Origin of the sequence: Romboutsia sp. D33t1_170424_H2, assembly GCF_015669105.1 — a bacterium.
Taxonomy (GTDB): Bacteria; Bacillota; Clostridia; order Peptostreptococcales; family Peptostreptococcaceae; genus Romboutsia_C; species Romboutsia_C hominis.
Genome location: NZ_JADOZQ010000002.1, coordinates 115,343 through 346,028, shown reverse-complemented (window position 1 = coordinate 346,028; position 230,686 = coordinate 115,343). Strand labels below are relative to the sequence as shown.

Sequence of the window (230,686 nt, the reverse complement as noted above, 5' to 3'; positions counted from 1 at the left end):
TAGTATTTTAACTATACACTTTATTATACTACACAATTTTAATATTTACCAATTAAATTATTTGCTTTCAAAGTATTTGCTAAAATAAAGCTATCTATAATTTATTTATTTTAAACTCTAGATAGCCCTAATTTACTTACTATTAGCATTGTTTTTTGTTTAAATCATCCTTCTTAGATAACTTTTGAATTTTTTCTATAACCTTTGGTGTAACTGCTAATATATTGTCTACCATATTTATATTGTTATCTAAGCTCATAAGTCTTGTTTCACCATCTTCAACTACTACAAATGCTACGGGTTGTATAGATATGGCTCCTGCACTTCCTCCTGCAAAGTTTGTTTCATTGTCCCATTCTACTTTTGAAATTCTATTTTCTTTATGTGGACCTCTAGAGTAATCTCCTCCACCTATACCAAATCCTATTGTTATTTTTGATATAGGTACAACAACTGTTGTATCTGTTTTTATAGGGTCTCCTATTACTGTATTTGCATCTATTGAGCCTTTAATAGTTTCAAATGTTGTCTCCATAAGACTTTTTATTGAGTTTGTCGATTTCAATATTACCACCATTCCTTTTACCTTTATTAATTTTAATGTAAATTTTATATATAGCAATCGATATTATTATTATATCTTTTATTGTCGGTTTTATTTCTATCTTTGAATCACAATTTATAAAGTTTTTAGTAAAATCTGGTTTTACATTTAAATATACCTTATTAGAGTTTATAATGTTTATTATGCTAGAATAAATAAAATTTATAAGTACATATATAAAACTTGTAAAAGGTATATTTTCACTGCCGAAATTTATATCTATATATATTTCTTCTATCTTAACTCTTTTTAGTAACCCAAATACTACTTTTATTTCTTTTAAATTTGAATTGTATATGCTTCTATTTCTTTTAATTTCTCCCTTCTTAGTTTTGGTACATTTTTTATTAGTTGGATAAAGTGGTATATTTATATTTATTATATTAAAGAAATACTTTATCCTTAAATCTACCCTTATATGTTCATTCTTTACTTTAGAAATGATTAATATATGTAACTTTGAGTTAAATAGTATTAGTAATAATACTATTACTATACAAATAATTAATAACACACTGTATCTCATAGTTTTATTATTTCTAAATATTGAATATATATACAAAAAAATACAGATATTAATTTAAATATAAAGTTATATAAGCAGTAATTTCATATACTTTTATATAGAATTTTAATATCTTGTATTATATTTTAAATTACGTATATCCTATTTTATAAATACAACAAATGAAAGGATGTATTCTATGAATAAACCAATTAACCAAAATGCAAAACAAGCTTTAAATATGCTTAAAATGGAAATTGCTAATGAACAAGGATTTAACTACAATGAAGTTAGTGATAAAATTGAAAGTAATGCCCCTCAAAACACACTAGAAGGGATATCTAAGAATGTTCTTGCTGGAGAGCTAGTTGGAGGAGCTATGACTAAATCATTAGTTACTAAAGGCGAAGAAATACTTTTAAAGATGTATAAAGAAAAGTAAGTTTTTTATTAAAATTAATATAATTAAAAAAATTCGCTTCGCTCATATCGCCAACGACTTTGTCCGTTGCTTAAAATATTATTTTTTACATTTTCAAAGCTATTGAAATATCTTACCTTTATGAGTTATCAATAGTTTTATACTTAATATAATTATCTTGAATGTAAAAAATCCAATAGGATAAACCTATTGGATTTCTTTTTCTTCATTTAATGGTGGTAAATCATCTAAGCTTTCTATGCTTAGTAATTTTAAAAACTCATCAGTAGTTTTATATATTATAGGTTTCCCTATTTTTTCTAACCTTCCAGCTTCTTTTATAAGTTCATTTTCAAGTAAAACAGATATTGCTCTATCACATTTTACTCCTCTTATATTTTCTACTTCAACCTTTGTTATAGGTTGTTTGTAGGCTATTATAGTTAGTGTTTCAAGAGTTGCCTGACTTAGTGTTTTCTTTTTTTTTGGTTCTAATAATTTTTTTATAAATCCTGCATACTCTTTGTTAGTAGTCATTTGGTATTTATTTTCTAATTTTATTATTTGTATACCTCTATTGTTTTCCTTATACTCTTCTATTAAAGAGTTTAACATTAACTCTATCTCTTTGCTTGATAGCTCTTCATTTATTATACTATTTAGCTCACCAATACTTATAGGTTCTGAGTAAGCAAACATTATAGCTTCTATAATATTTTTAATATCTTCACGTCTCATTTTATCACTCCGAGCTTTTCTTTATTATTATGTCATCAAAGAATAAGTCTTGTTCTACTATTACTTCTTTTCCTTTTATCATTTCTAATATAGATAAAAATGTTGCTATAACTTCATCTTTATCACAAGACTCTATTATCTTTGTAAATCTTACTTCTTTTTCTACTTCTATTATACTTCTTATAAAAGATATCTTTTCTTCAACAGGTATTATTCTACCTCTTACTATTTTGTCTAATCTTTTATCTTCTACTTTTTCATCTTCAACAGATTTTACTTTAAGTATTAAAGGAAGTATATTTTTTATAGCCTCTATAGATATATCTTCTAATTCTACTTTTTCATCTGTTATTATTTCTTCTTTTTTTCTAAAGAATAATTCATCTATATAAGTTATGTTATCTTTTATAGAATCTGTTGCTAGCTTGAACTTTTTATATTCTTCTAATTGTTCTACTAATTCAAGTCTAGGGTCAACACTTTCTTCATCTTCTTTTTGTTTATATAATAAATACTTAGATTTTATTTGAAGTAACTTAGATGCCATTGTTATAAATTCACTAGTTACCTCTAAGTCCATTTTCTCTAGCATTTTTATATAATTTATGTATTGTTTTGTTATTTCTATTATTGATATGTCCTTTATATCTATCTTTTGCTTAGATATCATATCATATAATAAATCTAGTGGTCCATCATAAACCTGTAAATGTATATTATACTTCATGGATTACCTCTTAAATTATGCAAATAAAAATACTATGTTAATTATTATATCTCTTATTGGTTCTACAAATATACCAACTAATCCTGTAAATATTAAAACTAAAAATATTATACTACTCATATTTTCATATCTATAAACATATTCATTGTATTTATATGGTATAAATGTTGATACTATTCCCCATCCATCAAGTGGAGGTAGAGGAAGTAAGTTAAATGCAGCAAAACCTACATTATATATCATAGTCATAGAAGCTATTAAATTAATAGCATACATATTTATATACTTATTTATAAGCACACATATTATAGCAGTTATAATGTTTGCTATAGCTCCTGAAAATGAAACTAACACATTTCCTATCTTGTAGTTTTTAAAATTATTTGGATTAACAGGAACAGGTTTTGCCCAACCTATTTTAAATATAATCATCATTAAAAGCCCAATAGGGTCTATATGCTTAGCTGGATTTATAGTCATTCTTCCATACATCTTAGCTGTATCATCCCCCAGTAAGTGTGCCGAATACGCATGACCAAACTCATGAACGCTTATAGCAACAGCAATTGCAACTACCGTTGACAATATATAATCTAAATTCATTTTTTCATCTCCTATATTTAGTTTTAATTTTATTATATCAAGTAATTAATTCATAATCAAAACTTTTGTATAATCAGATACTTATATGTTAACCACTAATCTATTACATTAAAAGGCAGCTACTAATTATTTATTAATAGCTGCCTTTTTAATTTATATATTATTTATAATGTGGTGTAAGTGGTGTTAATACTTCACAACCATCTTCAGTAACTAATATCATATCTTTTATATTAAATCCACCAAATCCAGATATATAACATGGTGTTTCTATACAAAGTATCATACTAGCTTCTAGTTTTCTTTTTTCGATTAATGATATAAATGGTGTCTCCACCGTTTGAGGTCCCATACTTATACTATGTCCTAAATGACCTCTTTCATAGAACTTATACTTTTCCTTTACATAATTAAATCCTATTGAGAATAATTCATTAAAACCAAGTACTGGCTTAACTAAATCTATCATAAGCCTTTGAGCTTTAACTATCCAACTTCTAGATAAATCTGTTGTATAAAAGTTAGTGTCTCCATTTACCCCCCCCCGTCGAATTTAACTACGCTCCATTTTTTATTATCCTGTCGGTTGAATGACAAAATAAAGGTTACAATTTAAGTTCTTTAAAATTGAAATATAACTATCTATTTTCGCTAATAACATGTTTTGATTCATTATAAGCACATGTTAATTGTTGAATAGGAGTATCATATGGCTTAATCCATCCCTTATTAAGACTTAATTCAGTAAGTGCTGTATGACCTCCAACCATTTGAGTTAATGATGCTGAATATAGCGCTCTTAATTCTGGTGTACTACTTGTTAATGTAGAATTAAGATACATGTCTGCAGCTTCTTTTGCAGATGAAAGCATACCTAAAGCTATTATTTCATCGTTTAGATCTGCATTATCTTTTATTAAATTTCCTAGCATATTTCTCATAGTATCTATTCCTCCTCAGTAGCTGGTATTTTATTCTCAACTATAAATTGTTGTATTGCTTTAATTCTTCCTTCTGTTGCTAATATACTAGCCTCTGATTGTCTCTTTAAGTCTTCATCTGATATTAAAGAATCTATTGCTCTTTGCATAATTAAACCATCAGATTCCATTTTTAACACTGCTGCTAAAGATAGATTTTCTATTTCTGAAAGTGCTCTCATTCAATTACCTCCTACAATATATTTTCATATAATATTATGCGTATTAATATTTAAAAGTAATCATGTTAATATCTACCTTATTAATAAATTCAAAATAAATATATAAACTTACTATACAACAATTTTTCATAACTTTTAAAATATTATAATTTCATCAGTATATAAAAAGGTAGTGTTAAGCACTTTAACACTACCTTTTATTTTTATTTATAATGTGGTGTAAGTGGTGTTAATACTTCACAACCATCTTCTGTAACTAATATCATATCTTCTATATTAAATCCACCAAATCCAGATATATAACATGGTGTTTCTATACAAAGTATCATACCAACTTCTAGCTTTCTTTTTTCGCTTAATGATATAAATGGTGCCTCTGCCGTTTGAGGTCCCATACTTATACTATGTCCTAGATGACCTCTTTCATAGAACTTATACTTTTCTTTTACATAATTAAATCCTATTGAGAATAATTCATCAAAACCAAGTCCTGGTTTAACTGAATCTATCATAAGCCTTTGAGCTTCAACTAATCTTTGCTTTAACTCACTAAGTACTGGGTGAGCATCTCCAACTATCCAACTTCTAGAAAAATCTGTTGTATAAAAGTTAGTGTCTCCATTTACCCCCCCGTCGAATTTTACTACATCTCCATTTTTTATTATCCTATCAGTAGATCGACAAAGTCTTCCTGAATTTTCACCTGCACAAAATGATGACCATCCACTTGGGAAGCATATTCCTGATTCCATTACCTTTTTACAGTATATATCAAACAGTTCTCTTTCACTTACTCCCTCTTTAACAAACTGACTTGTATGTAAAAGTGCCTCATCAGCTACTCTAGCTAACTTTCTAAAGTATTCTATTTCATCATCTTCTTTAACACTTCTAGCTTCTATAAATAAATTAGAAACATTTACAAAATCCACATTAGGAAGAGCTCTCTTTAAAGAATCAAAATATGTTGCTGATATAAAATCAAGTTCTATACCTACTTTTTTATCTTCAAGGTTTAATTCTTTTATACTTTCAACTACTACATCTAATGAAGTTACAAAAGTTTTATTAGATACAACTTCTTTATTAGCTAAAACTTCTTCAAAAGTTTTTCCCCCAACCCATGTACTATATTTTTTAACTATACAGTCCATATAATCAGAAAATGCTTCACTTTCAAAATCCATTCCTATAGCTATAGCCCTACTTTCTTCTTTGTTATCTAATACACTTACAGCAAAATGAGCTTGTCTAGATACTGTATGTTGATGTGAAGAATAAGCTGTTATATAAGTAAAATTTTCTGGAGAGTTTACTATAACTCCATCAATATTATTTTCTCTTAATAATCTCTTTATCTTTTGAACTTTAGGTTTCATATTCACTATCTCCTAATTTATATTATGCTCCATAAAATAATGGTGATCCTGGTCCTATTGGTAAACCAAATGTATACCAAACTATAAATAATAACGTCCATCCTATTAAAAATGCTATTGAGTATGGTAACATTGTTGTTATTAATGTACCAACCCCAGCTTTCTTTTCATACTTTTGACAAAAGGCTACTATAAGTGCAAAGAATGGCATAAGTGGTGCTATAACATTAGTACATGAATCTCCTATTCTAAACACTAATTGAGTAAGCTCTGGTGATAATCCTATTTGCATAAACATAGGAACAAATATTGGAGCCATTAAAACCCATTTAGCAGAGTCAACAGCTATTATTATATTTAAAAGAGCTGTTAAAACTATAAAGCATATTATAAGTGGTAACCCTACAAATCCTGTATTTTCTAGGAAATGTGCTCCATTAACTGACATTATAGTTCCAAGCTTTGAATAGTCAAAGAACTTTATAAATTGTCCTGCAAAGAATACTAAAACTAAAAATCCTGCTATACTAGTTACACCTTTTATCATTAACTCTATAACATCTTTATCATTTTTTATAACTTTAGCTCCTATTCCATAGAATATTCCAGGTACCAAAAATAAACATGCCATTATAGGTATAATACTACTCATAAATGGTGAAGTTAATATTGAACCAGTTTCTGGATCTCTAAGTACTCCATTTTGAGGAAGTACTAATAATCCTATAAATGCTATATAAACTATTAATGATAATACTCCCCACTTCATACCTCTTTTTTCAAGGTCTGTTATATCTTCAACTACTGCGTCTTCATCTGATACATATTTTCCAAGTCTTGGCTCTACTATTTTTTCTGTTACAAATGTTCCTACTGCTACTATTAAGAAAGTTGATGCTATCATAAAGTACCAGTTAGCTGTTGGTTGAACAAAGTATTCTGGATTTATCATATTTGCAGCTTCTGTTGATATACCTGCAAACATTGGGTCATTTGTACCTATAAGTAAGTTTGCACTCCATCCTCCAGATACTCCTGCAAATGCTGCTGCCATACCTGCGATTGGATGTCTTTTAAAACTCATAAATATTATTGCTCCTAATGGAACTAATACAACATATCCAGTAGATGATGCTACATTTGACATTATTCCCAAGAATATTATCATAGCTGTAACCATCTTCTTTGGTGTAACTTTTGCTACTTTTCTTAAGGCTGCTGATAAAAATCCTGTTCCTTCTGCAACTCCAACACATAGTATTATTACAAATACTGGTCCTAGTGCAAAAAAGCTAGTAAAGTTTGATACTATAGAAGTAAACATATATCTAATACCATCTGGTGATAGTAAACTTTCTGCTACAACTTGAGTTTCAACTATAGCTCCAGTTGCTTGGTCATAAGCATCATAACTTACAGAAAGACCCATACTACTTGCAATAGCTGATCCTAATATTACAACTGCTGTTAATATTATAAATATTGTCGCTGGATGAGGTAGCGAATTACCTACTCTTTCAACTGTGTCTAAAGATCTTAAAAGAAAGCTCTTTTTTGACTTTGCCTGTGCTTTAATTTCCATAATAAACCCCCGTATTATAAAATTTTATTTAAAACAATGTATAAAACCCTTTTCCTTTTGAGCAAAATTATTATTAGTTATATAAATCATTAACTCTTAGATAAATTTATTTTCAAGAGATTATAACTAAACTAGCTATAATCCCTTATTTTAAAACCTATACTCCCCTATAAGTTTTTCTTATCTACTGCTTCTTTTAATTGATTCATAGCTTTTTCTAATAACTTTCTAGAACAAGCTACATTTAATCTCATATAGCCTTCTCCACCTATTCCAAAACTTCTTCCATCATTTAATCCAAGTCTAGCTTCATTTGTAAAGAAATCAACTAATTTATCTCCCTCTAGCCCTAAATCCTTACAATCTAGCCACATTAAATATGTACAGTCTGGAGTATTTGGCTTTATTTGTGGTATATGTTCTTTACAGAAGTTATTTATATACTTAATATTACCTTCTAAGTAAGTTAATAATTGCTCTAACCATTCTTCACCATGAGCATAAGCTGCCATATTTGCCACTACACTAAATGCATTGTTTCTTTTAGAATCCAACTTTCCTTGTACATCTTCATATATCTTTTTCATTTCTAAGTTAGGAAATACTGTAGTTGATACTTGAAGACCTGCTAAATTAAAAGTCTTTGTAGCTGACATACAAGTTATAGTATTCTTTTTAAAGTCTTCATTTATAGATGCCATTGGTATATGCTTGTTATTAAATAATATTAAGTCTGAATGTATTTCATCAGATATAACCATAACATTGTTTTCTAAACATAAATTACCAAGTCTAGTTAGTTCTTCTCTACTCCAAACTCTCCCAACTGGGTTATGAGGATTACAAACTATTAAAAACTTAGCCCCATCTTTAAGCTTCTTTTCTAAGTCTTCAAAGTCCATTTGATAATCTCCATCTACTAACTTTAAAGGATTGTATACTAATTCTCCTCCCCAATCTTTTACAGCTGTAAAGAATTCCGAATATACTGGTGGTTGAACTATAACCTTATCACCTTCATTTAAAAACTCTCTCATAAAATGACACATCATTGGCATTACTCCTGTAGCATGTGCCATATACGTTGTATCAACATCCCAATTATTTCTCTTTAATTGCCACTCTCTTACTAATTCAAAGTATCTTTCTGGTCTTGATACATATCCAAACATCCCTTGATTAGCTCTTCCTATTATTGCATCTATTATAGGCTGTGCTGTTTTTAAATCCATATCAGCAATCCAAAGAGGTATTATATCATCTCTCCCAAATTTATTTTTAGCCTCATCATACTTTGCTGAAAAATTGTTACTACGATCCATTATTTCATCGAAATTATATATCATATTACTCCTCCAAATTATCCCCTAATTAAAATTATATTGTGTAACTATAGGCTTTCTATTTTTAGTCTTATCATTAAAATATTCATATAAGCATATACCTAAAAAGCTTCCAGCTATATTATATACATTTTCAAATCCTAACTGCTTAAGTGCTAATACTGCATTATAACTTCTTTGTGCACTTCTACAGTGTACATATAATATTTTATCCTTTGGTATTTCATCTAATCTATCTCTTAATTGACTTAAAGGTATGTTTTTAGCCCCTACTACATGACCTAATTCAAATTCATTTTCTTCTCTAACATCTATTATATATTCCCCATTTTCTACTAGCTCTCTAACCTTTGTAACGGGTACTTGTTTAAATGTATTGCTAAGTAAATTAGATGCTACATATCCAGCATGGTTTACTACATCCTTTGCAGTTGAAAATGTTGGTGCATAACATAACTCTAAATCTTTTAAATCTTCTACAGTTGCACCAAATTTTATAAGAGTTGCTATAACATCTACTCTTTTGTCTACACTTCCTTTACCTATAGCTTGTGCTCCTAGTATTTTTCCTGTTGGTACTTCAAATATTAATTTAAAGTGCATTGGACTTGCTCCTGGCATTAATCCAACTTTATCTGAAGGTATAACCCTTGCAACTTCATAGTCTATATTAATGTCTAATTCCTTTATCATATTTTCATTAAGACCAGTAGATGCTCCATTTAAATCAAATACCTTTATAACTGAAGAACCTATAAATCCAGTATTTCTAACTTGAATATTGTTTATATGATCTGCAACAGCTCTTGCTTGTTTTTGAGCAGGCCCTGCAAGTGGTAATCTAGTTTTTCTATGAGTTAAAGTATTATATACTTCTATTGCATCCCCTACTGCATATATATCTTTATCATTTGTACAGTAATTGTGATCTACCTTTATAGATCCAGTTTCACCTATATCTAACCCAGCTTGTTTAGCTAACTTAGTATCAGGACTAACTCCTATAGCCATAATAACTACGTCTGACTTTATTTTTCTTCCTGAATCTAGTACAGTATGTCCATCTTCAAATGCTACTACCTTATCTTCTAATATTAAATTAACACCTTTATCATCTAACTCTTTATGAAGTATTTGTACCATATCATAGTCAAATGGCTTCATTATTTGCTTAGATGCTTCTATTAATGTTACATCATATCCAGCTTCTCTAAGATTTTCAGTAACTTCAACTCCTACAAATCCTCCACCTATTACAGTTACTTTATTTTCATATGACTTATTAGCAAAATATTTTAATTTTGCTATATCAACAACATTTCTAACTGTAAATACATTTATATTTTCAATTCCAGGTATATTAGGTACTATTGGATTTGCACCAGGAGATAATATTAACTTATCGTAACTTTCTTCATACTCTTTATTATTTATTAAATCTTTAACTTTAATTTTTTTATTTGTTCTATCTATATCTATAACTTCATTATTTATTCTTGCATCTATTCTATATTGATTAAAGAACTTATCTGGTTGCATAAGAACTAAAGACTCTGCATCCTCTATAACTTCACTTAAGTGATATGGTAAACAGCAATTTGAGAAAGATACATGTGGCCCTTTTTCAAACATTATTATTTTATCATTTTCATTAAGTCTTCTAAGCCTAGCAGCAGCTGAAGCTCCACCTGCAACTCCACCTACTATTAAAATTTTCCTACTCAATTTCTTCACCTCTTTGAAATATTTTTTATAATATTAATTACTCGTTAATTTTATATCAAACCTATATTTAAATATTAACATAGTTTTTATATCATTTTATATAAGTATTTGTTATATATGATAACGTTTTGTTATATAATGTATTTATTGTAAGAATTAATTATCATTATTTGAAAAACTTTTAGGAGAGTGTTTATGAATCTTATACATTTACGTTCGTTTTACAATACTGTTAAATTTAAAAGTATATCTAAAGCTGCTAAGATGCTTCACTTAAGTCAGCCTGGTCTTAGTATGCAAATCCAAAGTCTTGAAAATACTCTTGGAGTATGTCTATTAAATAGAGGACGTCGAGGCGTTGAACTTACTGAAGAAGGTAAGATAGTTTATGATTATGCAGATGCTATATTAGCACTTGAAGATAATATACATCTTTCTTTAAAAAAACTTGAAGAAAGAAATACTGATTTAAATATAGGTTCATGTAGGAGTATGGGGGACTATGCCCTTCCTTGTACTTTATATACTTTTAAACAAATATACAGTGATATAAATATATCCATGCATATAGATAGTACTTTTTCAATTATAAAAAAAATACAAGATATGACCCTAAACTTAGGAATAATTCAAGAATCATCTGTTCCTAATGACTTAGAATGTGTATCTATACTTTCTGATGAACTTGTTTTAGTTGCAAGTCCAGATTCTACTTATAATAAAATATCTATAGATGATATTTATAATATACCAATAGTAATGAGAGAAGATTCATCTGCTACTAGGCTTAATTTAGAGAATATACTTAGAAAAAATGGTTTAGATGTTAATAAACTAAATATAATATTTTCATTTAATTCCCCTGAAGCAATAAAACAATCTGTAGTTTCTGGTAGAGGACTTTCTTTTGTTCCTAAAATTACAATTAGACAAGAACTTAGAAATCAAACTCTAAAAAAAGTTGATGTAAAAGAATTAGATACTAAATTTAATTATTATATATCTTATAGAAAAAATCATAAATTTAGTAAATCAGAAGAAATTTTTATGAAATTTATAACATCTAAATCTAGATGTTTTTGTTATTAGTAAAAATAGGTGCCTTATTCTAACTATAAAAGTTGTTTAAGGCACCTATTTTTTAAAACATGTTTTCTATAACCCTTTGTAGCATTTTCATATATCCAGCTTTATTTATATCTTTATTATTTACTAAGTCCACTTTCCCTATAGACTTTTTATTTTGATATATTTCCATCTGTCCAAGTACACTTCCCTTTTTGATAGGAAGTTTTAGATTTTCATTTAACTTAACTTTTCTTTCAAAGTTTTTATTTCCACCCTTTTTGATTAAAAGGCTTAAATCATCTTTTGCAACTAATTCTATATTTTCATCTTCAGCTTTATCTATCTTTATGTTTGCTATTTTATCATCTTTTGTACAAAGATTAACACTTTCATAATTTGCAAATCCATAGTTTAGTAAGTTAGAAGAATCTTTAAATCTTTCTGGTGAAGTTTCTGCACCTAATGTTACTGCTATTAAATGAGTATTTCCTCTTTTAGCTGATGCAGATAAACAATATTTTGCCTGTTGTGTAAATCCTGTTTTAACACCTGTTGTACCTTGATAGTGTTTTACCATCTTATTAGTATTAGCAAGTCCTACTTCTACCTTTTTCTTTCCTACTACAACCTTGTCCATCCAAGTTGTAAGGTACTTACTTATAGCTTCATGCTTTAATAGCTCTCTAGACATTAAAGCTATATCATAAGCAGTAGTGTAGTGATTATCAACTGGAAGACCATTAGTGTTTACAAAGTTAGTATCCTTCATACCTAATTCTTTAGCCTTTTTATTCATCATATCTACAAAGCCTTCTACACTTCCTCCAATATGTTCTCCCATAGCTACACAAGCGTCATTTGCTGATGCTACTGCTATACCTTTTATTAACGTATCTACATCTTGTACTTCTCCAGCTTCTAAAAATATCTGACTTCCACCCATACTAGATGCATTTTCACTTATTTGCACTTCATCTGTTAATTTTAGCTTACCACTTTCTAGTGCTTCCATACATAAAAGCATAGTCATTACTTTTGTTACACTAGCTGGTGGCAACTTTTCATGTGCTTGTTTTTCATATAAAACTTTTCCGCTACCTACATCCATAAGTACTGCGGATTTTGAGGATACATTTATGTTTCCCGTATCATTTGCAAAACTTGTATTAATAGGTATAATAGCCATTATAAATGCAACTAATATACTAGCTAGCTTTTTCATATTATACACCTCTTATGCTTAAGTTATATTAATTTTGATTATTTAATTTGTTAGAAAAATAAGTCTTATGTTCTTCTACTCTTTTTAAATGATTAGCTAAAACTTCATTTACATGTGCATTTTCTATTATTTCAAATGCATCATCATAAGTCATCCCATAATCAGCTGCAACTTCCATTTTTAGTTGCTTTAGAGCTTTTTTTGCATTTTGCTTGCTCATATTTTTACCTCCTATTAGTAAATTTCTATATGTTTTTATCTTTTACTAATATAAGGTATTTATGATTGTTATTTTTTGTAATAAAAAAAGGACTTAACTTTAAGTCCTTTTTAGTAATTTATTATTTCTTCTTCTATTTCAAACATTAATGCATCAGTATTATCTTCTATAAAGTTTATTATTTTTTCTTTTATTTAATCACACATACTAAATTCTAAACTTATACTACATATTCCTATTGATATTATCTGATGAACATCTTGATTATCTACTTCTATAATAGATACATTAAAATTATTTTGTAGTTTTTTTATTATACTTTTTACTATCATTCTTTTTTCCTTAAGGGAATGAACCCAATTTGCTCTTAAACTTATTTTTAAGACTAGTATCTTCATATATTATTTTCTCCTTAGTGAGTCTATGAAATTTATTAATAGTATTTCTATTTATAATCCTTTTCAACACTTTTAGCAAGTATTTTATTTATATCATCCATCATAGATTTAAATTTTTGCTCACTATTTAAGTAGTTATATAATTTTTTATTATTAGATACCTTTTTTCCTACAGATTCTAATTTCATAATGACTTTTTTATCTACCTCTTGGTTTCTTAGTACATATCCTTGTGCTTTAATTTGAATATCTTGATATTCCTTTAAAAGTTTTTCACAAGATTTATCTTTTTTTACTTCATTCATATTTTTTCTAAAGTCTTTATATTCCTTACTATTTCTTATTTCATTTGCTAATTTCATAGCGCTATCTTTTACTGACATAGTTTCCCCCCATAAAAAAAGATTGAATATAATAAATTATATTCAATCTTTTCTAATTATACCTCCATTATTATAGGAAGTATCATAGGATTTCTCTTTGTTCTTTGGTATAAATATTCTTTTAAGTTTTCTTTTATACTATTTTTTAAATAAGCCCACTCTTTAATATTTTTATCTTCGCAGTCTCTTAATACATCTTTTATAACATTTTTAGCTCCATCCATTAAATCTTCAGACTCTCTTACATATACAAATCCTCTAGATATTATGTCTGGTCCTGCTAATACTCTTCCTTCTTCTTTAGATATAGTAACTACAACTATCATAAGTCCATCTTCTGATAAATGCTTTCTATCTCTTAAAACAATGTTTCCTACATCTCCCACACCTAATCCATCAACTAATACATTTCCTGTTTGTATAGTTCCTGTTACCTTAGCTGAATTTCTATCTATTTCTAAAACATCTCCTGTTTTATTTACAAATATATTTTGACTAGGCATACCTAATTCTTCTGCTAGTTCTGCATGTTTTTTAAGCATTCTATACTCACCATGTGCTGGCATGAAAAACTTAGGTCTAGCTAATCTATGGATTAACTTTAATTCTTCTTGCTTAGCATGTCCTGATACGTGTATGTCTACTTCGTCATACACAACTTCTGCACCTTTTTCAAATAAGCAGTTTATTACTTTAGATATTAATTTCTCATTTCCTGGTATTGGATGAGCTGATATTATTATAAAATCTCCATTTCTTATTTCCACTTTCTTATGATCAGAACTTGCCATTCTAGCAAGAGCTGACATTGGCTCTCCTTGAGAACCTGTAGTTATTATAACTACTTCACTATCTTCATATCTGTGAAGATCGTTTAGATCTATTAGCATATTTTCAGGTACGTCTAAATATCCTAATTCACTAGCAACGCCTACTACATTTACCATAGATCTTCCTGAAACTGCAACTTTTCTTCCAAATCTTTCTGCTGCATTTATTATTTGTTGCAATCTGTGTATATTAGATGCAAATGTTGCAACTATTATTCTATTATTTTCAGCTTTTCTAAATAAATCATATAATCCTAATCCTACTGTCTTTTCAGATAATGTAGATCCTGGTCTTTCAGCATTAGTACTATCAGCTAACATTAAAAGTATACCTTTTTTACTTAGCTCACATATTCTATGCATATCCATTACATCCCCATCAATAGGTGTTAAGTCTATTTTAAAGTCACCTGTATGATATATTATTCCTTGATCTGTATGAACAGCTATAGAACAAGCATCCGGTATACTGTGATTATTTCTTATGAATTCAACATCCATATGATCTAACTTTATTATTTGTCTTGGTGTAGTAACGTTTAACTTAACGTTATTTAACTTATGTTCCTTTAACTTAACTTGTATAAGACCTATGCTTAACTTAGAACCGTACACAGGTACATTAATTTTTTTAAGTATATAAGGAAGCGCTCCTATGTGGTCTTCATGTCCATGTGTGATGAATATACCCTTTATTTTATCTCTGTTTTTGATTAAATAAGTTATATCTGGTATAACTATATCTACCCCTAACATATCATCATCTGGAAAACTTAACCCCGCATCTATAACAATTATTTCATCTTTGTATTCGATAACTGTCATGTTTTTGCCGACTTCGTTAAGACCGCCTAGTGCCATTACTTTTATCTTATTGGCGCTTTTTTTGAACAACTGCATCATCTCCTCTATGTCTATTCAGTTTTTATTAAAATTTCAACACGTTCTAAAATTTTAAATAATATCGATTCACGCACTCTTTACCAGTTATTATCATTGTACCATAATTTCATCAATAAATTAAGTAGTATTTGAAATACATTTATTGTATTATTTTGACAAAGTCAAATTATTCTGATATTCTCAAACTATAAAATAAAAATTCGCTTTGCTCATTTCTCCAAGGATATATCCTTTGTTCAAATTAAGTAAAGTTGTAATTATATACTTAAATATGCATTTTATTTAGGTATTGATTAAATAAAATTTAGCGATAAATATGCATTATATTTATCTAAATTATAATGGGAGGTTTTATGAGGGGTAAAACTCATTGTACTATAGGTGTTTTAAGTGTTATTCAAGCCTCATTATTATTTAATATACCAATATCTATTTTTAATATCATATTATCTGCATTTTTCTCTATTCTACCAGATTTAGATGAATCAAATTCAATAGTATCTGAAATGTTTTTAAAAAAGAATACTTCTAAGTTTATTTTAAAAATCACAATATATTTGATAAATGTATTTATATTTTTTATATCACTTAAAATAAATGATAACTTTTTTTTAAGCTCATTAATAACATTTATATCTATTTTTATAATAGAGTCAAAGCTTAATCATACTTTCTTAAGAAAAGTATTTATATCATTAATATTTATACTTCTCGGATTTTGTCTTTATTTAGTTAATATTAAAATATACTTTTCTATATTTTGCTTTATGCTTGCCACATTTCCTTGGCTAAAACATAGAAGTTTTTCTCACAGTATATTTGCAATAATTATAGTATATTTTTTATTAAAACAAATCGAGCTAATAACTAATATATTAAATTTATCATTTTTTGGAACTATAAGTTATGCTAGTCATATATTTTTAGGAGATTTATTTACAAGATCAGGTATTCCTCTTTTATATCCTATTAGTGATAAAAAGTTTTCTCTAGGATTTTTTAAAGTAGGTGGTTTTTTAAATAATACTATAGAGATAATATTTATTATGATTTTAACTACATTAGTAGTTTTCACTATAATAAATAAATTTAATTTATTAAATTTATCAATGTTATGGCCCTTTTAGTTATTTTAATAATTTAATAAAAAAATACTTAAAGTATTAAAACTTAGCTAAATAAAAAAGATATTAACACAAATTGTGTTAATATCTTTTTTATTTAAATCATATTTAAACTAATAATCTTATGTAAATTGTTAATTAGAGCATATACCTTACTTTTTATTATTCTCAACTTCATTAAATTTAGAATTTAATATTAATATATCTACTCTTCTATTTTTAGCCTTACCTTCTACTGTATTATTATCAGATTTTGGTCTATATTCTGAATAACCTATTGCTGATATTTTTTGAGGATTTATTCCACCATTATTTATTAAAATCTGCGCTACGTTACTAGCCCTCATTACTGATAAATCCCAGTTAGATTTAAATATTTCATTGTGCATAGGCACATTATCTGTATAACCTTCAACTCTTATATAACTATCCTTTACTAAGGATTTATTTATAATCTCACTTATTTTAACAAGTTTATTAACTTGATCTGGTTTTACGTCTGCTTTACCACTATTAAAGAATAATGAATCATTAAAGCTAACAACTAATCCTCTTTTTTCTATTGTTGTATTAACACTACCTGAAAGATTATTTTCTTTTAGATACTTATCTAACTTTTCTTTTACTTTCTCTAACTTTTCATTTTCACTTAGGCCATTTCCAGTTTCTCCACCCATATTGCTTCCAGTATCTGCTATAGCTGTTCCATCACCCATAGCCTCATTTAAAGCAGTTGTAAGTTTTTCATATTTCCCTTTATTTATACTACTCATTGCATACATTATAATGAAAAATATCATTAATAATGTTATAAAGTCTGCATAGGAAAGTAACCAACGTTCATGGTTTTCATGCTCTTCTTCTTCTTCAAATCTATTTCTTTTTTGCATGATTAACCCTCCAATTCAACGTGTTCTAAATATCTTGCTTCTAGCTTAGCTTGCTCCTTTTTATCTAAAAAACCTTTAAGCGTTTCTATAAATATTGTTGAGCTTACTTCTTGTTGAATTAATGTTATACCTTCCATTATAATTTCTTTTTCTAATTGTTCATTTTTTCCTAAATTTTTAAGTCTAGTTGCAATTGGAAGGAATATTAAGTTAGCACTTCCAAGTCCATAAAGAGTTGCTAAGAATGCAGCCGATATACTACTTCCTAAGGCATTCATATCTGCACTTGCTAGTCCTCCAAGAACGTGTATAAGACCTAAAACTGTACCAACGATACCCATAGTTGGTGCTGTTCCTCCAGCAGAGTCAAATATAGCTGCGCCCACCTTATGTCTTTTAAAACTCATTGACGCTTCAATTTCTAACATATTTCTAAGCTCTTCAGGGTGAACCCCATCAATAGCTGATAAAAGAGCCTTTTTCATAAAAGGATCCATTTTTTCTTCTTCGTCTACTTCAGATTCAATACTTAAAAAACCTTCTTTTTTTACTTTGTCTAATACATGATTAAGATATGCTATTACTTCTACTAAGTCTGCTGATTTTCTAGTAAAAGCAACTTTTAAAATTCTACCTATATTTTTTAATTGTTTAGGCGTAAATGATGTACCTAAGGAACCAATTGTTCCTCCAAATACTATTACAAGAGGAGTCCAAGAAATAAGAGCATTAGCATGCCCTCCTTCACCCATAAAACCTAGTAATAAAAATCCAAAACCTAAAAATAACGATATTAAACCAGTCATAATTCAATGTCCCTTCTATATTTTTTGTATCTTTAGAAAGCTCCACTATTCTAATATTTATAATTTATATTATCGGCTTTTATCATCATATATTAAGTATGTTTTTATATATTTAACATTTTTTATTTATGTGAATTTTATAGCTTTTATCCATTATTAAGTAGACACATTTAATAAATATCCATAATCAAAAAGGCATCTATCTTTTGATAGATGCCTTTTTATCTAGTAAAAAATATAATTTTATTTAGAACAATCTTCGCATAATCCGTAAAACTTTAAATCGTGATCTATTATTTCAAACTTATATGTTTCTTGTATCTGTTTTTCGATTGAGTCTAGTAAATCTTCTTTAACCTCTATTATCTTTGAACAATTTTTACATATTAAATGATGGTGATTATGGCTGTCTTCTTTGTCTAAGCATATTTCATATCTTATACATCCATCATCTAAGTTAAGCTTTGATATAACTCCAACATCATCTAATAACTGCATAGTTCTATAAACTGTTGCTAATCCAATTTCAGGACAATCTACTCTAACTAAATCATATATTTCTTCACTACTTAAATGTTTATCTGTATTTTTTATAAGTATTTCAACTATCGCTCTTCTTTGTGGTGTAATTTTAAATCCTGTTTCTTTTAATTTATCTTTTAATAACTCCATTGTATTCATATAATATCACCCTTGTTTTCAATTGATAATCTTTATTAATTATTTTATTTGATAATGGTCATTTTGTCAATGATTTCTAGACATTTTATTTGTTATATATAAAATCATTTAGAATTTTCAAATTTTCTTCTTTTTCCCACTTTATAACATACTTTTTACTTTCATCGCTTATACCTTCATCTCTATATTTTTCTACTGGAAACTCCAATTGCTTTATCTCATAATTAGCTAACTTTTGCGATATTAATGCTAATTTAAATATTTTATCAATAGATATATTTACATCTATATGTTTAACTACACTACTTATAACCTTTGGATAATCTTTTAAAGGTATATTAGTTAATTTGTTTGCTATATCAGTTAATATTTTTCTTTGTCTTTCATCTCGCTTATAAATGGTATCCATCTTCCTTATTCTTGCATAAGCAAGAGCTTGGTATCCATTTAATTTGTTATTTCCTACTTTGTCTATATACTTTATATTACCCTCATTTTGAGAATTTAAATCATAACAGACTTCTATAGTTTTATTAAGGTATTCTATTTCTTTTTGACTAACGTCTACTTCTACCCCTCCTATAGTATCTACTATTTCTATAAATGATTTAAAATCTACTACTGCATAATCCTTTATATCTAAATTAAAATTATTATTTATTGTTTCTAAAAGTAGTTTTTCCTTACCATAAGCATATGCATGATTTAATTTTTCATATCCTATATTAGGTATATTAACTAATGTATCTCTGGCTAGGGACGTAAGCCTTAGAGCTTTATTTTTAGTATCTATAGTTAGTATTATCATACAATCAGACCTTGATGGTTTATTAGTATTTGAACTATCTATCCCAATTAGAAGTATATTTTCAATATCATTTTTACTATTTTCTAAACTACTATTTTCTAATGAGTCAATCTTTTGTGTTATACAAATAAGTATTATAAAAAGACATAATATAAATTTTTTCATTATCATTACTCCTTATTCTTATTTGTAAATATTTTGCCTCACTATTATATTTTTACTCAAAAAATTTACTATGCTTAAGCGACGTATCGACGAAATATTTCATTTTACCAATTATATATCTTATCTAACTTATGTTTGCATCAATCTCTCAAACTAAGTATCAGTAAAATATTTTAAATTTTATATATTAAACTACTATAAATTATCCTAAAACTAAATAGTTTATAATACCTTAATATATAAAAAACTACCTATTGCTAGGTAGTCTTTTTATTATTCTTCGTCTTCGTCGAAGTTTAATCCTTCTTCTTCCATTAATGTGTTGTATACATCAACAACTATTTCATATTCTTTGTCATCTTCTAATGGAACTAATATTTCGCCTTCTTCATCTTGGTCAATTCTAAATACTAAAGCTTCTTCTGTTTCTTCTTCTAAAGGAACTAATATAGCATATTCTTTTCCTTCTGCTTCTAGTGTTAATATTATTTCAAAAGCACTTTCTTGGCCATTTTCATCGATTAAGTTTATTATATTTTCTTGCATGTTATCCACCTCTAATTCTATTTATTAACTATATTATATATCATAAACTAGTTAATTTATATATATTTTAAAAATTTCTTTGTCTATCTAAGTATCCTTGAAGTATTATTACAGCAGCTACCATATCTATAACACTTTTTCTATTTTCTCTTCTAACATTACCTTGTATAAGTGTTCTTTCTGCTGCTACTGTTGATAATCTTTCATCCCAGTATTCTATTGTTATTCCCGTTTCTTCTTGTAATAATTCACAAAACTTTATTACTTTTTCACCTTGTGGACCTAATGTTCCATTCATATTCTTAGGTAACCCTGAAACTATCTTAGTTACTTGTCTTTCTTTTATTATTTCTTTTAATGCTTCTATGTCTTTTTTCTTCCCTATTCTCTTTACTGTTTTAACTCCTTGTGCTGTAAGACCCATTAAGTCACTAACTGCAACTCCTATAGTCTTATCACCAACATCAAGTCCCATTATTCTTCCGTCTAGCATTTTTTTCTCCTTAAATTTTAAGATAGGTCAGGTTTTAACCTGACCTTTATGGTTTAATTTTTATTGTCTTCTTTGTTAAATATTATCATATTTATACTTATAATTATTATTGGTATAAGTATGTATATTGATGCAGTTGAAGCTGCTACTATTCCTGAGTCATTAACTAAAAGTGTAACTATACATCCTACCATAGATGCAATAAATCCTTTAAATAATATAGGATATTTCTTAGCTATGTCTCTAAAGTGTCTAGGTGGCTTAAATATAAACATAGCAATTATAAATATTCCTGCTAGTAATATATTAACCCATACACTAGTTTGAGCTAACTTCATATTCATTTGTATCTTTCTACCAAATGTTTGTAGTATAGCTCCTGGTCCATTTACTAGTATTTGATTTACAAATACAGATAAATGAGATTCACTTCCTGATACTACGTCTAATACTGCAAAGGCTACAACTACAGCTACTGCTGCTACTCCTAGTAATATAACCTTTTTAAAGTCTAATTTTACATCATATATAAGTAGTATAAATAATAAGTATGCTACTGATTCAGATATAGCACCACCAACGTTGGCTCCCATAGAAGGATATGCACTTGTTATTAGTATTACTATACTCATTAGGGCTACTAACCACTTAGGTATTTTTTTGTAATTTAGAAGCACTGCCATAGCAAATACAGCACTTGCTATTGTTACTCCTTCATATTCATTACCTATACCGTAGTATCTTGCACCTATTATAGCATCATAACTCATTATATTGTTTCTCATTAAATATGTTCCAAATACGGAGTCAATAACTATAACAATTATAGTTACTAAAGCAAAGAATCCCATTTGCTTTATATCATCTTTAAATAGCTTTCTACCTAATATATAAAGAATTAGTGTAGTAAGTACTATCCCAGCTGTTATAGTCATAGGTGTCTTAAAATTAAATACAGGTGCCAGAAGTAGTGCTAGTGGCATTATTATCCCTAATTTTATAAGCTCTTTTAATACATTAAATACTCGTTCTTTGTATGGTACATATTTTCTAAGTAATATAGCAATCATTCCTATTACCCAAGAAGCTGACACTATACCAACAAATGTATTTACTACATTTGCTCTTATGTCAGATACTGAAACCATTTTTACAAATTCATGTTGAATATAACCTATGTTATCATCCTTTTGAATTAATTCATAGCTTCTACCTACCATATTTTTATTTTTAAGTCCAAATTCATTTAAGATATCAACACCAACATCTATATTAGCAACTATTCCTTCTCTTCTAGTAGTTGCTGATGATAACAATCCTTTTTTATTTCCTTCAAACTTTATTATAGGAGATAATCTTCTTCTGTTTTTGTAGTCTAGATCATTTGGAAATGCACTACTTATATATACAACATCATTTTCTCCTACCATATTAAATACTTCTTTAAGGTATTTATTTATATTTTTAACTATATTTGCCTTCATACTTTTGTATGTATTATCATTTAAGAATAATCTATATTGATCTAATCTATATGTATCTCCTAAGTCAACAAATATAGCATCACTTTCATTGTAATATTTTTGAGTTTCTTTTATAAGTTTATTATAATCTGTTCTTATTCCATACGGCATAGATTCATCTTTTACATTAATATTATCAATGTTTCCACCATCTATTCTTCCGTACTCATCCATTGCAACTAAGCCTATATTTCTATTTTTTACAAGCTCTCCATTTTCAATCTTGTCACTATTTCCAAGAACTGCTGTTTTTAAATTATTTTCAGATAATGTTTGTCCAAGGGCACCTAGCATTGATCCATATTGGCCATATTCTATATTATCATTTATAGATTTATTTATATCTATATTGTTTATTGCCTTTGGTTCTTTACCTGTTACGGATTTAAAAACTTTTCCATTTTCTTTAGTTAACTCTTGAAAATCTATATACTCTTGTGCAGATACATTAACTCTTCCTCCTGCACCCATACTAGCATAAGATCTTCTATCATCAGTACCTCCATCACCTCTTATATTCATAAGGGCAACATATCCTCTATTTTTTAATTCTTTTTTAAGAGTTGGTACACTTAGCATAGTATTTAAATTAGTTCTATTCATATTAATAAATATAACTTTGCCGTGTTCATCGGCAAAGCTATATTTTGGAATAGAAACTAGGAGTATCATTAATGTTATCAACACTGATACAACCTTTTTTTTCATAAGATTGACCTACTTTCTATTTAGATAATGTGTTATTACTTCCTCTAGTATTTCATCCCTTTCAAATCTCTTTATAACAGCCCTTGCATTGTTATGACTAGTTATATAACTAGAATCACCTGATAAGATATATCCTATTAATTGGTTTATAGGATTGTACCCCTTTTCAACTAGTGATTGATATACAAATTTTATTGTATCACTAATACTCATATTTTCAGATTCAAATCCTTCAAATTTCACAGTACTATCAAAATTATTATTCATGTTAAATCCCCCTTATTAAAATTATTTTATTTGAGATTTTACAACTTCACTAGCTCCATTTAATACTTCTTCTACTTTTTCTACATCTGGTGCACCAGCTTGAGCCATATTAGGTCTTCCTCCACCTTTTCCACCAGCTATAGCTGCTATAGATTTAACTATATTTCCAGAGTGTATTCCTTTATCTACTGCATCCTTAGTAGCAGTTACAACAAGATTTAACTTATCATCAGCTACATTTGCTAAAACAACAACTCCACTTTGTAATTTGTCTCTTAAGTTATCTGCTACTTCTTTTAAAGTATTCATATCCATTCCTTCAAATTTAGCAGTAACTAAGTTAACTCCATTTACATCAACCTTTGAATCAAGTACTGATTCTATTGATTGTAAACTCATCTTAGTTTTAACATCGTGTAATTCTTTAGCTAAGTTTTTGTTTTCTTCTAATAAAGCTACTACTCTTGTAATTAAGCTATCTTCTTTAGTTTTTAAGCTTGAACAAACATTAGCTATTACATCTTCTTTTCCATTTAAGTAGTTGTAAACTGCCTTACCTGTTATAGCTTCTATTCTTCTAACTCCTGCAGCTACTCCACCTTCAGATAATATCTTAAACATTCCTATTTGAGAAGTGTTAGTTAAGTGAGTTCCTCCACAAAGTTCTATAGAATAATCTCCCATAGAAACAACTCTTACTTCATCACCATATTTTTCTCCAAATAAAGCCATAGCACCTTTATTTTTAGCATCTGTTATACTCATATTTTCACAAGTTATATCTAAAGCATCAAATATTATATCATTTACTTTTTCTTCTATAACTTTTATTTCCTCTTTAGTTATAGCTTCAAAATGAGTTACGTCAAATCTTAATCTATCTTCTGTAACTAAAGAACCTGCTTGATTAACATGTTCTCCTAATACTTCTTTTAATACTTTATGAAGTATGTGAGTAGCACTATGGTTTCTAGCACAAGCCATTCTTCTTTCTTTATCTACTTTAACAAATAAAGTTTCTCCTACATTTATTTTACCACTTCTTACAACAACTATGTGTTTTATAGTATTGTTTGGACCTTTTTTAGTATCAACAACATCTATTACGATATCTTCATTTTTATTAACTAAAGTACCTTTATCTCCTGCTTGACCTCCACCTTCTGGATAGAAAGTAGTTTTATCAAGTACTATTATAGCTTCATCACCTGCTTCAACACTTTCAACTATTTCATTATCCTTAACTATTGCCTTAACAGTAGCTTCTTCATTTAAGTTGTTATATCCTTCAAATGATGTGCATATAGACTTATCTAATTGAGATACTGCATCTTTTTCCCAAGCTACAGAGTCCATATTTCCTCTAGCATCTCTTGCTGCTTGTCTTTGCTTTTCCATTTCAGCATGGAATCCTTCTTCATCTATAGTCATATGTTCTTCTTCTAATATTTCTCTAGTTAAGTCAACAGGGAATCCATAAGTATCGTATAGTTTGAATGCATTTTCTCCACTTAATACTGTCTTTTCTTCTTTTCTTAAATCTTCCATATAAGAAGCTAATATTTCTATACCTTTATCTATAGTTTCATTAAACTTTTCTTCTTCTATTCTTATAACTTTTTGTACATAGTCTCTCTTTTCAACTAGCTCTGGGTAAGCTTCTCCACTTACTTTTATAACTTCGTCAACTAATTTATATAAGAATGATTCCTTCATTCCAAGTAATTTTCCATTACGAGCAGCTCTTCTAAGTAATCTTCTAAGAACGTATCCTCTTCCTTCATTTGATGGAAGTACACCATCTGATACTAAGAAACTAACACTTCTTATATGGTCAGTTATTATTCTTATAGATTTATCATTCTTAGCATCTTTTCCATAAGTTGTATTAGTTATTTTTTCAACAGAGTTTAATATATGCTTTATAGTATCGACTTCAAATATAGTGTCAACACCTTGCATTATACAAGCCATTCTTTCAAGACCCATACCTGTATCTATGTTTTTATGCTCAAGTGGGTTGTAGTTTCCATCTTCATCTTTGTTAAATTGAGAGAATACGTGATTCCAGAATTCTAAGTATCTATCACAATCACATCCTGGCTTACAATCTGGATTGTCACACCCATATTCAGGACCTCTATCAAAATGTATTTCTGAACAAGGACCACAAGCACCAGTACCTATTTCCCAGAAGTTATCTTCTTTACCAAGTCTAACTATTCTTTCTTTAGGTATACCTATTTCTTTTTCCCATATTTCGTAAGCTTCATCATCTTCTAAGTATACACTTACCCATATTTTATCTTGAGGTATGTTTAAATGTTCTGTAACAAATTCCCATCCCCACTTTAATGTTTCATGCTTAAAGTAATCTCCGAAAGAGAAGTTACCTAGCATTTCAAATAATGTAGCATGTCTAGCTGTAACACCTACATTTTCTATATCACCTGTTCTTATACATTTTTGACAAGTTGACATTCTCTTGCTTGGTGGTACTTCAGCACCTGTAAAGTAGTTTTTAAGCGGTGCCATACCTGCATTTATTAATAATAAACTTTTGTCATTTTGTGGAACTAGTGAATAACTTGGTTGCACTAAATGACCTTTAGATTCAAAGAAGTTTAAAAATTTACTTCTTATTTCATTTAATCCCATTGATTGCATTATTTTTTCCTCCTTAATTATGTATTACAAATTTGCATATAAAAAAGCTCGCCACTATAACATAGTATAGGGGCGAGCTTATTCTCGCGGTACCACCCTACTTACTGAATATTCAGTATCTTCGGAAAACCTTAAGTTATAACGGAACTACCGTCGACTCATACTATTATTTCAAAATCGATACTCAAAGACTGCTTCAATTAATCTATCATAAGAACTCTCACCAATATTCTCTCTCTGTAAAGCTTCAATTAATTTACTATTTCTTTTCACTGTATTTAATATATTTGTTTTATTACATTATATTACTAAATTATGTTGAAATAATCAATAGTATTTTGCTACACATATAAATTTATATTCATATTGTTTCACAAATACTTGTAATTTTATCTTAGTTATTAATAAAATAGCTTTATAAAGCTAAGTCTATGATTCCTCCGCCAACTACAACATCACCGTTGTACATAACAACTGATTGACCTTTAGTTATAGCCCTTTGTGGCTCATCAAATACTATCTTTATAGCATCTTCTCCGTGCTTGTATACAGTAGCTGGTGATGGCTTAGCTGAATATCTAATTTTAGCTTCAACTCTTATAGGTTCGTCTTCTTTTACACCATCTATTGATATAAAGTTTACATCTTTAGCTATTAATACTTTATTAAATATATCTTCATTATCTCCAAGTACAACTGTATTTCTAACAGGGTCTATATCAACAACAAACATAGGCTTACCAAGCGCTATTCCTAGACCTTTTCTTTGACCTATAGTATAGTTTATTATACCTTTGTGTTTTCCTAATACATTTCCTTTAGTATCTACAAAGAATCCTTCTTCAATTCTTTTTTTAGAATGTTTTTTAACATATCCAGCATAATCATTGTCTTTGACAAAGCATATTTCTTGACTATCTGGCTTATTATGAACATCCATGCCCATTTCTTTTGCTATTTCTCTAACTCTATCCTTTTCATAATCTCCTATTGGAAGTAAAGTATGTTCTAACTGCTCTTGAGTTAAGTTGTATAAAGCATAAGTTTGGTCTTTTTTATCTGTAACAGATTTTTTAAGTAAAAATCTTCCGCTTTCTTCATCTTTTTCTATTTTTGCATAATGTCCTGTAGCTACATAATCACATCCTATTTGACGAGCTTTTCTAAAGAAGTCATCAAATTTTATGTGCTTATTACAAGATATACAAGGATTAGGGGTTCTTCCATTTAAATATTCGTCTATAAATGGTTCTATAACTTTTTCCTTAAATACATCACTAAAGTTTAATACATAAAAAGGTATACCTATCTTGTCAGCAACTTGTCTCGCATCTTCAACAGCTGCTAATGAACAACATCCACCTTCATTTTCTATAAGTTCATCATCATCATCTTGCCATAATTTCATAGTAACACCTATTACATCATATCCTTGCTCTTTTAAAAGATACGCTGCAACAGAGCTGTCTACTCCACCACTCATACCGATCATAACTCTTTTTTTCATAACGTCACCTTCTTTTGTTAATTACATTTATCTTACTATTATATATATTTTTATAACTTTTTAAAAGGATAATAGCATAATTTTTCAATATATAAAATATAATATCCCTTTTAAGTATTAACTTAAAAGGGATATTATATCATCTATTACTTAATAAATTACATTTCTTCCTCTTCTATATCATGGTGATGATCATGATCATCATCTATAACAACACCATCTAATTCTGGTATGTGTATATTGTGCTTTTTAGAATAATCTATTAAAGCTGATTTTATAGCTTGTTCAGCAAGTACTGAGCAGTGCATTTTAACTGGTGGTAAACCATCTAAAGCTTCAGCAACAGCTTTGTTTGTTACTGCTAATGCCTCATTTATAGTTTTACCTTTTACCATTTCTGTAGCCATTGATGAACTAGCTATTGCTGATCCACATCCAAAAGTTTTAAATTTAACGTCTTTTATAACTTTTGTATCTTCATCTATATCAAGATATATTCTCATTATATCTCCACATTTAGCGTTTCCTACTTCGCCTATTCCACTAGCATTTTCTATTTCTCCTATATTTCTTGGATTCATGAAATGATCCATAACTTTTTCACTATATTGCATGATGTTATCCTCCTTTAATTTTATATATTAAATCTTCCCGATATTATTTGTCTTTGTTTTCTTTTATAAATTTGTCATATAGAGGTGACATACTTCTTAATCTCTCTATAACTGTTGGTAATTGTTCTATTATATAATCTATGTCTTCTTCAGTTGTAAAGTCTCCTATAGATAATCTTAAAGAACCATGTGCTATTTCATGAGGTAATCCTATAGCCATTAAAACATGTGATGGATCTAATGAACCTGATGTACATGCAGAACCACTTGATGCAGCTATACCTAACATGTCTAGCATTAATAGTATTCCTTCTCCTTCTATAAATTCAAATGAGAAGTTAACATTTCCTGGTAATCTATGTTCCATACTTCCGTTAACTCTTGTGTATGGTATATTTTCAAGTATTCCATCTATTAATCTTTTTCTTAATGCAGTAAGTCTTTCTATATGGTTATCCATATTTTTTTTAGCCATTTCTGCTGCTTTTCCATATCCAACTATTGCAGGTATATTTTCAGTACCAGCTCTTCTTCTTCTTTCTTGTGCTCCACCGTGTACAAATGAATGTAACTTTGTTCCAGTTTTGATGTATAAAGCACCTATTCCTTTAGGTCCATATATCTTGTGAGAAGACATACTCATTAAGTCTATATTTAATTCTTTAACATCTATATTAATATTTCCAGCTGCTTGAACTGCATCTGTGTGGAATATTATATTATGTTTTTTAGCTATTTCACCTATTTCTTTTATAGGTTGTATAGTTCCTATTTCGTTATTTGCAAACATTATAGTTATTAATATTGTAGTGTCTTTTATAGCTTTTTCTAATTCATCTAATTTAATTCTACCTTCAGCATCAACATCTAGGTAAGTTACTTCAAATCCATGATATTTTTCTAAGTATTCGCATACATGAAGTATACCATGGTGTTCTATTTTAGATGTTATTATGTGGTTTCCTTTATGTTTATTAGAGAAAGCAACTCCTTCTATTGCCCAGTTATCACTTTCTGTTCCACCAGCTGTAAAGTATATTTCATTTGGTTTTGCATTTATAAGGTTTGCTACTTGCCCTCTAGCTTTATCTAATGCAGCTTTTGCTTCTCTTCCGAATGTATGAAAACTAGATGCATTCCCGAAATAATCTGTTAAATAAGGCATCATTTCATCTAGTACTTCTTTTTTAACAGGTGTTGTAGCTGAATAATCCATATATAATCTTCTTTTTTCCATTTTGTATTCGCTCCAATCTACTTTAATAAATTTGTTATATCACAGTCTAATTTGTTTTTGTTGTAATCATCTATCATGTCTTGAAGGTTTATAGCATTTATTACATCCTCTATTCCCTTCTTTAATTTTTCCCAAACGACTTTTGTAACGCATATATTTGAATTTTCACAAATATCCTCATCTATAACACAATCTGAAATTGATATAGGTCCTTCTAGCACTACTAAAATATCCCCTACTTTTATTTCTTCAGGTTTTTTAGCTAGCAAATATCCACCTTGTGCACCTCTTACACTTTTAACAAGTCCAGATTTCTTAAGTGATGAAAATATCTGCTCTAAATATTGTTCTGATATATTTTGTTTTTTAGCTATATATTTTAATGGAACTGGTCCATTCTCTTCATTTAGAGATAATTCAAACATAGCTTTAAGCCCATATCTACCTTTAGTTGATAGTTTCATATATTATCACCCTTTACTCAATTACAATTCATAGTAATTTACTAGGTTTTATCTTCAATATTATTTTATTATATCCTAGTAATTTTGTCAACATTAAATTCATACTAATTTACTAGGTTTTATTTTTTCACATTCACTAATTAAAATGCTTTATTTATACTATATATATACCACCTTTTTTATAGCGTAAACATATTATTTTTTTAATTTTTCTAAATATTTTTTATAAGTAAAAAAGACCGTATTTAAACAGTCTCTTTATAATTACTTTTTTTGAATAGGAAATTAAAAAATCCTCTTATTCCATTAAACATAACTATTATTACAACCAGTATTATTATTCCAGTAATAGCTCCACTTGAATCTATAAATACATCCTTTATACTTCCAACTCTTCCAGCTACTGATAGTTGTCTCATTTCATCGTAATAAGCATATAAAGCACTTATTATAAATGCTAGTGTAGCTGATATAAATACTCTTTTAGTAAATACATAAAGCATTAAACATAAAGAGATGCCAATACATGAATATATACTAAAATGAGCTAATTTTCTAACTATATAACTTTTGCTTCCATATCTTTTCAAAACATTAAATACTTTATCTTTTATACTTATTAACTTACTATCTTTTAGAGTAACCTCTTGTCTTACTTCATCAACTATTTTAACAACTTTATCTGATTGTATTTTAGATACATTACCTTCTTGGCTTGAAAAATAATACATAGTTCCCATTGCTAAAATAACTAATACTAAGCAAATTATTTTTTTCATGGTAGTATCACCTCTTTTATATTTAATGATTATACATTATATAATTATACAAGTCCAATTTTTACAAAAAATATATCCTATAATACTCACTAAATAATAAAGTTTTTTCTTAAACTTTAGTCATGTCTATATTGTTTGAATATAAAATAGGGTATCTCCCAATAAGAGGACACCCTAAGCATAATAAATACTCCATTTTCCTATTTCTTTAAATCCTAATTTTCTATATATCTTTCCTGCTTCTTCATTATCATAAAATAAACACGGAATTTTTCCTTCTTCTAATAATTCTCTGCATAACTTGCTTATACATACAGTTGCATAACCTTTATTTCTGTAATTTGGATGAGTCCCTACACCAACTATAAGTCCATATTTTTGGCTTTCTAATGTACTCTTTGCCATAGCAACAACTTGTTTATCACATGGTATATAATAACCCCTTCCAGTTTTTAGAAGATTTTTTATGTTTTCTACTGTAGTGTTTTCAAATTCTTCTATAACTTCATATAATTTTACCACTTTACCTATATTACCAAATCTAATCTTTTTTACATTTGAACTTCTCATTGTATTTTCTAAATTTTTGGTTGTAAGTAACTTACAAAAACTAACTATTCTTTTTCTATTGATATTTAAATTTTTTTCAAATTTTTCTAAACATGCTGTTTTACCACTTATTTCAGTATAATCTAATTTGTCTATAAAGTTAGAAAATCTCTTTACATTAAATTTAGAATGAGAATAAAATGTTAAAAAATCTAAATATTTAACTAATACTCCTTCTATATTGCCACTTCTATCTATATCTGCCCATACACTAAAAAAACTATTATCATATCCAAATCTTTCAATATCCCCAACTATAAATAAATTAAATTCAGGTTCCTTGCTTAAATAATCAACTACCTTCTTATGATATTTTTCATCTATTTTCAAAATCATATACTTCCCCCTGATATAAAAATCAATATATATATGAAAACTACCCTTATAATATTTTTATTATCAATAGTGGTTTTTATGATAATTTTATAATTGTTAATATATCTCCTTCTTATTAACCTTTATTTTTTAAATTTTCCCAATAAGCTTTAAAAGCCATCTCATTTTTATTTTTACCTGGATTGTAATATTTTTTATCTTTTATAAGTTCTGGCATGTATTGCTGACTTACATAATTATTTTCATAATTATGAGGGTATTTATAGTCTATACCTCTACCTAGATTTTTAGCACCACTATAGTGTGCATCTTTTAAGTGGACTGGTATATCTCCAACTTCTATATTATCTAAATCATATATAGCTGATTGTATAGCAGCGTATGTAGAATTAGACTTAGGACAATTTGCTAGATATATTGTAGCTTGTGCTAAAGGCAATTGTGCTTCTGGAAACCCTAGTTGATTTGCTGCGTTGACACAAGCCTCAACTATAGTTATAGCTTGGGGTACAGCTAGTCCTACATCTTCACATGCAATACACAAAAGCCTCCTAGTTATACTATTTAAGTCTCCTGCCTTTATAAGCCTTGCTAGATAATGTATAGATGCATCTATATCAGAACCTCTTATAGACTTATGAAATGCAGACAATATTGAGTAGCTATCATCTCCTTTATTGTCATAATTAAGTATCTTAACAGAAGAACATTCTATTGTATTATCTAGAGTTATGTTAATTTCATCAGAATTACTATCAATGCTAACATTAAATACAAGTTCTAATTTGTTTAAAGCACTTCTCATATCACCATTGCAAGTTTCTGCTATATATCTTATAGCCTTTTCTTCAACTTTTATTGTTTTGCTTTTATAGAGATTTCTTAATTTTTCTATTGAATTCATAAGGCCTATAAATATATCTTGTGAATTTATTTGTTTAAACTCAAATACTGAACATCTACTAAGTATTGCTTTATATATAGCAAAGTATGGGTTATCTGCTGTACTTGCTATTAAAGTTACTGATCCTTCCTCTATAACTTCTAGTAATGATTGTTGTTGTTTTTTATTTAGAGCTTGTATCTCATCTAACATTAAAATTATACCATTATAAGAAAATAGGTCTCTTTTAGTGGCCTCTATTACTTCTTTTATTTCTTTGACACCGCAGTTTACAGCATTTAGTTTTATATACTTTTTTCCTGTTGCGTTTGCTATTATGTTTGCTAAGGTAGTTTTACCTGTTCCTGGAGGGCCATATAAAATCATATTTGGTATAGTTTTATTTTGTATTAATTTATTTAATATTTTCCCTTTTCCTATTATGTGAGATTGCCCCACCATATCATCTATACTTTGAGGTCTAAATCTATCTGCTAACGGTTGCATATTACCTCCTAATATACTTGTATTAAATAAAGGTACCTATAAACGTTTATAGATACCTTTTATTATTAGTAATTTGATTTTAATTTCTTTAATTCTTCTATAAGCTTGTCATTAAGTATTTTTATATGTGTCCCCTTCATACCTAACGATCTAGATTCTATTACTCCAGCACTTTCAAATTTTCTAAGTGCATTTACTATAACTGATCTTGTTATACCAACTCTATCAGCTATTTTACTAGCTACTAATAAACCTTCTTTGCCATCTAATTCTTCAAATATATGCTCTACAGCTTCAAGTTCTGAATAAGATAAAGTGCCTATAGCCATTTGTACTACCGCTTTCTTTCTCATTTCAACTTCTAATTCTTCACCTATAGCTCTTAATATTTCAAGACCTACAACTGTTGCACTATACTCTGCTATAACTAGATCATCATCATTAAACTCTTTATCATACCTCGATATAAGTAGTGTACCTAATCTTTGTCCACTTCCTAATATAGGAACTATTGTATTATATTTTTGTGCTCTTTCTGCTTCTAGAGGGAAGAACTCTAATAATTTTTCTCCTGTTAAGTTCTCTAATGTATCAGATACTTTTAGCATATTTTTAGTATACTCTTCTGGGAATTTTTTTTGTCTTGTCCCCTCTTCTTCTACTACCGAACTATCTTTTTCATCATTTAGGAATAAGCCTAATACTTTACCTTTAGAGCTTAGTATGTATATATTTGCACTTAACACCTCACCTAATGCTCCAGCTAATAAGTCAAAAGAAACATTACTGCCACCACTTGTTTGTAACGTTTTATTTATCCTTCTAGTTTTTTGTAATACTTCACTCGCCATTATAATTCATCTCCTCATGAAAATCAGCCTTTTCAGCTTTTCCCTATTCATCTATCTAAATTTTTATTCTTAATACGCATTATGCAATAGAATATTATCACAAAATCAAACCTTTTTCAATATAATAGGCCTTATTTTTCTAATTTTCGCTATTTTCATTCACTGGTTTTATATTATCGTTTTCTTTATTATTTAAATTCTTACAATCTTTATTAGAACATACAACTTTAGTTTCACCCTTTGTGACCTTTTCTACCATATATGACCCACATTCTGAACATAATTCTCCTGTTGGTTTATTCCATGCTACAAAGTCACACTCTGGATACCTAGAACAACCATAAAATGCTTTCCCTCTTTTAGATTTTCTAAGAATGATATCTCCTTCATGACACTTAGGACATTTTACGCCTATTTTATTAACTAATGGTTTTGTCGTTTTACATTCCGGATAGTTTTTACATGCTATAAACTTTCCAAATCTACCGTATTTTATAAACATCTTTTCTCCACAGTTTTCACATACTTCATCTGTTTCCTCATCCATGTTTATTTTTTCTATACTTTCTTTAGCTATTTCTATAGCTTCTTTTAGTGGTTCATATGATTCTCTAACTACATCTTTCCACTTCATATGACCTTCTTCTATTTCATCTAGCTTACTCTCCATTTGAGCAGTAAAATCAGCATCTATAAACTTTTGGAAGTTTTTTTCTAGTATATCTGTGACTATTATCCCTAATTCTGTAGGATGTAAACTTGTACCTTGTTTTTCAACATATTCTCTATTTAGTATAGTTGCTATAGTAGGCGCATATGTACTTGGTCTACCTATACCTAACTCTTCTAGAGTCTTTACTAAACTTGCCTCTGTAAATCTAGCAGGTGGCTGAGTAAAGTGTTGAGTTGGTATTATATCTTCTATATCTAATATGTCACCTTCATTTATAGTTGGTAATATTTTATCTTCTCTGTCAGTAAAATTATATATTTTTGTATATCCATCAAATTTTAATTTTGATCCTGTAGCTTTAAATATATAATCATCTATCTTACACTCTACATTTAATATATCAAATACAGAGTCTTCCATTTGACTTGCAACAAATCTTCTCCATATTAAGTTATATAACTTAAATTGATCTTTAGTAAGATATTCTTTTATACTATTTGGAGTCTTTTCTACATATGTAGGTCTTATAGCTTCATGTGCATCCTGAACTTTTTTACTTTCTTTTTTATCTTTCTTGTCTTCTACATTTTTATAGTAGTTTTCTCCTATTTCACCTAGGATATAATCCTTAGCCTTTTCTTTAGCTTCTTCTGATATTCTCTTAGAATCTGTTCTTATATATGATATAAGACCGACAGTTTCTTTTTCTATATCTATACCTTCATACAACTCTTGTGCTATACTCATAGTTTTTTTAGTTGTAAAAGATAGTTTATTTGCAGCTTCTTGTTGAAGCATACTAGTAGTAAATGGCTTTGGCGCTGATTTTCTTCTACTCTTAGATTCTATTGATACTACATTTAATTTCTTACCTTTTATATCATCTAAGATGTTATTTATCATCTCTTCATTTTCAATTTCTATCTTCTCATTTTTCTTTGAATGAAATTTTAAATTAATATCTTCATTTTTTTCTGTTTTTGCATTTAGCTCTAATGTCCAATATTCTTTTGGTATAAATGCATTTATTTCTTTTTCTCTGTCGCATATTAATTTTGTCGTTACTGATTGAACTCTACCTGCACTAAGACCTTTTCTTATTTTTTGCCAAAGTATTGGGCTTATTTGATAACCCAAAAGCCTATCTAAAACCCTTCTAGCTTGTTGTGCATCTACTAGACTTAAGTCAATATTTCTAGGACTCTTTATAGCTTTTTTTATTGCATCTTTAGTTATCTCATTAAATTCTATTCTACACTGTTCATTTTCATCTAGATTTAATATATGAGCTAAATGCCAAGATATAGCTTCACCCTCTCTATCAGGGTCGGTTGCTAAATATACTTTCTTAGATTTTTTAGCTTCCTTTTTAAGTTCCTTTATTACGTCGCCTTTTCCTCTTATATTTATATATTGAGGATCAAAGTCATTTTCTATATCTACACCTAATTTACTTTTAGGTAAATCTCTTACATGACCGACCGAAGCTTTTACTGTATAATGGCTCTTCCCTAAAAATTTCTCTATCGTTTTAGCTTTAGCAGGCGACTCAACGATGACTAATGTTTTGGCCATAACCACACACCCCCACTTTTTATGTTATTTATGAATTTAAAATATATCTATTATTATTAATCTGTACTAAAATATCTCTTAATACTAATTCATTTAAAATTATGTTTACATATTTTATATCCATTTTAGTATTATCACAAATTTCATCTATATGCAAGGTTCCTTTATTTTTTATAGTATCTATTATAATACGAGATTTCTTATCTAAATTAATATTATCATACTTTTTTAAATTTTCTTGATTTTTATTATTAATAATTTTATATTCTTCTAAAATATCTTCTATACTGCATACCAACTTTGCACCTTCTTTAATTATTTTATGGCATCCTTCACTCATGGCAGAATGTATACTTCCTGGTATAGAAAATACTTCCCTTCCTTGTTCTAATGCAAAATCTGCAGTTATTAGTGCTCCACTTTTTATGGCAGCTTCAACCACTATAACTCCATCACTTATTCCACTTATAATTCTATTTCGCTGTACATAATTACTTGGATAGACTTTAGAATCTATACCATATTCAGATATTATAAGTCCATCATTTTCTAGTATTTCTTTACTCAAATATAAATTTTTTCTTGGTAAAATATTATCCACAGATGAACCTATTACAGCAACCGTTTTTCCACCACCTTTTATACAGCCCATATGCGAGTATGAGTCTATACCAGTAGCTAATCCGCTAACCACATTTATATTCATTTCTGATAATTTACTACTAATTGTTGTTGCACAGTGTTTACCATATGCAGTTGCTTTTCTTGATCCAACCATAGCAATTGATAGCCCTTCATTTAAAAGGTTTATATTTCCTTTATAATATAATAACTTTGGTGCATTATATATATTTTTTAGCTTACTTGGGTAATGATTATCTTCTATACTTACATATTTTATATTTCTCTCTCTTAATTTTTCTTTTATATTATCTAAATAAGCAAGACTTTTATATTTTACTATATTTTCCTTAATATTTAAATTTATATTTTCCATTTCATTTATTTCTTTATCACTTAAATGAATTATATCTTCTACTTTTAATCCATTTTTTAGCATTTTATCTATTATGTTATTACTTATCTTATCTATTGATTTTAGCCATAAATAAGCATCTTTTTTATCCATATGAGTCTCCTATTTAAAATATGTGTAATAAGCTTTTCTAAATGAAAAAGCTTCCATTATATGACTTGAATTTATATTTTCACTTTCTTCTAAGTCTGCTATAGTTCTCGATACTTTTAATAGTTTAGTGTAACTTCTGTTACTTAATTTATATTTTCCTAATATTAGATTTAATGTACTTAAACCATCACTTTCTAGCTTACAATAATCTAGTAACTTTGATGATTTTATCTCATCATTAGTTTTAATTAAATCATTTTCAAATCTTTTATTTTGAATAATTCTTGCTTTCTCCACTCTATCTCTTATAACATCAGAATTTTGTGAATTATCACTCTTAATTAACTCGTCATATGGTATTGAGTTAACTTCCACAAATATATCAAATCTATCTAATAGTGGTCCTGACAATTTATTTATATATCTATCTATGTCAATTTTTTTACATCTACACTCCTTATCGGACATAAAATATCCACAAGGACAAGGGTTCATAGCACCTACTAAAAGCACATTACAAGGATAGGTTATATTTTGCTTCACTCTAGATATATTAATAACTTTATCTTCTATAGGTTGTCTTAATGTTTCAAGTATTTTTCTATCAAATTCAGCTATTTCATCTAGAAATAATACACCTCTATGAGATAAAACAATTTCACCTGGAGTCGCTTTTTGACCCCCTCCTATTAATGCTTGCTTAGTTGAAGTGTGGTGTGGTGATCTAAAAGGTCTTTTTGTAATAATACCTTCATTATCAGAAGTCATTCCACATGCACTATAAATTTTAGTAACTTCTAACATTTCATCTTTTTGAATTTTCGGAAGAATCGTTCTTATTCTTTTTGCTATCATAGTTTTTCCCGAACCTGGAGGACCAATCATTAACATGTTATGATTTCCTGCTGCTGATATTTCTGCTGCTCTTTTTACAAAATAATTACCATAAACATCTTTAAAGTCTTCATCATAACCTATATTTTCTTTTCTATCTTGTTTTTTAGTTTTTATAATTTCATCTTTATCTATATCTATATCACCATTTAAATAGTCTATACATTCTTTTAAGCTGCTAACAGGTATTATATCTATACCATCAATAAAAGAACTTTCTAATATATTATCTTTAGGTATAAATACTCTTTTTATCTTGTTTTCTTTAGCCCCTATTACCATAGGAAGTATTCCTTTAACTTTTCTTATATTTCCATCTAAAGATAATTCACCTATAAACAAACTACTATTTAAATACTCATCATCTTTTTTTATAAGATTTTTAAGTATACCAATGGCTATTGGCAAATCAAAATAAGCTCCTTCTTTTTTCATATCTGCAGGAGATAAATTTATTACTATTCTAGAATTTAAAAACTTATATCCACTATTTATTATTGCTGATTTAACCCTATCTCTTGATTCTTTTATTTCTACTCCTGCAAGACCTACAATATTAAAACAGGGTATACCATTTTGTATATCAACTTCCACCTTAACAATAAAAGATTCTATTCCTATTAAATTACTTGAATTTATAATACTTAGCATTTTAACTCCTCTAAAAAGCATTTTCTATATGGTTAATCTTTTTATCCATAAAATATACTTCTATAACATCAAATCGAATTTTACTATCATAAATTTTTTTTGCAAATATATAATGTTTTGCTGTATTTGTTATCTTTTTTATTTTTTTATTATTTATTGCATCTCTTCCATATCCAAATCTTAAATCCATTCTTGATTTAACTTCTACAAATACTAATTCATCTTCAAATTTTGCTATTATATCTATTTCTCCACTTTTTATTCTATAATTAGTATCTAATACCTTAAATCCTTTTTGTATTAAAAATTCACAAGCTATTTTTTCTCCTAAATTACCTTTTTCTTTATTATTCATAGCTTCTCCTAATTCAAAAACTTTTTTGTAATTATATCCTCCTATATATTTATGTATACTACTTTTTACTTTTTTGATTGAATTTTTTATAAGTTGCTACTAATATTACTTGTAGAGGGGGGATTTTAATGTCTAGGTCTAAAAGACTTATTTATAAAAAGAAAAAGAAAAGATTATTAAAAAATAGAATTATCTTTTTATCTTCTTTCCTTTTTATACTAACTTTTTCATTTTTAATATTTACATATGGTAATAATCAAAAAAATAATAATACTACATCAAGTAATCCTAAAGTTGTACAAGCTCTATCTTCAGCTAAAGAAACTTCGACTCTCACCTTAAGCACTGCAGGAGATATTATGACCCATATGCCTCAACTTAAAGCTCAGTACGATAATTCATCTAATACATACAATTTTGACAATAACTTTCAGCATGTAAAACACATCTTAGAAAATGACGACTTATCAATAGCTAACCTAGAAACTACTTTAGCTGGTACCTCAGTACCTTATTCTTCTTATCCTACTTTTAATACGCCTGATAATATTATAGATAGTTTAAAATATGCAGGTATTGATATTTTATCTACCATTAATAATCACTCTTTTGACAAAGGTGATTTAGGTGTTAAAAGAACATTGGATATTTGTAAAGAAAAAGAAATAGAAACTATAGGCACCTCTAATAAAAATGAAAATAGGTACATTATAAAAGAAATAAATGATATATCTTTAGGTATAATTGCATTTAGCTATGGTGAAATAATAAATAATAACAAATATTTAAATGGAATAAAAATATCAGATGGATCTAAAGATAATATGAACATATTTGATATGCATGATGTTAACAAGGCTTTTAATACTATAAAAAAAGAACTAGATAAAATAAGAAATACAGATACACAAATAGCTGTTTTACATTGGGGTAATGAATATCAAAGGACTCCCAGTAAATTTCAAAAAGAGTTAGCTCAGAAGCTATGTGATTATGGAGTAGATATAATAGTAGGTTCTCATCCTCATGTTGTACAACCTGTAGAAATAATACGTTCTAAGGATAATTATACCAATACCTTAGTTATATATTCTTTAGGAAACTTCATATCAAATCAAAGACAAGAACTTTTAAACACACCTTACACAGAAGATGGCCTTATAGTATCTATCGAACTTACTAAAGATCATACAAAAAATCAAACCTTAATATCATCAGTAAATTGTATTCCAACTTGGGTTAATAAATATAAAGGCTTTAACAAGGATGTATATGAAATAATTCCAATATACTCTAAAGAACAACTACTTGAAATTAACAATTTACCTATGGAAAGACTAAAACTTTCTTATGAAAATACAGTATCTCAAATAAAAACTTCAGATATAATTAAAGTTCCGCAAAATATTTTTGAGCAAAAGTAAAAGTCTCTCCTAATTATTAGGAAAGACTTTTATTTTTATATCTATTTATATATAACCTTTTCATCTATATCATCTATATTTTGACATCCTGTTAATATCATTGTTGAACTTAATTCATTTTTAAGTTTTTCTACATAAGATTTAACCCCTTCTGTCTGACCTCCAAAAGATGCTGTTACAAATGGTCTTCCGATAAGCACTGCATCAGCTCCTAGTCCTATCATCTTAAGAACATCTACACCACTTCTAATTCCACCATCTACAAGTATAGTTATCTTACCTTTTACTGCCTTAGATATATTAGGAAGCACATCTACCGCCCCAGGAGTGCAGTCTAAAACTCTACCACCATGATTAGATACAACTATTGCATCAACTCCAGCCTCTACTGCCATTAAAGCATCTTCAACTGTCATTATACCTTTTAGTATAAATGGTAAATTTGTAGACTTTTTAAGTTCTTTTATAGCATTTACATCTTTAGGTACAACCTTTTTACCATGCATTGAAAGTGTTACAAGGCCACATGCATCAACATCTACACCTACTGCTATTGCCCCTGCTTCTTCTGCAAGTTTTATTTTATTTATTATGTCATGATTTTCCCAAGGCTTTATAAACACTATACCTTTACCATTATTTTCTTTAAGTACTTTTAAGTTTTCTATTAAAAATTCATCTATAGCAGTATCTCCTACCATAGCATATACCCCTGAATCAATACATCCTTTAACTACAGGTTCTATATATTCTCTTTCTGATATTTGTCCACCCATATTTAAAGTTGTTCCTGTAATTGGTGCAGCAAATATTGGAGCATCCATTTTTTGACCAAATAACTCTATACTAGTATCAGGATTACATACATTATGTACTACCCTCATATTTATCTTAACTTTTTCTAAACTCTTATAGTTCTCAGTGAAAGCTGATCCACTTCCTTTACCTCCCATACCAGGCACTTCTCCTGCACAGGCTACACCATTACAAACTTTACAAACCCTACAGCTTCCATTAAACTTTTCTCTAGCATTTTTTTCTAGTTCTTTAAAATTCATCTTAACTTCCCCCATCTTAAATTGTATAGTTTTGCTTTATAATTTATGGTATTTTTATATTTGTATTAATTATAGCACATTTTTTAAGAAACTCTTTCTATGTATAGGAGTTATACCATGCTTTTCTATAGCTTCGTAATGTTCTTTAGTTCCATATCCCTTATGGCCTTTAAATCCATATTCAGGGTACATCTCATCATACTGATACATTAAATTGTCCCTTGTAACCTTTGCTAATATACTTGCTGCAGCTATTGATATAGATTTTGAATCCCCTTTTATTATAGGATTTTGAACAATATCTACTCCTGGTATAGTAGCTGCATCTATTAATAGATAGTCTGGACTTTTCTTTAAGCAGTTTAAGGCTTTTTTCATAGCCATATAAGTTGCATTTAATATATTGAATTTATCTATTTCTTCATTATTTACTATTCCTATACCATAATCTAGGGCTTCTTCCTTTATTATATCAAATAGTTCTTCTCTTTTAGCTTCACTTAGCTTCTTAGAATCATTTATTCCTTCTATCTTAGTTCCTTGTTTAAATACTACAACACTAGCTACCACAGGCCCTGCTAATGGACCACGTCCTGCTTCATCTATACCACCTATATATATATATCCTTTTTCATAACCTTCATTTTCAAATTCGTTTATTTTTTCTAATCTCTCTTCTTCTCTTCTTATAGCATCTAATTTTTTAGCCATTTTTACAGCTAAACTTTGAACTGATTTTCTATCATCTATTTTCAAAATTTCTATATATTTCAAATATTCATCAGTACTTATATTTTCTATTATTTCTTTAATTTCTTTTACACTTTTATCTTTCATAAATTTCTCCTTGGATTACTTTATATTGTCTATTTATATATAAATATATATTTTTATTTCCTTCTATTAATATATTAACATATATTTGATAAACTATAATATAGTTCATTGTTTATATATTTATACCTTATAAATTTATAAAATAAAAAATCGTTGGTAATTAAACCAACGATTTTTTATTTTATCCAACTCTATTAATATCAGCACTTGATAAATCTTTAGATGGTGGTATAAAGTTACCTACTAATGCTCCTATTAATACTGGAACTATCCAGTTAAATCCTAGTGGTGCAAAAGGTAATTTTGTTACAAGTGGTATTGATATTCCCATTGAATTAGCAACAGTTAATACACTTATAAGTAATGCAGCATATGTGGCACCTTTGAATGCATTATCATTTTTAATTCTTTTACCGAATATTGTCATTATAACTAATACAACTGTCGCTGGGTATATCATATCTAATATTGGAGCTGAGAATTGTATTATTGTACTTACTCCAAAATTTGAAACTATTGCACTAAATATACAAACTACTGTAACTATAACTTCATACTTTAATCTTCCATTAGTTATTTTTTCAAAGTATTGAGCAGTAGCTGATGTAAGACCTATAGCTGTCGTTAAACATGCTAAACCTACTATAAGTGCTAGTATTATTTTTCCTGGTTGTCCAAGTAAAGATGCAGTCATCTCTACTATTAAAGATGTTTGAGATACATCTACTCCATATATTTTAGAAACTGTAGCTCCAAGATATGTTAGTCCTCCATATACTAAACATAGACCTAAAGCTGCAACCATTCCTGCTTTTAATGTTAACTTAACTTTTTGATTTTCTTCTGTATATCCTTTATTTACAAGAGATCTTATTACAACAGTTGAAAGTGCTACTGCACCTAACGCATCCATTGTTTGATATCCTTGCTTAACTCCTTCGGCAAATACTCCATCAATCATAGGACTTGGATTTATTTCGCCTAATGGAGATATTATCCCTTTAACTATTAAAACACCTAAAGCTACTAATAATGCTGGTGTTAAAAACTGGCCTATTATGTCTACAACTTTTGATGGCTTTATAGTTAGTACAAATGTAATAGCAAAGAATATTACTGAGAATAATACCGGATTAAATCCATTAAATAAAGGGTGAACTCCCATTTCGAAAGTTGTTGCTGCTGTTCTTGGTATTGCTAATAATGGTCCAAGACATATCATTATAGCTGAACCTAAAATTATTGCTAATGTTTTTCCTGATCTTCCCAGAATTTTACTTACTTCTCCATTACACTTTGCTGATGCTGTTACTGCAAGTAATGCAAGTCCTACATCGGCTAGTATAAATGCTACAAATCCTATTAGCCAACTAGATCCTGATATTACTCCTAAATATGGAGGGAATATTAGGTTCCCTGCTCCAAAGAACATGGCAAATAGTGCAAATCCTACAACTACTACATCTTTAGTTGTTTTGTTCATATTAACGCCCCCTTAAATTCCTTCGAATTTACATAGATAAGTTTAAATATTAAATTATTTTTATATTAATAAATTATTTAATATTTCGAATTAAGTATAACATCTTTATTTTCAAAACGTCAACAATATTAAAAATATACTAACTTTTTTAAATATTCTGTATATTTTCAGTTTTGATTTATATTGCATCATTTTTCTACAAATATCTTTCCCTATTTCATATTTTTTATTACCTTTTTCAATATTTTCAGTATATTTTTTAATCTTATTTAAATTTTACAATATATGGTTTAATACTGTCAATTCATTTTTGTTATTTTTCTAACTATTCTATTTTTTACAATTATATTTTAATAACGTTTTCTTACTATTTTCAATAGCTTGAGCGTTATTTTATATTTCTAAATTTTTTTATTATTTTGTATAAAAATATCTAAAAGAATGTAAAAAAAAGCATAGATAATTATCTATGCTTTTTCATTAAATTACAGCTTCTTGTTTGTGTACTTTTTCATCTTCTTTTTCTGCTTTTAATTCTCTATATAAAACAAATGCTGTTATTGCAGTTGCTAGAAAATCTGCTACTGGTTGAGCATACCAAACCCCATCTAATCCAAAGAATTTTGGAAGAATCATAATCATAGGCATAAGTAATATAAATTGTCTAAGTAAACTTAAGAACATTGCTATTTTAGCCTTACCTATAGATTGTATATAGTTTGATCCTGTTATAGATATTCCTATTATAGGTATCATTAATAGATATATTTTAGCTCCATTAATTGATACTTCCATAAGCTTAGGATCTTTATTAAACATTCCTACTATAACATCTGGTATAGTTTGTATTAATATCCATCCTGCAGTTAATATAACTATAGATATTAATGCAGATATCTTGAAAGCTTTATTTGCTCTTTTATATTTTCTTGCACCAAAATTAAATCCTATTATAGGTTGGGCACCTTGGTTAAGACCAAATATTGGCATTAAGAATATCATTGATATAGACGATATTGTAGCCATAGCGCCTATAGCTAAATCTCCTCCATAAATCTTTAAAGCATTATTTGATATAACTTGAACTAGACTTGTAGCAAGCTGCATAGCAAAAGGTGCTGACCCTATAGCAAATATTATTTCAACTAAATGTTTATCTAGCTTTAAACTAGACTTATGAAACTTTAGATTAGATTTACCTCTTGCATAATACATAAGACCCCATAAAGCAGTTACTATTTGAGATGTTACTGTCGCAATAGCTGCTCCTTGTATACCTAATTTAAATCCAAATATTAATACTGCGTCTAAAACTATATTTGTCATACATCCTACTATCATTATTAATGCTGCAAGTTTTGGATTTCCATCACCTCTGATGGTATTGTTTAATGTATACGCTAGTACATTAAATATAGTACCACCTAAAATTATATATATATATGATTTCGCATAACCAATTGTACTACTACTTGCACCAAATATTCTAAGTATTTGATCTCCAAATACTATACCAAATACACTTATTAATAACCCTATTATTATTGATAAAGTTATACTATTTCCTATAATTTTTTCTGCATCTTCTTTTTTTCCTTGACCTAATTTTATAGATATATTAGTAGTAGCTCCTATACCTACCAACATTGCAAAAGCTAACATTATAGTCATTATAGGAAGACATACCCCAACACCAGTTATAGCTAATGGTCCAACACCTGGTATATTACCTATAAATATTCTATCTACTACATTATAAAGTGCATTTACCATCATACCTATAATAGCTGGAACTGAATATTTTAGTAATAATTTACCAATGGACTCTGTTCCTAATATTTGTTCATTTTTCATAATTTTCCCTCCTTTATATTGCACTACATATTTTTTTTAATAATATAATCATATTTTCTGATTCTTCTTTGTCTAAATTAGACGTTATAATTTCTTCCCAACTAGACATTATTGTATAAATATCATGTTTTAAGTCTTTGCTTTTATCTGTTAAATATACCTTATATGCTCTTTTATCATCTATGTTCTTTTCTCTTATTAAAAATCCTTGTTCTTCTAGCTTCTTTATCGCTCTTGCAGTTGTTCCTTTATCTATATTTAACACATCTGATAGTTCTTCCTGATTTCTACCATCCTGTCTATAAAGTTCTAATAAAAACATAACTTGCCCAGAACCTATTCCTAATTCATTTAATCCCTTTGATATAAATGAATTACCTTTTCTATATATTTGAGATATATATCTACCTATATGTTCTCGTTTTTTACCCAAAAAATCACCACCTAAATATAACACATATTTTAGAGTAGTTGCATAGACAACTATATTAGTATATCTCATTTTAGTTGTTATTGCAACTATTTTATTATATAATTTTTTAACTTTAATTAAATCACTTAAGCTCAAAACATGTTGTAATACAAATACCAACTATATTTCATAGAAAGTAGTTTTTTTAAAGGATACAAATCCCGAAATGTCAATATATACATGTGAACAAAAACTGTAAAAATAAATATATAACCTTAATGGAATTTTTCATAAAAGAAATAGATGCTATCAAGAAAACGCAAAAAAATAAATAATAGTGATTGGTCTAAAAACAATTAGGTTCTTCATCAAATATCTTAGTTAATACATTAAGAATTTTAAATATATTACTAAGATAAACTATTAATTATAAATACTGCTATTTGTAGTTATTTTTATGCTAAATTATCACAAAATTCTTTAATATAGCCTAATTAAAATAAAAAGTTGCTCCTTTAAATTTAAGGGAGCAACTTTTTATATACGTAAATATTTTAAGCTTATATTTTATATTGTATAAAATATTAATATCCTATTATTGGTTGATTAAAATTGTTCATCACTAAATGATATTTTTCCGTCAAAGTACTTATTTTCTTCATCTTTTAAATTAAACTTACCTATAAGTTCCTTTAACATTTGAGCTTGTGCAGATAATTCCTCACTTGCAGCAGCACTTTCTTCAGCAGTTGCTGAGTTAGTTTGTACAACTACAGATATTTGTTCAACACCAACATTTACTTGACTTATATGATTAGCTTGTTCATTACTTACATCTGCTATATACTGTATAACATTTGCTGAATTTTTAGCGCCTTCAACTACTGCTTCAAGAGATTTAGCAGTATCTGAAACTATTATAGTCCCCTTTTCTATAGCTTTAAGTGATTTTTCAATTAATTCTGCTGTATCTTTTGCACTTTGTGCAGATTTAGCAGCAAGATTTCTAACTTCATCTGCAACTACAGCAAATCCTTTACCAGCTTCTCCAGCACGTGCTGCTTCTACGGCTGCATTAAGTGCTAATATATTTGTTTGGAATGCTATATCATCAATATTTTTAATTATATTTCCTATTTCATTTGATGTAGTATTTATATCATCCATTGCAGTAATCATTTCTTTCATTTGTTCTTTACTTTTATCTGTTGCCTTACTTGCTTCTAGAGATATATCCTTTGCTCTTAATGCATGTTCTGCTGTTTCTTTTATTTGTGATGAAACTTCATTTATAGTTGCTGAAAGTTCTTCAATTGAGCTTGCTTGTTCTGTAGTACCTTGAGAAAGTACTTGTGCTCCTTCTGATAATTGATAAGAACTAACTGCTACTTGTTCACCAGCTTCATTTATTTGTATTAAAGTGTTATTTAAATCATATACTATTTTATTTAAAGCTATTAATATAGGCTCAAAGTCTTTTACAAATAGATTTTTGTATTCTTCGCTATCTGCATGAATATCTAAATTGCCATCACTAACTTCTGTTAATATATATGTTAAAGCATTTATCATACTTCTAAAATCATTAACTATTTTATATGTAGCATCTGCTACTAGACCTATCTCATTTTCTTCATCTATAACTGGGACCTCTGAGTTTAGATCTCCTTGAGCTAACTTATTTAATCTTTCACTACATTCTTTTAGTGGATTTCCTATTTTTTTAGAGAATCTTATAGCCACAAATATAGCTAAAACTGTAACTACTACAGTCAATATTCCTGTATATATGATTGATTTATACATCTCACCAAGGAAATCACTTTTGTTTACCATTATACCCATACCCCATCCATTACTATTTTTTACTGGGGCATATCCTAAAATCCAATCTTCACCATTTAAATTTGCATCAGAAAATCCTGTTTCTCCTGAGATAAGCTTTTCATCTGCTTGTGCAAAAGGTTTTAGACTTTCATTACTTTCTGCTTCTTTTATAGTATTTTTTGCATTAACTAAACTTGCATCTCTATGAGCAATTGTAGTTCCTTGATTATCTACAAGATAAGCATAACTATTTTCACTTATATCTATGCCTCTAACTATATCATTTAAATAATCTTTATCTAAATCAAAAGTTACAACTCCCACAACTTTACTATTTTCTACTCCATTTTCCCAAATAGGTGCTGAAACTACTAGTATATTCTCTCCTGTTACCTTACTAAGAACTGGACTACCTAAATATGCCTTACCATTTATAGAAGCTTTAAAGTAATCTCTGTCAGAGTAATCGTTTCCACTAAAAATATCTTTTCCATTTGTATCTATTATTTGACCCACTTTCATTCCATATAATTTTTCTTGTCTATCTATAATACTTTCTTTTTCTTCCTTACTTACTTTTGGGTCTGAAATTTCCTTAATAATACCTGTTTGAATTGTTGCATTTTTTATATTTGTAATTTTTTGAGTTGCAGTTTGTGCTGCTTGCTTAGTAGTTTCTACTATGGTTTTTGATAATACACTGTTAGCACTCTTATAATTTAAGTAACTTGTAACAGTACCTAAAAGTAAACAACTTATAACTGAAAAACTTACTATTATCAAAGTTAGTTGATTTTTTATACTTTTGCTTTTGCTTTTACCTTTTATCCTATGCCATAACTTAGTTTCCATTAATTGCCTTCCTCCTCTTATCACACTTATTTTCATCCATTCTTTTCATTAGATAACCCTGCATTATAAATCATTAGATTTTAAATATACTCATTCCAAATAATTTATTCACCTCAAACCTTCCATATTAAAATTTGCTCTCATTAAATCATTTAAGATTTGTTGATTTTGTTTTGTGCTAAATATCATAATATAATTTCCATATTATGGTTAATAATACGGACATTTCTATAATTTATTTAGACTTATTAATAACTATTTCTACTACAAAAGTTTAAAATATACCTTATAATTACATGTACAGCGTCCCTAGTACTATATAAGTATAAGCAACAGCTACAAGTAAAACTTAAAATGAGAAACAAATATGGTAGTAACAGTAACTAAAAATTCATTAAGATTAAAACTAAGATTTGATTGTATAAAAATTAAGAAACATGTAAGATAATAGTAAAAAATAAGAAACATGTAAGATAATAGTAAAAAATAAGACTTATTCAAATATAAACCCATGTTCACTCAATGATGGTGTACATACAGTAGGAGTTATATTATCACTTAAAAACTTTACATTATTAGAAGTATTAAAATAGATAATTCAATATTATCCTAATAAAAATTCACTTCGCTCATTTTGTATAATTAAAATTTATAGAGAATAATTTTATAGAAATTAAAAAGAAATTATTAATGAGTTTTAAAATTACATCAGATAAAATGGATCAGTAGATGAGCCTAAAGTAGATTTGACAGAAGAAGAAATAAAAACAGCTATGTCTATTATACTTTCTAAAAATATATTAGGTAAAAAATAAAGGTAGAGCTTTTGCTCTACCTTGTTTTTAATTAAGTATACTAATTACAAAGTTTTCTAACAGAACCTTAATTTTTTATATCTTCTGGAACCTCTAAAGTTATTTTTCCTATTTTACCATCTCTAAACTCATTTAATACAGTAGTTGCTATACGAGTATAATCTAACTCTTTTCTTCCTGTTACAAATCCTCTTTTACGTCCTATCATATCCATAGTTTCTATATCACTATTACCTAGTTCCTCTAACTTATATCTAACTTTTAATTTTTCTGGCTCTATCTCCATAAGCTTTCCTATAAGTCTTAAAGCAAGTGTATCAATATCTAGTATTTCATCTTTTATTGCCCTACAAAACGCTAAATTAAGGGCTACATCTTGATCTTCAAATTTAGGCCAAAGTATACCTGGTGTATCTAATAATTCTAGGTTTCCTTTTAATCTTACCCATTGTTTACCTTTAGTAACACCTGGCTTATCTCCTGTTACTGTACTTTTTCTACCTGTTAATTTATTTATTATAGACGATTTACCTACGTTTGGTACTCCAACTATCATTATTCTTATAGGTCTTTCTTTTCTACCTTTTTCTTTTAATGCATCCATCTTATCTTTAGTTACATTTTTACACTCATCTATTAATTTATTAAGACCCATACCTTTAATAGTATCTATTGGTATAGCTTTTATACCTTTTTCTTTATAGTATTTTATCCATCTATCAAGCTTTGCTCTATCTGCTAAGTCACTTTTATTTAATATAACAACTCTTGGTTTATTTCCTGCAAGTTTGTCTATATCTGGATTTTTACTACTAAATGGTATTCTAGCATCTAAAAGTTCTACTACAACATCTACTAATTTTAAATTATCTCTAACTAAGTCCTTAGTCTTTTTCATGTGTCCTGGATACCAGTTTATATGTAAATTATCGTCTCTTAGATATTCATCATAATCGGTCCTCATTTTATCTCCTCTTGCCATGATTATCACTCCTTTTTATATTAATTCGCTCATTTTATTTCAACTTATCTATTATACCATAATATTTTTTTATTTGCTTGTTTAATATTTGATACTGCATTACTTCTATTATAACTATAACGTATATTTTTTAAACCTCTTTATATATAGAGAAAAAACTAGCATATTATACTTTTACATACTTCCTAATGTTTGATTAATAATAAGCATAAATTTCATGTGAAAAATCTATAGATATTTCTATAATTCCTTGTATAATAATATTTTATATATAAAAAAAGGACTGTAAATCAGTCCTTTTTATCTATAGTAAAGTTTAATTATCTAGCTTCTTTTATCTTAGCAGCTTTACCTACTCTACCTCTTAAGTAGTTTAACTTAGCTCTTCTTACTTTACCTTTTCTAGTTACTTCTATCTTTTCTATTCTTGGAGTGTGAACTGGGAAAGTTCTTTCTACACCAACGTTGAAAGATATTTTTCTAACAGTGAAAGTTTCTTTTATTCCTCCACCTTGTCTCTTTAATACTACACCTTCGAATACTTGTATTCTTTCTCTTTTACCTTCAACTATTCTAACGTGTACTCTTACTGTGTCCCCAGGTCCAAAGTTAGGAACTTCTTTCTTTAATTGCTCTTGCTCTAATGATCTTAATATTTCGTTCATTTTTTTCCTCCTGATATCATAGACATTCTTAATTACTGACCAACGTAACAGAGGAATGCCCGTTTTTTCAACATTTAAAATTATACTATACTTTAAACTTATTTACAAGCTTTTTTGTACAAGTCTGGTCTTCTTTCTTTAGTTATTTTTATAGACTGTTCATGTCTCCAATTATCAACATTTTTGTGATTTCCAGATAATAAAACATCCGGCACTTCTAACCCCATAAATTCTCTAGGTCTAGTATAATGAGGGTACTCTAATAAATTATCTTTGAAAGATTCTTCTTCAAAAGATTCATTTTGGCTTAGTACTCCTGGTATTAACCTTGATATAGAATCTATCAATATAAGAGCTGGTAACTCTCCTCCTGTTAATACATAATCTCCAATAGATATTTCATCTGTTACTATTAAATCTATAATTCTTTGATCTATGCCTTCATAATGTCCACAAAGTAATATTATATCTTCTTCTGTAGAAAATTCTTGTGCTATGGACTGGCTATGCACTTTACCTTTAGGTGTTAGATATATTACTCTAGGATTATTTATACCATGAGTATCAATAATATGTTTATACGTATCATATATAGGTTGAGGAGTCATAACCATACCTGCTCCCCCTCCAAATGGGTAATCATCTACTTTTTTGTGCTTACTATTTGAAAAATCTCTAATATTATATATAAATACTTCTATTTTTCCTTTTTCAATAGCCCTTTTCATTATACTTTCACTCATATAAGAGTTAAATATATCAGGAAATAATGTCATTATATGAAATCTCATTTTATCACCTAGTCTAACATACCTTTTATAGGATTTATTATCATTTTCTTCTCATTAATATCTATAGTAGGTACAAACTGCATAACAGCTGGGATTAAATATTCTTTGTTATTTTCATCTTTTACAACATATACATCATTAGCAGCATATTGTAAAACTTCTGCTAATTTCCCTACATATTGCCCATCGACAGTTTCTACATCCATTCCTATCATATCAGCCACAAAGAATTCATCTTCATCAAGTTCTCTAGAATTTTCTCTAGATACATATATAAATTTATCTCTTAATTTTTCTGCATCTTCTATTCTATCGATACCTTTTATTTTCATTATTACCATATTTCCTTTATATCTTACTCTTTCAACTTCTAAAGGATTTTCTCTGTCTTTTCCTATGTAAAATTCTTCTAAATCATCAAATCTATTTATATCATCAGTATAACTATAAACTCTAACTTCACCTTTTAACCCTTGTGTATTGACTATTTTTCCTATTTTAAAATGTGTTACTTGTGTCATTATCATTCTCCTTAAAGATAATATTTTATATGTTCTTTCTATAATTTTATTATATATTATGCACCATAAAACTATAGTCTATAAGTTCTTAATACATTAAAAGGATTAGGTATATACCTAATCCTTTTAAACTATATCAAGAGAAACTTTAACATTCTCTTTGTTAGCAACGGCTTTTACAACAGTCCTTATAGACTTAGCTATTCTACCTTGCTTTCCGATAACTTTTCCCATGTCATCCTGAGAAACTTTTAGTTTTAATGTTATTTCCTCATTGTGTCTGACTTCTTCAACTATTACAGCTTCAGGATTGTCAACTAGAGCTTTAGCTATCTCTAACACTAGCTCTTTCATATACTCATCTCCTAATAAAGCTTATTATTTTTTAGAAGCTTCGAACTTTTCCATAACACCATTGTTAACTAATAAAGTCTTTACAGTGTCAGTTGGTTGAGCACCATTTGATAACCACTTAACAGCTTTCTCATCGTTTATTTTAACTTGCTTTGGTTGAGAAACTGGGTTGTAGTATCCTATTTCTTCTATGAATTTTCCATCTCTTGGAGATCTAGAATCCGCTACTACTATTCTGTAGAAAGGTTTTTTGTTTGATCCCATTCTTTTTAATCTTATTTTAACTGCCATTACAGTCACCTCCGAAAATTTTTATTTTACTTATTTATCTAAAGAAAGGAAGTCCGGCAAAACCGCCCCTTTTCTTCATACTTTTTTGAGAGCCTGTAAACATCTTCATCATCTTCTTCATTTCATTGAATTGTTTTAAAAGTCTGTTTACATCTTGAACAGTAGTTCCACTACCTTTAGCTATTCTTCTTTTTCTAGAAGCATTTAGTATACTTGGGTCTTTTCTTTCTTCTTTTGTCATAGATTGAACAATGGCTTTAGTTCTTTTCATTTCTTTACCATTTAAATCTACATCTCCAAGTTGGTCTTTTATATTACCCATACCTGGAATCATGCCTAGTATCTTATCAAGAGGACCCATATTTTGAATTTGCTCCATTTGTTCTAAGAAATCTTCAAAATCAAGCTCTTGTTTTTTAATCTTTTCTTCTAATTCCTTAGCCTTGTCTAAATCAATATTTTCTTGTGCCTTTTCTATTAAGCTAAGTATATCACCCATACCTAATATTCTTGAGGCCATTCTATCTGGGTGAAAAGGTTCTAAATCATCTAATTTTTCACCCATACCTATGAATTTTATAGGTTTTTGCGTTACAGCTCTTATTGAAAGTGCCGCACCACCTCTAGTATCTCCATCTAGTTTTGTTAGTATTACTCCATCAACACCAAGAGTTTCATTGAAACTTTCTGCAACATTAACTGCATCTTGTCCTGTCATTGAATCTACTACTAACAGTATTTCATGAGGTTTAACTTCAGATTTTATAGATTTTAACTCATCCATTAATGCTTCATCTATATGAAGTCTACCTGCTGTATCTATTATAACTAAGTCATTGTTATTTTTTATTGCATGACTTAATCCTGCTTTTGCTATGTTTACTGGATTTTCCTTATCACCCATGTTGAATACTGGTATATCTAACTTTTCTCCAACAACTTGTAACTGCTTTATAGCCGCTGGTCTATAAACGTCACAGGCAACAAGTAAAGGTCTCTTACCTTGTTTTTTGAAATATCCTCCAAGCTTTCCAGATGTAGTTGTTTTACCTGCACCTTGAAGACCTACCATCATTATTATAGTCGGTGGTTTTGGAGATATTACTATTTTACTAGCTACATCACCCATTAGGCTTGTAAGCTCTTCATTTACTATTTTTATTACATGTTGTGCCGGAGTTAAACTCTGCATAACTTCTTGTCCAACACATCTTTCTTGCACTTTCTTTATAAAATCTTTTACAACCTTAAAGTTAACGTCAGCCTCTAAAAGAGCAAGTTTAACTTCTCTCATAGCATCTTTTACATCTTTTTCAGTTAATTTACCTTTAGATTTTAGTTTATCAAGTGCTCCTTGCAGTTTATCTGATAATCCTTCAAATATCATTTTAACATCTCCCTACATACATCTTCTATATTTTCTAGCTTAGGGATTAAATTAGCACAATCTCTATTTTGCAATAAATTTTGCTTAATGTCAACAATTTTATCTTGTATATTTTTTACAAAATTTTCTTGTTCTTTATGTTTATGAACTAAATTTAATTTACTCTCGTAGTCTTTTAATATTTTTTCTGAACGCTTAAGAGTATCATATACTCCTTGTCTTGATACATTCAGATTTTCACTAATTTCACCTAGAGAATAGTCTTCTTCGTAGTAAAGTGAAACTATTTCTCGCTGTTTATCAGTAAGTAGTTCTTTGTATTGTTCAAACAACAATCCAATCTCAACCATTTTTTCTATATTCATCTCTTTACACTTCCCAGTAAATTACTGTAAAGGTTAATTACTTTACACATTGTATTTTATATCATATATAAAGTATTGTCAATATAGAATTAGTTTATTTTTTGCTTTATTATTGACATTTTACTTTTGCTAATTTAGTTCCCAAATAATGCATCTGAAAATGCTTTTGCATCAAAATCTTGTAAGTCTTCTACCTTTTCTCCTACACCTATAAGTTTTACAGGTACATCTACTTCACTCTTAACTGCAAGTACAACGCCACCCTTAGCAGTACCGTCAAGCTTAGTTAATACTATTCCTGTTATATCAGCAACTTCTTTAAACGTCTTAGCTTGTGCTACTGCATTTTGACCTGTTGTTGCATCTACTACTAATAATACTTCTTTTTTAGCTTCTGGGAATTCTCTATCAACTATTTTAAATACTTTTCCTAACTCATTCATAAGGTTAGCTTTATTGTGAAGTCTTCCTGCTGTATCACATATTAATAAATCTACTTTTCTAGCTTTTGCAGCTTTAACTGCATCAAATATTACTGCACCTGGATCGGCTCCTTCTTGATGTTTTATTATATCTACATTACTTCTATTTGCCCATACTTCTAATTGTTCTATAGCTGCGGCTCTAAATGTGTCTCCTGCTGCAAGTAAAACTTTTTTACCTTCTGCTTTATATCTATTAGCTAATTTACCTATAGTAGTTGTTTTACCAACACCATTTACTCCAACCATAAGTATTATAGTAGGTGAATGACTAACATCTAGCTTTTGACTTTCTTCACCTAGTAATTCTTCTACTACTATTTTAAGTTCATTTCTTACATCCATAGGGTCAGTTATACCTTTAGACTTTATCTTATCTCTAAGGCTATCTATTATATTCATTGTAGTATTAACACCAACATCAGCAGTTATTAAAATTTCTTCTAATTCTTCTAATAACTCCTCATCTACTTTTGTATATGATTTTAATACATCATCTATTCTATCAGTTATACCTTTTTTAGCCTTAGTTAAACCTTCTTTTAATCTATTAAATATATTAACTTTCTTTTCTTTTTGTTGTTTTTGTACTTCTTCTACTACCTCTATTTCTTCAATAGATTCATCTTTAACTTCATCTTTAGTTTCTTTACTTTCATTTACTATTTCTATTTTTTCTTCAATAAATTCTTCTTCTAAATCTTTTACATCTTCTTCATCTTCTTTTATAGTTTCTTCTATAACTTCAGTTTCTTCTGTATCTACTTTTTCATTTACTTTACTAGCTTCTTCTATAAGATCTACTTCTTTTATATCTTCTTCAATTAAGTTTTCTTCACTTACTAACTCTTCAACTTCTTTATTTTCTTCTTTTTTCTTTCCAAAATTAAATAACTTCTTAAACACTTATCTTCCTCCTAAATGTTATTTTAACTAATCCTTTTATATTATATCAGTCATTTTTTCTGCTTCATTTAGCTTTAAGCTAAGAACTTTAGATATTGCTTTTTCCTGCATAGTAACACCATATATGTAATCTGATGCCTCCATAGTCCCTCTTCTATGTGTAACTGATATAAATTGAGTGTCTTGAGATAGTTCTTTTAAAAATTCACCAAATCTAAATATATTAGCATCATCTAATGGGGCTTCTATCTCATCTAATATACAAAACGGCGTAGGTTTTGCAAGTAATATAGAAAATAATATACTTATAGCTGTAAGTGCCTTTTCTCCACCTGATAATAAATTTAGGTTTTTCATTTTCTTTCCTGGTGGTTGTGCTACTATTTCTATATCACTTTCTAATATGTCCTTTTCATCTAATATTATAAGTTCTCCTCGTCCTCCACCAAATAGTCTTTTGTAAACCATTTTAAAGTTATCATTTATTTCATTAAACTTGACTTTAAACTCAGTTTTCATATTACTCTCAAGTTCTTCTATAAGATTTTCTATAGCTTCTATTGATTGCTCTAGGTCTTGTTTTTGTTCACTATAGAAGTCATATCTTTCTTTAACTTCTTCATATTCTTTTATGGCATCTATATTAACATTACCTAAATTCCTTATTTCTCTTTTTAAAGATTCTAATTTCTTTTTATCAATTTCAATGCTAGTATCTTTTATATTCATAGCATCAGCTACAGTCAACTCGTACTTTTCAAATAAGTTGTTTATATAATCTTCTTTAGAAACTTTTATTCTATCTATTTTAGATTCTACTTTAAATAAACTTTCTTTTAAATCTATATACTGTCTATCTATGATTTTAAGATTTTTATTATGTTCTTCTAGTTTTTGCTTTAGATCTTCTTTTGCTAATTTTCTATTTTCTAGATTTCTACTGTTGTCGCTTAATTGTTTATTTAAGCTAACTTTTTCTGTTTCTTCTATTACTGTCTCTTCTCTAAGCTTAGATATTTCTATATTTTGATTTTCTATAGATTTTTCTATATTGCCTTTTTTAAGTCTTAGTTCTTCATTTTCATTCTTTATTCTTTTAATATCTGCATATATAGATTCTAAAACTTGCTTATCCTTAACTAATTTTAGATTTAGATTATCATGCTTTTCTCTATCTTTTTCATAGTAGTCATTTGATTTTTTTAATTCTAAGCTTAGTTTTTCTATGGTTTCTTTATTTTCTTCATGCTCTTTGTCCATTTTTTCTATTTCAATTTTAACTATATCTAATTTATCTTTAGTATATTTTAAATTCGAAATAAGTCCATCTTTTTCATTTTGTAGTTTATTAATACTTATATTTATATTTTTTATTTCTTCTTCTACTCTATTTAATTTAGAACTTTCTATTATAATATTTTTTTCTAACTCTTTTACTTCTTCTTCTATTTTTAAAATATCATTTTTCTTTGTTGATATATTATTATCTTTTTCTTGTTTTTGTTTAATAAATTCTTTTGTTTCTTTTTTAGCATCTTCAAGTTTCTGAGAATATTCATTTATAAGTCTTTTTCTAGATAATATACTTGTATTATTTTTGAAACTACCTCCAGTTAATGACCCTCCTGGATTTAATATTTCTCCATCTAAAGTAACAACTTTATATCTATGACCTGTTTCTCTTGCAAACTTTATACCTTCATCTATATTATCTATTATGATAGTCCTTCCCAGTATATTTTCTATTATATTTTTATACTTTTCATCATAAGATAATAAATCACTAGCTATGCCTATAAATTTAGTATTACTTTTTATAGTACTTGGGTTTATCTTATTTGCTTTTATTATATTTAGAGGTAAGAATGTTACTCTACCTAGATTATTTTTCTTTAAATAGTTTATAGCTATCTTGGCACTATTTTCATCACTAGTGATTATATTTTGTAAGTATGCACCAAGTGCAGATTCTATTGCTTTTTCGTATTTCTCACTAGTTGTGATAACTTGTCCTAAAGCTCCATGTATACCTTTTAAAGATTTATTTTTTAGTACTTCTTTTACACCTTTATTAAATCCTTCATTATGATTTTCCATGTCTATATAAATGTTAAGCTTAGAATTATAATTGTTTATACTATAGTTACCATCTTGAATTTGCTTTTCTAATTTTTTGCTATGATTTATAAGCTCTTCTAAAGTATTTTTATTTTCCAATTCCTTTAGCTTTAATTTTTCTAATTCAGCATTTTTTTGACTAACATTTAGTTTAATATCATTTAGTTCTGTGAATTTTTCATTTAAATCACTTTTTACTTCACTAATTTCTAAGTCTATAGATTTATCACGAGAATTTATATTCTCCATATTGGCACTAAGTGTTGACAATCTATTACTAGATTCTTGTTTTTTATTTAAAAGGTTTATTATCCCATCTTTTAAACCTTCTATTTCACTATTTACCTTTTCTATACTTTCTTTTTTACTTAAATTATTTTTATCCAATAAATCTATATCTTCAGTTAGATACTTTATTGTATTCTCTTTTTCTATCTTATTTGTCTCTAAATCCTTAATTAAATTTTCATTAGAAGATATTTTATTTCCTATTTCACTTAACTCATTTTCACTTTTTAATATACTTTCATTTAAATTTTTAATTTTTTCATTTATAAGATTTAATTGAGCATCTTTCTGAGATATAACACTTTTTATACTATTTATATAATCTATCGATTTATTTATATTCTCACTTATATCTTCAACTTCTTTAGATGTTTCATTTAAGTTATTTTCTAACTTTACCTTTTGGTTGTTAGTTTCTATAGCTTGTTCTTCTAATAGTTTACTGTGTTTTAGCGCTTCATTTAAATCTTTTTCTAGTAAATCTATTTCTTTTATATAGCTATTTACTTCTATAGTCTTTAATTTATCATTAAGTTCTATATACTTTTTAGCTTTTTCCTGTTGAGAAAATAGTGGTTTTAGCTGATTTTCTATTTCTATATAGATATCTTCTATTCTCTCTAAATTTTCCTTAGTATTTTTTAAATTTCTCTCAGCTTCTTGTTTTTTATATCTAAACTTTGATATTCCACAGGCTTCATCAAATACTTTTCTTCTATTTACAGGATTATTGCTAAGTATTTCATCTACTTTACCTTGTTCTATTATTGAGTATCCATCTTTTCCTATACCCGTGTCTAAAAGTAATTCTTTTATATCTTTAAGTCTGCAAGGTTTATTATTTAAAAAGAATTCACTTTCTCCACTTCTATAAGCTCTTCTTTTTATAGTTATTTCACTAAAATCTATATTTAATTTATTTTCAGAATTATCTATAGTTAACGAAACTTCACAGTAGTTCATTGCTTTTTTAGTATCAGTTCCTGCGAATATTACATCTTCTAATTTGTCTCCTCTTAGACTTTTTATACTCTGTTCTCCAAGTACCCATCTAACAGCATCAGATATATTACTTTTACCACTTCCATTTGGACCTACTATTGCAGTTATCCCTTGATTAAATAATATATCTGTTTTAGTTGGAAAGGATTTAAATCCCTTCAATTCTAACCTCTTTAAATACAACTTCGTCTCTCCCTTCAATAATAAAACTAAAGGTTATAAATATTACATAATTTTATATATATATCTTTAAAACTAGTTTTAATTACTTTTTCATCATCTATTACTATTTCTAAGCTATCTAAATCAATATTAGCTTCTTTTGTTTTTAATATTATGTTTAATTTGTCTTTTAAATAATTAGTATTTGTCTTTTTGTTACCTATTATTTTTGATATGTTCTTTTTATTAGTATTTACTACTATTTTACTTGTAGCTTTATTTTCTATAACAATACTTTCTAAATAATCTTTTATCATAGCCCCTTCTACTAATTCTCTAAAGGCTGGATGATATGGACCATCAACTACAGCTTTTCCTATTTGTATATCATCAGTAGCTTGGAGTCCAACTCTTATTACATTTATATTATTAACATAAAATAAAGCTAAAAGCTTTTTAACAATATCAACACTTTCTTCTAAAGAAAATGAATTATATTGCTTTCTATTTAATAAATCTTCTAAACCTGTCTCTTTAACAACTAAAGTAGGATAAATTCTTACGCAGTATGGGTCAAGTTCTATAAACTTTTTAGCTGTATTTATACATTTTTCCTCTGTATCTGAAGGTAGACCTACCATCATCTGAAGTCCTAGGTTTATACCATTTTCTTTTATTAATTTAGAACTTTTAAATACCTGTTCTGCATTATGGCCCCTTATGCTATCTCTTAATACATCTTCATCTAAAGACTGTACTCCAAGTTCTATTATACTTACACTATACTCTTTTAACATATCTAATATTTCTTGACTTATGCAGTCTGGTCTTGTTGACATTCTTATATCCTGTACTAAACCTTTGTCTACATACTCTTTAGCTACAGATAATAAATTTCTTTGTATATCAACATCTATAGCAGTAAAACTTCCTCCAAAGAAAGCAATCTCCACAATTGCATCTTTATCAATTGTTTCTAGATATTCCTCTACGATATTTCTTACGTCAGAGCTAGTTATATCTGTACTAACACCTGTTATCTTTTTTTGATTGCAAAATATACAATCATGAGGACATCCTCTGTGAGGAACAAATATAGGTATTATTCTTCTTTTCATATTTCATCATCCTTTATATTGTTACTTGTAGAGCTTTTTTAGCTGCTATTTGCTCTGCTTCTTTTTTACTTTTTCCTTCTCCAACACCTAAGACTCTTTCATTTATTCCAACTTCCATTATAAATCTTTTATTATGATCTGGTCCTTTTTCATCTACTAATCTATACCATATATTACTTTCACCTTTTCCTTGTAAAACTTCTTGAAGGTGAGTCTTATAATCTCTAAATATTTTACCTTTTCTTGAATCACAGATTATTCCTTCCATGTATTTTAGTATAAATACTCTAGCTGGTTCTAATCCTCCATCTAAGTATATTGCAGCTATTACAGCCTCAAAAGCATCTGCTAATATAGACATTCTATATCTACCACCAGTAGCTTCTTCTCCTTTTCCTAGCAACATATATATTCCTAGATTTATCTCATTTGCTGCTTCACTTAAAGATTCTTCACAAACTATATTTGCTCTTAACTTTGTTAATTCTCCTTCTGGTAAATTTCTTTCTTTTTTAAATAAATATTCACTTACTACTATACTTAGGACAGAGTCTCCTAAAAACTCAAGTCTTTCATTAAAATCATACTCCTTATTTTCATTTGAGTACGAACTATGAGTTAAAGCTTCTAATATATACTCTTTATTTTTAAATTTATATTCTATTATATTTTCAAACTCATCTATATTCTTTAATATATCTTTTTTTAACTTCATTTTATTACCTCCGAGTTAATTATCTCTAGATTATAGTGTACTATTTTTCAACAAGTATTGCAAAATAAAAAATTTACTTGTCTACTTTAATATTCACACTTATTTTTAAATTTATAGTTTCCTTATAATATATTTTAAAAAGAAAAGCCTATGAGATATTCTAATAACTCATAGGCAATCTTATATTAATCTAACTAATTTTCATCTATATCATCGCAACAATTAATACACATACAATCTTCATCGTCTGCTGATAGTATTATTCCTTGACAGTTTGGACAAACGATATCAACCTCATCATCATATAGAAGTTCTTCATCTACTTCTACTAAGTCTTTACAATTTGGACATTCCATTTCTATAAAGCTAAGGTCCCCTTCTTCATCTTCGTCTATTTCTGAATCACTATATATATCATCTTCTATATCACATAAATCTTCATCTATAGATTCAACATACTCAGTTAAATCTGCTTGCTCTTCATCTAATTCAACTATTGCATCTGCAAAACTATCTAAAACGTCTATTATCTTATGTATTATTTTTCCTTCTTTACTTTCAGAGCTTATGTCCATCCCTTCAGCTAATCCTTTTAGGTATGCAACTTCTTCAAATAGGTATTTCATATGTAACCCTCTCCTTCTTTTGTAAGTATAAAATTAAAAGCCCGTATATCTTTATTATTAAGATATACAAGCTTTTTATACATAAATTATTAAACTCTTGATAAATATTCACCAGTTCTAGTATCTATCTTTATCTTGTCACCTTCATTTATAAATAATGGAACTTGAACAACAGCTCCAGTTTCAACTGTAGCTGACTTAGTTACGTTACTAGCTGTGTCTCCTTTTATTCCTGGTTCAGTTTCAGTTACTTCTAATTCTGCAAAGTTAGGAGCTTCAACTTGGAAAGCTTGTCCTTGGTAGAATCTTATTGTAGCAACCTCATTTTCTTTTAAGAATTTTATAGCTTCTTCAACTTGTACATAATCTAAAGGTATTTGATCAAATGTTTCTTGATCCATGAAGTAGTATAATTCTCCATCATTGTATAAGTATTGCATTGGTCTTGTTTCTATATGAGCTTTAGGGAATTTATCACTTGGGTTGAAAGCTTCTTCTCTTATAGCTCCTGTTTTTAAGTTTCTATATTTAGTTCTTACGAAAGCTGCACCTTTACCTGGTTTAACGTGTTGGAAGTCAACTATTAAACATGGTTGTCCGTCTTTTTCAAATGTTACACCTTTTCTAAAATCACTTGCTGATACCATTTTGGTCCCTCCATAAAAATAAATTTATTATTTTGTGGTGATACTTTTTATTATATATTATAATCAAAAGTTTATTTTTAATCTTAGGCAAATACTTCTATTGTATTTATCTATATATGTATATATTATCACCATACCTTTTTCAATTATATATACTCTTGCAATCTTGTCAAGTTATATTAAAAAAATTAAGTTTATAACTACTTTTAGCCCTTGTTTTTTATAAGTGCATTTATGCCTAATATATAACTATCAAATCCAAAACCTGATATTTGTCCTATACATGCTTTTGCTGTCACACTTTTTTGTCTAAACTCTTCTCTTTTATGAACATTAGATATATGAACTTCAACTACATCTAATTGTACAGACATTATCGCATCATAAATAGCATAGCTATAATGAGTAAAAGCGCCAGGATTTATAACGATTCCATCATACAAAGTGTTAGCTTCGTGTATTTTGTCAATTATATCTCCCTCATGATTACTCTGAAAGAAATCTACAACTATATTTTCATCTATAATCTTACATTCCTTTTTTATATAATCTTTTAAGTCATCTATTGTTCTTTCACCATAAATTCCTTTTTCTCTTTTACCTAACATATTCAAATTTGGACCATTAATTACTAAAAATTTCATAAATACCCCCGACTATACGATTACAAACTTTTCTACTATTAATAATATCACATATTATCTAATATAAACAAGTATTTCGCTTACCACTTCATCTATATTTTTACTATCTACATTTATTTTTATATTAGATGCCTTATTATACTTATCAATTCTTTCTGAAAGTAATGTTTTTATAGTTTCTTCTACATCTTTGCTTTCTTTTAATAAAGGTCTTTTGTTTATTTCATTTGATACATTTTTTTTAATCGTACTTACACTTGCATCTAATAAAATTACATTTTGTTCATTTTTTAATATATCTATATTTTCATTCTTACTTACTATACCTCCACCAGTTGAAATTATTATGTTATCCTCAGTCGTAAGATCTTTTAGTAGTTTCGTTTCTACATTTCTAAAATATACTTCTCCATCTTCTTTAAATATGTCAGTTATAGACCTTTTTTCTATTTCTTCTATTTTAGTATCCATGTCAACATATTCCATTTTTAACTCTTTAGCTAGTTTTCTTCCTACTACGCTTTTCCCACTACCCATAAAACCAATTATTACAACTCTCATTTATTATCTCCCTCAAAATTTATTATATTTACAGTAAATTCTTTTTCTAGGTTAGTATTATTTTTTGACAACTCTAGTTTTATATTAGCTATTTTACCATCATAGTCTGTTGATATATACATATTATCTATATAATCTCCAACTTCATAACCTCCACCTTCACTGTTTCCATATACATCTAATGTCCTTATAAAAATTTTATTTGAATTTTTATTTAGAAATATTTCTTTATCCTTTAATTTATTATCATTTTCTTTGTACTTACATTTTATTGATGTTACACTTTTCAGCTCATTGTTTTTATCGTAGTTAATAATATATTTAGAGTTTTGTATTGCTTCTTTTATATATTTAGATACTTCATTTCCTTGTTGTTGTAATTCAACACTATCTTCTATTTTCATTTTTATATTATTTGAAAATATAAGTATATAATAAAGTAAACTTATTATTATGACTATAGAAGTTATTGATATTACGCTTTCTAAAAGTAAATATCCTTTCTTACGTTTCATACTTACCTTCTTTCAATAAGACTCTTCCGCTAATTGGTACTATTGTTATCTCTTTTTTAATATTTCCTTTATAAACTCTTATAGTTTGACCTCTACGATCTGGAGAACCATCGGTTCTAAATATTATTTTACTTTCCCCATATTCTATCTTCGTTTCATTGGGTAGTGACACTTCTTTTTTTATTTCACCTTTAGATTTTAATATATAAGATTTGTTTTCGTTATTTAGATCATAGTATATGTATGTGCTTAGGTCTCCGAGCATATTTACTCTTCTTACATATCTAATATCTACTGCTAATTGTTTCGTAAATGAGTTGATGTAATATTTATCTAGATTATCATAAAAAAAATATAATGTTGATACTAAAATCATTATACTTATGCATACAACAAGTTCTACCAAGGTCACATTCCTTCTCTTTTCATTTTTAAATCTCCTTGTAATTATATAATTTTACTATATCGGTTTTATCATCTATAGATAAATCCTCATTAAATGGATTTAATATTTTAACTTTTGATTTTAATTTTTTTATATAATTCCCATCCTTTATTGTTATGAGTATCTCAAAATCTACAGATTTTTCCTCTCTATTTATCGATATCCTTGATGGAATAGATACGATTACATTTTTTATCTTACATTTTGATATGTCTTTTATATTATTTATAAAACTTAATCCACTAAAAGAAGTGTAAAAATCATCTTCATCTATAGCATATTCTTTTATTAAATTAACTTCTCTTAGTATATTACTATGTACTACTTCCATAGCACCATAGCTATGTTGTTTTAATGTTTCATCTTTATAATCTAAGTTAAATATACTTAAATTATTATAGGATACTCCTATAGAAGTCATGGCTAATATTATTACAATAGAAAAGATTATTACAGTTGTTACTAGTATAGATCCTTTACTTTTTCGTAACATAAGACATAAGGTTTATACTATCATAATCACTTTGAACTATTACTTCTATTTTATAACAATTATAATAATCTTTTTCTTCTTCTATTGTTGTTTTTATCTTATATCCTTTTTCATTATTTTCATATGCTATTTCTTCATCATTTTCTATATGAAGTTTTGTATATTCTATATTCTTTCTAGCTATCTCAAGCATTTCAAATTTTTTATTGCTACAACTAACTAATCCATTACTATTTTGTAAGGTTGTAGCAATAATATACATACTTATACCTATTATAGATATACTAATTATACTTTCAACTAAAATAAATCCTTCTCTTTTTTTTATCAATAGTTACTCCTTTACATTAATCTACTTGATCATAGTAAAGTCCTTTTAGGTATAACTCATCCTCTTTACTTGGTTTTATGCCTGTCCATATGTAAAATGCCTCTAATCCTTGATTTATAAGCATATCAATTCCATATACTACATCTAAATTATTTGACTTTGCCCACTTTATAAAAGAAGTATTTTGTGGCTTATATACGATATCACATACTAATAAATCTCCTTTTACACGAATACTTTCATCAATAGGACATTCATTGCTTTCCATACCAACTGGAGTGGTATTTATTAATATATCAATATCTTCTATATCATTTTTATCTATAGTCTTGTTTGAATATGTAGAAGCAATTTTAAAATTATCTCTTATAATCTCACTGATATCCATAGCTTTTTGAATACTTCTATTTCTTATTTCTATAGATTTAACTTTATTAGATGCTAGCTGAACTGCTATGCTTCTACTTGACCCTCCAGCACCTATGATCATTATCTTTTTATTATTAAGGTCGTACCCTTTATCTAATATAGACTTTACAAATCCAAGCCCATCAGTATTATAACCTGTTAAAAAACCTTCATCATTTTTTATAGTATTTACAGCACCTATAAGTCTTGCATTTTTGTCTATATTTTCTAAAAATTTCATTACATTTACCTTATGAGGAATAGTTACATTACAACCTCTCATATTTAAGGTCTTAATACTTCTTACAGCTTCTTCTAAATCACTTTCTTTTACATCAAAACAACAATATATATTATTTTGATTATATTTTTTGAATAAATAATTGTGTATACTAGGCGAAAAACTTTGCTTAATTGGATGACCTAAAAGACCTACTAATTTTGTTGTTGAATTTATCATGATATTATCTCCTATCTAACTTTATTGTCATTTAACTATTAAACTATACATTTATATTTAAAAATTGCACATTCTTAAGTACTCTGTATATATAAAGTTTTCTGACTTTTTGCTTCCTCTTTCTTTATATTCACATATATCTAAATCGCTTTCTATGTTTAAATTGATTTCTATACCATTTCGATTATTTCTATTTACACTTATGTCACCATTATAAAGTTCTAAAATATTCTCTGTAACTTTAAACCCTATATCTATAGCTGATTTATATTTATCATTTATATATTTATAATGATTATATTTATCTTTATTTCTAATACTTATATTAGTTTTATTACCTTTCCTATCCAAATCAACGTAAATTGTACTATTTGAACAAGAATACCTTATAACTATAGATAATAAAGTTAATATAACTCTCTCTATATCGTCATCATCTACTCTTGATACAATCTCTTCCTCACTAGTATCAAATACTATGTTTATATCATTTTCTAATAAATATTTATTAAACTCCTCACAAGTTTCTTCTATTAACGTAACTATATTATAACAATTCACATTAGTTTCATGAAACTCAGATTCTAACTTAGCTAAATCTATTACATTGTTAATTAAGTTCATCAGCATATAAGAATTCTTTTTGATAATACTTATAGAATTATTTAACTCCTTACTTATTTCTTTTTCTATTTTATCTTTATATATATACTCTAATAGCTGAATCGATGATGATATTACATTTAGAGGTGTCTTTAACTCATGAGACATATTAACGAAAAACTCAGTTTTTATTTTATTAGCAATTTTTTTAGCTTCTATTTCTCTTTCAATATTTTCTATATTTACACTTTCTGTTATATCTCTTACTATTCCGATTTCTTTGATTTCATTATTAATTTCTATTAATTTTTTCCCAACCTCTAAGTTTAATTCTTCTCCCTTACAAGTTAAAACATCTTTTCTTTTAAAAACTACCTCCTCGTTGTTTTTATTTGATGCTATTAATATATCATTATTTAGTAGTATATCTTCTTCTAGACTTATATTTTCGGATATTTCTGTAAATGCTAAATTTTTATATATTATATTTTTCTGTCTATAGTCTGCTAAATATATACCTTCTGGTATTATATTAACAAATGTTTTATACTTTTCTTTGCTCAATTTTAATTTTTCAATAGATTCCTTATACTCTGTTATATCTTTTATAACAACTAAATTTTTATGTGTATCTCCATCTTTAAAACTTGTTCTATCTATATTCATATAAGAATTTTTTCCCATAGAAGAATAACATATTTCTCCTGTTATAGAATCCTCTAGAACTATCCTTTTTATTTCTTTTTCATTAAAATCTATACCATTATCTTTACTATTATATAAAATATTATTATTGTCTGTTATTAGTATATTATATGGTATAGTTTCTATTATTTTTTCGTACTTTATATTGTTTTCATCGGTCTTTATCTCATTTTTCTTATTGTAAGTTATATCTTTAAAGGAACATATGATACTTTCATTTTTATTAAATTTAATTGGTGTAAATGTAACTTTAAAAAATCTTCCATCCTTGCTCTTTATATCACTTTTAATTTCTGTACTATGTTTTTTTGTTTTTTCTATACTATTTATAAAATTCAATTTATCTTTTATATTATCTCTTAAAAATTCATCTATCGTTAATTTTTCTTTATGCACTTTATATTTATTCCAAATTCTAAGGAAATTATCATCTTTACTCAATATACATCCATTAGAATCTATTATAAATATACACCTATCTTCTTCTCCTACAATTTCTTTAATTAATTCTTTTTTATTCTCTAAATTCTTTTCTAACTTAGCTGTTATATATTTATTTTGTTCTAACTTTTTATTGTATAAACTAATATTTTTGTTACCTTTTTTAAACATTTTTTTCTTTTTCCATACTCTATTATGTTCAATTATTATATATGAATTTACTATATTTTTGAACATGTACAAGTATACAATTATATCTATAATACTCCTATATAGTAATACATTCTCTTTTTCAACCAATAGGCTTAACAAAATACTTGAGTATATAAAAGTAATAAATATAACAGTTATCTTACTAATACTTTTTCTTCTTGTTAATTTTATGATTTCATAAAAAATCATCGTACTTATAAAACCAGTTACCAAAATATTATATAAACCAATTTTATTGTCTATCAGTGTTGTAAGTAACAATATAAAACTAATAAATATTAAATTATTTATTTTTTTGTTGATATTATTTTCACATACGCTAATCAGGATTAATACTTGAGCAATCATATAAAAGTTGCTCAAGCTTCCCTGTGATATATCCTTTGCTTTTGATATAATAATAACAACTATCATACTTAAAACAATAATATATTTCTTGCTTTTATGTAAAATATATTTAGAATATACTACATATAACATTGCAAGAAGTATTGAAACTGTAAGTATATTAATATATTTATGCATTCTCAATCCCCTTTAATATAATTAACTTAGCTACTACAATTAAAATATATATCTGAAAATTCTATATCGATTTTTTCGTTATCACTAACACTTACTCCCACATCTATATTTTCACTATTTTTTATATTATCTTTTAAAATAATGGTAAATTCACTCCCCACATTTACCTCGCTGTTTACCTTAATGTCTCCTCCATGTGCTTTTACTAATTTATTTACTAATGATAAACCTATACCAGTTCCCTCTGCACCTCTTGTAAGGGTTCTATCTACCTGTTCGAAGTTCTCAAATATAATACCTATTTTATCTTTTGGTATTCCTATTCCAGTATCCTTGACTGATATATATACTAAATCTCCATCTTGCCTAAACTTGACTACTATTTCTCCGCCTTTTGCAGTATATTTTATAGAATTTGATATAAGATTTAATACAGCTTTCTCTATTTTTTTCTTATCTAGTATCATATATTTACTATCTATATTAGATTTAAATTCTATATTTACTCCATTTTCACTTGTATATAGCTTAGATTTATTAACTATATCCTTAAGCAAGTTTACTATATCATACTTCTTATATTCCATTTTATAGGTTCCATTTTCAAAATGTCCTATTTCTAAAATATTATCTAATAATCGCATTAGCCTATAACAATTTTGTTTTATAAGTTTTGTACATCCATTATCTCCCTTATTATTTTCTTTTTCATAATTGTATATAAGTTTATTAGTTTCAAATATAGTTGTTACAGGTTTTTTTATGTCTTTAGATACATTAGCTAAGAACTCAACGTTAAATCTATACTTATTATTTATTTCACTTAATATTTCTTCCATTTTCTTTATTTTATATTCATTGTCTAAAGTTCTCAATATTATCAAATAACTATTGCCAATATCAATTATAGCAATTTCTATCTCTTTAATTTTATTTGAAGGAACTTGAAATCTTTTAAATTTACCATATTCTAATTGATTTAAGTAGCTTTTAACTATCTTATTTAGGTTTTCAGTTCCTATTTCTTTTAATATTTCTATTAATACCTTATTTCTATATATATGATTATGTCCATTTTTTTCTATTATTGCTATACCTTGTGGAAGTGTTTGCAACAATACCTTATAAGTTTTTTCTCTTTGCTCAATTTCCGAGATAGTATTTTCTATGTTAGTTATATCTATGGCTATAGTTAACAAATTCTTATTTCCTCTTAATATAATACTTGTTGTTATTACTTCTATAACTTTATTATTTTTTGTCTTTATCTTCATACTTACCTTGTCTTTTTTTCCAGACTGAACCATGTTTACTTGTTCTATAAATTTATTTACACTTTTACTTAATACCTTTTCTTGTATATTTTGTAAAACTCCCATAGATTCATCATAATCCTTTATATCAAACAATTCTATAGCTTTATTATTTATATATTTTATACTGCTAGAATTATGTATTATTATTCCGTCATTTAATATGTCTATTAATTTTTTAAATCTTTGTTCACTCTCTTCTAATTTATTTCTTATTAGGACGCTTTCTGTTATATCAGTTAGAATACATATATTTCTATATTTATTTTTTAATATTTCTCTCTTAGATGCAAGTCTATATATCTTTTCATCATATCCATTTATTATGGTATCCAAATTTTCAATTTCATTTAAATCTTCTGGAAAATCTATAAACTTTGATTTTATTTCTTCTAATATATCTAAATCACTTAAATTACTTTTATCTTTACATATAAATTTCTCAAATTCTTCATTTCCATAGAGATATTCTCCATCTCTATTTAATAAAAAAACTATATTTTGAGATTCTTCAATTGATTTATTTAATTCTGTATTTACTTCAGCCATACTATCTTTAATTTTTTTTTGGGTCTCAAATTCTAGATTTATTTTATCTATTAGCGATTGTGTCATACTTTGATTATATTTAACCTTCAATTTATAATCTTTAAGCATTTTCATTATATTTTCCATATTACTAATAAGTAGTGCTTGTACAATTGATAAGTTTAGCAAAGTGTATGTTAACATATAAAATTTATTCTTTATACATAGACTTATTACAATAAATAGATATATCCCTATCATAGTTAATATATATCTATTTTTGATTCTTAGATTAGTCTTTTTGTTGATTATGATACTTATTTTTCCTAAGTTTAACATAGTAACTCCAAAGTAATAATTTCCAGTTACTAACATCAAAATTTCTAATAAATATATACATAATATATACATTAAAGATTTACAATTTGATATTTTGTAAAGTACTAATAATATAAAAGGAATAGAAATAGCTATAGATAAACTAACAATTTCAAAAACTTCTTTATAAATATATAAAGATTTCATATTTTCACCATCCCCCTTTTTTTGATTCCCCTTACTATAATTTTATCTATTATGCATTTATATTTTTGTTTTCAACTTGTACATTCATAATCCTTCTTCTATCTTCTATATAAGTAATATTAACATATTATAAATAGTTTTTTTGTCAGTTTTTGAACAATTTCACTATAAATTATTTGTTATAAATTACAGTTTTATGTAATAAATACTCTAAGTATTATATATATTCTTAAAACAAAAAAAGCCTATATAAGGCTTTTTTCTGATTTTAATTCTTTTCTAAGTTTTTTTAGTGCTCTTTTTTCTATTCTTGATACATAAGATCTAGATATATCAAGTTTTTGAGCAATTTCTCGTTGTGTTTTATATCCACAAGTGGTTAACCCATACCTTAAAAGAACAATTTCTTTTTCTCTTTTAGTCAATATCTTATCTAGTTGTTCATATAACTTACCTATTTGAACCTTAAGTTCTACTTGGTCTAATATATAATCTATATCAGTTCCCAAAACATCTATAAGACTAATCTCATTGCCTTCTTTGTCCGTGCCTATAGGATCTTGAAGAGATACTTGAACCTTATTTTTCTTATTTGTTCTTATACTCATAAGTATTTCATTTTCTATACATTTAGATGCATAAGTTGCTAGCCTAGTTCCTTTGTCAACATTATAGGTTTCTATAGCCTTTATAAGTCCTATAGTACCTATAGAAATAAGGTCATCTTGCTCTTCATTGGCATTATTGTACTTTTTTGCTATATGGGCTACTAATCTCATGTTTCTCTCTATTAAAACTTCCTTTGCATGTTCATCTTTGTCTTTTTTAAATTTAGTTAAATAAGTAACTTCTTCTTCAGGGGTTAATGGTTTTTCAAATGATTTAAAAGTTGTCAACAGGCCACCCCCTCTTTGAGATGCTTCATTTTAAATTATATGAATCTGGCCTGTCTAAATTGCTTGTTTTATATAATATTTTATTTTATTTATATTTTAAATTTGTGCATATTTCCTTGAAGATTGGTAATGCTGATTTGCTTTCTTCTTTAGTTCCTTCTACTATTACTGTTATAGTATATTTTGGTGTGTCACTTGGATAAAATCCAGTTATCCATCCATTATTTACTGAAATACCATCTATATTGGTTTGGGCTGTACCTGTTTTAACACCACACCCGCCTTCTAAGTCTTTAAGTGCTTCTCCCGTGCCTGATAAAGATACTTTTTTCATCATGTCTTTTACTATAGTCAATGTATATGGTGATATTATTTCATCTTCTTTAGATTGATTAAAATTTTTTAAGATACTCTTATTATTATCTACAATGCTATCATATATATATAATGGCTTATATGTTCCATTATTAGCAATTATTTGTGTCATTTGATTTATTTGTATCGGTGTAAATTCCATACTTCCTTGACCTATAGCTAAATTTCTTATAGATATGTCTTTTGGTATTTCTCTATTTACTTCCTCTTTTAACCCTATATCTACCTTTTTATCTAAATGGAGTTTTTTAGCATACTCTATTATTTTGCTTTTTCCTACTTTATTTGCAATATCAAAAAATGCAGTATTACATGAATTAGCAAAAGCTTCGGTTAAACTTTGTATACCATGTCCCTCTTTATTATGGCAATTTAATATTTCTTTATTTTTTCCTATTTTTGTATTTCCTGTGCAATTATATGTATAGTTCTCATCTATAATTTTAGTATCAAGAGCTGCATATAAAGTTACTATTTTAAATACAGAACCTGGTGCATAAGTATTTTGTATTACCCTATTTCTAAGTTCACCCTTAGATTTTTCTGTATCACTTATATACTTACCTATATCATTTTGGTCAAAGTTTGGCCTAGAACTCATAGATAGTATTTCACCACTTTCTACATCTGATATTATAACAGCTGTAGGGTTAGCTTCTTTATCTACTACTTTTTCAACTTTTTTTTGAATATTTTTATCTATTGTTAATTTTATATGCTTATCTTTATCATCTTTTGTTACTGTTTTTATACTTCCTTTTAGTACATCTAAACCTTCTTTTCTACCTGCTTCACCTACTTTAAATACAGATATATATTCTTCATTTGATGCATTAAGCACTTCATCCATACTTCTCTCTATTCCATATTGTCCTATCTTATCTTTTTTATTTATATATCCTATAGTGTGGGATAAAAGGCTATCTTCGTCATATCTTATACTTCTTTTAGATACTATTATATTTTTTTCTAGTAACTTTTCTTCCATTTTTTTACTTATATTATTTACTTGTATTTCAAATATTGATGACTCTGTTTGCTCTTCTATTTCTTTATATATCTCTTTATCACTTAAATTACTTACTTCTTTTACTAAGTTTCTTATGCTAGAATCATTTATAAATTTTTCTTTTTGTACTATTAATACAGTTTCTTTCTTCTTATCCGTTAAAGGTTGATTATTTCTATCATAGATTACACCTCTACCAGTATTTAAATCTATTTTTTCAGTACTTTGATTTTCTTGTCTTTGTTTATATTCATCAGATTTTAATATTTGTATATCTGCTAGTCTATATATTAAAAATAAATATACTAATACAAATATTAAAACTGTTGTTTTTCCTCTACCAACCATAGTTTTTGGTAAATTATATTTTTTCCTTGACATAAAATCACCCCTTAGATACTTGTCATTTTTGACAATTTCTAAGGGGTTAATACTCTTTATTCTAATTAATCTAATTGTGTTCTTATTTTACTTATAACTATATCTATAGCTACTTCGTTTTGTCCACCTTCTGGCATTATTATATCAGCATACTTTTTGTATGGTTCTATAAATTGATCATGAGCTGGCTTTACTGTAGTCAGATACTGATCTATAACAGAATCTACAGTTCTACCTCTTTCTTTTATATCTCTTTGTATTCTTCTAAGTATTCTTATATCATCTTCAGTATCAACATATATTTTTATATCTAATTTATTTCTTAACTCTTCATCTTCAAGTATCATTATACCTTCTACTATTATTATATCCTTTGGAGTTATTGTAACAGTTTCGTCATGTTTTCTAGTATGAAGTTCATAGTCATATATAGGCTTTTCTATGCTTTTTCCATTACATAATTCTTCTATATGTTGTATTAAAAGCTTATTATCAAAAGCAAGTGGATGGTCATAATTAGTTTTTAATCTATCTTCAAAACTTAAATGTGTTTGGTCTTTGTAGTAAGCATCTTGCTCTAATGTAGCTATATTCTCATCTGGTATATTATCCATTATAGCTTTACAAACTGTACTCTTACCAGAACCAGTTCCTCCTGTTATTCCTATTATTAAAGGTCTCTTAGTTTTTTTCATGATTTAGTACTCTCCTTACAAAAAAGATTAGCGTTTATTCTTGATCATTTGGATTCTCTAAATAGAATCCAGATGTAAACTCTCTATTATTTAACTTTATTTCTTCGATCCAACTTGGATTAAACTCCCAATTATTTGGGTCTTCATAAAACTTATCTAAAGCAAATCTATAAGCTTTAACAACTTTAGATATATAATTAGCGTCTTTCATCTTACCTTCTATTTTAAGACTATTTATTCCTGACTTTATCATAGCCGGCAAATCTTTTATCATACATAAATCTTTAGAATTAAATATGAATGTTCCTCTCTCATCTTCATAAACCGGGAAATATTCTCCTGGTCTTTTCTCTTCAACTAGACTGTATGTTTTTTTATTTACTTCACTATCTGAATCTTTTCCTTTTATATAATTGCTTATAAGAGGCCTTCCTGAATAAGATATAGCCATTACTCCATGTACATATGCTTCTAAATCTAATTCTATAGGTGTATTTAGCCTTATTTGACCTAGCTCATCACAAGATAATTCTCTTGATAATGTTATTCTTTTTATACCTTGCTCATGCCAAAATTTAGCTGTTACGTAATTTGTAACATTAGCTTGTTCTGCTAAATGTATATCCATATTTGGTACAGCCTTTTTAGCTACTACAAGCATACCAGGCTCTGCTATTATGATAGCATCTATTCCTACAAATTCAAGCTCTTTTAGGTATGTTTCTATATCTGAAAAGTCCTTACTATGAGGAACTATATTAACAGATGCATAAACCTTTTTATTATGTTTATGTGCAAAGTTTATACCTTCTATTAATTCATCCTTTGAAAACTCCTTATCTATAGAGTTAAGACCAAACGCTTCACTTCCTATATATATGGCATCTGCACCATTTGTTATATTTAACTTTAATTCTTCTAAGCTTCTAACTGGCGCCAATAATTCTACATTATGCATTTAAATCACCCCTCTCGCTTTGTTTGTAGCTAAGTGCTACTCCATCTGCTATAGGTATTAAAGATGTAGTTAAATAGTCACAGTTTGATATATAATCTAAGTAACTTCTCATTCTTTTTACTATAGTCTTTTTACGTCTTATAACGAAACTATCATGTGCAACCATTCCTTGATATAATATATTATCTGATATTAAAAGTCCATCTACTTTTAATTTATCTATAACCATATCATAAAATAATTGATATTGTCCTTTAGCTGCATCTAAAAATATTATGTCAAACTCTCCTTGAACTTCTTTTAATTTTTCTTCTGCATCTCCTTCTAATATCGTTATATTATTTTCAAATCCAGCTAATTTTATATTTTCTTTAGCCTTTTCTATCATTTTTTCATTTCTCTCTACTGTTATTATCTCCACATCTTCACCTAAAATAGATGCAAATAGTATAGATGAGTATCCTATAGCACAACCAACTTCTAGTATTCTCTTTGGTTTTTTCATTTTTAGTAAAACTTTTAAAAGTTCTGATACTTCTTTGTGTATTATAGGTACATTATTTTCATGTGCATAATCTTCTAGTTCTTTTAAAAGTCCTTCTTTATCTTTTAATGTATTTCTTATGTAATCTTGTACTAATTCATTTACTATATTGCTCATTAAATTCACTCCTTAAATAGCAGAAACATTAATATAGGATTACACTTTGAATATCTCAAAGCATAATCCCCATATTTTAAATTTTATTTATTCTCTGCACTTGCTTTTTCTTTGCTTAATTTATCCCTTTGTTCTTTATATTCCTTCTCAAACTTAAGATGTTCTTCGTAAGTTTTGCTATAGTTATTTCCTCCATCCATAGTAGCTACAAAGTATAAATAATCTGTATCTTTTGGATATAATACTGCTTCTATAGATTTTATACTAGGATTAGCTATTGGTGTCGGAGGTAGTCCCACATTTTTATAACTATTATATGGAGAATCTATCTTTAAATCATTATATGTTACTATTTTTTTTCTTTCTGGGAATATATACTGTATAGTTGCATCAGACTGAAGTCTCATACCTATATCTAATCTATTGTAAAATACACTTGCTATCATAGGTCTATCTTCATCTCTAACAGCTTCTTTTTCAACAATAGAGCTCAGATTTACGACCTCTTGAAGAGTCATTTTTAACTCTTTTTGTCTTTTTTGTAACTTCTCAGTATACATTTTACCAAATTCAGCTAACATTTTATCCAGAACCTCTTTTTCACTTGTACCTTCTTCAAAGTAATAAGTCTGAGGATATAAGAAACCTTCTAGTGTAGTTATATCTTTTTCTTTTAAATATGGAAAATCACTATAAAATTCCTTTGGATTTTTGATTAGTTTTTCATACGTTTCTTTATTGCCCAGTTTTTTAGATACTAATATATCAATTACTTCATTAGAAGTTGATCCTTCTGGTATAGTTACTTTTATACCATCTTGATATGTTTTTCCAGATGATAATATGTCAATTATATCATTATTAGAATAGGTTTGATTAAGCAAATATTTTCCAGACTTTATGTTTGGAATTTCATTACTTACTTTTGCTACAACTTTGAATAATGTCTTATTCTTTATTAATTTTTTTTCGTATAATATATCTGTCATTGTATTTATAGTAGCACCTTTAGGTATTTCTACTACTATATCTTTTTTATTTTTTTTATTGTATGGTCCTATTTGTATGAACACAAAACTCCCTATTAATCCCAATAATACTACCAAGGAAATTAATGCTATCTTAAGTTTATTATTTCTCAAGTACATAGTATTTTCTACTCCTTATATATATTTATATCTTTTATATTATAAATCTAAGAATAAAAATTTTCAATAAAATTGTCGAATAAATTTCTTTTCTAAATTCATCGCTTTTTTATATTTGACTTATCTAACGTTCATTTATTAGTAATTTACCAAATTAATTATAAAAATTAATAGCTTAAAAATTTTATTATAATTATAAAAAGCTTAACGTTATTTTTTACACGTTAAGCTTTTTATAATCATAATATTAAAATTTTTTTATTTCATCTTTAGTTACAACACCATATATTAACTTTTTAGGTTGTGTTTTATCATCTACTATTTCATAAGCATTTATAAATCTTTCTTTTGCTTGTTCAAATTTTTCTTCTTTATTATAATGCATGTAAGCTAATACATCGCCTTTATTTACATAGTCTCCTACTTTCTTTTGAAGTACTATACCTGCTGATAAATCAAGTTCATCTTCTTTAGTTTCTCTACCAGCACCTAAAATCATAGCAGATACCCCTATTTCTTCTGCTTCTATCTTACTTATATAACCACTTTTTGGTGATTTTATAGGTACTATATTTTTAGATTTAGGAAGTAAATCATAATCGTCAACTACCCTCTTATCTCCGCCTTGATTTTCTATAAACTCTTTTAGTTTTTCTAGTGCACGTCCTGAAGATATAGCGTCTTGTATCATTTTCTTACCTTCTTCGAAATTTTCACAAACTTTTGCTAATACTAACATATATGCCCCTAATGTTTCACATAGCATTACAAAATCCTTAGGTCCATTTCCTTTTAAAGTTTCTATAGCTTCTATTACCTCTAATGAGTTACCTACAGCAAATCCTAAAGGCTCATCCATATTAGTTATCATACCTATTGTTTCTCTACCCATTCCACAACCAATATCAACCATAGCTTTTGCTAGTTCAAATGAATCATCTAGTGTTTTCATAAATGCGCCATCACCAGTTTTAACATCAAGTAATATAGCATTTGAACCTGATGCTAATTTTTTACACATTATACTAGCAGCTATTAAGGATATATTATCAACTGTAGCAGTTACATCTCTTAGAGCATACATTTTTTTATCAGCAACTGCTATTGTAGCTGTTTGACCACAAACTGCTATATTTTTTTCATTTACAGAATTTATAAATTTCTCTGCATCCATTTCTATTGAAAATCCTGGTATAGCTTCTAACTTATCTAAAGTCCCTCCAGTGTGTCCTAATCCTCTTCCTGACATTTTAGCTACAGGAGCACCACATGATGCCACTAATGGAGCTAAAGCTATTGTAGTTTTATCTCCTACTCCTCCTGTACTATGCTTATCAACTTTTATTCCTTTTATAGCTGATAGGTCTATAACATCTCCTGAATTCATCATAGCTTCTGTAAGATATACTGTTTCTTGTTTGTTCATTTTGTTTATATATATTGCCATTAAAAGAGCTGATGCTTGGTAATCAGGTATTTCATTTTTTGAATATTTTTCTACGAAAAAGTTTATTTCTTCTTTAGATAATTCATGCCCATCTCTTTTTTTTCTGATTATATCATATATTCTCATTTTATCTCTCCTTAACAAACTTTATATATAATCTATTATTTAAATTCAATAAGCTTAATACTAAATTTAGTATTAAGCTTATATATTTATTATATACTTTTAACTACTAATTTAACTAAACTTAAGAATTCAGCTTTTACTTTTTGAGTAGTTTCTATTACTTCTTCATGGTTAAGAGGTTGATCAAGTATCCCTGCTGCCATGTTAGTTATACAAGATATTCCTATAACATCCATAGATGAATGGCTAGCAACTATTACTTCTGGTGCAGTAGACATACCAACAGCATCAGCTCCTAGTATTCTTGCCATTTTAACTTCTGCAGGTGTCTCATATGTTGGTCCACTAAAGAATGCATATACACCTTCTTGTACCTTTATATCTAGCTTCTTAGCACACTCTCTAACTAATTCTATATATTTTGGTGAATAAGCTGTAGACATATCTGGGAATCTTGGTCCAAATCTTTCATCATTTTTACCCATTAAAGGTGTACTTCCACTTAAGTTTATATGATCTTTTATTATCATTAAATCACCTGGTTTAAAGTCTACATTTGCTCCTCCAGCTGCATTTGTAACTACTATAGTTTCAACTCCTAAAGCTTTCATAACTCTAACTGGGAATGTTATTTCTTGTTGAGTATATCCTTCATAGTAATGGAATCTTCCTTGCATAGCCACTACATCTTTGCCTTCTAATTTACCTATTACAAGGCATCCTGCATGTCCTTCAACAGTAGATACAGGGAAATTAGGTATTTCATTATATTTTATCTTTACTGGATTTTCTATTTCATCAGCTAATACTCCTAATCCAGAACCTAATATAAGTCCTATCTTAGGTGTTATATTTATTTTTTCATTTATAAATTTTGCACTTTCTTGTACTTTGTTAAACATATGTCTCCTCCTTGACTATTTAAGTATTTGTGATTTAAAACTAGTTCCATTTTTAGTCATTTTTGTATCTAATATATCTGCTACTGTAGCACCTATATCTGCAAAACTTTTTCTTATACCTAAGTTTACACCACTCTTGATATTTTTTCCATAAATTAATACAGGTATATACTCTCTAGTATGATCCGTACCTTTGTAAGTTGGATCATTACCATGATCAGCATTTATTATAAGTATATCATCTTCCTTTAAAGCATCTATTATTTCTGGAATTCTAGCATCGAATTCCTCTATAGCTTCTTTATATCCTTTTACATTTCTTCTATGTCCATATTTTGAATCAAAATCAACTAAATTAGTAAATATTAATCCTTTATTTTCTTTATTAATGTAATTTATAGTTTGGTCTACTCCATCCATATTATCTTTAGTGTGTATAGCTTCCGTTATACCTTGTCCATTAAATATGTCTTCTATTTTACCAACGCCAATTACATCTAGTCCAGCTTCTTTTATATTATCTAATACCGTTTTTTCAAAAGGATTTAATGAGTAGTCTCTTCTGTTAGAAGTTCTTACGAACTCACCTTTTCCTTTTCCTATATATGGTCTAGCTATAATTCTAGCTACTGCATTGTCTCCCATCATTATTTCCCTAGCTATTTCACACATTTTGTATAATTCATCAAGTGGTATTATTTCTTCATGCGCTGCTATTTGGAATACACTATCTGCTGATGTATATACTATTACATCTCCTGTTTTCATTTGATGTTCTCCATATTCATCTAATATAGCAGTTCCTGATGCTGGCTTATTTCCTACAACTTTTCTTCCTGTTCTTTTTTCAAATTCATCTATTATTTCTTTTGGGAACCCATTTTCAAATGTTTTAAATGGAGTTTCAACTAAAACACCTGTCATCTCCCAATGTCCTGTTGTAGTATCTTTTCCTTGAGAAATTTCTTCACATTTTCCAAAACAACCTATAGGAGAATCTACTCCTTCTACAAAATCTACTTCGTCTATATTTCCTATCCCTAATTTTAATAAGTTAGGTATCTTTATATCCTTATGTGTTTTTATTATATTTCCTAAAGTATTAACACCTTCATCTCCAAATTTTTTTGAGTCTGGAAGTGCTCCTATTCCTACACTATCAATTACAATCCATACAACCCTATTCATATTATGTCCTCCTTTTTTTGTAGTTTATTTCCTAGGATGTTTTTCTTTTATTTCTCTTCTCATATTCTTATTTATGTGATTTAAATATGATTGCAAACTAGATAAATTGCTATTTCCTAATATTTTGCTTACTACAGCAACATTAGCACCTTCATTTAAAAGATGAATAGCAAAAGAATGCCTAAGCATACTTGGATTTATGTTTTTATCTATATTAGCTAAATTAGCATATTTTTTAATAAGTTTCCATAAGCCTTGTCTTGTAAACCTTTGTCCTAAGGAACTTACAAATAAAGCTTTTTCATCTTCATTTGCCAATTCAGTTCTTGATTCATTTATATATTTTTCTAAATACTCCTTAGATGTATTGGATAAAGGTATTATTCTTGGATTTTTTCCTTTATCACAGCATATATAGTCTAAATCTAATTCTACAGAATCTATATCCATATCTATAAGCTCTGATACTTTTATACCTGTACCATACAATATTTCAAATATTGCCTTATCTCTTATTTCTTTAGGTGTATTTAAATTTTTAAAATCTAAAAGCCTTTTTATTTCTTCCTCTGTTAAAATATCTAAACTATTTTTCTCTATTTTAGGCTTTTTTATATTTCTTGCAGGATTATTTTTACTTATACCATAAAAAAATAAATAATCATGAAAAGATTTTATTGATGATATCATTCTAGATACTGTTGCTACAGATATATTTTCCTGTTCTAATCTTATTATATATCCTATAATATCATTTTCTACAACATTATCTAAACTTATCATCTTTTCTTTTAAATAATCAACATATCTTTTTATATCTATATAGTAAGATGATATAGTATTTTTAGATAGATTCTTACTATTTAGATATTTTATGTATTCCTCTACAACCTCCATAGCAAACTCCTTATCTGACTAGGAACTTAATCATACCTATACTTATAGTATTTAGTACAACTTGTAATATAACTGTAATACTTATTATAATTATAACATTTAATATAAATCTTTTTACTAAAAATATCATATTTTCTTTTCTTTTGTGCTTAATTTCTAATAATATTTTTTTTTCATAATCAAATGCCACTAACGTTAATATAACTGTACCAGGTATAATAGCTAAATTTTTCATAAATAAAACAAATATCATTTTTATTGATTCAAAATTTAGTGCTAATATCATACTATTTATAGTATAGCCTATTGATAAACCTTTTAGCATAAATATTATAAGCACTACTGGAAAAGTTATTACTAAGACTGAAAAAAAAGCGACACAAGCCATAAAGCTTAAATCTATTTTTAAATTTGATAATATAGCTTCTTTTATTCCTTCTCTTGAATTATAGTACTCACTTATAAAACTAATATCTTTTATTATTTCATCTTGATAACTTGGCCATATTTTATTTAGATAAGATCCAAGTGCTACAAATACAATAAATATTAACCCAATAAGTACTATTTGTCTGTTAAGTTCTTTAAAATTATTTTTTCTATATGTTCTTCTCAAATTTATAACCTCCCCTTTTACCTTACAAAATAGTATGTATAAAAAGAGGAGGTTATGACATTTTATATTAATTCTCTAGCTATTAAAATTCCAATTGCTGTTTTTGCATCTTCTATTTCATTTTGAATAACCATGTTATAAGCTTCTTCTAAACTTATAGTATGTACTTCTATATCTTCATCATCATTTAAATTTCTTTCACCTACAGTAATATCAGTAGCTAGATATATGTATATTTTTTGATTAGAAAAACCTGCTGATGTATAAAACTTATGTATTAGTTTTAAATTTGAAGCATCGTATCCCGTTTCTTCTTTTAGTTCTCTTTGTGCACATTCTTTTGGTGTTTCACCAGGTTCTAACTTTCCTGCTGGTATTTCCCATATAACTTTTTCTATTGGTTTTCTAAATTGTTTAATTAATACTATTTCATTATTTTCATTTAATGCTAATATACCAACTGCACCAGGATGTTCTACTATTTCTCTTTTTTGATATCCTTGGTTTATAGTCTCTACAGTATCTACTTTTAGGCTGATTGTTTTTCCAGTGTATATTTTATCACTACTAATAGTCTTTTCTTCTATCACCATCACAAACCTCCATTAAATAATATGCAGCACTACTTGCAGCCTCGAAAAACTCTTTATCTTGTTCATAATTTCTTCCCATAGTTCTTACCTTCAGGCCAAAATAATCTAAGTCTTCTTTAGTATTTTTATTATCTATATATACTATATTATGTCTATTTAAATCATTTTCTTCTATTTGTGCTCTTATTTTATTTAATTTATCACTTTCATAATTTGATATTGGTATTGTTATATCAACATTTACAATTTCTTTAAAAATAGTAATACTATGGTGAGATATTCCATTATGTCTTTCTCTTTTATCTGCAAAACTAATTCTAGGTATAGCTATAGGATTTCCACCAAGTTTTTTTACTGCATCTAATATAGGTCCTTGTTCTATTCCTGTAAATCCATATTTAGTTCCAGTACCTGCAATTCCAGGTCCCATACTAACAAATACACAGTCTGCATTTAATACTTCTTTAGCAGTTATTAAAGCTGTATATATATTTATACATTCATAATCCCCTCCGAATGCATTCCCTATAGTTATAGTATAGTCTATTAATCCTTTACTTTTTAAAGTTTCTACATTTTTACTTAGGTATATCGGTAATGCAGCTCCATCTGTCATTATATATACTATTTTTTTATCTTTATTATTTCTTTTATATGATGCTACAAAAGGTGTAAGCATACTATGAAGTGTCCCAACAACAACTGGCATATCATTTAAACTTTTAAAGCTTGATATTTTATCATGATAAGTACTTTCTTGTTCTTCAACTGAATCTACCTTAACTTGTAGTGGCGTATATCTTAATTTCATAATATGACCGCCTTCTGTAAAGCTTGATTCTATATTATTTAGATTAGTTATTACAAAATGATATCCTCCAGTACCTAAACTTAACTCAACAGCTGTTGTATTTAATACAACCTCATCACCTACATTTACACTCCCTGTCATCTTAGGGTAGTTGTATGCTTTTTGTATTTCTCCATTTATATTAACTCTTATATCTTCTAATTTTTCACTCTTATCTTTTATAGAATCTACAATTCCTATTCTTTTACTTATCATAAGTTTACCTTCCTAATTTATCTATGAAATTTAAGAACTTATTTTTCTCTATTATCTTAGTTAAAGAATACTTCTCTGTAAGTATATGTATAAATATTAAAAATACTAACCAAGCTAATCTAATATTAAATGAATACCCCATACATATAAGTATTCCTATAGATATACCTAAAACATTTGATCCTGTGTCTCCCATCATAGCTTTAGCTTTTAAGTCGTAATTAAAATATGCTAATACATTTGGAAGCAGTAAAAGAAGTAGACTTTTTTCAAATCCTGCTAATGTTAAAAGTAAAACTAACCCTATTATTAAATATACCTTTATAGCTCTTCCAGGCCTTAAATCTAATAAGTTCATAAGATTTGTAGAAAGTGCTATTATAAGAGTATTTACAATTATATCTAATATATCTTTAGATATTGCTATAGATATTAATATACCTATAAATCCTCCAAATAATGCCTTAAATCCACCTGTTGTAAGCTTTCCTTTAAACAAACTCTTAAAATGTCCTTTAAGCCCACTAACATCTCTATTTCCTATTATATCGTCTAATATTCCTGCAAAGAACATTGCTATTATTCCAAATATGAACATAAATAAATATAGTAGCTTATTAACATCATTAGTTACAAATCCTATAATAATACCATTTATTATTATCATAGGTAAAAATACTATACCCATACTAACTGGTATCATATCTTTTTTATAATTTGGTCTTAATACATTACTATCTATTAATAAATTTTTAAATAAAGGGATAACAACATAGGTTCCAAGCAATCCTGTTATAAATAAAACAGTATAAAGTATATAATATTTCACCTATATACTACCTCCATTCTTTATTTTTTGCTTTTAAAACTTTCTTTATATGGTAGTATTGTTTTCCCCTATGAATAAAACCTTTTAAATCTCTTCCTGTTTCACTATGAGTCATATTTACTAATACTTCTTTGATTGTGTAACCGTATTTTAATATGTCTATAGTCATACCTACTTCTACACCATAACCATATGGAATCTCTTCAAATTTTTCTAATACTTCTTTTTTAAATATCCTTTGTCCTGATAAAGTAGAGTCTAGTTCTACACCTGTCATCTCAAATACAGATTCTTTAGCTAATCTTTTTACAAATCCTAGCCCTCCCTTTTTCTTTGCAGGAGGGAATTTTGCTATAATAACATCGGCTTCGTTGTTTAATATAGGCATGATAAGTTTTTTAACTTCACTAGCTGAACTTCCTAAATCTCCATCTAAAAATCCTATTATATCTGCATTTTCCATAGCTATTTTTAACCCATAGTTTAATGCGTATCCTTTACCTCTATTTTTATCTAATTTAAACACTTTTATTTTGTCATTTTTAACACTAGATGCTATTTCTGTAGTATTATCGCTAGAACCATCATCTACAACTACAATTTCATCTATTTCATTTATATCAGTAATGCTTTCTAATGTGTCCTTGATCTTATCTGCTTCATTGTAAGCTGGTATTATTATACTTATGTAAGAACTCATATTTTTTCTCCTTTTCTTATTTCTTATAAGGGAATAATTGTTTTGCACTTTCTAATCTACCAAAATCCCCTGTAGCTCCTTTTTCATTTAATAATATAGTTAAAGAAACTTTACCTATTCCTTCTTCAATATTATCTATAGTTGCTATTTTGTTTTTAGAATATAAGTCTATATAAGAATTTTTAGTATTACTTTTTTGAACTCCTACTATATATTTATTTTGTTCTTTTAATTTAGTTATTAAAGCTTCATCTATCTTATCAAAGTTTTCTTTTTGAGCTTTATCTTCACTTCCACCTGTTAAAACTACAGAATCATAATCTATATAATTTTCTGCTATAGATTCTACTTTAATTAACTCTAAACGTTGAAGATTTTCTAACTTAGATATACTACCTTCTTCTTTTAAAGATTCTGCTATATAATTTATAACATCTTTTGCATTGTTTAGTTCAATTGAAAGTTCTTCTGATGCTTTCTTTAAAGCATCTTTATTTTCTATATTGCTAGTAAGTACTATATCAAATGCTACATTTCCTCCAGCATTTTGTATTATACTTGCAGTTTCTTTACTATAATCATTTTTTTCATTTGTAGATATTATTCCTATATTTTTATTTACAAGACTATCTTTTATTATCTTATCTGAATTTTGATTTATTATGGCTATTGCTTCATCATAATCTTTATTTAAATTAGTTAAATTTTCTTCTAAGTTATCATTTGTTGTTTTTAGTACTTCAAACTTACTATCTAAATCTTTGATCATACTTGCTTGTTGTTTACTAAGTTCTTGATCATAATTTAGATTAAATCCTACTAACATACCAATTCCTAAAGCTATAAAAATAGCTCCTATGGTAACTATATAATATTTCATGTTTATATGCATTTTTTTCCTCCTAAATCTACATTTGTAGTAATAGCTTTAATTTTAGCTGCATTAGATGTATAAACTGCTGAACACTTGGAGAGAAAGAGGCTAGTATAAGTATTGGGAATAAGGCAGTAGCTATTAATGCCCATATATACTTCATCTTTAACTTACTTCTATATAGTAGGTTAACTCCTTTCGCATCTATAAGCTTTGATCCTATTTTTAATCTTACTAAGAAAGTACTTGCCATACCCTTTCTTCCTTTTTCTAGAAAATCTATCATATTAGAATGAGTTCCAAGAGCCACTATAAGCTCTGCTTTGTACTCGTAAGCTATTAACATAGCTATATCCTCACTAGTTCCAGGTGCTGGAAATACTATAGCATCTAGCCCTAAATCTTGAACTCTTTTAAGACCTGGTGCCCTTCCATCTGTATAAGCATGTACGATTATCTCACCTGCTTTTTTAAGAGCTTCATCACTAACACTATCCATATCTCCAACTATAACATCTGGAGTATAACCAAACTCTAGTAACGCATCCGCTCCTCCATCAACACCAACTAATATTGGCTTCACTTCTTCTATGTATGATAATATTGTGCTTAAATCTTGCTTATAATCTTGTCCTCTTACAACTATTAGTACATGCCTATTAGCGTAATTAGTTTTAACTTTAGGTATTTCGACTTCTCCTAATATGAATCCTTTTTCTTTCTTTGCATAATCAATAGTATTATCTATGAACCTATCTAGTTCAACTGCTAAGTTTTCGTATGCTTTTTTTAATTTGACTGCTACTTCTTCTTTGCCTAATACTTCACCTTGTCCTAAAAATTTATTGTCTCTATAAATTTTACCATCTATAATTTCAATATTTTGACCTTCAGACAACTCATTAAATAATTCTTCACCTATATTATCAACTATAAGAATATTTTTTTCAGTTAGTATTCCAGGTCCTTTATTAGGATATCTTCCACTTATAGAAGGTGATGCATTAATAACTAGCTTTACTTTACCTTCTACTAAAGAATTCGCTGCAACTTCATCTATATCTATATGATTTATAACAGCTATTTCTCCACCCGTAAGTCTCTTTGCAAGCCTCTTTGTTTTTCTATCTACTTTAATAGGGCCTTCGACTCTCATAAATTAAACCTCCGATATCATTTTTAAAATCACATTACATTATAGCATTATTTAACGACAAAATAAATGTTTAAAGTCAGTTTATAATTTTATATAAGGATTTTTTAAATATATTTGTATATTTTAATCAATCTTATTTAACCTTGATAAATTCATCAACTCACTTTTGCTGTTTTTTTCAGGGTTACATATTACTATTTCTAAAAGGAGATTTAACTGTTCTCCTATTGATTTTCCACTATACCCCATCAACCTTAAATCGTTCCCGTTTATATCTAAATCATTTATTTTATAGCATTCATTATTTTTAGCTATTTCTTCTATAAATTCTGTATATTTATCTATTGAATGTTTTCTTATACTTAATTCTTCAATCTCTTCACAATCACCTACTTTTTTGTAATATATTTCCTTCAATTTTAAAATATCTTTTAAATTATCAATTCCTATTTTATTTAGAATTTTTTTAATATCAATTTTATCTAAATCTATATTATCTATTAGCATATAGTCAATCATATTATTTATGTATTTTGTTACATTATTTGGATATTTCAGTTTGCTTACAATATTATTTTTTCTTATATTTTTATTGTAAAACTCTATTTTTTCCTTTGTCTTATTTAGTCTTTTTGTGTTATTTTCTAAAATTAAAAATTCTATCATCAATAGTCTTTGCTCTAAACTAATATTACACTCTTTTAATATTGTTAACTTTGTACAAAAATCTTCATAATTCTCTACATGAGAGTATATCTCTAACTCCTTAAATATATTCAAACTATATAATAATCCTAGTTTTTGAGGGTTTTCACTAAGTATGATTTTTTTTATTTCATCACTTACTCTTTCTCTGCTAATATTTTTTAATATACTAGAATTTCTTTTTATACTTTCAAATGTTTCTTTTTCTATATCAAATCCTAGTTTACTGCTAAATCTTATAGCTCTTATTATCCTAAGTCCATCTTCAATAAATCTTTCATCAGGATTACCTACTGTTCTTATTTTTTTATCATGTAAATCTTTAACTCCATCAAAATAATCGATTAGTTTATCTTCTTCATTATAAGCCATAGCATTTATTGTAAAATCTCTTCTCTTTAAATCATCTACTAACTTTGATGTAAATTCTACATTTTTAGGCCTTCTATTATCTTCATACTCACCTTCAACTCTATATGTTGTTATCTCATAAACCTCATCTTCTATTAAAATACCTACTGTTCCATGCTTTATTCCATTTTCTATTATTTTATAGCCTTTAAATATATCTATTATTTTATTAGGTTTTGCACTAGTTGTTATATCATAGTCATTTGGTAAAATACCTAATATACTATCTCTGACACATCCTCCTACTATATAAGCTTCTTCACCATGTTCTTTTATTTTTTCTATTATAAATTTTACTGATTTCGGTAAATTTATATACATCACATATCTCCTTAATTTATATATATTTATAAGATAACCAAATTTTAAAATATATAATACTTTATACTCACTTGTTTACACTTTGAATATAGCATTATAAAAGCCTTCTTAATATTAAGAAGGCTTTTATAATGCTATATTTATTTAACCATACTATGCTCTAATCTTAATTTATCTGCTATCATAGCTATAAATTCAGAATTTGTTGGTTTTCCTTTTGTATTATGCACTGTATAACCAAATAGTTGATTTATTGTATCAACTTTACCTCTACTCCATGCTACCTCTATAGCATGTCTTATAGCTCTTTCAACTCTACTTGGAGTAGTATTAAATTTCTTAGCTATACTTGGGTATAATTCCTTAGTTACAGCTCCTAGTAATTCTACGTTATCTATTACCATCTTTATAGCTTCTCTTAAATAAAGATATCCCTTTATATGAGCTGGAACACCAATTTCATGTATTATATTAGTTATTTCTGTTTCTATATTACCTACATTTTTGACAAAGTCACTTCTTGTCATTTGTATATCAGCATGAGCCCTAGGCTTTATGTCTGCATGTGCAGGTCTGTTTGAAACTAATTCTCTTATTCTATTTATAAATATTACAAAATCAAAAGGTTTAACTATATAATAGTCTGCTCCTAAATTTATTGCACTTTGTGTTATTTTGTCTTGTCCTACAGCTGATAGAACTATTATTTTTGGCATTTTAGGTATATCCATAGAATTTAACTTCTCTATAACACCTAATCCATCTAAATGTGGCATTATAACATCTAGCACTAATAAATCTGGTTGTAACCTTTTTACTAAATCTAGTGCTTCTATACCATCTTTTGCGATTCCTAATATTTCTATATCACTTTCATTAGATAAGTACTCCTTAAGTACCTGACAAAAATCCTTGTTATCATCTGCTAAAACTATTTTTATTTTATCGCTCACTTAAACTTCCCCCCATTAATAAAACATCTTCTCTTTTATATAAAAATTAAAACCCTTTATACTTAAGCATATTCGACATAGTAAAATTATATTCCTTCAATATATTTGAAATCTATTGAAAAATATATTAAATTTTAATTTCTCTTATCTAATTCTATCATCTCATCTATAAAAATACCATATCCTTTTTTGGCATTATCTTCAAAAACATGTGTTAATGCCCCAACTAGCTTATTATTTTGTATAATAGGGGCACCACTCATGCCTTGTACTATACCGCCTGTATAATTTACTAATTTCTCATCAATAATTTCTATAACTATATTTTTATCTCCTTTATTTTCATATATATTTTCTATATTTATGTCATATGGATATACATATCCTTCCTCATTTTCAAGTAAAATACTTGCTTTACCCCTTTTTATTTCATTCTTGTTTCCCACTTTTATAAGAGGTAATTTGTGTTTTATGTTGTTTATTATATTTCCCTCTATACCTTCATTATCATTATTACTAAATGTTCCTATTAAGTTGTATTCATCCAAATTACAATCAAAATTACCAATAACACTCTCTGTTGATTTTTCTAGATTTACTTCTGTTGGATAATATACACTACCTTCTTTTATTTTTAATATTTTACTTGTATCAAAATCTTTTATAGGATGTCCTATTGCTTTAAATTCTTCATTGTCTGGATCATAAAACGTCATAGTTCCAACTCCCGAAACTTTATCTCTAACCCATAAGCCTAACCTTTTTTCTTCGTCTTCTACTTTTAATTTTATCTTTATAACTAGTTCTTTACTATCTCTCTCAACTGTTAAATATACAAAATCTTCTTTAATATCTTTTATATATTCGTATATATCATAAGCATTTTCGATTTTTTTTTCATTTATTTTTATTATGTTATCCCCTTTTTTTATCCCTCCTATATACTCTAATGATTCATCTTCATAACCTATTACTAATGCTCCATCTGTTTTAGCTTTTATTCCAATTAGATTACCGCATGGATAAACATACTTATTACTCTTATTTACAGCCTCTATATAGTAATTTTTTATACCATCATAAGTTATAGATATTAAAAGTATAGCTACCATAATTGTTAATGTTAAAAATACTGAATTTCTTTTAATTTTCATAAGTATATCTCCTCTTTTATATATATACTTATAGTTCCTATTTTGGATTTTTTTATACAAAAAAGAAGCCCTAAAGGCTTCTTTTTGCTAGTTCTATTATTTCACTTGCGTGTTCAATAGTTTTTTCTGTTATATTACTTCCAGCTATAAGTCTAGCTATTTCATCTCTTTTTTGGTCTTTGTCTAACTTTCTAATAGTAGTAAATGTTCTTTCATTATCTGTACTCTTCTCTATACAATAATGAGTATCTGCATTAGCAGCAATCTGTGGTAAATGAGTTATACAAATAATTTGCTTTTTCTTTCCTATATTACTAAGTTTCTCTCCTACTATTTGTGCTGCTATTCCACTTATACCTGTATCTATTTCATCAAATACTAATGTATCAATTTGGTCTATATCCGCAAGTATGGTCTTAAATGCTAGCATAAATCTAGACATTTCTCCACCTGAAGCTACTTTATATATAGGTTTAATATCTTCACCTAAGTTAAATGATATCATAAACTCTATATCATCCATTCCTCTAGGTGTGAATATTCCTTGTTCAAAATTTACTTTAAATGCAACATTTTTCATATTCAAGCTTTTTAACTCTTCTAATAGGACTTTCTCTAACTGTTTAGCTACTATCTTTCTTTGGGAAGTTAAGGCCTCAGCTCTTTCTTTAAGTTTACTTTCAAGCTTATTTAATTTAAGTTTAAGCTCTTCTACTCTTTCATCTCTATTTAATATTTCATCTAATCTATTCTTTATATTTTGATGATAATCAAATATTTCTTCTATAGTTTCTCCATATTTTCTCCTTAGGTTATTTATTTCATCAACTCTAAGTTCTATTTGTTCTAACTCATATGGTTCAAAATTTATATTTTCTTTATAATTTCTTATCTCTCTTGATATATCTTGAAGCTCATACATTATTCTTTCTATCTCATTATTATAATCACTTAAACTTTTGTCATATTCACATATTGATGATAGTTCTTTTACTGCATTACCTATTAAATCTACTGCATTAACCTGACCTTCATATAAATTTTGATAACTTATATTTAAATTTTTAAAGATTTTTTCACCATTTCTATAGACGTCCCTTTGTTTTAGTAAGTCTTCATATTCGTCCTTGCTAAGATTGGCAGATTCTATTTCATTTATTTGAAACTTTAATAAATCTATCTCTCTTTGAATTTGCATATCATCTTTATTTTCAGTTAATATATTTAAAGCTTTTTTTACATCACTATACTCATCGTATATTTCTTTATATGAAATTTTAAATTCTTCTAATTCATGTTCTCCAAATAAATCTAAAAATTCTAGATGAGTATCTTTATTGAATAATGCTTGTGTTTGATGTTGACCGTGAACATCTATAAGCTTAGATGCTATTTGCTTTAAAACATTCATCTTAACAGTTCTTCCATTAACCCTAGCAACACTTTTTCCATCACTATATATTATTCTAGTTATAACTAGTAAATCATTATCATCTAGTTCAAGATCATTATCATTAAGTACTTTTATTAAATCTTTATTTTTAGAGTGAAATATAGCTTCTACTACACCTTTTTCAGTTCCTTTCCTTAAAAAAGATCTATCATATTTCTCTCCTAAACAAAGTCCTAATGCATCTATTATTATAGATTTTCCTGAACCTGTTTCTCCTGTAAGTATGTTCAAATTTTTATCAATATTTAAACGAAGCTCCTCAACAAGAGCACAATTTTTCATATATAACTCAAGGATCAATTCTAAATCCCCCTCTTTTAATAAATCATATAAATGTTTTACTTATTTAGATTATGAGAATTTTCAACAACTTCTATTATCTTATTAGTATGTTGTTCTTTATTAAACTCATATCCTTCATTACCATTTCTTAAGTGTATTAAATACTCTATATTTCCTTCAGGACCTTTTATCGGTGAGTAATCTAATCCTAATATTTCAAATCCATTTTCAACAGCAAAATTAGATATCATTTCTATAACTTCAATATGTGTTGATTTTTCTCTAACCACACCTTTTTTACCAACTTTTTCCCTACCAGCTTCAAATTGTGGCTTTATTAAAGCTACGATTTGACCATCTGGACGTATTAATTCCTTGCATTTTGGTAGTACTAGCTTTAAAGATATAAAAGATACGTCTATAGATGCAAAATCTGCAAACTCTTTAGTTTGTTCTATAGTAACATGTCTTATATTAGTTCTCTCCATGCAAACTACTCTCTCATCTTGTCTTAATTTCCATGCAAGTTGTCCATAGCCAACATCTATAGAAAATACTTTTGATGCTCCATTTTGAAGCATACAATCAGTAAATCCTCCTGTTGATGAACCTATGTCCATACACACTTTTCCTTCTAATGTTAAATCAAAGTTATTCATGGCTTTTTCAAGCTTTAATCCACCTCTACTTACATATGGTATTGGATCTCCTTTTACTTCTATCTTAGCTTCTTCATCAACATCAGAACCTGCTTTATCACATCTTTGATTATTTACAAATACAAGACCTGCCATTATTGCCTTTTTAGCTCTTTCTCTACTTTCAAAGTATCCTTTTTCTACTAATAATAAATCTATTCTTTTTTTCATAAAATTACCTTTCTAGTTTACAGTCTTTTACTCTCATTGCTATCTTCTCTGGAGATAGACCTATTGTATCATATATTTCATCTGCATTCCCATGAGGTACAAATGCTTCTGGAAGACCTAAATTCATAATATTAACATCAATTTTATTGTCTGTTATATATTTATTTATTCTACTTCCAAATCCACCTATTATTGTATTATCTTCAATAGTTATAACCTTTTTATGAGTTTTTAATAAATCTGCTAAAAGATTTTTATCAATAGGCTTTAAGAATCTTGCATTAACTATTGTTGGATTTATACCTTCTTTTTCTAATAATTCTTTAGCTTTAAGAGCATGTTTTACCATATTTCCTATTGCTAGTATCAGTATGTCTTCTCCTTTTGACAATACTTCATAACTTCCTACTTTTATAGGTTCATACTTACCACTTTCTAAGTAATAACTACCCCCTCTTGGATATCTAATAGCTACAGGCTCTTTTAATTCTAGAGATAAATCCATCATTAACTCTAGCTCTTTGCAATCCTTAGGAGCCATAACCGTTATATTTGGTATTGCATTTAAATAGCTTAAATCAAACATACCATGATGAGTTTCGCCATCATTACCTACTATACCAGCTCGATCTATAAGGAATGTTACAGGTTTTTTAGTTATACATACATCATGTATTACTTGATCATATGCCCTTTGTAAAAATGATGAGTATACAGCAAAATACGGTTTTAATCCATTTTTTGCAAGTCCTGCAGCAAATGTAGTTGCATGTTGTTCTGCTATACCAACATCATAGTATCTATTTGGGTATACTTTTTCAAATAGATTTAATCCTGTACCCGATGGCATAGCTGCAGTTATTGCACATACTCTATCATCTTTTTCTCCCATAGATACTAATTTCTCTCCAACTAATGAAGATATAGATTTTGTACCTGATGATTTTATACCTTCTCTTATATCAAATTTTGACACTCCATGATATTTATGTGGTTCATTTTCTGCAAATCTATATCCTTTACCTTTTTTAGTTATAACATGAAGAAGCTTTGGCCCTTTTTTTTGTTTGCATTTTTCTAAAATTTCTATTAATTCTTTAATATTGTGCCCATCTATAGGACCATAATATTTTATTCCTAAAGACTCAAATAACTCGCATTCTTGAGGAATAAATGTACTTATTATACTATCTTTAAATTTATTGGCTGTTTTAGATATTAACTCTCCTCCAGGAGCTATATTTAATATCTTTTCAACTTCATTTTTTACTTTATTAGCTGCTGAGTTTCTAACTATACTAGATAAATACCTAGACATTCCACCAACATTTTTATCTATAGACATTTCGTTATCATTTAATATAACTATCATATCTGTTTTTGTATGTCCTAGATGATTTAATGCTTCTAGTGCCATACCACCTGTTATTGATCCATCTCCAATTACAGCTATGACATTACTATCTTCACCTTTTATATCTCTTGCACATGCAATACCATGTGCCACTGAAATTGATGTGCTACTATGACCTGTATCAAATATATCATGTGGACTTTCACATTCTTTAGGAAATCCACTTAAACCATTTAATTGTCTTAGTGTATTAAATTCTCCTTTTCTTCCAGTTATCATCTTATGTACATAAGATTGATGCCCAACATCCCATACAATTTTATCTTTCGGACTTTCAAATACCTTATGCAATGCTAGTGTAAGCTCTACAACCCCTAGATTGGAAGCTAAATGCCCTCCTGTTTGAGAAACAGATTTAACTAAAAATTTTCTTATATCCTTTGATAGTTCATCCATTTGTTCAACGTTCATCAACTTTATATCACTTGGAGAGTTTACTTTATCTAAATATTTATACATATAATCCTCACCTTTATTTATCAGCTATTAATACAATTAATAGTCTATAGTTTACTTTATACAAATTTTATTTATAAAATTCTAACATCTAAAAAATGAATATACCTTAGTATTGACTAAGTTATATTCATTTTATAACCGTATTAAAATATTTACTATTTCAAGTATCTTAATCTATATAAAATTTAACTATCTATAATTTTACTTATAGACATATAATTTTAATACTTTTGTCAAATACGAATTATATCATACATTGTATATTTTTTCAATTTACACGAAGTATAATGCTACTAATATACCTAGTATAGCCCCAAACAATACTTCTTTAGGAGTATGACCTACTAGCTCTTTTAATCTTTCATGCTTTATTGGTTTTCTATGTTGTACATCATCTATAATTTGATTTAGTATTGCCGCTTGTTTTCCTACAGAACGTCTTACTCCAGTTGCATCATACATTATTATTAAAGAGAATACACATACTATAGCAAAATCAGTTGATTGAAATCCCCTTTCTATGCCAACTAGTGTTGATAAGCTAGTTACAAATGAGCTATGAGAACTTGGCATACCTCCTGATGTAAATAATCTAGAAATTTCTATTCTCTTATCTTTTCCTGTAAATATTTTTATAAATTGTGCTAAGAAACAAGCAAATATACTTATCCCTAAAACTTTGTTGCTAAAAATTTGTGAAAAAAAATCCATCGTTCCTCCTTAATACTCTCTGTCCACTATATAATCAGCTAAACTGCTTAAAAATTCTGTATCATTTGATATTTGTGTTAATGCTTCTTTAGCTTCTTTTATTAATCTATTCGCTTCTTCTTTTGACTCTTCTAGTCCTATTAAGGATGGGTAAGTAGATTTATTATTGTCTATATCACTTCCTACTTTTTTTCCTAACTTAGACTCATCTCCAACTATATCTAATATATCGTCAACTATTTGAAAGGCTAGTCCTATATTTTTTGAATATTTAGTTATATTTTCTAATTCATTATCATTTGCATTTCCTATTATAGCTCCCGCTCTCATACATCCTATCATTATAGCTGCAGTCTTATTGTTATGTATATAATCTAATTTTTCTTTAGATATTTTCTTATTTTCACTTTGAACATCTACTACTTGTCCACCTATCATACCATTTATTCCTGCAGCTGATGCTATCTCATACATAGCATTTAAATATTTGTTTGGATTTTCTTTGTTCATAGAACCTAAAAGCATAACTTCAAAAGCATAATTTAAAAGGGCATCTCCTGCAAGTATAGCCATATCTTCACCAAATACTATATGATTTGTTTTTCTACCTCTTCTTAAATCATCATTATCAAGTGCTGGTAAATCATCATGTATTAAAGAATATGTATGTATCATTTCTATTGCCATAGCAAATGGTATCGCATCCTTATAATCTCCACCTACTGATTTACATGCTTCTAATGTAAGTATCGGTCTTAACCTTTTTCCACCTGCACTTAAACTATAATTCATAGCCTCCATTATAGTTTTTTGATATCCTTCTTCTTTTGGCATATACTCCTTTAATAATTTTTCTATATAGCTTGCTTTTTCTTTTAGCACTGCTTTAAATTCCACGTTTATTCCTCCCTAATATCAAATTCTTCTTCTACACCTAATTTATTAAATTTACTTATTTTAAATGTCGCATCATCTAAAAGCTTATTACAATATTTGTAAAGACTTATACCTTGTTCATACAAACTTAATGACTCATCTAAACTAGCATTTTTAGATTCTAATTTTTCTAGAATTTCCTCTAATTTTTTATAGGCTTGTTCATACGTTAGATTCATGTCTATACCTCTTTTGATTTTATTTTTTCAACAGTACACTCAATACTTCCATCTTTTAAAACTATATCTAAGTTATCTTTAAAATCTATCTCTTTTATACTGTTTACTGTAACTCCATGTTTTGATAATATACTATACCCTCTATCTAATGTTGATAAAGGGCTCATATTATGAAGTATTGCTCCAGTTTTTGAAAGTCGATCTTTTTCTGTGTTTAATTTCTTTTCTGCTTCAAGTGTTATTTTATCATATATCCTATCTAATTGTATAATTTTATCTCTTATTATATAGGACTTAATATAACTATTTATCTTATCCATAGTATGATTTAGTCTATGCTCGCTTATATTTATATTACTAGTTAATGATTTATTCATTCTATTTAATATGTTATCTAGTTTAAAATTTAATTCTTCTAATGATGGTGTTGCTATTTCTGCTGCTGCCGATGGTGTAGGTGCTCTCATATCACTTACAAAATCACATATAGTAAAATCTGTTTCATGCCCTACCGCAGATATTATAGGTATATTAGACTCAAAGACTGCCCTAGCTACCATTTCTTCATTAAATGACCATAGTTCTTCTATAGAACCTCCACCTCTACCAACTATAATTGTATCTACGTTATCCATCATATTAAAAAATTTTATCCCATCACATATATCATACTTTGAACTTTCACCTTGGACATTAACAGAATATAACTTTATATTAACTTTTGGGTATCTTCTTTTTACTACGTTTACTATATCTCTTATAACTGCACCTGTTTGTGATGTTACTACACCTATAGAATTTGGTATTTTTGGAATAGGCTTTTTATATTTATTGTCAAATAATCCTTCTTTTTCTAACTTTTCTTTTAATTTATTAAACTCTATATATAAATTTCCTATACCTTCTGTTTCTATAGAATTTATATACAACTGATAAGAACCATCTCTTTCATACACAGATATATATCCATTAGCTATAATCTTAGTCCCATTAGTTAGTGCTAAGTCTTTATTATAATTATTTTTAAATATAACACAATTTATTTTTGAATTTTCATCTTTTAAAGATAAGTATACGTTTCCACTACTATGTATTTTAAAATTTGATATTTCTCCTTTTACTTTTAAATTGTATAAGATAGGGTCATTGCTTAATATTCTTTTTATATATGAATTAGCTTCACTTATAGTTAAGGCTCTTATTTTCAAATTTTTTCACTCCTATTAAAGCACAACCAACAGCATTGTCTGTTGCGTACTCCGGTTTAGTAAAATATGCATTTATCTTATATTTTCTTAATCTATTTGTTAACTCTTTTGATATATACTTACTAGCAGATACCCCTCCAGCAAATACTATATCTTTTATATTGTATTCTTTACTTATATGCTCTATTGATTTTATCATATTTCTAACTACTGCATCTAAAACTAATTTACTTATGTACTCTTTGCCACAATTATCTATTATATTATCTATTTGATTTTCAAGACCTGATAGATTCATATATCCTTCTTTTACAGAAGTTTTTAAACCTTGTTTTATTGCAGACTCACAATTTAGTGCATTTTCATCTATATATTTACCACAAGGGAAATCATATCCCATCTTAACTCCAACTCTATCTATAAGTTGTCCAAAACTTATATCCTTGCTTCCACCTACTATTTCTATGTCATAGCTTTCTTTATTTTTAGTGCAAAGCAGTATTTCTGTTGTCCCTCCTGACATATGAACAGATAAGAACTTTTCTTTATTTAATTTATTATCTAAAAGACTTGCTTCTATATGATTTTCTTGATGAGTAGTTTCATATAAATCACAACCTATCATTGTTGAACACAGCTTAGAAAAATTATATCCTACAGTAAATACTGGCATATAAGAGTTTTTAATTGGTCTTGGTTTTGTAGATGCGCATATTCCAACTATATTATATTTATTTATAATCGATTTTATTTTACTGTCTATTTCTCCTAAATTATTTATATGCTGAAAAACAGCTTCACTTTGCCTTAATCCCTTGCTATCTTTTTTTACTTTAAGTAATATTTTTTCATTAAATATTACTTTTTTATCTAAAGATATAGCTGCTATAGAAGTTGTATAGCAGCTAGTATCTATTCCGATTATTATATTATTTTGATTCTGTTTCACTAACGACACTTCCTAATATTCCATTTATGAATTTAGGAGTTTTGTCATCACAGTATAATTTAGCCATTTCTATAGCTTCATTTATTGAAACTTTATTTGGTATCTCTTCTACAAATAATATTTCACATATAGCTAGTCTTAATATTGCTAAGTCTACCTTTGCCATTCTATTAACTGACCAATTTTTAGCATATTTGTTTATCATTGCATCTATTTCGTCCGATTTTTCACTTAATAATTTACACATTTGAGCCATATATTCTCTATCTATAACATCATCAGCTTTTAAATTTTCTAATTTTAACTCTGGGTTATTTGAATATTGTAATCTAAGCTCTTCATATCTATTTGTTATGTATTCTAATTGATCATTTAAAAATTTATCTAATACATCACCCATATCTTCTTTAGTTATTTGAGTTTGATATATTAATTTCATCATATACTCTCTTGTAGTTACTTTTCTCGCCTTATCATTCTTCATTAGTCTTAATCCTCCTCTAATTGATATTATGTACATATTACACAATAAAAAACCCTCTGATTTTCAGAGGGTTTGATTAACTTTTCTTAGCTTGCTTAGCTTCTTCTCTTTCAGCTTTTTCTTTCTTAAAGCTGATTCCTTGAACATGTATATTAACTTGAGAAACATTTAATCCTGTCATTGTCTCAACAGTGTTTTTAACATTTTCCTGAATTTTAAAAGCTATGTCTGGTATAGATACACCATACTCTATCATAACCATAACATCTAAGCTAACTTCCTCTTCTTCTACTTGTATTTTTACACCATTATTTTTAAATAATTTATCTGTTAATGTTGTATTCGTTTCAACGCCTTCTATCTCTAATGCTGCAAGACCTGCTATAGTAGATATTACATCATTAGATATTTTAACTTGTCCAAAATCATTATTTTCCATGATAAACTTACCCCCTTATATAAGGAACTATTTTATAACTATAATAATACCAAATACCATTAAACTTTGCAAGGAAATAACCTTAGTTAAATTCTAAGGTTATTGTTTTCCTTATATTAATATGTATATTTTTTGTTTTATATTAATTTTCATTGTTCATAATTTTTATATTTTCATAATCTACTTTTGCTTCTTCTGCTACTAAATCAAATACTTTTGCTGCATCTTTCTTTTCAAATTTTTTCTCATTTACTACAACATTTACACTTTCATCACTTATATATACTAGTGCATTTTCAAAACCTTTAGTACTTAATAAGTTTTCTATTTTAAGTTCAGTTTCCTGGTCTTTAACTAATTTAAGCTTCATATTTGATGCTTCTTCTCTAGCTTTATCCGAAGTAGATGGATTATTTATCATTTCGTTTAATTGTCCACTTAATTCATTTCTTTGCTTTTCTCTAGTCATTTTCATATCTAGTATATATGTAGACTTTTTCATATTTTTTTCTGATGTTAATTGACTTTTTATCTCCTTACTTGTTTCAGTTACCTTTTCATTAACTTCGCTTTTTTTACTATCTACGACTTCTACATCGTCTTCTTTATCTTTTTTATTTTCAGATTTCTTTTCTGAGTTTTTCTCTATTTGAGCTTCTTCATATGCTTTTAGCTCTTGACCTGTTTCTATAGCTGATTTTTCACTTAACTTATAATTCACAGCTCCTACTACTACTAACATCGCTGCTAAACTTACTACAACAAAACCTCTACCCTTATAATCAAACTTCATTTTTATCCCCCCAGTTTAATATTTATTACTTTGTGTATACTTCTACTTGATGCCCTGCTACCTGAAGAGCAGTTTGTACAGCATCATAAAGTGTTTCTTTAACAGTCGGGTCACTAGCCCCACTTGATACTACTATTACACCTTTTATACTTGCTTCATTAGTTTTTAATACTATTGGTTCATTTGAACCTGATGTTATTATAGTTTTATTATCACTTGATGTTGTTATAGTTCTTTCTCCTCCCTTAGTATCTTTTTCTTCTGTTTTTTCTGTAGTTGAGTTTGAATTATATGCAGGTTGAATTTCTTCACTAGACTCAAATGTTATCATTACATCTACTTCCCCAGCTCCTTCTATTTTTGATAGTATTTCCTTTAGTTTACTTTCTAAATTTTTTTCTTGATTTGAAGAGCTAGTAGTTTCTGGTTCATTTTTTTTAACTACTTCTTTTTCTTTATTATCTTTTGGTGATAAACTTGGCATTGCGATAAGAGCTATTGCACAAACTACTACTAAAGATAATAATGTGTATATCTTTTTTTTATCTTTTTCATTTAGGTTTTTAAACATTCCCACAACTCCTATTAATCAATTTCTATAGTTTCTATAGATACATCTAGTATCTCTATTAAGTCCTCTTTTAGTTTATCTTCATCTATTCCTTTTTGACTTTCATCGCTTTCATTAAAAGCTTGTTTTATTTTTTCTTTTTCTTTAGATTGTATGTCCTCTTTTCCACTTTTATTACTACTTTTTTCTTTAACTTTTATATTTTCTATATCAGATCCATTTATATCTACGTCTTCTAATTCATATCCATACTCATCTAGCTTTAGCTTTAAGACTTCTTTAAGTCCATCTTCATATCCTTTACTTAAGCTATCCTTACCTGTTTCATTTGCCAAACTATTCATACTATCTACATATTCTTTATTATATTTAGCCATAGACTTTAAAATAGTGTCCTCCAATCTAATATTAGATGAAAATATATTTATAATTGGAGTTAAAACTATAAACACAAATATGAAATTTAATACTAAATTTATATATGGTTTTATTTTAGACGATGGTAAAATCATATTAACTACATTTACTATAAAAGCACCTATTAGTATAGTTATAATCCACTGTTTTATACCTTCTAACATAACCCACCTCTTATCCTTGAGCTACTACACTTATTGAAGTTATTATTGCTACTGTAACAAAAAACATTATTGCAATTGCGATTATGCAAGCCAACATTACTACCATTAAGTTGGCTATTTCATTTAAAAAACTTGATATTTTCTCTTCTCCTATAGGCTCTACTACTATAGCAGATATTTTATAAACCAATACTACAGATAATATTTTTATAACTGGAACCAAACAAATTCCAACTATTAATACAAGGCCAATTCCTCCAAATACACCTTTTATAAGCTGCGATGATGAGAGCAGTATATCAACTGAATCAGATACAAAATTACCTACCACTGGAATAAAGTTTCCTAAGGCAAATTTAGCTGTTTTAACTGTAAAATTATCTATATTTTTTACATATAAGCCTTGCATAGATACAAGTCCTAAATATATGGTAAACATTGCTCCTATAGAAACTAAATTTATTTGTCTTATAAAAGATGATAGTTTTTTTAGTTTTATACTTTGAGATAAATTATTTACGACTAGAATTGCAAATGCTACAGAAATTGATACGAATAAAAATTGTTTAAAAATTATATTTATGAATGCAACTCCACCTATAAATATTGGGTTTAAAACTGTTGATGTAATAGGAAATCCTATAAGCACCAATAATGTTATAAGTATAGGCATTATTACTTTCATTAAATTTACGGTGGAATCTATAGTATCATTACATATTGATAGTATATCTTTAAATCCGACTAGCGTAAGAGATACTATTGTTATAAATATTATATAAGTAATTATCTGACTTATTGCTCCCGATGAAAAAGAGTTTTGTAAACTTTTAAGTAAAGATGATAATAGTGCTAGTACTAATATTAGTGATGCTACTTTTAGACTTGCTTTAAATTCATCAAATAACATATATTTTATAGATTCTTTATTAAACAAATCTGTTATTTTCTTTTCTCCACTTATAAGCTCTTTTATAAATACTTTTAAATCAACCTCTTCTACTACTACCGAATCCTGTATAAAATTTTCTATTTCTCCTATGTTTATTTTTTCTAATTGACTATCTATATAATTATCTATACTTTTCTTTGTTTCATTATAGTTTTCATCTTTATCATTTTCATTTGAAAAACTTATAGAAAAAGATGCCATAATCATAAATATCGTAAGTATAGATGCTAAAAAGCTTTTTTTCATATGTAATCATTCTCCTACGGGATAATATTTATTATCATCTCTACAATAGATAAGAGTATTGGAAAAGACATAGTCATAACTATTACTTTTCCTCCAAATTCTAATTTAGAGGCTATACTTTTTTCTCCACAATCATTACAAAGTTGTATTGCAAATTCCATAAGATAGGCTATCCCTATTAATTTTATTATTAAAGTTATATATACAGATGGTATATTAGCTTTTTGAGCTAAGTTCTGTATGCTTTCAATTATAAAGTTTAGCTTAAATATTACAGATAAAAGTATCGTTACCCCTGCAATTATTGCTATGAAATTTGCCATCTCTGGTCTTTTAGGCCTTATAATTAAACAAATAGTCATTGCCAGTATAGCGACTCCAATAAGTTTTATAATTTCCAAAGTGTCACCCCCTACTTAGTAAAGCATGAACATCGTCTTTATTGTATCAAATAAAACACTTACCTCTTTTAATACAATTGTAAATGCCATAACTACTCCTACTACAGTGACATATATTTGCCAGTCTTTTCTGCCTGAAGCATCTAATATAGTATTAATTATTGTTATTAAAAGTGCTCCTATACCTAACTTAAATATTAGTGAAATATCCATACTAATCCTCCTATATCAAAATTATTCCTATAGCCAATCCTATAATTGTAGATAATTTTTTATAAACTGCACCTTTTTTATTTATATCTTCTTTAGTTTCATTAGTTATGCCTTTTAAATTTTCTATACATAAATCAATCATTCTAGTTTGAGATTCTATATCACTTTTACCTAAAGCTAATATAAGTTTTTTAACTTCATCAACCTCCTTATCTTGTAAATAGGTTTCTTTTTTTAAAATACTTATATTGTCGTTTAAAATATCTTCTAATATTTTTTCAGTATTATTTGTAAGTCCATATTTTAACTGCATAAAAAACTTATGTGTAAAATATTCTTTCTTTAATGAAAGTCTTTCAAATATTTCTTCTAAGGTATACATACCAAAGTGCAAGTCCATTCTCATTATCTCTAATATTTTTATGAGATCATTTACTTGTTTATGCCTATTTGTATAAGCTTTGCTTATATATTCACCTATTAAGTAGCTACAAGCTACTAAAATACCTATTATTACAATTTTAATTTGCAAAATACCATCTCTTTTCTTCTAAATCATATATTTTATCAATTGTTCCTGGACCTTTTTTAGCAGAAAGTATAATTACTTTTTTAAATAATTCTTTATCTAATAATCTGTTTAACTCTTTTCTATTTTTTATATCTTCTATAGAATCACCATGTACCGTGGTTATTAAGCTAACACCACTATTTAAAGCCGTATATAAGGCATCTATTTCATCTTTACTACCTATTTCGTCTGTTACTATTAAATTAGGTGACATAGATCTAAGTAACATTATTATTCCTATGTCTTTAGGACAAGTTTCTATTATGTCAGTTCTTATACCTACATCCATTTGAGGTATTCCAAGATATGATCCTCCTATTTCATTACGTTCATCTATTAAAGCAACCTTTATACCTTTAAATCCATAATCTTTATTTCCATTACTTAAATTTCTTACTATATCTCTTACTAGAGTTGTTTTCCCACACTGAGGTGGAGATATTATTAGAGTGTTATTTACTGAATTGCTTCCTTTTATGATATGGTTTAAAATTTTATCAGAACATCCTATAACTTCCTTTGATACTCTTATATTTAAAGATGATACATGCTTTATATTTTTAACTTGTCCATCTTCAACTATTGCCTTTCCAACAATACCTACTCTATGACCTCCCCTTAATGTTATAAATCCTTTTTTTATATCATCAATAAAAGAATGTATTGAATATTTGCATATCATTTGAAAACTTTGCTCTATATCATCCTTAGTTACTATGTATGAATCATTATAGCTAGTTTCAAGCTTGTTCAAGTTTATGTTATAAAAATAGTCCTTATTATTTGAGTTTATGATAAGTGGTTTATTACAGCGTAGCCTTATCTCCTCTATACTTATGCCATCTTTTATTATATTTTTAATTTTGTCCCTTACGTTAATGGCTAGTGAATTTATAACTTCATTGCTAAGTTCATACATAACTATCCTCCTCCTTTGTATATATAAATTCTATTAAATAAACATAAAATTTATGACAACAAAAAAAGAAGTCATAAGACTCCTTATCTATTTCCATCTTTTCCATTGTACTATAAATAAAATACCTGCTAAAAATAATGCACTTCCTATACCTATATATACTGGCGACCAGTATATTGGTTTTACAAATGAACTTTCTCTAATAGTTATACCTAATGTCATCATAACAGCCATTATTATATAGCTTTTAGTGTCAAAGAATGAAAATATACATAGTTTTTCTTTATCTTTATCAGCTATCCTATCTCTATGTTTATTAACTAATTTTTTAAATATAAAATTAAAGAATATATAAAATATCACTATAGATACTATTATTGATATTATAACTTTGCTTCTTAAACTTAAAAATACATCAAGTCCAAGTTTTAAAACCATACCTCCTGCTAAAATCCATACTATTCCTGCTATTAATAGTAGATTTTTCTTATAACATCTTGGTGTTAAATTTTCCATATTAAGTCTCATCTCCATCAATTATTCTAGCTTTTTAATTATACCCTTATATTTTTATATAAAACTTTAGATACAAAATATTTTCTATACTAATTTAATTTATGATACATTAAGATTTTGAGTACTTACTTTTATATCTTACAAAAAAAACAAGTAAAGTAAATAATCCTTATAATTAAAAATAGACTTTCTACGTTTGTAGAAAGTCTATTTTACTAATATTTCTTTAATACTATAGATGCATTATGCCCACCAAACCCTAGTGAATTTGATAATGCATATCTGACTTCTTTATTTCTTCCTTTATCTAATACATAATCTAGGTCAAGTTCTTCATCTACATTTTGAACATTTACTGTAGGTGGTATAAAGTTATCTTTTATACTCATAGCACAAACTATAGCTTCTATCCCACCTGCTGCTCCTAATAAATGTCCTGTCATAGATTTTGTTGATGACACGCATAAGTCATATGCATTTTCTCTAAATACTGTTTTTATAGCTTGCGTTTCAAGCTTGTCATTGTAGTAAGTAGATGTTCCATGTGCATTTATATAGTCAACTTCTTCTATAGGAACATCTCCGTCCTTTAGAGCCATTTCCATAGAACGAGCTGCTCCTTCACCGTTTTCAGCCGGTGTCGTCATATGGTACGCATCTGCTGTTAATCCATATCCTACAATTTCAGCATATATATTAGCATTTCTTTTTAAAGCATGTTCTAATTCTTCTAGTATTAAAACTCCTGAACCTTCTCCCATTATAAATCCATCTCTATCTTTATCAAATGGTCTTGATGCAGCTTTTGGATCATCATTTCTAGTCGACATAGCCTTCATATTACAAAATCCTGCAAATGCAAGCAGAGTTATAGGAGCTTCACTTCCTCCTGCCACCATAATATCTGCATCGCCTCTTTGTACTATCTTAAAAGCATCTCCTATTGAATGTGTTCCTGATGCACAAGCTGTACATACATTTGTATTTGGTCCCTTAGCACCTAAAAATATAGATACTTGACCTGATGCCATATTTCCTATCATCATAGGAACTAAAAATGGACTTACTCTTTTATTTCCTTTTTCTAAAAGAGTTTTATGTTGTTGTTCTATAGTTTCAACTCCACCTATTCCTGTTCCTATTATTACACCCATACGATCTTTATTTATAGAATCTAAGTTTAGTTTTGCATCTTCTACTGCCATTTTTGATGCAGCTATAGCATATTGAGTAAATTTATCTAATCTTTTTATTTCTTTTTTATTTATATATTCCTCTGGATTAAAATCTTTTACTTCTCCTGCTATTTGAGTTTGGAAAGTACTAGCATCAAATCTAGTTACAGTATCAATTCCGCAAACACCAGCTTTTATATTTTTCCAAAAGTCTTCTTTATTATTTCCAATAGGTGTAACACATCCTAAACCAGTTATTACAACTCTCTTTTTCATAGAGAAATACCTCCACTATTTATTAGCTTCTATAAATTTAACTATGTCTCCTATAGATTTGAAGTTTTCTGCTTCTGTATCTGGTATTTCCACTCCAAATTCATCTTCTAAAGCCATTATTATTTCTACTGCATCTAATGAGTCAGCTTCTAAGTCCTTCATTAATGAAGTCTCCATTGTTATTTCCTTATCTTCTACGCTTAATTGCTCTCTTATTATTTCTACAACTTTTTCAAACATTTTTATTTCCTCCTAATTTTTACTTTTCAAAATTTTCAATCTTTTTATTTTGCAACTATACATACATAAAGTTTACTTTGCTAATATCACTAACCATATAACTTCTTATCTACTAATTTAAATCTATTTTCAAATGATTTATAACAAAGTTTTTAATTTATTAACAAAATTTATAAGTTTTTATTATTGCATTACCATTCCACCGTCTACGTTTATAACCTGACCAGTTATATAACTAGACATATCACTTGCCAAAAATACTACTGCATTAGCTACATCTTCTGGTTTCCCAAATTCTTTTTTAGGTATAGTGCTTAACATGCTATTTTTTATATCATCACTTAATACTTTTGTCATATCAGTATCTATAAATCCTGGTGCTACTGCATTTATATTTATATTTCTTGATGCAAGTTCTCTTGCTGTTGATTTTGTAAATCCTATAACTCCTGCCTTAGATGCACAGTAATTCGCTTGACCTACATTTCCTATTACACCTACTACAGATGATATATTTATTATTTTTCCATATTTATTTTTCATCATAGGTCTAGTAACTGCCTTAGTACAATTAAATACACCTTTTAAATTTATATCTATTACCTTGTCAAAATCTTCTTCCTTCATTTTCATAAGTAAGTTATCTTTAGTTATGCCTGCATTGTTTACTAGTATATCAACTCTACCAAATTCTTTTATAGTTTTATTTATCATTTCATTAACTTCTTCAGACTTTGATACATCACATTTTATAACTATACATTTTACACCTAAATTTTCTATCTCTTCTTTTGTTTTTAATGCTTCTTCTTCTTTTGATGTATAGTTTATAACTATATTAGCTCCATTATATGCAAGCTTTTTAGCAATCTCTTTTCCTATACCTCTAGACCCACCTGTTATTACTGCTATTTTATTTTTCAGATTTAACATACTATCTCTCCATTCTTATAGATCTCTACAAATTCTTCTAAAGAATCCATATTCTCTATATTATAAATATTTACATTTTTATCTATATTTGAAGATATCTTCTTTATAAATCCTTTTAAGGTTTTTCCTGGGCCTATTTCTATAAATGTGTCATAACCTTCATTTATTAATTTTTCTATTGAATCTTCCCAAAGTACAGAAGAACTAACTTGTGATATAAGTAAATCCTTTCCTTCATCTTCATAGTATTTTGCATTAACATTTGATACTACACTTACCTTAGGTTTTCTTATGTTTACTTTATTTAGCTCTTTAGATAATTTTATTCCTGCTTCTTTTAGCATTGATGAATGAAATGGACCACTAACATTTAACTTAACAGCTCTTTTGGCTCCATTTTCTTTTAGTAATCTTATAGCTTCATCTATCTTATTATTTTCTCCTGATATAACTATTTGACCTGGAGAATTATAGTTTGCTACTTCAACAACTCCATCATCTATATTATCTATTATGCTTTTTAGCTTATTTCTATCTAACCCTAGTATTGCAGCCATAGCTCCTTTGCCTACTGGGACAGCTTCTTGCATAAATGATCCTCTTTTTTTAACTAAAGAAACAGCATCATCAAAATCAATAGCATCTGTAGCTACTAATGCACTATACTCTCCTAATGATAATCCTAAACATGCATCATATTTTAAGTCTATTTTTTCATTTAATGACTTTAAAAGAGCTATACTATGAGTAACTATTGCTGGCTGAGTATTTTCTGTTTTAGCTAATGTTTCACCATCACCTTCAAACATTATACGTTTTAAATCCATGTCTAAAGCTTCACAAGCTTTATCTATAACTTCTTTAGCTATATTATCATTTTCATATATATCTTTTGCCATACCTACATACTGACTTCCTTGTCCTGGAAATACTAATGCTATTTTACCCATAAGCCACCTCCTGCTTTATAAATCTATGTTTGGCATTATCTCTTTAACTTGGTTGACTATATCACCTATAATTTTTTTACAAGGCTTAATATCTTTTACTATAGATGCTATTTGACCAGCCATAAACGATCCATTTTCAATGTCCCCATCTATAGTAGCCATTCTTAAAGAGCCTACACATTTTTTATCTATTTCTTCTGGATTTATTCCCTCTTTTTCCATACTAAGGACTTCTTTTGATAATTTATTTTTAAGAGTCCTAACAGGATGACCTGTACTTCTTCCTGTTACTATAGCATCTCTATCCTTAGATTTTATAATCATATTCTTATAATTTTCATGAACACTACACTCTTCACTACATATAAATCTAGTTCCTATTTGAACTCCTTTAGCACCTAAAGCAAGTGCTGCAACAACGCCTCTTCCGTCTGCTATACCACCTGCTGCTATAACAGGTATATTAACTGCATCTGCAACTTGCGGCGTTAATACCATAGTAGTTAATTCTCCTATGTGCCCTCCAGCTTCTGTTCCTTCAACTATAACTGCATCTGCCCCTAGTTTTTCCATTCTTTGAGCTAATGCTATCGTTGGAACTACTGGTATAACTTTTACATTTGCTTTTTTGAGCTTTTCCATATACTTTGCTGGGTTACCTGCTCCTGTTGTTATCACAGGTATATTTTCTTCTATTACCAAATCTATTATTTCATCTGCAAATGGAGATAATAGCATTACATTTACACCAAATGGCTTATCTGTAAACTCCTTGCATTTTCTTATTTCTTCTTTTATTATTTTCTTTGGTGCATTACCACCTGCAATAATTCCTAATCCACCTGCATTTGAAACAGCACTTGCTAAATTAGCATTAGCAACCCATGCCATTCCGCCTTGTATTATAGGATATTGTATATTTAATAATTCACAAATTTTATTCATCATTTCCTCCTTATATACTCCACTTAATAACTGAAGCTCCCCAAGTAAGTCCTCCTCCAAAACCAACTAAGACTATATTATCACCCTTTTTGATTTTAGAGCTTCTGTATGCTTCATCCATAGCAACGGGGATTGATGCTGCAGACATATTTCCGCATTTGTGTAAATTTACATAAACTTTATCCATACTTAACTTAAGTCTTTTTGCCGATGCCTCTATTATTCTTATATTTGCTTGATGTGGTATAAGATAGTCTATATCATTAGTGTCCAAACCTGCCATTTCTATAGCCTTTATGGATGCATCTCCCATTATTCTAACTGCAAATTTGTATACGTCATTTCCTGCCATTTTTATAGTGTGAAGATTATCCTCTACAGTGCTTTTACTAGCTGGAAGCCTAGATCCTCCAGCTGGTATATTTAGGAAGTCTTTACCTCTTCCATCTGCACCAAGGTAAGTAGATAGTATTCCACCATCATTTACTTTACCTATAATAACTGCTCCTGCTCCATCTCCAAATAGGATAGAAGTACCTCTATCAGTATAATCTAAAACCCTTGAAAGTACTTCTGATCCTATTACCAAGATGTTTCTATAGCAGTTAGTTTCTATAAATTGTTTAGCGATAGTTAATCCATATACAAAACCTGAACATGCAGCTGATATATCAAAAGCACAAGCATTAACTGCACCTATTTTTTCTTGTACTAAGCATGCAGTTGATGGAAATGCCATATCTGGTGTAGCAGTTGCTACTATTATAAGATCAATTTCACTTGCTTGTAAATTTGCACATTCCATAGCTTTAAGCGCTGCCTTTACAGATAAATCTGATGTTGATTCATTTTCATCAGCTATTTTTCTTTCACTTATTCCTGTTCTAGTTTTTATCCATTCATCACTTGTATCTAATATTTTTTCAAAGTAAGAATTATTTAGTACCTTTTTGGGTAGATAACTTCCTACGCCCAATATACCAGCTTTTTTGTTCATATATAAATTAACCCTCCATACGAGTTTATTTTATTCTTCGCTTTCTTTATTAACTACTACAAAATCTTTTATATCTTGTAGCACGTTTCCTTTAGCAAATTTTATTCCTTGATTTATGGCATTTTTTATAGCTCTTGAATCTGAACTACCGTGTGCTTTTATAACCCCTCCATTAACTCCTAATAAAGGTGCTCCTCCATATTCAGCATAATCCATAAATGATTTTAATTTTCTTAGGTCATCTTTTAAAAGCATTGCTCCTAATTTACCCTTTGTACTTGATAAGAATGTTTCTTTTAAAAGTCCCATTACAGATATTGCAACACCTTCTGCTGATTTTAGAAGTATGTTACCTGTAAATCCATCACAAACAATTATATCTGTATAATCATTTATTACATCTCTTGCTTCTACATTTCCTATAAAGTTTAAGTCTATACTTTTTAATTCTTCATAAGCTTTTTTTACTAAGTCATTTCCTTTTCCTTCTTCTATTCCTACATTAGCTAAGGCTACCCTAGGATTAGAAAGACCTAAAACCTTTTTAGCATATATATTACTCATAGCTGCAAACTCTACTAAGTTTCTTGGTTTGCAATCTGCATTAGCTCCACCATCAGCTATAAGAGTCATTCCTTTTTTAGCATTTGGTATAGCTGGACATAAACAAGGTCTATCTATACCTTTAATTCTACCTACTACAAATAATCCCCCAGCAAGTAATGCTCCTGTATTTCCCGCTGATATAACCGCATCTGCATATCCTTCTTTTACAAGTCTAAGCGCAACAACCATTGATGAATCTTTTTTAGATCTTATAGCTTTTACTGGCTTATCTTCATTTTCTATAATTTCTGTTGTATGAATTATTTCAAGTTTTTCTTTATCAAAATCATATTTTGAGAATTCTTTTTCTAATATTTCTTTATTTCCAGTTATTACTATATTTATTCCATATTCTTTTATTGCATTAACTGCACCTTCTACATTAGATTGTGGTGCATTATCTCCACCCATACCATCAATTACTATTCTCATACCTTCTCCTCCTAATCTAATTCTTCAAATATAAATTTTCCTCTAAATATTTGTTCTTGTGCTTTATTATTAATGACAACTTTGACATAATGCTTTGTACCTACATTTTTGTAAATTTCAGCCTTTGCTATAAGTCTATCCTTTTGTTCTATTAATTTCAAACATTTAACATTTGCAAACCTCATTATTACTTTTGGTGCATCTACTATAGCCATTGCTAATGAGTCTGCCATAGAAAATATATATGTATCCTTTAAAGTATTAGTTTTAGAATAGAGCATATCTTCTGTAATTTCTAGCATAGATATTCCTAATTTCCCTACTGATAAATCGATTATTTCTCCTGTAATTTCTTTAATCCCAAGAGTTTTTACCTTTGAACTTTCTGCTTCTGCAATATTTTTTACTCTCTCTCTAAGTTCAGGTATATTCAGACTCATTCTATCTAGCCTTATAGTTTGAATACTAACTTCAAATAGACTAGCTAACTCTTCGTCTGTATAAAAAGGGTCAGCCTGTAACATTTCTATTAATTCCTTTTGTCTTTGGGCTTTACTTTTCTTTTTCATATTACCTCCAAGTTTTTATAGCTGTAATTAGTACCAGCTACTAATAGTAGTATATAGTATCACAATAAAATTATCAATACTTTTTTATTATTTTTTGTTTAAACAAAAAAAACATGTAGAGTAATCTACATGTTTTTAGAAGTTATTATTCAGATACAACTTCTTTACCTTTATAATATCCACAGTCTGGACATACTCTATGTGGTAATTTTGGCTCATGACATTGTGGGCAACTTACAAATCCAGTTGCTACCATTTTAGAGTTAGCTGCTCTTCTCATTTTAGTTTTTGATTTAGATGTTTTACGCTTTGGTACTGCCATTTACGCCACCTCCTTAGTCGTTTTTAAATATATCTTTTAATTTAGCAAAACGGGGATCAATATTCTCCTCGTCGTTCGCAGTTTCAGTGCAAGAACAATTTTCTTTATTAAGATTTGCTCCGCATCCTTGACAAAGTCCCATACAATCTTCATCACAAAGAACTCTTGGTGGTATTTTAAAGTCTAATGTTTGTTGTATAAGTTCTATAATATCTACAACTTGTCCATCATAGATGAATGCATCATCATCTTCAAAACTATCTTCATCATAGTCTTCTTTTACTAAAAAACCATTTATAGAGTATTCTATTGGTACTTCGACATCTTCTAAGCATCTTGAACATTGATCAAGAATTGTAAAATCTACATCTACATCTAGGTATAATCCATTTTTAGTAGATGATATTTTACCATTTAAATTTATTGGTGAAACTAACTTATAGTTGTTATCACAATAACTAATAGTATCAACTTTTTGAGAAAAATTCAAGTCTAATTTGTCAGTTTCTCTTCTTATTAATTTATCTAGACTGATTTGCATTGTATTCACCTCAATCCACTACCAATTTATTATACAAATTTAGTAGATGTTTGTCAAGTATTTTTACTTGATAGATATTTTGAAAATGTTGTAAGACATAGTTTAAGGTAGGCTTTAACCTACCTTAAATATATTATAACCTATTACAATTATTTTACTAATGCAACAGTATCTCTTGCTATCATTAACTCTTCGTTAGTTGGTATTAATAATATCTTAACTCTAGAGTCTTCTGTAGATATTACTCTTTCTTTTCCTCTAACTTTGTTAGCTTCTTTATCTAAGTTCATTCCTAAGAATTCCATGTTAGAAGCTATTGATTCTCTTATTTCTATACCATTTTCACCAACACCAGCAGTAAATACAACAGCATCAACTCCGTTCATTTCTGCAGCATAAGCTCCTATGTATTTTTGAACTCTTTGAACGTATGCATCTAAAGCAACTTGAGCTTTTTCATCACCGTTTGAAGCAGCTCCTTCTATATCTCTAAAGTCACTAGATATACCAGTCATTCCGTATACACCTGACTTTTTGTTCATTAAATCAGATAATCCTTTAGCATCTAATCCTTCTTTTTCCATTAAGAATGGTAATATAGCAGCATCTATATCTCCACATCTAGTTCCCATTATTAATCCTTCAAGTGGAGTGAATCCCATAGATGTATCAACACACTTACCACCATCAACAGCAGCTATAGAAGCTCCATTTCCTAAGTGACAAGTTATTATCTTAACGTCTTCTATGTTCTTTCCAAGCATTGCAGCAGCTCTTTGAGATACATACTTGTGAGAAGTTCCGTGGAATCCGTATCTTCTTACACCGTACTTAGTGTATAATTCATGAGGTAATCCGTATAAGTAAGATTTTTTAGGCATAGTTTGGTGGAAAGCAGTATCAAATACTCCTACCATTGGTACACCTGGAAGTATTTCTTCACAAGCTTTTATACCCATTATGTTAGCTGGGTTGTGAAGTGGTGCTAATTCTACACACTCTTCTAATGCAACCATAACTTCGTCAGTTATCTTAACTGAACCAGCGAACTTTTCTCCACCGTGAACTACTCTGTGTCCTACAGCTTCAACTTCGCTTATTTCTTTAACTCCACCGAATTTAGCATCAACAACACCGTCTAATACTAACTTTATAGCATCTTGATGGTTTTTCATTGGTTGTTCTATTATTAATTTACCTTCAACACCATCTTTTTCTTGCTTAAGTATAGAACCTTCTATACCTATTCTTTCAACTAATCCTATACATAAAACTTCTTCATTTGACATATCTATTAATTGATATTTTAATGAAGAACTACCACAGTTTAATACTAATACTTTCATTAGTATACCTCCTTAAAATTTTATGAATAATATGTAAAAAGCCTTTTAGGCTAACATTTACAATTTACTTTTTGTATACAGTAAACATTCTTTAACACTAATTAATATATCACTTTTTATTATAAAAGTACAGTACATTATCTATTTATTTGAAAATTTATTAAATTTAGTTCATAAATTAAAAACATAAGTTTTATTATATATAAATAGTATATTGACTTTATTTAATATATTTTATATTTATATATTTACTTCATTTTAATATTTTTACTTAACATAGATTATTTTTCTCTATTTGTTATAATATTATAATATATTATTTAAATTATTTTTTACAATATAGTTATATTTCTACATATATTGTAATTACTCTATTATAATATTAACACAAGGAGAATCATTATGAATATACTTGGAGTAATAGTTGAGTACAATCCATTTCACAATGGACATTTACACCATTTAAATAAATCTAGACAGCTAACAAAAGCTACTCACACAGTCGCTATTATGAGCGGAAATTTTTTACAAAGAGGTGAACCAGCCTTATTTGATAAATATACTAGAGCTTCTATCGCAGTTGAAAATGGTGTAGATTTAGTTCTTGAACTTCCTACTTTATATGCTTGTCAGTCTGCTGAAATATTTGCCCACGGTGCAATAACAACTTTAAATTCATTAAATTGTATAGATTCAATTTGTTTTGGTAGCGAAGAAGGAAGTATTGATGTTTTGTATACTATAGCTAAAATACTAGTTGATGAGCCAAATGAATTTAAAGTAAATCTAAAAAAATACTTAGATGAAGGTATGCTTTATCCTAGTGCACGTAGCATGTCTTTATTTGACTATATATCTAAACATAATTTGATAGATATATCAAAAGATAAACTTTTAAATGTATTAAATTCCTCTAATAACATTTTAGGTCTAGAATACATAAAATGTCTACTAAAATTAAATAGTAATATAAAACCTTTTACGATTTCTAGAGTACAAGCTTCATACAACTCTGAAAATATAACTAGTAGTATTTGTTCTGCTACTGCCATAAGAAAATCTTTAAAAGATTACAATGATTTATCACTTATAAGTAATGTAGTTCCTAGCCAAACTTATAATATACTTAATGAAAAAATTAATAATAATTTTTTACCTATGTTTGATGAAGCTTACTTTGATATTATAAAATCTATTGTAGCTAGAGATATTAGTATATTAGATAAATATTTTGAAGTTAACGAAGGAATAGAAAATAAAATATACCAAAATATATTTAGGTCTAATTCTCTTGATGAACTTCACTTATCTATAAAAAGCAAAAGATATACATTAACTAAAATAAAAAGAACTCTTAATAATATACTACTTGGAATAACTAAAGAAGATATAAGTTACGTTAAAGATATAAATGCCGTTCCTTATATAAGAGTTCTAGCTTTTAACGATAGAGGTCGGGAAATATTAAAAGCTATTAAGAAAACTTCTGAAGTAAATATAGTAAATAAATTATCTAAAGCGTCATTTTCTATGAATGATAAATTATTTAAGACTTTGCTTGATTATGATATAAGATCGAGTAACATATATAATTTAATTTACTATAAAAACAATCCTGATTTATTAAAGGGTCCTATGGATTATTATATATCTCCTATTTACATTAAAAATAATAAAAATTAAAATCTATTTACAAATAAAAAAGCACAGTTTATTCTGCGCTTTTTTATTTAGTTTAAATTAGTATATTTTACTTGGATTTAATATATTTTTATGATCAAAAGCAGTTTTTATACTTTTTATAAGATCCATATAAGACTCACTTTGAGATTCATGTAAATATTCTTTTTTAGCATAGCCTATTCCATGTTCTCCTGAGACTTGCCCTCTAAGTTCTCTTGATTTTTCATACATACAATCAAAGCTTTCTTTTAATTTTAACTTCCAAGTTTCATCATCCATACCATCTCTTAATGTATAAACATGAAGATTACCGTCTCCTGCATGCCCAAAACTCTTTATTCTTACATTTAATTCTTTTTGTAAATCATGAGTATATCTTATAAAATCAGCAACTTTATCTCTAGGTACTACAACATCACATTCGTCCATTTCTGTTGTAGATGCTTTTATAGCTTCTAAAAATGCTCCTCTTGCTGACCATATAGATTCATTTCTTTCCTGTGTATCAGATATAAATACATCATATGCCCCATTTTTTAAGCATAAGTGGGCAACTTTTTCATATTCTTTTTCTATATCTTCTTTACTATTTCCATCAAATTTTAATAGTAGATACGCATCTGAAGTATTATCAGGGAAAGACTTTCCTAAAAATTCTTCTGCTGCAAGTATTACATCTCTTTCCATAAATTCTATCGCTGTTGGTATTGACTTTGATTTTATTATTTTAGGTACAGTTTCTATTGCTGTCGGTAAGTCTTTAAAAGGAATTAATAAACTTATATCTTTTTTAGGAAGAGGTAAAAGTTTAAGTATTGCCTTTGTTACTATTCCTAATGTACCTTCTGAACCTACAATCAAATCTTTTATACTATATCCAGAACTATTTTTTACTACTTTTCCTCCTATATTGACAATATCACCATTAGGAAGTACAACTTCAAGTCCTCTTACATAGTCTCTTGTAACTCCATATTTAACAGCTCTCATTCCCCCTGCATTAGTGTTTATATTTCCACCTATTGTGGCACTTTTTTCACCTGGATCTGGCGGATAAAATAAATCTCTTTCTTGAACATATTGTCCTATAGTCATCAAAAGCACTCCTGGCTCTACTGTTAATGTTAAATTTTCTTCATCTAATTCTAATATTTTATTCATTTTGCTTAAATTAATCATTATACCACCATGAATTGCTACAGAAGCACCAACAAGCCCTGTTCCTTGTCCTCTTGGTGTTACAGGTATATTATTTTTATAGGCATATTTCATTATTTTAGATACTTGTTCTGTATTATATACATTAACAAGTACTTCTGGATATTTTTCCACTCCTCCTAATTCATCATGTGAAAAATCTTCACTTATATCTTCGCCTGCAAAGACTTCTTCTTCTCCACAAATATCTATTAAAAATCTAATATCATCATTATCTATTTTTTTATACATAGCTATTCCCCCTATTCTTCTACGGATAATGCCACTTCTAATTGCTTTTGTTCTATTTTTTCTATTAATTTAGGAACAATCTCATATATATCACCTACTAATGCTAAATGAGCAACATCAAATATCGGTGCTTTTTCATCTTTATTTATTGCTACTATGTAATCAGAACCTTGCATACCTGCTACAAACTGAACAGCCCCAGATACCCCACACGTAATTATAAGTTTAGGTTTTACAGTTCTTCCACTAAGACCTATTTGTCTTCTTGGGTCTATCCATCCAGCTTCTATTAATGGTCTTGTTCCTGCAACTTGTGCTCCTAGTCTATCTGCTAATTTATATATCATATCCATATCATCTTGCTTTTTAATAGCCCTACTTGCAACTACTATAACTTCTGCTTCTTCAAGACCTACCTCTTTCGTTTTAGGTTTACTATCTAATACATTTATATTTGATACTAATTTTTCCTTACTAATACTACATAATGTTATCTTTCCATTTGGACTTTCAACTTCTTCTGGTGCTGAGAATATTTTATATCTTACTGTAGCAAACTGTGGTCTATTATTTGGAGTATGAATATGAGCCATTATATTTCCTCCAAATGCTGGTCTTATTTGATCTAAATCTGTATTTTCTTGAATATCAAGTATTGTACAATCTGCCGTAAGCCCCGTTTTAAATCTAGCCGCAAGTCTTGGTGCTAAAGATCTTCCAAGTGTAGTTCCCCCTACTAACATTATCGTAGGTTTTATATTATTTATAAAATCTTCAACTGCTCTAGAGTATGGCTCTATTCTAAAATGTTCAAATTCTGGATTATCATAAACAAATACTTCATCTACTCCATAAGATATTAATTTATCACATTTATCTTTTATATCTTTACCTACAAATACACAATATACTGGATGATTTACTTTCTTAGCCATTTCACGAGCCTTACCTATAAGTTCATAAGTTACAGGATGTATATCTCCTTCATGGTGGTCTACATATACAGCTATTCCTTTCCATTCCTCCTTTTTTATCTCTTTTTTTAGATTTTCTACAAATTCAAAAGCTCCTTTTGGTCCCTTTTTAACACAAATCTTACACATTTTACAAGCTGAATTTATTTCTATTTTTTGGTCAATTAATTCTATGGCATTAAATGGACACAATTTTAAAACTTCATCTATATTATCTATTTTCTCTTGATTTATTACTATTTTAGCCATATAAATCCCCCCCTTATATTAACTTTAACTCCTTAAGTTTATTTGCTAACTTTTCACTTATTTCTTCACTACTTCCTCTTAAAACTTCTTTTTCATTATTAGAAGTTGGAGGGAATATTCTTAATACTTGGGTTGGCGAACCATTAAGTCCATAATTGTTTTCATCTTGATCTTCAAAGTCACTTAAACTATACATAGGTATTTCTCTATTTTTAGTATCTAGTTTTAATTTAAAAGAAGGTAATCTCGGTTCATATATGCCCTTTTCAACAGTTATTAAACATGGATAATTTATTTCACATTCTTCTAATGTATTTGGCATATCACACTCAACTACTATACTTTTATCTTTAATTTCTATTATTTTAGTTACATTTGTAATATGTGGTATATTTAAAAATTCAGCTATTTCTGGTCCAACTTGAGCTGTATCTCCATCAGTAGTTTGCTTTCCACATATTATTAAATCTGGATTTCCTACTTTTTTTATACCTTGAGATAGTGTATAAGAAGTTGCAAGTACATCAGCACCTGCGAATTTTCTATCACTAAGTATAGCTCCCTCATCTACTCCCATCATAAAACTTTCTTCTACAATTTGTTTTGCTTGTGGTGGTCCCATTGTCAATACTTTTAAAGTCGCACCTTTTTTTTCTTTTATTTTAAGTGCTGTCTCTAATGCGTATAAATCATATGGATTCATTTTAGAATCTACACCATCTCTTTTAAGCACACCTGTTTTTTCATCTACTTCAACTTCAGAAGTTCCTGGAACTTGCTTAATACATGTTAAAATTTCCATACTTTATCCCCCTTAACTATTTAACTATTACAGATACTCCATCAGGAATAACTACAACCTTTGAATCCCTTCCCTTTATATGAAATGCCATATTTAAAGCATCTTCAAAGTTTGATGCATGCTTCATATGCATATTCTCTATCATATCTTTATCACACTTATCTGTAACCATTATAACAGTGTAATTTTCAAGTATTCTAGCTAATATTTGAAACTCCCATTGGTCAGGTACAGTATCTCCTCTACTTACCTTTCTTACCTTTTCTAAAACTTCTTTTGGTGATTTAGCATTTGCTATATTATCGTAAAAAGATTGACCTCCATGACCATCATTGCAGGCAGATATCATAATTATTACTCCCCCTTTATTACAAGTAGCTTCTGCTGCGGTCATTCCTTTTACAGACTGATATATATTTTGATCAAGAGGATACCCTCCATTAGTACTAACAACTATATCAGCTTTATGAGATTTAACTTTAGATAACGCTGTTACAAATTCACATCCTTTTTTATGTGCTTTTTCTACATCTCCAGCAAAAGATGCTATAACTTTTTTGTCCTGGTCTATTACAACATTTAGTATAAAAATAAGATTTGATACTTTAGCTGCATATACCATATCCTCGTGAATAGGATTATTTTGTAGTGTTCCAGTTCTGGCATTTTCACTATCTATAAAGTCACTACAGTGGTTATACATTATAGTTTTTGCTGATGCTATGCCTGGTAATATACTTTTTCTACCTCCTGAAAAACCTGCAAAGAAGTGGGGTTCTATAAAACCTTCTGCTATTAATAAATCTGCTTCTTTAACTAGTTTATTTAGATATAAATCTCCACCAGATGGCAATACTCCCATTTTTTCCATTTGAGAATCATCAGTTGATATATGCATTACTATTTCTTCATTCTCTACTATTTCCTCACCCATTTTATAAATTAATTCTTCTTTTGTACTTTCTCTATGAAACCCTGTAGCAATTAATATTTTTATACTTGCATCTTTATTTACTTTTCTTATTCTTTTTAAGATTATTGGCATAGTAACTTTACTTGGTACAGGTCTTGTGTGGTCACTAGTTATTATGACTATACTTTTTTTATCTTTTGCTAATTCCTCTAATTTCTTAGAGCCTATTGGATTGTCTAATGAATTTTCTACTATTTCTTCTTGAGTGCTATTGACTTTATATGTATGTGCTTTAGATTGAAGTGTCATTAAAAAATTTTCATCTGGAATATTTAAAATCATTCCCTCTTTAGAATACGGAACTTTTAAAGTAGGCATATTTTCCCCCCTTATATTTTTATATCTGTATATAACTTCCAAAATAAACTAATACTCCTAATATTACTACATATCCTAAACAAAACTTAAGAGTTGAGTTTAAAATTTTACCTTCTTTTCCTATTAATCCAGTAGCAGATGTTGCTATAGCTATGCTTTGAGGCGATATCATTTTTCCAGCTGTTGCCCCTGCAGTATTTGCTGCTGCTATCCAATATGGGTCTATGCCTAAAGATGTAGCTGATTGAGATTGCAAGCCACCAAATAATATATTTGCTGATGTGTCACTACCTGTTACAAATGTACCTATTGAGCCTAAAAGTGGTGATATTACAGGATAAAATGATCCAGTTATTGCGCTTAGCCCAAAAGATATTGATGCCGTCATTGTGCTGTAAGACATAAGTTTTGATATAGCAACTATAGATGTTATAGTTATAAAAGATTTAGATAATTGTTTTACAGTTCTTATAAATACATTTATCATAGTAGATACTTTTACTCTTTGTATTAATCCACCTATAAATGTAGCAACTATTATTACAATACCCGGTGTATTTATCCATATAAATTCAGTTGTTGCTGCTCCTTCTCCTGTGTATATTTTAAATTGACTTGCAAATCTAGCTAAAAATTCATTTATAGATGTGAACAATGGACTTGCTGCTAAAATTAAAACACATAGTAATATGTATGGAAGCCAAGCTAATATACCCTCTTTTGTACTTACACTGACTTTTAATGCTACACTTCCTTTTATTCTATTTTCTTCTTCTGACATATCTTTTCTTTTATTCATTGCTTTTGCCATAAGAATTGTAATTAGCATACTACATAAACTTCCTATAAGAGCAGGTAATTCAGCTCCTAGATACTTTGCTACAAATATTTGAGGTAATGCAAATGCTACCCCTGATGCTAAAGTTATTAAAAATACTCCTTTTAATGCTTTAAGGCTTTTCTTTGTTAAAATTACTAATACAAAAGGTATTACTATTATGAATGGTGCTAATTGAATTGCTGTTAAATAACTTAATCTCATTACGTCTAGTCCCGTCACTGATGCTAATGTACTTACAGGTATGCCTATTGCTCCAAAAGCTGTTGGTACTGTATTAGCTATAAGACATATTATAGCTGCAAATATGGGATTAAATCCTAAAGATGCTAATATACTTGCTGGTATTGCAACTGCTGTGCCGTATCCTGCAACAGCTTCTAAAAAACCTCCAAATCCCCAAGCTAGTATAAGCACTTGTATTCTGTCATCTGTTGTAATACTAGATAACATTTTTTTCATAGTATCCATAGTTTTAGTTTCAACTGCTAAATTATAAGTAAATAGCGCTGCAACTATAACTAAAAGAATTGGCCATAATGCAACTAATACTCCTTCTATAGATGCCGTAATAGCATCTACAAATGGCATTTTCCAAAATACCATAGCTATAATAAATGTTAATATAACTGTTGCAAAGCAGGTTTTATGTGCTGGTAGTTTCATTATCCCTAAGGATACAATTAACCATATTATCGGTATTATAGCTATTAAAAATAATACATACTCGTTCATCAAGTACCTCCTATATATTTTATTTTATGTCGGTAACTTGAATGATGGTCAGTGGTATTACCACTTATATTTTATATAATATAAGAGATATTTATAAACCGCAATAATTGATTGAAAATTAACAATTTTCAACCAATAGTTTTTATATAGCTTTCTCTTATATTTTCCATATGTCTTTTCATCTCTTCATAAGCTAATATCGGATCATTTTTGCTTATTCCTTCATATATCCTTCTATGATTTTCAAATAATAGTTCTTCATCTCTATAATTTTCTATAATTTTTTCTCTTGCATCTTCTATAAACCTTTCAAATAGTTTAGATGATGTTATAAATACACTTTCTATAAGATAATTTTTACTTATAGATGCTATTTTATTGTGAAATCTTTGATCAAGTTGGATTATTTTCTTACTATTGTATTTTTTCATACTATTTTCTTTTCCCATTGCACCTATTATATTTTTTAATTCTTTACAGTCTTCTTTTGTTGCTTTTATTGCTGCTATTTTTACGGTTTGTAATTCTAATACTTCTCTTAGTTCCAATACATTTTGCCATGTACCTTCATTTAATTTAAATACCATAGATAGAGGTTCTATTAGTGACTTTTCTATATTAGTACATATAAAGTTTCCATCGCCTTGTTTGCTTTCAACCACCCCCATAGTCTCTAATACCCTTATTGCTTCCCTAATAGATGTTCTACTTACACTCATCTGCTCTGATAATTCTCTTTCCGATGGGAGCTTATCTCCTTTTTTTAATTCCCCATTTAAGATTTTATCTTGTATTTGTTCTATTACAAGTTCATAAACTTTCTTATTTGAAATATTAACAAACATGATATCCCCCTTAAATTTATATTATTTATATATTTTTTCTCATATATATCTTCTTCCTTAAATATACTTGTCTTATACTATATATTTTATTAGGTGATGCTTATGAAGAAAAGAAAAATTATATGTTTTTTTGTTCCTATCTGTATCGTTTTATTAATTATACTTGGAATAATTATTTTTCCTAATGATTCCTTAGAGGCTGCTAAGGAAGGCATAGAAATTTGGACCACAATACTAATACCTTCTTTACTTCCATTTATTATAGGTGCAAACTTGATTGTTGATTTAAAAATCGTTGATATAATTGGGTTTATAATTAACCCTTTTACTAAGTTTATCTTTAATGTTTCTGGGAAAAGTGCCTTAGTCTTTCTTATATCAACAGTTTCTGGCTATCCTGTAGGTGCAAAACTTGCCTCAGAACTTAGGCTTAATTCTCAAATTTCTAAGGATGAAGGGCAAAGGCTAATTTCTTTTTGCTCTACATCTGGGCCACTATTTATAATAGGTGCTGTAGCAACTGGTATGTTTAAACATCCCAATCTTGGTTATTTAATGATTATTTGCCATTACTTAGGGTCTATATCTATAGGATTGTTTTTTAGAGGTTACGGTAAAGATATTGTTTCTAGTTCATCTATATCCCTAAAAGCTAATATTAAAAATACAATAAATACTCGTTTCTCTAATGGTCAAGGCTTTTTTGTTCTATTTGGAAATGCTGTAAATAGTGGTGTTAATACACTGCTTATGATTGGCGGTTTTGTAATAGTATTTTCAGTGATTTTTAAGGTACTTACATTATTTAAAATAGTTGATGTCATTGCTTTTATCTTATATATTCCTCTATCTCTGTTAGGATTTACAAAAGAACTTTGTTACGGTCTTATAAGTGGCTTATTTGAAATAACTATAGGTTGTAATAAAATATCATCTGTATCTAATGTTTCAGAAGCTTTAAAAGCCTCTCTAGCTAGTTTCTTAATAGGGTTTAGTGGTATTTCTATACTTGCCCAATGTTGTACCTTTATATCAAAAACAGATATTAGCGTACCTATATACATATTAAGTAAATTTTTTCATGGGATTATATCAGGGATTCTTACATTTTTACTATATCCTTTAATAGAATCAATTTCACTTGTTTCCAATTTCTCTAACACTTATAATTATATCTACCATGGTAGTGTATCTAATTTTTATTTGTCTAATTACAATACAGTACTTTTAGTAATATTTATAGTTTATATTTTAAATCTTCTTTCAAGGCTAGAAAAGATCACTATAAAAAAAGAAAGCTAACACTTTCTTTTTTTATAGCATTTATATTATTGTTCTGGATTTAACTCTAATCTATCTCTTGATATTTCTTCTAGTAAATCCTTTATATTATGTTCTAAACTTAAAAGTACATTATCAGCATACTCTATAGATCCAAGTCTTATTTCACCTGCTATTCTTTCTGCTCTTGCTATCATTTCTTTAGCTTGTAATTCTGCTTTTTGAATAGGTTCACTTGATTCTAAGTAAGCATTTAAAATTTCATCAGAATTTTTCTTTAACTCTTCTACTTTTTCATTGTACTCATCTTGTATTCTTTGTGCTTCCTTTTTAGCTTGTTCCACTAATTCTTGTGCTTCTATTTTTGCATCATTTATTATTTTGTGTCTTTCTTTATTAATCCATGTTGCTTGCTTTACTTCTTCTGGAACTAATGATTTTATTTCACCTATAACACCTAATACTTCATTTTTATCTATACCAGACTTTTGAGAAAAAGGTATTGAAGATGCATTATTTATCATACTTTCTAATTCATCTAACAATTCAATTATTTCTAAATCTACATACATAGTTACTTCCCCCTATTAGTTTTTCTTTTAAGTTCTTCTAATACAACTTCTGGAACTAAGTTTTTTATATCTGCATCAAAGTTTAATACTTCCTTTATTAACGAGGAGCTTATAAATGAATACTTTGGATTAGTTGCTAATATTACAGTTTCAATATTAGGATTTAACTCTTTATTCATGTGAGCCATTTGCAGTTCATACTCAACATCAGTACCATTTCTAATTCCTCTTACTAAAGTATCTATACCATGTTCTTCACAATAATTTACTAAAAGTCCATTAAAACTTACTATTTTTATATTATCAAGATGATTAGTACATTTTTCTATAAGTTCTACTCTTTCTTCAAAAGTGAACATTCCCTTTTTATTAGGATTATGAAGCACCCCTATTTGCAACTCATCAAATATTTTAGAAGCTCTACATATTATATCTAAGTGTCCATTAGTTATTGGATCAAAGCTTCCTGCAAATATAGCTTTTCTTATTTTTTTATTCATCTTTTTGCTTAGCCCTCCATTTTAACATTGATATTAGGATTTTATATATTCTATTTTAACTTATAAAATGTTAAAGTTGTATTCCCATACTTTTTGTCTCTACTTTTTTCTAAACTGCCTATTTCTTCTGGGAATTTATCTTTAGTATCATGTTCGACTACAATTATACCATCTTCTTTAAGTATATTTGCATTGTCTATTTTTTCAAGAGCATCAATAAACATGTCTTTATAATATGGAGGATCCATAAATATAACATCAAATTTATTATTTTTTATTTTAAGCTTACTTATAGCATCTTTGAAATCTAAGTTTAAGACTTCACTTTCATTTTCAAATCTAGCTTTCTTTATATTGGATTTTACCAAAGCTATACTCTCTCTACTTACATCCACAAAGGTACATTTTGAAGCACCTCTAGATAAACACTCTATTCCTAAAGAACCAGTTCCAGCAAATAAGTCTAATATGTTACTTTCCATCATATATGGATTTATCATATTAAATAATGATTCTTTAACTCTATCTGTTGTTGGTCTTACATCTTCATTTTTAGGAGTATTTAACTTTAATCCTCTTACTTTTCCTGATATTACTCTCAACGTACCTTCACCTCATTGTATATTTTAGCATAATTTTATATTAATTTAACGAAATTTCTTTAACTATATTCTCAAATTTATTCATAATTTCACGTTTTAAGCCTTTATTTTCATAATTATCTAACTTAGAGTCTTTAGAAAATATAATTCTAGCTTCTTGTTGAGCAAGTTTAAGTATTTTCATGTGTTTAAATATATTTGCAACCTTTAATTCTGGTAAACCATGTTGTCTTGTTCCAAAAAATTCACCAGGCCCTCTTATTTCTAAATCTTTTTCTGATATTTTAAATCCATCATTTGTTTCTTCCATTATAGACATTCGTTGTCTACAAACTTCTGATTTAGATGAGTATATTAATATACAATAAGACTTATGACTTCCTCTACCTACACGACCTCTTAACTGATGAAGCTGTGCTAACCCAAATCTTTCTGCATTTTCTATTATCATAAGTGTTGCATTGGGAACATTAACTCCAACCTCTATAACTGTTGTTGAAACTAATATATCTATTTCTTTATTTTTAAAACTCTTCATTATAGAATCTTTTTCGCTGCCTTTCATCTTTCCATGTAAAAGACCTACTCTAAGATCGCTAAAATATTCGGACTTTAGCTCATCAACTAGTTCTGTAGCTGCTTTAGCTTCTATAGCTTCACTTTCTTCTACTAGAGGGCACACTATATAAACTTGTCTTCCTTTTTCTACTTCTTTTCTAACTAATGAGTTGTAAGCTCTATCTCTTTTTCCTTTATCAACTGCTATAGTTTCAATTGGCTGCCTTCCTGGAGGAAGCTCATCTATTATAGATATATCCAAATCTCCATAAAGTATAAGAGCTAATGTTCTTGGTATTGGAGTTGCCGTCATTACTAATATATCTGGATTCTCTCCTTTTTCCGATAATTTGCTTCGTTGCCTAACTCCAAATCTATGTTGTTCATCTGTTATTACTAACCCTAGATTATTAAATTCTACTTTATCTTCAATTAGTGCATGAGTTCCTATTAATATATCTATTTCTTTATTTTTTACTCTTTCTAAAACTTTTTCTTTATTCTTCTTTGTTAAACTACCAACTAGTAATTCTACATTCACTCCAAAAGGCTTTAAAGTTTCTGTAAGAGAAATATAATGTTGTTCAGCTAATATTTCAGTAGGAGCCATTAATGCACCTTGATATCCATTTAAAATACAATGTGATAATGCTAAAAGAGCTACGACTGTTTTACCTGATCCAACATCACCTTGTACTAGCCTATTCATAGCACTATTTGAATTCATATCATCTATTATTTCATTTAATGCTCTCTCCTGAGCTTTCGTTAATTTAAATGGTAATGAACTTCTTATTTCTTCTAGTTTCTTATTTTCTAAAAACTTTATACCATCGACTTCACTTACTCCATTTTTAAACATAAATAATCCTAACTGTAGCATTAAAAATTCTTCAAATACGATTCTATATAAAGCAATTTTTAAGGCTTCTTTACTGCTTGGATTATGAATATTTCTAACAGCGTAATCTATGCTACATAACTTATATTTTTCTAATATATTAATTGGAAGATACTCTTTTATGTTTATTTCCTTATCATTAAGCACTCCTTTTATTATGCTACTTACTTCTTTATTAGTAACTCCATAAGTTAAAGGATATACAGGTATTATTTTACATGTAGATTTTGGTGAGTTGCTAAGGTGCTCCACTTCACAAGAAGTTAATTCTACATTTTTAAATTCTTTTTTAACTTTACCAAATACTAATATAGTATCTCCAACTTTAAATGCATTTTTTATATATTCTTGATTAAAAAATACTAATTTTGCATACCCTGTTTCATCTCTTACGTCTAGCTTAGTTATATTAAGACCTTTTCTAGGAGATGACGTATGGCTTCCTACTATAATAGCTTTTATAGTAGCTCTATCTTCATTTTCTAGTTGAGCAATCTTTTTTATATTATTTCTATCTTCAAATTGTCTAGGAAAATAATATAATAGATCTTTTAGCGTAAATATATTTAATTTATTGAGTTTTTGAGCTCTTTTAGGTCCAATTCCTTTTACATACTGTATATCTTTATTTAAATCCATATTATCACCTATTAGATAAAAATCCTGTACAATCCTTACTAAGTAGGATTTTACAGGATTTTTTAAATATTATTCAACTGAAATTAAGTAGTAATAAAGAGGTTGACCTCCGTAATATAATTCTACATCTATGTCTTCAAACTTTTCTTCTAACTCGTCACGAAGTTTGTTTGCATCTTCTTCTTTTACATCTTCACCATAGAATAAAGTTATTATAGCGCTATCTTCATCTACTATATTTTCTATAAGCTTAGTTGTTATTTCATCAACACCATCTCCAGCAGATTGTAATTTTCCTTCTGCTATACCTATTATATTACCTTCTTTAACTTCTATATCATTCATAACAGTATCTCTAACTGCAAATGTAACTTGACCTGATTTAACTAGTCCTAAAGACTCCATCATAGCTTCTTCATTTTCTTCTACAGATAAGTCTGCATTGAAGTTTACTAATGCTGTAAATCCTTGAGGAGTATTTTTAGTAGGAATTACTATTATATTTTTTTCACTTAATTCTTTTGCTTGATTAGCAGCCATTATTATATTGCTGTTATTTGGGAATATAAATATATTTTTAGCATGAATTTCTTCTATAGCTTTCATAAAGTCTTCTGTGCTAGGGTTCATTGTTTGTCCACCCTCTATTATGTAATCAACACCAAAATCTTTAAAAATTTGAGCTAGTCCTTCACCCATAGAAGTTGCTATGAATCCATATTCTTTTTCTTCTACTGCTGATGCTGTTTCATCTTTTGTATCAAGCAATATGTTTTCATGTTGTACTTTCATGTTTTCTATTTTTATAGTTATTAATTGTCCATATTTTAAAGCATCTTGTAATACTAGTCCTGGATCATTAGTATGAACGTGCACTTTTATTACACCGTCATCTCCAACTACTGCTAAACTATCTCCATACTTCATCATCATATCTCTTATTTGTAAGTCGCTTACTTTATCACTTTCTAATATAAATTCTGTGCAATAAGCAAACTTTATATCATCCGTATTTATTTGTGCTTGAGCTGATGATTGTGTCGTAGTAGTAGATGATTTTTCTAAAGCCTCTATAGAATTTCCTTTTAGAGCTTCTAACATTCCTTCATATATTAGTACTAGACCTTTACCTCCAGAGTCTACAACTCCAGCTTCTTTTAGTGCTTTTAATAATTCTGGTGTTCTATTTAATGAATTATTAGCTTCCTTTATAACCATTTCTAAGAATGCTACTAAATCTTTTTCTTTCTTACAAGCTGAAAGTGCATATTCTCCACTCTCTTTTACTACTGTAAGTATAGTCCCTTCTATAGGCTTTATAACCGCCTTGTAAGCTGTATCTGAACCATTCTTAAATGCATCTGCTAAATCTGATGTAGATATCTTTTCTTTTCCTTCTATTGATTTTGCAAATCCTCTTATTATTTGAGATAGTATAACACCTGAATTTCCTCTAGCTCCCATTAAAGAACCTTTAGATAGAGCTTTACCTATTTCAGTTATATTATCCCCCTCTACCTTAGACAATTCTTTCATTGCATAAGATATAGTAAGAGACATGTTTGTTCCTGTATCTCCATCTGGAACTGGAAACACATTTAGTTTATCAACTAAATCTTTATTATTTTGAAGATTATTTGCACCTGACACAAACATATCTCTTAATAATTTACCATCTATATATTGAATCATTTTCTTCCTCCTAATTACTTAACTCTAATTCCTTGAACATTGATATCTATTTTACTTACTTTTATAGCCGTTGTGTTCTCAACTGTATATTTTACTCTATCTATTATGTTATTTGCAACAGTAGATATATTAGTTCCGTATTGTAGTATAACATATAATTCTATAGCTATAGTGTTATCTTCTAATTCTTGTACTAAAACACCTTTTAATACGTTCTCACCTTTTAATAGTTCTACTATACCCTTAGTTTTATATGCTAGACCTACTAATCCATAACTTTCCATAGCAGCTCTGTATGCAATTTGTGCTATAACATGTTTATCTATTTCTATATTTCCATATTGATTACTTACTTTTACGCTCATGATTTACCCCCTTAGGTTCATATTTTTATTTGGAATAAATATTTTATTTATATTATTATAAAAATTTATATATCCTATAATACTATAAATATGATATAATTTAAACCTACGTAATTATTTTGTAATAGTAAATATTTTATTTTAAATATTTACTTTATACAAAATTATATATATAATTTTATATGATAACAAGACATTGTTCAATATTTGTTAAGCAAATATATATTTCTATTGCACGTTTTTAATATTTATGTTAATATAAATATGTTTTTAGTCTTTAAATAGTTATCATTTTAAGGAGGTGTACGTAAATGGCAAAGGTATGTAGCGTATGTGGTAAAGGAAAGGTTTCTGGAAACCAAGTATCACACTCAAATAGACATAACAGAAGAACATGGTCAGCTAACTTAAGAAGCGTTAGAGCTATAATAGATGGAACTCCTAAGAGAGTTAAAGTTTGTACTAGATGTTTACGTTCTGGAAAAATAGAAAGAGCTTAATTGTTCTTTAAAGCCTACTAATTAGTAGGCTTTTTTATTTTATATGTATTTTTATAATTTTATCTAATGATTATAGTAATTACATTAATTACTTTTTCTTGCTTCCCTTCATAAACTTTAATATAATTCCAGCTATCCATTTAGGCATTTTTATTGTTACCATTTTCATTTAACATTCCCCCAATAATATTATTTATTTGGCTTACTTATAAAGCATATTCAAGTATCAATAAAAAAATAGTAAAACTCCACATCCAATTAAAATAACTGCTGTAAGTAATGTCCAAATCCACCCCGGAAGCATCATAGATAAAAGTACTGCTCCTCCTGTTGACAAACATAACATTCCCAATAACACCTTAGAGCTATTTTTCATTAAAACACCTCCTTGAGTTATTTTACTATTTAAACTTATGTATATATTAAATTTATGCAAAATAGTCCATATTTAGACCTGTCCCACTTTTTATTAATAAATTTTTTCAAAATAAAAAGACGTATTTCAAAATACATCTTTTACAAAAGTTCTATCAATTTATCTATACTTTTTTTATCACACATATCTATTTGTTTATTAAAACTATCTAAAATCAACTTATCATCTTCTGTAAGATCTCTAAAATCTTTTTTATCTATATATACCTTTAATCCCTTCATAAGGATTTTATCTTTTAAATTTAATTCATTATAGAATATTGAACCTCTAAAATTAACTAAAGTTATATTACTTGCTATTTCATCACTAAAATTTTTATCTATTAGCTTTTTTCTTAATTCTTCAGAGATTGACTCCATACCTACAGTAAATATTATTACTCTTTTATCTTTTATATTATGAAAGTTTTTCTCTATAAAACTTATTCCATTTATTTTACTTGCATATATTCCACCACCATATATTATAGTGTCGTACTCTTTTAAGTCCTTATTTCTAATATCACTAACTTCATATAAATCAGCATTTAGCCTCATTGCTATCCATCCAGAATATTTTTTGGTACTTCCATACTTAGATTTATATATAACCGCTACCTTATTATCCATAAAATACCCCCTAACTCATAATACTACTATATTTGACTTATATGTTTTACATTCCTTTTATATAATTTAAATATTTTAATTTTAATGAATTTATATTATTTATAAGACTACAATTAAATTAAAAGTGAGGTGATTTTTATTAATAATAAATCAATTTTTGTTATTGGATTCTCAATAATTCTAGGGTTTTGCATAGTTGCAGTAAGTTTATTTATATCACTTAAAGAAAATCATAATAGATATCAATTCTTCAGTCCTAATGATTCAAATATAATCATCTTTGACTCTCATACCGGAACTTATTGGAATAAGTTTATAAACCCTAGTGAGGGTCCTACTGACTGGACAAAAGAGGAATTAGATTTTTTATATAATAAGTAATAAAAACATATTAATTAGAAACATATAAAAAAAGATGACTTTCGTCATCTTTTATATATTTCTAATAACAAGTACACTACCTTCATTTACTTTTACTCTACATTTATTTTCTAACATTACATTAGATATTCCTAATGGCAGATAAAACTTCATATCATATTCCTCTAAAGGATATTCAAAATTAGTAAGGGTAACTCCTTTTGCATCACCACTTAAAGGTATTACTGATACAGTATCTCCTATATTTCCTTTAATTTCTATTTCTTCATTTATAGCTATCTGTATTATCTCTTTTTCACTTATTATAGTAGGTATCATTCCTATACTTTTTACAAAGTACAATAAGTTTATATTTGCAATAATATGATCTATTCTTCCTCCCAAAGCAAAATAAAAATCAATTTCCTTTACTTTAAGATTTTTAGCTAGATAAATACACAACTCCGTATCTGTTTCATTTTTTTTCGAAGGAAACCTTTCAAACTTTACATTTAGGTTCTTATAATAATTGACTATACTACTATCTACAGAATCTAAATCCCCTATTATATAATCTGGAACTATATCCATGTTGTAGATATGATTTGCTCCTCCATCTGCACATATTATATAGTCGTACTTATTTTTGGCTAATATTTCTTTAATATTATTGTAGTTCTCTGATTTTCCATTTAGTATAATGCAAGCTTTTTTCAATTTTTATACCTATAAACTAGCATTTTCTCTAAATAAATTTACTGTTTTTACTATATCATCACTATTAAATATTGCAGAACCCGCAACTATTATATTAGCCCCAGCCTTAACAACTTTATCTACATTGGTAGGCTTTATTCCTCCATCAACTTGTATGTCTATATTTAAATTTCTATCATCTATTAGTTTTTTTAATTCTTCTATTTTAGGTATCATACCCTCTATAAATGATTGCCCACCAAATCCTGGATTGACAGTCATTATAAGTACCATATCTACATCTTCTATTACATGTTTTATAGTTTCTATTGGTGTTGCTGGGTTTAGTGCAACTCCAGCTTTTACATTGTACGATTTTATATTTTGTATAGTTCTGTGTAAGTGTTTACATGCTTCTTGATGAACAACTATTAAATCACAACCTGCATCTACAAAATCCTTTATATAATTATCTGGATTTTCTATCATTAGATGTGCATCAAATACCATATTTACATCTTTTCTAAGGGACTTAACAAGACCTGGCCCTAAAGTTATATTTGGAACAAAATGTCCATCCATAACATCGATATGAAGGTATTCACATCCTGCACTTTCTACTTTTTTTACATCTTCTAATAGTCTTGCAAAATCTGCTGATAATATTGACGGTGCTAATTTAATCATTTTAATATCTCCTCTTCCCTTGTCTTATTTCATTTAATAATTGTATATAGCTATCATATCTTTTTTTAGATATTTTTCCTTCACTAACAGCTTCTTTAACTGCACAACTTGGTTCATTTTCATGTATACATCTAAAACCAAATCTACAGTCATCAAACTCATCAAATTCTATAAAATATTCTTTAAGTTCACTTTCTTCTATATCATCAAGAGTTAGAGAACTAAATCCAGGTGTATCTGCTACCATTCCCCCACACTCTAGTTTTAAAAGTTCTGCATGTCTTGTTGTATGCTTACCTCTTTTTATTTTATCACTTACTTCACCAGTTTGTAACTCAAAGTTTTTATCTATTTCATTTAATAGACTTGACTTACCTACCCCAGATGGACCTGCGAATACTACTACATTTCCATTTAATTCTTCTTTTATCTTATCTATATTTAATTTAGTTTTATTGCTAACTGGTATTACTTTATATCCACTTATTTCATATATATTTTTTAGCTCTTCTACTAAATCTCCATCTTCATCTAAATCTACTTTAGTTAAAACTATGACTATATCTAGATTTTCCTTTTCAGCCAATACTATAAATCTATCTAATAACGATAAATTAGGCTTAGGATTTTTTATAGCAAATACTATAAGTGCTTTGTCTACGTTTGCTATAGGTGGTCTTATAAGTTCTGTATCTCTTTTGTCTATTTCCTCTATTACACCCTTTTTATCCTCTTCATCTACTATATTTATTTTTACTCTATCCCCAACTAAAGGTGTTATCTTTTGCTTTCTAAATATTCCTCTAGCTTTACATTCATATATCCCATTTTCAGTGTCTATGTAATAAAATCCCCCTATTCCTTTTACAATTTTTCCATCTAACATCTATTTCCTCCTCTAATTTTTCTAGCATAATTATTCTTTCCTATTTTTATATAATATCATAATAAGTTAACAATTAACCTATATTTATTTTTTATTACTTAAAATATCATTAATATTTATTAAAATAAAAGCCCAACTTATTAAGTTGGACTTTTTTGTTTAACTAATTTATTCTTGTGATTGTGTAGTATTTCCACTTCCTTCAGTACCAGTGTTATTTCCTCCACCTTGAGAAGGATTACTTCCTCCATTGTTTGAATTTTCTCCACTAGATGAATTTCCACCTGTGTTTCCTCCAGTATTACCACCAGCATTATCCCCTGGTTTTTCTGGAGTAGTATTACCTGATTCCCCTGAGTTACCTTGACTATTTCCAGAATTATTTGAACCATTACCTGTCTCTGGTTTAGTGTTTTGATTTTCGTCTGGTGTAACTACTGGAGGAGTTTGTGTATTATCACTTTCCTCTTTTTTATTTTCTTCAGGTGGTGCTACTGGCTTAGGTCCCTTACTTACCACTACATCAACTGCTTCTCCATTCCCTGAAATAGATGTCCCTGATTGAGGTGTCTGTCTAATTATATTTCCTTCTTTAAAGCTTTCGCTAAACTCTTGCTTAACATTGCCTAAAACTAAATTATTTTCTCTTAGTACACTCTCTGCTTCTATTAAGCTAAGTCCAACTACATTTGGAACCTGAGCTTGTTTTTTACCTTTACTTAAAACGATAGTTACAGAATCTCCTTCTTTTACTTCTTTTCCAGCTTCCGGCATTTGAGATATTACATGGTTAGCTTCTACATTTGTATCATATTCTTCTTTTATTGTTACATTTAAGCCTAAATCATCTAGCTTTCTTTGAGCTTCATCTAAGCTCATATTTTTAACATCAGGAGTAATCACTGTCTCTACTCCTGTTTGATTACTATTAGATCCTAATAAATACTTGCCTGCTAAATAAACTTGAGCACCTAATATTATTATCAATATTACTGCTGCAACTACAAGTATTTTTTTCATTAAAGGGCTATCTTCTTTTACTTCTTTTTTTCTTCTATTTGAATTCTTAGATTTCTTTTTATCATTTCTGTTTTGCTTAGGGTCTTCATACTCGTCTTCGTCTTCATAATCATCATATTCATCATCATATGCTTCTTCTTGATTATCATCAACATTAACCATAGAGTTTCTTAATTCCCTATCTTCTATCTTTTGAGTAGCATAGTTATCATATTCTTTTATAAAATCTAAGTCTATATTCTTTTCTATGTACTCAATATCTTCTATCAATTCTTCTGCACTTTGATATCTATCAGCACTAGATTTTTCTGTTAGCTTTTTTATAATAGTTCTTACACTTTGAGGAATTCTAACTTTCTCCTCTTGAGTGAAATCTAAATTATCATTTATATGCTGAAGTGCTATTGATATAGGACTATCTCCCCTAAATGGTACCTTACCTATTAACATTTCATATAATACTATTCCTAAAGAATAAAGATCTGCATTACTAGTTACAAATTTACCTTTAGCTTGTTCTGGTGAAAAATAATGTACAGAACCTATTATACTTCCAATGTTTGTCATAGTAGAATTAGATACAGCCTTAGCTATACCAAAGTCTGCTACTTTAACTATTCTGCCTTCATTTGATATAAGTATATTGTGAGGTTTTATATCTCTATGAATAATACCTTTTCTATGTGCTGCACTAAGAGCCATAGCTATTTGTTTTGTTATATCAAGTGCAGTATATTCATCTAAAACACCTTCATTTTTTATTATTTCTTTTAAATTTTGCCCATCTATAAATTCCATTACTATGTAATGAACTTTTCCATCTTCTCCTACATCATATACATTTACTATATTAGGGTGCGATAAACTAGCTACAGCTTCTGCTTCTCTTTTAAATTTTCCTAAGAACTCCTCATCATCAACAAATTCAGGTCTTAAAACTTTTACAGCTACAGTTCTGTTTAAAAGTCTATCTTTAGCTTCATATACAAAAGCCATTCCTCCATCGCCAATTTTCCTAATAATTTCATATCTATTACCTAAAACAGTCTCTCCCACTTTATCACCATCCTATTTATCCTCTATTACTATAACAGATATATTGTCCCTTCCAGACATGCTGTTTGCTTTATTTATTAACTCATCACTTATCTCTTTGACTTCAGTATCTTTCATCATAATCTCTTCAATACTTTCATTATCAACAAATCCTGTTAAACCATCACTACATAAAAGAATTTTATCTCCTCTATCTATTTCATGCTTAAATATATCGACAATAACTATTTCTTCACTTCCCATAGCTCTTGTTATATGATTTCTTCTAGGATGATTTTTTGCTTCTTCCTCTGTTATGATGTTTGCCTTTATTAGCTCTTCAACTACAGAATGATCCATTGTAACTTTTTTAAATTCATTTTTACTTAATAAATAACATCTACTATCTCCAACATTAGCTACATATAACTTATTTTTATATAGTATAGCCGTTGTTAAAGTAGTCCCCATGCCTGAATATTCTTCACCACTTATAGACTTTTTATATATTATGGAGTTCACTTCATTATAAGCTTGTTTTATTATATCATCTATATAGTCTATTTTGATGTTATTATTTTGTAATAAGTTTTCCTTTAAGAAAAACATTATATTATCTACTGCTAGCTTACTTGCAACTTCTCCTTTTTTATGTCCACCCATTCCATCTGCTAGGGCAAATATGCCTATATCAGCAGAATCCGTTTTTATAATTTCACCCATACAATAATCTTCGTTATTTTTCCTAACTAGGCCTATGTCTGAGTCACAACTATAAATCATTAGACTTCCCCCCTAAAGCTACTTATGCTTTCTTCTTAATTGTCCACAAGCTCCACCAATATCAGAGCCCATAGATATTCTAACTGTAGCTGGTATATTATTTTTTTCTAATATATCTTTAAACTTGTATATATGAGACTTATCTGGACGTTTAAAGTCTCTTTCTTCTACATTGTTTATAGGTATTAAGTTAACATGACATAACATGCCCTTTAGTAACTTTATTAGTTCATTTGCTTCATTTGGCGAATCATTTACACCTTTTATAAGAGAGTACTCTAGGGTAACCCTTCTATTTGTCTTTTTTATATAATACTTGCAAGCATCTAGTATCTCCTTTATAGGATATGCATTTGCTATTGGCATAATTTCTTTTCTTTTTTCATCATATGGAGAGTGAAGTGATAAAGCAAGGTTTATAGGTATCTCTAAATCTGCAAGTTCTCTCATTTTTGGTGCTATACCACAAGTTGATAAAGTTATATGTCTATAACCTATATTTAAACCATTTTTATCATTTACTATTTCTAAAAACTTCTTAGTATTTTCAAAGTTATCTAGTGGTTCACCACTTCCCATTAAAACAAGGTTTGATACTCTTTTACCTGTATCTTCTTGTATTTTTAGTATTTGATCTAAGATTTCCCAAGGCTCTAAATTTCTTAAAAGCCCATCTATAGTAGATGCACAAAACTTACATCCCATTCTACATCCTACTTGATTTGATATACAAACTGTAACTCTATCATCGTAATCCATCATTACAGTTTCTATTATATTACCATCGTTTAATAAAAATAAATACTTTTTAGTTTTATCAATCTTTGATTCTAATTTCAATTCGATTTCTATATTTCCTATATAGGATACTTCAGCTAATTTTTCTCTTAAACTTTTTGGAATATTATTCATATCATCAAAAGTCTTAGCACCCTTGTATATCCAAGAGTAAACTTGACTTCCTCTAAAAGCTTTTTCTCCTATAGTTTTCATAAACTCTTTTAGCTCTTCTTCTGTAAAGTTTTTTAATGCAACTTTATCTTGATTCATATTTTATCACTACCTTACTTTTCTTAATTTTGCTATAAAGAAACCATCCATTCCATGTATGTTAGGATATATTTTTAAATATCCTTTATCTTGGTTATCTAAATCTACATTCACTTCATCTATAGGTACTAATTCAAAATCATTGTTAGTCTTTATAAACTCATTTATTATATTTATATTCTCAGTATCTTCTATAGTACAAGTACTATATACAAGTATTCCATCTTTCTTAACATACTTAGATGCATTTTCTAATATAGTTTTTTGTATTAAAGGTAAATCTTTTAGTTCTGCCTTTGTTTTATATTTTATTTCTGGTTTTCTTTTTATTATTCCAAGTCCTGAACATGGTACATCTGCCAATACATAGTCAAATTTATTTATACTTTTTTCATCTACTTTAGATGAGTCAAATTTTTCTACAACTACATTTTTAAGACCTAATCTATTTACTGTTGATGTTATAAGTTTTAATTTATGTTCAAATATATCTCTGGCCAAAACTTCTCCAGTATTATTCATAAGAGTCGCTAAATGAGTAGTTTTTCCACCTGGTGCACTACACATATCAAGTACTAATGAATTTTTTTTAGGATTAACTACTTTTCCAACTAACATTGAACTTATATCTTGAACTGTAAATAATCCTTCTTTAAACAATTCATTATTTTCTATATTTTTAAAGTTTTCCACTCTTATAGCTTCTTCTATAAGGTTTACTTTATAAGCTTTTACACCTATATTATTTAGCTTTTCTATAAGTTCATCTCTGTTAATTTTTAAAGTGTTAACTCTTAAGTATAAATTTGGCTTTTCATTATTAGAATCTAATAAATCTTTTGTGAATTCTTCTCCAAAGTTTTTAATCCAATTTTTTATCATCCATGGACTATAAGAGTATTTAGTAGATAAATACATTATGTTATCATCTATATCTACTTTTAAAATCTCTTCTTTTTTTCTTATTATATTTCTAAGTATTGCATTTACAAATCCTGATGATCTTTTATCATATTTTTTGACTAAATTTACGGTCTCATTAACAGCTGCATAATCAGATATACTATCTAAAAATGCTATCTGATATACACCTAATCTTAGCAATATTTTAACACAAGTTGACATCTTTTGTGTCTTTATCTTAGAAAGTTTATTTATTATATAATCTAAATAATATTGATTTTCTATTACACCATATATTAATTCTGTAGCAAGACCTCTATCTTGATTAGTCATTTCAATTTTCTTAAAATGTTTATTTATTGATGTATTAGAATAATTATTATTCTCCTCAATATCTAAAAGTACCTTATATGCTATTTCTCTTGCCTTCATGCTATTTCTCCTTAATTTAAACAGAAAAAGTCCTAGAAACCCTAGGACAATCTCCTTTAATCATTATCTCTGTTTGCTATTGCTAATAATCTAAGTAGTTGTAAAACTGAAGTTAATGCTGCAGCTACATAAGTTAATGCTGCTGCTGTAAGAACCTTTCTACTTTGATTAGATTCTCTTTTGTCTACTATTCCTAGATTATTAAGCTGAACTATAGCTCTACTTGATGCATTAAATTCAACTGGTAATGTTACTATTTGGAATAAGACTGATGCTGCAAATAGTATTATTCCTATTTCTAAAAATGGTCCCCTCATTATAAATCCTAAAGCAATTAATAACCAAGATATATTAGATGAAAAATTAACTATAGGAACTAAAGCACTTCTAAAATTAAGTGGTACATATCCTTTAGCATGCTGTATTGCATGGCCACATTCATGTGCCGCAACTGATATAGATGTTATAGATGTTCCATAATATATATCTTGTGATAATCTAACAGTATTACTTCTTGGATCATAATGGTCAGTTAAATGCCCTGTAACCATTTCTATAGATACGTTATTTAATCCATTAGAATTTAATATTGTTCTTGCTACTTGTTCTCCAGTATAACCTTTACTTGAATTCACTCTTAGATACTTACTAGTAGTACTACTTACTTTAAATTGAGCATAAATAGTAAAAAGTATCGCTGGAATTAATATCATAATTGTAGGGTCTAAACCATACCCATATCCATATGGATAAAACATATAAAACACTCCTATCTTAATTTAATATAGATTCTTATAAAGATAAGCTATATATTCTCTCTGTAAAAAATTTTATAGCTTCTTCAACTTCATTTATATCTATATTAGTATCTACACAAGGTCCATTAGGTCTTTTATTAAATACACCTAAAACGGGTACATGTCTCATATCTTGTACTCCAGCTGTTAAGTCCCTTTCACAAGCTACTGCTATAACAGCTTTTGGTCTGTTATCCATTATTATTTTTCTGGCTAGTGTTCCCCCTGTAGCTACAAATATATTTACATTTGTTTTTTCTTTTAATTTTACTAAATCTCCTATATTACACAAACCACAAGTTGCACAGTTTTCTATTTTGTTAGTAACTTTTAACTTACAGCTATTTCTTTGAACACAATGAGGTATTAATATTAATATTTCTTCTGGCTTTAAGTTATAACTATTACTATATATATATTTATTGTTTAATTTTATATATACCTTTCTTATTTCATTTTTTGGTATATTAACAAATTCTGCAATAATAGTTATTATAGGAAATAAAAATGATACAATTTTAAAGTTAAACTTCATTAAAGATGGGTCTACATCTTTATCCCTTATAATATTATTTGTAACTACTATAGAAAATATTATTACTATCGATGCTAATAATATTAGTATATCTGTTATTATAGCAAATACACCTGCTAAAGTAGATATAAAAAAATTAACAAGTAAACCTATAGTCAAAAGAATTACTAATAATATACCTATGGCCGTCATATACTTTTTTGATTCTACCATTTTATTTACCTAGCCTAATATTTTTGAAGTATCTATACTGTTTCCCTTTATATATTCAGAAACTAAAACTCTTTTCTTTCCTGGCATTTGTATTTCTTCAAGTAATATTACTTTATCTAAAGTACTTACTTTTATACCATCTTTATCAACGCTTAATATAGTTCCAGGTGCTTTTTGACTTTCCTCATTTAGCACTTTCGTCTTCCATACTTTCATAGTCTTTCCATCATAAGTTGTATATGCACTTGGCCATGGATTAACCCCTCTTACAAGGTTATGTATATCTTTTGCACTTTTATTAAAATCTATATTTCCTAAAGACTTATCCATCATAGGTGCATAACTAAACTCATCATGATTTTGCTTAGTTCTTGGTGCACACCCTTTTTCAATTAAGTCTAAAGTTTCTTTTAGAGTTTCTGCTCCAACAACCATCATCTTATCATGAAGCTCTCCTGCTGTTATTTCATTATCTAATGCAAACTCTTTTTGTAGTATCATATCTCCAGTATCTAGACCTTCATCCATATACATAGTAGTAACTCCTGTTTTTTCTTCACCATTTATTATTACCCAGTTTATAGGTGCCGCTCCTCTATATTTTGGAAGTAAAGAAACATGGACATTTATACAACCAAACTTAGGAATATCTAATATAGATTTAGGAAGTATTTGTCCATAAGCTACAACTACTATTACATCTGGATTTAATTCCTTTAATACATTTACAAACTCTTCATCTCTTGCCTTTAATGGTTGATATACTGGTATATCATATTTAAGTGCAAGCTCTTTAACAGGAGGCATTCCAAGCTTTTTACCTCTATTTTGAGGTTTATCTGGTTGAGTTACCACACCTATTACTTCATGTTTTTCATCTATTATTTTTTGTAAACACCCAAGAGCAATCTCAGGTGTACCCATAAATACTATCCTCATTTAATCATCTCCTACTACTTTTGTACTTTGTCTACAAATAATACACCATCTAAATGGTCTATTTCATGGCAAAATGCTCTTGCTAAAAATTCTTCAGCCTTTATTTCAACATATTGACCTTGTCTATTAAATGCTCTTACTGTTACATAATATGGTCTATTTACAGCTCCACATTCGCCTATAACACTTAAGCATCCTTCATCTCCTAATTGTTCTCCAGAAGTTTCTATTATTTCTGGATTTATAAGTTCTATTATACCATCACCGATATCTATAACAGCAACTCTCTTTAATACTCCTACTTGAGGTGCAGCAAGACCTACACCATCTGCATGATACATTGTTTCTGCCATATCATCTAATAATTGTATTAATCTATCATCTATTTTTTCTACCTTTTTTGCTTTTTTTCTTAAAATAGGGTCTCCTATTTGAACTATTTCTCTTAACGCCATTTTTGTCTCCTCCTATATTTTATAATATGTTGTTTGGATTAATATCTATGGATACATTAACCTCTTTATTAAACACTACGTCTCGTTTTGTTATACATATATATTTTATTATACCTTTTAATAGATTTATTTCAATATCCTCATCCTTAAATAATATCTGCCATCTATAATTTTGGTTTATTTTTGATATTGAACATGGGTTTGGACCTAATATGAAATCAAAATTATTTATACCCCTAGATTTGAGAAGATAAATAATTGAATCATACATATTCTTAGCATTTTGCTTTACTATATGTTCATTTTCACCGCTTATTACAACACTTACCATATTGTTAAAAGGAGCATATCCAAATGCTTTTCTGATTTTTATTTCATCTTCATAAAATCCTTCATAATCATAGTTTATGGCTCTTCTTATAGCATAGTGATCTGTATCATAAGTTTGAAGAATAACCTTACCTTCCTTATCAGATCTTCCTGCCCGTCCTGAAACTTGAGTTACTAGCTGAAATGTAGTTTCAAAACTTTTAAAATCCGGAAAATTCAATATCATATCTGCTGATAATATTCCTACTAAGGTTACATTGTCAAAGTCTAATCCCTTACTCAACATCTGTGTTCCTATTAATATGTCTGCTTCTTTATTTTTAAATTTATTAAGAATTTCTTCTAATGAACCTTTTTTAGAGGTAGTATCTTTATCCATTCTAAGAATTTTTGCATCTTTGAATATATTTTTTAACTCTTCCTCTATCTTTTGAGTTCCTATTCCAAAAGGTTTTACATAGTTGCTTCCACATTCTGGGCACTCATGAGGTATTTCTTTTTCATAACCACAATAATGGCACCTTCCTATGTTATTTCTTTTGTGATATGTTAATGATATATCACAATTTTCACATTGAAATACATAACTACAGTTTCTACATGATACAAAACTTGCATAACCTCTTCTATTTAAAAATAATATTACCTGATTATTATTTTTAATAGCAGTTTCTATTTCTTGTTGTAGTCTTATGCTAAATATACTCTTATTTCCATTATTTAGTTCTAATTTCATATCTACAACTTCAATTTTTGGAAGCGGTCTTTTATTAGCTCTAGATTTTATTTCTATTAATTCATACTCTTTATTGCAAGCTTTATAGTATTCTTCAACAGATGGAGTTGCAGAACCTAATATCAACGATATATTTTCCTTGTGCGACATATACCTAGCAACTTCTATAGTGCTAAATTTAGGGTTTTTCTCTGACTTATATGAAGACTCATGAAATTCATCTATTATTATTACACCTAAGTTTTTAAATGGAGCAAATAATGCAGATCTTGCACCTATTAATATTCTTATTTTGCCTGCTTTTATAGCTTTATACACATCATGTTTTTGACCTTCTGATAATTGACTATGAAATACTCCTACTATATCTCCAAACCTATTTTTTAATCTATCTATAGTTTGTGGAGTTAGAGATATCTCTGGTACTAAAAATATACTATCTAAACCTTGATTTAGTGCATAATCTATAACTTCCATATATACTTCTGTCTTACCACTACCTGTTACACCATGAATCATGTAAGGTTTTTTATTTTCTTCAAACATCTCTGATGTTATTTTATTAACAGCATATAATTGCTCTTTATTTAATTTTATATCTTTATAGTCCGTACTATATATATCTTTAGGCCTTCTATAATAATCTCTTATTTCTAAATTAATTAAATTCTTATCATATAATGATGTTATGCTTTTTTTAGATGCATTTAACAATTCCATTATATCATTTATTTCACTATCATCATTGTACTTTAAAAAGTTTATAACTTCTTTTTGCTTACTTCCTAGGGCTATCTTATTGTTTTTTATATATTCATCTATATAATCACTATCAATAGCTAATGATACATAGCATATTTTCTTTTCATTTTTATGATCTTTATATTCCCATAAAATATCTATTATATTTTTTTTATTAAGTCTGTAAAGTATATTATTTATATTATTTATAGACTTTAATTTATCTATTTTTATCTTTCCTTTGTTATCTAGTATAGAATTTACTACTATCTGCTCATCTTCATTTAATGAACTAATTACACCTTTTATTTCTAATTGGTCTAAATTTCTTATATCGCTATTTAAAACTGCAACTTTATAATTATTTAACTTATATCCTTTTGGATATATTAAGTTTATACAATCTATATATGTGCACAGATATCTATTTTTCATCCATTTTACCAATTCTAAATCTTCTTTTGAAAATATAGGCTCTTTATCTAATACATCTATAATTTCTTTTAACCTTATGTTATCTTCTACTTTATTATTTATCTCAAAGACAAAGGCTTCTGTAGGTTTATTTCCTCTACCAAAAGGAACTAAAACTCTATGACCTACTTTTAAATCATCTATTAAAAGATTTGAAAATTTATATGTAAATAAATTGTCTGTATGTATAGTATTGCTTCTTACTACTAATTTCGCATACTTTTCCATTATAAAACATCTATCTCCTACTCGTATTAACTAGATTATGTCCTTTTTAATAGCTATTTACTCAATTATACCTCTTGCTAAAAATAAAAGCATCTAAATTAATAGATGCTTATCTTTGTAGTAACTTATTGACATTATCTAATATAACATCTGCCACTTCTTCTTTTTTCATTTTTGGATATTCTGTAATATTTCCATCTTTATCTATAATCTTAACTATATTAGTATCTACACCAAATCCAGCGCCTTTTTTAGTTAAATCATTAGCTACAATAAAATCTAGATTCTTTTTCTTTATTTTACCTTTAGCATTTTCTATAAGGTCATTAGTTTCTGCTGCAAATCCAACTAGTATTTTATCTTTTTTTATCTTGCCTATTTCATAAGCTATATCTTTATTTCTTTCTAATTCTATAGATAAATCATCATCAGATTTTTTTATTTTCTTATTAGAATAGTTTTTAGGCTTATAATCTGCTACTGCTGCACTTTTTATTACAACTTGATTATCATCTAAGTTTTCTAAAACTGCATTATACATATCCTCAGCACTTTCTATTTTTATAAGCTTTTTTATATTTTTAGGAACTTCTAGATTAGTTTGTCCTGATATTAAAGTTACATTAGCACCTCTATTTGCTGCTTGAGTTGCAATTGCATATCCCATCTTACCTGTAGATCTATTGCTTATAAATCTCATTGGATCTATGCTTTCTACTGTAGGTCCAGCAGTAACTATTATATTTTTACCAATTAAATCTTGCTTTTGTGTAAGTAAATTAACTACTTCATTTACTATTACCTCTGGTGATGCTAACTTACCTTTTCCAGTATCTCCACAAGCAAGTCTTCCACTTTCTGGATCTACAAAATTACAACCTAGTTCCTTTAATATTTTTATATTTCTTTGAAGTACAGGATTTTCATACATATTAGTATTCATAGCAGGTGCTATTAATACTTTTGCCTTAGTAGCCATAACTGTTGTTGTAAGCATGTCATCAGCTATGCCATTAGCCATTTTACCTATGAAGTTAGCAGTTGCAGGTGCTATTAAAAATACATCTGCTTTTTTAGCTAGTGATACATGCTCTACATCCCAAGTTTTTGGTTCTTCAAACATATCACAAACTACATAGTTTTGGCTTAATGATTGAAATGATAATGGAGTTACAAATTCAGTAGCAGCTTTAGTCATTATAACATGAACATTTACACCTAATTTTCTAAGTCTACTTACTACATCTAATGATTTGTATACAGCTATTCCTCCACTTACTCCTAGTACAACAGTTTTACCTTTTAACATAAGAATTACTCCTCTTCTGTAATTTTTTGTTCTAAGTGCTTTTCAGCTTCATTTAAATCTATTTCTTCTTGAGTTAATAATCTATAGCTTATTTTACCATCAGCAACTTCTTGAGTCGCTATAGTTACAGGTTTGTTATCTCTAGTTTTTGTAGTTGTTATAGGCTCGGCACCGTCTATTATTTCTCTAGCTCTTTTTGCTACTGTTCCAACTAAATAATATCTGTTGTCTATTTTGTTTAATACTTCATTTATTGATGGTTTTAACATTTTATAATTCCTCCTTGAATTTTGCTATTATATTATTTTTATATCTATTAACTTTATTTTTTTCCGCTAATATTATACTTTCTAATTCTTTTACTGATGTATTTACATCTTTATTCACTACAAAATAGTCGTAATCAGATATTTTGTTTATTTCTTCAAATGCACAACTAAATCTTTTGTGTATTTCTTCTTCTGTTTCTGTTCCTCTTCCAACTATTCTATTTTTTAATTCTTCAAGAGATGGCGGTAATACAAATATAAATACACCCTCTGGATATACATCTTTTATTTGCTTAGCTCCTTGCATTTCTATCTCTAATATGACATCTTGTCCATTTTCTAAAGATTCTATTATAGCAGCCTTTGGTGTACCATAAAAATTGTCATAAATTTGAGCATACTCTAAAAATTCACCATTATTTATCATCGTTTGGAATTTTTCTTTTTCTAAAAAGAAGTAATTAACTCCATCAACTTCGCCATTTCTTGGCTTTCTAGTTGTTGCTGATACCGATAATTTTATATCGTGATTTTTGTTTAGTAGCTCTTTGCATATTGTACCTTTACCAGCTCCTGATGGACCAGATACAACTAATAATAGCCCTTTTTTCTTAAGCATTACTATCTTCCTTTCTGATATACAAGTTTCATTATTATATATTTTATTATTATTTATTCTATATTTTGTATTTGCTCTCTTATTTTCTCTAATTCAGATTTAACTTCTACTACTAAATTAGTTATATTTAAGTCTGATGATTTTGATCCTATTGTATTTGTTTCTCTGTTCATTTCTTGTATTAGGAAGTCTATCTTTCTTCCTATTGATTCGTCTTTTACTATAGTCTTTTTTAATTGCTCTATATGACTTTTAAATCTTACTATTTCCTCTGTTATACTGCTTTTATCTGCATATATTGCAACTTCTTGTGCCAATCTATTTTCATCTATTATGCTAGGATTTTCTAGTATCTCAGATATTCTAGTATTTAATTTTTCTTTATAATCAATAACAACATTATATGAATACTTTTCAATTTCTTCAATATAATTTTTAAGAAGGTCACATCTCATTATAACATCTTCTGCTAATTTTTTACCTTCTTCTATTCTCATTTCTTTTAAATTACTTAAAGCTTCTTCTAAAGATTTTTTAAGCATTTCCCATAAAAATTCTTCATCTTCTTCTTTTTCTTCAGCTTTTATTATGTCAGGAAACTTAGCTATATTCATAACGCTTATATCATCTATTAAATCAAACTTATTTTTTATTTGATTTAATATTCCTACATATTGACTAGCTAATACTTCATCGAATTTTAAGTTTACATCTTCACTACCTAATACGTCAAGCTTTATGTATAAATCAACTCTACCTCTTTTTACATAATTTTTTATTAAGTTTCTTGCCTTTTCTTCTAAAAATGATATCTTTCTTGGTAATCTTATATTTATATCTGCATATTTATGATTTATAGTCTTACACTCTATTAAAAAATAATAGTTATCATCTTTATATTCTCCTCTACCAAAGCCAGTCATACTTATTGCCATATTATACCTCCAAAATACCTTCACATATTTTAACTGCAGGACCTGTCATATATATACAGTCCTCATTTATATCTATTTTTACACATCCACCTTGTGATGTTACATATACATTTTTATCTAATTTTCTTAAAAAATTTCCTATAACTGCTGATGCTGTCATTCCTGTACCACATCCTAAAGTATAACCACATCCTCTTTCCCAAGTAGCTACTTTTATATTATTATTATCTTCAATTTTTACAAAGTTTACATTAGTGCCTTTTAAAAACATTTTATTTTTTTCTATTTCACTTCCATATTTATGTACATCATTTAAGTTTATATCATCTACAAAAACAACAGTATGAGGAACTCCCATTAACATAGAGCTTACTATAAATTCTTTATCTTTTACTTTTATCTTTTGCTCTAAGAAAGTTTCCATAGTATGAATCATAGATATGTTTTTACACAAGAAGCTTCCACTTCCCATATTAACTTTTACTAAACTTGTTATATTATCCTCTTTGTTTATATTTACTTCTTTTATCCCATCAAGAGTTTCTATTTTAAAATTTTCTTTTAATACTATCTCATTGTCATAAACATATTTAGCAAAACATCTAAGTCCATTTCCACACATAGATGCTATCGACCCATCAGAATTATAATATAACATTTTAACATCTGCTATGTTAGATTTCTTAACAATTAAAAGCCCATCAGCACCTACTGAAAATTTTCTATTACATACTTTTTTTGCTATTTTTTCGTATTCATCATATTGATTAAACCTTTGGTCTATAACTATAAAATCATTCCCTATCCCATGTAATTTCCAAAATTCCATACTATCCCCCTCTAATTTAATCCCTAACTTAATATTATACAATATATTAATAAGAAAGGGAAATTATATAGATATAAAATTTGTTTTTATCCCCTTATAATTAATTATATACTTTCTTTAATTAATTTTGATAAATATTCACAATATACTTATATTATGTAATAATTATTATATATTGTTCATCTAAGAAAGGAGCGATTATTATGGCTTTAGATGGTTTAGTTATACATTCTATAGTAAACGAGCTACAATCAAAGATTTTAGGAGGTAAGATAGATAAAGTATACCAACCTGAAAACGATGAAGTTGTTTTACATATAAGAAACAATAAAGAGAACTTTAAATTAGTATTAAGTGCTAGTGCCTCAAATCCAAGGGTATATTTAGCTAAGGATTATAAAAAAGAAAATCCTATAAATGCCCCTATGTTTTGTATGCTTTTTAGAAAACATATACAAGGAGGTAATATAGTAAATATATCTCAGGTAGGTTTTGAAAGAATAGTAAAAATAAGTGTAGAGTCTCTTGATGAGTTGAAGGAAAAAACTACAAAGGATATATATATAGAAATAATGGGTAGACACAGTAATATAATACTTACTCATTCAAATGATAATAAAATAATAGACTCAGCAAAGAGAATACCTCCTAGCATAAGTAGGGTTAGACAGATACTCCCAGGTATGACTTACAATCTACCTCCTGCTCAAGATAAATTAAATCCTTTAGATGATATATCTGAAGATGAATTTATAAAAGAATTAGAATCTTTTGATGGTAACTTATACAAGTCTATTTACTCTAGGTTTTTAGGCATAAGCCCTGTTATTTCCAAGGAAATTTGTCATAGAGCAAACATAAATGAAAATTTAAGTACATCTGAGTATTCTTTTGATGATTTAAGATCTTTATATAAAGAGTTTAAAGGTTTATTTAAAGATATGAAAAATAATATCTATTCTCCATGTGTTGTAGTAGATGAAAGTGTTGATAAAATCATAGATTTTAGTTGCGTAGATTTAACAATGTTTAAAGATTTATCTTTTGTTAAAAATGATAGTATGTCTTATATAATTGAATATTACTATAAAACTAAGGATATAAAAGACAGAATTCATCAAAGATCTTCTGATTTAAGAAAAAGTATTTCTATAAAGTTAGATAGACTTTACAATAAACTAAAAAAACAAAATGAAGAACTTATAGCATCTGAGAATGCTGATATATACAAGATTTATGGAGAACTTATAACTTCATATATCTACATGATAGAAAAAGGTATGGAAAGTGTTGAGGTTCAAAACTTCTACGACCCAGAATATAAAACTATAAAAATAAAACTTAATAAAAATCTAACTCCTTCTGAGAATGCTCAGAAGTACTTTAAAAAATATACTAAGATGAAAACTGCTAAAATAGAAATAACTCATCAAATAGATATAACCAAAGATGAAATAGAATATTTAGAGAATATAATGCTTAGTATAGAAAATTGTGAAAACCTAGCAGAGCTACTTGATATAAGAGAAGAGCTAGGTAGAGTTGGTTATTTAAAATCATCTAGTAAAAATAAAAAAGAAACTAAGCTTACAACTAAACCTCATGAATTTTTAAGTAGTGATGGATTTAAAATATTGGTAGGTAAAAATAATAAACAAAACGATCATCTTACTTTAAAGATTGCAAGTAATGATGATATATGGATGCATACTAAAAATATACCAGGTTCTCATGTTATTATAAAATCTGATTCTAAAGATATACCTGAAACAACTTTATATGAAGGTGCTATGCTTGCTGCATACTTTAGTAAATCAAAAATGTCTGCACAAGTTCCTGTTGATTATACAAAAAAGAAAAATGTCAAAAAGCCTAATGGAGCAAAACCTGGTATGGTAATATATGAAACTAACAACACGATGTATGTAACTCCTACAGATGAACTTGTTGCAAAGCTTAGAATAAAAGAAAATTAAAACAAACTTTAAACATTTAAATCTAAACTTTTTATTAATAATATTAAAAGCCTTATGGATTTCCATAAGGCTTTTTTATCTATTTCATCATATCATTATATTCTTTTTCTGTTCTTGGAACGTTTATTTCTCCATCTATAACTTTTTTAGCTTGTTTATTTACATAATCTATTATTTCTTGAGGTACAAGCTTGTTAGTATTTTCTGGTATACCTACTGCACCTTCTTTTAACCCATAAACTTGAGCTTCTCCACCTTTGTAGTCCCCTTCAACTAATGATTTAGCTAAATCATAAGATGCTACGTTTAATTTCTTTAATGCAGATGTTATTACATTATCTGGAGCTAAATAACTTTGATCTCTATCAACACCTATAGCATATTTATTATTTTCTCTAGCTGCTTCTATAGCACCTGTTCCTGTATCTCCTGCTGCTGATAATATTGTATCTACATTTGAAGCATACATTTGCTTAGCTATTGATTTACCTTTTGCTTGATCACTAAATGAGTTTGCATATTGCTGTGCTACTTTTACATCTTTGTTAGTAGTTTCTACTCCATACTTGTATCCATATTGATATTTACTTATAGCTGGAGTTGGCATTCCTCCTATAAATCCTACATTATTAGTCTTAGTCATCTTAGCAGCTATTATTCCTGTTAAGTATGCTGCTTCTTCTTCTTTAAATATTACAGGTACGACATTTTCTGGAATTTTGTCATATGTTTCATCCATTAATGCAAATTTTTGGTCTGGATAACTTTCTGCTGATTCTTTTATAGCATCTTTTAATTGGTATCCAACACCTATTATTAAATCAGTTTCTTGGTCTACTAATGTCTCTATATTTTGTATATAATCAGATTCTTGTGGTGATTCTAAGTATTTTATATCTATATTAAAATCTTCTTTAGCTTTTTGTAATCCTTCCCACGTAGCTTGGTTAAATGATTGATCAGTTATACTTCCTTCCCCTAACACTATCCCTACTGAAAGATTTGAATTTGCCTTTTCATTTTTTGATGAACATCCAGTTAGCAATGTTGCTGACAATACTACTGATGCTGCTATTGATATCAGCTTTTTAAACTTCATAAACTCCTCCTAAATTCTATTGAACTTTAATCTTAAATTTTTATTTTTCGTTCGACAATAGGTTTTTATTTTACAATACATATTATAATTTGTCTATACTTTTGCTTTTATTTTCTATTTTTTATAATTTTTTTCGTATATACACGATCATTATTTGTATATCATTCATTTTTTAGTATTTATTATTAAGTATAAAAAATTTTAAATTTATTATAAAAAATAAAAGCTATAAAGTTTGAAATTATTCAAACTTTATAGCTTTTATTTTTTATATTATACTATTGTAGCTTGTGGAGATACATTTTTAGTATCTTCTTTTGCTTTAAATTCACTATTATTTAATATTCTATTTAATATAACTCCAACTATAGCCGATAAACTAAGCCCTGTTATAGATACAGCTTCAGTAATAGGTATACCTATTACTATACCCTTATTCCCTAAGTAAGTTGTTCCAAGTCCTATTATCATTATCGTAGCTATTATTATTATATTATTTTTATTTTGAGTACATTCTCCATCTTTTATAGTTTTAAACCCTACAAAAGTTATCATAGAGAATAATAATATACTTATTCCACCCATTACTGCTTGAGGTATACTTTGTAAGAATCCCCCAAACTTACCTATGCAAGAAAGTATTATAGCAAATACTGCTGTTCTTCTTAATAAAGAAGGGTCATAGTTTTTAGTTATAGCTAAAACTGCTGTATTTTCTCCATACGTAGTATTTGCAGGACCTCCTAAGAATCCAGCTACCATAGTTGCTAATCCATCTCCTAGCAAGGTTTTATTTAATCCCGGATTTTCTATGAAATTCTTACCAACCACTGCTCCATTTGTAGTCATATCTCCTATATGTTCCATAAATACTGCTAGAACTACTGGAGCTATTATTACTATAGCTTCTAAGCTAAACTTTGGTAATGTAAACTTTGGTATCTCAACTAAACTTGCTTGTGCTATTGTAGATACATCTACTAATCCCATCGCTAAACATATCACATATCCTGAAATAACTGCTATTAATATTCCTAATTGCTTTATAAATCCTTTTGCAAACTTATTTATACAAAATGCTATTCCTAAAGTTATTATTGCTATTAAAAAGTTTGATGAAGCCATATTAAATGCTGTTGGTAATAAGTTAAGACCTATTACACCTATCATAGCTCCTGTTACTTGTGGTGGAAAATATTTTTTTATCTTATCTATTCCTACCGCTTTAACTGCAAAAGACATTATTACATATATAAGTCCCGCTACCATTATACCACCTTGAGCATAAGCTAAGTCTCCGCCATAAGCTTCTTTAGCTGCTAATATTACTGGTATAAACGCAAAGCTTGAACCTAAAAATACTGGTACTTTTCCACCTGTACAAGCATGAAATATTAAAGTTCCTACACCTGCACAAAATATTGCTACTGCAGGATTAAATCCTGTCAATATAGGAACTAACACTGTTGCTCCAAACATTGCTAATAGATGTTGTAATGACATTACTGTTTTTTTCATAAAAAAACCTCCCATAAATTTTTTAGGGAGAAATACTTCTCCCTTTTTCAGTCTCTCTGTACTGATTTAAAAGGCACTATTGTATATTGATTATAGTGTATTTAATTATTCGTTTATTGTTACACAATCTTCTTTGTCTGTTTCTGCTAACTTAACGCATATTATTTCTTTATTTGATGTTGGCACATTTTTACCTACATAATCTGCTCTTACAGGTAACTCTCTATGTCCTCTATCAACTAATACTGCTAGTTGTATAGATTTTGGTCTTCCAATATCCATTAGTGCATCTAGCGCACCTCTTACAGTTCTTCCAGTGTATAATACATCGTCAACTAGTATAACTTTCTTATCATTTATATCAAAATCTATGTTAGAACCATTGATCACAGGATCTACATCTACTTCTTTTAAATCATCTCTATATAAAGTTATATCGATTTCTCCTGTGTTAACTTTTTTTCCTTCTATCTGTTCAATTTTTTTAGATATTCTATGAGCTATAGGTACTCCTCTAGTTTTTATACCTACTAAAACTACATCTTCAATACCTTTGTTTCTTTCTATTATTTCATGGCTTATTCTTGTTATAGCTCTACCAATTGCTTTTTCATCCATTAATTGGGCCTTTTCTATCATGGTGACCTCCTATTATATAAGATTTTTTGTTTAAAAAAGCTTCTTATCACAAGACAAGAAGCTTATATATTCTAATTAAATATAAGTATGATTAATAAATTAAACCAACTAATATAATTTGATATATTATATGTTTATATAGCTTTTGCCTTATGATATCTCTGTATCACTTAAAGGTATTTCTTTTATTTTTTATTATTATATATCTATATCATATATTTTTCAAGACCTATTTAAGTTTATTAATTATATTCTTAAAATATTTAGGTAATTCTGAATCAAATTCTATATACTCTTTAGTAGTTGGGTGTATAAATCCAATCTTTTTTGCATGTAATGTTTGACCTTCTACTTTGAATTTATTATTTTTAGGACCATACACAGTGTCTCCTAAAAGTGGATGATTTATAGATAAAGCATGAACTCTTATTTGATGAGTTCTTCCTGTTTCAAGTCTCGCTCTCATATGTGTAAAGTTTTCATATCTAGCAACAACTTCAAAATGAGTAACAGCTCTTTTTCCATCTTTAACCACTGCCATTTTAAGTCTATCTTTAGGATTTCTTCCTATTGGTTTATCTACAGTTATTTTATCTTCTTTTACTACTCCATGACATATAAATTCATATTCTCTAGTTATAGAATGGTCTTTTAATTGTTCTGCTAAAAAATTATGAGCATTGTTATTTTTAGCTATCATTAACAGCCCTGATGTATCTTTATCTATTCTATGAACTATACCAGGTCTTATTACTCCATTTATAGATGATAAATTGTCTTTACAATGATATAGTATTGCATTAACTAAGGTTCCTTCATAATTTCCTGGAGCTGGGTGAACTACCATATTTTGAGGTTTGTTAACTATCATTACATCGCTATCTTCATAAACTATATCAATAGGTATATCTTGTGGTAATACCTCTAATAACTTTGGAGCTGGTATTTGTATGATTATTTTATCATCTTCTTTGACTAAGTATTTAGCTTTTTCAATCTTACCATTTACACTCACTTTTTTATCTTTTATTATCTTTTGTATGTAACTTCTTGACATATCTCCTAATTGAGAAGATAGGTATACATCTAATCTATCTCCCTCTTCTTCATCAAGAACTAAAAATTCTTTTATTTCGTCCATTACTTCACCTGCTTTTCTTCCTCAAAAAATAAAATATATATGCATAGCATTATAGTTCCTACTACTACAAACACATCTGCAATATTAAATACGTATTCCCATATAAATCTAAAATCAAAATAGTCTACTACAAATCCAAGTCTTATTCTATCTATTAAATTGCCTATAGCTCCAGATATTATAAGTATTATACTTGATTTTCCTAATAAATTTAAATTCTTATTAGTATTTAAATAGTATAATCCAAATATAGATGCTGCTAATGCAACTATTATAAATATGATTTGATTATTTTGCAACATTCCAAATGCTGCCCCTCTATTTTCTACATAAGTTAGATGAAACACATTTTCTATTATGGGTATACTACCTATTCCTTTTAGGTGTCCTAATACCCATAATTTAGAAAGTTGATCTATTCCTATCAATACAGCTATCATTAATATATACGTCAATATTTTTTCCTCCCAAAATTATATATATATTATATTATACAAAAAAAGGCTCCCTTATTGGAAGCCTATTGTTGTTTTTGCGTTGCACGATCTTTATCTAGACTATCTTTGAGCTCATGTATAGTAACAAACTCAAATCCTTTTTCTTTTAGTTTAGGAATAAACATATCTAATGCCTGTATAGTTTGTGAGGTTTTATTTCTCACTTTATTATAATCATGTAAAAGTATTATATTTCCATTTTCAACCTTTGATGTAATTGTGTTAACTATATAATCTACTCCTGGGTTAGACCAATCTCTAGGATCTATATTTGACCATAGTATTATATCCATATCATTGTTTTTTATTATATCACACATATTTTTAGATACGGCCCTGTATGGAGGTCTAAATGATGTTGGATACTCACCTATAGCTTCTTTTATTATATTTTGAGTATCTATAATCTCTTTATTTATTTCATCATAAGATTTTTTAGATACGTTTATATGAGTAAATGTATGGTTAGCAATTTCATGCCCTTCTTTAAATGCTCTTTTTACTATATCTCCATTATACTCTACCTTTTCTCCTATTACGAAGAAAGTTCCTTTTACATTGTGTTTTTTAAGTATATCTAGTATTTGAGGAGTGAAATCTTCATCTGGACCATCATCAAAGGTTAAAGCTACTACTTTTTTATCATCTCTTCCTTTTTTTATTATTATATCTTCATATTCTTTAAATTTATCACTAACTAAATTATTAGCTTCTATTGTATTTATATTCTCTAACTTAAACATCCCAAATATAAAAATTGCAGATATACAAATAACATATAATATTTTTTTCATCATATATTAATCTTTATCAGACTCTTCCTTTGGCATTTTGTTCATTTCATATAATTTTAATAATACTTCATCATAAAATATACGACCTTCATTTATTAAATTTTGACCTTCTTCCCTGCTAGTTAGATGCATATCTGGTTGATGTTTTGCACAGTTACTACATAAATTTGTTTCTGGTAGTATATCTAATCTATCAGCATCAATATTATTTTTGCATATATCACATATTCCATAAGTTCCATCCTCTATTTTATTTAAAGCATTTTCTACATTAAATAATCTACCTTTTTCATGAATTGTTAAACTATTTTGCATATCTTGCATATATACTTCTGTCCCTATATCTGCTAAATGATTATCATAACTAGATAATTCTCCAGATGTATACTTTTCACTTGTGTGTTCACTTGTATCTCCAAATACTGTATTATCTTGCATTTCATTTATTAAGCTTGATAACTTTTCTTTTTCTTTTAGTAGTTCTTCTTTGTACTTTTGGGTATTCATATATTACCTCCTTCTATATTCATCTACTATATCCATTAACCTTGCTATATACTCCCCTATTACAGGTAAATCCACTGATTTACTTAATAGGTAAAAAACAAATGCAGCAAGTATTGATAGACCTATGGCTTGACCAAATCCTTTTCCTAAACCTGCTATAAAATTTATTGTGAACAATCTTCTCTTACTATCTGTTAGCATCATATATTCTCTTATTCTACTTCTTTCTATTATAAGAGTTAACCTTTCTAGGTATCTCCTTATAGTCCCTAGATCTTCTGTAGTTTTTTCACATATATTAAGTTCATTCATAGCTTTATCAAGGTCTTTCATATTTATAGGATTTTGTTTATCAAGGTCATTATCTTCTTTGTACTTAATGTGCATCACATCCTTTATGAATGACTTTCATATAGACTTATTATGTGATTTTTTTGATTAAAAATACGAAAAGGATTATGCATAAATTTATATATTTAAATTCACACATAATCCTTTAATTTAAATTATTATCTAGGTAAGAATTTTCTTTCTATTAATCCTACTTTTTTGTATACTTTTCTTAATGTTTTTCTAGCATGTCTTTCAGCTTTATCAGCACCTATTGCATAAACATTCTCTAAATAATCTTTGTTATTTAATAAATCAAGATATCTTTCTCTTATAGGTCTTAAAGATTCAACTATAACTTCAGCTACATCACCTTTAAAATCACCATAACCTTTACCTTCATACATACTTACTAGTTCTTCTATTGATTTATTGTCTAATTTTGAATATATTTCAAGTAAATTTTTTATTCCTGGTTGTTCATCAGTATATTTTATAATACCTACTGAATCTGTAACACTTCTTTTTATCTTTCTTCTTATTGTATCTGCATCATCAGCTAATAGTATAAATGCATTCTCATTCTCATCAGACTTACTCATTTTTTTAGTTGGTTCTTGTAAACTCATTACTCTACCAACTTCTTTTGGTATATATGGATCAGGCACTTTAAATGTTGGTGAATATCTATTGTTAAATCTAGTTGCTAAATCTCTAGCTAATTCTAGGTGTTGCTTTTGATCTTCTCCAACTGGAACTAAATCTGTTTGATATAAAAGTATATCTGCTGCCATTAATACTGGATAAGTAAATAATCCTGCATTTAAATTAGCTTCACTTTTTTGTGACTTATCTTTAAATTGAGTCATTCTACTTAACTCTCCCATATAAGTCATCGTATTTAATATCCACATAAGTTCAGTATGTGCACTTACATGAGATTGTATGAATATCGTATTTTTCTCTGGATCTAATCCACAAGCTAAGTACTGTGCAAGTAATTCCATAGTATTAGCTCTTAAATTTTTAGCCTCTTGTGGAACTGTTATAGCATGTAAATCAACTACACTATAAAAACAATCATACTCATCTTGAAGTTTTGTCCAGTTTTGTATAGCTCCTAGATAATTTCCTAAAGTCATTTTCCCAGATGGCTGAGCACCACTAAATATTATTTTCTTTTCGCTCATTAATAACACCCCTCATTATATTGATCTTAACATATTAAGTACTATATCTTTAGAGTTATGAGCTGCATCCTTAACAAATTCGTCATATACAACATCTGCACTTCCGTCAGCTCTATCAGACATTGCTCTTATTATTACAAATGGAACTTTATTTAGCTCACAAACATGAGCTATAGCTGCCCCTTCCATTTCTCCACAGAATGCTTCAAACTCTTCAACTAATTCTTCTTTTAATTCTCTAGAGCTTATGAATCTATCTCCTGTTACTACTCTTCCTTTAACTACTTTATGAGTTTTAGTTTCTTCTTTTGATGATTCAAACGCCGCATTTACAAGTCTCTCATCTGCAACAAATGTTGAATTTTCCATTCTTGGTATTACACCTTTTTTGTCTCCAAATACTGTTGTATCAAAATCATATTGTATAGCATCAGTTGATATAACTATATCATATACATCTAAATCTGCATTTAATGCTCCTGCAACACCTGTATTTACTATTGCATCTACACCAAATTCACTTATTAATATTTGTGCACATAAAGCAGCATTTACTTTACCTATTCCACATCTTACTACTACTACATCTTTATTTTCTAAGTTTCCTTTGTAGAATACTAAGCTGGCTTTTTCAACTTTTTCTTTTACATCCATTAATTCTACTAATATATCTACTTCTTCATCCATTGCACCTATTATACCTATTCTGTTCATTACATTTCCTCCTAAGTTGTTTTTCTATAAATTTGCAATAAAAAATCCGTCCTAAATAAATAGGACGGATATATTTTCCGCGGTACCACCTAAATTATATACACCTAGTGCATATCACTTATACCTGCTATAACGTGCAGTCACGATATCGGCTAGTTTACTAGTGTATTTCACCTTACTCCTCAAAGGTCCATTCATCAAATACTTTATGCTAAGCTCTCAGCATCCTTAACTCTCTGTTATAAAGATATTTTGATTACTAATCCTTATCAATGGATTTAAATATTTATATATAAACTATGATATTCATTAAAACTTATTTTGTCAACTGTATAATATATTAATATTATTATCTAGTATATATATTTATTCTATTCAATTTATTATAATAAGTTTGAATTATCTCTATACTGTCAAGTCATTTTCATCTTTAATTTTTATAGTTTTTTAATACATCTGACATAACAAAGCACCTAAGCAATTCTATTACACAAATTATAATCTGAGGAATTAATTCACCCTTACCAGCAAAGTACATCACCTGAATACTGTGATTATTTTAACCTGATAAATATACGCTCACCTTGTCATAAAAAAATCTACCTAAATAAGGTAGATTTCTCTATAAATATAAATCATACTTAACTATGTTTATAACATTATAAGCTCCACTCACCATCTTTTATAAAAATTTTAACTGTATTAAAATTTTTGTCCATTACAATCAAACTTCCATCTTTTATATCTTCAGTTATGAGTATAAGCCCCTCTTGTCTGCAATAATTTCTGGCAAGTTCTAATGCATCAGATTCCATATCTAATTCTAATAATCTTCCCATGTTCATTACTCCTATTTATATAATTTATAATTATACCCATTTTTACCTTTTTCTAAACTCCTTAATATAGTTTTAATTAATAAGTTATGAACAGATTTTAAATTAATATAATACATTCTTAAACAAAAAGTTAGCTTTACCTAAGCGACTTGTCGGCAAAACACTTCATGTATCTTTCCTTGAATGTAAAAAAAGAAGGTTTTTACCTTCTTCTTAAACTAACTCCATTTTATTTGTTAAATGATTATGGTAATGAGAATGCTTACCTGTAAATCCATCTTCGTGAACATGGTCATGGCCTACTCCGTTTACATGTTCATGACTATGCATAAATGATACTTGTAGTTTATTATTTATAGGATTTATACCTACATATGCATTGACACCAAATACTTCTTTTAACATTTGTGATGTTATAACTTCTTCCACTTTCCCATATTTTGTTATCTGTCCATCTTTCATGACGATTAAATAATCACAATACATAGATGCCATATTCATATCGTGTATTGCAGATAATGTAGTTATATTAAGGCTTTTCACCAAGTCCATAAGCTGTATTTGATACCCTATGTCCAAATGGTTTGTAGGCTCATCTAATATTAAAAAATCAGTATTTTGAACTAATGCTCTCGCAATTAAAGTCCTTTGTTTTTCTCCACCTGATAAATTAGAAAAACTTCGTTCACTATAGTTATCTAATCCAACTTTTTTTAACATATCTTCAACCATTTTTAAATCTTCTTTCGAATAATCTTCAAATATAGATTTGTATGGATAGCGACCCATTTTCACTATTTGCTCAACTGTAAAATCAAACTGTGAACTACTTTCTTGAGCAAGAACTGCAATCTCTTTTGCACACTCTTTATCTTTCATAGTATATAAATCTTTGTTATCTAATAATATCTCTCCACTAGATGGCTTATAAAGCCTATATATATTTTTAAGTAATGTAGATTTTCCAGAACCATTTGGGCCTATTACCCCTACAAAGGAACCTTTAGGAACATTAAAAGATACATCTTTTAATATTTCTTTTTTATCTATACTAAACCTTAAATTTTTAACCTGTATCTTCATGATTATTCTTTTCCTCCAAATGAATAGTTTTTCTTAGATATTAAATACAAGAAGAACGGTCCTCCGACTAACGAAGTTATTATACCTATTGGTATTTCTATTGGTGGGAAAAGCCCCCTCGCGGCAATATCTGATGCTATTAAAAATATTGAACCTACTAATGCAGAAAGTACTATTAACTTTTTATGATCACTGCCAGCTATTGTTCTACATACATGAGGAACAACAAGTCCTATAAACCCAATAGCTCCTGTTATCGCAACTAAGGTAGATGTTAAAAACGTTGCTAATATAAGTATTATTGATTTTACAAGTTTTACATTTATACCAAGTATTATAGCGCTATCATCTCCAAGTAATAATATATCCAAAGACTTAGACATTAAAAAAGCTACTATCATTACTATTACTAGTGCTACAAATGGAATTAATAAAACATCCCATTTAGCTCCTCCTAAACTTCCAACAGTCCAGAAAAGTGCATTTTTAGCTTGGTTTGAGTTATCTGCTGAATATATAAGTAAATTAGTAAGCGCTGAAAATATTGTAGATATTGCCATACCAGTAAGTACTAATCTTGTTGTTGATGTTGTTTTTCCCATCTGCGTGCCTATTGCAAACACTAACACTCCTGAAATAATAGAACCTACAAATGCACCAGATGTTATACTATTTATTCCAATAGATGACACCCCTCCTAAAACAATAACAGCAACAGCTCCACATGATGCACCAGATGATATTCCTAATATATACGGTTCTGCTATAGGGTTTTTAGTTACACATTGCATTAATACTCCACATATTGCAAGACCAGCTCCACATATTGCTCCTAATAAAACTCGTGGAAATCTAATTTCCCATATTATATTATGGGTCATGACTTCTCCAACTCCACTAAATAACATTCCATTTGATAATTTGTTTAATAAAATTTTATATACCTCTCCAGGTTCTATATATGTACTTCCTATAGCTATTGCTCCGACTATTGTACCTGCTAATAATATTATTAAAGCTATAGTCCAAAATAAGAAACCTCTCTTTTTTGAAAGGTTTCTTGAGTTTTCTATACTAACTTGCATTATTTGTTTCCTTCAAAGAAATATCCATACATTTCTTCTATAAGCTTAGGATTTCTAACACCTGGAGATAAATCAGCTAATCCTACTACATATATTCTATCATTCTTTATTGCAGGTACATCTTTAAGTGCTGGATGATTCTTTAAGAAATCTATTTTTTCCTTAACTGGTTGACCAGCTAAGAAATCAGTTACTAATATAACTTCTGGGTTTTTAGCCACTATACTTTCCCAAGAAACATTTATGTATGGTTTATCTGCATCTTTTCCAAATATGTTATTTCCACCAGCTAATTCTATTAAGTTATTTGCAAGACCACTTCCTACTACCATAGCATCCTTTTCACCAGAATCATATACCATCATTTTTACTTTATCTTCTTCTTTTATATCTCCAACTTTATCAGTTACAGCTTTTATATCACTTTTCATTTTATTTACTACTTCATTTGCTTTATTTTCTACTCCAAATATTTTTCCTAATAATTCAAAGTCTTCATATACAGTTTCTACTGTTGCATCTGGATTATATGATTTTGCCATAAATGGAGTTATATCTTTTTTTATTAACTCATCTGGTGATCCTGTTGTTTGTTCATTTATAGATGAATCCCATCCACTAACAAAGTCTGCACCTGTTGCTATAAACCCTTCTTTAGATATAGAGTGTCCTTCTCCAACTTTAAGTTCTGGTATTTTATTATAAGCTTCTTCAAACTCTGGAAGTATTGGATTATCTAAAAGTGCTGTTCCTACCATTTTATCTCCTAAGTCTAATGCAAGTAACATCTCTGTCATAAATTGAGATAATGTAACTGCCTTTTGCCTTGGTTTTTCTACTTTGACATTATAATCTTTCGCTCCATCTGAGTATGTAAATTCTACTGGTGTGAAATTGCTTTCTGCTACTTGTGTTTCTGGCGTTTGACTAGTTTCTTTTTTATCTGACGAACATCCTACTACACTTAAACTTATTCCTGCTACCATTAATACTGCTAAAAATCTTTTTAAACTTTTGCTTTTTATCATTTTTATTTTCCCCCTAAGTATATTTTTTATATAAACACTATTGTTTAATTTAACATAAATTTACTAATTACATTACAAAAAGCCATGAGTTTTTACAAAGATATATCAAATAAATCTTTGTAATTTAAACCTTCATGGCTTTATTTTTATCAGTTATTTAATTTTTTATATCTAATGTTTTGTATCCTTATAATAGAATAGGTACTTCTGTACCTCTTTTAACTTATCTTACAGTTTAATTATATATTCTATTTTTTTTAACGTAAACACAATATTATTTTTCAGAAAATTTAGTTTTATACATCTTTTTATTATTATTTAGTTTTTTTTATATATTTTTACATTGTTTTTATCTTTTATATTCGATTAAAATATTTATTTTAATTCAATTTTTAATTTATATATTTAGTATTTTATAATTTTTTATAATTAATCAACCTAAAAACTTTAAGTAAATATAAGAAAGAGGTAAATTTAAGTATAACCTAATTTTACCCCTTTCTATAAAATATTATAATTTTAAACCCTTTATATAAATATTGCTGTTCCTGGTCCTATAGGTGCTCCTGCTAAAGCCCATATTATAGCAAATATAGTCCATCCTATTAAGAATGCTATAGCTATTGGCATCATTGTACTTATTAGGTTACCTACACCAAATTCTTTCTTATATTTTTGACCAAATACTACTATAACCCCTAAATAGCTCATTAATGGAGATATTACATTTGTTGAAGAGTCACCTATACGGTATATTAACTGAACACCTGCTGGAGTGAATCCAGCAACCATTAACATTGGAACAAATATTGGAGCAAGAAGTCCCCACTTAGATGAAGCTCCTCCCATGAATAAGTTAACAAATGCAGTTAAGAATATAAATGCAACCATTAACACGATATTCATAAACATACTTCCTTCTGGTATTTTAGAAACTAAATTAGCTCCTAATGATGCAACATACACTCCTAAGTGAGAGTCATTAAAGTAATTAATAAATTGAGCAACGAAGAATAATATAACTATTATTGGAGCCATATCTGCCATCGCTCTAACCATTGCTGGCACTATATCCGCTGCTTTTTTAAACTTACCTGACTTAAATCCGTATACTAATCCACTTACAGCGAATATAACGAACATTATCATTATAACCATATCACCTTTAAAGAATATAGAGTTTAAGAATCCATCTGCTGCAACTAAAGCTGCATTCCCTTCTGCATCTTTACCCCATAACTCTACTGTAGTTGATAAGTCACCTACTAAAGGTATAGTGTTATTTTTATCTATTGGTAAAGCTGTTAATATTATTAACGCAAATAATAATAACATTATTTTATTTGTAAATTTATAAGCACTTTTTTCTGCTTGAGTTATTTCATGTTCTGGCTCAACTTCAGCCTCTGCTTTATTATATTTACCTAATCTTGGCTCAATATACTTATCTACAACTATAGTTCCTATTAATATTATTAAGAATGTAGATGCCATCATGAAGAACCAGTTACTTGTAACTGATAAAGTTCCTGCTAATTGAGTACCTGCCATAGCATCACCAGTCTCAGCTGCTGCTTGAGTAAATGGTAATAATAATGCATCTGTTGAACTAACAAATAAGTTTGCACTAAATCCTCCAGAAACCCCTGCAAATCCTGCTGCAAGACCTGCTATAGGATTTCTTCCTAATGTATAATACATTAATGCAGCAAGTGGTATTAATACAACATACCCTGCATCTGATGCCATATTAGACATAACCCCTAAGAATATTACAACTGGAGTAACTAATTTCATAGGCGTAGCTTGAACTATACTTTTCATTGCCATTGTTAAGTATCCACTTTGTTCCATAAGTCCTATTGCTAACATTATTATAAGTATAGTACCTATTGCATACATGTTCATAAAATTAGCTATTGCAGTTCCTATAACATAAGAAAGACCATTTGAATATCTTTCTGCTACTTCTGTTCCTGTTGCCCCTACTTTTAACACCTCTATTGGTTTTTGCCCTAATAAATTGTTTATTGGGAAATCACCTAAAGGAGTTTTAGCTACTACCCCTAAACTTCCTAGTATTGCTGATAAAACTAAAACAAATGCTGCTATGTATATAAACATTAGCACTGGGTGTGGTAATTTGTTACCAAGCTTCTCTATTTTGTCCATGAAGCCTTGTTTTTGTTTCTTTTGCGATTTTACACTTACATCCATACTTTCCCTCCCTATTTTATATTCCATGATTACTTAACTTATTCTAACACATCACGACAACGATTTCATAATTTTTCTGAAACTTCTAATTTATTAATCTATTCTCTTATTTTCATTTTATTTTAAAATTTTTTTAATGATTTATACTTTAACTTTTAAAGCAGCTTTTAGTGTTTTTTTCTAACTTAATTTCATTTTTAATGTTTTTTTGTATATCTTTTAAATTTTTCTTACCTAGTATATATTTTTATATCTACATTATTAAACCATTTTCAATATAATTTTATATCTTAAATTTAATAATATTTTTAATCTAACTAACTTCTAAAAAACTTTTAATTAAATTTTACAAAAAAAGTACCTCAAGATGAAATACTTCATCTTGAGGTACTTTTTAAATTATTTCTTTATAACTTTTATTCCAGTCATATGATCATTTAAATTATGACTTTCTAAAGTTTCGTCTTCTACTCTATTTATTTCTACAGCTAATGTTTCTGATTTTATATATTCATCATAATTTTCTACAGCTTTAGCTATTTCATCATCTGAATTAAATTCTATAACTATGTTATCTAAAACATCAAAGTTATTAGATTTTCTTATTTGTTGTATCTTAGATATAAATTCTCTTGCATATCCTTCTTCTATTAACTGTGTTGTTAATGTTGTATCTAATATAACGAATAAGTTGTTTTCCATAGTTACATTAAATCCTTCTTTAGCTGATATGTTTATTAAAACATGTTCTTTGTTAAACTCAAAGTTTTCTCCATTTATATCAACAGCAAAACTTTCACCATTTTCTAACATAGGAACAACTTCATTTGGATTTAATTTATTCAATGCACCAGCAAAGAACTTCATGTTAGCACCAAGTATTGGTCCTAAAACTTTAAAGTTTGGTTTTAAGCTAAAGTTCATATATTCAGATAAATCTTTTGCAAATACAACTTCTTTAACGTTAAGTTCTTCTTTTATTAAGTCTACAACGTCACTTATAGTAGCTTCAAACTTACCATCTACTAATACTTTTTGTATTGGTTGACGTACCTTTATTCTTGTAGCTTCTCTTGATGCTCTACCTAATGTAACTAGGTTTTTAACTAAGTCCATCTTCTCTTCTAATTCATTGTTTATTAAATCTAAATTAGCTTTTGGATACGTACTTAAATGTACTGAAACTTCATTAGTTAAGTTTCTGTATATTTCTTCTGATATATATGGAGTAAATGGAGCTATAAGCTTACAAAGCTCTGTTAATATTTCATAAGTTGTGTTGTAAACTGATTTTTTATCTTCAGTTAATTCAGTCGCCCAGAATCTTCTTCTTGAACGTCTTATATACCAGTTAGATAAATCTTCGTTTATAAACTCTTGGATAGTTCTAACTGTTTTATTTAATTCAAATATATCTAAGTTTTCTTCTACTTCTTTCTTTAAATTGTTGAATTTAGATAATATCCATCTATCTAATTCTGGTCTATCTTTGTATTCTACAAAGAAGTCAGTTGGATTTATATTATCAGTATTTGCATATAAAGCAAAGAAGTTATATACATTTTTCATAGTTCCTAAGAACTTGCTTTGAACTTCTTTTAATCCATCAACATCAAATCTTGTTGGAGTCCATGGTGGAGATACGTATAATAAGTACCATCTTAAGGCATCTGCTCCATATTGATCAAATAATTCAAATGGATTTACTGTATTTCCTCTAGACTTACTCATCTTCTTACCTTCTTTATCTAAAACAAGGTCATTAACTAAAACTCTCTTGTATGGAGCTTTACCCATAACAAATGTTGATATAGCAAGTAATGAATAGAACCATCCTCTAGTTTGGTCTATACCTTCACAGATGAAATCTGCTGGGAATAATTCTTCAAAGTTTTCCTTGTTTTCAAATGGGTAATGATGTTGAGCAAATGGCATCGAACCACTGTCAAACCAACAGTCTATAACATCTGTTACTCTTGTCATAGGCTTACCACAGCACTCACATTTTAGATGTATATTATCAACATATGGTCTGTGAAGTTCTACTGTTTTAGGATCTACTTCTTCTATAGCTTTTTGAGCTAATTCTTCTCTTGAACCTACAGAATCTCTATGTCCGCATTCACACTTCCATATATTAAGTGGAGTACCCCAATATCTACTTCTTGATATAGCCCAGTCATTTAAGTTTTCTAACCAGTTTCCAAATCTACCTTCACCAACGAAGTTTGGATACCATTCAACTGTCTTATTGTTAGCTATTAATTGGTCTTTTAATTTTGTCATTTCTATATACCAGCTTGGCTTAGCGTAGTATAAAAGTGGAGTTTGACATCTCCAGCAGTGAGGATAATTATGAGCTACTTTTTCTTTGCTAAATAATTTATTTTCACCGTGTAACCATTTTATTATTTCAACATCTACTCCATCTTCCATAACGAATTTTCCTTCCCATGGAGTAGTTGTAAATTTACCTGCTTCAGATACTGGTTGAAGTACTGGTAAATCATACTTTCTACCTAAGTTATAGTCATCTTCACCAAATGCTGGTGCAGTATGTACTATACCTGTACCATCTTCAGTTGTAACGTAGTCTCCGCAAGTTAAGAAGAATGCTTTTTTATCAGCTTCAACAAAAGGCATTAATTGTTCATACTCTATATACTCTAAATCTTTACCTTTCATTTCTTCTAATACTTCGTAGTCTTCTCCTAAAACCTTGTTAGCTAAAGCTTTAGCCACATAATAAACTTCATCATTTTGCTTAACTTTTATATAATCTATTTCAGGACCTACTGTTAATGCAACGTTTGATGGTAATGTCCAAGGTGTAGTTGTCCATGCTAAGAAGTATTCATCAGCATCTTTTCTTTTAAACTTAGCTATTACTGTATTATTTTTTATTTCTTTATATCCTTGTGCAACCTCATGAGATGCAAGACCAGTTCCACATCTTGGACAGTATGGAAGTATCTTATGCCCTTCATATACATATCCTTCTTTGTTAAACTTGTTTAATATCCACCATACAGATTCTATATAGTTGTTATCTAAAGTTATATATGGATTGTCTAAGTCTATTTCATATGCCATTCTCTCAGTCATATCTCTCCACTGTTTTTCATAAGTGAAAACAGACTCTCTACACTTTTGATTAAACTTATCTATTCCGTAAGCTTCTATTTCTTGCTTATCAGATAAACCTAATTCCTTTTCTACTTGTATTTCAACAGGTAGACCATGTGTATCCCAACCAGCTTTTCTTTTTACTTGTTTTCCATTCATAGTTTGGTATCTACAAACAGAGTCTTTTAATGTTCTGGCTATAACATGGTGTATTCCTGGGTTTCCATTCGCTGTTGGAGGACCTTCATAGAATACGAAACTTGGATCATTTTTCCCTTTTTCTAAAGTTTTCTCAAGTATGTTTATATCATTCCAATACTTAGAAACTTCTGCTTCTGCTTGCTTTACAGAAGAGTCAACTAATGACTTAAACTTTGACATAGTATCACCCTTTCATATTAATTGTTATCTAAATTTTGTTAGAATATTTAAACCTAACTAATTTACATTTTAATTTTTTGTATTAAAAAACTCGTCCCCCTAAAACAAGGGACGAGTATTAATCGCGTTACCACCCTAATTCTATACATAAATAAAATACACTTTACTTATATATAGCACTTAAATAGTATAACGGCACTTTACCGGCACAGCTTAATCAAATACTTTTTCAGCCTGCAGCTTCGGAGTGATTTTCCACTTTATAAATTTATTGGTTCTCAGCAACCCAACTCTCTGTAAAATTATCTAAAGCTTACTGTCTCCATCATAGCTTTTATTTATATTTTTGTTTATAATATGAGATTTTATAACAAATCGTTAAAATAGTCAATTACTTTTTATTTTATATTAATCTAATGTAGCTGCTGCCTCTTTTTCTATTGGCATATCAAATAATGTTGTCTCAAAAGCTCTCATATCATTATCATCAACATTATAGAATATTTCATCTATACTTCTTATTTCGTCTTCTAGTAAAGATTTAAATTTATTTCTAAATACTTTAAACTCTTTTACCATTTCATTATATTCTTTTCTTATTTCTATTACTTGATTATTAGCTTGTTCAATTATTTGTCTTGCTTTTAAATCAGCTTCTTCCACTATTATCTTAGCTTTTTTATTTGCAGCAGTACAAGTATCTTCTGCAACACTTTCAGCTCTTATAAGTGTAGCTTTTAATGTTTCTTCTATATTTTCATATTTGTTTATTTGATCTTGATATAATCTTACTTTTTCTTTAAGATCTGAATTTTCTCTGTATAGATGTTCATAATCTTCCTTAACTGCATCTAAAAATTCATCGACCTCTTCTTCTCTGTATCCTCTTATTCCTTTTTTAAATTCCTTATTTTCTATTTCTATTGGAGTAAGCATGCTTTTCTCCCTCCTATATTATTAACTTAGCACAAACTTTTATTCTGCCTTTTTTAGTAATATCTCCTATTTTAGATATTACCGCCCTACCTTTACCTCTAACTGATATTAGTGAATTATTTTCTATTTCTTTAGATGCAGATGTTATCTTTTCATAATTAACAAAAACTCTTTCTGCATTTATGTATTTTAAACTTTCTTGTCTTGATATATTATATAATCCACTTATAATACAATCTAGCCTACTTGATGATACTGTAAATGATATATCTTTATAATTTAATGAGCTTTCTATTATATCTTCTCTTGATATTTCATACACTGAAACACTATTTGTCGATACTTTTTGTAAGTTCATAATTATAAAATCACATATATCACAACTTACAATTATTTGGCAAAAGCTATCATGTATGATAATATCTCCTATCATCTCTCTTTTTATACCAAGACCCATAAGAGACCCTAAATAGTCCTTATGTGATATACTTTTAAACTTAAAATTACCTTCTACTTGTATAAATTTAAGGTTATCATTTATATCTTCATACTCCATATAAAATGGATATATAAATATTTTACTTCTTTCAGCGTCTTTATGTCCACCATCAACAGAATATTTTAAATCACTATAAGAATTCAAAATAGCAGTAGCATTTTTTATTTCATAAGGGTTTAAAAATTCTGTTTGTCTCACATCATAATTTTTCATTGTGGCATTAGCTTTATCTATAACCTTAAACATTTTATTTTTTAATTCTATATCCTTAATATGATTAGTTAATTTTAGCTTGTCCACTATTATCTCCTCTTAATAGAACACGATTAGTGCCACCCTCTTTAGTAACATTAATACTAATATTGCTATCATTGGTGAAAAATCTACTGGCCCACTATTATACTTATACATTATAGACCTTATAGGACCTTCTATTGGTGCTGTTATATTATTTAATATGTCATATAACTTACTTCCCATCCCATTTGGAAACCAAGACATTAAACTCTTTATAATTATTATCCAAGATAATATATCAAATAGATAATATAAAGCCAATCCTATAGTACTCATTATTTAACCCCTTTACTTTTATATTTTATTTATTATTTTGCCAAGGGAAAAGTGTCTTACTATTTTCTAATTCCTTTTTCAGATTTGCATCTATATCTACATTATTTGGTGCAAGTATAAATATAGCCTTAGATACTTTTTGTATACTTCCCTCTAAAACATATACAGCTCCATTCATAAAGTCAAATATAGACTTCTTAGCAACTGGATCTTTTAAATTTTCTAAGTTAACTATTACTGTTCTCTTACTCTTTAAGTGGTCTGCTATAGTTGTAACTTCATCGTATTTTTTAGGTTCTACTATTACAACCTTCATTTGAGTATTAGTATGTAACTTTACTATGTTAGTGTTTTTTATAGCTGTTCCAATTTCTGGTTCCATGTCTAATTCATCTTCAATTATTTCTTCTTCTTCGATATAATCTTCATCTTCCTCTATAAACCAATTTTTAAACTTAGTTATCATATTATCTCCCATTATTGACTTCCTCCTTATTTATTAATCAAATTTTAAATTCATATAATCTACTTATCGTAATTTCTGGCTCCAAATATAGAGGTTCCAACTCTAACTATATTAGACCCTTCCTCTATTGCTATTTCATAATCATTGCTCATTCCCATAGATAAATATTCCATAGAAACATTGTTTATATTTAACTTATCAATTTCTACAGCTAATTCCTTTAATCCTCTAAATACTTTTCTAACTTCATCTTTATTTTCTGTAAAAGGCGCCATAGTCATAAGACCTTTAATTTTTATATTATTATAATTATTTGCTACTTCTTTTATAAAATCTATAGCACCTTCTTTATATATACCATGCTTGCTTTCTTCTTTTGATATATTTATTTGTACTAAACAATTTATAGTCTTATCTATTTTTTCTGCCCTTTTTTGTATTTCTTCACATAAAGCTATTCTATCTAAAGAGTGTATCATATAAACCTTATCTATTATATACTTTACCTTATTAGTTTGTAAACTTCCTATTAAATGCCAATTTACTTTATCGCCTATAACTTCATACTTTCTAGCTAATTCTTGTGGCTTATTTTCTCCAACATCTTTAACTCCATTTTCTATAGCTTCTAAAACCTTATCTACATCTACAGTCTTAGTTACTGCTAATAAAGTTACTTCATCAACTTTTCTATTAGAAACATTACAACTATTTTTAATTTTTTCTCTTACCATATCTAAATTTTCTTTTACGCTTGACACTTTATCACCTACTTTATTTTTATTTTCTTATTTATAATATTTGGGTTTAATACAACCTCATCATGCAATGCAATCACTTTTTCTTTATCGCTACTATCATTTTTTACGAATATATAATCATTAGCTTCATAGGCAACATCACTTAATTCAACAAATTCCATATTGTTAGTTTGCTGATTTACTATATATACCCCTTTTTTCTTGTCTACTGATTTTATAGATTTTTTTGGTATCTTAAAACCTTCTATATGCTTATATATTATATCAAATTCTTCTACTCTTGTATCATAAATTCCTATATTTTGGCTAGTTATTTTTAGTATTACTATGATATCATCATTATCTTTTTTAATCTTATTAACCTTACCATCTAATATTTCTTCATTAAAAGATATTTCAATCTTATTACCTACTTCAAAATATTTCCTATACTTTTCTTCTATACATACTGCTATATATACATCATTTGGATTGACTATTTTAAATACTGGATCATTTTCTTTGACTTTTTTGTCATTTAAATTTATATCTGTATAGTTATTATTAATATTCTCTATATCATATTTAGTTAAATAATCTATACTATCTGTATTATACTTTCCTTCATTTCCATCTATTTTATAGGATATTACTCCTGATATATCAGCTTTTACATAAGAGGTAGAACTTTTTGCCTTTTTTTCTAGAATTGCTTTTTTATTCTTACTATTTTCTAACTGATTAGCTGTGATATGTTTTAATGTACTATTATCTTGGCTATCTATTTGTTCCTTTAACTTGTTTATTTCTTTGTCTAAGTTTTCTATATCTGAATTTATTTTTTCTATATCTATATCCTTATATATATATCCTATATTTTCTGATTTTTGTACTTTTTCTCCTTCTTCATGTAGATTTTTAAACGTTCCATCTTCATTTGATACAATTATACTCTCATCTTTTATTACAAGCCCTTTTGTATTAATTTTTAGCTCCATTTCTTCTAATTCAACGGCCATAGTCCTGGTATTTTTACCTATTAAAAATATACTAATTTGAAATACAAAATATATAACCATTCCCAGTATTAGTATTTTAGATATTTTCTTATTTTTCATACTTTTCCCCCTTTAAATCTAGGTACTTTATTAATTCTTCAAATAATATTATATTTCCTTTTATTGTGGTGATTCTAAATCTTAAATATTTGCTTATATATTTAATTTTGCTTACAATCTAATAAATAAAAAAAAGTGTAGGCTATTAATTTATATAGCCTACACTTTTTTTTATTTATTAGATTCCTTTTTAACTTTTTCTTCCCAGAAATCAGCATTCTTTATCCCAAGTTTTATTGGATCAAATGTTCTTTCTTCTCTTGGTATTCCTGCTTTCATTTGTTCTTCATAATCTTTGAAACACTTCATGGCTACATTTGATAATAAAAGTATAGCTATTATATTTAACCAAGCCATACTTCCAACACCTATATCCCCCATAGTCCATGCAAGAGATGCTGTCTTTACACAACCAAATGCAACTGCTCCTAATAATATAACTCTAAGTATATTTATAAATAACTTAGTTGTTTTTCCTTTAAATATTCTCTTACTTATATATATAATATTAACTTCTGCTATATAGTAGTATGCCATTATAGTCGTAAAGGCAAAGAAGAATAATGCTATAGATACAAAGGCTGACCCAAATCCTGGTATCAACGAGTCTACTGCTGTTTGAGTATATATAGGTCCTATCTCAACTCCTGGTAAATTCTCAACAATCATAGCTCCATTTACTCCATGAACGTTATAGCTTCCTGTCATAAGTATCATAAATCCTGTTGCTGAACATACAAATAAAGTATCTACATATACTGAAAATGCTTGAACTAAACCTTGCTTAGCTGGATGACTTACTTCAGCTGCTGCTGCTGCTTGTGGCCCAGTTCCTTGACCTGCTTCATTTGAATAAACTCCACGTTTTACTCCCCAAGCTATTGTTGAACCTATTATTCCTGCAAATGCTTGCTCTGCTCCAAATGCAGACTTAAATACTAACTCTATAATACTTGGTAATTGTTCTATATTAACAGCTATTATTACAAGAGACATTAATATATAAATCCCTCCCATAAATGGAACTATTAATTCTGCTGCAGAACTTATTCTTTTTATTCCACCAAATATTATAAGTGCTAGTAATATAACTAGGACTACAGTTATTATCATTGGGTCTATCTTAAAAGCGTTATTTACTGCTACTGTTATAGAGTTAGATTGAACACCAGGTAGTAATAATCCTGTTGCTAATACTGTTGCTAATGCAAATAATATGCCGTACCATTTAGAAAACTTAGTATTTCCAAGTCCCTTTTCAATATAGTATGCTGGTCCTCCACGATATAATCCATCATGTTCTTCTTTATAAACTTGGGCTAATGTAGATTCTGCAAATGCTGATCCTGCACCTAAAAATGCTATTGCCCACATCCAAAATAGTGCTCCTGGTCCTCCCATTGCTATAGCCGTCGCTACCCCTGCTATATTACCGGTACCTATACGCCCTGCTAGCGCTGTACATAGAGCTTGAAATGATGAAATACCCTGAGCTGATTTTTCTCCTTTAAATAATAAGGCTACCATTTCTTTAAGGTGTCTTATTTGAGAGAATTTGGTTCTAAAAGAAAAATAAATACCTGAACCTAAACATAAAAATACTAACCAGTTACTCCAAATAATATCATTTATTGCATAAACAATACGCTCCATAACATACCCCCTTTTTTAATATATATTCTATAAATTTTTTGATTTAATAGATTATATTATTAATTTTGGATATATGTTCTTTAAATTCCAAGTATTTTCTGACAATTTAGAAAATTATCATATAATCATTTTAACTTTATTATAAGCTTATATAAGAATAGGAAAGGTTTTTAACCTTTCCTACGTTTAAATATTATCTTAATTAGCCATCTAATTTTTATCAGTGTATTTTATAATAATATAGTTATTATATTACTACTTCCTTCATTTATTATCTTTTGTAAAGTTTTTTGTATCTTAACTCTTATTTCTTCAGGCATTGTATATAGCTTACTTTGTAATTGTTCCTTAACTAAATCATGTAAAGATTTTCCAAACATATTTGATGACCATATTTCATTAGGATTTTGTTCAAATTCCTCTTGCATATATTTTATCATCTCTTCGCCTTGATTTTGGCTTCCAACTATAGGTGCTATCTCTGTAGATATATCAGCTTTTATTATATGAAGTGACGGTGCATTTGCTCTTAATTTTACTCCATATTGTTTTCCTTGTTTTATTATTTCTGGTTCCTCTAAGCTTAATTCTTCTAAAGATGGCGCTACAACTCCATAGCCTTTTGTTTTTGCATCTATTAAAGCAGATTCTATCTTGTCATATTCATTTTTAACTCTAGATAACTTAGTTACTAAGCTAAGCAGTTGATGGTCTCCATCTATTTTAAATCCACTCTTTTCTTCTAATACATTGTAGAATAAATCTTGCTTAGCAGATAAATCTATACTTATAACGCCTTCTCCAAGTTCAACATTATCAACTGATGTATCTTCTAAGAATTCTAACTCTGAAAATCCTGCTACAATACTATCTATATCTCTTATCTTTCCAATTTCTTCTATACTTTGCTTTAATGTGAATATTATATTATTTTTTATCCAATGATTTCTCTCTAATCCTTCTATCCATTGAGGTAAATTTATTCTTATTTCATTTAATGGAAAATCATAAAGTACTGTTTCCATAACGCTCTCTATATCTTCTTCATCCATAGCTAATACATTTAATGGTACTATAGGAGCTTCATACTTTTCTTCTAATTCAGATCTTAATAATTCTATATCTTCACTGTATGGATCAAGTGTATTTAATACAATAGCAAAAGGCTTATTTAAAGACTTTAACTCATTTATAACTCTTTCTTCTGCTTGTAAATAACTCTTTCTATCTATACCTGTTACTGAACCATCTGTTATAACTACTATACCTAATGTTGAATGATCTCTTATAACTTTTTTAGTTCCTATCTCTGCTGCTTGCTCAAATGTCATAGCTTCTTGTGACCATGGCGTTGATACTAATCTTTGTTTACCATCTTCTTCATGTCCTAAAGCTCCATCTACTATGTACCCAACACAATCAACCATTCTAACTTTTAAATTTACAGTATCTCTAACCTTTATCTCCACTCCATCTGCTGGAACAAATTTTGGTTCTACTGTCATTATTGTCTTACCTGAACCACTTTGAGGTATTTCATCCTTTGTTCTTTCCTTTTTAAATTCATTTTCTATATTCGGTATTACTAACTTTTCCATAAACTTTCTTATAAATGTAGATTTACCCGTTCTAACAGGACCTACTACACCTATATATATATCTCCTTGAGTCCTCTTAGCTATGTCTTCATATATGTTATTCATTAATTTTCCCCTCCTGCATATAGTTTCTTAATAAAGTATATTTTTATTTGTCCCCTATTATTACTAATAATTTCTAAATTTATATATAAATCATGCTTGTCATTTTTAATTTTTAAAATAAAAAAGCTAGGATTAAAATCCTAGCTTATCTTCCACTACTTCTTCTATTTCATGTGTTTTGTTTCTCATCATTAAATCTGCTACTACTTCATTTGGATTTGCACCTTCGTGAAGTACAGAATATATTGCACTTGTAATTGGCATATCTATACCTAGCTTTTTAGAAACATCATAAGCAACTTCTGTAGCAGTTATACCTTCTACTACCATTTTAACTTCAGCAAGAGTTTCTTCTAAACTTTTTCCTTGCCCTATAAGAATTCCTGCTCTTCTATTTCTACTATGCATACTTGTACAAGTAACTATTAAATCACCTATACCTGATAGTCCTGAGAAAGTAGATAAATTAGCACCCATTTTAACTCCTAATCTTCCTATTTCTCTTATACCTCTAGTCATAAGTGCAGCTTTTGCATTATCTCCATATCCTAAACCATCACATATACCTGCACCAAATGCAATTATATTTTTAAGAGCTCCACCAAGTTCAACTCCTACTATGTCAGGGTTAGTATACACTCTAAATTTAGGTGTCATAAACATATCTTGAACAGTTTGAGCCACTTCTAAATTTTCTGATGCAACTACTACTGTAGTAGGTATATCTCTTGCAACTTCTTCTGCATGAGATGGACCTGATAAAGTTACATAAGGATTATTTGGAAGCTCCTCAGCTACAACCTCTGATAGTCTAAGCCCAGTTCCTCTTTCTAATCCTTTTGCAACATCTACTACTATTTGTTCATCTTTTACAAATGGCTTTAGGCTACTTGAAACACTTCTTATAGCTTGAGAAGGTACTGCTAATACTATAATTTTACTGTCTAGTACTGCTTCTTCTAAAGATGTTGTAAGTGTTATGTTATTTGGGAATAAAACCCCTGGTAAATAATCTATATTTTCTTTTGTCTTATTTATTTTATCAGCTTGTTCTTGACTTAAAGTCCATATGCTTACTTCATAGCCTTTTTTAGCTAGTACTAAACCTAATGCACTTCCCCAACTTCCAGCTCCTAAAATACATACTTTTTCCATTAAAAACACCACCTAGATACTATTTTATTTTTTTTCTCCAATTTTTCTTTCTGTTTTATTTATAAGTCTTTTTATATTTGCTCTATGAGTATATATAACTGATAGAGTTAAAAATAATGTAACTAGTACACCTTTTGTATTTTGACTAAATATCATTATTACTGGAGAAAGTGATATACTAAGTACTGATCCTAGTGATACGTATTTAGTTATATAAACTATTATTAAAAATACTAAAAAGCAGCTTAAGGCCATTATAGGATTAACTGCTATCATAGAACCTAAAGATGTAGCAACTCCTTTTCCACCTTTAAATCCTAAAAATGCTGGCCAGTTATGACCACTAACAACTCCTACAACAGCTATATACTTAGCTGTAAGTGGGTCTAGTCCAATATATTTAGCAATTATCCCTGCTAATAATACGGCTATTATTCCTTTTAATAAGTCTCCTACAAATGTCATAAGACCTGCCTTTTTTCCAAGAGTTCTAAGTACATTAGTAGAACCTGCATTTCCCGATCCCTGAGTTCTTATGTCCACTCCTGCTAATCTTCTAGCAATAATATATGATGTTGATATATTTCCTAAAAGATAAGCAATTATAAAAATTATTAAATAGTTAAGCATACTAATCCCCCTTAAGTAATTTTATTACCTTCTTTTTTCTCTGTATTCAAAGTGTATAGGAGTTCCTTCAAATCCAAAGTTCTCTCTTATCTTATTTTCAAGATATCTTTGATATGAGAAGTGAGTTAACTGCTTGTCATTTATAAATAACGTAAACTTAGGTGGCTTAACTCCTGTTTGAGAACCATAGTATATTTTTAATCTCTTTCCTTTGTCTGATGGTGGTTGATTTAACATTACAGCTTCACCTATTACATCGTTTAATGCTGATGTTGATACTCTCTTAGCATTTTCGTTTGCTACAAATTCTGCAGTTTCTAATATTTTATTCATTCTTTGATTAGTTTTAGCAGAAACAAATAGCACTGGTGCATACATCATAAATGGGAACTTTTCTCTTATTTCTTTTGTGTAATTTCCTAAAGTCTTGTTGTCTTTTTCTATTAAGTCCCACTTATTAACAACGAATATACATCCTTTACCTTCATCATGTGCTATACCTGCAACTTTTGTATCTTGTTCAGTTATACCTTCTGCTGCATCTATTACTATCATTACAACATCTGCTCTATCTACTGCTGCCATAGATCTTATAACACTATATTTTTCTACTGTTTCATATATCTTACTTTTCTTTCTTATACCTGCCGTATCTATAAGCATGAACTGTTGTCCATCTCTTTCTAGATAAGTATCTACAGCATCTCTAGTAGTTCCAGCTATTGGACTTACTATAACTCTTTCTTCTCCTAACATCTTGTTAACTATAGAACTCTTTCCTGCATTAGGCTTTCCTGTTATAGCTATCTTTATTATATCTTCGTCATACTCTGTATTTAATCCTTTAGGGAAAAATGCTATTACTTCATCTAGTAAGTCTCCAAGTCCCATTCCATTAGCACTAGATATTGCAAATGGAGTTCCTAATCCTAATTCATAAAAGTCATATATGTTATCAAATTGATTTATATTATCTATTTTGTTAACTACTAATATAACTGGTTTACTAGTCTTTCTAAGTATTTGTGCAACTTCTTTATCTGCTGCTGTAAGTCCTGCCTTTCCATCAACTACAAACATTATAACGTGAGCCATGTCCATAGCAAGCATTGCTTGATTTCTCATTTTAGATAGTATTATATCTCCATTATCTGGCTCTATACCACCTGTATCTATTAATGTGAAGTATCTGTCTAACCACTCAACTTCAGTGAATATTCTATCTCTAGTTACTCCTGGAGTATCTTCTACTATAGATATTCTTTTTCCTGCTAGTTTATTAAATAATGTTGATTTACCAACATTAGGTCTTCCTACTACTGCAACTATCGGTCTATTATTGCTATTGCTCATAATAATCTCCCTTCTCTACTTTAATATTTTATCAACAAAGTCTTTACCTTCATTTAAGCAAGGTATTACTTCAATTCCCATTTTATTGTTTAATTCTTCTAAAGTTATATTATCTAAGAATATATCTTCATCTGCTTTTAGCATACTTCTTGGTATATAAAGAGTCTCTCCTAAATCTATACCTTTTAATTGATCCATTATATCTGTTGCTGTTATAAGTCCAGAAACAGTTATTGTCTCTCCAAAGAAATTATTTATTATCTTATAAACGTTAATCTCCATATTAGGACACTTATCCATTATTTCTTTTGCCATTTTACATATAAATTCATATGCAGAATGCCCTGTTGCTATAGAAACTTTCTTTTTTATATTTATCTTTTCTTCAGATAAAGTAGTTAGTTGATCTTGTATTTCTCTTTCAAGCTTACTAATCATTCCTACTCCATTTTCAAATTGTATAAATCCTTCATATTCATCATAGTCTAATAATTTTTTATTAGCCATTACATAAAATTCATCTGATAAGAATATAAATCTTGTTCCTAATTCCTTTAGATATTTTTCATGTAATTTTTCAACTTGTTCTATAGTCTCTCTTGCAGTTTTCTCGTTAAATATCTCTAAGTTAGGTAAATGATCCCTATGCTTAGTTATACCTACTGGAACTGCTGCTGCACTATTTACATATGGATATAATTTAGATAAATCAGATACTGTTCTTTCTAATTCTTCTTTATCATTATATCCAGGACATAAAACTATTTGACAGTTCATTTGTATCTGTGCATCTGCTAATCTTTTCATTATATCATATAATTTACCTGCAAACTTATTTTTTATCATCTTCTGTCTAAGTTCTGGGTTTGTAGTATGAACTGATATATTTATTGGACTTATTCTGTATCTTATTATTTTATCTATATCTTCTTCACTCATATTTGTAAGAGTTACAAAGTTACCTTGTAAAAATGATAATCTTGAGTCATCATCTTTAAAATAAAGAGTTTCTCTCATTCCTTTTGGAAGTTGATCTATAAAGCAAAATACACATTTATTTCTACAACTTTTAGCTTTGTCTATTATAGGGTTAGAAAATTCTATACCTAAATCATCATCATATTCTTTTTCTATCTCATATACATATATTTCACCATTTATTTTTTGTATCTCAACTTCTAAGTATTCATCACTTAATAAAAATCTATATTCTATTATATCTTGTATTGGTTGGCCATTTATAGAAATAAGTATGTCTCCTACCTCTATTCCTAGTTCCTCTGCAATACTATTATTATAAACTTTGCTAACTACGTTATTCATTTTCTTTACGTTTACTTCCATGAACTTTCACCACTTTTCTCCATATGATTACATCGTTTTATAATACCACGGTTTGCTGAAATTAGTCAATATTTGCAATAAGTTAAAAGGTACCCTAAAAGGTACCTTTAATGTTTAACTACGATTAATGTTCCATTTGTCATATCATGAACCATTCCTCCAACGCTCTTTGCCATAAGCATTGCTTTATGTTGAAGATCTTTATCATCCTCTGCATAAAATATAGGACATCCTCCACCAAATTTCATATTTTTATCTGTAGTTATTACTGCTAATGTATATTCTGTTAAACCCATATTTTCTCCCATATTATACACTTCCTTTCTCGCCTATTTTATAATTAATAGATAGATTTCTACCTTTTGAACTAGATAATATCGGACAAGACCTAACAGCCTCTAACACTTTTTCTACATCTCTCTCTATTGGTACATAAGCTATCATTATACTTTGTTTCTGAGGATGTCTTCTTGGAAGAGGTACAAATGCCGGTTCATTATCATCTCTAAAAAGTCCTACTCTTGAATATATATTATATACTATAGCTTGCCTTTGTCCTGCATCGTATAATACACTTGCATTTATATAATTGTTGTCTTTTGGGATAATTTCTATACCTATTCCATTTTCTAAATATCTTTGTCTATCACTTTCAAGACCTACATTTGTTATTCCCTTTAAATCTCCTACTTGAAGAATTGATTCATCAACAAATTTTATTTCTACTTGTCGAACATCTGCTATGTCTTCAATAGACTTTCTTTTTAATAATTTTTTAAGTATTATAGCTAATATAAGTCCAAATACCCCACTTATAAGTAAGCTACTATTTTGAGATATATTAAATTCTTTTATCATAAAATGATACAAAGATATAGTTGAAAAAGATGTTACTATACACATATAATTTCTTACTTCATATGTTCTTGCTATTTCTTCTATAAACGCACTTCCTCTTTTAACTAATTGAATATCTTCTAAGTTTTGAAGTGTATTTCTTCTACTTTCTCTTACTTTTCTAAACTGTTCTGCTGCCAATGATAAAAATGTAATTGATGTATATGACTTCTCTAGTAAAGCAGGAACAACTAATGCTCCTAATGCTGAAGCTACAAATGCTAACACAAGTTGTGTTAAAAGCACGTTTGGTTGTGTAGGGTATTGTTTTTTATCTACATTTAACATTATTAACCTAGATAGCACACCTATTGATAAGGCCACTACAAATGCTGTATCCATAATACCACCTCTTTATTTTTATATAGTTTTTTTGTAATCACTATTTTTGCCTTTTGCTGTTTCTATAATAGGAGTACTTCTTGCTATTTCAATCATAGTTTCTATATCCTTCATTATTGGAATAAAAGGTATTACTACTGAACGTTTATCAAAATCTGTTTCTGATATAGTTAATATGTCTTTTTCATCTACATCTTTATCTACACCCATATGAATAAATATATTATGTATTATAGCTTGTCTTTGTCCTATATCACTTACTATACCAAAATCACCTAAGCTTTTAGGAATTATTTCTATTGCCAATCCTTCATTTAAATATCTATTTCTAGTATCTTCTAAACCTATGTTCCCTATATAAACTCCATTTACTTTAAGAACTGATTTATCAAAATGAATCTTAGCTTCTCTAACTTCTGCTACATCTGCTATACTATCTCTTCTTAAATATCTTCTTATTATAAGCCCTATAATTCCAGCACCTATAGCTGCTGCTATCGTTGATACTAAAAATCCATATAATAAATAGTTATTAAATAGTATAAATAAGCCTGATGCCATTAATGATGATAGTAAACTTATATAACATCTAGATTCATAAGTCGAAGCTATCTCTTCTACATAAGCTGATCCTTTTGGCACTATCTCTGCTTCGTCAATATTTTTTAAGGTTATTCTTTCTTGCTCTGCCAGTCCTTGAAATTGTTGTATTGCTATTGCAAAAAATGTTAATGCAGAGAATTCATTTTCTAAAAGAGCCGGAAGGGCTATTGCTCCTAAAAATGCAGCTAGTGCTGATGTTATTATTTGTTCTAGATAATCCTGAGGCCTTCTTGGATATTGTTTATCTACAACCCTAAGAACTAATGCTCTGCATAATATACCTAGAATAGATGCTACCATAAACGAATGTCTAAAAACACCTTCCCTTAATACACTCTCTTCCATCATATCAACTCCTTTGTTTTTACAACTATTGTTCCTAATTTAAAATATCATGATAATAGTTTGTGCAAAAACAAAAAAAAATTTCCTTTATTTAAAGGAAATTTTCTCAGGTATATTAACTATGAATTCACTACCATGTCTTAATTCACTTTTTACTTCTATTGTTCCACCTAAAGACTTAACTATATGCTTTATTATAGCAAGACCTAAACCTGTACCGCCTACTTCTTTACTTCTTGCTTTATCAACTCTATAAAATCTCTCAAATATACGATTTATATCTTCTTTAGGTATACCTATACCTTCATCTTTTACTTTTATTATGATTTTATCTTGTTTTGTACCTACACTTACCTTTACTGTCTTACCTTGATTTTCTGGAGTATACTTTATTGCATTATCTATTAGATTTAAAAATACTTGTTTTATATAATCTCTATTTGCAAATACTACAATCGATTTATCATCAAACTCATAAGTTAAGTTTATATTTTTAGATTTCGCTATATAATTAGTCATTTCATATACTTCTAAAAAGACATTATATAAGGATACACCTTCGTAAACTATCTTTTCATTATTTTCGATAAATGAAAGTAATAATATATCATCAATCAATCTTTTTAATCTATCTGATTCAGTTTCGATTATACTTAAAAATCGATTTCTAGTTTGTACATCAATATTTTCATTTAGCCTTAAGGTCTCTACAAAACCACTTATTGATGTTAAAGGTGTTTTTAATTCATGGCTAACATTTGCTACAAAATCACTTCTCATATGTTCTAATTTAACTTTTTCAGTTATATCTTGTATATTTATTATAGAACCTATTATTATGTGCTTTATACTTTCAAGATATATTGGGTCTATGCTAACCTTATATACTAAATCATCATTAATTTTTAGTTCATCGGTTTTATTTTGCTTCCAACCTTTAAACGTATTTATTTCTTCTAATAACTTTTCTTCTTTTATTACATTTTTTATATTTTTTCCTTCTACCAATATACCATTATCACATTTTAACATTCTTTTAGCTTCTTCATTTATAAGCATTATATTTCCATCTATATCTATAGCTAAAATTCCATGAGATATACTTTTTAGTATAGAAGTTTTTTGTAAATTGCTATAGTCCAAATCACTTATGGTTTTGTCCATTATTTCTATCATTTCATTAAAGTTTCTGCTTAATTCACCTAAATCACCTTTAGCTGTACTACTTATTCTCGAATGAAATTCTTTATTACTTATTTTTTTAGAAACATATATAAATTCTTCTAAATACTTTCTTAATCTTAAAGTATATCGTATTGACAATATAGAGATTATTATAGATATTAATAAAATAGAATACCCTAGTGTACTTAACTGTTCCATGTTGTTATCTCCTAAGTTATATTTTAATCAATTTTATATCCAACACCTCTAATTGTCTGAATATACTTGTCCGATTCATTTTCACTTTCAATTTTTTTTCTAAGATATCTTATATGAACATCTACTGTTCTTGTCTCACCATAATACTCATATCCCCATATTTTATCTAATAAATAATTTCTAGAAAGAACCTTTCCTTTATTTTCTAGTAAAAGTTTTAATAATTCAAATTCCTTAAGAGTAAGTTCTATTTTTTCGCTTCCTTTATATACCTCATGTTTACTTAAATCAACTTTTAAGTCTCCAGTAGATAATGTAGATTCTTTAGTCTTTACTTTTATATTACACCTCCTAAGTACAGTACCTATTCTAGCAAGTAGTTCTTTTATACTAAATGGCTTTGTCATATAATCATCAGCACCAAATTCAAGCCCTTCTACTTTATCATTTTCCATATTTTTAGCAGTAAGCATTATAACTGGTGTATTAGCTAATTCTTTGTCACTTCTTATCTTTCTAAGTACATCAATACCACTTATATTAGGTAACATCCAGTCTAATAATATTAAATCAGGCTTTAATTCTCTTGCCTTTATATATCCATCTATTCCGTCGTATGCATAGTCAACTTCATAGTTTGACATTTCTAAATTGAACTTTAAAAGCTCTACTATATGCATTTCATCATCTATAACAAGTACTTTTACTTTCATGGTATTAATTCACCTCTTTATTTTATCTCTAGTATCATACCTATTCTTTCATTTGTTTTATCATGTTTTCTGTAAGAATGGAATCTATCACTTTCACAACTTGTGCAAATATTTAAGTTTATTATGTTTTCTTTTTTAACATTACATTCTTTTAATATTTGTTCATTAACATTCCATAAATCTAAATGATACTTCCCTTCTTTTATTATATAAAATTTTTCATCTTTGTTTGTAAGAATTGTGTTAAATTTTTCTATAAGCTCTTCTGAAACTTCATAACAACATCTACCTATAGATGGTCCTATAACACTTACTATATCTTTTGGATTAGTGTTATATTTTTCTATCATTTTATCTATAGTATTTTTAACTATTTTTGAATAAGTCCCTCTCCATCCAGCATGGATAAGCCCAATAGCTTTATTTTTCTTGTCTATTAAAGCTATTGGAACACAATCTGCTGTAAATATTAATAGTGGAGTATTTGTTAAGTTTGTTATAAGTGCATCTCCATCCTTCTTTAATCCTATATCAAACTTTTCAACTACATTAACTATATCTGAATGTATTTGTACATTACTTGTTAAGTTTTTAAAATTAAAGTTCCCTTCTTTACAAACAGTTAACATATCATCTTTTGACTTTGCATCTACATTTTTAAGAGTTACAGCTAAATTTACAAAGTCTAAATTTTTATCTATTTCATTTACTCTTATGAATTTTTCCATGCTAGTTACCTTTCTCTGTTAATATATTTTTTAGCTCTGCTACAAAAGTATTTATATCCTTGAATTGTCTATATACAGATGCAAATCTAACATAAGCTACTTCGTCAACCTCTTTTAGCCTATCCATTACCATTTCTCCGATTTCCCCAGTTTCTATTTCAGATATATAAAGCTTATTTATTTCGTTTTCTATATAGTATACTATGTCATCTATTTGCTCTACTGATACAGGTCTTTTTTCACAAGACTTTAGTATTCCATTTTTTAACTTTTCTCTATCAAAATATTCTCTGTTATTATCTTTTTTAACTACCATTACAGGTGTCATCTCTATTTTCTCATAAGTAGTAAACCTTTTTTTACAAGATTCACACTCTCTTCTTCTTCTTATAGACTTTCTGTCTGTATGTCTTGAATCTACTACTTTAGATTCTTTATAGTTGCAGTAAGGGCATTGCATATCTATATCCTCCTTTGTTGGCTATATATTAAAATCGTCTATATTTAGTTCTGAACCTATATTTACTATTATAGTATCACAACCTATCTTTAGTATATCATTAAAAAATATAACTTGTCCTTCATCACCTCTTGAAAATAGACTTCTTCCTCCATCTCCACTAACTGTAAAAGACATTATTTTTCCCTCATTTATATCTAAATTTATATCAGTTATAAATCCCATTCTTTTTCCATTTTTAATGTTTATGATTTCCTTTTCCATTATATCAGATACTCTTAACATTATAATCCCCTCCCTTACAAAAATAAATATGTACTTGTACAAAAAAAAATAACCTTTATAGGCTATTTTTTAAAAATTATCTTTATATTTTTCTAACATCTCTATAAACTTCTCAACTAAATATGGATCAAATTGAGTACCAGCATTAGCTCTCAATTCTTGTATTCCTTCTTCATGGCTCTTCCTTGTGTTGTATGGTCTATTAGATGTCATTGCGTCAAAACTATCTGCAATAGTAATCATTCTTGCCAAATATGGAATCTCCTCTTTTTGAAGTTTATCTGGATAACCTTTCCCATCATACCTTTCATGATGGTGTCTTATTATAGATCTAAAATCCTTTAGTGGCACTATATGGTGTATAAGGTCAACTCCTGCTTGAGGATGATTTCTAAGCATATTAAATTCTTCGTCTGTAAGTCTACCTTTTTTATTTAAAACTTCTTCAGGAATTTCTAGCTTACCAATATCATGTAAATATGCTGCTATCTGTATTTGTGCTTGATCGTGTTCACTTAATCCAATAGACTGTGCAAACCACTTACAATAAATAACCACTCTCTCTGTATGGCCATATGTATATCTATCTTTTATATTTATCATATTTATAAATGTTTTTAATGATTTTATTGTTTCTTCTGGTATATTTATTTCTCTGCATAAGTCATATAATATACTGTGGTATGACTCTACTCTATTTTTATTAAAAGATTTTGCTCTATATAAGGCATCATCTGCTGTGTTTATAAGCTGATGTTTATTAATAGCACTATTTGGATAAGATGAGACACCTATTGATATAGTAATATTTTTGTTTGGTTGATTTTCTTGACCTTCAAACTCAGTCTGTTGTATTGCATTTCTTATATTTTCACCAATTTTTATAGCATCCTCTTCTGTTGTGTCAGGAAGTACTGCTGCAAATTCTTCTCCACCATACCTTGCAACTATATCATTTTCTCTCATATTTTCATTTAATATTTTCCCAATCTTTTCAAGTAATAAATCCCCAGCTTGATGCCCATTTACATCATTATAATTTTTAAAGTAATCTATATCCATAAATAATAAAGAAACTTCTTTATCATTTTTATCTGCTTCTATTAGTGTATTATTAAGATATTCTTGAAAATACCTATGATTGTATAATCCAGTTAATTCATCTTTATTTGCTAATTCTCTTAATTCCTTACTATGTTCTCTTTCTGTATCAACATACATACCTAGTATAATAGCTATAACAAATAAGGCTGCACTAAGAACTAAATCTCTTTCAAAATATAACCTTAACATTTCTTCATTTCCACTTGTAAACATTATACTAATAGCTAGTATTGCTACTATTTGAATAATAGAAGATGCTACACCATAATTTTTCCCAAACTGTATTGAGGATATTATAACTATAAATATACTAAGTAATTTATATCCACTTTCTGCTTTTCCTGTGAAAAATACTACTATTATAAACATTCCTATCAGTATAGATGTTTCTAAGTAATCTAAAAATTTAGGAGACTTATCTATTCTATTTTTAGTATAAATAGATATCCATAAAAAGTAACCCATTAATATTGTTAATATTATACTTATTGATATTGTAATAGTTATTGCATCCTTTGCTTGTTCTTCAAAAGTTACAAAACTTGCTATAGCTAATAAACTTGATATAACGTATATAACCTTTAGTATAACTATTATCTCAAAAACTTTTTTATTTCTTTTTTTATCAAAATTTTGCATAGATTTCACCTAGAATTGTCTTTATTAAATTAAAATCATGAGGAGTAAATCCTCATGATTTTTTATTATTCTTCTCTTAATGACTTTGGTACTTCTGGTTCAAAGAATATAAGCATACAATATGTTGATGCTCCTTCTGCAACTTTAGTTAATAAATCAGATACTGAACCTAATAAGAAATCCATCTTATTTCCCCCTTACATTTTATTTTGCCCTAAATATATTTAAGACATATTTTTAGATAAAAACTTATTTATATTAAAAAAATTATCTAACAAGTTGATAAGTCTGCCCCCTAGGCTAGTTAATACAAACACTTGAAGTCCTATTCCTAGTACCATTGATAAGGCTATACTTTTTGCAATTGTAACATTGTTTATTGAATATATACTAAGTAATATTATAATTAAAACTACATATATATTAATTAGATTAAAGGCTTTTTTTCTTAATTTTTTTCTAGTACTTTCTTTTTTCAAAGGTTTATTCTTTGATGGTACTGGACATTTTTTATATAAAATATAATAAGAAAATCCTATTATAGATATTATCATTAATATAGTAATACTCATATCAATATCCATTATACTTATTGATATATAAGATAGTATATATGCTAATATAACTCCTATTAAAGTGCATCTCTCTGGGCTAGTTGCATGCACACCTCCAGAATACCTTTTTAAAATAGCGGATGTTATAGATATTGTCATAATTTCAATTAATGTTTTAGTTAATAAACCTACTATTATCGTTACAACTATTGCTAAACTAGTATGTAATATTGTAAATAGCCCATAGTTTATAACTGCTATTTCTTCATCATTTTTATCAAGCTTCTTCCCTAACTTATTCGACGCTTTTAACGATAACTCCTCTATTATCCCCATAATTATCCCCTCTTAATATATTGGTTCACATTTTCCATAACTATTTTTTTTAGTAAAAATACAATTCCTATAGCTATTAAAAGTGACGGTAACGTTCTTATAGCTGAAATTGGTCCGTCTTGATTGGTTAAAATTTCTATTGGTATATTTAATAAACTTGTTGCTATAAAAATATATATCCCTTCACTCATGGCAAGTGCTATAAAAAATAAGCATGTTGATATTACTGTTCTTAATAAATCACCATTTGACATTTTGTATAACATTATTCCTAAAGCTATCATAGATAATATTGTATGTACTCCAAAATTTATAGGTAAAGATCTTATCGCTATTACTATCACACCTAATAAAAATCCTTTTTTTAATATTTCTTTATTATCTAATTTTATTCCCATAAGCAACATCCCACAAAATATAGTTACTAGACTTTCTGGAAATGTACGCAATATCATATATCCTATTGATGATGTTAACATGGTCTAACTCCTATTCTTATCACATATTAAGAAAAATTTTTCAATTTTTAAAAATGTTTTCTCAGTTCTAAGAAAAATCGTTGGCATTATATACCAACGATTTTTCTTATACTATATATTATATATATTTTCTCATATTTTTCAATGCGTTTTTTTCTATTCTTGATACTTGCGCTTGCGATATACCTATCTCATCAGCTACTTCTATTTGAGTTCTTCCTTTATAAAACCTAAGATCTAAAACTAACCTTTCTCTGCTATTTAATTTTTTTATGGCCTCTTTTAAGGCAATTTCTTGTAACCAATTTTCATCTGTATCTTTTTTATCTTGAACTTGATCCACAACAAATATTGCATCTCCATTATCCTGATAAACTGGATCAAATAATGATATAGGATCCTGTATTGCATCTAATGCCATTACAACATCTTCAATAGGTAATTCTAATTCCTTAGATATCTCAGATACTGTAGGTTCCTTTGAATTTGATCTAACAAGTCTTTCTCTTACTTGTAAGGCCTTATATGCAATATCTTTTAATGACCTACTTACTCTTATTGGATTGTTATCTCTTAAATATCTTCTTATCTCACCTATAATCATAGGGACTGCATAAGTTGAGAATCTTACATTTTGACTTAAGTCGAAGTTATCAATAGCCTTTATAAGTCCTATACATCCAATTTGAAATAAATCGTCTATATTTTCCCCTCTATTGTTGAATTTTTGTATTACACTTAAAACTAGTCTTAAATTACCTCTTACAAATTGCTGTCTTGCTTCTTCATCCCCATCTTTTATCTTGTGAAGAAGTTCGGTCATCTGATTATTTTTAAGTACTGGAAGTTCAGATGTATTTACACCACAGATTTCAACTTTATTAATTTGCATAAATTTCAGTCCTCTCTTAAAAGTTTTATCTATATGAAATTATTTACACATCATATTTTTTTATACTTTTAAGAGATAATTATATAAATTTTTTCATTTCTTTTTTTAATCTTGATATTATTTTTTTTTCTAATCTAGATATATAAGATTGAGATATTCCAAGTATATTAGCTACTTCTTTTTGAGTTTTCTCCCTTCCCCTATTTATTAACCCAAACCTTAATTCCATAATTTGCTTTTCTCTATCTGATAATCTATCTAAAGCCATAACCAATAAATCTTTATCTATCTCTTCTTCTATTATTTTATAGATTTCATCATTTTCTGTTCCTAATACATCTGAAAGTAGTAGTTCATTTCCATCTAAATCTATATTTAAAGGTTCATCAAAGGATACTTCTACCTTCTTTTTATTATTTTTTCTAAGATACATTAGGATTTCATTTTCGATACATCTTGATGCGTAAGTAGCTAATTTTATATTTTTATTTAACTTAAATGTATTTACAGCTTTAATAAGTCCTATCGTGCCAATTGATATTAAATCCTCAATATCAATTCCAGTGTTTTCAAATTTTCTAGATATATATACTACTAATCTTAAATTTCTCTCTATTAAAATTGTTTTTACTTCTTCATCTTTTTCTAACCTTTGTAATAGCTCACTTTCTTCATCTGAATTTAATGGTGGTGGTAATACATTTACGCCCCCCATGTAATACACACCTTTTGGTTTTAAGATTTTAAATTTAATTAGTATTTTCTTAATTCTGATAGATAACTTTGCAATTAATGACTTCATAATAATCTCCCCCTTTTGTTTGTTTTATTTACGATAATATACTAGGATTTAGTATAGCATTGTATTTATCATCATCAAAATCTGATATTCCAACCACTATATTACCTATTTTTGTTTTATCAATTTCTATATAATCAGCTTTTATACCAAGCATTATATTATTTTTGCTACTTCCACCATGCTTATAAGGTATAACTCTTACCCTAGATGCAATATCACTTTCTAAATTATCTATTATACTTTCAATCTCAACTATATCTATATCATCGTATTCATAATCGTATAGATAGCTTGGAATTATATTTCTCAAAGCTTTGGATTTTACTATTACTATGTCATTATTACTTAAAGGATCTTTTAATAAATTTCCAGTATCTAATAATGCCTTGCAACTACATGTCTTATTAAGCAATGTTATTTCAATTTCTTTTGCACTCTCCTTTATTTGCCTCATTAAACTTATATCATTATAGATATATTTTAAAAGTTCACAACTTGTATATGCACAAATGATTAAAAATGATATCTTTAAATGACTTATACCTGTGAAATAAATTATAAAAAATGTAGTTCCAGAAATAAATATATTAACTAATAAAAATACCAACAATACTCTAAAGTATTCTTTTTTATTTTTATAATCAAATAAAAATAATGTTATTAGTCCTATGATAATAATCTTTAGTGGTAGCGTAAATAATATATCTAGTTGTGGAAAAATGTACGCAATTGAATACAATGTACCTACAGATGCACATATCCATTTTTTTTTATTGTTATTATATTTTTTTGTTAGTATAGATGTACAACTTATAATAATATAATTTATTAATAGGTTTTCTATAATGTAGTACTCTATATACATTAAGCTAACCTCCTTTAACCTTTGTGTATATTATAAGTTAGATAGTTTATAATTTTATGTCATTTTTAATGGTCGAAACCCATTTATTTTAGTGTAAAAATTCACAAAAAAAGAAAGCATTCTGCTTTCTTTTCTATTTAATATTTATATAGTATTGTTATATTGTTTTTATTTAATTAACTTTGTTATTCTCTATACTAATATTTATTCAAAGTTATCTATCTTTATTCTTAAAATTATAATAACTAATTTTTTATATAAAAATTTTACTTTATTCATATCTCTACTTAATTTGCTAATTTCTCAAGTATTTTTTAGATTTATATATGCTATCTATATATTTTTTAATATTTTAAGCTTAATAAAAATTTTTTATATACAAAGAAAGAAGTCGTTTAGACTTCTTTATCTTCTTCTTCTTAAGAAAGTTGGTATCTCCATTTCATCCTCTTCCATAAAGCTAGATCTTTTAGGTTCTTCTTTTGGAGCTATGATCTCTTCTTTCTCTTCTATTATTGATGTTTTTTGCATTTGTGGTGCTGGTTGTGTTGGTTGTGTATTTAAAGTAGGTCTTGAAGTAGCCTTTGGTTTTTCAGCTATCTTGTAACCTAAGTCATGATTATTTTCATCAAAACCAGTCGCTATAACAGTAATCATTATTTCTTCACCTAAGTCTTCTCTTATAGATGCACCGAATATTATGTTTGCTTCTGGGTCACATGACTCATTAACTAGAGTTGATGCTTCATTTATTTCAAGTAATCCTAGGTTAGGTCCTCCTGTTATGTTAAGTAAGACTCCTCTAGCACCTCTTATTGATGTTTCAAGAAGTGGTGATTGTATAGCTAGTCTAGCTGCTTCTATAGCTCTATTTTCACCTGAAGCACTTCCTAGACCCATATGAGCTAGTCCTTGTTCTTTCATTACAGAAGTAACGTCAGCAAAGTCTAAGTTTATAAGTCCTGGTACAGCTATTAAATCAGATATAGATTGTATACCTTGCTTTAATACGTCATCTGCTATAGAGAATGCGTCTAGCATAGATGTATTCTTTTGTACTATTTGTAAAAGTCTATCATTAGGTATAGTTATTAATGTATCAACTTTTGACTTTAATTCAGCTATACCATTTTCTGCATTTTTCATTCTTACTTTACCTTCAAATAAGAACGGCTTTGTAACTACTCCTACTGTAAGTATTCCCATTTCTTTAGCAAGTTGAGCTATAACTGGAGCAGCACCTGTTCCTGTTCCTCCACCCATACCAGCTGTAACGAATACCATATCAGCACCTTGAAGTACCTTTACTATTTCATCCTTACTTTCTTCAGCGGCTCTTTTTCCTACTTCAGGATTTGCTCCCGCTCCAAGCCCTCTTGTTAATTTTTCACCTATTTGAATTTTATATTCTGCTTTTGATGTAAGTAAAGCTTGTTTATCAGTATTAACAGCTATAAACTCAACACCTTGAAGCTGTGCTTCAACCATTCTATTAACAGCATTGTTTCCACCGCCACCTGCACCTATTACTTTGATTTGTGCAAGTCCATCTGTTTCAACGTCAAAGTTTAGCATCGCGTAACCTCCCTATTTTATGATTATAAGTAAATGTATGTATTAATTATATCATTTAATTCTTGTTTTTGTTAATAATTAACTAAGTTATTCCACAAAAATATTCAATTTCCTCTTTTTTTATTTCTTAAATTTGTAACAATATGTCTTCTAATAACTGATAAGTTGTCATATAATCTCGACCTAAACACTAGTTTAGTGACATATTTACCTTAAAACCAAGACTTTATTGCACCAAATATAAAATCCTTACTTATAAGTATTTCTACAGATATATAAAAAATAATCCATAGGATAAGTAAACGTTATATAATATCAATCTACTATACATAAGGCTAATCTTATTAATATCCATATCATAAATGCTTACCCTCTTTATTTTACTTTGAAACACTTATATTTTTCAAGTTTTTTAATACTTTTTATTTATATTTTTTGTAGGAATTTTTTGTTATATTATTTTCCTCATTCATAACTTTTAGTTGTATATTAAAAATCACTATGCCTTTTTATATTATTTTTGGTAAAATCACTCATACTTATGGCATGTAAATTGGATTTTTACCCTGTCTAAAATCAACTGTTCCTTTACTTATTTTACTACTTTGTAAATCTATTAATATTGCTTCTGTTTTTTTTATATTTTTTTCTATCTCTTTATTGTTTAAAAATATAATTTCTAAACCTTTTGGAGTGTACATTCTTATAGAATCTTCTTCTATTTTAACCTTATTTATTTTTTTGTATAAAGTGCAACTTTTTATATTTTTTAATACTTCCAATAAATTATTTTTATATCTTTCTTTTTTAAACTTTATATTATTATTCTTATCTAGCTTATATCCAATATCTATCATAAGATAATTATCTATTTCTTCATCTTTCTTAACTTTATCTATAAACTTACCTTTATTATCAATATAACATTTTAAACCATCATCTTGAATTATTCCTGATATTTCTTTTTCTATAATTATTATATGTAGCTTATTTGGAAATTCCCTTTTTACCCTTACATCTTCTATGTACTTATTTTCCTCAAGTTCTTTTTCCATATCTTTTAAGTTGTACATAAATATATTTTTATCTTCTCTTAGATCTAGAATTCTAACTATATAGTCCTTTGAAATTTTCTCATTTCCTTCAATTCTTATTTGATTACTATTGAAAATCTTGCTATTCAGTAGTGTGTATAAAATTACTATAATTATTAGTATTAATATTAGAATATTTATTAAAGCTCCCTTTTTTAATCTTTTCATAAAATATATCTCCTTAAAAATCGTATATAATATTAATACAACTAATAATATAATTTATCCTTTATACAATATAATCTTCATGAAAAAAAGGCTTAAAAGCCTTTTATTTTTCTATTTCCTCTATTTTTAATATATTTGCACCTAATCTTGTTAGGATATCTTCTATATTTTCATAACCTCTCTCAATATGATATATATTACTTATTTCCGTTTCCTGTGGAATAGTTAATGCCGCTAATACTAAAGCTGCCCCTCCTCTTAGGTCTGGAGATTTAACTTTTGCACTTCTTAACTTTTCTACACCCTTTATCATACATATATTTTCTGTTATATATTTAATATTAGCTCCTAACCTAGTTAATTCAGCACAATGCATAAACCTATTTTCAAAAATAGTCTCATGAAATACACTTATCCCATCCGAAAGGGTCATAAATGTCATAAGTTGAGCTTGCATATCTGTTGGAAATCCTGGATGAGGTGAAGTCCTAACTAAATCTATTGATTTTATTTTACTTGGTGGTTTAAGTAATAACCCACCATTTTTATACTCTATTTCACACCCTGCACTTCTTAGCTTATCACTTATAGGCTCCATATGTGATATTACTACATTATCTACTTCAAGTTTACCATTAGTTAATGCCGATGCTATCATATATGTTCCTATTGCTATCCTATCTGGTATGACATCATGTTCTACTCTGCGAAGTTTTTTTACACCTTCAATTTCTATATAATTAGTTCCGGCTCCCTTTACCTTGGCACCCATTTTATTTAAAAAATTTTGTAAATCTTCTATTTCAGGTTCTCTAGCTGCATTATATATTTTTGTTATTCCTGTTGCTTTAACTGCAGCTAGAATTGCATTTTCGGTAGCTCCAACACTTGGAAACTCAAAGTTTATTATATTTCCCTCTAAACTATCCTTATAACACTTTATAAAACCTTCGTCCTCTTCTATCCTTATACCTAATTTTTTTAAAGCCTTAAGGTGTAAATCTATTGGTCTTGAACCAATTGCACATCCTCCTGGGTAACTTATTTTAGTATAATCAAATCTACCAATCATTGCTCCCATTATAATTATGGAAGATCTCATTTTTCTAACGTAGCACTCCTCTATCTCCACTTGATCAGCAAATGAGCTATCTACAATAAGTGTACCATCGCTATAACTTACTTTACATCCAATGCTTTCTAATATTTTTATCATAAAATGTACATCTGATATATCAGGTACATTATGGATAATACTCACACTTTCATTAAGTATGGTGGCTGCCATTATTGGTAATATAGCATTTTTAGCTCCTCTTATACTAAGCTTTCCTTCTATTTTGTTGCCACCTTTAATTATATACTTAGACAAAATTATCCCCCCTAGTGCTGTATGTTAAATCATAAGGTCTATAATTTAAATATTATGTACTAGAGGGGATATATGTTACTTTTTCTTTATTCCAATTACTTTTGGTTGTTCTTGTTCTGTATCTTTATTACAAGCATTTTGTACTTCTTCTGCTTGATTATTTGTTTTTATCTTTTTATTTTCTTTTTTAGATGGTGATTTTTGCTTGTTATTAGCATTATAAATTTTTAGTATTTCATCATATATTATTTCAATAGCCTCAGGCTTTCCTATTTCTTTACTTGCATTTGCCATATCTATTAATTTTTCTTTATCTCCTAAAAGCCTAAACACTGTTTCATTTAATTTTTCAGGAGTTAAGTCTTTTTCAAGTATCGCTATTCCAGCACCTTGATTTTCTATACTTTTAGCATTATACTCTTGATGATTTTCAGCTGTATATGCTTTTGGTATAATTATTGATGGTTTTCCAAGTGCTGTTATTTCAGCTAAAGATATAGCCCCTGCGCTTCCTATAACTAAATCACTTGCTGCTAATGCATTAGCCATATCTTCTAAATATGGTACTACTTTTTGGTATGGCTTTAAATTTAAGTGACTTATAGTCTGAGAGAATTCTTCATAGTAATACTTTCCTGTAGCAAATATAAATGCTACGTCTTCTTTTACCATATTATCTATGACTAATCTCATTGCATTGTTTATATCTTCACTTCCTCCACTACCTCCGTAGCAAAGTACCATTTTCTTATCTTCAGTTATCCCTAAATTTCTTCTTGCTATATTTTTTCTAGCATTTAGTATTTCTTTTCTTACTGGATTTCCTGTAAGTGTTAATTTTTCTCTACTATCTTCAGGGAATCTTTGATGAGAATCTTCAAAGCTTGTTAATACTTTTGTAACCATCTTAGAAAGTATTTTATTAGTAACGCCTGGGAAAGAGTTTTGTTCATGTACTACTGTTGGAACTTTGTTTATAGCTGAGTTAAATAAAACTGGACCACTTACATATCCACCAGTACCTATTACAACATCTGGCTTAAATTTTTTAACAACTCTTCTTGATTGCTCTAATCCTTTAAATAACTTAAATACTCTTTTTACATTATCCAAATCTATTTTTCTTTTAAATCCTTGTACTGTTACTGTTTCTAATCTATATCCATATTTAGGTACTATTTCTGATTCTATACCCTTTTGAGTTCCTACAAAAAGTATTTCTGCTTCTGGATGCTCCTCTTTTATTTTATTTGCTATGGCTATGGCTGGATAAACGTGTCCCCCAGTTCCACCGCCTGATAATAAAACTCTCATTTTATCCTCTCCTGTTAATTAATTTTGACATGTTTTGAGATATTTAGGACTATTCCTATAGCACTCATAAATATTACAAGGGAAGTTCCCCCATAACTTATAAATGGTAATGCAACTCCTGTAACTGGCATTGATGATGTTGCTACAGCAATATTTAAAGCTGCCTGTATTCCTATTTGTGCACCAATTCCTATAACTACCATACAAGCAAATATATTGTCGCATTTTAATGCTATTCTTACGCATCTATACACTAGTATAACAAATAACATTATAACTACTGCACAACCTATAAGACCTAGCTCTTCTCCTATTATAGCAAATATAAAGTCATTTTGGGGCTCTGGTATGTAAAACCACTTTTGCTGGCTCTTTCCTAGTCCCATGCCAAATAGTCCTCCAGAGCCTAATGCATAAAGCCCTTGAATGACTTGATACCCATTACCTAATGGGTCTTGGAAAGGGTCTAGAAATGATAATATACGCTTTAATCTATACTCTGAAGTTAATCCAAGTGCTAAGAATAATGCAATACCACTACCAAACATAAATCCAACTATTTTCATACTCATCCCTGCAACAAATATCATAACAAATGTTACTAATATTATAGTTCCTGCTGTTGACATGTTTGGTTGACCCATTATAAGTGTAAAAAATAAAAGTGGTACTAACATTAGTGGTATAATCCCTTTTCTAAAAGACTTTATATTTTCATATTTTTTCTCTATTAATTTAGCTGTAATTATTATAGTTGCAAATTTAGCTATTTCAGCAGGTTGTATTGTAAATGCACCTACCCCTAACCATCTTCTAGCTCCGTTTGCTTTTATTCCAAGTGGAGTAAGTACTAATATAAGTAGTATTATAGATACTATACCTATAGGCTTTGTATTCTTTTTCCAGACCTTATAATCTACATTTGAAATAGTAATCATACAAATAAATCCTAGTATTGCATAAATTACATTTCTCTTTAGAAAATAATAAGCATCATGATGCTTAAAGGAGGATTGAACAAAGCTCGCACTAAACACCATGATGATTCCTATAAATACTAAAGTCATTGTAGTGTAAAATATCACACTATCAAACTCTGTTTTAACATTTTTTTCAATTTGTTTTTTTAAAGCTTCCTTAGTCATTAAAGACTTACCTCCATTCCCAAGACTAAGAGGTTACTTTAATTTGTTTACATTATCCTTGAAGTCATTACCCCTTACTTCATAACTCTTATACATATCCCAGCTTGCACAAGCAGGAGAAAGAAGTACTACATCATTTTCTTTTGCGATTTTATAAGATGTATTAACTGCTTCTTCCATATCTTTTACTAGATATATTTTTTTAAATCCTTTTTTAATTGCACATTCTTTTATTAAATTTGCTGTTTCCCCTAAAAGAACTAATGCTTTTACATTTTCTTTAGCTACTTCTAAAAATTCATCAAAAGTACTTTTCTTATCCATACCACCTGCTATTAATATTATAGGCTCCTTGTAAGACTGTACTGCCTTTATAGATGAATCTGGATTAGTAGCTTTAGAGTCATTTACAAATGTTACTCCATTTAGCGTTTTAACATATTCTTGTCTATGTTCTACCGCTTTAAATGTTTTTAGTACTTTTCTTATAACTTCTATGTCAACTTTTAGAACATATGCAATCATTGCTGCTGCCATACAGTTTTCTAAGTTATGATTTCCTGGTAAACTTAGCTCATCTTTGTTTAAAAGTACTATTTCTTTATCTAATCTTATAACTATATTGTTATTCTTATCTAAGAATATTCCTTCTTTTAATTCTGTAGTTCTTGAGAAGAATATTTTCTTAGCTTTAACTTTATCTTCTAATGCTCTTACATTTTCATCATCGTAATTTAGTATAGCAAAGTCTTCTTCATCTTGATTCATAAATATTCTAGATTTTGCTTGTATATAGTTTTTCATCGTATGGTGTCTATTTAAATGATCTTCTGTAAAGTTTAATATAGCACTAACACGTGGTTTAAAAGTGTCTATACTTTCTAATTGGAAGCTACTTAGCTCTGTTACTAATACAGAATCCTTAGTAGTAACCTCCACTGTATCTATAACAGGATTACCTATATTTCCAACGATATATGTATCATTGCTATTAGCTTTAAATATTTCTCCTACTAAACTTGTTGTAGTAGTTTTTCCATTTGTTCCTGTTATACCTATAAATACTGGATTATTAGTAGATAGTCTATAAGCTAATTCTACTTCTCCAATTAGTTCTATATTTTTCTCTTTTATCTTTAGTATAAATGGTAAATCTAGAGGAACTCCAGGAGATACCACTACTAATTCTATATCATCTATATTTTCTGGATGATATCCTAAGATATATTCTATATTGTCTAAGTCTTTTAATTCATTTAATATATCTTCTAGTTTTTCTTTTTCTTTTATATCATTTACTATTATATTAGCACCTAATTTATTTAAATGCTTTATTGTTGATATACCAGTTTTTGCAAGCCCTACTAATAGAACTTTTTTTCCATTAAGGTTCATTTTATTACCCCCACAATTAGAATATTGCTATTATTCCTATCCATGCTAAAACTACAGTAACTATCCAGAATGTAAATACCACTCTAGTTTCAGGCCATCCACATTGTTCAAAGTGGTGATGTATAGGTGCCATTTTGAATATTCTTTTTCCTCTTAGTTTGAAAGATCCTACTTGAAGTATTACTGATAATGCTTCTGCAAAATATACTCCTCCAACTAATGGTATTAATAATATTGAATTAGTTAACACTGCAAATGCCGCAACTGCTCCACCTAATGCCATAGAACCAGTATCACCCATAAATATTCTAGCTGGGTATGAGTTAAATCCTAAAAATCCTAAACATGCTCCTACTGTAGCTGCTGCTAATACTGCAACATCAGGATTTGCAACTGTAGTGTATGATGCAAGTAACATAAAGAATATTGAAACTATTAAAGTTATTCCTGATGCTAACCCATCTAATCCATCAGTTAAGTTTACTGCATTTACTATACCTATTATTATAAATGTCATTATAGGTACGTATAATGGTCCTAAGTTTATATATGCATCTGTAAATGGTATTATAAGCTGCGCTGCACTTGGCGATGCACTATATTGATAATATGATATATATATAGCAAGTGCAAATTGAAGCACTATTTTTTGCCAAGGCTTTAAACCTAAAGATCTTCTTTTCTTTATTATTATAAAGTCATCTAAAAATCCTACCATACCAAATCCTATTATTGATATAAGACCTATTATTAAATCATTTCCAATTTGACTTCTAGTAAGCCCTGTTATTAGTATTGCTACCATCATTAATATTCCACCCATAGTAGGTGTTCCATTTTTTGCTAAATGTGTTTGAGGACCATCATCTCTAACCGTCTGCCCAAACTTAAATTTTGTTAACATTGGTATAAAAATTGGTCCTAATATTATTACTATTAGAAATGAAATCAATGATGTATACGTAAGTTCTGTTATTCCTAACATAATATATCTCCTCTCCCTTGCTGGCTATTTCTTTTGTTAATTACTTATTAAGATGTTCTACTATTTCTTCTAATTTCATACCTCTAGATGCTTTAACTAAAACTACATCTTCTTTATTTACTAAACTATCTATTTTACTTATAGCTTCTTCTTTAGTTTCAAAATGATATGCATTTTGGCTATTAAATCCTAATTTTACTGCCTCATCTTTTATAAACTTTGAATCATTACCTATAGTTATTAATAAGTCAGTATTTTTAACTGCTTCTTCTCCTACTAATCTATGTCCATACTCTGCATGTTCACCCATTTCAAACATGTCTCCAAGTATAGCTACTCTTCTTTTATTATATCTTCCTAATATTTTTAGAGCTGCTTTCATAGAATCTGGACTAGCATTATATGCATCATTTATGATTGTTAGGTTTTCATTTTTTATTATGTCTAGTCTCATTTTTGTAGCTTTGAAGTTTTTTAACCCTTCTTTTATCTTATCTAGTGAAATATTTAAACTCATTCCAACTAAAACTGCTGCCATTGCATTGTATATATTGTGTTCACCTACTGTAGGTATAAATATTTCTTCTTTAGAACCATTTATTATACATGTAAATGTTATACTATCTTCATTCATTTCATAGCTCTCACAATATATATCATTGTCTTTTGTAAATCCAAAAGTTTTTAGATTATAGTTAAGTTCTTTGTTTTTTAAGGTTGATAAAAACTTATCATCTCCATTAACTATTAATGTGCATGAAGAATCAAAATTTGTGGCTATTTCAAGTTTAGCTTTTAATATACCTTCTTGAGATCCTAAATTTTCTATATGAGATAACCCTATATTAGATATTACTCCTATTTTGGGATTAACTATATTAGCTAGGTATTCTATTTCATTAAAACCTGACATCCCCATCTCTATAACTGCACATTCATGACTGTCATCTAATTTAAATAATGTTAATGGAACTCCTAATTGATTATTTAAATTACCTTCGTTTTTTAAAGTATTAAACTTTGATGATACTGCTGAGTATACCATATCCCTTGTAGTTGTTTTACCAACACTACCTGTTATTCCTATATATGGTATATCAAATTGCTCTTTATAATATTTCGCTATATCACCAACAGCTACCTCAGTATCTTTGACTTCTATTAAATTTATGTCCGAACTATCTAATTTTATGCTACTACTTTCATTTTTTATAAAAGTTTTGCATCCATTTTCATATGCTGAGCACATAAACTTATGTCCATCTAAGTTTTCACCTACTATAGCAACAAATGCATTTTTGTCATTTGCATTTCTACTGTCTATAACTATATCTTCAATACAGAAATTTTCATCGCCTAGTATTAATTTACCTTTCGTTGCAATAACTATATCAGCTACTGTTAGACTTTTCATCTTTCAACCTCCTTTAAGTTATTAAATTTAACTTAATTTTCTGAATAAAGGGCAATGTATGTGTTATACATTGCCCCCCTTCTACTCTTAACTTTATAATTATATAATATATTATTGTTTTTTTGAAGGTATTTCTAACAGATGTTAATAATCTTTTGCTTTTCAATTACAAATTTTTACATTTCCCTCCAGAAGTATTATAGTTCTTTTATATCTATTAATTATTTAAAATAAAGTGCTATACTAGATTCTTCATCTACCTTTATACCAGGTTTTGGAAACATATCAATAACCTTAGTCCCTTTAGGAATTTCTATATCTGTGTCTAAGTTAGGTATTAAGTTAACATCTTCTAATGCCTTAACAGCATCTTCTATAGCTAAGTCCCTTACGTCTGGAACTGTAACTTTATTTTTTTCAAATTCTTCTTTTTCTTCTTCACTATATTTTGGCTCTACTCCTAAATAAGGTAGTGCATCATTCATTATTTCTTTTACTATAGGTCCTGCTGTTGTACTACCAAAAGCACTTACCCCTGTTGGTTCATCAACTATTGCAAGTACTACTATTTGTGGATCATCAGTTGGAGCTATGCCTATAAATGAACATATATATTTTCCTTGTGCATACCTTCCATCTATAACTTTTTGAGCAGTACCTGTTTTTCCACCTATTCTATACCCTGGGATATATGCAGCTTTACCTGATCCTTGGCTTACAACAGATTCTACTATGTCCATCATCTTCTTTGATGTTTCTTCTGATATTACTTGTTTAACTTTCGTAGGTTTTATTTCCTCAATTACATTCCCTTGATTGTCTGTATAAGCTTTTACAAATCTAGGCTCCATTCTATTACCATCATTAGCTATAGATGATATTGCAGTTATTAGTTGTATTGGAGTTACAGATATAGATTGGCCAAAAGATATAGTAGCTAACTCTACTGGACCAACATTTTTTTCATTATATAGTATACCTTTTGCTTCTCCTGGAAGATCTATATTTGTTTTATCCATAAATCCAAATCCTTCTATGTAATCATATAACTTTGATACTCCTAATCTATTACCAACTTCTATAAATACAGGGTTGCAAGAATTTTGCACTCCTTCTTTAAAACTTTGCTCTCCATGAGGTCTATAATGTCTCCAACATTTTATTCTTTGACCTTTGATAGTTACTCCACCTGTACATGTGAACTTATCATTTTCTTTTATTACATTTTCTTCTAATCCTGATGATGATGTTATAAGTTTAAATGTTGAACCTGGTTCATATGTATCACTTATAGCTGGATTTCTCCACATTTTATAATATCCTTGTATCTTATCTTTTTCACTGTATTTATCTAATTCTTCTTGATAGTATGGATATATTGGAGTTCTTGGGTCATTTGGGTCATAATCTGGCTTAGATGCTAGAGATAATATATCTCCTGTTTTAGGATCCATTGCTACAACTGTTACCCTTTTAGCATTATTAATTTCATAAGCTTTTTGAACAGCTTTTTCAGTATAATGTTGTATTACTTCATCTATTGTAAGTACTAACCCCTTACCTTGAACAGGTTCATAGTATTGTTCCATTCCTCTTGGTATTTCTCTTCCTGATGCATCAGTACTTACTATTAATTTTCCTGCCTGACCTTTTAAATACTTATCATATTGCATCTCAATACCTGCTATTCCTTGGGAATCACTTGATGTATGTCCTAATACATAAGAAGCAAAGTTTCCATATGGATAGTATCTTTGATTGTCTTCTGCTACCCATATACCAGGTATTTTAGCTTCTCTTATTTTTGTCGCTTTTTCATCATCTATCCATCTTTCTATTTTAACTAATGCCATATTTTTTTTATTTACTTGCTTATATATGTCTTCATATTCTTTGTCTAAAATTTCAGCTACTTGTGTTGCTGCACTTTTTTTGTCTTTGACTTCTACAGGCTTACACCACACAGTGTATTTTGTAACACTTACGGCTAGTTCTTTCATGTTTCTATCATATATAGTTCCTCTTTTAGGCTCTATAGGAATTTCTCTAGTTTGTTGTTCAATTGCCTTAGTACTTAACCACTCCCCTTTTACGAGTTGAAGATATCCTGTTCTAAATGTTAGTCCCAAAAAAAGAATACATGCTAACATAAGAACAAGCACTAACCTCTTTTTGCTTATTCTTTTTACTTTTTTACTCAATTGTTTCCCCCCTTACTACTTAATCTGTATGTATCTTATTTGATTCTTTGTAGGATAATCCATATTAAGTTCTTCTCTAGCTCTTTTTTCTATTTCCTGTATTGATGTTTTAGTATCTGCATTAGCTTTTGCTTCCTCTAGCCTTATTTCTTCTTTTCTCAATTCTTTTTTAAGATTACCTATGCTATATTTAAGTTCCCCTATTACTGAATAGCCACATATATTTATTATTAATGTCATAAAAACTCCTACTGATAATGAGAGAATAAAAATCATTTTTTTTATTTTTTTTGCTCTTATAATTTTATGTTTATTCTTTTTTCTCTTTTTATATTCGTTTATATCCTTGATTTTATTATTTTTTTCCATTAATCCACCTTCACTTTATCTTCTGATTTATTTTATATAAAATTCTTTCTAAATTTAAATTTGTAAATTATTTATATATTTCAAGTTTATACACTACCTTCCTTTAAACTTTCATCGTAAAATAAATACAATAACAAACAAAAAAACTAGGAAATGATTATATATAACAAAATAATTTTTTCTTATTACATTAATTTACATAATCTATTTAATAAAATTTTGTCTTTATGAAAATAAAAAAGAGTGTGTTATGATTTTATAATCACAACACACTCTTTTTATATTATATTCTTTCACATACTCTTAGTTTTGCACTTCTACTTCTTGGGTTAACTTCTATTTCTTCATCACTTGGTAATATTGGTTTTCTTGTTATTACTTTTACAAGTGATTCTTTGTCACATTGACACATTGGTATATGAGATGGACATACACAATCTAATGCTAAGTCTCTAAATTCATTTTTTACTATTCTATCTTCTAATGAATGGAATGTTATTATACAAACTCTTCCACCTTTATTCATTATAGATACTGCATCATCTATCATTTTAGTTATTACACCTAATTCATTATTTACTTCTATTCTTATAGCTTGGAAAGTTCTTTTAGCTGGATGTGGTCCATCTATTCTAGCTTTTTTAGGTATTGCCTTTTTTATTACTTCTACAAGTTCACCTGTTGTTTCTATAGGTTTTTCTTTTCTTTCTTCAACTATAAACTTAGCAATACGCTTTGACCAATTTTCTTCTCCGTATTCTTTTATTATTTTGTGTAGTTCATCTTCACTATATGTATTTACCACATCATATGCAGAAAAATCACATCTTACGTCCATTCTCATATCAAGTGGTGCATCTTGCATATATGAAAATCCTCTATCAGCTTCATCTAATTGATGAGATGATACTCCTAAATCAGCTAAAACTCCATCTATTTTATTTACACCTATTTTTTCTAATTCTTCTTTTAAATTTTCAAAATTACTATGAACAAATCTTACTCTATCACTATATTCGCTTAATCTTTCTTTTGCTGTAGCTATAGCATTTTTATCTTGGTCAAATCCTATAAATAACCCTTTATCTGATAATCTTTTTACTATTTCCTTTGAGTGTCCAGCACCACCCATTGTACAGTCTACATACACTCCATCTGGTTTTATATTTAAATTATCTATACACTCATTTAAAAGTACTGATACGTGATGAAATTCCATTTTGATATTCTCCTTAACCTAACTTTATTCTTCTGTATTTTCTTTTTTTGATTTTTTTGATAAGTATATATGACAAATAATACCACCTATAACTCCTATTAAACTAATAGCTTGTGCCATTCTTATAGGCCCTAGCATTAAACTATCCGTTCTAAGACCTTCTATAAAGAATCTTCCTGTTGAATATAATATAATATAATATACTATTATTTGCCCTTCATATTTCTTTTTCTTTCTAAATAACCATAGGAATATAAATATTCCTAAATCCCAAATAGATTCATATAAAAATGTTGGATGAACCTTTACACCATCTACCATTATGCCCCAAGGTAGCGTTGTTGGTCCTCCATGAGCTTCTCCATTTATAAAATTGCCCCATCTACCTATAGATTGAGCTAAAGGCATACCTATTATAACTGTATCTGCCATTTTTAAGAAATTTATTTTTCTTATTTTTGTAAATATGTACCCAGCTAATACTCCACCTATTAAGGCTCCATGTATAGCCATTCCTCCACCTCTAAAGTTTAGTATTTGTGAAGGATATTGAGAATAATATTCCCAATTAAATATTACATAATACAGCCTTGCACATAATAAGCCTGTTGGTATAGCAACTATGGCTAAATCTAGTACATCATCTTCTTTAATTTCAACTCTTTTAGCTTCCCTTAAAGCTATTATAGTTCCTAAAATCATCCCTGTAGCCATTAGTATCCCATACCACATAACATCTATCCCAAATATGTTAAATGCTACTCTGTCCATATTTTTCACCTCTTGAATTTGTTTTTTATTTAATTGTAAATATAAAACTTGTATAAATTATGAATTTCTCTGTAATATTTTAATAATATTAATATATCTTATATATGCTAATTATTCAATGTTAATAGTATTTTATTTAATATTTAACTAATTTTATTTATATAGACATATTAGTTACTTGGAAGTAAAATATTATAGATAAGTATATACTTGAGGTGAAGATATGGAAAAAAAATATTCAATGCCTATATATCATAAAATCGCTCTAGATATAGCTAATAAAATTCACCTTGGAGAAATTAAAGAAGGTAGTTTACTAAAGGGAAGATCTTCTCTTGCTGCTACCTATAATGTTTCTCCTGAGACAATTAGAAGAGCTATGAAAATACTAGAAGATTTAGGCGTAGTTTCTAGCGTTAAAGGAAAAGGTATTTTAGTTTTATCATCGGATAAAGCACTTTCTTTTCTAAATAAGAACCAAAATATTACAAATGTATCATCATACAAATCTAATTTAAATAAACTTTTAGCATCAAAAACTAAGTTAGAAAATGAAATACTTGATAATATAAATAAAATAATAGACTACTCTAGTAGGCTAGCCAATATAAACCCTTTAGTTCCTTTTGAATTTGAGATAACTAAAGAATGTAGAGTTATAGGTATGACTTCTGGAGAAACTAAGTTTTGGCAGCATACTGGCGCTACAATAGTTGGTGTTAAAAGGAATGGAGAACTTCTGATTTCACCTGGACCCTACATAGAATTTATGGAAAATGATATATTATTAGTTGTTGGGGATAGCAGTATCCACCATTCAGTTCCTTTATTTTTATATGAGGATAACACTAAAAATGATGTTTAAGCACAAATAAAAGCAGATTATCTTCTGTGATAATCTGCTTTTATTATCTAAATTAATTGTTTATTTTTTCTATATTGTATTTTGCTGACTTTCTATCTTTATATAAGCTTGATTTTTTACTTACTACATATATATTTTCTTGTTTAACTTCTTCTCTAAGAGCTTTAATAATAGATACAATGCTTAATAAAACTATTATAGTAAATGGAAATGCTGATACTATAGACACCATTTGTAGTGTATCTAGTCCTCCTGAAAGTAAAAGTGCTATTGCAAGAAGAGCTTGTATTAATCCCCATGCTATCTTTTTACTTCCTTTAGGATTTAAATCCCCATTTGATGTAAACATTCCTAATACATATGTTGCTGAATCTGCTGATGATACAAAGAATGTACATAAAAGTACCATAGCTACTATTGATAGCATTCCTCCAAGTTGATATTGAGAAAATACTTCAAATAAGGCTAATTCCGTGACCTTTGTTGCACCTTTTACAAACGCTGGGCCTAAGTGTATACCTAATGTCCCAAACACTGTAAACCATACCATACAAACTAGGGCTGGTGCTAAAGTTACACCTACTATAAATTCTCTTATTGTTCTACCTTTTGATATTCTTGCTATGAATACCCCAACAAATGGTATCCAAGCTATCCATAGCGCCCAGTAAAATACTCTCCACTGACCTATCCATTCTTTGCTTGGATCCATGTATATACTTTGAGATATAAACTCTGTTAAGTATGCTTGTGTTCCACTTCGAAAATTATCTATCATCTCTAATTTAGGTCCTATTATTATTGCTCCAACTAATATAAATACTGCTAAACTTAAGTTTACATTAGATAATATCTTTATTCCTTTATCAAGTCCACTAGTTGAACTTAATATATATAAAACAGTTGCTATAGCTATTATTATTATTTGTAACTTTAAAGTGTTTTCTATATTAAATACATATTCAAGTCCACCTGCTATTTGCATAGTTCCCATACCTAAAGATGTTGCTATACCTGTTACTGTTGTAAATACTGCTAGTATATCTATTGTTTTTCCTATTGGACCTCTTACTCCATCTTCTCCAAGTATAGGTAAGAATATGCTACTTATAAGCCCTGGTGAATCTTTTCTAAATTGGAAGTATGCAAGTGCTAGTCCCATTATAGAATATGCTGCCCATGGATGAAGTCCCCAGTGTATATAAGACTGTTGCATTGCAAATGTTACTGCCTCGTCAGAAGCAGGTGTAGCCCCTATTGGTGCTATAAAATGTTTCATTGGTTCTATTGTACCAAAAAATATTAATCCTATTCCCATTCCTGCTCCAAATAGCATAGAGAACCAAGATAGTTTACTAAACTCTGGTTTATCATTATCTTTACCAAGTTTTATATCTCCGTATTTACTGCAAACTAAAAATATTGCAAAACCTACTAATATTAACATAGTTATTATATAAACCCAACTGAAATTTTTTATTATGACATTAAACATGTTGTTAGATATTTCTTTGAATTTATCTGGAAATGCTATACCAGAAAAGACTACTGATATTGACAGTATCAACGATAATAAAAATACATAATTCGTTTTATTTTTGTTGTATATGTTGTTCAAATTAATTCCCCCTAATTCTTCATTTATTTAGGTGACTTAATCAAAAGTTTTTATAACCTACAACTTCATTATATCGTCAAGTTGTATCTTGTGTCAACAAAAGACCTTTGTTTTCTCTTAATTTATACAATTTAAATACATTGAAATTCCAGCACTTGTATTCATTTATAATTTTTTTATTTTTTTATTTTTCTATTGACTTTTCACTATAAAAAATAGCTAACTCTAATGAGTTAGCTATTTTTTATTTTCCACTTGGTTCAACTATAGATATTACACAATATTCTTCTTTTAAGTGACTGTGCAATCTTTTTTCTACTTCACTAAATTCTATTGATTTTAGTACATCTAGATAGTCTAGTAAATTTATATCCTTAAATTTATAAGATATAAAGTTATTAGCTATAAAGTTTACAGAGTCAAAGTATTTTAAAAAGTTTCCTATTTTCTTTTTCTTTATTCTTTCAAACTCTTTTTCATCTAAACCTTCTTTTTTATATTTTTCTACATATTCTAATATTTTATTCTTTACTTCTCTTGGATTATTCGAATCTCCACCTATTATTGTAAAGGCGTAATCGATTTGAGATGAGAATCCTGCTCCAAAGTTTTCATTTATTAATCCACTCATATATAAATCTTCATATAGTCTGCTACCTTTTTTAAATATTATATCTATTAATATTTCAGTAGCTATTTCTTTTTTAAGTAGTTCATTTCCCTTTATACCTACATTATCATCCTTAAATGCTATATTAAACATTGGCATAGATATAGGGAACTTCGCAACTACTTCCTTTTGATTTACTTCTTTAGGTTCATTTGGATAAAATTTTTCTATTTTATGAGATAACTTGTCTACATCGTAGTTATTAGATTTTTTAACAACATCCATAACCTTATCTACCTCTAAGTCACCAACAACAAATAGTGCCATATTTCCTGGGTTATAAAAAGTATTATAGCATTTGTATAATTCTTCTTTTGTTATTTTATATATACTATCAACTGTACCTGCAATGTCTACTCTTACTGGATAATTAACATATAATGCTTTAAGACAGTTAAAGTATACATTCCAATCTGGATCATCATTATACATTTTAATTTCTTGTTCTATTATTCCCTTTTCTTTTTCCACATTTTCATCTGTAAAATAAGGAGTTTGTACATAGTCTATTAAATGTTCTAAACTCTCATAGAAATTTTCAGTACATGAGAATAAATATGCTGTCATAGTAAAGTTAGTAAATGCATTTGCACTTGCTCCCCACTTAGAAAACTTATCGAAAGCATTTCCACCATCTGGTTGTTCAAACATTTTGTGTTCTAAAAAATGTGCTATTCCTTCATTTACTCTTATTTTTTCATTTTCTCCAATAGGTACAAATTCTAGTTCATTAGAACCATAGTTTGTAGCTAATACTGCATATTTTTTAGTAAATCCTTTTTTAGGCATAAAGTAAACATCTAGTCCATTTTCTAACTTTTCATAGTACATTTCTTCATTTAGTATATCATTAACTATTTTGTCCATATCTATCACCTCACTAATTTCTTAAGAAATATATAGTATCAAGTTCTATATTTTCAAATGCTTTAACTATATCTTCAATTTCTACGCTTGCCACTTTGTTTATTATTTCTTCTACTGTAGAATTTGTTTTACTCATTCCCTGTGCAAAATAAAAATCAGACATTCCTCCTATGCTATCTCCTAATGATTTCATAGAGTTTATTAAAGCACTTTTACTGTTTTCAATTTCTTCTTTAGATATTTCTCCTTTTTTAACACTATCTAATTGCTTACCTACTAATTCCACTGTTTTTTCATAGTTTTGAGATTCTATTCCAGAAGATACAAATAATATAGATTTGTATTTTTCAACTGATGAATATATATAGTAACATAAGCTTTCTTTCTCTCTTATATTTACAAACATCTTAGAATGTGGTCCACCACCTAATACATTAGAACCAACTATTAGTGGATAGTATTTATTTTCATCACTATAGTCTATATTTGCTCTATATCCCATTACTAATTTACCTTGAGTTATATCCATTTTTTCTTCAATAGTTTTTACTTTTTCTACTTTCTTTTCATAAGTAGCTCTTGGTATATCTATTATTTCATCTCTTTCAAAAGTAAAGTTTTTAGTTATTGTTTCTTTTACTTCTTCCTCATCAAAATCTCCTTCTACAACTATGTCTATTGGAGATGTTTTTATTATTTTCTTGTAATGTTCGTATAAGTCTTTTTCGTTTATTTTTTCTAAATCTTCTTCGTATCCATATTCACTTATACTATATCTTTCATCTTTGCACATTTCCTCAAAACATCTTTCAAGTGCATATCTACCTTTATCATTGATTTTTGCTTGTATTCTATCTTTTAAGTTTCTTTTTTCTATATCTACGTAATCTTTTTTAAATCCATTATCTATTACTAAAGGTTTATTTAATACTTCATTAAAAAACTCAATTACATCTTTAAATATCTTTTCATCTAAATATTTTTGATTAGTACTTATTATTTTAAAACTTATTACTTGACGTTCTCCTCTTTTAGATACATCTCCCATAACAGATGAACCATATAAATCATCTAACTTATGTGATATTTCTCTTGAACTTTGATATTTCTCGCATCCACTAGTTATTATAGCAGGTAATAATGCATTTTTTGTTACTTCTTCTCTGTCTAATAGTCTTTGTATATATATACTAACTAAATTAGACTTAAACTTACTTGCAGGTATTAATGTTAAATTAATATTTTGACCTAAGCTTATTTTTTTTACGTCTTTTTCCATCTTATCCTCCTACGTATTCATTAATGATATTCTTGTAAAAAGTTCATCAACTATAGAATCTATCTTTTTTTCAGGGTCTATATAGTAAAATTTAGTATTTCCCATATCAAGATTTTTAAGTATACTATCTACTAAATACCTTGTGTATATACTATCTATTGCGCATGTAGGAAAAACAACATACAATGTGTTTATTCCATATTCTAACAATTCTTCCCCATCTTTTATTATATCGTCTTTATTATTTTCTAAAAGAGGCATTTTTATTTGAATTCTATCATCTTTATCTTCATATTCTATGTATGTTTTTATTTTTTCTCTAAATAATATATCTTGTTCTAAATTGTTTTTATCCTCAAATCCTATTAATAGTACTCCAGCATCATCATCTATTTCATTTATTTTTCTTATTACTTCATTTTTATAAACCATAGCTAAATTATTCGATTTATAAAGTGGTTCTAATATTTCTACATTAAATAAATCATGATGAACTAGTGTTAATTTTTCATATCTTTCTTTAAATATTTTGTAGTCTTTTCCTTCTGTCATAAACAAAGGACATACTATTATTTTTTTATACCTACTTTCTACTATATTTTCTATACTTTTTTCAAAATATGGTTTTGAGTACATATACGTATTTACTACCTCATATCCTTCTCCTAAATGAAGTTTTAACTTTTCTTCGATTTCTTTTGTCTTCCTTTTAAAATCGCTATCTCCTAAGTCTGTGTAATAAGATTTATATTTATATAAATCACTTATACCCGTTATAAATGATTTATACCCATTTTCATAATATATTTGAGTAGTTCTTTCTCTTATATTATAATTTCTATCTTCACCCTCAGATACTAATAACACTAAAGTTTCTTCTTTTTCACCTATAGGTTGTACTTCTTTTATGTTTACACTTTCTTTAATAAAAAAAATAAATGAGTTTAATACTATAAAGGAAATTAAAAAAGCATAAGGTAGATTTTTATATTCTTTATATATTATTATCTGTCTATAAAATATTATGGCACTTATAATTATAAATATATTTTCCATGTAGCCTTTTAGTATTAAACTTAATCCTATGGTTATAAATAAGGTAATCAAAATTAACATACTATCAACTCCAAAAGTGGTTTTTGATGTACATGCCTAGTTTACATCTGTTATATATATGATGTATAATTAATATGTATGTCTAAAATAACAAAGTCTAACTTAATAACCTATAATATGACTTTGTTAAAATAGTATAATAAATTCAATAATCTGATATTTACAACATGCAGGTTGTTTAAATTATCATAAAAGAGAGGACGATGAATATGAAATTAGGTATAGTTGGTTTACCAAATGTTGGTAAAAGTACACTATTTAACGCAATAACTCAAGCAGGTGCAGAATCTGCAAACTACCCTTTCTGTACAATAGAGCCAAATGTTGGTGTTGTGGCTGTTCCAGATGAAAGATTAGATAAATTAAAAGAGTTATATGATTCTAAAAAAATAGTTCCTACTGCAATAGAATTCTGTGATATAGCAGGTCTTGTTAGAGGAGCTTCTAAAGGTGAAGGACTTGGAAATAAATTTTTATCTCATATAAGAGAAGTTGATGCTATAGTTCACGTTGTTAGATGTTTTGAAGATCCTAACGTTGTTCACGTTGATGGAAGCGTTGATCCACTTAGAGATATAGAAACTATAAACTTAGAGTTAATATTCTCTGATATAGAAATATTAGATAGAAGAATACAAAAAACTCAAAAAGCTGCTAAAGCAGATAAGTCTTTAGTTTCTGAATTAGAGTTTTTAAATGCTATAAAAGCAACTTTAGAAGATGGTAAGTGTGTTAGAACTATGGATTTCACTGAAGATGAGCAAACTTTTGTTAACTCATTAAACTTACTTACTTCAAAGCCAGTAATATATGCTACAAACGTAAGTGAAGATGATTTAGCTGATGAAGCTGCAAACAATCCATACGTAAATAAAGTTAGAGAATTTGCTGCTACTGAAAATGCTGAAGTTGTTGTTGTTTGTGCTCAAATAGAAGCAGAAATATCTGAACTTGACACTGATGAAGAAAAGAAAGAATTCTTAGAAACTTTAGGTTTAGAACAATCTGGTCTAGATAAATTAATAAAATCTTCTTATGCTTTACTTGGACTTGTTTCTTACTTAACTGCTGGTCCTCAAGAAGTTAGAGCTTGGACTATAAAAGTTGGTACTAAAGCACCTCAAGCTGGTGGAAAGATACACTCTGATATAGAAAGAGGATTCATACGTGCAGAAACTATAGCATTTGAAGATCTAGCTCAAGTTGGAACTATGACTGCTGCTAAAGAAAAAGGATTAGTTAGACTTGAAGGTAAAGATTATGTAGTTAAAGATGGAGATGTTATATTATTTAGATTTAACGTATAATAAATAATTTTAAGTATCTATAAATTTTTATATTTATAGATACTTTTTTACTTAATAATTGATTATAATCTATAGATTATAATGACAATAACATATTTGGTAAAAGTAAAAAAGAATTTTGGGGTAATAGATAAAATCGTTGACGACATAAGCTAAGCGAATTTTTTATTGCCAGTAACTTTCTAAGCAAAATAATTAATTTACTTTAATTAAATAGGTAAATCAAGTAATCTAAAATATAAAAAAGAGCTACCAATTAAGGTAACTCTTTTTTATATTTTATTAAGCATTTTTCTTTATATCCATATTAGCAAATTTTTGTTTATTTACTAAGAATAATCCAAATAATACTAATGCAACTACTACTCCTACTCCATTTGATAATGTAGCATTTAATCTAAATCCTTCTGGAGCTTGTAATATATATGACATACATACTGATGTCATAAATGTTGCTGGTACTAAAGTTATCCAGTAATTAACATTGTTCTTTATTAAATACACTGTAGCTGTCCATAAGAATATTGTAGCTAATGTTTGGTTAGACCAAGCAAAATACCTCCATATTATGTTAAAGTCTATTGTAGTTAAGAATATACATACTATGAATAATGGTATAGCTATCTTAAATCTACTCATAAATGTATCTTGCTTTATATTAAATGAATCTGCTATTGTAAGTCTTGCACTTCTAAATGCTGTATCTCCACTTGTTATAGGACAAGCGACAACCCCAAGTACTGCAAGTATTGAACCAACTTGACCTAATAATGACTTAGATATTAATCCAACAACTCCTGACTGACCACCAAATTCAGCTAATGCTGCTTGTAGCGATAAACTATCTCCAAAGAATGCTATTGAAACTGCACACCATACTAATGCAACTATACCTTCAACAACCATTGCTCCATAGAATACTTTTTTACTTTCTCTTTCGTTGTTTATACATCTAGCCATCATAGGTGACTGAGTCGCATGGAATCCTGATATCGCCCCACAAGCTATTGTTACGAATAAGAATGGGAATAAAGATAATCCATCTGGATGCATATTTTGTAAAGTTAATTCTGGCATTACCATAGTTCCATTCATGTTACCTATTATCATAGCTCCTGCTAATCCTATAGCCATAAATAATAAAGCTGCTCCAAATAATGGGTATATCTTACCTATAACCTTATCAACTGGTAAAACAGTCGCAGCTATATAGTATATTATTATTAGTACTATCCATACTATTTGATCTACACCTGTCATAGATTTTAAAAGACCTGCTGGTGATGTAACGAAAACTGTACCAACTAATATAAGAAGTATTACTGAGAATACTCTCATTACTGTTTTCATCTTTCCACCTAAGTATATACCAACTATTTCAGAAACTGACATACCATCATGCTTCATTGATATAACCCCTGAGAAGAAATCGTGAACTCCTCCTGCAAATATAGTACCAAACGTTATCCATAAAAATGCTACTGGACCAAATAATGCCCCCATTATAGCACCAAATATAGGACCTGTTCCTGCTATATTTAAAAATTGTATTAAAAATACCTTGTACCAAGGCATTGGAATATAGTCTATTCCATCTTGTAATCTTACTGCTGGAGTTTGATTATTATCACTTAACTTAACCATTTTGTCTACATAAGTTCCGTAAGTGAAGTATCCAACGATAAGTATTGCTAAGCATACTAAAAATGTTATCATACCTTTTCTCCTTTTTAAAACTTTATTTTTTAAGTTTTTGTATTAATTATTCCAAGGATATAATAACGTTTTTTTGACTTTTAAAGATATATTTTTACATGAAATGCATAAATAATAACATAAAATACAATTATATATGCATAATTTTTCTAAATTCTTTTATATTACTTCTGCTCACAGGTATCTCTGTATCTATATCTTTTAGTTTTAACTTATATGTACTATTAAACCATGGTATTATTTCTTTTATCTTATGTACATTTACAATAAAAGATCTATGCGTCTTAAAGAATAATTCTTTTCCTAGGTTTTTTTCAAAATCTTTTATACATCCCTTTACTATGTATTCATTATCTTTTGTAAATACTATAGTTTCTCTTTCTCTTGCCTCACAATAATATATATCATATATATTAACTACTATTAACTTATCATTTTTCCATAAGCTAACACTAGATAGATTTTTCTTGTTTTCATTTTTTACTTTTTTAGACACATCAATACTTTCATCTGCTATATCACTCTTTTCAAGTTTTTTTAACATAGATACAATTCTATCATCTGAGTATGGCTTTAATATATAATCAAAAGCTTCTAATTCAAATGCATCTACTGCATGTTCTTTGTAAGCTGTTATAAAAACTATTTTTGGGCTTTTTTTAAATTGTCTTACTGTTTTTGCCAGTAGCATACCATCTAGCATAGGTATATTTATATCTAAAAATATTACATCTACACTATTTTCTTGTATAAATTTTAGTACATCTACTCCATTATCAAACTCATTTATCACTTCTATATTGCTAAAATTATTTATAAAATATTTTAGTTCTTCTCTTGCTGGAAACTCATCTTCAACTATTATAGCTTTCATCTAGCATCCCCTTTCTATACTTTAAATTCTATCTTAGTTCCTGGGTTTAACCTCTTTATATCTAAGCCATGTCCATATATTAACTTAAGTCTTAAGTGAACATTATAAAGACCTATCTTATTTTCTGGCATATTATTATTATAAACTCTATTAATTATCTCTTGATCTATAGTTAATCCGTCATTTTCTACCCATATGTTAACTTTTTCTTTTTTCTTTTTAACTCCTATTACTACTACGCCATGTCCTCCATTTTTTCTTATTCCATGTATAATTGCATTTTCTACTAGAGGTTGTATTATAAGGCTTGGTATCTTCACTTGTATATCATCATCTATATCATAAATAACATTTAGTTTATCTCCAAATCGTGCTTTTTCTATTTCTACATAAGCTTTTACTTGTTCTAATTCTTTATTTATATCAATAAGATTGTCTGTAACTTCTAGATTATATCTCATATAAGTAGAAAGATTTATAATAAGCTTTCTTGCTTTATCTGGATCAATTCTTATAAAAGATGTTATAGTATTTAATGCATTAAATAAAAAGTGAGGATTTATTTGGGTTTGTAGAGCTTTTATTTCTGCTTTATTTTTAGCCTCTTTCATTTTTTCAATCTTTGATACTTCCATTAATGTAGATATCATTTGAGATAATCCTATGGCTAGCGCTTTTTTTGAATGGCTCATATCATATTGCTCTGTATAATATATTTTTAGACTTCCTATTACTTTATTGGATTCAGTTAAAGGTATTATCATGACTGTTTTTAAATTTACTTTCTCACTTACAGAATACCCTTCATTTTCTACTTTTATATTTAATATTTTATTTTTTTCCATAGATTCTTTGGTTATATCACTAAGACCTGTAGATCTATTAAATATTTCTTCTCCTATTCCTACATAGGCTAATACTTTTTCTCTATCTGTTATTGCTACTGAATCTGAGTTAATTTCATCTTTTATTATTTGACATATAATTCTTAAGGAATCTTTATTTATAGACCTAAAGTAAGGTAGTGTCTTATTTGCTATATCTAGCGCTAACTTTGATTGAAATGCTGCTACTTCATCCTTTTCTTTTTTTATAGCTTGTACAATAGATACTAAAAAACCTATACCAATTTGACCTACTATCATTGGTATATATATTTTATGTATAATATTTACTGCTACATCATGTGGCTTTGAAATCAAATATATTAACAACATAGTAAAACTTTCTGATATTACACCACATAAAATACCATATATCCATCTATATTTATCATCTATTCTTTTGTAAAAATATCCCGATATAATTCCTGCAAATATACTAGATATAAAACATGGAAAAGAGGTTATGCCATGTATATCTATTATATATCTATGAGCACCTGATATTACACCCGATACTATACCAACTAAAGGTCCAAATAATACACCTCCAGATACTATGGCTATTATTCGAGTATTGGCAAGAGAACCTTGTACACTTATTCCATTGTAAGTACCAAGTATTGCTAATAAACTAAATATAATAGATATCATCATTAAATCTTTAGCTTTGTATTTTTCTTTTTGAAATATGTACTTAAACCCCTTTATCTTAGTTATCATTATAAATAAAACTATTATTAAGCTTGATTTTTCTAGTAATGATAAAAATATTTTCCCTTCATTCATGAAATTTCTCCATTTTTTTAATTTTAGTATAGACACTAAAAAGAGAAGTATTAAACTTCCCTTCTTAGTTTCTTTAATTATAAGGATTCTGCCATAATTTTTCTACTTTCCATTACCTTGGCTGCTGCTTTTTTAGCTATTTCTGTTTCACTAAAAGGTACTCTTTCACCTTTTATAAGTTGATATTCTTCATGTCCTTTTCCCGCAAAGACTATCATATCTCCTTCTTTAGCTATATCTATAGCTTTTATTATGGCTTCTTCTCTATCTGGCACTTTTATATACTCACATTTTGAACCTTCAAATGACTTAGCTATATCATTTATTACATCCATTGGATCTTCAAAATCTGGGTTATCTCCTGTTAATATACATAAGTCACATTCTCTAGATGCAACATCTCCAAGTTCTTTTCTTCTTAACTTAGTTCTTCCTCCAACTGATCCAAATAAACATATTAATCTATTGTGATCATATTTTTTAAGAGTTTGAAGTATATTTTCTAAACTAACTCCATTATGAGCATAATCTATTATTACTGTTGCATAATCAAGTACAGGAAGTACTTCAACTCTACCTTTCACTTTAGCATTTTTAAGGGCATCTAACATTAATCTTTGGTCTATCTTTAAATATCTACAAACTGATATAACTGCTAGTGCATTGTATATACTAAAAGTACCTGGTGAACATATATATGCATTAAATATATCATCTTTAGTTTCTACATCAAAGCTTGTCCCTAATGAATCTAGTTCTCTAGAATACTTTATATTTTTAGCTTTTAAATCTGCATCTTCCTCTATCCCAAAAGTTTCTATATGACAAGTTGCATGTTTTATTATGTCTTTAGCATGCTTATCATCTATATTTATTATTCCATGGTCACATAATGTAAATAATTTAGCCTTACACTCTAAGTAATGTTCAAATGTTGGATGTTCTTTTGGCCCTATGTGGTCTGGAGATAAATTCGAGAATATTCCTATATCAAAGTTTACATCTTCAACTCTATTCATCATTATTCCACCAGAAGAAACTTCCATAGATACACATTTAACACCTTCATCTAGCATAGTTCTAAATATTCGGTGTAATTCATAACTTTCAGGAGTTGTATTAACTGTTTTTTCACTCTTACCATTGTAGAAAGTTCCATTAGTTCCTATAACCCCTGTGTTTATTCCAGCTTTGTTTAATACTTCACTTATATAATTAGTTATAGTTGTCTTTCCTTTAGTTCCTGTCACACCTATTACTTTTAATTCTCTTGATGGATTACCAAAGTAATTTGATGACATATTTGATAGTGCTATCCTACTATCTTTTACAAATAGCTTTATAGCATCTTCTCCTAATTCTACATCATCTTGTAGTATAAATACTCTTGTTCCTCTTTTATATGCATCTTTAGCATATTTGTGACCATCTACAGTCTCACCCTTTATCGCTACAAATATATATCCGTCTTCACATTTGGAAGAGTTGTATGCTATGTCTTTTATTTCTGTATTTTCTATTTCATTCCAAGGCTTTTGAGAGGTAAATTCTACCCCATTCATAACTTCTAATAATTTCATCTTTAGCCCTCCTAATAAGTCTTCTTATCTATGTAAGTATAGCACAATATTGAGTTTTTTGATAAAAAAAATTATTGTTATACATATAACTTTTTATACAATTTTATACCTTTTATAAGACTTTAATGATTTAAGATACTAATTTTTATTATCTTTATAAAAGCAGAGTAGTATATACCACTCTGCTTTCTTTGTTTTTAGTCTTTAAATTATATATAAAGCTTATTTTAAGCTTCCTTAACTTTTTTACCACTATTTTCTATAGACTTTCTAGCTAAAACTTCTAGCGAATCTATATAAAATTTACCATCTAAATTGTTGTCATTTTTAAGTATTGAAAGCTCTGTACATCCTAGTATAACTCCATCACAATCATTTGACTTTAGATAGTCAATAATAGCATCGAATTTATTCATATTTGCAGGCTTTCCACTTTTTATATCATTGTAGATTATACTCATTACATCACTTTGTCTATCTTCATCTAGTGTTAAATAGTCTATTTCATATTTTTCACACATATTCTGATATAACTTAGTTTTTATATTTCCAGTTGTAGCTAATATACCTAATTTTTTGTGTCCATTTTCTTTAGCATGTTTTACAGTCTCTTCTATTATATTTACAACAGGTATATTTACACTTTCTGAAATTTCTTTATAGAAATAATGTGCTGTATTACAAGTTATCACTATAAAATCTGAGCCACATGCCTCTAACCTTTTACTGTCTTTTATAAGAACATCTACTGGAGAATCTTCACTTTCTCCTATTATGTATGCGGTTCTATCAGGAGTAGTAGCTCGGTTAGTTATTATCATATCAACATGATCTTGATCAGACTTTGCATCTGTTAATCTCACTACCATGTCAAAAAAGTAAACCGTGGCCATAGGTCCTAATCCACCAATAACTCCAACTGTCTTGTTCATAATAATCTCACCAATCTATTTACAATATTTTTTGAACTTTCTCATTTGGTTTATGTTATATAATAATATATATAAACTTCTTTTAAAGTTTCCTTTTAAGTCTTTGTCATATCCAAATGAAGTTGCACTTTTTCCTTGTGCTACTAATGATTTAGCTTTATTTACTAAAGCTTGATCTTTAACATATTTATAAACTACATTCTTTGGTATAACATGCCAGAAGAATGGATCTTTTTGTATTTTTAAATCTAATTCTTTGTTATATACTCTGTCTTCTACAACATATCTAGCTATGTTGTTTCCTGAACTAGTTACATAGTAGTTACTTCTACCTTGTCTTAAGTTTATTTCAAACACTTTATAAGTGTTATCTCTACTATCAAACTTTATATCAAAGTTAGAGAATCCTGTATAATTTATATCCTCTAAAAATGCCTTAAACTTTTCCATTAAGTCTTTATCATATTCTGTTATTATAGCAGCATGATTTCCTATTCCTTTTGGAGTATGCTCTTCTAATAATACATGTCCTAAACACATCATTTTAACTTTACCATGTTGATCAGAATAGCAAGTTAAAACTCTCATATGTGAATCATCCCCTGGTATAAAGTCTTGTATTATTAAGTTTTTGTCATACTTACCAGCATATATTGAGTTCGTTATTTCTTTGAACTCTGTTTCATTTTGTGCTATATAAGCTTTTTTCATTCCTTCAAATGGGAATTGCCAATATAATACACTGTCAGAAGGTTTTATTATAACTGGATACTTAAATCCAAAGTCTTTTATTTCATCACCTTTTGAATATATGAAAGTCTTAGGATAGTCTAATCCTTTTTCTTCACACATTTTATAGAATAATTCTTTTTCTATTAACTTATCTTTTAATTCCTTGCCTATATATGGAACTATGTACTTTTCTTTAAGTATATCTCTATGGTCTATTATTAATTCTGCATATTCATCAGTACATCCCATTATTATTAGCTTTTTATTAGGTGCAGCTAATTCATCTGCAGTTTTAAGTAATACATCTATAAACTCTTTTTCTTCTGTTATTCTTTCGTCTATTCTAAAATCTATTATGTTACTATCTTTTGTCGCCCCTAATGCATATCTACCAAAAGCTATAGACTTAACTCCATAAGCTTCATGGTATGCTCTTGCTACTGAGTAGCAATTTATATCACCACCAACCAATACTGGTTGTATTATTATATTATCCACACTTTCCACCTCGTTTAAGAATTTCATTTGTAGTTAAATTCATCTTATTAATTATACTTGATTTACATTATTATGTCAAAATTCTAGTTACTTCAATCTATTTGCAAAAAATACCATACTAAATTTTATTTCAAATGTCGTTTTACTTATTTTTTTCTTAATATTGTCAAATTTAGCTTAAATATTTAAGAATATCATTTTAGTATAAAAAGCTAGTTATAAAATTTTATAACTAGCTTTTTTATTAACTATTTAACTATACTTACTCTATTTTTTTCCTTAGCTTTTATAGGACCTTCTTTTATAGATATCTTTTCATCTGGTCCTAAATTAGTAAATACTACTGGACTTATTGTTGATGTTGCATTTTTCTCGATATAATCTAAATCCATTTTTACTAGTTTATCTCCAGCTTTAACTTTTTGTCCAACTTCAACAAATACTTCAAAGCCTTTACCTTCTAATTTAACGGTTTCTATTCCTAAATGTATAAGCACTTCTCTTCCATTTTCTGATTCTATTATCACTGCATGTTTCGTTGGGAATACGACTCCTACTGTACCATTTACTGGAGAATATATTTCTCCATCATTAGATTTTATAGCAAATCCATCTCCCATTAATCTAGTTGAGAATACTTCATCTGGAACTTGTGATATATCCATTAATTCACCATTCACTAAAGATATTATTTCTTCCCCTGTAGAAGTTAATTCTACTTCATCTTTAGCCTTAGGCTTATCTTCTTTTACTTCAGCCTTTTTGATTTCACCTTTTTTAGGTGCATTAACTTTTACTTTTCCAGATATTATTTCATTTATTTCTGATTTTAATGTATCTGATTTTGGCCCAAATATAGCTTGTACATTGTTACCAACTACCATAACACCTGCAGCTCCAAGTTCTTTAAGTCTTGCTTGGTCTACTTTATTTATATCTTCAACAGCTACTCTAAGTCTTGTTATACAAGCATCTAAACTTTTTAAGTTTTCTTTGTTTCCTAATGCTTCTAGTATACCTACTGCTAATTCACTGTTGTTTAATGTTGTATTTGTGCTGTCTTCACTCTCATCTTCTCTACCTGGAGTCTTTAAATTAAACTTAGTTATTAAGAATCTAAATCCGAAATAGTAAACTACTGCAAATACTGCACCAACTAGTATTACTAAATACCATGGCGTTCTATTTGGTAATACTCCAAATAGTAAGAAGTCAAATAACCCACCTGAGAATGTCATACCTATTTTAACATTTAGTATTTGCATTACAGCAAATGATAAACCAGCAAATAAGCAGTGTACTGCAAATAATCCTGGTGCAACGAATAAAAATGCAAACTCTAATGGTTCAGTTATACCTGTTAAGAAAGATGTAAGTGCTGCTGATGCCATTATACCTGCAACATACTTTCTCTTTTCTGGCTTAGCTGTATGAATCATTGCAAGTGCAGCTGCTGGAAGTCCAAACATCATAAATGGGAACTTACCTGTCATAAATGTACCTGCTGTAAATGCTACACCATCTTTAAGTTGAGCAAAGAATATACTTTGGTCACCCATTACTAAGTTTCCTGCTTTATCTATGTATTCACCAAATTGATACCAGAAAGGATTATAGAACACGTGATGTAATCCAAAAGGTATTAATGCTCTTTCTATTATACCAAATACAAATGCTGCTAATGTTATGTTAGCTTCTATTACTGTTCTTGAGAAGTTTAATAATGCATTTTGTATAGGTGGCCATATAAATGATAAGGCTATACCTATTAATATAGCTGATGCTGCTGTAACTATTGGAACAAATCTCTTACCTGCAAAGAATCCTAAGTATTGAGGTAATTCTATTTTATAGAACTTCTTATAAAGTCCTGCTGCAATTATACCAATTATGATACCACCAAAAACTCCTGTTTGAAGAGTTGGTATACCAACAGTTGTTGTATACATTGGGTTACCCATCATATCTGGTGTTACACCAGTCATTATACCCATAGATGTATTCATTATTAAGAAACCAACTATTGCAGCTAGTCCTGCAACACCTTCACCTTCAGTTAATCCAACTGCCACCCCAACGGCAAATAGTAAAGGTAAGTTATCAAATATTATTCCTCCAGACCTTTCCATTATATTTATTATAAGTGGAAAAGCTCCCGTTGATAAAAACGGCATTTTTTCAACTAATGCCGGGTTAGCTAATGCATTACTTACACCTAGTAATATACCTGCTGCTGGAAGTAATGCAACTGGTAGCATTAAAGCTTTCCCTACTTTTTGTAAGACACCAAATATCTTTTTCATAATACCTCTCCTTTATATTTTTAATTTTAGAAAGTTTTAATTTTCATTGATTAAATAAAAAAGACTTAAATCTATAAAAATAACTTAAAGATAAATTATTGCAAATCCAATCAATATTATTATGTATATATTGATTGTAATTATTACATAAATTTAACTTATTATTACTTTTATAAACTTAAGTCTTGCCTGCTCAACCAGTAACAATCTTATTGTTTATACTTTCTATTTAATATATATATTATTAAAGGTTTAACCTTATAATATTTTACTTTATAGCTGCTATTACTCTATTTATATGTAGTGTAAGATATAAAAGCTCATCTTCTGTAACTATATACTCATGATTATCTTCTATATATTTTTTAATCTTACAAGAACAATTATATGGTTTTTCATATTGAATTTTTATAATTTCTAAAAGTTCATTGTCATTATTTTCTACTTGTTCTTTTTTTATAAGTCGTTTTGCAAAGAATTTTAAATGAGTTACTAATCTATCATAGTTAAAATCATCTTCTTTAAATTCTACTGAATAATAATATCTTATAATATTTAGTATTTCTTTTACTATCTTAGTCATTAAAAATGATTCTTTAGTGCTTTCTTTATAATTTGCATTTATAATATGCATAGCTATAAATGCTGCTTCATCCTTTGTGAAATTTACATTAAATTCTTTGTTTATATAATCTATTGCCCACATTCCTATTTGGAATTCTTTTTTATGAATCCTTTTTATTTCATAAAGTAAATCATTTTTAATTTCTATATTTTGATTATACCTTTTAATTGCAAATGATATATGATCTGCTAGTGCTACATATATATAATCGTCTAGTTCTGCATTTAAATTTTGTTTTGCATATTCTATTATCTTAGAAGTTACATTAAATATATCTTCATCTACTTCAGTAGCTATCCTAGTTATCTTTTTAGCCAAGTTTTCATCTTCCATAACAAATTTCTTTTCAATTTTTTCTTGGTCTACTTTTTCTCCAACCTTTTTTTTAAATCCAATTCCACATCCAGTGAGTACTAGTTCTTTATTAGTTTCATCATCTACAACCAATACTACATTGTTATTGTATATTTTTTGAATTAGCATATATACTCACCTCTATTCTTTAGATCAATCATTTTTAAATAAACTTAGTTTAAATTTTAGTTGTTTTTTATATATATTTTTACCTTAATTATTTTTTAACAAAATATATGTATAAATACAAAATACCTAAATTAAGACACTAAAATAAAGTCTCAACTTAGGTATTGCCTGCTCTATCAGTAACAATCCAAAGTATTGATAAGTAAATATTTGTATATTTTTATTCAAGTTTTATTTATATTATAATTTTATAATAGGTATTTAATTCTGTCAAGAATTTTAGGAAAACATTTATTTTTCTTTAATTAATCCTTTTCTATAAGCTAATAAAAGTAACTTTAAGTCTTTTACTTCTTGTTCTAATATTTTACCTGCATCAGTATCTCTTACTGTTTTACGTTTTGCTTTATGTTCTACTACTTCTGTAGTTGATAGTATATCACTTTCTTTTTTTATAGCATCTTCTGCTGATGTAAAAGGTTGGTGTGAAACTAATTGTAAACTATGAGAATTATATATTAAAGTATAACCTGCAAGTCCTGTTTTATTTTGGTATGCCCTTGAAAAGCCACCATCTATGACTAGTATTTTTCCGTTTGCCTTTATAGGACTTTCACCATTTTTACTTTCTACAGGAACATGACCATTTATAATATGGCTATCTGTTAGGTCTAAGTTAAATTCTTCAAATATCTTTTCACACATCTTTTCATCTTCTCTTAATTTGAAATATGGATTTTTATTTTCCTTGTGACTTTCTTTCTCCGCTATAAAATATCTTTCAAAAGTAGTCATGTCATCTTTACCAAATAATGATGAACACTTTCCTGTCCAAAGATACCACATCATGTCCATTCCATATTGCTTTTGAGTTGTATTTTCTTTAAAGAAATATCCTTCTCTAGATATAGCTTCCATCTTATCCATTAAAGCTTTACCCTTATATTCTTTACCCTGTATTTTCATAGACATAAAGCTCTTGTCTTCATTTAAAGGTACACATCCATGTATTAGTAAGTTAGAGTTTGCTGTTAAGTATATACTTCCTTTTGAGAATAAAAAAGAAATATGTTTTTGAAGTTTTTCGCTATTTTTAAAAGATGATACTAATTTTTCTATAACTTCATTTTCTTCTTTGCTTAACTCATATGGGTTATTTTTGTTTATAGTTGGGAAATTAGAATCCTTTAATTTATATACT

Annotated in this window: 226 protein-coding genes, 1 pseudogene and 3 other annotated features (1 of these 230 only partly in view); of the genes and pseudogenes, 11 read left to right on the top strand and 216 right to left on the bottom strand. The window is 28.1% G+C overall.

Annotated features, from left to right (window positions below; translation table 11 throughout):
* Nucleotides 1–142: 142 nt before the first annotated feature.
* Entirely contained in the window at nucleotides 143–565 is a 423-nt protein-coding gene (locus I4U66_RS04640; protein ID WP_166505805.1) for a spore germination protein GerW family protein, read from the bottom strand.
* Nucleotides 519–1,118 carry a DUF2953 domain-containing protein gene (locus I4U66_RS04635; RefSeq protein WP_195237298.1) on the bottom strand — a complete coding sequence of 200 codons (600 nt, stop codon included), beginning with the start codon at nucleotides 1,116–1,118 and terminating at the stop codon, nucleotides 519–521. The genes I4U66_RS04640 and I4U66_RS04635 overlap by 47 nt, the downstream gene beginning before the upstream one ends.
* 190 nt (nucleotides 1,119–1,308) lie before the next feature.
* Between I4U66_RS04635 and I4U66_RS04630 the strand changes: the two genes are divergently transcribed.
* Nucleotides 1,309–1,551, top strand: coding sequence for a small, acid-soluble spore protein, alpha/beta type (locus tag I4U66_RS04630; protein ID WP_240275646.1), 243 nt, complete (start codon nucleotides 1,309–1,311; stop codon nucleotides 1,549–1,551).
* A 186-nt stretch (nucleotides 1,552–1,737) separates the two neighbouring features.
* Here the strand turns inward: I4U66_RS04630 and scpB are convergent, their stop codons facing one another.
* The 10 genes from scpB to I4U66_RS04580 all read right to left on the bottom strand — a co-directional run bounded on the left by scpB (nucleotide 1,738) and on the right by I4U66_RS04580 (nucleotide 10,789).
* A complete protein-coding gene (gene scpB, locus I4U66_RS04625) occupies nucleotides 1,738–2,268 on the bottom strand; it encodes an SMC-Scp complex subunit ScpB (RefSeq protein ID WP_092924653.1) in 531 nt (176 codons plus the stop codon).
* Nucleotides 2,269–2,272: 4 nt separating this feature from the next.
* Nucleotides 2,273–2,995 (bottom strand): segregation and condensation protein A, encoded by a 723-nt coding sequence (locus I4U66_RS04620; protein WP_092924651.1) that lies wholly within the window; start codon nucleotides 2,993–2,995, stop codon nucleotides 2,273–2,275.
* Between the two features lie 15 nt (nucleotides 2,996–3,010).
* A complete protein-coding gene (locus I4U66_RS04615; RefSeq protein ID WP_092924649.1) occupies nucleotides 3,011–3,598 on the bottom strand; it encodes a site-2 protease family protein in 588 nt (195 codons plus the stop codon).
* 160 nt (nucleotides 3,599–3,758) lie between these two features.
* On the bottom strand, nucleotides 3,759–4,088 hold the full coding sequence (locus I4U66_RS04610; RefSeq protein ID WP_271957199.1) for a M24 family metallopeptidase: 330 nt from the start codon (nucleotides 4,086–4,088) through the stop codon (nucleotides 3,759–3,761).
* Between the two features lie 148 nt (nucleotides 4,089–4,236).
* Nucleotides 4,237–4,539, bottom strand: a complete 303-nt coding sequence (locus I4U66_RS04605) for a spore coat protein (protein ID WP_166505808.1) — start codon at nucleotides 4,537–4,539, stop codon at nucleotides 4,237–4,239.
* A 5-nt stretch (nucleotides 4,540–4,544) separates the two neighbouring features.
* Entirely contained in the window at nucleotides 4,545–4,760 is a 216-nt protein-coding gene (locus I4U66_RS04600) for a hypothetical protein (RefSeq protein ID WP_092924643.1), read from the bottom strand.
* A gap of 203 nt (nucleotides 4,761–4,963) precedes the next feature.
* Nucleotides 4,964–6,139 carry a M24 family metallopeptidase gene (locus tag I4U66_RS04595; RefSeq protein WP_166505809.1) on the bottom strand — a complete coding sequence of 392 codons (1,176 nt, stop codon included), beginning with the start codon at nucleotides 6,137–6,139 and terminating at the stop codon, nucleotides 4,964–4,966.
* A gap of 22 nt (nucleotides 6,140–6,161) precedes the next feature.
* Nucleotides 6,162–7,721 carry an AbgT family transporter gene (locus I4U66_RS04590; protein WP_092924639.1) on the bottom strand — a complete coding sequence of 520 codons (1,560 nt, stop codon included), beginning with the start codon at nucleotides 7,719–7,721 and terminating at the stop codon, nucleotides 6,162–6,164.
* Nucleotides 7,722–7,888: 167 nt separating this feature from the next.
* On the bottom strand, nucleotides 7,889–9,067 hold the full coding sequence (locus I4U66_RS04585; protein WP_195928533.1) for a MalY/PatB family protein: 1,179 nt from the start codon (nucleotides 9,065–9,067) through the stop codon (nucleotides 7,889–7,891).
* A gap of 21 nt (nucleotides 9,068–9,088) precedes the next feature.
* Nucleotides 9,089–10,789: an FAD-dependent oxidoreductase gene (locus I4U66_RS04580; RefSeq protein ID WP_195928532.1), complete on the bottom strand. Its 1,701-nt coding sequence runs from the start codon at nucleotides 10,787–10,789 to the stop codon at nucleotides 9,089–9,091.
* A 195-nt stretch (nucleotides 10,790–10,984) separates the two neighbouring features.
* On the opposite strand from I4U66_RS04580, the gene I4U66_RS04575 reads away from it, so the two are divergent.
* Nucleotides 10,985–11,878 (top strand): LysR family transcriptional regulator, encoded by an 894-nt coding sequence (locus tag I4U66_RS04575; RefSeq protein ID WP_195928531.1) that lies wholly within the window; start codon nucleotides 10,985–10,987, stop codon nucleotides 11,876–11,878.
* Nucleotides 11,879–11,930: 52 nt separating this feature from the next.
* Here the strand turns inward: I4U66_RS04575 and I4U66_RS04570 are convergent, their stop codons facing one another.
* The 5 genes from I4U66_RS04570 to I4U66_RS04550 all read right to left on the bottom strand — a co-directional run bounded on the left by I4U66_RS04570 (nucleotide 11,931) and on the right by I4U66_RS04550 (nucleotide 15,810).
* Nucleotides 11,931–13,079 carry a D-alanyl-D-alanine carboxypeptidase family protein gene (locus I4U66_RS04570; protein WP_092924631.1) on the bottom strand — a complete coding sequence of 383 codons (1,149 nt, stop codon included), beginning with the start codon at nucleotides 13,077–13,079 and terminating at the stop codon, nucleotides 11,931–11,933.
* Nucleotides 13,080–13,107: 28 nt separating this feature from the next.
* The gene (locus I4U66_RS04565) at nucleotides 13,108–13,299 is read right to left on the bottom strand and encodes a CD1290 family small acid-soluble spore protein (protein WP_092924629.1); all 192 of its coding nucleotides are present in this window, start codon (nucleotides 13,297–13,299) and stop codon (nucleotides 13,108–13,110) included.
* A gap of 194 nt (nucleotides 13,300–13,493) precedes the next feature.
* Nucleotides 13,494–13,697, bottom strand: coding sequence for a DUF503 domain-containing protein (locus I4U66_RS04560; RefSeq protein ID WP_330615395.1), 204 nt, complete (start codon nucleotides 13,695–13,697; stop codon nucleotides 13,494–13,496).
* 47 nt (nucleotides 13,698–13,744) lie between these two features.
* Nucleotides 13,745–14,080, bottom strand: a complete 336-nt coding sequence (locus I4U66_RS04555) for a YlbF family regulator (RefSeq protein ID WP_092924625.1) — start codon at nucleotides 14,078–14,080, stop codon at nucleotides 13,745–13,747.
* A gap of 56 nt (nucleotides 14,081–14,136) precedes the next feature.
* Nucleotides 14,137–15,810, bottom strand: a complete 1,674-nt coding sequence (locus tag I4U66_RS04550) for a ribonuclease J (protein ID WP_092924623.1) — start codon at nucleotides 15,808–15,810, stop codon at nucleotides 14,137–14,139.
* A 356-nt stretch (nucleotides 15,811–16,166) separates the two neighbouring features.
* On the opposite strand from I4U66_RS04550, the gene I4U66_RS04545 reads away from it, so the two are divergent.
* Entirely contained in the window at nucleotides 16,167–16,940 is a 774-nt protein-coding gene (locus tag I4U66_RS04545; RefSeq protein WP_195928530.1) for a metal-dependent hydrolase, read from the top strand.
* A gap of 149 nt (nucleotides 16,941–17,089) precedes the next feature.
* Here I4U66_RS04545 and I4U66_RS04540 read toward each other — a convergent pair whose 3' ends face one another.
* The 21 genes from I4U66_RS04540 to I4U66_RS04440 all read right to left on the bottom strand — a co-directional run bounded on the left by I4U66_RS04540 (nucleotide 17,090) and on the right by I4U66_RS04440 (nucleotide 39,555).
* Complete coding sequence (locus tag I4U66_RS04540) at nucleotides 17,090–17,827, bottom strand: flagellar motor protein MotB (RefSeq protein WP_092924619.1); 738 nt, start codon at nucleotides 17,825–17,827, stop codon at nucleotides 17,090–17,092.
* A gap of 2 nt (nucleotides 17,828–17,829) precedes the next feature.
* Nucleotides 17,830–18,633 carry a motility protein A gene (locus I4U66_RS04535; protein WP_195581337.1) on the bottom strand — a complete coding sequence of 268 codons (804 nt, stop codon included), beginning with the start codon at nucleotides 18,631–18,633 and terminating at the stop codon, nucleotides 17,830–17,832.
* A 243-nt stretch (nucleotides 18,634–18,876) separates the two neighbouring features.
* A complete protein-coding gene (locus I4U66_RS04530; protein ID WP_195581339.1) occupies nucleotides 18,877–19,314 on the bottom strand; it encodes a Fur family transcriptional regulator in 438 nt (145 codons plus the stop codon).
* 85 nt (nucleotides 19,315–19,399) lie between these two features.
* Complete coding sequence (locus I4U66_RS04525) at nucleotides 19,400–20,287, bottom strand: LCP family protein (protein WP_195581340.1); 888 nt, start codon at nucleotides 20,285–20,287, stop codon at nucleotides 19,400–19,402.
* Nucleotides 20,288–20,560: 273 nt separating this feature from the next.
* Complete coding sequence (locus I4U66_RS04520; protein WP_092924610.1) at nucleotides 20,561–20,833, bottom strand: DUF1292 domain-containing protein; 273 nt, start codon at nucleotides 20,831–20,833, stop codon at nucleotides 20,561–20,563.
* A 67-nt stretch (nucleotides 20,834–20,900) separates the two neighbouring features.
* Nucleotides 20,901–21,326, bottom strand: a complete 426-nt coding sequence (gene ruvX / locus I4U66_RS04515) for a Holliday junction resolvase RuvX (protein WP_092924608.1) — start codon at nucleotides 21,324–21,326, stop codon at nucleotides 20,901–20,903.
* 53 nt (nucleotides 21,327–21,379) lie between these two features.
* On the bottom strand, nucleotides 21,380–23,557 hold the full coding sequence (locus I4U66_RS04510) for a hypothetical protein (RefSeq protein WP_092924606.1): 2,178 nt from the start codon (nucleotides 23,555–23,557) through the stop codon (nucleotides 21,380–21,382).
* A 9-nt stretch (nucleotides 23,558–23,566) separates the two neighbouring features.
* Nucleotides 23,567–23,824, bottom strand: a complete 258-nt coding sequence (locus I4U66_RS04505; RefSeq protein ID WP_092924604.1) for an IreB family regulatory phosphoprotein — start codon at nucleotides 23,822–23,824, stop codon at nucleotides 23,567–23,569.
* Nucleotides 23,825–23,845: 21 nt separating this feature from the next.
* The gene (gene alaS / locus I4U66_RS04500; protein ID WP_195928529.1) at nucleotides 23,846–26,491 is read right to left on the bottom strand and encodes an alanine--tRNA ligase; all 2,646 of its coding nucleotides are present in this window, start codon (nucleotides 26,489–26,491) and stop codon (nucleotides 23,846–23,848) included.
* A gap of 65 nt (nucleotides 26,492–26,556) precedes the next feature.
* Nucleotides 26,557–26,773: a binding site (T-box leader), on the bottom strand.
* A 133-nt stretch (nucleotides 26,774–26,906) separates the two neighbouring features.
* Nucleotides 26,907–27,998: a tRNA 2-thiouridine(34) synthase MnmA gene (gene mnmA / locus I4U66_RS04495; protein WP_195928528.1), complete on the bottom strand. Its 1,092-nt coding sequence runs from the start codon at nucleotides 27,996–27,998 to the stop codon at nucleotides 26,907–26,909.
* 158 nt (nucleotides 27,999–28,156) lie between these two features.
* On the bottom strand, nucleotides 28,157–28,612 hold the full coding sequence (gene nifU / locus I4U66_RS04490) for a Fe-S cluster assembly scaffold protein NifU (protein ID WP_195928527.1): 456 nt from the start codon (nucleotides 28,610–28,612) through the stop codon (nucleotides 28,157–28,159).
* Between the two features lie 43 nt (nucleotides 28,613–28,655).
* Nucleotides 28,656–29,849: a cysteine desulfurase NifS gene (nifS, locus tag I4U66_RS04485; RefSeq protein WP_195928526.1), complete on the bottom strand. Its 1,194-nt coding sequence runs from the start codon at nucleotides 29,847–29,849 to the stop codon at nucleotides 28,656–28,658.
* Nucleotides 29,850–29,866: 17 nt separating this feature from the next.
* On the bottom strand, nucleotides 29,867–30,313 hold the full coding sequence (locus I4U66_RS04480) for an RrF2 family transcriptional regulator (protein WP_092924594.1): 447 nt from the start codon (nucleotides 30,311–30,313) through the stop codon (nucleotides 29,867–29,869).
* A gap of 245 nt (nucleotides 30,314–30,558) precedes the next feature.
* On the bottom strand, nucleotides 30,559–31,092 hold the full coding sequence (locus tag I4U66_RS04475; protein WP_195928525.1) for a VanZ family protein: 534 nt from the start codon (nucleotides 31,090–31,092) through the stop codon (nucleotides 30,559–30,561).
* 174 nt (nucleotides 31,093–31,266) lie between these two features.
* On the bottom strand, nucleotides 31,267–32,037 hold the full coding sequence (locus I4U66_RS04470) for a GNAT family N-acetyltransferase (RefSeq protein WP_195928524.1): 771 nt from the start codon (nucleotides 32,035–32,037) through the stop codon (nucleotides 31,267–31,269).
* A gap of 115 nt (nucleotides 32,038–32,152) precedes the next feature.
* Nucleotides 32,153–33,427: a replication-associated recombination protein A gene (locus I4U66_RS04465; protein ID WP_092924588.1), complete on the bottom strand. Its 1,275-nt coding sequence runs from the start codon at nucleotides 33,425–33,427 to the stop codon at nucleotides 32,153–32,155.
* A gap of 65 nt (nucleotides 33,428–33,492) precedes the next feature.
* Entirely contained in the window at nucleotides 33,493–34,278 is a 786-nt protein-coding gene (codY, locus tag I4U66_RS04460) for a GTP-sensing pleiotropic transcriptional regulator CodY (RefSeq protein WP_092924586.1), read from the bottom strand.
* A gap of 139 nt (nucleotides 34,279–34,417) precedes the next feature.
* Nucleotides 34,418–36,526, bottom strand: coding sequence for a type I DNA topoisomerase (topA, locus tag I4U66_RS04455; RefSeq protein ID WP_092924553.1), 2,109 nt, complete (start codon nucleotides 36,524–36,526; stop codon nucleotides 34,418–34,420).
* 28 nt (nucleotides 36,527–36,554) lie between these two features.
* The gene (gene dprA / locus I4U66_RS04450; protein WP_195928523.1) at nucleotides 36,555–37,655 is read right to left on the bottom strand and encodes a DNA-processing protein DprA; all 1,101 of its coding nucleotides are present in this window, start codon (nucleotides 37,653–37,655) and stop codon (nucleotides 36,555–36,557) included.
* 9 nt (nucleotides 37,656–37,664) lie between these two features.
* Entirely contained in the window at nucleotides 37,665–39,200 is a 1,536-nt protein-coding gene (locus tag I4U66_RS04445; RefSeq protein WP_195237286.1) for a YifB family Mg chelatase-like AAA ATPase, read from the bottom strand.
* Nucleotides 39,201–39,210: 10 nt separating this feature from the next.
* Nucleotides 39,211–39,555, bottom strand: coding sequence for a YraN family protein (locus I4U66_RS04440; protein WP_166505823.1), 345 nt, complete (start codon nucleotides 39,553–39,555; stop codon nucleotides 39,211–39,213).
* Between the two features lie 128 nt (nucleotides 39,556–39,683).
* Between I4U66_RS04440 and I4U66_RS04435 the strand changes: the two genes are divergently transcribed.
* The gene (locus I4U66_RS04435) at nucleotides 39,684–40,979 is read left to right on the top strand and encodes a CapA family protein (protein ID WP_195928522.1); all 1,296 of its coding nucleotides are present in this window, start codon (nucleotides 39,684–39,686) and stop codon (nucleotides 40,977–40,979) included.
* Nucleotides 40,980–41,020: 41 nt separating this feature from the next.
* Here I4U66_RS04435 and I4U66_RS04430 read toward each other — a convergent pair whose 3' ends face one another.
* The 6 genes from I4U66_RS04430 to I4U66_RS04405 all read right to left on the bottom strand — a co-directional run bounded on the left by I4U66_RS04430 (nucleotide 41,021) and on the right by I4U66_RS04405 (nucleotide 49,302).
* Entirely contained in the window at nucleotides 41,021–42,037 is a 1,017-nt protein-coding gene (locus I4U66_RS04430; RefSeq protein WP_092924543.1) for an alpha-hydroxy-acid oxidizing protein, read from the bottom strand.
* A 69-nt stretch (nucleotides 42,038–42,106) separates the two neighbouring features.
* The gene (locus I4U66_RS04425; protein ID WP_195581344.1) at nucleotides 42,107–42,874 is read right to left on the bottom strand and encodes a ribonuclease HII; all 768 of its coding nucleotides are present in this window, start codon (nucleotides 42,872–42,874) and stop codon (nucleotides 42,107–42,109) included.
* Between the two features lie 181 nt (nucleotides 42,875–43,055).
* Nucleotides 43,056–44,357, bottom strand: coding sequence for a branched-chain amino acid transport system II carrier protein (brnQ, locus tag I4U66_RS04420; protein ID WP_092924539.1), 1,302 nt, complete (start codon nucleotides 44,355–44,357; stop codon nucleotides 43,056–43,058).
* Nucleotides 44,358–44,837: 480 nt separating this feature from the next.
* The gene (locus tag I4U66_RS04415; RefSeq protein ID WP_092924537.1) at nucleotides 44,838–46,211 is read right to left on the bottom strand and encodes an MATE family efflux transporter; all 1,374 of its coding nucleotides are present in this window, start codon (nucleotides 46,209–46,211) and stop codon (nucleotides 44,838–44,840) included.
* A 13-nt stretch (nucleotides 46,212–46,224) separates the two neighbouring features.
* A complete protein-coding gene (locus I4U66_RS04410) occupies nucleotides 46,225–46,644 on the bottom strand; it encodes a MarR family winged helix-turn-helix transcriptional regulator (protein WP_242871302.1) in 420 nt (139 codons plus the stop codon).
* A 585-nt stretch (nucleotides 46,645–47,229) separates the two neighbouring features.
* Nucleotides 47,230–49,302, bottom strand: a complete 2,073-nt coding sequence (locus I4U66_RS04405; RefSeq protein ID WP_176698650.1) for a methyl-accepting chemotaxis protein — start codon at nucleotides 49,300–49,302, stop codon at nucleotides 47,230–47,232.
* A 734-nt stretch (nucleotides 49,303–50,036) separates the two neighbouring features.
* Here I4U66_RS04405 and I4U66_RS15015 point away from each other — a divergent pair.
* Nucleotides 50,037–50,117 (top strand): annotated as a pseudogene (locus I4U66_RS15015) (DUF2922 family protein); the annotation flags it as partial.
* A 67-nt stretch (nucleotides 50,118–50,184) separates the two neighbouring features.
* Here I4U66_RS15015 and ylqF read toward each other — a convergent pair.
* The 73 genes from ylqF to I4U66_RS04035 all read right to left on the bottom strand — a co-directional run bounded on the left by ylqF (nucleotide 50,185) and on the right by I4U66_RS04035 (nucleotide 116,786).
* Entirely contained in the window at nucleotides 50,185–51,081 is an 897-nt protein-coding gene (gene ylqF / locus I4U66_RS04395; protein WP_092927408.1) for a ribosome biogenesis GTPase YlqF, read from the bottom strand.
* Nucleotides 51,082–51,419: 338 nt separating this feature from the next.
* Nucleotides 51,420–51,764 (bottom strand): 50S ribosomal protein L19, encoded by a 345-nt coding sequence (rplS, locus tag I4U66_RS04390; RefSeq protein WP_092924533.1) that lies wholly within the window; start codon nucleotides 51,762–51,764, stop codon nucleotides 51,420–51,422.
* Between the two features lie 98 nt (nucleotides 51,765–51,862).
* Nucleotides 51,863–52,555, bottom strand: coding sequence for a tRNA (guanosine(37)-N1)-methyltransferase TrmD (trmD, locus tag I4U66_RS04385; protein WP_092924531.1), 693 nt, complete (start codon nucleotides 52,553–52,555; stop codon nucleotides 51,863–51,865).
* An 8-nt stretch (nucleotides 52,556–52,563) separates the two neighbouring features.
* Complete coding sequence (gene rimM / locus I4U66_RS04380) at nucleotides 52,564–53,076, bottom strand: ribosome maturation factor RimM (RefSeq protein WP_330383710.1); 513 nt, start codon at nucleotides 53,074–53,076, stop codon at nucleotides 52,564–52,566.
* Between the two features lie 126 nt (nucleotides 53,077–53,202).
* Nucleotides 53,203–53,430: a KH domain-containing protein gene (locus I4U66_RS04375; protein ID WP_092924529.1), complete on the bottom strand. Its 228-nt coding sequence runs from the start codon at nucleotides 53,428–53,430 to the stop codon at nucleotides 53,203–53,205.
* Nucleotides 53,431–53,454: 24 nt separating this feature from the next.
* Nucleotides 53,455–53,721 carry a 30S ribosomal protein S16 gene (gene rpsP / locus I4U66_RS04370; RefSeq protein ID WP_071119726.1) on the bottom strand — a complete coding sequence of 89 codons (267 nt, stop codon included), beginning with the start codon at nucleotides 53,719–53,721 and terminating at the stop codon, nucleotides 53,455–53,457.
* Between the two features lie 34 nt (nucleotides 53,722–53,755).
* Nucleotides 53,756–55,108: a signal recognition particle protein gene (gene ffh, locus I4U66_RS04365; protein ID WP_092924527.1), complete on the bottom strand. Its 1,353-nt coding sequence runs from the start codon at nucleotides 55,106–55,108 to the stop codon at nucleotides 53,756–53,758.
* Nucleotides 55,105–55,473 carry a YlxM family DNA-binding protein gene (gene ylxM, locus I4U66_RS04360; protein ID WP_092924525.1) on the bottom strand — a complete coding sequence of 123 codons (369 nt, stop codon included), beginning with the start codon at nucleotides 55,471–55,473 and terminating at the stop codon, nucleotides 55,105–55,107. Before ylxM ends, ffh begins: the two co-directional genes overlap by 4 nt.
* 134 nt (nucleotides 55,474–55,607) lie before the next feature.
* Nucleotides 55,608–56,861, bottom strand: coding sequence for a signal recognition particle-docking protein FtsY (ftsY, locus tag I4U66_RS04355; RefSeq protein WP_195928521.1), 1,254 nt, complete (start codon nucleotides 56,859–56,861; stop codon nucleotides 55,608–55,610).
* Nucleotides 56,862–56,897: 36 nt separating this feature from the next.
* On the bottom strand, nucleotides 56,898–60,452 hold the full coding sequence (gene smc / locus I4U66_RS04350; protein ID WP_195928520.1) for a chromosome segregation protein SMC: 3,555 nt from the start codon (nucleotides 60,450–60,452) through the stop codon (nucleotides 56,898–56,900).
* Nucleotides 60,453–60,478: 26 nt separating this feature from the next.
* Nucleotides 60,479–61,549, bottom strand: coding sequence for an elongator complex protein 3 (locus I4U66_RS04345; protein ID WP_195928519.1), 1,071 nt, complete (start codon nucleotides 61,547–61,549; stop codon nucleotides 60,479–60,481).
* 13 nt (nucleotides 61,550–61,562) lie between these two features.
* Nucleotides 61,563–62,264, bottom strand: coding sequence for a ribonuclease III (gene rnc / locus I4U66_RS04340; protein ID WP_092924518.1), 702 nt, complete (start codon nucleotides 62,262–62,264; stop codon nucleotides 61,563–61,565).
* A gap of 194 nt (nucleotides 62,265–62,458) precedes the next feature.
* Nucleotides 62,459–62,890: a CD1247 N-terminal domain-containing protein gene (locus I4U66_RS04335; protein ID WP_092924516.1), complete on the bottom strand. Its 432-nt coding sequence runs from the start codon at nucleotides 62,888–62,890 to the stop codon at nucleotides 62,459–62,461.
* Nucleotides 62,891–62,979: 89 nt separating this feature from the next.
* Nucleotides 62,980–63,537 (bottom strand): elongation factor P, encoded by a 558-nt coding sequence (gene efp / locus I4U66_RS04330; RefSeq protein ID WP_092924514.1) that lies wholly within the window; start codon nucleotides 63,535–63,537, stop codon nucleotides 62,980–62,982.
* Nucleotides 63,538–63,743: 206 nt separating this feature from the next.
* Entirely contained in the window at nucleotides 63,744–64,181 is a 438-nt protein-coding gene (aroQ, locus tag I4U66_RS04325) for a type II 3-dehydroquinate dehydratase (protein WP_092924512.1), read from the bottom strand.
* Between the two features lie 54 nt (nucleotides 64,182–64,235).
* On the bottom strand, nucleotides 64,236–64,742 hold the full coding sequence (locus I4U66_RS04320; RefSeq protein ID WP_092924510.1) for a shikimate kinase: 507 nt from the start codon (nucleotides 64,740–64,742) through the stop codon (nucleotides 64,236–64,238).
* On the bottom strand, nucleotides 64,739–65,257 hold the full coding sequence (locus I4U66_RS04315; protein WP_166505831.1) for a hypothetical protein: 519 nt from the start codon (nucleotides 65,255–65,257) through the stop codon (nucleotides 64,739–64,741). Before I4U66_RS04315 ends, I4U66_RS04320 begins: the two co-directional genes overlap by 4 nt.
* Nucleotides 65,247–65,669, bottom strand: a complete 423-nt coding sequence (locus I4U66_RS04310; RefSeq protein WP_166505832.1) for a hypothetical protein — start codon at nucleotides 65,667–65,669, stop codon at nucleotides 65,247–65,249. The genes I4U66_RS04315 and I4U66_RS04310 overlap by 11 nt, the downstream gene beginning before the upstream one ends.
* A gap of 19 nt (nucleotides 65,670–65,688) precedes the next feature.
* A complete protein-coding gene (locus I4U66_RS04305) occupies nucleotides 65,689–66,195 on the bottom strand; it encodes a hypothetical protein (RefSeq protein ID WP_166505833.1) in 507 nt (168 codons plus the stop codon).
* Nucleotides 66,179–66,526: a hypothetical protein gene (locus I4U66_RS04300; RefSeq protein WP_166505834.1), complete on the bottom strand. Its 348-nt coding sequence runs from the start codon at nucleotides 66,524–66,526 to the stop codon at nucleotides 66,179–66,181. Before I4U66_RS04300 ends, I4U66_RS04305 begins: the two co-directional genes overlap by 17 nt.
* Before the next feature lie 16 nt (nucleotides 66,527–66,542).
* Nucleotides 66,543–67,394 (bottom strand): shikimate dehydrogenase, encoded by an 852-nt coding sequence (gene aroE / locus I4U66_RS04295; RefSeq protein WP_207733531.1) that lies wholly within the window; start codon nucleotides 67,392–67,394, stop codon nucleotides 66,543–66,545.
* Between the two features lie 57 nt (nucleotides 67,395–67,451).
* Nucleotides 67,452–69,881, bottom strand: coding sequence for a sensor histidine kinase (locus tag I4U66_RS04290; protein WP_195928518.1), 2,430 nt, complete (start codon nucleotides 69,879–69,881; stop codon nucleotides 67,452–67,454).
* 26 nt (nucleotides 69,882–69,907) lie between these two features.
* Nucleotides 69,908–72,247 (bottom strand): PAS domain-containing sensor histidine kinase, encoded by a 2,340-nt coding sequence (locus I4U66_RS04285; RefSeq protein WP_195581346.1) that lies wholly within the window; start codon nucleotides 72,245–72,247, stop codon nucleotides 69,908–69,910.
* 245 nt (nucleotides 72,248–72,492) lie between these two features.
* Nucleotides 72,493–73,143 carry an RNA polymerase sporulation sigma factor SigK gene (gene sigK / locus I4U66_RS04280; protein ID WP_092924494.1) on the bottom strand — a complete coding sequence of 217 codons (651 nt, stop codon included), beginning with the start codon at nucleotides 73,141–73,143 and terminating at the stop codon, nucleotides 72,493–72,495.
* Nucleotides 73,144–73,228: 85 nt separating this feature from the next.
* Complete coding sequence (locus I4U66_RS04275) at nucleotides 73,229–74,908, bottom strand: peptidoglycan D,D-transpeptidase FtsI family protein (RefSeq protein ID WP_195581347.1); 1,680 nt, start codon at nucleotides 74,906–74,908, stop codon at nucleotides 73,229–73,231.
* Between the two features lie 65 nt (nucleotides 74,909–74,973).
* Nucleotides 74,974–75,603 carry a uridine kinase gene (udk, locus tag I4U66_RS04270; RefSeq protein WP_092924490.1) on the bottom strand — a complete coding sequence of 210 codons (630 nt, stop codon included), beginning with the start codon at nucleotides 75,601–75,603 and terminating at the stop codon, nucleotides 74,974–74,976.
* 34 nt (nucleotides 75,604–75,637) lie between these two features.
* Nucleotides 75,638–76,561 carry a peptidase U32 family protein gene (locus tag I4U66_RS04265; RefSeq protein ID WP_195928517.1) on the bottom strand — a complete coding sequence of 308 codons (924 nt, stop codon included), beginning with the start codon at nucleotides 76,559–76,561 and terminating at the stop codon, nucleotides 75,638–75,640.
* Entirely contained in the window at nucleotides 76,554–77,222 is a 669-nt protein-coding gene (locus I4U66_RS04260; protein WP_195581349.1) for an O-methyltransferase, read from the bottom strand. Before I4U66_RS04260 ends, I4U66_RS04265 begins: the two co-directional genes overlap by 8 nt.
* A gap of 83 nt (nucleotides 77,223–77,305) precedes the next feature.
* Nucleotides 77,306–78,370 (bottom strand): endolytic transglycosylase MltG, encoded by a 1,065-nt coding sequence (mltG, locus tag I4U66_RS04255; protein WP_195581350.1) that lies wholly within the window; start codon nucleotides 78,368–78,370, stop codon nucleotides 77,306–77,308.
* A 247-nt stretch (nucleotides 78,371–78,617) separates the two neighbouring features.
* A complete protein-coding gene (locus I4U66_RS04250; protein ID WP_195581351.1) occupies nucleotides 78,618–79,943 on the bottom strand; it encodes a pyrimidine-nucleoside phosphorylase in 1,326 nt (441 codons plus the stop codon).
* A gap of 89 nt (nucleotides 79,944–80,032) precedes the next feature.
* Nucleotides 80,033–80,845, bottom strand: a complete 813-nt coding sequence (locus I4U66_RS04245) for a purine-nucleoside phosphorylase (protein ID WP_092924480.1) — start codon at nucleotides 80,843–80,845, stop codon at nucleotides 80,033–80,035.
* Nucleotides 80,846–80,860: 15 nt separating this feature from the next.
* The gene (locus I4U66_RS04240; protein ID WP_092924478.1) at nucleotides 80,861–82,033 is read right to left on the bottom strand and encodes a phosphopentomutase; all 1,173 of its coding nucleotides are present in this window, start codon (nucleotides 82,031–82,033) and stop codon (nucleotides 80,861–80,863) included.
* Nucleotides 82,034–82,057: 24 nt separating this feature from the next.
* Nucleotides 82,058–82,930 carry a tyrosine-type recombinase/integrase gene (locus I4U66_RS04235; protein WP_092924476.1) on the bottom strand — a complete coding sequence of 291 codons (873 nt, stop codon included), beginning with the start codon at nucleotides 82,928–82,930 and terminating at the stop codon, nucleotides 82,058–82,060.
* Between the two features lie 10 nt (nucleotides 82,931–82,940).
* Complete coding sequence (locus I4U66_RS04230) at nucleotides 82,941–83,546, bottom strand: hypothetical protein (protein WP_195581352.1); 606 nt, start codon at nucleotides 83,544–83,546, stop codon at nucleotides 82,941–82,943.
* A gap of 62 nt (nucleotides 83,547–83,608) precedes the next feature.
* The gene (locus tag I4U66_RS04225; RefSeq protein ID WP_092924473.1) at nucleotides 83,609–84,139 is read right to left on the bottom strand and encodes an NUDIX hydrolase; all 531 of its coding nucleotides are present in this window, start codon (nucleotides 84,137–84,139) and stop codon (nucleotides 83,609–83,611) included.
* Entirely contained in the window at nucleotides 84,114–85,205 is a 1,092-nt protein-coding gene (locus tag I4U66_RS04220) for a DUF3866 family protein (protein WP_166505840.1), read from the bottom strand. Before I4U66_RS04220 ends, I4U66_RS04225 begins: the two co-directional genes overlap by 26 nt.
* Before the next feature lie 4 nt (nucleotides 85,206–85,209).
* Nucleotides 85,210–86,034: a glycosyl transferase gene (locus tag I4U66_RS04215; RefSeq protein WP_195581353.1), complete on the bottom strand. Its 825-nt coding sequence runs from the start codon at nucleotides 86,032–86,034 to the stop codon at nucleotides 85,210–85,212.
* Nucleotides 86,035–86,041: 7 nt separating this feature from the next.
* Nucleotides 86,042–86,734 carry a glycosyltransferase family 2 protein gene (locus I4U66_RS04210; RefSeq protein ID WP_166505841.1) on the bottom strand — a complete coding sequence of 231 codons (693 nt, stop codon included), beginning with the start codon at nucleotides 86,732–86,734 and terminating at the stop codon, nucleotides 86,042–86,044.
* A gap of 16 nt (nucleotides 86,735–86,750) precedes the next feature.
* Complete coding sequence (locus tag I4U66_RS04205) at nucleotides 86,751–87,626, bottom strand: copper transporter (protein ID WP_195581354.1); 876 nt, start codon at nucleotides 87,624–87,626, stop codon at nucleotides 86,751–86,753.
* A gap of 16 nt (nucleotides 87,627–87,642) precedes the next feature.
* Nucleotides 87,643–88,764: a putative cytokinetic ring protein SteA gene (gene steA, locus I4U66_RS04200; protein WP_092924464.1), complete on the bottom strand. Its 1,122-nt coding sequence runs from the start codon at nucleotides 88,762–88,764 to the stop codon at nucleotides 87,643–87,645.
* A gap of 123 nt (nucleotides 88,765–88,887) precedes the next feature.
* Entirely contained in the window at nucleotides 88,888–90,201 is a 1,314-nt protein-coding gene (locus tag I4U66_RS04195) for a CCA tRNA nucleotidyltransferase (RefSeq protein WP_195581355.1), read from the bottom strand.
* Between the two features lie 140 nt (nucleotides 90,202–90,341).
* A complete protein-coding gene (spo0A, locus tag I4U66_RS04190; RefSeq protein ID WP_092924460.1) occupies nucleotides 90,342–91,154 on the bottom strand; it encodes a sporulation transcription factor Spo0A in 813 nt (270 codons plus the stop codon).
* 134 nt (nucleotides 91,155–91,288) lie between these two features.
* Nucleotides 91,289–92,308, bottom strand: coding sequence for a SpoIVB peptidase S55 domain-containing protein (locus I4U66_RS04185; RefSeq protein ID WP_092924458.1), 1,020 nt, complete (start codon nucleotides 92,306–92,308; stop codon nucleotides 91,289–91,291).
* Between the two features lie 70 nt (nucleotides 92,309–92,378).
* Nucleotides 92,379–94,061: a DNA repair protein RecN gene (gene recN, locus I4U66_RS04180; protein ID WP_092924456.1), complete on the bottom strand. Its 1,683-nt coding sequence runs from the start codon at nucleotides 94,059–94,061 to the stop codon at nucleotides 92,379–92,381.
* Between the two features lie 38 nt (nucleotides 94,062–94,099).
* Complete coding sequence (locus I4U66_RS04175; protein ID WP_092924454.1) at nucleotides 94,100–94,912, bottom strand: TlyA family RNA methyltransferase; 813 nt, start codon at nucleotides 94,910–94,912, stop codon at nucleotides 94,100–94,102.
* A gap of 4 nt (nucleotides 94,913–94,916) precedes the next feature.
* A complete protein-coding gene (dxs, locus tag I4U66_RS04170; protein ID WP_092924452.1) occupies nucleotides 94,917–96,785 on the bottom strand; it encodes a 1-deoxy-D-xylulose-5-phosphate synthase in 1,869 nt (622 codons plus the stop codon).
* Between the two features lie 273 nt (nucleotides 96,786–97,058).
* Nucleotides 97,059–97,496 carry a divergent PAP2 family protein gene (locus tag I4U66_RS04165; RefSeq protein WP_092924450.1) on the bottom strand — a complete coding sequence of 146 codons (438 nt, stop codon included), beginning with the start codon at nucleotides 97,494–97,496 and terminating at the stop codon, nucleotides 97,059–97,061.
* 9 nt (nucleotides 97,497–97,505) lie between these two features.
* Nucleotides 97,506–98,393 carry a polyprenyl synthetase family protein gene (locus tag I4U66_RS04160; RefSeq protein ID WP_166505846.1) on the bottom strand — a complete coding sequence of 296 codons (888 nt, stop codon included), beginning with the start codon at nucleotides 98,391–98,393 and terminating at the stop codon, nucleotides 97,506–97,508.
* A gap of 2 nt (nucleotides 98,394–98,395) precedes the next feature.
* Nucleotides 98,396–98,611, bottom strand: coding sequence for an exodeoxyribonuclease VII small subunit (gene xseB, locus I4U66_RS04155; RefSeq protein ID WP_166505847.1), 216 nt, complete (start codon nucleotides 98,609–98,611; stop codon nucleotides 98,396–98,398).
* A 2-nt stretch (nucleotides 98,612–98,613) separates the two neighbouring features.
* A complete protein-coding gene (gene xseA, locus I4U66_RS04150; protein WP_166505848.1) occupies nucleotides 98,614–99,819 on the bottom strand; it encodes an exodeoxyribonuclease VII large subunit in 1,206 nt (401 codons plus the stop codon).
* Nucleotides 99,791–100,768 carry a Kae1-like domain-containing protein gene (locus I4U66_RS04145; protein WP_092924442.1) on the bottom strand — a complete coding sequence of 326 codons (978 nt, stop codon included), beginning with the start codon at nucleotides 100,766–100,768 and terminating at the stop codon, nucleotides 99,791–99,793. The genes xseA and I4U66_RS04145 overlap by 29 nt, the downstream gene beginning before the upstream one ends.
* Nucleotides 100,749–101,252 carry a transcription antitermination factor NusB gene (gene nusB, locus I4U66_RS04140; RefSeq protein ID WP_092924440.1) on the bottom strand — a complete coding sequence of 168 codons (504 nt, stop codon included), beginning with the start codon at nucleotides 101,250–101,252 and terminating at the stop codon, nucleotides 100,749–100,751. The genes I4U66_RS04145 and nusB overlap by 20 nt, the downstream gene beginning before the upstream one ends.
* A 76-nt stretch (nucleotides 101,253–101,328) precedes the next feature.
* Entirely contained in the window at nucleotides 101,329–101,691 is a 363-nt protein-coding gene (locus tag I4U66_RS04135) for an Asp23/Gls24 family envelope stress response protein (protein ID WP_092924438.1), read from the bottom strand.
* 142 nt (nucleotides 101,692–101,833) lie between these two features.
* Entirely contained in the window at nucleotides 101,834–102,484 is a 651-nt protein-coding gene (locus I4U66_RS04130; RefSeq protein ID WP_092924436.1) for a SpoIIIAH-like family protein, read from the bottom strand.
* A 25-nt stretch (nucleotides 102,485–102,509) separates the two neighbouring features.
* The gene (locus I4U66_RS04125) at nucleotides 102,510–103,055 is read right to left on the bottom strand and encodes a stage III sporulation protein AG (protein ID WP_092924434.1); all 546 of its coding nucleotides are present in this window, start codon (nucleotides 103,053–103,055) and stop codon (nucleotides 102,510–102,512) included.
* 14 nt (nucleotides 103,056–103,069) lie between these two features.
* Nucleotides 103,070–103,636 carry a stage III sporulation protein AF gene (locus tag I4U66_RS04120; protein ID WP_092924432.1) on the bottom strand — a complete coding sequence of 189 codons (567 nt, stop codon included), beginning with the start codon at nucleotides 103,634–103,636 and terminating at the stop codon, nucleotides 103,070–103,072.
* Nucleotides 103,637–103,646: 10 nt separating this feature from the next.
* Nucleotides 103,647–104,834 carry a stage III sporulation protein AE gene (gene spoIIIAE, locus I4U66_RS04115; RefSeq protein ID WP_166505850.1) on the bottom strand — a complete coding sequence of 396 codons (1,188 nt, stop codon included), beginning with the start codon at nucleotides 104,832–104,834 and terminating at the stop codon, nucleotides 103,647–103,649.
* Between the two features lie 14 nt (nucleotides 104,835–104,848).
* Nucleotides 104,849–105,235 (bottom strand): stage III sporulation protein AD, encoded by a 387-nt coding sequence (gene spoIIIAD, locus I4U66_RS04110; RefSeq protein WP_166505851.1) that lies wholly within the window; start codon nucleotides 105,233–105,235, stop codon nucleotides 104,849–104,851.
* A gap of 15 nt (nucleotides 105,236–105,250) precedes the next feature.
* Nucleotides 105,251–105,448, bottom strand: coding sequence for a SpoIIIAC/SpoIIIAD family protein (locus tag I4U66_RS04105; protein ID WP_092924426.1), 198 nt, complete (start codon nucleotides 105,446–105,448; stop codon nucleotides 105,251–105,253).
* A gap of 10 nt (nucleotides 105,449–105,458) precedes the next feature.
* Nucleotides 105,459–105,980 (bottom strand): stage III sporulation protein AB, encoded by a 522-nt coding sequence (locus I4U66_RS04100; protein WP_166505852.1) that lies wholly within the window; start codon nucleotides 105,978–105,980, stop codon nucleotides 105,459–105,461.
* Entirely contained in the window at nucleotides 105,970–106,938 is a 969-nt protein-coding gene (gene spoIIIAA / locus I4U66_RS04095) for a stage III sporulation protein AA (RefSeq protein ID WP_092924422.1), read from the bottom strand. Before spoIIIAA ends, I4U66_RS04100 begins: the two co-directional genes overlap by 11 nt.
* Before the next feature lie 87 nt (nucleotides 106,939–107,025).
* Nucleotides 107,026–107,454 carry a hypothetical protein gene (locus tag I4U66_RS04090; RefSeq protein WP_092924420.1) on the bottom strand — a complete coding sequence of 143 codons (429 nt, stop codon included), beginning with the start codon at nucleotides 107,452–107,454 and terminating at the stop codon, nucleotides 107,026–107,028.
* Nucleotides 107,455–107,669: 215 nt separating this feature from the next.
* The gene (gene fabF / locus I4U66_RS04085) at nucleotides 107,670–108,905 is read right to left on the bottom strand and encodes a beta-ketoacyl-ACP synthase II (protein ID WP_195928516.1); all 1,236 of its coding nucleotides are present in this window, start codon (nucleotides 108,903–108,905) and stop codon (nucleotides 107,670–107,672) included.
* Between the two features lie 15 nt (nucleotides 108,906–108,920).
* Nucleotides 108,921–109,145 carry an acyl carrier protein gene (gene acpP, locus I4U66_RS04080; protein ID WP_092924416.1) on the bottom strand — a complete coding sequence of 75 codons (225 nt, stop codon included), beginning with the start codon at nucleotides 109,143–109,145 and terminating at the stop codon, nucleotides 108,921–108,923.
* Nucleotides 109,146–109,328: 183 nt separating this feature from the next.
* Nucleotides 109,329–110,078 (bottom strand): 3-oxoacyl-[acyl-carrier-protein] reductase, encoded by a 750-nt coding sequence (gene fabG / locus I4U66_RS04075; RefSeq protein ID WP_166505855.1) that lies wholly within the window; start codon nucleotides 110,076–110,078, stop codon nucleotides 109,329–109,331.
* On the bottom strand, nucleotides 110,072–111,028 hold the full coding sequence (fabD, locus tag I4U66_RS04070) for an ACP S-malonyltransferase (RefSeq protein ID WP_166505856.1): 957 nt from the start codon (nucleotides 111,026–111,028) through the stop codon (nucleotides 110,072–110,074). The genes fabG and fabD overlap by 7 nt, the downstream gene beginning before the upstream one ends.
* Before the next feature lie 15 nt (nucleotides 111,029–111,043).
* The gene (gene fabK, locus I4U66_RS04065) at nucleotides 111,044–111,973 is read right to left on the bottom strand and encodes an enoyl-[acyl-carrier-protein] reductase FabK (protein WP_092924410.1); all 930 of its coding nucleotides are present in this window, start codon (nucleotides 111,971–111,973) and stop codon (nucleotides 111,044–111,046) included.
* Between the two features lie 10 nt (nucleotides 111,974–111,983).
* Entirely contained in the window at nucleotides 111,984–112,970 is a 987-nt protein-coding gene (locus I4U66_RS04060) for a beta-ketoacyl-ACP synthase III (RefSeq protein ID WP_092924408.1), read from the bottom strand.
* Between the two features lie 30 nt (nucleotides 112,971–113,000).
* On the bottom strand, nucleotides 113,001–114,008 hold the full coding sequence (plsX, locus tag I4U66_RS04055) for a phosphate acyltransferase PlsX (RefSeq protein ID WP_092924406.1): 1,008 nt from the start codon (nucleotides 114,006–114,008) through the stop codon (nucleotides 113,001–113,003).
* Nucleotides 114,009–114,019: 11 nt separating this feature from the next.
* Nucleotides 114,020–114,577, bottom strand: a complete 558-nt coding sequence (gene fapR, locus I4U66_RS04050) for a transcription factor FapR (protein ID WP_092924404.1) — start codon at nucleotides 114,575–114,577, stop codon at nucleotides 114,020–114,022.
* A gap of 145 nt (nucleotides 114,578–114,722) precedes the next feature.
* Nucleotides 114,723–114,899 (bottom strand): 50S ribosomal protein L32, encoded by a 177-nt coding sequence (rpmF, locus tag I4U66_RS04045; RefSeq protein WP_071119670.1) that lies wholly within the window; start codon nucleotides 114,897–114,899, stop codon nucleotides 114,723–114,725.
* Nucleotides 114,900–114,912: 13 nt separating this feature from the next.
* The gene (locus tag I4U66_RS04040; RefSeq protein WP_092924402.1) at nucleotides 114,913–115,440 is read right to left on the bottom strand and encodes a YceD family protein; all 528 of its coding nucleotides are present in this window, start codon (nucleotides 115,438–115,440) and stop codon (nucleotides 114,913–114,915) included.
* 149 nt (nucleotides 115,441–115,589) lie between these two features.
* Nucleotides 115,590–116,786, bottom strand: coding sequence for an acetate/propionate family kinase (locus I4U66_RS04035; RefSeq protein ID WP_092924400.1), 1,197 nt, complete (start codon nucleotides 116,784–116,786; stop codon nucleotides 115,590–115,592).
* A 402-nt stretch (nucleotides 116,787–117,188) separates the two neighbouring features.
* Here I4U66_RS04035 and I4U66_RS04030 point away from each other — a divergent pair, with 402 nt between their 5' ends.
* Nucleotides 117,189–118,469, top strand: coding sequence for a nucleotidyltransferase (locus I4U66_RS04030; RefSeq protein WP_092924398.1), 1,281 nt, complete (start codon nucleotides 117,189–117,191; stop codon nucleotides 118,467–118,469).
* A gap of 57 nt (nucleotides 118,470–118,526) precedes the next feature.
* On the opposite strand, the gene I4U66_RS04025 is transcribed toward I4U66_RS04030, so the two are convergent.
* The 6 genes from I4U66_RS04025 to I4U66_RS04000 form a co-directional block, all read right to left on the bottom strand.
* Nucleotides 118,527–119,918, bottom strand: a complete 1,392-nt coding sequence (locus I4U66_RS04025; protein ID WP_092924396.1) for an FAD-binding oxidoreductase — start codon at nucleotides 119,916–119,918, stop codon at nucleotides 118,527–118,529.
* An 11-nt stretch (nucleotides 119,919–119,929) separates the two neighbouring features.
* A complete protein-coding gene (locus I4U66_RS04020; protein ID WP_195928515.1) occupies nucleotides 119,930–121,141 on the bottom strand; it encodes an electron transfer flavoprotein subunit alpha/FixB family protein in 1,212 nt (403 codons plus the stop codon).
* 13 nt (nucleotides 121,142–121,154) lie between these two features.
* On the bottom strand, nucleotides 121,155–121,943 hold the full coding sequence (locus I4U66_RS04015) for an electron transfer flavoprotein subunit beta/FixA family protein (protein ID WP_092924391.1): 789 nt from the start codon (nucleotides 121,941–121,943) through the stop codon (nucleotides 121,155–121,157).
* Nucleotides 121,944–121,959: 16 nt separating this feature from the next.
* Nucleotides 121,960–123,234, bottom strand: coding sequence for a nickel-dependent lactate racemase (larA, locus tag I4U66_RS04010; protein WP_092927404.1), 1,275 nt, complete (start codon nucleotides 123,232–123,234; stop codon nucleotides 121,960–121,962).
* Between the two features lie 19 nt (nucleotides 123,235–123,253).
* On the bottom strand, nucleotides 123,254–124,807 hold the full coding sequence (locus I4U66_RS04005; protein WP_092924388.1) for an L-lactate permease: 1,554 nt from the start codon (nucleotides 124,805–124,807) through the stop codon (nucleotides 123,254–123,256).
* A gap of 128 nt (nucleotides 124,808–124,935) precedes the next feature.
* Nucleotides 124,936–125,652, bottom strand: a complete 717-nt coding sequence (locus tag I4U66_RS04000) for a FadR/GntR family transcriptional regulator (protein ID WP_092924385.1) — start codon at nucleotides 125,650–125,652, stop codon at nucleotides 124,936–124,938.
* Nucleotides 125,653–125,754: 102 nt separating this feature from the next.
* On the opposite strand from I4U66_RS04000, the gene I4U66_RS03995 reads away from it, so the two are divergent.
* Entirely contained in the window at nucleotides 125,755–126,954 is a 1,200-nt protein-coding gene (locus I4U66_RS03995) for a sporulation integral membrane protein YlbJ (RefSeq protein WP_092924383.1), read from the top strand.
* A 26-nt stretch (nucleotides 126,955–126,980) separates the two neighbouring features.
* Here I4U66_RS03995 and I4U66_RS03990 read toward each other — a convergent pair whose 3' ends face one another.
* From I4U66_RS03990 to I4U66_RS03965, 6 genes are all read right to left on the bottom strand, one after another.
* Nucleotides 126,981–127,505 carry a hypothetical protein gene (locus I4U66_RS03990; protein WP_092924379.1) on the bottom strand — a complete coding sequence of 175 codons (525 nt, stop codon included), beginning with the start codon at nucleotides 127,503–127,505 and terminating at the stop codon, nucleotides 126,981–126,983.
* Nucleotides 127,506–127,507: 2 nt separating this feature from the next.
* Complete coding sequence (gene coaD, locus I4U66_RS03985; RefSeq protein WP_166505864.1) at nucleotides 127,508–128,005, bottom strand: pantetheine-phosphate adenylyltransferase; 498 nt, start codon at nucleotides 128,003–128,005, stop codon at nucleotides 127,508–127,510.
* 50 nt (nucleotides 128,006–128,055) lie between these two features.
* Nucleotides 128,056–128,607, bottom strand: a complete 552-nt coding sequence (gene rsmD, locus I4U66_RS03980; protein WP_092924373.1) for a 16S rRNA (guanine(966)-N(2))-methyltransferase RsmD — start codon at nucleotides 128,605–128,607, stop codon at nucleotides 128,056–128,058.
* 40 nt (nucleotides 128,608–128,647) lie between these two features.
* Nucleotides 128,648–130,705 carry an ATP-dependent DNA helicase RecG gene (gene recG, locus I4U66_RS03975; protein WP_092924370.1) on the bottom strand — a complete coding sequence of 686 codons (2,058 nt, stop codon included), beginning with the start codon at nucleotides 130,703–130,705 and terminating at the stop codon, nucleotides 128,648–128,650.
* Nucleotides 130,706–130,774: 69 nt separating this feature from the next.
* Nucleotides 130,775–132,397 carry a DAK2 domain-containing protein gene (locus I4U66_RS03970; RefSeq protein ID WP_195928514.1) on the bottom strand — a complete coding sequence of 541 codons (1,623 nt, stop codon included), beginning with the start codon at nucleotides 132,395–132,397 and terminating at the stop codon, nucleotides 130,775–130,777.
* A gap of 14 nt (nucleotides 132,398–132,411) precedes the next feature.
* On the bottom strand, nucleotides 132,412–132,762 hold the full coding sequence (locus I4U66_RS03965) for an Asp23/Gls24 family envelope stress response protein (protein WP_092924364.1): 351 nt from the start codon (nucleotides 132,760–132,762) through the stop codon (nucleotides 132,412–132,414).
* A gap of 311 nt (nucleotides 132,763–133,073) precedes the next feature.
* Here I4U66_RS03965 and rpmB point away from each other — a divergent pair, with 311 nt between their 5' ends.
* Complete coding sequence (gene rpmB / locus I4U66_RS03960) at nucleotides 133,074–133,262, top strand: 50S ribosomal protein L28 (protein WP_092924361.1); 189 nt, start codon at nucleotides 133,074–133,076, stop codon at nucleotides 133,260–133,262.
* A 226-nt stretch (nucleotides 133,263–133,488) separates the two neighbouring features.
* On the opposite strand, the gene I4U66_RS03955 is transcribed toward rpmB, so the two are convergent.
* The 19 genes from I4U66_RS03955 to dapF all read right to left on the bottom strand — a co-directional run bounded on the left by I4U66_RS03955 (nucleotide 133,489) and on the right by dapF (nucleotide 151,567).
* The gene (locus I4U66_RS03955; RefSeq protein WP_092924358.1) at nucleotides 133,489–133,638 is read right to left on the bottom strand and encodes a 2-oxoglutarate translocator; all 150 of its coding nucleotides are present in this window, start codon (nucleotides 133,636–133,638) and stop codon (nucleotides 133,489–133,491) included.
* A gap of 140 nt (nucleotides 133,639–133,778) precedes the next feature.
* Entirely contained in the window at nucleotides 133,779–134,306 is a 528-nt protein-coding gene (locus I4U66_RS03950) for a flavodoxin domain-containing protein (RefSeq protein WP_092924354.1), read from the bottom strand.
* Between the two features lie 432 nt (nucleotides 134,307–134,738).
* On the bottom strand, nucleotides 134,739–135,383 hold the full coding sequence (locus I4U66_RS03945) for a thiamine diphosphokinase (protein ID WP_195928513.1): 645 nt from the start codon (nucleotides 135,381–135,383) through the stop codon (nucleotides 134,739–134,741).
* Nucleotides 135,384–135,392: 9 nt separating this feature from the next.
* Nucleotides 135,393–136,049 (bottom strand): ribulose-phosphate 3-epimerase, encoded by a 657-nt coding sequence (rpe, locus tag I4U66_RS03940; protein ID WP_166505868.1) that lies wholly within the window; start codon nucleotides 136,047–136,049, stop codon nucleotides 135,393–135,395.
* Nucleotide 136,050: 1 nt separating this feature from the next.
* A complete protein-coding gene (gene rsgA / locus I4U66_RS03935) occupies nucleotides 136,051–136,935 on the bottom strand; it encodes a ribosome small subunit-dependent GTPase A (protein WP_092924346.1) in 885 nt (294 codons plus the stop codon).
* 168 nt (nucleotides 136,936–137,103) lie between these two features.
* Nucleotides 137,104–139,011, bottom strand: coding sequence for a Stk1 family PASTA domain-containing Ser/Thr kinase (gene pknB, locus I4U66_RS03930; protein WP_092924343.1), 1,908 nt, complete (start codon nucleotides 139,009–139,011; stop codon nucleotides 137,104–137,106).
* Between the two features lie 12 nt (nucleotides 139,012–139,023).
* Complete coding sequence (locus I4U66_RS03925; RefSeq protein WP_092924340.1) at nucleotides 139,024–139,773, bottom strand: Stp1/IreP family PP2C-type Ser/Thr phosphatase; 750 nt, start codon at nucleotides 139,771–139,773, stop codon at nucleotides 139,024–139,026.
* 18 nt (nucleotides 139,774–139,791) lie between these two features.
* Nucleotides 139,792–140,823: a 23S rRNA (adenine(2503)-C(2))-methyltransferase RlmN gene (gene rlmN / locus I4U66_RS03920; RefSeq protein ID WP_092924337.1), complete on the bottom strand. Its 1,032-nt coding sequence runs from the start codon at nucleotides 140,821–140,823 to the stop codon at nucleotides 139,792–139,794.
* Between the two features lie 9 nt (nucleotides 140,824–140,832).
* Complete coding sequence (rsmB, locus tag I4U66_RS03915; protein WP_092924334.1) at nucleotides 140,833–142,158, bottom strand: 16S rRNA (cytosine(967)-C(5))-methyltransferase RsmB; 1,326 nt, start codon at nucleotides 142,156–142,158, stop codon at nucleotides 140,833–140,835.
* A 56-nt stretch (nucleotides 142,159–142,214) separates the two neighbouring features.
* A complete protein-coding gene (locus I4U66_RS03910) occupies nucleotides 142,215–142,916 on the bottom strand; it encodes a zinc metallopeptidase (protein ID WP_092924331.1) in 702 nt (233 codons plus the stop codon).
* Between the two features lie 34 nt (nucleotides 142,917–142,950).
* Complete coding sequence (locus tag I4U66_RS03905) at nucleotides 142,951–143,703, bottom strand: DUF116 domain-containing protein (protein WP_092924328.1); 753 nt, start codon at nucleotides 143,701–143,703, stop codon at nucleotides 142,951–142,953.
* Between the two features lie 9 nt (nucleotides 143,704–143,712).
* Nucleotides 143,713–144,642, bottom strand: a complete 930-nt coding sequence (fmt, locus tag I4U66_RS03900) for a methionyl-tRNA formyltransferase (RefSeq protein ID WP_195928512.1) — start codon at nucleotides 144,640–144,642, stop codon at nucleotides 143,713–143,715.
* Nucleotides 144,643–144,656: 14 nt separating this feature from the next.
* The gene (def, locus tag I4U66_RS03895) at nucleotides 144,657–145,097 is read right to left on the bottom strand and encodes a peptide deformylase (RefSeq protein ID WP_092924321.1); all 441 of its coding nucleotides are present in this window, start codon (nucleotides 145,095–145,097) and stop codon (nucleotides 144,657–144,659) included.
* A 19-nt stretch (nucleotides 145,098–145,116) separates the two neighbouring features.
* Nucleotides 145,117–147,606 (bottom strand): primosomal protein N', encoded by a 2,490-nt coding sequence (gene priA, locus I4U66_RS03890; protein ID WP_195928511.1) that lies wholly within the window; start codon nucleotides 147,604–147,606, stop codon nucleotides 145,117–145,119.
* A gap of 109 nt (nucleotides 147,607–147,715) precedes the next feature.
* Nucleotides 147,716–148,915, bottom strand: coding sequence for a bifunctional phosphopantothenoylcysteine decarboxylase/phosphopantothenate--cysteine ligase CoaBC (gene coaBC / locus I4U66_RS03885; protein WP_166505875.1), 1,200 nt, complete (start codon nucleotides 148,913–148,915; stop codon nucleotides 147,716–147,718).
* A 5-nt stretch (nucleotides 148,916–148,920) separates the two neighbouring features.
* Nucleotides 148,921–149,184 (bottom strand): DNA-directed RNA polymerase subunit omega, encoded by a 264-nt coding sequence (gene rpoZ / locus I4U66_RS03880; protein WP_166505876.1) that lies wholly within the window; start codon nucleotides 149,182–149,184, stop codon nucleotides 148,921–148,923.
* Between the two features lies 1 nt (nucleotide 149,185).
* Nucleotides 149,186–149,803, bottom strand: a complete 618-nt coding sequence (gene gmk, locus I4U66_RS03875) for a guanylate kinase (RefSeq protein ID WP_092924309.1) — start codon at nucleotides 149,801–149,803, stop codon at nucleotides 149,186–149,188.
* A 53-nt stretch (nucleotides 149,804–149,856) separates the two neighbouring features.
* Nucleotides 149,857–150,738, bottom strand: coding sequence for a YicC/YloC family endoribonuclease (locus tag I4U66_RS03870; protein WP_092924306.1), 882 nt, complete (start codon nucleotides 150,736–150,738; stop codon nucleotides 149,857–149,859).
* A 1-nt stretch (nucleotide 150,739) separates the two neighbouring features.
* Entirely contained in the window at nucleotides 150,740–151,567 is an 828-nt protein-coding gene (gene dapF, locus I4U66_RS03865) for a diaminopimelate epimerase (protein ID WP_166505877.1), read from the bottom strand.
* Between the two features lie 203 nt (nucleotides 151,568–151,770).
* Here dapF and I4U66_RS03860 point away from each other — a divergent pair, with 203 nt between their 5' ends.
* Nucleotides 151,771–153,543 (top strand): Rqc2 family fibronectin-binding protein, encoded by a 1,773-nt coding sequence (locus I4U66_RS03860; RefSeq protein WP_092924300.1) that lies wholly within the window; start codon nucleotides 151,771–151,773, stop codon nucleotides 153,541–153,543.
* Nucleotides 153,544–153,622: 79 nt separating this feature from the next.
* Here I4U66_RS03860 and I4U66_RS03855 read toward each other — a convergent pair whose 3' ends face one another.
* The 55 genes from I4U66_RS03855 to lgt form a co-directional block, all read right to left on the bottom strand.
* Nucleotides 153,623–154,642, bottom strand: a complete 1,020-nt coding sequence (locus I4U66_RS03855; RefSeq protein WP_092924297.1) for a BMP family lipoprotein — start codon at nucleotides 154,640–154,642, stop codon at nucleotides 153,623–153,625.
* Between the two features lie 273 nt (nucleotides 154,643–154,915).
* Entirely contained in the window at nucleotides 154,916–156,160 is a 1,245-nt protein-coding gene (locus I4U66_RS03850; protein WP_195928510.1) for a uracil-xanthine permease family protein, read from the bottom strand.
* Nucleotides 156,161–156,265: 105 nt separating this feature from the next.
* A complete protein-coding gene (gene pyrR / locus I4U66_RS03845) occupies nucleotides 156,266–156,799 on the bottom strand; it encodes a bifunctional pyr operon transcriptional regulator/uracil phosphoribosyltransferase PyrR (protein WP_092924293.1) in 534 nt (177 codons plus the stop codon).
* A gap of 229 nt (nucleotides 156,800–157,028) precedes the next feature.
* Nucleotides 157,029–157,940, bottom strand: coding sequence for an RluA family pseudouridine synthase (locus I4U66_RS03840; RefSeq protein ID WP_195928509.1), 912 nt, complete (start codon nucleotides 157,938–157,940; stop codon nucleotides 157,029–157,031).
* The gene (gene lspA / locus I4U66_RS03835; RefSeq protein WP_166505881.1) at nucleotides 157,940–158,395 is read right to left on the bottom strand and encodes a signal peptidase II; all 456 of its coding nucleotides are present in this window, start codon (nucleotides 158,393–158,395) and stop codon (nucleotides 157,940–157,942) included. The genes I4U66_RS03840 and lspA overlap by 1 nt, the downstream gene beginning before the upstream one ends.
* Before the next feature lie 65 nt (nucleotides 158,396–158,460).
* On the bottom strand, nucleotides 158,461–159,231 hold the full coding sequence (locus I4U66_RS03830; RefSeq protein ID WP_195928545.1) for a polysaccharide deacetylase family protein: 771 nt from the start codon (nucleotides 159,229–159,231) through the stop codon (nucleotides 158,461–158,463).
* Between the two features lie 6 nt (nucleotides 159,232–159,237).
* On the bottom strand, nucleotides 159,238–159,738 hold the full coding sequence (locus tag I4U66_RS03825) for a TraR/DksA family transcriptional regulator (protein WP_195928508.1): 501 nt from the start codon (nucleotides 159,736–159,738) through the stop codon (nucleotides 159,238–159,240).
* Nucleotides 159,739–159,741: 3 nt separating this feature from the next.
* Nucleotides 159,742–160,125 (bottom strand): DUF5665 domain-containing protein, encoded by a 384-nt coding sequence (locus tag I4U66_RS03820; RefSeq protein ID WP_092924277.1) that lies wholly within the window; start codon nucleotides 160,123–160,125, stop codon nucleotides 159,742–159,744.
* A 122-nt stretch (nucleotides 160,126–160,247) separates the two neighbouring features.
* Nucleotides 160,248–161,258 carry a tryptophan--tRNA ligase gene (trpS, locus tag I4U66_RS03815; protein ID WP_195928507.1) on the bottom strand — a complete coding sequence of 337 codons (1,011 nt, stop codon included), beginning with the start codon at nucleotides 161,256–161,258 and terminating at the stop codon, nucleotides 160,248–160,250.
* Between the two features lie 15 nt (nucleotides 161,259–161,273).
* Complete coding sequence (locus I4U66_RS03810; RefSeq protein WP_092924271.1) at nucleotides 161,274–161,972, bottom strand: 5'-methylthioadenosine/adenosylhomocysteine nucleosidase; 699 nt, start codon at nucleotides 161,970–161,972, stop codon at nucleotides 161,274–161,276.
* Nucleotides 161,973–162,029: 57 nt separating this feature from the next.
* Nucleotides 162,030–162,254, bottom strand: a binding site (T-box leader).
* A gap of 377 nt (nucleotides 162,255–162,631) precedes the next feature.
* Nucleotides 162,632–162,811, bottom strand: a complete 180-nt coding sequence (locus tag I4U66_RS03805) for a hypothetical protein (RefSeq protein WP_092924268.1) — start codon at nucleotides 162,809–162,811, stop codon at nucleotides 162,632–162,634.
* A gap of 213 nt (nucleotides 162,812–163,024) precedes the next feature.
* Entirely contained in the window at nucleotides 163,025–163,894 is an 870-nt protein-coding gene (locus I4U66_RS03800) for an ABC transporter ATP-binding protein (protein WP_207741705.1), read from the bottom strand.
* A gap of 2 nt (nucleotides 163,895–163,896) precedes the next feature.
* On the bottom strand, nucleotides 163,897–164,979 hold the full coding sequence (locus tag I4U66_RS03795) for a FecCD family ABC transporter permease (protein ID WP_092924262.1): 1,083 nt from the start codon (nucleotides 164,977–164,979) through the stop codon (nucleotides 163,897–163,899).
* A complete protein-coding gene (locus I4U66_RS03790) occupies nucleotides 164,979–166,007 on the bottom strand; it encodes an ABC transporter substrate-binding protein (protein ID WP_195581372.1) in 1,029 nt (342 codons plus the stop codon). Before I4U66_RS03790 ends, I4U66_RS03795 begins: the two co-directional genes overlap by 1 nt.
* 528 nt (nucleotides 166,008–166,535) lie before the next feature.
* Nucleotides 166,536–168,224: an AbgT family transporter gene (locus I4U66_RS03785; protein WP_195581373.1), complete on the bottom strand. Its 1,689-nt coding sequence runs from the start codon at nucleotides 168,222–168,224 to the stop codon at nucleotides 166,536–166,538.
* Between the two features lie 399 nt (nucleotides 168,225–168,623).
* Entirely contained in the window at nucleotides 168,624–171,731 is a 3,108-nt protein-coding gene (gene ileS, locus I4U66_RS03780) for an isoleucine--tRNA ligase (RefSeq protein ID WP_092924253.1), read from the bottom strand.
* A gap of 104 nt (nucleotides 171,732–171,835) precedes the next feature.
* Nucleotides 171,836–172,069 (bottom strand) — a binding site (T-box leader).
* A 70-nt stretch (nucleotides 172,070–172,139) separates the two neighbouring features.
* The gene (locus I4U66_RS03775; RefSeq protein ID WP_092924250.1) at nucleotides 172,140–172,667 is read right to left on the bottom strand and encodes a DivIVA domain-containing protein; all 528 of its coding nucleotides are present in this window, start codon (nucleotides 172,665–172,667) and stop codon (nucleotides 172,140–172,142) included.
* 13 nt (nucleotides 172,668–172,680) lie between these two features.
* Entirely contained in the window at nucleotides 172,681–173,466 is a 786-nt protein-coding gene (locus I4U66_RS03770) for a YlmH family RNA-binding protein (protein WP_092924246.1), read from the bottom strand.
* A 12-nt stretch (nucleotides 173,467–173,478) separates the two neighbouring features.
* Nucleotides 173,479–173,739 carry a YggT family protein gene (locus I4U66_RS03765; protein WP_092924243.1) on the bottom strand — a complete coding sequence of 87 codons (261 nt, stop codon included), beginning with the start codon at nucleotides 173,737–173,739 and terminating at the stop codon, nucleotides 173,479–173,481.
* A 25-nt stretch (nucleotides 173,740–173,764) separates the two neighbouring features.
* Complete coding sequence (locus I4U66_RS03760) at nucleotides 173,765–174,217, bottom strand: cell division protein SepF (protein WP_092924241.1); 453 nt, start codon at nucleotides 174,215–174,217, stop codon at nucleotides 173,765–173,767.
* A 47-nt stretch (nucleotides 174,218–174,264) separates the two neighbouring features.
* Nucleotides 174,265–174,966, bottom strand: coding sequence for a YggS family pyridoxal phosphate-dependent enzyme (locus I4U66_RS03755; protein ID WP_092924238.1), 702 nt, complete (start codon nucleotides 174,964–174,966; stop codon nucleotides 174,265–174,267).
* Between the two features lie 8 nt (nucleotides 174,967–174,974).
* The gene (locus tag I4U66_RS03750) at nucleotides 174,975–176,063 is read right to left on the bottom strand and encodes an HlyD family efflux transporter periplasmic adaptor subunit (protein WP_092924234.1); all 1,089 of its coding nucleotides are present in this window, start codon (nucleotides 176,061–176,063) and stop codon (nucleotides 174,975–174,977) included.
* Between the two features lie 171 nt (nucleotides 176,064–176,234).
* Entirely contained in the window at nucleotides 176,235–177,716 is a 1,482-nt protein-coding gene (locus I4U66_RS03745) for an alanine/glycine:cation symporter family protein (protein ID WP_092924231.1), read from the bottom strand.
* A gap of 230 nt (nucleotides 177,717–177,946) precedes the next feature.
* Complete coding sequence (gene spoIVA / locus I4U66_RS03740) at nucleotides 177,947–179,419, bottom strand: stage IV sporulation protein A (RefSeq protein WP_092924228.1); 1,473 nt, start codon at nucleotides 179,417–179,419, stop codon at nucleotides 177,947–177,949.
* Between the two features lie 132 nt (nucleotides 179,420–179,551).
* The gene (locus I4U66_RS03735; RefSeq protein WP_176698648.1) at nucleotides 179,552–180,574 is read right to left on the bottom strand and encodes an NAD(P)H-dependent glycerol-3-phosphate dehydrogenase; all 1,023 of its coding nucleotides are present in this window, start codon (nucleotides 180,572–180,574) and stop codon (nucleotides 179,552–179,554) included.
* 24 nt (nucleotides 180,575–180,598) lie between these two features.
* Nucleotides 180,599–181,204, bottom strand: a complete 606-nt coding sequence (plsY, locus tag I4U66_RS03730; protein ID WP_092924222.1) for a glycerol-3-phosphate 1-O-acyltransferase PlsY — start codon at nucleotides 181,202–181,204, stop codon at nucleotides 180,599–180,601.
* 24 nt (nucleotides 181,205–181,228) lie between these two features.
* The gene (der, locus tag I4U66_RS03725; RefSeq protein ID WP_092924219.1) at nucleotides 181,229–182,557 is read right to left on the bottom strand and encodes a ribosome biogenesis GTPase Der; all 1,329 of its coding nucleotides are present in this window, start codon (nucleotides 182,555–182,557) and stop codon (nucleotides 181,229–181,231) included.
* Between the two features lie 15 nt (nucleotides 182,558–182,572).
* Nucleotides 182,573–183,901 carry a DUF512 domain-containing protein gene (locus I4U66_RS03720; protein WP_092924216.1) on the bottom strand — a complete coding sequence of 443 codons (1,329 nt, stop codon included), beginning with the start codon at nucleotides 183,899–183,901 and terminating at the stop codon, nucleotides 182,573–182,575.
* Nucleotides 183,902–184,008: 107 nt separating this feature from the next.
* Nucleotides 184,009–184,209 carry a capping complex subunit for YIEGIA gene (locus I4U66_RS03715; RefSeq protein ID WP_092924213.1) on the bottom strand — a complete coding sequence of 67 codons (201 nt, stop codon included), beginning with the start codon at nucleotides 184,207–184,209 and terminating at the stop codon, nucleotides 184,009–184,011.
* A gap of 1 nt (nucleotide 184,210) precedes the next feature.
* Entirely contained in the window at nucleotides 184,211–185,140 is a 930-nt protein-coding gene (locus I4U66_RS03710; RefSeq protein WP_092924210.1) for a YIEGIA family protein, read from the bottom strand.
* Nucleotides 185,141–185,158: 18 nt separating this feature from the next.
* On the bottom strand, nucleotides 185,159–186,088 hold the full coding sequence (locus I4U66_RS03705) for a YIEGIA domain-containing protein (RefSeq protein WP_092924207.1): 930 nt from the start codon (nucleotides 186,086–186,088) through the stop codon (nucleotides 185,159–185,161).
* An 87-nt stretch (nucleotides 186,089–186,175) separates the two neighbouring features.
* Nucleotides 186,176–187,471 (bottom strand): HAMP domain-containing sensor histidine kinase, encoded by a 1,296-nt coding sequence (locus tag I4U66_RS03700; RefSeq protein ID WP_092924204.1) that lies wholly within the window; start codon nucleotides 187,469–187,471, stop codon nucleotides 186,176–186,178.
* 23 nt (nucleotides 187,472–187,494) lie between these two features.
* Entirely contained in the window at nucleotides 187,495–188,184 is a 690-nt protein-coding gene (locus I4U66_RS03695) for a winged helix-turn-helix domain-containing protein (RefSeq protein ID WP_092924201.1), read from the bottom strand.
* Nucleotides 188,185–188,201: 17 nt separating this feature from the next.
* The gene (gene pgeF / locus I4U66_RS03690) at nucleotides 188,202–188,912 is read right to left on the bottom strand and encodes a peptidoglycan editing factor PgeF (RefSeq protein ID WP_092924198.1); all 711 of its coding nucleotides are present in this window, start codon (nucleotides 188,910–188,912) and stop codon (nucleotides 188,202–188,204) included.
* Nucleotide 188,913: 1 nt separating this feature from the next.
* Nucleotides 188,914–189,372 carry a transcriptional regulator NrdR gene (nrdR, locus tag I4U66_RS03685; RefSeq protein ID WP_092924195.1) on the bottom strand — a complete coding sequence of 153 codons (459 nt, stop codon included), beginning with the start codon at nucleotides 189,370–189,372 and terminating at the stop codon, nucleotides 188,914–188,916.
* Between the two features lie 21 nt (nucleotides 189,373–189,393).
* Nucleotides 189,394–189,657: a YlmC/YmxH family sporulation protein gene (locus I4U66_RS03680; RefSeq protein WP_092924192.1), complete on the bottom strand. Its 264-nt coding sequence runs from the start codon at nucleotides 189,655–189,657 to the stop codon at nucleotides 189,394–189,396.
* Nucleotides 189,658–189,726: 69 nt separating this feature from the next.
* A complete protein-coding gene (locus tag I4U66_RS03675) occupies nucleotides 189,727–191,400 on the bottom strand; it encodes a bifunctional diguanylate cyclase/phosphohydrolase (protein ID WP_195237220.1) in 1,674 nt (557 codons plus the stop codon).
* A gap of 65 nt (nucleotides 191,401–191,465) precedes the next feature.
* Complete coding sequence (locus I4U66_RS03670) at nucleotides 191,466–191,585, bottom strand: cyclic lactone autoinducer peptide (RefSeq protein ID WP_092924187.1); 120 nt, start codon at nucleotides 191,583–191,585, stop codon at nucleotides 191,466–191,468.
* A 39-nt stretch (nucleotides 191,586–191,624) separates the two neighbouring features.
* Nucleotides 191,625–192,290 carry an accessory gene regulator ArgB-like protein gene (locus I4U66_RS03665; RefSeq protein WP_092924184.1) on the bottom strand — a complete coding sequence of 222 codons (666 nt, stop codon included), beginning with the start codon at nucleotides 192,288–192,290 and terminating at the stop codon, nucleotides 191,625–191,627.
* Nucleotides 192,291–192,292: 2 nt separating this feature from the next.
* Nucleotides 192,293–192,769, bottom strand: a complete 477-nt coding sequence (locus I4U66_RS03660; protein WP_092924181.1) for a hypothetical protein — start codon at nucleotides 192,767–192,769, stop codon at nucleotides 192,293–192,295.
* A gap of 118 nt (nucleotides 192,770–192,887) precedes the next feature.
* Nucleotides 192,888–193,661 (bottom strand): RNA polymerase sporulation sigma factor SigG, encoded by a 774-nt coding sequence (gene sigG / locus I4U66_RS03655; RefSeq protein WP_092924178.1) that lies wholly within the window; start codon nucleotides 193,659–193,661, stop codon nucleotides 192,888–192,890.
* Between the two features lie 79 nt (nucleotides 193,662–193,740).
* Complete coding sequence (gene sigE, locus I4U66_RS03650; RefSeq protein WP_092924175.1) at nucleotides 193,741–194,463, bottom strand: RNA polymerase sporulation sigma factor SigE; 723 nt, start codon at nucleotides 194,461–194,463, stop codon at nucleotides 193,741–193,743.
* A 28-nt stretch (nucleotides 194,464–194,491) separates the two neighbouring features.
* Complete coding sequence (locus tag I4U66_RS03645; RefSeq protein ID WP_195928506.1) at nucleotides 194,492–195,328, bottom strand: sigma-E processing peptidase SpoIIGA; 837 nt, start codon at nucleotides 195,326–195,328, stop codon at nucleotides 194,492–194,494.
* A 405-nt stretch (nucleotides 195,329–195,733) separates the two neighbouring features.
* Nucleotides 195,734–196,903 carry a cell division protein FtsZ gene (gene ftsZ / locus I4U66_RS03640; RefSeq protein WP_092924169.1) on the bottom strand — a complete coding sequence of 390 codons (1,170 nt, stop codon included), beginning with the start codon at nucleotides 196,901–196,903 and terminating at the stop codon, nucleotides 195,734–195,736.
* 539 nt (nucleotides 196,904–197,442) lie between these two features.
* Nucleotides 197,443–198,165 carry a cell division protein FtsQ/DivIB gene (locus I4U66_RS03635; RefSeq protein ID WP_092924166.1) on the bottom strand — a complete coding sequence of 241 codons (723 nt, stop codon included), beginning with the start codon at nucleotides 198,163–198,165 and terminating at the stop codon, nucleotides 197,443–197,445.
* A gap of 103 nt (nucleotides 198,166–198,268) precedes the next feature.
* Nucleotides 198,269–199,537 (bottom strand): UDP-N-acetylglucosamine 1-carboxyvinyltransferase, encoded by a 1,269-nt coding sequence (gene murA / locus I4U66_RS03630; RefSeq protein WP_166505899.1) that lies wholly within the window; start codon nucleotides 199,535–199,537, stop codon nucleotides 198,269–198,271.
* A 75-nt stretch (nucleotides 199,538–199,612) separates the two neighbouring features.
* A complete protein-coding gene (gene murG, locus I4U66_RS03625; RefSeq protein ID WP_092924160.1) occupies nucleotides 199,613–200,851 on the bottom strand; it encodes an undecaprenyldiphospho-muramoylpentapeptide beta-N-acetylglucosaminyltransferase in 1,239 nt (412 codons plus the stop codon).
* A 14-nt stretch (nucleotides 200,852–200,865) separates the two neighbouring features.
* The gene (gene spoVE / locus I4U66_RS03620) at nucleotides 200,866–201,996 is read right to left on the bottom strand and encodes a stage V sporulation protein E (RefSeq protein WP_195928505.1); all 1,131 of its coding nucleotides are present in this window, start codon (nucleotides 201,994–201,996) and stop codon (nucleotides 200,866–200,868) included.
* Between the two features lie 33 nt (nucleotides 201,997–202,029).
* Nucleotides 202,030–203,391, bottom strand: a complete 1,362-nt coding sequence (murD, locus tag I4U66_RS03615) for a UDP-N-acetylmuramoyl-L-alanine--D-glutamate ligase (RefSeq protein WP_195928504.1) — start codon at nucleotides 203,389–203,391, stop codon at nucleotides 202,030–202,032.
* A gap of 16 nt (nucleotides 203,392–203,407) precedes the next feature.
* Complete coding sequence (gene mraY, locus I4U66_RS03610; RefSeq protein ID WP_092924153.1) at nucleotides 203,408–204,379, bottom strand: phospho-N-acetylmuramoyl-pentapeptide-transferase; 972 nt, start codon at nucleotides 204,377–204,379, stop codon at nucleotides 203,408–203,410.
* 37 nt (nucleotides 204,380–204,416) lie between these two features.
* Nucleotides 204,417–205,790, bottom strand: coding sequence for a UDP-N-acetylmuramoyl-tripeptide--D-alanyl-D-alanine ligase (locus tag I4U66_RS03605; protein WP_195928503.1), 1,374 nt, complete (start codon nucleotides 205,788–205,790; stop codon nucleotides 204,417–204,419).
* A 221-nt stretch (nucleotides 205,791–206,011) separates the two neighbouring features.
* Nucleotides 206,012–207,991, bottom strand: a complete 1,980-nt coding sequence (locus I4U66_RS03600) for a stage V sporulation protein D (RefSeq protein WP_242871299.1) — start codon at nucleotides 207,989–207,991, stop codon at nucleotides 206,012–206,014.
* Between the two features lie 15 nt (nucleotides 207,992–208,006).
* A complete protein-coding gene (locus I4U66_RS14720) occupies nucleotides 208,007–208,231 on the bottom strand; it encodes a hypothetical protein (protein WP_240275605.1) in 225 nt (74 codons plus the stop codon).
* Between the two features lie 412 nt (nucleotides 208,232–208,643).
* Nucleotides 208,644–209,579, bottom strand: a complete 936-nt coding sequence (rsmH, locus tag I4U66_RS03590) for a 16S rRNA (cytosine(1402)-N(4))-methyltransferase RsmH (RefSeq protein ID WP_195928501.1) — start codon at nucleotides 209,577–209,579, stop codon at nucleotides 208,644–208,646.
* A gap of 24 nt (nucleotides 209,580–209,603) precedes the next feature.
* Nucleotides 209,604–210,368 (bottom strand): prolipoprotein diacylglyceryl transferase, encoded by a 765-nt coding sequence (gene lgt, locus I4U66_RS03585; RefSeq protein WP_271957200.1) that lies wholly within the window; start codon nucleotides 210,366–210,368, stop codon nucleotides 209,604–209,606.
* 205 nt (nucleotides 210,369–210,573) lie between these two features.
* On the opposite strand from lgt, the gene I4U66_RS03580 reads away from it, so the two are divergent.
* Nucleotides 210,574–211,215 (top strand): TrkA C-terminal domain-containing protein, encoded by a 642-nt coding sequence (locus I4U66_RS03580; protein WP_195928499.1) that lies wholly within the window; start codon nucleotides 210,574–210,576, stop codon nucleotides 211,213–211,215.
* Nucleotides 211,216–211,267: 52 nt separating this feature from the next.
* Here I4U66_RS03580 and I4U66_RS03575 read toward each other — a convergent pair whose 3' ends face one another.
* The 4 genes from I4U66_RS03575 to I4U66_RS03560 all read right to left on the bottom strand — a co-directional run bounded on the left by I4U66_RS03575 (nucleotide 211,268) and on the right by I4U66_RS03560 (nucleotide 216,765).
* Complete coding sequence (locus I4U66_RS03575; protein WP_195928498.1) at nucleotides 211,268–212,833, bottom strand: BCCT family transporter; 1,566 nt, start codon at nucleotides 212,831–212,833, stop codon at nucleotides 211,268–211,270.
* A 244-nt stretch (nucleotides 212,834–213,077) separates the two neighbouring features.
* Nucleotides 213,078–214,370, bottom strand: a complete 1,293-nt coding sequence (gene yfmH / locus I4U66_RS03570; RefSeq protein ID WP_195928497.1) for an EF-P 5-aminopentanol modification-associated protein YfmH — start codon at nucleotides 214,368–214,370, stop codon at nucleotides 213,078–213,080.
* Nucleotides 214,371–214,383: 13 nt separating this feature from the next.
* Nucleotides 214,384–215,649 (bottom strand): EF-P 5-aminopentanol modification-associated protein YfmF, encoded by a 1,266-nt coding sequence (gene yfmF / locus I4U66_RS03565; protein ID WP_092924132.1) that lies wholly within the window; start codon nucleotides 215,647–215,649, stop codon nucleotides 214,384–214,386.
* Nucleotides 215,650–215,658: 9 nt separating this feature from the next.
* A complete protein-coding gene (locus tag I4U66_RS03560) occupies nucleotides 215,659–216,765 on the bottom strand; it encodes a CbiX/SirB N-terminal domain-containing protein (protein ID WP_092924129.1) in 1,107 nt (368 codons plus the stop codon).
* 209 nt (nucleotides 216,766–216,974) lie between these two features.
* On the opposite strand from I4U66_RS03560, the gene ychF reads away from it, so the two are divergent.
* A complete protein-coding gene (gene ychF, locus I4U66_RS03555; protein WP_092924126.1) occupies nucleotides 216,975–218,072 on the top strand; it encodes a redox-regulated ATPase YchF in 1,098 nt (365 codons plus the stop codon).
* Nucleotides 218,073–218,354: 282 nt separating this feature from the next.
* Here ychF and I4U66_RS03550 read toward each other — a convergent pair whose 3' ends face one another.
* The 9 genes from I4U66_RS03550 to I4U66_RS03510 form a co-directional block, all read right to left on the bottom strand.
* Nucleotides 218,355–219,788, bottom strand: coding sequence for a carbon starvation CstA family protein (locus I4U66_RS03550; protein WP_092924123.1), 1,434 nt, complete (start codon nucleotides 219,786–219,788; stop codon nucleotides 218,355–218,357).
* Nucleotides 219,789–219,918: 130 nt separating this feature from the next.
* Nucleotides 219,919–220,662, bottom strand: coding sequence for a LytR/AlgR family response regulator transcription factor (locus I4U66_RS03545; protein ID WP_092924120.1), 744 nt, complete (start codon nucleotides 220,660–220,662; stop codon nucleotides 219,919–219,921).
* Nucleotides 220,663–220,676: 14 nt separating this feature from the next.
* Entirely contained in the window at nucleotides 220,677–222,332 is a 1,656-nt protein-coding gene (locus I4U66_RS03540) for a LytS/YhcK type 5TM receptor domain-containing protein (protein ID WP_092924117.1), read from the bottom strand.
* Nucleotides 222,333–222,409: 77 nt separating this feature from the next.
* Complete coding sequence (locus I4U66_RS03535) at nucleotides 222,410–223,912, bottom strand: UDP-N-acetylmuramoyl-L-alanyl-D-glutamate--2,6-diaminopimelate ligase (RefSeq protein WP_195928496.1); 1,503 nt, start codon at nucleotides 223,910–223,912, stop codon at nucleotides 222,410–222,412.
* Nucleotides 223,913–224,139: 227 nt separating this feature from the next.
* Entirely contained in the window at nucleotides 224,140–224,844 is a 705-nt protein-coding gene (locus tag I4U66_RS03530) for an aspartate/glutamate racemase family protein (RefSeq protein WP_176579615.1), read from the bottom strand.
* A gap of 15 nt (nucleotides 224,845–224,859) precedes the next feature.
* The gene (locus tag I4U66_RS03525) at nucleotides 224,860–226,074 is read right to left on the bottom strand and encodes a carboxylate--amine ligase (RefSeq protein WP_092924108.1); all 1,215 of its coding nucleotides are present in this window, start codon (nucleotides 226,072–226,074) and stop codon (nucleotides 224,860–224,862) included.
* A gap of 248 nt (nucleotides 226,075–226,322) precedes the next feature.
* On the bottom strand, nucleotides 226,323–228,377 hold the full coding sequence (gene ptsG / locus I4U66_RS03520) for a glucose-specific PTS transporter subunit IIBC (protein ID WP_207743614.1): 2,055 nt from the start codon (nucleotides 228,375–228,377) through the stop codon (nucleotides 226,323–226,325).
* A 268-nt stretch (nucleotides 228,378–228,645) separates the two neighbouring features.
* Nucleotides 228,646–229,485 (bottom strand): BglG family transcription antiterminator LicT, encoded by an 840-nt coding sequence (gene licT / locus I4U66_RS03515; RefSeq protein WP_092924102.1) that lies wholly within the window; start codon nucleotides 229,483–229,485, stop codon nucleotides 228,646–228,648.
* A 291-nt stretch (nucleotides 229,486–229,776) separates the two neighbouring features.
* Nucleotides 229,777–230,686, bottom strand: partial view of a fructose-1,6-bisphosphatase gene (locus tag I4U66_RS03510; protein ID WP_092924100.1) — the 3' portion only. The gene runs 1,052 nt beyond the window's last position; only the last 910 of its 1,962 coding nucleotides appear in the window; the start codon falls outside the window, past its right edge; it ends in the stop codon at nucleotides 229,777–229,779.

Bases quoted from the DNA above. Each gene is read 5' to 3' on its own strand.
- I4U66_RS03760 (WP_092924241.1), bottom strand. From the start codon at position 174,217: ATGGGAGATAATATGATAACTAAGTTTAAAAATTGGTTTATAGAGGAA.
- I4U66_RS04470 (WP_195928524.1), bottom strand. From the start codon at position 32,037: ATGATTTTGAAAATAGATGAAAAATATCATAAGAAGGTAGTTGATTAT.
- ylxM (WP_092924525.1), bottom strand. From the start codon at position 55,473: ATGAATATAGAAAAAATGGTTGAGATTGGATTGTTGTTTGAACAATAC.
- rsmB (WP_092924334.1), bottom strand. From the start codon at position 142,158: ATGAAGGCAAGAGAAATAGCATATAAGGTACTTTTAGATATTGAGGAG.
- I4U66_RS04210 (WP_166505841.1), bottom strand. From the start codon at position 86,734: ATGAGTTCTTACATAAGTATAATAATACCAGCTTACAATGAAGCAGAT.
- I4U66_RS04265 (WP_195928517.1), bottom strand. From the start codon at position 76,561: ATGCATAATGTAGAATTATTGGCGCCAGTTAGAAGCTTAGAAGAATTA.
- nusB (WP_092924440.1), bottom strand. From the start codon at position 101,252: ATGAAGAATGATAAGGCGAGAAAAGTAACTACAAGAGAGTATATGATG.
- I4U66_RS04165 (WP_092924450.1), bottom strand. From the start codon at position 97,496: ATGGATTTTTTTTCACAAATTTTTAGCAACAAAGTTTTAGGGATAAGT.
- dprA (WP_195928523.1), bottom strand. From the start codon at position 37,655: ATGGATAAAAAAGATGCTTATTTATGGCTAAAATCAATAGATAAGATA.
- I4U66_RS04185 (WP_092924458.1), bottom strand. From the start codon at position 92,308: ATGAAAATTAAAAGAAATTCAGTATTTTTAACATTAACAATTATGGTA.
- rsgA (WP_092924346.1), bottom strand. From the start codon at position 136,935: ATGTTAGATGGAAAAATTGTAAAAGGAATAGGGGGATTTTATTACATA.
- dapF (WP_166505877.1), bottom strand. From the start codon at position 151,567: ATGGAATTTTGGAAATTACATGGGATAGGGAATGATTTTATAGTTATA.
- I4U66_RS03785 (WP_195581373.1), bottom strand. From the start codon at position 168,224: ATGGATGTAAGTGTAAAATCGCAAAAGAAACAAAAACAAGGCTTCATG.
- I4U66_RS04130 (WP_092924436.1), bottom strand. From the start codon at position 102,484: ATGAAGTTTGATTATAAGGGTAGAGGTTTTGTTGTAGTAAGTTTAGCA.
- coaBC (WP_166505875.1), bottom strand. From the start codon at position 148,915: ATGTTAAAAGGTAAAACTGTTGTACTAGGAGTAAGTGGAGGAATAGCT.
- I4U66_RS03990 (WP_092924379.1), bottom strand. From the start codon at position 127,505: ATGTATGTAGATTTAGAAATAATTGAATTGTTAGATGAATTAGAAAGT.
- I4U66_RS03805 (WP_092924268.1), bottom strand. From the start codon at position 162,811: ATGGGAAGATTATTAGAATTAGATATGGAATCTGATGCATTAGAACTT.
- sigE (WP_092924175.1), bottom strand. From the start codon at position 194,463: ATGAAGTCATTAATTGCAAAGTTATCTATCAGAATTAAGAAAATACTA.
- rnc (WP_092924518.1), bottom strand. From the start codon at position 62,264: ATGAAGTTAAAAAAAGATATATTAAAGAATATAGATGAGTTTGAAAAT.
- brnQ (WP_092924539.1), bottom strand. From the start codon at position 44,357: ATGAACAAAACAACTAAAGATGTAGTAGTTGTAGGATTTGCACTATTT.
- larA (WP_092927404.1), bottom strand. From the start codon at position 123,234: ATGCCTACTTTAAAAGTTCCGTATTCTAAAGAGGGAATGATTTTAAAT.
- murG (WP_092924160.1), bottom strand. From the start codon at position 200,851: ATGAGAGTTTTATTATCAGGCGGTGGAACTGGGGGACACGTTTATCCA.
- efp (WP_092924514.1), bottom strand. From the start codon at position 63,537: ATGGTATCAGCAAGTGATTTTAGAAAAGGTGTAACATTTGAAAAAGAC.
- I4U66_RS03745 (WP_092924231.1), bottom strand. From the start codon at position 177,716: ATGGAGCGTATTGTTTATGCAATAAATGATATTATTTGGAGTAACTGG.
- plsY (WP_092924222.1), bottom strand. From the start codon at position 181,204: ATGCTTAACTATTTAATAATTTTTATAATTGCTTATCTTTTAGGAAAT.
- I4U66_RS04415 (WP_092924537.1), bottom strand. From the start codon at position 46,211: ATGAAAAATGAACAAATATTAGGAACAGAGTCCATTGGTAAATTATTA.
- I4U66_RS04570 (WP_092924631.1), bottom strand. From the start codon at position 13,079: ATGAAAAAGCTAGCTAGTATATTAGTTGCATTTATAATGGCTATTATA.
- I4U66_RS04600 (WP_092924643.1), bottom strand. From the start codon at position 4,760: ATGAGAGCACTTTCAGAAATAGAAAATCTATCTTTAGCAGCAGTGTTA.
- fapR (WP_092924404.1), bottom strand. From the start codon at position 114,577: ATGAAAAAGAAAAGTAAAGCCCAAAGACAAAAGGAATTAATAGAAATG.
- I4U66_RS04195 (WP_195581355.1), bottom strand. From the start codon at position 90,201: ATGTATATAAATTTACCGAAATCAGTAAAATTTATAATAGAAAAAATA.
- I4U66_RS03545 (WP_092924120.1), bottom strand. From the start codon at position 220,662: ATGAAAGCTATAATAGTTGAAGATGAGTTTCCAGCAAGAGAAGAACTA.
- I4U66_RS04025 (WP_092924396.1), bottom strand. From the start codon at position 119,918: ATGTATAAAAAAATAGATAATGATGATATTAGATTTTTAATAGATATT.
- I4U66_RS03855 (WP_092924297.1), bottom strand. From the start codon at position 154,642: ATGAAGTTTAAAAAGCTGATATCAATAGCAGCATCAGTAGTATTGTCA.
- I4U66_RS04565 (WP_092924629.1), bottom strand. From the start codon at position 13,299: ATGAGCAAGCAAAATGCAAAAAAAGCTCTAAAGCAACTAAAAATGGAA.
- I4U66_RS04405 (WP_176698650.1), bottom strand. From the start codon at position 49,302: ATGGAAACTAAGTTATGGCATAGGATAAAAGGTAAAAGCAAAAGCAAA.
- I4U66_RS04225 (WP_092924473.1), bottom strand. From the start codon at position 84,139: ATGGTGATAGAAGAAAAGACTATTAGTAGTGATAAAATATACACTGGA.
- I4U66_RS04590 (WP_092924639.1), bottom strand. From the start codon at position 7,721: ATGGAAATTAAAGCACAGGCAAAGTCAAAAAAGAGCTTTCTTTTAAGA.
- I4U66_RS03680 (WP_092924192.1), bottom strand. From the start codon at position 189,657: ATGTTAAGAGTATCTGATATAATGGAAAAGGAAATCATAAACATTAAA.
- I4U66_RS03790 (WP_195581372.1), bottom strand. From the start codon at position 166,007: ATGATAAAAAGCAAAAGTTTAAAAAGATTTTTAGCAGTATTAATGGTA.
- I4U66_RS04575 (WP_195928531.1), top strand. From the start codon at position 10,985: ATGAATCTTATACATTTACGTTCGTTTTACAATACTGTTAAATTTAAA.
- I4U66_RS03795 (WP_092924262.1), bottom strand. From the start codon at position 164,979: ATGCAAGTTAGTATAGAAAACTCAAGAAACCTTTCAAAAAAGAGAGGT.
- I4U66_RS04465 (WP_092924588.1), bottom strand. From the start codon at position 33,427: ATGCAACCGTTAGCAGATAGATTTAGACCTCAAAGTATAGATGATATG.
- aroQ (WP_092924512.1), bottom strand. From the start codon at position 64,181: ATGAAATTTTTAGTAATTAATGGTCCAAATTTGAATATGTTAGGTAAA.
- ptsG (WP_207743614.1), bottom strand. From the start codon at position 228,377: ATGAAAAAGATATTTGGTGTCTTACAAAAAGTAGGGAAAGCTTTAATG.
- ileS (WP_092924253.1), bottom strand. From the start codon at position 171,731: ATGTCAAAGTTTAAGTCATTAGTTGACTCTTCTGTAAAGCAAGCAGAA.
- ylqF (WP_092927408.1), bottom strand. From the start codon at position 51,081: ATGAGGACCGATTATGATGAATATCTAAGAGACGATAATTTACATATA.
- I4U66_RS03695 (WP_092924201.1), bottom strand. From the start codon at position 188,184: ATGAAAGTAAAAGTACTTGTTATAGATGATGAAATGCATATAGTAGAG.
- I4U66_RS04005 (WP_092924388.1), bottom strand. From the start codon at position 124,807: ATGAACGAGTATGTATTATTTTTAATAGCTATAATACCGATAATATGG.
- rpoZ (WP_166505876.1), bottom strand. From the start codon at position 149,184: ATGTTAAAACCATCAATAAATGAAGTATTAAACAAAATAGACAACAGA.
- I4U66_RS03645 (WP_195928506.1), bottom strand. From the start codon at position 195,328: ATGTATATAGAGTACTACATTATAGAAAACCTATTAATAAATTATATT.
- I4U66_RS04260 (WP_195581349.1), bottom strand. From the start codon at position 77,222: ATGAGCAATATAGTAAATGAATTAGTACAAGATTACATAAGAAATACA.
- ychF (WP_092924126.1), top strand. From the start codon at position 216,975: ATGAAATTAGGTATAGTTGGTTTACCAAATGTTGGTAAAAGTACACTA.
- I4U66_RS04335 (WP_092924516.1), bottom strand. From the start codon at position 62,890: ATGAAATACCTATTTGAAGAAGTTGCATACCTAAAAGGATTAGCTGAA.
- I4U66_RS03765 (WP_092924243.1), bottom strand. From the start codon at position 173,739: ATGAGTACTATAGGATTGGCTTTATATTATCTATTTGATATATTATCT.
- I4U66_RS04375 (WP_092924529.1), bottom strand. From the start codon at position 53,430: ATGAAAGAGCTAGTGTTAGAGATAGCTAAAGCTCTAGTTGACAATCCT.
- xseB (WP_166505847.1), bottom strand. From the start codon at position 98,611: ATGAATCTAACGTATGAACAAGCCTATAAAAAATTAGAGGAAATTCTA.
- I4U66_RS03965 (WP_092924364.1), bottom strand. From the start codon at position 132,762: ATGAGCGTAAAAGTAAGTAATCAATATGGAAATATAGAAATAGATAAA.
- I4U66_RS03735 (WP_176698648.1), bottom strand. From the start codon at position 180,574: ATGGAAAAAGTATGTATTTTAGGAGCTGGAAGTTGGGGAAGTGCATTA.
- recG (WP_092924370.1), bottom strand. From the start codon at position 130,705: ATGGATTTAAATAAAGATATACAGTATGTAAAAGGAATTGGACCTAAA.
- spoIIIAE (WP_166505850.1), bottom strand. From the start codon at position 104,834: ATGAAAAAAAGCTTTTTAGCATCTATACTTACGATATTTATGATTATG.
- I4U66_RS03950 (WP_092924354.1), bottom strand. From the start codon at position 134,306: ATGGATAATAAGGTAGCGGTTATATATAAATCTAAGTATGGAAGTACC.
- I4U66_RS03820 (WP_092924277.1), bottom strand. From the start codon at position 160,125: ATGCACATTAAGTACAAAGAAGATAATGACCTTGATAAACAAAATCCT.
- I4U66_RS04425 (WP_195581344.1), bottom strand. From the start codon at position 42,874: ATGAAAGATAAAAGTGTAAAAGAAATTAAAGAAATAATAGAAAATATA.
- sigG (WP_092924178.1), bottom strand. From the start codon at position 193,661: ATGCAAATTAATAAAGTTGAAATCTGTGGTGTAAATACATCTGAACTT.
- I4U66_RS03550 (WP_092924123.1), bottom strand. From the start codon at position 219,788: ATGATAACATTTTTAGTATGCTTAGCAATACTTATCGTTGGATACTTC.
- I4U66_RS04125 (WP_092924434.1), bottom strand. From the start codon at position 103,055: ATGTTTAAAAACCTAAATGAAAAAGATAAAAAAAAGATATACACATTA.
- I4U66_RS04520 (WP_092924610.1), bottom strand. From the start codon at position 20,833: ATGCAAGAAAATATAATAAACTTAATCGATGAAAATGGCCAAGAAAGT.
- def (WP_092924321.1), bottom strand. From the start codon at position 145,097: ATGGCGTTAAGAGAAATAGTTCAAATAGGAGACCCTATTTTAAGAAAA.
- ftsZ (WP_092924169.1), bottom strand. From the start codon at position 196,903: ATGCTAAACTTTGACGTTGAAACAGATGGACTTGCACAAATCAAAGTA.
- I4U66_RS04585 (WP_195928533.1), bottom strand. From the start codon at position 9,067: ATGATATATAATTTCGATGAAATAATGGATCGTAGTAACAATTTTTCA.
- I4U66_RS03840 (WP_195928509.1), bottom strand. From the start codon at position 157,940: ATGGACGAAATAAAAGAATTTTTAGTTCTTGATGAAGAAGAGGGAGAT.
- I4U66_RS04505 (WP_092924604.1), bottom strand. From the start codon at position 23,824: ATGAATAATAATTTTGATAGTACTGTGAAATTTGAAGGATTTGAATCT.
- I4U66_RS04605 (WP_166505808.1), bottom strand. From the start codon at position 4,539: ATGAGAAATATGCTAGGAAATTTAATAAAAGATAATGCAGATCTAAAC.
- I4U66_RS04020 (WP_195928515.1), bottom strand. From the start codon at position 121,141: ATGGCTAAAATAGTAATAAATCAAGAGAAAATAGATAATATAGATGAA.
- I4U66_RS04245 (WP_092924480.1), bottom strand. From the start codon at position 80,845: ATGTTTAACAAAGTACAAGAAAGTGCAAAATTTATAAATGAAAAAATA.
- murD (WP_195928504.1), bottom strand. From the start codon at position 203,391: ATGAACCTTAATGGAAAAAAAGTTCTATTAGTAGGGCTTGCAAAAACT.
- ruvX (WP_092924608.1), bottom strand. From the start codon at position 21,326: ATGCTAGACGGAAGAATAATGGGACTTGATGTTGGTGATAAGACTATA.
- licT (WP_092924102.1), bottom strand. From the start codon at position 229,485: ATGCTAATTCAAAAAATATACAATAACAATGTAGTATTGGTTGTAGAT.
- yfmF (WP_092924132.1), bottom strand. From the start codon at position 215,649: ATGGAAAAAGACGTAAAAAAAATAAGCTTAGGTCAAAATATTAATTTA.
- I4U66_RS03700 (WP_092924204.1), bottom strand. From the start codon at position 187,471: ATGGAACAGTTAAGTACACTAGGGTATTCTATTTTATTAATATCTATA.
- I4U66_RS04275 (WP_195581347.1), bottom strand. From the start codon at position 74,908: ATGTCAAGGAAAAAATATAATTTACCAAAAACTATGGTTGGTAGAGGA.
- I4U66_RS03955 (WP_092924358.1), bottom strand. From the start codon at position 133,638: ATGAAAAATAGCTCTAAGGTGTTATTGGGAATGTTATGTTTGTCAACA.
- I4U66_RS03670 (WP_092924187.1), bottom strand. From the start codon at position 191,585: ATGGATTTCTTATTAGGTTCAGTATCTGATTTATTAACTAAAGTTGCA.
- I4U66_RS04535 (WP_195581337.1), bottom strand. From the start codon at position 18,633: ATGACTGGTTTAATATCGTTATTTTTAGGTTTTGGATTTTTATTACTA.
- spoIIIAA (WP_092924422.1), bottom strand. From the start codon at position 106,938: ATGTATGAACTTAGCAATGAAGTTATAAATTCACTAGCCATTAACGTA.
- pyrR (WP_092924293.1), bottom strand. From the start codon at position 156,799: ATGATAGAAAAGGCCCAATTAATGGATGAAAAAGCAATTGGTAGAGCT.
- fabG (WP_166505855.1), bottom strand. From the start codon at position 110,078: ATGTTAAATCTGAAAAATAAAATAGCAGTAATAACAGGTGGGTCTAGA.
- spoVE (WP_195928505.1), bottom strand. From the start codon at position 201,996: ATGACTAAGGAAGCTTTAAAAAAACAAATTGAAAAAAATGTTAAAACA.
- codY (WP_092924586.1), bottom strand. From the start codon at position 34,278: ATGGCGAGTGAAGTATTACAAAAAACTAGAAGGATAAATAAAACGTTA.
- I4U66_RS04000 (WP_092924385.1), bottom strand. From the start codon at position 125,652: ATGTTTGTTAATATTTCAAATAAGAAAGTTTATGAACTTGTAATAGAA.
- I4U66_RS03535 (WP_195928496.1), bottom strand. From the start codon at position 223,912: ATGAAATTATTAGAAGTTATGAATGGGGTAGAATTTACCTCTCAAAAG.
- I4U66_RS03710 (WP_092924210.1), bottom strand. From the start codon at position 185,140: ATGGATACAGCATTTGTAGTGGCCTTATCAATAGGTGTGCTATCTAGG.
- I4U66_RS03720 (WP_092924216.1), bottom strand. From the start codon at position 183,901: ATGGAAGTAAACGTAAAGAAAATGAATAACGTAGTTAGCAAAGTTTAT.
- acpP (WP_092924416.1), bottom strand. From the start codon at position 109,145: ATGTTTGAAAAAGTTGTAGAAATAATAAGAGAGCAATTAAGCGTAGAA.
- I4U66_RS04030 (WP_092924398.1), top strand. From the start codon at position 117,189: ATGAATATACTTGGAGTAATAGTTGAGTACAATCCATTTCACAATGGA.
- I4U66_RS03810 (WP_092924271.1), bottom strand. From the start codon at position 161,972: ATGAACAGAATAGGTATAATAGGTGCAATGGATGAAGAAGTAGATATA.
- rpe (WP_166505868.1), bottom strand. From the start codon at position 136,049: ATGATTAAATTAGCACCGTCAATATTATCAGCAGATTTTGCAAGACTA.
- I4U66_RS04035 (WP_092924400.1), bottom strand. From the start codon at position 116,786: ATGAAAGTATTAGTATTAAACTGTGGTAGTTCTTCATTAAAATATCAA.
- I4U66_RS04540 (WP_092924619.1), bottom strand. From the start codon at position 17,827: ATGCAAAAAAGAAATAGATTTGAAGAAGAAGAAGAGCATGAAAACCAT.
- I4U66_RS03970 (WP_195928514.1), bottom strand. From the start codon at position 132,397: ATGATTCAATATATAGATGGTAAATTATTAAGAGATATGTTTGTGTCA.
- gmk (WP_092924309.1), bottom strand. From the start codon at position 149,803: ATGCTTAAGAAAAAAGGGCTATTATTAGTTGTATCTGGTCCATCAGGA.
- I4U66_RS04220 (WP_166505840.1), bottom strand. From the start codon at position 85,205: ATGATAAGTAAAAGAATAGGAATTGTAGATTCTATAAAAGATAAGAGT.
- I4U66_RS04305 (WP_166505833.1), bottom strand. From the start codon at position 66,195: ATGTTACGAAAAAGTAAAGGATCTATACTAGTAACAACTGTAATAATC.
- I4U66_RS04510 (WP_092924606.1), bottom strand. From the start codon at position 23,557: ATGAAAAAAAAGGTTGTATCAGTGTTGATAACATTAATGATACTCCTA.
- I4U66_RS04090 (WP_092924420.1), bottom strand. From the start codon at position 107,454: ATGGAAAATTTAACACCAAGATGTTATAAGAAAAATCTACTATTAATA.
- I4U66_RS04105 (WP_092924426.1), bottom strand. From the start codon at position 105,448: ATGGATATTTCACTAATATTTAAGTTAGGTATAGGAGCACTTTTAATA.
- pgeF (WP_092924198.1), bottom strand. From the start codon at position 188,912: ATGGAAAAATTCATAAGAGTAAATGAAATAGATAAAAATTTAGACTTT.
- I4U66_RS04205 (WP_195581354.1), bottom strand. From the start codon at position 87,626: ATGCATATAAACATGAAATATTATATAGTTACCATAGGAGCTATTTTT.
- I4U66_RS03665 (WP_092924184.1), bottom strand. From the start codon at position 192,290: ATGGGGATAATAGAGGAGTTATCGTTAAAAGCGTCGAATAAGTTAGGG.
- plsX (WP_092924406.1), bottom strand. From the start codon at position 114,008: ATGAGAATAGTAATTGATGGTATGGGTGGAGATAATGCACCACAATCT.
- I4U66_RS04345 (WP_195928519.1), bottom strand. From the start codon at position 61,549: ATGAAAAGAAGAATAATACCTATATTTGTTCCTCACAGAGGATGTCCT.
- I4U66_RS03825 (WP_195928508.1), bottom strand. From the start codon at position 159,738: ATGAATACCCAAAAGTACAAAGAAGAACTACTAAAAGAAAAAGAAAAG.
- rimM (WP_330383710.1), bottom strand. From the start codon at position 53,076: ATGACACAAGTAACACATTTTAAAATAGGAAAAATAGTCAATACACAA.
- rpmF (WP_071119670.1), bottom strand. From the start codon at position 114,899: ATGGCAGTACCAAAGCGTAAAACATCTAAATCAAAAACTAAAATGAGA.
- I4U66_RS04475 (WP_195928525.1), bottom strand. From the start codon at position 31,092: ATGAAAAAAATAATTTGCTTAGTATTAGTTATTTTAGCAATGGGAACT.
- I4U66_RS03580 (WP_195928499.1), top strand. From the start codon at position 210,574: ATGGAAAAAAAATATTCAATGCCTATATATCATAAAATCGCTCTAGAT.
- I4U66_RS04315 (WP_166505831.1), bottom strand. From the start codon at position 65,257: ATGAAACGTAAGAAAGGATATTTACTTTTAGAAAGCGTAATATCAATA.
- I4U66_RS04480 (WP_092924594.1), bottom strand. From the start codon at position 30,313: ATGAAACTATCAACTAAAGGTAGATATGGGCTTAAAGCTATGTTTGAA.
- I4U66_RS04175 (WP_092924454.1), bottom strand. From the start codon at position 94,912: ATGAAAAAAAGAATAGATTTATTATTAGTAGAAAAAGGATACTTTGAA.
- dxs (WP_092924452.1), bottom strand. From the start codon at position 96,785: ATGTATAAATATTTAGATAAAGTAAACTCTCCAAGTGATATAAAGTTG.
- I4U66_RS04285 (WP_195581346.1), bottom strand. From the start codon at position 72,247: ATGAAATCTTTATATATTTATAAAGAAGTTTTTGAAATTGTTAGTTTA.
- I4U66_RS03530 (WP_176579615.1), bottom strand. From the start codon at position 224,844: ATGAACAAGACAGTTGGAGTTATTGGTGGATTAGGACCTATGGCCACG.
- fabK (WP_092924410.1), bottom strand. From the start codon at position 111,973: ATGAATAAAATTTGTGAATTATTAAATATACAATATCCTATAATACAA.
- I4U66_RS04630 (WP_240275646.1), top strand. From the start codon at position 1,309: ATGAATAAACCAATTAACCAAAATGCAAAACAAGCTTTAAATATGCTT.
- I4U66_RS04435 (WP_195928522.1), top strand. From the start codon at position 39,684: ATGTCTAGGTCTAAAAGACTTATTTATAAAAAGAAAAAGAAAAGATTA.
- I4U66_RS04250 (WP_195581351.1), bottom strand. From the start codon at position 79,943: ATGAGAATATATGATATAATCAGAAAAAAAAGAGATGGGCATGAATTA.
- I4U66_RS03850 (WP_195928510.1), bottom strand. From the start codon at position 156,160: ATGAAAAAAACAGTAATGTCATTACAACATCTATTAGCAATGTTTGGA.
- trpS (WP_195928507.1), bottom strand. From the start codon at position 161,258: ATGAGCGAAAAGAAAATAATATTTAGTGGTGCTCAGCCATCTGGGAAA.
- I4U66_RS04120 (WP_092924432.1), bottom strand. From the start codon at position 103,636: ATGTTAGAAGGTATAAAACAGTGGATTATAACTATACTAATAGGTGCT.
- fabD (WP_166505856.1), bottom strand. From the start codon at position 111,028: ATGGGTAAAATAGCATTAGTATTTCCAGGACAAGGAAGTCAGTATGTA.
- rpmB (WP_092924361.1), top strand. From the start codon at position 133,074: ATGGCAAAGGTATGTAGCGTATGTGGTAAAGGAAAGGTTTCTGGAAAC.
- I4U66_RS04620 (WP_092924651.1), bottom strand. From the start codon at position 2,995: ATGAAGTATAATATACATTTACAGGTTTATGATGGACCACTAGATTTA.
- I4U66_RS03660 (WP_092924181.1), bottom strand. From the start codon at position 192,769: ATGTTAACATCATCAATAGGATATATGATATTGCGTACATTTCCAGAA.
- I4U66_RS04560 (WP_330615395.1), bottom strand. From the start codon at position 13,697: ATGAAGATACTAGTCTTAAAAATAAGTTTAAGAGCAAATTGGGTTCAT.
- I4U66_RS04240 (WP_092924478.1), bottom strand. From the start codon at position 82,033: ATGAATAGGGTTGTATGGATTGTAATTGATAGTGTAGGAATAGGAGCA.
- I4U66_RS03705 (WP_092924207.1), bottom strand. From the start codon at position 186,088: ATGGAAGAGAGTGTATTAAGGGAAGGTGTTTTTAGACATTCGTTTATG.
- yfmH (WP_195928497.1), bottom strand. From the start codon at position 214,370: ATGGACAAAATAGTTAATGATATACTAAATGAAGAAATGTACTATGAA.
- I4U66_RS14720 (WP_240275605.1), bottom strand. From the start codon at position 208,231: ATGACATTAATAATAAATATATGTGGCTATTCAGTAATAGGGGAACTT.
- rsmH (WP_195928501.1), bottom strand. From the start codon at position 209,579: ATGGAATTTCATCACGTATCAGTACTTTTAAATGAGTGTATAGATAAT.
- I4U66_RS04060 (WP_092924408.1), bottom strand. From the start codon at position 112,970: ATGAACAAAAAAGCTGGTATATTGGGCGTAGGAAGTTATCTACCCAAA.
- I4U66_RS04555 (WP_092924625.1), bottom strand. From the start codon at position 14,080: ATGTCAGTAAAAGATAGCGCTATGAAATTAGCAAATGAAATAAGAAAT.
- udk (WP_092924490.1), bottom strand. From the start codon at position 75,603: ATGAAAAAAACTAAGAGACCTTTAATAATAGGAATAACAGGAGGAACT.
- I4U66_RS03560 (WP_092924129.1), bottom strand. From the start codon at position 216,765: ATGTTAATTTTGATTACCTTATTTATAACCATAGGATTAAGTTTAATA.
- coaD (WP_166505864.1), bottom strand. From the start codon at position 128,005: ATGAATAAAAAAATAAGAAAAGCTATATTTGCAGGAAGCTTTGATCCA.
- nifU (WP_195928527.1), bottom strand. From the start codon at position 28,612: ATGCAATATAGTGAAAAAGTTATGGATCATTTCATGAATCCAAGAAAT.
- trmD (WP_092924531.1), bottom strand. From the start codon at position 52,555: ATGAGATTTCATATAATGACATTATTTCCTGATATATTTAACTCTTAT.
- I4U66_RS03870 (WP_092924306.1), bottom strand. From the start codon at position 150,738: ATGGCAATAAGTATGACTGGCTTTGGTAGAGGAGAATATAAAGATGAT.
- I4U66_RS03540 (WP_092924117.1), bottom strand. From the start codon at position 222,332: ATGAATGAAGGGAAAATATTTTTATCATTACTAGAAAAATCAAGCTTA.
- I4U66_RS03675 (WP_195237220.1), bottom strand. From the start codon at position 191,400: ATGCAAAATTTTGATAAAAAAAGAAATAAAAAAGTTTTTGAGATAATA.
- aroE (WP_207733531.1), bottom strand. From the start codon at position 67,394: ATGATAAATTCAACAACAAAATTAGTAGGTCTTTTAGGTCATCCAATT.
- I4U66_RS03605 (WP_195928503.1), bottom strand. From the start codon at position 205,790: ATGAAAAGTCTAACAGTAGCTGATATAGTTATTGCAACGAAAGGTAAA.
- topA (WP_092924553.1), bottom strand. From the start codon at position 36,526: ATGGCCAAAACATTAGTCATCGTTGAGTCGCCTGCTAAAGCTAAAACG.
- I4U66_RS03800 (WP_207741705.1), bottom strand. From the start codon at position 163,894: ATGAAGATACAGGTTAAAAATTTAAGGTTTAGTATAGATAAAAAAGAA.
- rlmN (WP_092924337.1), bottom strand. From the start codon at position 140,823: ATGAATCAAGATAAAGTTGCATTAAAAAACTTTACAGAAGAAGAGCTA.
- rplS (WP_092924533.1), bottom strand. From the start codon at position 51,764: ATGAACGAAATATTAAGATCATTAGAGCAAGAGCAATTAAAGAAAGAA.
- I4U66_RS04595 (WP_166505809.1), bottom strand. From the start codon at position 6,139: ATGAAACCTAAAGTTCAAAAGATAAAGAGATTATTAAGAGAAAATAAT.
- I4U66_RS04135 (WP_092924438.1), bottom strand. From the start codon at position 101,691: ATGGAAAATAATGATTTTGGACAAGTTAAAATATCTAATGATGTAATA.
- steA (WP_092924464.1), bottom strand. From the start codon at position 88,764: ATGAGAGTCGAAGGCCCTATTAAAGTAGATAGAAAAACAAAGAGGCTT.
- scpB (WP_092924653.1), bottom strand. From the start codon at position 2,268: ATGAGACGTGAAGATATTAAAAATATTATAGAAGCTATAATGTTTGCT.
- I4U66_RS04430 (WP_092924543.1), bottom strand. From the start codon at position 42,037: ATGAATTTTAAAGAACTAGAAAAAAATGCTAGAGAAAAGTTTAATGGA.
- I4U66_RS04615 (WP_092924649.1), bottom strand. From the start codon at position 3,598: ATGAATTTAGATTATATATTGTCAACGGTAGTTGCAATTGCTGTTGCT.
- I4U66_RS03635 (WP_092924166.1), bottom strand. From the start codon at position 198,165: ATGAAAAGATTAAAAAAGGGAGCTTTAATAAATATTCTAATATTAATA.
- I4U66_RS04545 (WP_195928530.1), top strand. From the start codon at position 16,167: ATGAGGGGTAAAACTCATTGTACTATAGGTGTTTTAAGTGTTATTCAA.
- I4U66_RS03775 (WP_092924250.1), bottom strand. From the start codon at position 172,667: ATGCTTACTCCAATAGAAATAGAAAATAAGGAATTTAAAAAAGGAATA.
- I4U66_RS03750 (WP_092924234.1), bottom strand. From the start codon at position 176,063: ATGAAAAATAAGAAAATATCTAAAATACTAATACTGGGAATGGTTATA.
- alaS (WP_195928529.1), bottom strand. From the start codon at position 26,491: ATGCAATCAATGGGATTAAATGAAATAAGAAGTAAATTTTTAAACTTC.
- nifS (WP_195928526.1), bottom strand. From the start codon at position 29,849: ATGGAAAAAAGAAGATTATATATGGATTATTCAGCTACAACACCTGTT.
- I4U66_RS04550 (WP_092924623.1), bottom strand. From the start codon at position 15,810: ATGCAGTTGTTCAAAAAAAGCGCCAATAAGATAAAAGTAATGGCACTA.
- I4U66_RS04525 (WP_195581340.1), bottom strand. From the start codon at position 20,287: ATGAAAAAATTTATATTATGTCTTTTTATAATACTTATTTGTATAACA.
- rpsP (WP_071119726.1), bottom strand. From the start codon at position 53,721: ATGGCAGTTAAAATAAGATTAAAAAGAATGGGATCAAACAAAAAACCT.
- nrdR (WP_092924195.1), bottom strand. From the start codon at position 189,372: ATGCAATGCCCTTACTGCAACTATAAAGAATCTAAAGTAGTAGATTCA.
- I4U66_RS03910 (WP_092924331.1), bottom strand. From the start codon at position 142,916: ATGTTTTATCCATATGGATATGGGTATGGTTTAGACCCTACAATTATG.
- spoIVA (WP_092924228.1), bottom strand. From the start codon at position 179,419: ATGAATAACATATATGAAGACATAGCTAAGAGGACTCAAGGAGATATA.
- fabF (WP_195928516.1), bottom strand. From the start codon at position 108,905: ATGAAAAAGAGAGTTGTAATAACTGGTTTAGGATGTGTTACACCTATT.
- I4U66_RS03995 (WP_092924383.1), top strand. From the start codon at position 125,755: ATGAAGAAAAGAAAAATTATATGTTTTTTTGTTCCTATCTGTATCGTT.
- I4U66_RS04530 (WP_195581339.1), bottom strand. From the start codon at position 19,314: ATGAATACAATGGAGTTATTAAAAGATAAATTAAAAGAAACAGGATTT.
- I4U66_RS03925 (WP_092924340.1), bottom strand. From the start codon at position 139,773: ATGATTTATAGTTGTGACTCAGACATAGGCCTAGTTAGGAAAAATAAC.
- I4U66_RS04015 (WP_092924391.1), bottom strand. From the start codon at position 121,943: ATGGAAATTTTAACATGTATTAAGCAAGTTCCAGGAACTTCTGAAGTT.
- mltG (WP_195581350.1), bottom strand. From the start codon at position 78,370: ATGTACTTGAGAAATAATAAACTTAAGATAGCATTAATTTCCTTGGTA.
- I4U66_RS04445 (WP_195237286.1), bottom strand. From the start codon at position 39,200: ATGCTAAGTATTATAAATTCAAGTAATTTAATAGGAATAGAATCTTTT.
- I4U66_RS04440 (WP_166505823.1), bottom strand. From the start codon at position 39,555: ATGAATAATAAAGAAAAAGGTAATTTAGGAGAAAAAATAGCTTGTGAA.
- I4U66_RS03830 (WP_195928545.1), bottom strand. From the start codon at position 159,231: ATGAAAAAAATATTATATGTTATTTGTATATCTGCAATTTTTATATTT.
- ffh (WP_092924527.1), bottom strand. From the start codon at position 55,108: ATGATATTTGAAGGATTATCAGATAAACTGCAAGGAGCACTTGATAAA.
- I4U66_RS03715 (WP_092924213.1), bottom strand. From the start codon at position 184,209: ATGGGAGAAAATATGGGTTTAACAGAATATACATTAGCAGTAATAACT.
- I4U66_RS03905 (WP_092924328.1), bottom strand. From the start codon at position 143,703: ATGGTAGAATCAAAAAAGTATATGACGGCCATAGGTATATTATTAGTA.
- mnmA (WP_195928528.1), bottom strand. From the start codon at position 27,998: ATGAAAAAAAGAGTTATGATCGGTATGAGTGGTGGAGTAGACAGCTCT.
- I4U66_RS04235 (WP_092924476.1), bottom strand. From the start codon at position 82,930: ATGGAGGTTGTAGAGGAATACATAAAATATCTAAATAGTAAGAATCTA.
- I4U66_RS03860 (WP_092924300.1), top strand. From the start codon at position 151,771: ATGGCTTTAGATGGTTTAGTTATACATTCTATAGTAAACGAGCTACAA.
- I4U66_RS04040 (WP_092924402.1), bottom strand. From the start codon at position 115,440: ATGCAAATCAGTCTAGATAAATTAATAAGAAGAGAAACTGACAAATTA.
- I4U66_RS04320 (WP_092924510.1), bottom strand. From the start codon at position 64,742: ATGAGAGTTGTAATAATTGGTTTTATGGGTAGTGGGAAAAGCGTAGTA.
- priA (WP_195928511.1), bottom strand. From the start codon at position 147,606: ATGGAAAAGTATGCGAAATTAGTAGTAAGAAGCAATACTATACATACA.
- I4U66_RS04290 (WP_195928518.1), bottom strand. From the start codon at position 69,881: ATGCATAAATATATTAATATACTTACAGTTTCAATACTTCTTGCAATG.
- fmt (WP_195928512.1), bottom strand. From the start codon at position 144,642: ATGAGGATAGTATTTATGGGTACACCTGAGATTGCTCTTGGGTGTTTA.
- der (WP_092924219.1), bottom strand. From the start codon at position 182,557: ATGAGCAATAGCAATAATAGACCGATAGTTGCAGTAGTAGGAAGACCT.